The 219,351-nt window shown below is 62.5% G+C and carries 194 protein-coding genes, 1 tRNA gene, 1 pseudogene and 3 riboswitches (1 of these 199 cut by a window edge); of the genes and pseudogenes, 85 read left to right on the top strand and 111 right to left on the bottom strand.

Annotated elements, in window-relative coordinates:
- The 3 genes and pseudogenes from VSX56_RS06165 to VSX56_RS06155 all read right to left on the bottom strand — a co-directional run.
- A pseudogene (locus VSX56_RS06165) lies at positions 1-159 on the bottom strand (IS256 family transposase); the annotation flags it as partial.
- Between the two features lie 694 nt (positions 160-853).
- The gene (rutA, locus tag VSX56_RS06160) at positions 854-1,936 is read right to left on the bottom strand and encodes a pyrimidine utilization protein A (RefSeq protein WP_349295700.1); all 1,083 of its coding nucleotides are present in this window, start codon (positions 1,934-1,936) and stop codon (positions 854-856) included.
- A gap of 152 nt (positions 1,937-2,088) precedes the next feature.
- The gene (locus VSX56_RS06155) at positions 2,089-2,826 is read right to left on the bottom strand and encodes a GntR family transcriptional regulator (RefSeq protein WP_339114965.1); all 738 of its coding nucleotides are present in this window, start codon (positions 2,824-2,826) and stop codon (positions 2,089-2,091) included.
- 114 nt (positions 2,827-2,940) lie between these two features.
- On the opposite strand from VSX56_RS06155, the gene VSX56_RS06150 reads away from it, so the two are divergent.
- From VSX56_RS06150 to VSX56_RS06120, 7 genes are all read left to right on the top strand, one after another.
- Positions 2,941-3,120 carry a hypothetical protein gene (locus tag VSX56_RS06150; protein WP_339114966.1) on the top strand — a complete coding sequence of 60 codons (180 nt, stop codon included), beginning with the start codon at positions 2,941-2,943 and terminating at the stop codon, positions 3,118-3,120.
- Positions 3,117-4,469 (top strand): amidase, encoded by a 1,353-nt coding sequence (locus tag VSX56_RS06145; protein ID WP_350935629.1) that lies wholly within the window; start codon positions 3,117-3,119, stop codon positions 4,467-4,469. The genes VSX56_RS06150 and VSX56_RS06145 overlap by 4 nt, the downstream gene beginning before the upstream one ends.
- 443 nt (positions 4,470-4,912) lie before the next feature.
- Complete coding sequence (locus tag VSX56_RS06140; protein WP_350935627.1) at positions 4,913-5,836, top strand: LysR substrate-binding domain-containing protein; 924 nt, start codon at positions 4,913-4,915, stop codon at positions 5,834-5,836.
- Between the two features lie 122 nt (positions 5,837-5,958).
- The gene (locus tag VSX56_RS06135) at positions 5,959-7,248 is read left to right on the top strand and encodes an amidase (protein ID WP_350935625.1); all 1,290 of its coding nucleotides are present in this window, start codon (positions 5,959-5,961) and stop codon (positions 7,246-7,248) included.
- A gap of 35 nt (positions 7,249-7,283) precedes the next feature.
- Complete coding sequence (locus tag VSX56_RS06130) at positions 7,284-7,817, top strand: flavin reductase (protein WP_350935623.1); 534 nt, start codon at positions 7,284-7,286, stop codon at positions 7,815-7,817.
- Entirely contained in the window at positions 7,814-8,389 is a 576-nt protein-coding gene (locus tag VSX56_RS06125) for a 3,4-dihydroxy-2-butanone-4-phosphate synthase (RefSeq protein WP_350935621.1), read from the top strand. The genes VSX56_RS06130 and VSX56_RS06125 overlap by 4 nt, the downstream gene beginning before the upstream one ends.
- Positions 8,390-8,450: 61 nt before the next feature.
- Positions 8,451-9,107 carry an aspartate/glutamate racemase family protein gene (locus VSX56_RS06120; protein WP_339114972.1) on the top strand — a complete coding sequence of 219 codons (657 nt, stop codon included), beginning with the start codon at positions 8,451-8,453 and terminating at the stop codon, positions 9,105-9,107.
- Here the strand turns inward: VSX56_RS06120 and VSX56_RS06115 are convergent.
- The 5 genes from VSX56_RS06115 to VSX56_RS06095 form a co-directional block, all read right to left on the bottom strand.
- Positions 9,093-10,088 carry an ABC transporter ATP-binding protein gene (locus tag VSX56_RS06115; RefSeq protein WP_350935619.1) on the bottom strand — a complete coding sequence of 332 codons (996 nt, stop codon included), beginning with the start codon at positions 10,086-10,088 and terminating at the stop codon, positions 9,093-9,095. The two genes, VSX56_RS06120 and VSX56_RS06115, sit on opposite strands and share 15 nt — an antisense overlap.
- Entirely contained in the window at positions 10,085-11,158 is a 1,074-nt protein-coding gene (locus VSX56_RS06110) for an ABC transporter ATP-binding protein (protein WP_350935617.1), read from the bottom strand. The genes VSX56_RS06115 and VSX56_RS06110 overlap by 4 nt, the downstream gene beginning before the upstream one ends.
- Positions 11,145-12,032 carry an ABC transporter permease gene (locus VSX56_RS06105; RefSeq protein ID WP_339114975.1) on the bottom strand — a complete coding sequence of 296 codons (888 nt, stop codon included), beginning with the start codon at positions 12,030-12,032 and terminating at the stop codon, positions 11,145-11,147. The genes VSX56_RS06110 and VSX56_RS06105 overlap by 14 nt, the downstream gene beginning before the upstream one ends.
- Before the next feature lie 3 nt (positions 12,033-12,035).
- Positions 12,036-12,989 carry an ABC transporter permease gene (locus VSX56_RS06100; RefSeq protein WP_339114976.1) on the bottom strand — a complete coding sequence of 318 codons (954 nt, stop codon included), beginning with the start codon at positions 12,987-12,989 and terminating at the stop codon, positions 12,036-12,038.
- Between the two features lie 78 nt (positions 12,990-13,067).
- A complete protein-coding gene (locus tag VSX56_RS06095; RefSeq protein ID WP_350935614.1) occupies positions 13,068-14,702 on the bottom strand; it encodes an ABC transporter substrate-binding protein in 1,635 nt (544 codons plus the stop codon).
- A gap of 415 nt (positions 14,703-15,117) precedes the next feature.
- On the opposite strand from VSX56_RS06095, the gene VSX56_RS06090 reads away from it, so the two are divergent.
- Complete coding sequence (locus VSX56_RS06090) at positions 15,118-15,363, top strand: hypothetical protein (RefSeq protein ID WP_339114977.1); 246 nt, start codon at positions 15,118-15,120, stop codon at positions 15,361-15,363.
- Entirely contained in the window at positions 15,363-16,769 is a 1,407-nt protein-coding gene (locus VSX56_RS06085; protein ID WP_350935612.1) for an amidase, read from the top strand. Before VSX56_RS06090 ends, VSX56_RS06085 begins: the two co-directional genes overlap by 1 nt.
- A gap of 113 nt (positions 16,770-16,882) precedes the next feature.
- On the opposite strand, the gene VSX56_RS06080 is transcribed toward VSX56_RS06085, so the two are convergent.
- A complete protein-coding gene (locus VSX56_RS06080; protein ID WP_350935609.1) occupies positions 16,883-17,659 on the bottom strand; it encodes a sulfite exporter TauE/SafE family protein in 777 nt (258 codons plus the stop codon).
- Between the two features lie 73 nt (positions 17,660-17,732).
- Entirely contained in the window at positions 17,733-18,692 is a 960-nt protein-coding gene (locus VSX56_RS06075) for a DMT family transporter (protein WP_350935607.1), read from the bottom strand.
- A gap of 126 nt (positions 18,693-18,818) precedes the next feature.
- On the opposite strand from VSX56_RS06075, the gene VSX56_RS06070 reads away from it, so the two are divergent.
- On the top strand, positions 18,819-19,307 hold the full coding sequence (locus tag VSX56_RS06070) for an Lrp/AsnC family transcriptional regulator (RefSeq protein WP_350935605.1): 489 nt from the start codon (positions 18,819-18,821) through the stop codon (positions 19,305-19,307).
- On the opposite strand, the gene VSX56_RS06065 is transcribed toward VSX56_RS06070, so the two are convergent.
- Together VSX56_RS06065 and pdxR are read right to left on the bottom strand one after the other, a co-directional pair.
- On the bottom strand, positions 19,304-20,215 hold the full coding sequence (locus VSX56_RS06065) for an alpha/beta hydrolase fold domain-containing protein (protein ID WP_350935603.1): 912 nt from the start codon (positions 20,213-20,215) through the stop codon (positions 19,304-19,306). The genes VSX56_RS06070 and VSX56_RS06065 overlap by 4 nt on opposite strands.
- Before the next feature lie 68 nt (positions 20,216-20,283).
- Entirely contained in the window at positions 20,284-21,729 is a 1,446-nt protein-coding gene (pdxR, locus tag VSX56_RS06060) for a MocR-like pyridoxine biosynthesis transcription factor PdxR (protein ID WP_350935601.1), read from the bottom strand.
- Positions 21,730-21,789: 60 nt separating this feature from the next.
- Between pdxR and VSX56_RS06055 the strand changes: the two genes are divergently transcribed.
- A complete protein-coding gene (locus VSX56_RS06055; protein ID WP_350935599.1) occupies positions 21,790-22,440 on the top strand; it encodes a pyridoxamine 5'-phosphate oxidase family protein in 651 nt (216 codons plus the stop codon).
- A 67-nt stretch (positions 22,441-22,507) separates the two neighbouring features.
- Here the strand turns inward: VSX56_RS06055 and VSX56_RS06050 are convergent, their stop codons facing one another.
- The 5 genes from VSX56_RS06050 to araD all read right to left on the bottom strand — a co-directional run bounded on the left by VSX56_RS06050 (position 22,508) and on the right by araD (position 28,563).
- The gene (locus VSX56_RS06050; protein WP_339114985.1) at positions 22,508-23,218 is read right to left on the bottom strand and encodes a ribonuclease activity regulator RraA; all 711 of its coding nucleotides are present in this window, start codon (positions 23,216-23,218) and stop codon (positions 22,508-22,510) included.
- Between the two features lie 25 nt (positions 23,219-23,243).
- Positions 23,244-24,284, bottom strand: a complete 1,041-nt coding sequence (locus VSX56_RS06045) for an SMP-30/gluconolactonase/LRE family protein (protein WP_350935596.1) — start codon at positions 24,282-24,284, stop codon at positions 23,244-23,246.
- 74 nt (positions 24,285-24,358) lie between these two features.
- On the bottom strand, positions 24,359-25,888 hold the full coding sequence (locus VSX56_RS06040; RefSeq protein WP_350935594.1) for an aldehyde dehydrogenase (NADP(+)): 1,530 nt from the start codon (positions 25,886-25,888) through the stop codon (positions 24,359-24,361).
- A 25-nt stretch (positions 25,889-25,913) separates the two neighbouring features.
- Positions 25,914-26,813, bottom strand: coding sequence for a dihydrodipicolinate synthase family protein (locus VSX56_RS06035; RefSeq protein WP_349295717.1), 900 nt, complete (start codon positions 26,811-26,813; stop codon positions 25,914-25,916).
- 10 nt (positions 26,814-26,823) lie between these two features.
- Entirely contained in the window at positions 26,824-28,563 is a 1,740-nt protein-coding gene (araD, locus tag VSX56_RS06030; RefSeq protein ID WP_350935592.1) for an L-arabinonate dehydratase, read from the bottom strand.
- A gap of 252 nt (positions 28,564-28,815) precedes the next feature.
- Here araD and VSX56_RS06025 point away from each other — a divergent pair, with 252 nt between their 5' ends.
- The 18 genes from VSX56_RS06025 (at position 28,816) to VSX56_RS05940 (ending at position 46,464) form a co-directional block, all read left to right on the top strand.
- Positions 28,816-29,859: a hypothetical protein gene (locus VSX56_RS06025; protein ID WP_339114990.1), complete on the top strand. Its 1,044-nt coding sequence runs from the start codon at positions 28,816-28,818 to the stop codon at positions 29,857-29,859.
- A gap of 109 nt (positions 29,860-29,968) precedes the next feature.
- Positions 29,969-30,388, top strand: coding sequence for a tripartite tricarboxylate transporter TctB family protein (locus VSX56_RS06020; protein WP_339114991.1), 420 nt, complete (start codon positions 29,969-29,971; stop codon positions 30,386-30,388).
- A 15-nt stretch (positions 30,389-30,403) separates the two neighbouring features.
- A complete protein-coding gene (locus VSX56_RS06015) occupies positions 30,404-31,921 on the top strand; it encodes a tripartite tricarboxylate transporter permease (RefSeq protein WP_350935588.1) in 1,518 nt (505 codons plus the stop codon).
- 108 nt (positions 31,922-32,029) lie between these two features.
- Positions 32,030-33,007, top strand: coding sequence for a LacI family DNA-binding transcriptional regulator (locus tag VSX56_RS06010; protein WP_349295839.1), 978 nt, complete (start codon positions 32,030-32,032; stop codon positions 33,005-33,007).
- Positions 33,008-33,099: 92 nt separating this feature from the next.
- Complete coding sequence (ybeY, locus tag VSX56_RS06005) at positions 33,100-33,600, top strand: rRNA maturation RNase YbeY (protein WP_339114994.1); 501 nt, start codon at positions 33,100-33,102, stop codon at positions 33,598-33,600.
- Positions 33,601-33,635: 35 nt separating this feature from the next.
- Entirely contained in the window at positions 33,636-34,526 is an 891-nt protein-coding gene (locus tag VSX56_RS06000) for a hemolysin family protein (protein WP_350935585.1), read from the top strand.
- 36 nt (positions 34,527-34,562) lie between these two features.
- Positions 34,563-36,098, top strand: a complete 1,536-nt coding sequence (gene lnt, locus VSX56_RS05995; protein WP_350935583.1) for an apolipoprotein N-acyltransferase — start codon at positions 34,563-34,565, stop codon at positions 36,096-36,098.
- 12 nt (positions 36,099-36,110) lie between these two features.
- A riboswitch (SAM-SAH riboswitch) is annotated at positions 36,111-36,160 on the top strand.
- A gap of 8 nt (positions 36,161-36,168) precedes the next feature.
- Positions 36,169-37,335, top strand: coding sequence for a methionine adenosyltransferase (metK, locus tag VSX56_RS05990; RefSeq protein WP_339114997.1), 1,167 nt, complete (start codon positions 36,169-36,171; stop codon positions 37,333-37,335).
- A 94-nt stretch (positions 37,336-37,429) separates the two neighbouring features.
- Entirely contained in the window at positions 37,430-38,194 is a 765-nt protein-coding gene (gene trmB, locus VSX56_RS05985) for a tRNA (guanine(46)-N(7))-methyltransferase TrmB (protein ID WP_350935581.1), read from the top strand.
- 96 nt (positions 38,195-38,290) lie between these two features.
- Positions 38,291-39,634 (top strand): 3-phosphoshikimate 1-carboxyvinyltransferase, encoded by a 1,344-nt coding sequence (gene aroA / locus VSX56_RS05980; protein WP_350935578.1) that lies wholly within the window; start codon positions 38,291-38,293, stop codon positions 39,632-39,634.
- Between the two features lie 3 nt (positions 39,635-39,637).
- The gene (locus VSX56_RS05975) at positions 39,638-40,231 is read left to right on the top strand and encodes a (d)CMP kinase (protein WP_350935576.1); all 594 of its coding nucleotides are present in this window, start codon (positions 39,638-39,640) and stop codon (positions 40,229-40,231) included.
- A gap of 23 nt (positions 40,232-40,254) precedes the next feature.
- Positions 40,255-40,860 (top strand): hypothetical protein, encoded by a 606-nt coding sequence (locus tag VSX56_RS05970; RefSeq protein WP_350935574.1) that lies wholly within the window; start codon positions 40,255-40,257, stop codon positions 40,858-40,860.
- A 66-nt stretch (positions 40,861-40,926) separates the two neighbouring features.
- Positions 40,927-41,478, top strand: a complete 552-nt coding sequence (locus tag VSX56_RS05965) for a glutathione peroxidase (RefSeq protein WP_339115002.1) — start codon at positions 40,927-40,929, stop codon at positions 41,476-41,478.
- Positions 41,479-41,661: 183 nt separating this feature from the next.
- Entirely contained in the window at positions 41,662-43,341 is a 1,680-nt protein-coding gene (rpsA, locus tag VSX56_RS05960) for a 30S ribosomal protein S1 (RefSeq protein ID WP_339115003.1), read from the top strand.
- A 258-nt stretch (positions 43,342-43,599) separates the two neighbouring features.
- Positions 43,600-43,896 (top strand): integration host factor subunit beta, encoded by a 297-nt coding sequence (ihfB, locus tag VSX56_RS05955; protein WP_339115004.1) that lies wholly within the window; start codon positions 43,600-43,602, stop codon positions 43,894-43,896.
- Entirely contained in the window at positions 43,893-44,255 is a 363-nt protein-coding gene (locus tag VSX56_RS05950) for a LapA family protein (protein WP_339115005.1), read from the top strand. The genes ihfB and VSX56_RS05950 overlap by 4 nt, the downstream gene beginning before the upstream one ends.
- Before the next feature lie 6 nt (positions 44,256-44,261).
- Positions 44,262-44,903 (top strand): phosphoribosylanthranilate isomerase, encoded by a 642-nt coding sequence (locus tag VSX56_RS05945; RefSeq protein ID WP_350935570.1) that lies wholly within the window; start codon positions 44,262-44,264, stop codon positions 44,901-44,903.
- A 247-nt stretch (positions 44,904-45,150) separates the two neighbouring features.
- A complete protein-coding gene (locus VSX56_RS05940) occupies positions 45,151-46,464 on the top strand; it encodes an MFS transporter (protein WP_339115007.1) in 1,314 nt (437 codons plus the stop codon).
- 15 nt (positions 46,465-46,479) lie between these two features.
- Here VSX56_RS05940 and VSX56_RS05935 read toward each other — a convergent pair whose 3' ends face one another.
- Positions 46,480-47,625, bottom strand: coding sequence for a citrate synthase (locus tag VSX56_RS05935; RefSeq protein WP_350935567.1), 1,146 nt, complete (start codon positions 47,623-47,625; stop codon positions 46,480-46,482).
- Positions 47,626-47,843: 218 nt separating this feature from the next.
- On the opposite strand from VSX56_RS05935, the gene VSX56_RS05930 reads away from it, so the two are divergent.
- The 8 genes from VSX56_RS05930 to VSX56_RS05895 all read left to right on the top strand — a co-directional run bounded on the left by VSX56_RS05930 (position 47,844) and on the right by VSX56_RS05895 (position 59,322).
- Positions 47,844-49,208: an MFS transporter gene (locus VSX56_RS05930; protein ID WP_350935564.1), complete on the top strand. Its 1,365-nt coding sequence runs from the start codon at positions 47,844-47,846 to the stop codon at positions 49,206-49,208.
- Between the two features lie 58 nt (positions 49,209-49,266).
- On the top strand, positions 49,267-50,214 hold the full coding sequence (locus tag VSX56_RS05925) for a 2-hydroxyacid dehydrogenase (RefSeq protein WP_350935562.1): 948 nt from the start codon (positions 49,267-49,269) through the stop codon (positions 50,212-50,214).
- A gap of 96 nt (positions 50,215-50,310) precedes the next feature.
- A riboswitch (TPP riboswitch) is annotated at positions 50,311-50,431 on the top strand.
- 112 nt (positions 50,432-50,543) lie between these two features.
- Positions 50,544-52,328: a phosphomethylpyrimidine synthase ThiC gene (thiC, locus tag VSX56_RS05920; protein WP_350935560.1), complete on the top strand. Its 1,785-nt coding sequence runs from the start codon at positions 50,544-50,546 to the stop codon at positions 52,326-52,328.
- Positions 52,329-52,559: 231 nt separating this feature from the next.
- Positions 52,560-53,762 carry an aminotransferase-like domain-containing protein gene (locus VSX56_RS05915; protein ID WP_349295731.1) on the top strand — a complete coding sequence of 401 codons (1,203 nt, stop codon included), beginning with the start codon at positions 52,560-52,562 and terminating at the stop codon, positions 53,760-53,762.
- A 157-nt stretch (positions 53,763-53,919) separates the two neighbouring features.
- Complete coding sequence (locus tag VSX56_RS05910; protein ID WP_350935558.1) at positions 53,920-54,813, top strand: LysR family transcriptional regulator; 894 nt, start codon at positions 53,920-53,922, stop codon at positions 54,811-54,813.
- Between the two features lie 194 nt (positions 54,814-55,007).
- A complete protein-coding gene (locus VSX56_RS05905; protein ID WP_349295732.1) occupies positions 55,008-57,434 on the top strand; it encodes a membrane-bound PQQ-dependent dehydrogenase, glucose/quinate/shikimate family in 2,427 nt (808 codons plus the stop codon).
- Positions 57,435-57,559: 125 nt separating this feature from the next.
- A complete protein-coding gene (gene trpB / locus VSX56_RS05900) occupies positions 57,560-58,798 on the top strand; it encodes a tryptophan synthase subunit beta (RefSeq protein ID WP_339115014.1) in 1,239 nt (412 codons plus the stop codon).
- 299 nt (positions 58,799-59,097) lie between these two features.
- Complete coding sequence (locus VSX56_RS05895) at positions 59,098-59,322, top strand: hypothetical protein (RefSeq protein WP_339115015.1); 225 nt, start codon at positions 59,098-59,100, stop codon at positions 59,320-59,322.
- A 13-nt stretch (positions 59,323-59,335) separates the two neighbouring features.
- On the opposite strand, the gene VSX56_RS05890 is transcribed toward VSX56_RS05895, so the two are convergent.
- Genes VSX56_RS05890 through VSX56_RS05880 form a run of 3 tightly spaced genes read right to left on the bottom strand, consistent with a single transcriptional unit; the run spans position 59,336 to position 61,665 of the window.
- Positions 59,336-59,824 carry a GbsR/MarR family transcriptional regulator gene (locus tag VSX56_RS05890; protein WP_339115016.1) on the bottom strand — a complete coding sequence of 163 codons (489 nt, stop codon included), beginning with the start codon at positions 59,822-59,824 and terminating at the stop codon, positions 59,336-59,338.
- Between the two features lie 13 nt (positions 59,825-59,837).
- A complete protein-coding gene (locus VSX56_RS05885; protein WP_350935554.1) occupies positions 59,838-60,575 on the bottom strand; it encodes a 2-dehydro-3-deoxygalactonokinase in 738 nt (245 codons plus the stop codon).
- A gap of 55 nt (positions 60,576-60,630) precedes the next feature.
- Entirely contained in the window at positions 60,631-61,665 is a 1,035-nt protein-coding gene (locus VSX56_RS05880) for a zinc ABC transporter substrate-binding protein (protein ID WP_350935552.1), read from the bottom strand.
- 89 nt (positions 61,666-61,754) lie between these two features.
- Here VSX56_RS05880 and VSX56_RS05875 point away from each other — a divergent pair, with 89 nt between their 5' ends.
- The 5 genes from VSX56_RS05875 (at position 61,755) to parA (ending at position 65,157) form a co-directional block, all read left to right on the top strand.
- A complete protein-coding gene (locus VSX56_RS05875; protein WP_339115019.1) occupies positions 61,755-62,264 on the top strand; it encodes a Fur family transcriptional regulator in 510 nt (169 codons plus the stop codon).
- The gene (locus VSX56_RS05870) at positions 62,254-63,030 is read left to right on the top strand and encodes a metal ABC transporter ATP-binding protein (protein WP_350935548.1); all 777 of its coding nucleotides are present in this window, start codon (positions 62,254-62,256) and stop codon (positions 63,028-63,030) included. The genes VSX56_RS05875 and VSX56_RS05870 overlap by 11 nt, the downstream gene beginning before the upstream one ends.
- Before the next feature lie 10 nt (positions 63,031-63,040).
- Positions 63,041-63,826: a metal ABC transporter permease gene (locus VSX56_RS05865; protein WP_350935640.1), complete on the top strand. Its 786-nt coding sequence runs from the start codon at positions 63,041-63,043 to the stop codon at positions 63,824-63,826.
- A 334-nt stretch (positions 63,827-64,160) separates the two neighbouring features.
- Positions 64,161-64,346 (top strand): hypothetical protein, encoded by a 186-nt coding sequence (locus VSX56_RS05860; RefSeq protein ID WP_339115021.1) that lies wholly within the window; start codon positions 64,161-64,163, stop codon positions 64,344-64,346.
- Between the two features lie 187 nt (positions 64,347-64,533).
- Positions 64,534-65,157, top strand: a complete 624-nt coding sequence (parA, locus tag VSX56_RS05855; RefSeq protein WP_350935545.1) for a ParA family partition ATPase — start codon at positions 64,534-64,536, stop codon at positions 65,155-65,157.
- On the opposite strand, the gene VSX56_RS05850 is transcribed toward parA, so the two are convergent.
- Both VSX56_RS05850 and VSX56_RS05845 read right to left on the bottom strand, forming a co-directional pair.
- Positions 65,141-65,638 (bottom strand): YdcF family protein, encoded by a 498-nt coding sequence (locus VSX56_RS05850; RefSeq protein WP_350935543.1) that lies wholly within the window; start codon positions 65,636-65,638, stop codon positions 65,141-65,143. The genes parA and VSX56_RS05850 overlap by 17 nt on opposite strands.
- A gap of 39 nt (positions 65,639-65,677) precedes the next feature.
- The gene (locus VSX56_RS05845; protein WP_350935541.1) at positions 65,678-66,412 is read right to left on the bottom strand and encodes a hypothetical protein; all 735 of its coding nucleotides are present in this window, start codon (positions 66,410-66,412) and stop codon (positions 65,678-65,680) included.
- A gap of 250 nt (positions 66,413-66,662) precedes the next feature.
- Between VSX56_RS05845 and VSX56_RS05840 the strand changes: the two genes are divergently transcribed.
- Together VSX56_RS05840 and mprF are read left to right on the top strand one after the other, a co-directional pair.
- On the top strand, positions 66,663-71,324 hold the full coding sequence (locus VSX56_RS05840) for a beta strand repeat-containing protein (RefSeq protein ID WP_350935539.1): 4,662 nt from the start codon (positions 66,663-66,665) through the stop codon (positions 71,322-71,324).
- A gap of 182 nt (positions 71,325-71,506) precedes the next feature.
- A complete protein-coding gene (gene mprF / locus VSX56_RS05835; protein ID WP_350935537.1) occupies positions 71,507-74,056 on the top strand; it encodes a bifunctional lysylphosphatidylglycerol flippase/synthetase MprF in 2,550 nt (849 codons plus the stop codon).
- A gap of 65 nt (positions 74,057-74,121) precedes the next feature.
- Here mprF and VSX56_RS05830 read toward each other — a convergent pair whose 3' ends face one another.
- The 3 genes from VSX56_RS05830 to VSX56_RS05820 form a co-directional block, all read right to left on the bottom strand.
- Positions 74,122-75,660, bottom strand: a complete 1,539-nt coding sequence (locus tag VSX56_RS05830; RefSeq protein ID WP_339115027.1) for a tripartite tricarboxylate transporter permease — start codon at positions 75,658-75,660, stop codon at positions 74,122-74,124.
- Between the two features lie 10 nt (positions 75,661-75,670).
- A complete protein-coding gene (locus VSX56_RS05825; protein ID WP_350935534.1) occupies positions 75,671-76,102 on the bottom strand; it encodes a tripartite tricarboxylate transporter TctB family protein in 432 nt (143 codons plus the stop codon).
- 93 nt (positions 76,103-76,195) lie between these two features.
- Positions 76,196-77,182, bottom strand: a complete 987-nt coding sequence (locus VSX56_RS05820) for a Bug family tripartite tricarboxylate transporter substrate binding protein (protein ID WP_339115029.1) — start codon at positions 77,180-77,182, stop codon at positions 76,196-76,198.
- Positions 77,183-77,374: 192 nt separating this feature from the next.
- Between VSX56_RS05820 and VSX56_RS05815 the strand changes: the two genes are divergently transcribed.
- From VSX56_RS05815 to VSX56_RS05800, 4 genes are all read left to right on the top strand, one after another.
- Positions 77,375-78,046 (top strand): response regulator transcription factor, encoded by a 672-nt coding sequence (locus VSX56_RS05815; protein ID WP_350935531.1) that lies wholly within the window; start codon positions 77,375-77,377, stop codon positions 78,044-78,046.
- Positions 78,039-79,451, top strand: a complete 1,413-nt coding sequence (locus VSX56_RS05810; protein ID WP_339115031.1) for a sensor histidine kinase — start codon at positions 78,039-78,041, stop codon at positions 79,449-79,451. Before VSX56_RS05815 ends, VSX56_RS05810 begins: the two co-directional genes overlap by 8 nt.
- On the top strand, positions 79,448-80,482 hold the full coding sequence (locus tag VSX56_RS05805) for an ABC transporter substrate-binding protein (protein ID WP_339115032.1): 1,035 nt from the start codon (positions 79,448-79,450) through the stop codon (positions 80,480-80,482). Before VSX56_RS05810 ends, VSX56_RS05805 begins: the two co-directional genes overlap by 4 nt.
- An 84-nt stretch (positions 80,483-80,566) precedes the next feature.
- Positions 80,567-81,985, top strand: coding sequence for a hypothetical protein (locus tag VSX56_RS05800; protein WP_350935528.1), 1,419 nt, complete (start codon positions 80,567-80,569; stop codon positions 81,983-81,985).
- A 27-nt stretch (positions 81,986-82,012) separates the two neighbouring features.
- Here VSX56_RS05800 and ispG read toward each other — a convergent pair whose 3' ends face one another.
- From ispG to hemA, 3 genes are all read right to left on the bottom strand, one after another.
- The gene (gene ispG / locus VSX56_RS05795; protein WP_339115034.1) at positions 82,013-83,143 is read right to left on the bottom strand and encodes a flavodoxin-dependent (E)-4-hydroxy-3-methylbut-2-enyl-diphosphate synthase; all 1,131 of its coding nucleotides are present in this window, start codon (positions 83,141-83,143) and stop codon (positions 82,013-82,015) included.
- 105 nt (positions 83,144-83,248) lie between these two features.
- On the bottom strand, positions 83,249-84,520 hold the full coding sequence (locus VSX56_RS05790; RefSeq protein WP_406871191.1) for a helix-turn-helix domain-containing protein: 1,272 nt from the start codon (positions 84,518-84,520) through the stop codon (positions 83,249-83,251).
- Between the two features lie 105 nt (positions 84,521-84,625).
- Positions 84,626-85,852 (bottom strand): 5-aminolevulinate synthase, encoded by a 1,227-nt coding sequence (gene hemA, locus VSX56_RS05785; RefSeq protein ID WP_339115036.1) that lies wholly within the window; start codon positions 85,850-85,852, stop codon positions 84,626-84,628.
- A 264-nt stretch (positions 85,853-86,116) separates the two neighbouring features.
- On the opposite strand from hemA, the gene VSX56_RS05780 reads away from it, so the two are divergent.
- The gene (locus VSX56_RS05780; protein WP_350935524.1) at positions 86,117-87,493 is read left to right on the top strand and encodes a dipeptidase; all 1,377 of its coding nucleotides are present in this window, start codon (positions 86,117-86,119) and stop codon (positions 87,491-87,493) included.
- 48 nt (positions 87,494-87,541) lie between these two features.
- Here VSX56_RS05780 and VSX56_RS05775 read toward each other — a convergent pair whose 3' ends face one another.
- Positions 87,542-88,117, bottom strand: a complete 576-nt coding sequence (locus VSX56_RS05775; RefSeq protein ID WP_349295741.1) for a hypothetical protein — start codon at positions 88,115-88,117, stop codon at positions 87,542-87,544.
- Positions 88,118-88,367: 250 nt separating this feature from the next.
- On the opposite strand from VSX56_RS05775, the gene VSX56_RS05770 reads away from it, so the two are divergent.
- Both VSX56_RS05770 and VSX56_RS05765 read left to right on the top strand, forming a co-directional pair.
- Positions 88,368-88,814: a YaiI/YqxD family protein gene (locus tag VSX56_RS05770; protein ID WP_349295742.1), complete on the top strand. Its 447-nt coding sequence runs from the start codon at positions 88,368-88,370 to the stop codon at positions 88,812-88,814.
- 67 nt (positions 88,815-88,881) lie between these two features.
- Complete coding sequence (locus tag VSX56_RS05765) at positions 88,882-90,735, top strand: ABC transporter ATP-binding protein (RefSeq protein ID WP_350935521.1); 1,854 nt, start codon at positions 88,882-88,884, stop codon at positions 90,733-90,735.
- A 50-nt stretch (positions 90,736-90,785) separates the two neighbouring features.
- Here VSX56_RS05765 and VSX56_RS05760 read toward each other — a convergent pair whose 3' ends face one another.
- The 8 genes from VSX56_RS05760 to miaB form a co-directional block, all read right to left on the bottom strand.
- Positions 90,786-91,841 carry an ABC transporter ATP-binding protein gene (locus VSX56_RS05760; protein ID WP_350935518.1) on the bottom strand — a complete coding sequence of 352 codons (1,056 nt, stop codon included), beginning with the start codon at positions 91,839-91,841 and terminating at the stop codon, positions 90,786-90,788.
- Positions 91,838-92,620, bottom strand: a complete 783-nt coding sequence (locus tag VSX56_RS05755) for an ABC transporter permease (RefSeq protein WP_339115042.1) — start codon at positions 92,618-92,620, stop codon at positions 91,838-91,840. Before VSX56_RS05755 ends, VSX56_RS05760 begins: the two co-directional genes overlap by 4 nt.
- Positions 92,617-93,486 (bottom strand): ABC transporter permease, encoded by an 870-nt coding sequence (locus tag VSX56_RS05750; RefSeq protein WP_350935516.1) that lies wholly within the window; start codon positions 93,484-93,486, stop codon positions 92,617-92,619. The genes VSX56_RS05755 and VSX56_RS05750 overlap by 4 nt, the downstream gene beginning before the upstream one ends.
- A gap of 67 nt (positions 93,487-93,553) precedes the next feature.
- Positions 93,554-94,597 carry an ABC transporter substrate-binding protein gene (locus tag VSX56_RS05745; RefSeq protein ID WP_339115106.1) on the bottom strand — a complete coding sequence of 348 codons (1,044 nt, stop codon included), beginning with the start codon at positions 94,595-94,597 and terminating at the stop codon, positions 93,554-93,556.
- Positions 94,598-94,946: 349 nt separating this feature from the next.
- Positions 94,947-95,954, bottom strand: coding sequence for a PhoH family protein (locus VSX56_RS05740; protein WP_350935514.1), 1,008 nt, complete (start codon positions 95,952-95,954; stop codon positions 94,947-94,949).
- A gap of 189 nt (positions 95,955-96,143) precedes the next feature.
- Complete coding sequence (locus VSX56_RS05735; RefSeq protein ID WP_330629281.1) at positions 96,144-96,452, bottom strand: hypothetical protein; 309 nt, start codon at positions 96,450-96,452, stop codon at positions 96,144-96,146.
- 12 nt (positions 96,453-96,464) lie between these two features.
- Entirely contained in the window at positions 96,465-96,980 is a 516-nt protein-coding gene (locus VSX56_RS05730; protein ID WP_349295747.1) for an OmpA family protein, read from the bottom strand.
- A gap of 260 nt (positions 96,981-97,240) precedes the next feature.
- The gene (gene miaB, locus VSX56_RS05725; protein WP_349295748.1) at positions 97,241-98,602 is read right to left on the bottom strand and encodes a tRNA (N6-isopentenyl adenosine(37)-C2)-methylthiotransferase MiaB; all 1,362 of its coding nucleotides are present in this window, start codon (positions 98,600-98,602) and stop codon (positions 97,241-97,243) included.
- A 231-nt stretch (positions 98,603-98,833) separates the two neighbouring features.
- On the opposite strand from miaB, the gene VSX56_RS05720 reads away from it, so the two are divergent.
- The 5 genes from VSX56_RS05720 (at position 98,834) to VSX56_RS05700 (ending at position 103,439) form a co-directional block, all read left to right on the top strand.
- Positions 98,834-99,706, top strand: coding sequence for a hypothetical protein (locus VSX56_RS05720; protein WP_339115046.1), 873 nt, complete (start codon positions 98,834-98,836; stop codon positions 99,704-99,706).
- Between the two features lie 142 nt (positions 99,707-99,848).
- Positions 99,849-100,895, top strand: coding sequence for an SDR family oxidoreductase (locus VSX56_RS05715; protein ID WP_339115047.1), 1,047 nt, complete (start codon positions 99,849-99,851; stop codon positions 100,893-100,895).
- Positions 100,892-101,455, top strand: coding sequence for a VOC family protein (locus VSX56_RS05710; protein ID WP_339115048.1), 564 nt, complete (start codon positions 100,892-100,894; stop codon positions 101,453-101,455). The genes VSX56_RS05715 and VSX56_RS05710 overlap by 4 nt, the downstream gene beginning before the upstream one ends.
- A 1-nt stretch (position 101,456) precedes the next feature.
- Complete coding sequence (locus VSX56_RS05705) at positions 101,457-102,167, top strand: SDR family oxidoreductase (protein ID WP_350935509.1); 711 nt, start codon at positions 101,457-101,459, stop codon at positions 102,165-102,167.
- Positions 102,168-102,242: 75 nt separating this feature from the next.
- The gene (locus tag VSX56_RS05700; RefSeq protein ID WP_350935507.1) at positions 102,243-103,439 is read left to right on the top strand and encodes an MFS transporter; all 1,197 of its coding nucleotides are present in this window, start codon (positions 102,243-102,245) and stop codon (positions 103,437-103,439) included.
- 39 nt (positions 103,440-103,478) lie between these two features.
- Here the strand turns inward: VSX56_RS05700 and VSX56_RS05695 are convergent, their stop codons facing one another.
- Complete coding sequence (locus tag VSX56_RS05695; protein ID WP_350935505.1) at positions 103,479-104,015, bottom strand: fasciclin domain-containing protein; 537 nt, start codon at positions 104,013-104,015, stop codon at positions 103,479-103,481.
- A gap of 243 nt (positions 104,016-104,258) precedes the next feature.
- On the opposite strand from VSX56_RS05695, the gene VSX56_RS05690 reads away from it, so the two are divergent.
- On the top strand, positions 104,259-104,651 hold the full coding sequence (locus VSX56_RS05690) for an EF-hand domain-containing protein (RefSeq protein ID WP_350935503.1): 393 nt from the start codon (positions 104,259-104,261) through the stop codon (positions 104,649-104,651).
- Between the two features lie 65 nt (positions 104,652-104,716).
- Here VSX56_RS05690 and katG read toward each other — a convergent pair whose 3' ends face one another.
- The 6 genes from katG to VSX56_RS05660 all read right to left on the bottom strand — a co-directional run bounded on the left by katG (position 104,717) and on the right by VSX56_RS05660 (position 111,377).
- Complete coding sequence (katG, locus tag VSX56_RS05685; protein ID WP_350935500.1) at positions 104,717-107,023, bottom strand: catalase/peroxidase HPI; 2,307 nt, start codon at positions 107,021-107,023, stop codon at positions 104,717-104,719.
- Between the two features lie 244 nt (positions 107,024-107,267).
- Entirely contained in the window at positions 107,268-107,693 is a 426-nt protein-coding gene (locus VSX56_RS05680; RefSeq protein WP_339115054.1) for a hypothetical protein, read from the bottom strand.
- 216 nt (positions 107,694-107,909) lie between these two features.
- Positions 107,910-109,022, bottom strand: a complete 1,113-nt coding sequence (locus tag VSX56_RS05675) for a Gfo/Idh/MocA family protein (RefSeq protein ID WP_350935497.1) — start codon at positions 109,020-109,022, stop codon at positions 107,910-107,912.
- Positions 109,023-109,148: 126 nt separating this feature from the next.
- The gene (locus VSX56_RS05670; protein ID WP_339115056.1) at positions 109,149-109,922 is read right to left on the bottom strand and encodes an L-iditol 2-dehydrogenase; all 774 of its coding nucleotides are present in this window, start codon (positions 109,920-109,922) and stop codon (positions 109,149-109,151) included.
- 114 nt (positions 109,923-110,036) lie between these two features.
- Positions 110,037-110,759 carry an EI24 domain-containing protein gene (locus VSX56_RS05665; RefSeq protein ID WP_350935495.1) on the bottom strand — a complete coding sequence of 241 codons (723 nt, stop codon included), beginning with the start codon at positions 110,757-110,759 and terminating at the stop codon, positions 110,037-110,039.
- 12 nt (positions 110,760-110,771) lie between these two features.
- Positions 110,772-111,377, bottom strand: coding sequence for a nitroreductase family protein (locus tag VSX56_RS05660; protein ID WP_339115058.1), 606 nt, complete (start codon positions 111,375-111,377; stop codon positions 110,772-110,774).
- Positions 111,378-111,550: 173 nt separating this feature from the next.
- Between VSX56_RS05660 and VSX56_RS05655 the strand changes: the two genes are divergently transcribed.
- The 6 genes from VSX56_RS05655 (at position 111,551) to VSX56_RS05630 (ending at position 118,339) form a co-directional block, all read left to right on the top strand.
- Positions 111,551-113,713: a YjbH domain-containing protein gene (locus VSX56_RS05655; protein WP_350935493.1), complete on the top strand. Its 2,163-nt coding sequence runs from the start codon at positions 111,551-111,553 to the stop codon at positions 113,711-113,713.
- Entirely contained in the window at positions 113,710-114,384 is a 675-nt protein-coding gene (locus tag VSX56_RS05650) for a YjbF family lipoprotein (protein ID WP_349295759.1), read from the top strand. Before VSX56_RS05655 ends, VSX56_RS05650 begins: the two co-directional genes overlap by 4 nt.
- 112 nt (positions 114,385-114,496) lie before the next feature.
- Positions 114,497-114,706 (top strand): hypothetical protein, encoded by a 210-nt coding sequence (locus VSX56_RS05645; RefSeq protein ID WP_349295760.1) that lies wholly within the window; start codon positions 114,497-114,499, stop codon positions 114,704-114,706.
- 426 nt (positions 114,707-115,132) lie between these two features.
- Complete coding sequence (gene iolB, locus VSX56_RS05640) at positions 115,133-115,927, top strand: 5-deoxy-glucuronate isomerase (protein ID WP_339115062.1); 795 nt, start codon at positions 115,133-115,135, stop codon at positions 115,925-115,927.
- 85 nt (positions 115,928-116,012) lie between these two features.
- Positions 116,013-117,227 carry an MFS transporter gene (locus tag VSX56_RS05635; RefSeq protein WP_350935490.1) on the top strand — a complete coding sequence of 405 codons (1,215 nt, stop codon included), beginning with the start codon at positions 116,013-116,015 and terminating at the stop codon, positions 117,225-117,227.
- Positions 117,228-117,286: 59 nt separating this feature from the next.
- Complete coding sequence (locus tag VSX56_RS05630) at positions 117,287-118,339, top strand: AbrB family transcriptional regulator (RefSeq protein WP_339115064.1); 1,053 nt, start codon at positions 117,287-117,289, stop codon at positions 118,337-118,339.
- Positions 118,340-118,344: 5 nt separating this feature from the next.
- On the opposite strand, the gene htpX is transcribed toward VSX56_RS05630, so the two are convergent.
- From htpX to VSX56_RS05610, 4 genes are all read right to left on the bottom strand, one after another.
- Positions 118,345-119,331 (bottom strand): zinc metalloprotease HtpX, encoded by a 987-nt coding sequence (gene htpX, locus VSX56_RS05625; protein ID WP_350935488.1) that lies wholly within the window; start codon positions 119,329-119,331, stop codon positions 118,345-118,347.
- Between the two features lie 268 nt (positions 119,332-119,599).
- Positions 119,600-120,007: a hypothetical protein gene (locus tag VSX56_RS05620; RefSeq protein ID WP_350935486.1), complete on the bottom strand. Its 408-nt coding sequence runs from the start codon at positions 120,005-120,007 to the stop codon at positions 119,600-119,602.
- A gap of 170 nt (positions 120,008-120,177) precedes the next feature.
- Positions 120,178-120,831: a deoxyribose-phosphate aldolase gene (deoC, locus tag VSX56_RS05615; RefSeq protein WP_349295764.1), complete on the bottom strand. Its 654-nt coding sequence runs from the start codon at positions 120,829-120,831 to the stop codon at positions 120,178-120,180.
- Between the two features lie 53 nt (positions 120,832-120,884).
- The gene (locus VSX56_RS05610; protein WP_350935483.1) at positions 120,885-122,579 is read right to left on the bottom strand and encodes a mechanosensitive ion channel family protein; all 1,695 of its coding nucleotides are present in this window, start codon (positions 122,577-122,579) and stop codon (positions 120,885-120,887) included.
- A 120-nt stretch (positions 122,580-122,699) separates the two neighbouring features.
- Here VSX56_RS05610 and VSX56_RS05605 point away from each other — a divergent pair, with 120 nt between their 5' ends.
- From VSX56_RS05605 to VSX56_RS05585, 5 genes are all read left to right on the top strand, one after another.
- Positions 122,700-123,380, top strand: coding sequence for a Crp/Fnr family transcriptional regulator (locus VSX56_RS05605; protein ID WP_350935481.1), 681 nt, complete (start codon positions 122,700-122,702; stop codon positions 123,378-123,380).
- A gap of 310 nt (positions 123,381-123,690) precedes the next feature.
- A complete protein-coding gene (locus tag VSX56_RS05600) occupies positions 123,691-124,575 on the top strand; it encodes an MBL fold metallo-hydrolase (RefSeq protein WP_339115070.1) in 885 nt (294 codons plus the stop codon).
- Positions 124,576-124,641: 66 nt separating this feature from the next.
- A complete protein-coding gene (locus tag VSX56_RS05595; RefSeq protein WP_350935478.1) occupies positions 124,642-126,321 on the top strand; it encodes a bifunctional protein tyrosine phosphatase family protein/NAD(P)/FAD-dependent oxidoreductase in 1,680 nt (559 codons plus the stop codon).
- Between the two features lie 60 nt (positions 126,322-126,381).
- Positions 126,382-128,124, top strand: coding sequence for a SulP family inorganic anion transporter (locus tag VSX56_RS05590; RefSeq protein WP_350935475.1), 1,743 nt, complete (start codon positions 126,382-126,384; stop codon positions 128,122-128,124).
- 125 nt (positions 128,125-128,249) lie between these two features.
- Positions 128,250-128,325 (top strand) — tRNA-Val (locus tag VSX56_RS05585).
- Positions 128,326-129,074: 749 nt separating this feature from the next.
- Here VSX56_RS05585 and VSX56_RS05580 read toward each other — a convergent pair.
- The 4 genes from VSX56_RS05580 to VSX56_RS05565 are packed head-to-tail and all read right to left on the bottom strand — an operon-like array spanning position 129,075 to position 133,328.
- Positions 129,075-129,581: a flavin reductase family protein gene (locus VSX56_RS05580; RefSeq protein WP_350935473.1), complete on the bottom strand. Its 507-nt coding sequence runs from the start codon at positions 129,579-129,581 to the stop codon at positions 129,075-129,077.
- 44 nt (positions 129,582-129,625) lie between these two features.
- Entirely contained in the window at positions 129,626-130,636 is a 1,011-nt protein-coding gene (locus tag VSX56_RS05575; RefSeq protein ID WP_350935471.1) for an ABC transporter permease, read from the bottom strand.
- Complete coding sequence (locus tag VSX56_RS05570) at positions 130,633-132,222, bottom strand: sugar ABC transporter ATP-binding protein (protein WP_350935469.1); 1,590 nt, start codon at positions 132,220-132,222, stop codon at positions 130,633-130,635. Before VSX56_RS05570 ends, VSX56_RS05575 begins: the two co-directional genes overlap by 4 nt.
- Positions 132,219-133,328 (bottom strand): sugar ABC transporter substrate-binding protein, encoded by a 1,110-nt coding sequence (locus VSX56_RS05565; RefSeq protein ID WP_339115076.1) that lies wholly within the window; start codon positions 133,326-133,328, stop codon positions 132,219-132,221. The genes VSX56_RS05570 and VSX56_RS05565 overlap by 4 nt, the downstream gene beginning before the upstream one ends.
- A 258-nt stretch (positions 133,329-133,586) precedes the next feature.
- Between VSX56_RS05565 and VSX56_RS05560 the strand changes: the two genes are divergently transcribed.
- The gene (locus VSX56_RS05560) at positions 133,587-134,813 is read left to right on the top strand and encodes an MFS transporter (RefSeq protein ID WP_350935466.1); all 1,227 of its coding nucleotides are present in this window, start codon (positions 133,587-133,589) and stop codon (positions 134,811-134,813) included.
- A gap of 3 nt (positions 134,814-134,816) precedes the next feature.
- On the opposite strand, the gene argE is transcribed toward VSX56_RS05560, so the two are convergent.
- From argE to VSX56_RS05515, 9 genes are all read right to left on the bottom strand, one after another.
- Positions 134,817-135,941 (bottom strand): acetylornithine deacetylase, encoded by a 1,125-nt coding sequence (argE, locus tag VSX56_RS05555; protein ID WP_350935464.1) that lies wholly within the window; start codon positions 135,939-135,941, stop codon positions 134,817-134,819.
- Entirely contained in the window at positions 135,938-136,939 is a 1,002-nt protein-coding gene (locus tag VSX56_RS05550; RefSeq protein WP_350935462.1) for a LysR family transcriptional regulator, read from the bottom strand. The genes argE and VSX56_RS05550 overlap by 4 nt, the downstream gene beginning before the upstream one ends.
- 80 nt (positions 136,940-137,019) lie before the next feature.
- On the bottom strand, positions 137,020-137,697 hold the full coding sequence (locus VSX56_RS05545) for a DUF1028 domain-containing protein (RefSeq protein WP_349295809.1): 678 nt from the start codon (positions 137,695-137,697) through the stop codon (positions 137,020-137,022).
- 4 nt (positions 137,698-137,701) lie between these two features.
- Complete coding sequence (locus VSX56_RS05540; RefSeq protein WP_339115081.1) at positions 137,702-138,115, bottom strand: RidA family protein; 414 nt, start codon at positions 138,113-138,115, stop codon at positions 137,702-137,704.
- 23 nt (positions 138,116-138,138) lie between these two features.
- Positions 138,139-139,434 (bottom strand): flavin-containing monooxygenase, encoded by a 1,296-nt coding sequence (locus tag VSX56_RS05535; protein ID WP_350935459.1) that lies wholly within the window; start codon positions 139,432-139,434, stop codon positions 138,139-138,141.
- Positions 139,435-139,486: 52 nt separating this feature from the next.
- Positions 139,487-140,233, bottom strand: coding sequence for a class II aldolase/adducin family protein (locus VSX56_RS05530; RefSeq protein ID WP_349295810.1), 747 nt, complete (start codon positions 140,231-140,233; stop codon positions 139,487-139,489).
- Between the two features lie 13 nt (positions 140,234-140,246).
- Entirely contained in the window at positions 140,247-141,983 is a 1,737-nt protein-coding gene (locus tag VSX56_RS05525) for an ABC transporter permease subunit (RefSeq protein WP_350935456.1), read from the bottom strand.
- Positions 141,976-143,331 carry an LLM class flavin-dependent oxidoreductase gene (locus tag VSX56_RS05520; RefSeq protein ID WP_349295812.1) on the bottom strand — a complete coding sequence of 452 codons (1,356 nt, stop codon included), beginning with the start codon at positions 143,329-143,331 and terminating at the stop codon, positions 141,976-141,978. The genes VSX56_RS05525 and VSX56_RS05520 overlap by 8 nt, the downstream gene beginning before the upstream one ends.
- A gap of 92 nt (positions 143,332-143,423) precedes the next feature.
- Positions 143,424-144,494, bottom strand: a complete 1,071-nt coding sequence (locus VSX56_RS05515; protein ID WP_350935454.1) for an ABC transporter substrate-binding protein — start codon at positions 144,492-144,494, stop codon at positions 143,424-143,426.
- Positions 144,495-144,800: 306 nt separating this feature from the next.
- Between VSX56_RS05515 and VSX56_RS05510 the strand changes: the two genes are divergently transcribed.
- Both VSX56_RS05510 and VSX56_RS05505 read left to right on the top strand, forming a co-directional pair.
- Positions 144,801-145,871, top strand: a complete 1,071-nt coding sequence (locus tag VSX56_RS05510; RefSeq protein ID WP_339115087.1) for an ABC transporter ATP-binding protein — start codon at positions 144,801-144,803, stop codon at positions 145,869-145,871.
- A 105-nt stretch (positions 145,872-145,976) separates the two neighbouring features.
- Positions 145,977-147,560 carry a gamma-glutamyltransferase family protein gene (locus VSX56_RS05505; RefSeq protein WP_350935452.1) on the top strand — a complete coding sequence of 528 codons (1,584 nt, stop codon included), beginning with the start codon at positions 145,977-145,979 and terminating at the stop codon, positions 147,558-147,560.
- Between the two features lie 44 nt (positions 147,561-147,604).
- Here VSX56_RS05505 and VSX56_RS05500 read toward each other — a convergent pair whose 3' ends face one another.
- The 10 genes from VSX56_RS05500 to rocF all read right to left on the bottom strand — a co-directional run bounded on the left by VSX56_RS05500 (position 147,605) and on the right by rocF (position 160,324).
- Positions 147,605-149,038 carry a sugar porter family MFS transporter gene (locus tag VSX56_RS05500; RefSeq protein WP_339115089.1) on the bottom strand — a complete coding sequence of 478 codons (1,434 nt, stop codon included), beginning with the start codon at positions 149,036-149,038 and terminating at the stop codon, positions 147,605-147,607.
- Positions 149,039-149,162: 124 nt separating this feature from the next.
- Positions 149,163-150,155: an oligopeptide/dipeptide ABC transporter ATP-binding protein gene (locus VSX56_RS05495; RefSeq protein ID WP_350935449.1), complete on the bottom strand. Its 993-nt coding sequence runs from the start codon at positions 150,153-150,155 to the stop codon at positions 149,163-149,165.
- On the bottom strand, positions 150,152-151,159 hold the full coding sequence (locus tag VSX56_RS05490) for an oligopeptide/dipeptide ABC transporter ATP-binding protein (RefSeq protein WP_350935447.1): 1,008 nt from the start codon (positions 151,157-151,159) through the stop codon (positions 150,152-150,154). The genes VSX56_RS05495 and VSX56_RS05490 overlap by 4 nt, the downstream gene beginning before the upstream one ends.
- A gap of 1 nt (position 151,160) precedes the next feature.
- Positions 151,161-152,087, bottom strand: a complete 927-nt coding sequence (locus tag VSX56_RS05485; protein ID WP_349295819.1) for an ABC transporter permease subunit — start codon at positions 152,085-152,087, stop codon at positions 151,161-151,163.
- Positions 152,088-152,097: 10 nt separating this feature from the next.
- Positions 152,098-153,021, bottom strand: coding sequence for an oligopeptide ABC transporter permease OppB (gene oppB / locus VSX56_RS05480; RefSeq protein WP_339115093.1), 924 nt, complete (start codon positions 153,019-153,021; stop codon positions 152,098-152,100).
- Between the two features lie 118 nt (positions 153,022-153,139).
- Complete coding sequence (locus VSX56_RS05475) at positions 153,140-154,765, bottom strand: peptide ABC transporter substrate-binding protein (protein ID WP_339115094.1); 1,626 nt, start codon at positions 154,763-154,765, stop codon at positions 153,140-153,142.
- 744 nt (positions 154,766-155,509) lie between these two features.
- Positions 155,510-156,586, bottom strand: coding sequence for an SMP-30/gluconolactonase/LRE family protein (locus VSX56_RS05470; protein WP_350935444.1), 1,077 nt, complete (start codon positions 156,584-156,586; stop codon positions 155,510-155,512).
- 212 nt (positions 156,587-156,798) lie between these two features.
- Positions 156,799-158,232 (bottom strand): Na+/H+ antiporter NhaC, encoded by a 1,434-nt coding sequence (gene nhaC, locus VSX56_RS05465; protein WP_350935442.1) that lies wholly within the window; start codon positions 158,230-158,232, stop codon positions 156,799-156,801.
- A 104-nt stretch (positions 158,233-158,336) separates the two neighbouring features.
- Positions 158,337-159,395: an ornithine cyclodeaminase gene (gene ocd / locus VSX56_RS05460; protein ID WP_349295318.1), complete on the bottom strand. Its 1,059-nt coding sequence runs from the start codon at positions 159,393-159,395 to the stop codon at positions 158,337-158,339.
- Positions 159,395-160,324 (bottom strand): arginase, encoded by a 930-nt coding sequence (rocF, locus tag VSX56_RS05455; RefSeq protein ID WP_350935439.1) that lies wholly within the window; start codon positions 160,322-160,324, stop codon positions 159,395-159,397. Before rocF ends, ocd begins: the two co-directional genes overlap by 1 nt.
- 118 nt (positions 160,325-160,442) lie before the next feature.
- Here rocF and VSX56_RS05450 point away from each other — a divergent pair, with 118 nt between their 5' ends.
- Positions 160,443-160,880 carry an Lrp/AsnC family transcriptional regulator gene (locus tag VSX56_RS05450; RefSeq protein WP_339115099.1) on the top strand — a complete coding sequence of 146 codons (438 nt, stop codon included), beginning with the start codon at positions 160,443-160,445 and terminating at the stop codon, positions 160,878-160,880.
- Here the strand turns inward: VSX56_RS05450 and VSX56_RS05445 are convergent.
- From VSX56_RS05445 to VSX56_RS05390, 12 genes are all read right to left on the bottom strand, one after another.
- Positions 160,877-162,589 (bottom strand): ABC transporter ATP-binding protein, encoded by a 1,713-nt coding sequence (locus VSX56_RS05445; protein ID WP_350935437.1) that lies wholly within the window; start codon positions 162,587-162,589, stop codon positions 160,877-160,879. The genes VSX56_RS05450 and VSX56_RS05445 overlap by 4 nt on opposite strands.
- The gene (locus VSX56_RS05440; protein WP_350935435.1) at positions 162,589-163,368 is read right to left on the bottom strand and encodes an ABC transporter ATP-binding protein; all 780 of its coding nucleotides are present in this window, start codon (positions 163,366-163,368) and stop codon (positions 162,589-162,591) included. The genes VSX56_RS05445 and VSX56_RS05440 overlap by 1 nt, the downstream gene beginning before the upstream one ends.
- A 1-nt stretch (position 163,369) precedes the next feature.
- Positions 163,370-165,274, bottom strand: a complete 1,905-nt coding sequence (fhuB, locus tag VSX56_RS05435; protein WP_350935433.1) for a Fe(3+)-hydroxamate ABC transporter permease FhuB — start codon at positions 165,272-165,274, stop codon at positions 163,370-163,372.
- Positions 165,271-166,137 carry an ABC transporter substrate-binding protein gene (locus VSX56_RS05430; RefSeq protein WP_350935431.1) on the bottom strand — a complete coding sequence of 289 codons (867 nt, stop codon included), beginning with the start codon at positions 166,135-166,137 and terminating at the stop codon, positions 165,271-165,273. The genes fhuB and VSX56_RS05430 overlap by 4 nt, the downstream gene beginning before the upstream one ends.
- Positions 166,131-168,248, bottom strand: coding sequence for a TonB-dependent siderophore receptor (locus VSX56_RS05425; protein WP_350935429.1), 2,118 nt, complete (start codon positions 168,246-168,248; stop codon positions 166,131-166,133). Before VSX56_RS05425 ends, VSX56_RS05430 begins: the two co-directional genes overlap by 7 nt.
- A 70-nt stretch (positions 168,249-168,318) precedes the next feature.
- Positions 168,319-169,221 (bottom strand): helix-turn-helix domain-containing protein, encoded by a 903-nt coding sequence (locus tag VSX56_RS05420; protein WP_339114535.1) that lies wholly within the window; start codon positions 169,219-169,221, stop codon positions 168,319-168,321.
- Between the two features lie 5 nt (positions 169,222-169,226).
- Complete coding sequence (locus VSX56_RS05415; protein WP_350935426.1) at positions 169,227-170,294, bottom strand: siderophore-interacting protein; 1,068 nt, start codon at positions 170,292-170,294, stop codon at positions 169,227-169,229.
- A 107-nt stretch (positions 170,295-170,401) separates the two neighbouring features.
- Positions 170,402-171,154 (bottom strand): SDR family NAD(P)-dependent oxidoreductase, encoded by a 753-nt coding sequence (locus tag VSX56_RS05410; protein WP_349295327.1) that lies wholly within the window; start codon positions 171,152-171,154, stop codon positions 170,402-170,404.
- An 18-nt stretch (positions 171,155-171,172) separates the two neighbouring features.
- Positions 171,173-171,973, bottom strand: coding sequence for an ABC transporter permease (locus VSX56_RS05405; RefSeq protein ID WP_350935424.1), 801 nt, complete (start codon positions 171,971-171,973; stop codon positions 171,173-171,175).
- Between the two features lie 10 nt (positions 171,974-171,983).
- Positions 171,984-172,838: an ABC transporter permease gene (locus VSX56_RS05400; RefSeq protein ID WP_350935422.1), complete on the bottom strand. Its 855-nt coding sequence runs from the start codon at positions 172,836-172,838 to the stop codon at positions 171,984-171,986.
- 16 nt (positions 172,839-172,854) lie between these two features.
- Positions 172,855-174,006, bottom strand: a complete 1,152-nt coding sequence (locus tag VSX56_RS05395; protein WP_350935420.1) for an ABC transporter substrate-binding protein — start codon at positions 174,004-174,006, stop codon at positions 172,855-172,857.
- Between the two features lie 33 nt (positions 174,007-174,039).
- Positions 174,040-175,182, bottom strand: coding sequence for an ABC transporter ATP-binding protein (locus VSX56_RS05390; protein WP_350935418.1), 1,143 nt, complete (start codon positions 175,180-175,182; stop codon positions 174,040-174,042).
- Positions 175,183-175,315: 133 nt separating this feature from the next.
- Between VSX56_RS05390 and VSX56_RS05385 the strand changes: the two genes are divergently transcribed.
- The gene (locus VSX56_RS05385; RefSeq protein WP_350935416.1) at positions 175,316-176,104 is read left to right on the top strand and encodes a helix-turn-helix transcriptional regulator; all 789 of its coding nucleotides are present in this window, start codon (positions 175,316-175,318) and stop codon (positions 176,102-176,104) included.
- On the opposite strand, the gene sbmA is transcribed toward VSX56_RS05385, so the two are convergent.
- The 3 genes from sbmA to VSX56_RS05370 all read right to left on the bottom strand — a co-directional run bounded on the left by sbmA (position 176,088) and on the right by VSX56_RS05370 (position 179,068).
- Positions 176,088-177,302 (bottom strand): peptide antibiotic transporter SbmA, encoded by a 1,215-nt coding sequence (sbmA, locus tag VSX56_RS05380; RefSeq protein ID WP_350935414.1) that lies wholly within the window; start codon positions 177,300-177,302, stop codon positions 176,088-176,090. The two genes, VSX56_RS05385 and sbmA, sit on opposite strands and share 17 nt — an antisense overlap.
- A 106-nt stretch (positions 177,303-177,408) precedes the next feature.
- A complete protein-coding gene (locus VSX56_RS05375) occupies positions 177,409-178,437 on the bottom strand; it encodes an Ldh family oxidoreductase (RefSeq protein ID WP_350935412.1) in 1,029 nt (342 codons plus the stop codon).
- A 7-nt stretch (positions 178,438-178,444) separates the two neighbouring features.
- On the bottom strand, positions 178,445-179,068 hold the full coding sequence (locus VSX56_RS05370; RefSeq protein ID WP_350935410.1) for a helix-turn-helix domain-containing protein: 624 nt from the start codon (positions 179,066-179,068) through the stop codon (positions 178,445-178,447).
- Between the two features lie 81 nt (positions 179,069-179,149).
- On the opposite strand from VSX56_RS05370, the gene VSX56_RS05365 reads away from it, so the two are divergent.
- From VSX56_RS05365 to VSX56_RS05355, 3 genes are read left to right on the top strand one after another with little or no spacing between them, the layout of a single operon-like run.
- Positions 179,150-180,109, top strand: coding sequence for a dihydrodipicolinate synthase family protein (locus VSX56_RS05365; protein WP_350935637.1), 960 nt, complete (start codon positions 179,150-179,152; stop codon positions 180,107-180,109).
- On the top strand, positions 180,100-181,020 hold the full coding sequence (locus VSX56_RS05360) for a 4-hydroxyproline epimerase (RefSeq protein ID WP_350935407.1): 921 nt from the start codon (positions 180,100-180,102) through the stop codon (positions 181,018-181,020). The genes VSX56_RS05365 and VSX56_RS05360 overlap by 10 nt, the downstream gene beginning before the upstream one ends.
- Positions 181,017-182,255, top strand: a complete 1,239-nt coding sequence (locus VSX56_RS05355; RefSeq protein ID WP_349295337.1) for an NAD(P)/FAD-dependent oxidoreductase — start codon at positions 181,017-181,019, stop codon at positions 182,253-182,255. Before VSX56_RS05360 ends, VSX56_RS05355 begins: the two co-directional genes overlap by 4 nt.
- 56 nt (positions 182,256-182,311) lie before the next feature.
- On the opposite strand, the gene VSX56_RS05350 is transcribed toward VSX56_RS05355, so the two are convergent.
- The 5 genes from VSX56_RS05350 to VSX56_RS05330 form a co-directional block, all read right to left on the bottom strand.
- The gene (locus VSX56_RS05350) at positions 182,312-183,922 is read right to left on the bottom strand and encodes an APC family permease (protein ID WP_339114548.1); all 1,611 of its coding nucleotides are present in this window, start codon (positions 183,920-183,922) and stop codon (positions 182,312-182,314) included.
- Between the two features lie 291 nt (positions 183,923-184,213).
- Positions 184,214-185,149, bottom strand: a complete 936-nt coding sequence (locus VSX56_RS05345; RefSeq protein ID WP_350935404.1) for an efflux RND transporter periplasmic adaptor subunit — start codon at positions 185,147-185,149, stop codon at positions 184,214-184,216.
- The gene (locus VSX56_RS05340; RefSeq protein ID WP_339114550.1) at positions 185,146-185,355 is read right to left on the bottom strand and encodes a DUF1656 domain-containing protein; all 210 of its coding nucleotides are present in this window, start codon (positions 185,353-185,355) and stop codon (positions 185,146-185,148) included. The genes VSX56_RS05345 and VSX56_RS05340 overlap by 4 nt, the downstream gene beginning before the upstream one ends.
- The gene (locus VSX56_RS05335; RefSeq protein WP_350935401.1) at positions 185,352-187,472 is read right to left on the bottom strand and encodes an FUSC family protein; all 2,121 of its coding nucleotides are present in this window, start codon (positions 187,470-187,472) and stop codon (positions 185,352-185,354) included. Before VSX56_RS05335 ends, VSX56_RS05340 begins: the two co-directional genes overlap by 4 nt.
- Positions 187,469-187,948, bottom strand: a complete 480-nt coding sequence (locus tag VSX56_RS05330; RefSeq protein ID WP_339114552.1) for a MarR family winged helix-turn-helix transcriptional regulator — start codon at positions 187,946-187,948, stop codon at positions 187,469-187,471. Before VSX56_RS05330 ends, VSX56_RS05335 begins: the two co-directional genes overlap by 4 nt.
- A 320-nt stretch (positions 187,949-188,268) precedes the next feature.
- Here VSX56_RS05330 and VSX56_RS05325 point away from each other — a divergent pair, with 320 nt between their 5' ends.
- Positions 188,269-189,756, top strand: a complete 1,488-nt coding sequence (locus VSX56_RS05325; RefSeq protein ID WP_350935399.1) for a trehalase family glycosidase — start codon at positions 188,269-188,271, stop codon at positions 189,754-189,756.
- Positions 189,757-189,774: 18 nt separating this feature from the next.
- On the opposite strand, the gene VSX56_RS05320 is transcribed toward VSX56_RS05325, so the two are convergent.
- Positions 189,775-190,734 (bottom strand): cation diffusion facilitator family transporter, encoded by a 960-nt coding sequence (locus VSX56_RS05320; protein ID WP_350935396.1) that lies wholly within the window; start codon positions 190,732-190,734, stop codon positions 189,775-189,777.
- Positions 190,735-191,046: 312 nt separating this feature from the next.
- Here VSX56_RS05320 and VSX56_RS05315 point away from each other — a divergent pair, with 312 nt between their 5' ends.
- Positions 191,047-192,282: a D-alanyl-D-alanine carboxypeptidase family protein gene (locus tag VSX56_RS05315; RefSeq protein WP_349295341.1), complete on the top strand. Its 1,236-nt coding sequence runs from the start codon at positions 191,047-191,049 to the stop codon at positions 192,280-192,282.
- A gap of 74 nt (positions 192,283-192,356) precedes the next feature.
- Here VSX56_RS05315 and pcaF read toward each other — a convergent pair whose 3' ends face one another.
- From pcaF to VSX56_RS05300, 3 genes are read right to left on the bottom strand one after another with little or no spacing between them, the layout of a single operon-like run.
- Positions 192,357-193,556 carry a 3-oxoadipyl-CoA thiolase gene (pcaF, locus tag VSX56_RS05310; protein WP_350935393.1) on the bottom strand — a complete coding sequence of 400 codons (1,200 nt, stop codon included), beginning with the start codon at positions 193,554-193,556 and terminating at the stop codon, positions 192,357-192,359.
- Positions 193,553-194,233, bottom strand: coding sequence for a 3-oxoacid CoA-transferase subunit B (locus tag VSX56_RS05305; protein WP_350935391.1), 681 nt, complete (start codon positions 194,231-194,233; stop codon positions 193,553-193,555). The genes pcaF and VSX56_RS05305 overlap by 4 nt, the downstream gene beginning before the upstream one ends.
- Positions 194,233-194,952: a 3-oxoacid CoA-transferase subunit A gene (locus VSX56_RS05300; protein WP_339114558.1), complete on the bottom strand. Its 720-nt coding sequence runs from the start codon at positions 194,950-194,952 to the stop codon at positions 194,233-194,235. The genes VSX56_RS05305 and VSX56_RS05300 overlap by 1 nt, the downstream gene beginning before the upstream one ends.
- A 105-nt stretch (positions 194,953-195,057) precedes the next feature.
- On the opposite strand from VSX56_RS05300, the gene VSX56_RS05295 reads away from it, so the two are divergent.
- Complete coding sequence (locus tag VSX56_RS05295) at positions 195,058-195,816, top strand: IclR family transcriptional regulator (RefSeq protein WP_350935388.1); 759 nt, start codon at positions 195,058-195,060, stop codon at positions 195,814-195,816.
- Here VSX56_RS05295 and VSX56_RS05290 read toward each other — a convergent pair.
- From VSX56_RS05290 to VSX56_RS05265, 6 genes are all read right to left on the bottom strand, one after another.
- Positions 195,800-196,702 carry a LysR family transcriptional regulator gene (locus tag VSX56_RS05290; protein WP_350935386.1) on the bottom strand — a complete coding sequence of 301 codons (903 nt, stop codon included), beginning with the start codon at positions 196,700-196,702 and terminating at the stop codon, positions 195,800-195,802. The two genes, VSX56_RS05295 and VSX56_RS05290, sit on opposite strands and share 17 nt — an antisense overlap.
- Positions 196,703-196,808: 106 nt before the next feature.
- Entirely contained in the window at positions 196,809-197,687 is an 879-nt protein-coding gene (locus VSX56_RS05285) for a dioxygenase family protein (protein WP_350935384.1), read from the bottom strand.
- 198 nt (positions 197,688-197,885) lie between these two features.
- Positions 197,886-199,178 (bottom strand): NAD(P)/FAD-dependent oxidoreductase, encoded by a 1,293-nt coding sequence (locus VSX56_RS05280; protein WP_350935382.1) that lies wholly within the window; start codon positions 199,176-199,178, stop codon positions 197,886-197,888.
- Positions 199,179-199,190: 12 nt separating this feature from the next.
- The gene (locus tag VSX56_RS05275; protein WP_350935380.1) at positions 199,191-199,613 is read right to left on the bottom strand and encodes a RidA family protein; all 423 of its coding nucleotides are present in this window, start codon (positions 199,611-199,613) and stop codon (positions 199,191-199,193) included.
- 70 nt (positions 199,614-199,683) lie between these two features.
- Complete coding sequence (locus VSX56_RS05270; protein ID WP_350935378.1) at positions 199,684-200,832, bottom strand: ornithine cyclodeaminase family protein; 1,149 nt, start codon at positions 200,830-200,832, stop codon at positions 199,684-199,686.
- 29 nt (positions 200,833-200,861) lie between these two features.
- The gene (locus VSX56_RS05265; RefSeq protein WP_339114565.1) at positions 200,862-202,292 is read right to left on the bottom strand and encodes an APC family permease; all 1,431 of its coding nucleotides are present in this window, start codon (positions 202,290-202,292) and stop codon (positions 200,862-200,864) included.
- A gap of 204 nt (positions 202,293-202,496) precedes the next feature.
- Here VSX56_RS05265 and VSX56_RS05260 point away from each other — a divergent pair, with 204 nt between their 5' ends.
- Both VSX56_RS05260 and speB read left to right on the top strand, forming a co-directional pair.
- Positions 202,497-203,453, top strand: coding sequence for an AraC family transcriptional regulator (locus tag VSX56_RS05260; protein ID WP_339114566.1), 957 nt, complete (start codon positions 202,497-202,499; stop codon positions 203,451-203,453).
- A 63-nt stretch (positions 203,454-203,516) separates the two neighbouring features.
- On the top strand, positions 203,517-204,473 hold the full coding sequence (gene speB / locus VSX56_RS05255) for an agmatinase (RefSeq protein WP_350935375.1): 957 nt from the start codon (positions 203,517-203,519) through the stop codon (positions 204,471-204,473).
- Here speB and VSX56_RS05250 read toward each other — a convergent pair.
- From VSX56_RS05250 to VSX56_RS05215, 8 genes are all read right to left on the bottom strand, one after another.
- Positions 204,470-204,787, bottom strand: coding sequence for a DMT family transporter (locus VSX56_RS05250; RefSeq protein ID WP_339114568.1), 318 nt, complete (start codon positions 204,785-204,787; stop codon positions 204,470-204,472). The two genes, speB and VSX56_RS05250, sit on opposite strands and share 4 nt — an antisense overlap.
- Before the next feature lie 81 nt (positions 204,788-204,868).
- A complete protein-coding gene (gene atzF / locus VSX56_RS05245; RefSeq protein ID WP_434096008.1) occupies positions 204,869-206,653 on the bottom strand; it encodes an allophanate hydrolase in 1,785 nt (594 codons plus the stop codon).
- Positions 206,653-210,162 carry an urea carboxylase gene (gene uca / locus VSX56_RS05240; protein WP_350935372.1) on the bottom strand — a complete coding sequence of 1,170 codons (3,510 nt, stop codon included), beginning with the start codon at positions 210,160-210,162 and terminating at the stop codon, positions 206,653-206,655. The genes atzF and uca overlap by 1 nt, the downstream gene beginning before the upstream one ends.
- A gap of 5 nt (positions 210,163-210,167) precedes the next feature.
- A complete protein-coding gene (locus tag VSX56_RS05235; protein WP_350935370.1) occupies positions 210,168-210,773 on the bottom strand; it encodes an urea amidolyase associated protein UAAP2 in 606 nt (201 codons plus the stop codon).
- A gap of 10 nt (positions 210,774-210,783) precedes the next feature.
- Positions 210,784-211,584 (bottom strand): urea amidolyase associated protein UAAP1, encoded by an 801-nt coding sequence (locus tag VSX56_RS05230; RefSeq protein WP_350935367.1) that lies wholly within the window; start codon positions 211,582-211,584, stop codon positions 210,784-210,786.
- Positions 211,562-212,413, bottom strand: coding sequence for an ABC transporter ATP-binding protein (locus tag VSX56_RS05225; RefSeq protein WP_339114572.1), 852 nt, complete (start codon positions 212,411-212,413; stop codon positions 211,562-211,564). The genes VSX56_RS05230 and VSX56_RS05225 overlap by 23 nt, the downstream gene beginning before the upstream one ends.
- Positions 212,410-213,222, bottom strand: a complete 813-nt coding sequence (locus VSX56_RS05220) for an ABC transporter permease (protein ID WP_350935365.1) — start codon at positions 213,220-213,222, stop codon at positions 212,410-212,412. The genes VSX56_RS05225 and VSX56_RS05220 overlap by 4 nt, the downstream gene beginning before the upstream one ends.
- A 12-nt stretch (positions 213,223-213,234) precedes the next feature.
- Positions 213,235-214,308 (bottom strand): putative urea ABC transporter substrate-binding protein, encoded by a 1,074-nt coding sequence (locus VSX56_RS05215; protein ID WP_350935363.1) that lies wholly within the window; start codon positions 214,306-214,308, stop codon positions 213,235-213,237.
- A 77-nt stretch (positions 214,309-214,385) separates the two neighbouring features.
- A riboswitch (guanidine-I (ykkC/yxkD leader) is annotated at positions 214,386-214,489 on the bottom strand.
- Positions 214,490-215,013: 524 nt separating this feature from the next.
- Here VSX56_RS05215 and VSX56_RS05210 point away from each other — a divergent pair.
- From VSX56_RS05210 to VSX56_RS05195, 4 genes are all read left to right on the top strand, one after another.
- Positions 215,014-215,757, top strand: coding sequence for a Crp/Fnr family transcriptional regulator (locus tag VSX56_RS05210; protein ID WP_339114574.1), 744 nt, complete (start codon positions 215,014-215,016; stop codon positions 215,755-215,757).
- 140 nt (positions 215,758-215,897) lie between these two features.
- Positions 215,898-216,095 (top strand): hypothetical protein, encoded by a 198-nt coding sequence (locus VSX56_RS05205; RefSeq protein ID WP_339114575.1) that lies wholly within the window; start codon positions 215,898-215,900, stop codon positions 216,093-216,095.
- A gap of 149 nt (positions 216,096-216,244) precedes the next feature.
- Positions 216,245-217,519, top strand: a complete 1,275-nt coding sequence (gene dsdA, locus VSX56_RS05200; RefSeq protein ID WP_350935360.1) for a D-serine ammonia-lyase — start codon at positions 216,245-216,247, stop codon at positions 217,517-217,519.
- Positions 217,516-219,030, top strand: a complete 1,515-nt coding sequence (locus VSX56_RS05195; RefSeq protein ID WP_350935358.1) for an amidase — start codon at positions 217,516-217,518, stop codon at positions 219,028-219,030. The genes dsdA and VSX56_RS05195 overlap by 4 nt, the downstream gene beginning before the upstream one ends.
- Positions 219,031-219,079: 49 nt before the next feature.
- Here the strand turns inward: VSX56_RS05195 and VSX56_RS05190 are convergent, their stop codons facing one another.
- A protein-coding gene (locus tag VSX56_RS05190; protein WP_350935356.1) for an NAD(P)/FAD-dependent oxidoreductase crosses the window boundary here: on the bottom strand, positions 219,080-219,351 show its 3' end. It continues 1,009 nt past the right edge of the window; only the last 272 of its 1,281 coding nucleotides appear in the window; its start codon lies off the right edge, out of view — the gene reads right to left on this strand; its stop codon occupies positions 219,080-219,082.

The following is a 219,351-nucleotide window of genomic DNA, read 5'->3' as shown; positions in this document are numbered from 1 at the left end:
CAGTCGTTCGGCACTCTTCTCGCCATAGTCCGCGCCGGTCTTGGCGCCAACCTCGAGCTCCATTAGTCGCTCGGCGGCAAAGCCAATCATCTCACGCAGTAAATCTGCATCGCCGCTCTGTTCGACAAGCGCGCGAAGGTCCATCATAGGTTTGGTCATCGGGTGTCATCCTTGGATCAGATTGAGTCTAGCAACCCGACCTTACTAAGAAACCCGATGGCCACCTGAGCTACACCACCCCGTGGGACACGATCGGAGCGAGGTTGGGGTCGCGGTCGTGATCCGTCTCACTTGAGTGGTCCGGTTTGAAAGTCAGTGCATGGCGGTCGTTGGTCTAAGGGCACGATGCTTTCCGGCGCTGGAGCACGGTATCGCGGAGAACTGCGCAAGTGGACCGTATTGCAATGCTGGCGTCAGCGTTCAGCTCGGGATCTGAACCTTCTTAAGCGCGACTAGCAGACCTTTCCATCGTGCAATTCCCTACATGATCTGGCGTTGACGCTCTCCACATATCCGTTCACTCAGGGCGATACAGGCCGATTTGGCGCGACCGCACCGTTCTGGTTCCGTAGCCTGATAGCGGCAGGATGGTTTATTACGCTCCTGCATCCGTCTGCTCGAGTTCCTTCCACCAGCGTTGTTTTTTAGATTACACGTCACCACGCTGATGCAGTCCCATAATGATATTTCGAAAAATCTATACAACGAAACCGAGCGCAAATATGAAAACGACCGCATAGAAATATATGCGGTCGTTTTGGTCCGGTCCGATTTCGGTCAATCGCCTGCGTGATGATTTCCCGCCATGGCGAATACGACAGCCCAATAGGGAAAATGTATTTACATCAGCGCTTTACTCAGCAGCTTCCAGAACGTCCTGTCGGCATTCCATCAACGGCTGGATCTTCTGGCCGAACATATCGAGCCCTTCGAGGAAATCATCGAAGGTCAGCATCAGCCCTTTCACACCCGGCACCGAGGCCGCCTCGTCGAGCATCCGCGCACAGCTTTCGTAAGAGCCTACGATCGTGCCCATATTGAAATTCACCGCGCCCTCGGGAAGGTTGATATGGGCTGCGGTGGAGTTCTCGCCGGCAAAGCTGTCCTTGGCCCCCTCGACGCCCATATAGGCCAGTGCTTCCATATCGGCGCCGTCATGATAGAGCTTCCATTTGGCCATGGCCTTCTCGTCGGTCTCGTCCGAAATCACCATCATCAGGATATAGGCTCCGACATCGCGGCCGGTCTTCTCGGCGGCTTCCAACAGGCGCTCGCAGGTGGGGGCAAAGGCTTTGGGCGTATTGATGCCAAGGCCGTTCACGAAGGAATAGTTGGTGTAGTTCGACGAGAACTCCATCCCGCGCGGCGACTGGCCTGCGGCCACAATCTCTATCGGGGCCGAGGGGGCCGGCGACATCTTACAATCGTCCATGGTGAAATACTCGCCCTTGAAATCGGAGGAGCCGGTTTCCCACAGCTCTTTCAGGACCCTCACATATTCGGTCGCATAGTCATAGCGGTAGCCGAAATACTCGTTGCCCGGCCAGATCCCCATCTGGGTATATTCCGACGGCGCCCAGCCGGTCACGATATTGATCCCGAACCGGCCCGGCGCGATGGAATCGACGGTGCTGGCCATACGCGCCACGATCGCCGGCGGCAGGGTCAGGATGGCGGAGGAGGCGAAGAGCTTGATCTTCGTGGTCACGGCGGCAAGCCCCGCCATCAGCGTGAAGCTTTCCAGACCGTGATCCCAGAACTCGCTCTCGCCGCCGAACCCGCGCAGCTTGATCATCGACAGGGCAAAATCGAAGCCATAGCTTTCGGCCTTCTGCACGATCTGCTTGTTCAGCTCGAAGCTGGGCATGTATTGCGGCGAGGTCTTCGAGATGAGCCAGCCATTGTTGTTGATCGGGGTGAAGACGCCGATATCCATGGAAATTCTCCTGTTGGTATGACTTTGTCCGTACCTTGGCAGGAGGAGGCGCTCTTGACTAAAGCATAATTTTGAGGGGCTCGGTTCAAAAAACTCAGCCACCCGGATAACAGGCCTGCGATGGAGCGCAGGCCGGCCCCCATGCGCCCCGTTCAGGTCGAGGACAGCGTCGAGGAATAGGAGAATTTCTCGGCCGGATAATATTGCACCGCATATTCCAGAAGCCTGCGCCCCGAGCCGTAATAGCGCCGCGTCATCTTCACGCAATAGCTGCCCGCCGGATAACCCAGATGGGTGGCGATCTCCTCGCTCATAGGCACCGCGCGGATATCCTGCCGGATCTCTTTTACACGGTCGCCACCCGCAGCCTCGATCAGGGTGAAAAGCGCGATATTGAGGCTGTCATGACCGTCGAGGACCGGTTTGTGGCTGGGCGAGATATAGGCCTCGTTATAGCACAGGACCGTCTCCTCGCCCTGATTATATCTTTTGCCTGCAATATGATAGAACCTCTTCCCCGAACGCACCCCCATCTCGGTGGCTAAGGCTCCGCGCGCGGTGACCTCGGCGCGTTCGGAAATCTGCCAGATCGTTTCGCGCGCAAAGTCGAAGAGCTCGGCACGCGAGTTCGCAGAGAATCGTGCGCGCCAGTCGGAGGGCGGCTCCTCGACCCGGGTGCCCACGCCCTTGCGCGCCGATAGAAGCCCGCGCTGGCGTAGCTCGCCGATCGCCTGACGTACGGTCTGGCGCGACACCCCGAAACCTGCCGCCAGTTCGGTTTCTGTCGGCAGGAGCGAGCCCACCGGATAGGTGCCGGCGCTGATTTCGCCGTGCAGATGCCGTGCGAGCTGCTGATAGAGCGGTGCGGTTTCCTCGAATTTCAGCGCCATCTCTTCCCCTTGACCCCGATGCCAAAAATAATCTTCATAAGTACGGACAATCGGCAGGGTCAATAGACCTGCCATCCTCTTCTGTCGGACCAGTGTCATATAAGCGGAGCTTTCATGCCATCCCCAAATCTGCAATTGATCGGCCGCCCAGCCTCGCCAGAGGAGCAGGCGCTTCAGGATATCGAGCGCGAAAGGCTCCGGCAGGGGGTTATGGACCACCCGCTGATCCGCCAGCAGCCCGAGGGTGCTCAGACCGCTCTGGTCGCGGTGGATCCGCAAGGGGGGGCGCTATGACCGCGCAGACAATCGCGCAGCAGATGGGCGCACGGCTCGAGGCCGGTGATGCGGAAGCGGTTACCCGAGCCGCCCTGAAACTCGCGCAGACCGAAGACACAATCTTCGTGCGCACCGAGCCCGAGGCCGCCCTCGCGCAGGCGCGGACCTGTGATGTGCTCGCGGCAAGGGGGCAGGCCATGGGGCCGCTGCATGGTGTGACGCTGGCGCATAAGGATATGTTCGACCGTGCGGGGCAGGTGACAGGCTTTGGCGCCCATCCCGATGCGGCGCGTGCGGCGACAGGCACTTCGACCGTTCTGGCGCGGCTCGATGCGGCGGGCCAAGTCGATCTGGGACGGCTCACGATGTCGGAATTCGCCATGTCGCCCACGGGGCAGAACGCTCATTGGGGTGTGGCGCGCAACCCGCGTATTCCGGGGGCCGTGCCGGGCGGCTCGTCCTCGGGGTCGGGAGCGGCGATTGCCGCGGGCCTCGTGCGCGCGGCTTTGGGCTCCGATACGGGCGGCTCGATCCGTCTGCCTGCGGCTTGTTGCGGGGTGGTGGGCTTCAAACCCACCAAGGGCCGCGTGCCGGTGACCGGGGTGATGCCGCTCAGCTATACGCTCGATTGCGTGGGACCACTGGCCGCAAGTGTCGCCGAGGCGCGTCTTGTGCTGTCAATCATTTCGGGCGCCGACGGGATCGATCCGGTCTGCGCGGACCGGCCCGCGCCCCGCGCCTATGCCCGCAGCCCGCAAAAGCTGCGGATCGGGTTTGATGCCAGTGCCTATACGGCGGGGATCGCACCAGAGATGGCCGAGGGCTTGCGCCGGTTGAAAGCGCTCCTGCAGGATCTTGGGCATGGGGTCGTGGACCTCGATCTCTCACTCCTTGATACGCTGGGGGAGGCGTCCAATGTGATTGCGATGTCGGAGGCAGCCGCCGTCCATGCCGACCGTCTGGCCGTCGCCGCGGAGCGCTACGGCCCGCAAGTCCGCTCGCGGCTTCTGCAGGCCGAGGCGATGCCGGGCTATGCCTATGTGCGGGCGATGCAGATCCGGCTGAAGGCGCAGCAGCAGGTGAACCAAGAGGTATTCGGTAAGGTTGATCTGTTCATTCTGCCGACACTTATCGGCCTGCCGCCCATGGCCGATGCGGTCAATATCAGCGCCGATCCGAAAATGGCCTCGCTGATCGGGTCTATGGGAAAATACACCCGCCCGCTCAATCTTCTGGGGCTGCCCGCGCTCAGCCTGCCGGGCCATGAGGCCGAGGGCCTCCCTTATTCGGTGCAGATCGTAGGGCCTGCATGGTCCGAGGATCTGATCGCCGATCTTGGTCAGCAGGTAGAAACAGTGCGCGCATAATACAGAGTGTCTCTGATGGCCCCGCAGACCGTCTCTCGCGGGGCCATCGTATTTTGCTCCTGCCGATCTCTGGTCATGGACCCTTCCGTCCATCGATGCGAGAACTTCTATGCGGCGCGCGGGGGGCGGAGGCTAGGAAGAGTGTCGCCGTGAGTGTCGGGCTTGACCGGAAAAAGCGATGTAGCGGCGCTTTCAGGCCTCGGGTTCAAGAGTGCCGATATGACCCGATGCAACAGACCCCCGAAACATGCTGCGGCCGATGGAAACCGCGTGTAGGCAAAGCTGACTCTGCCCTGAATTGAGCCGCTACACCTGAAAAACTGCGTAATTACGCGGCCAACCATATTTTGTCGACAATATACGGTTGTTCTTATTGTGCGGACATATGCACAGATATTTGATGGGAAAAGATTTGAAACCGATGCTTATTAAAGGATCCGATCATGCGCAAAAGAGTTCCACTCAATGCGATCCGTGCCTTCGAAGCCGTTGCGCGTCATGCATCGGTGGCTAAGGCGGCCGAGGAACTTTGCGTAACTCCCACCGCGGTCAGTCACCAGATCAAGCTGCTGGAGGATTTCCTGCAGACCGAACTGTTCTTGCGCAGAAATAGCCGGATCTATCTCACGAGCGAGTCGAGCGCGACATTGTCCAAGATCTCGCAGGCGCTGGATCTGATCGACGATTCCGTGCGCACCCTCGGGGGAACGCAGGAAAACCTCCATGCGCGGTTGACAGTGGGGGCCTCGACCTCGTTTGCCTCCTTCTGGCTGATGCCACGGTTGCGCAAGTTCATTGAAAGTGTTCCCGAGATCGATTTGTGCCTGCATACCTTCATCAGCCGCAAGGAAGCCGAGACGCAGGACTCGGACCTGCGGATCTGCAACTGGCAGAGCCATCTCGACTGGAAGATCGAGCCGCTGATGGAAGAAGAGAACCTGCCTGTCTGCACGCCCGAATTGGCGCGCCGCCATGGCAATGATCCGGCAAAGCTTCTGGCCAATGCACCGCTGATCCATGTGGACCGCTCGCATCTGGGGTATGAGGGGAACTATCCCGACTGGTCGCGCTATCTCGAGGAATACGGCATCCAGCGACCCGATGTGATGAATGGCCCCCGCTTCAATCAGGCAGGCACCGCGATCGAGGCGGCCCGCGCGGGTGTGGGATTGTTGCTGGGCCGCTCGCTTCTGGTCGAGCAGTTCATCGATAATGGCGAGCTGGTCATGGCGGCGGAATGCTATCCCGAGCGCAGCCCCTATTATCTGCTCTCCTCGTGGAAGACCACGCAGAACGACGCCATGCGCCAGTTTCGCGACTGGATCGTCGAGGCGGTGTCCAGCAGCCGGATGGTGCATGCGCTCTGATCACCCAGCTCGAGGGAGAGGGACGTGTTGAAGAATATTTCAGGCCAGCGCTGACAAATGGTCGTTCCCGCATACCGTGCCCGACGTGGTTCACTGGCTCCACGCTTTGGAGGAAATGTCCCATGTCCCGAGACCCGTTGAGCCTGATGACCGTAACCGAAGATGTGGCAAGCGGATCGCGTCTGATCCGCGATATCGCCGAGGATTGTCTTGATCTGATCTCGCTGGGCGAGCCGCGGATCGGGGCATTCTCACATCTGTCACCCGCCGATATCCGGCGCGAGGCGGACCGGCTGGATGGCGCGCCCAAAGGTCCGTTGAGCGGCCTGACGGTCGCTGTGAAGGATGTGATTGCCACGAAGGATATGCCCACGGGCTTTGCCAATGCCCGCTACGAAGGAGTGCGGACGGGGTGGGATGCGCCTTGCGTCGATGTGCTCCGGCAGGCGGGCGCGCTGATTCTCGGCAAGACGGTCACCACCGAATTCGCCGCCACCGCCCGCGGCGGCAAGACCCGTAATCCGCGCGATCCCGCGCGTTCTCCGGGTGGCTCGTCCTCGGGGTCGGCCGCGGCGGTTGCGGCAGGGTTCTGTTCGGTGGCCATCGGCACACAGACCGGCGGCTCGACCATCCGGCCCGCCTCCTATTGCGGGGTCTGGGGCTGGAAGCCCTCGTGGCATGCCATCTCTCGCGAGGGGCTGAAGCAGTTCTCGGTCACGCTCGACACGGTCGGTTTCTACGCCCGCCATGCCGAGGATCTGGAGGCGCTGGCCGAGGTTTACCGCCTCGACCCCGCACCGCCCGTCTCCAGCCTCAGCGGACTACGGATCGGCCTGTGCAGGACACCCGTCTGGGACAGGGTCGACGCGCCCATGCGCGAGGCATTGGACGAGGCGGCCAAGCGGTTACGGCTGGAAGGGGCGGAGGTGATCTCCTTCGAGCTGCCGCGCAGTTTCGACACGCTCCCCGCGACCCATGGCAAGATTCTCGCGCGCGAGGGTAGCACGTCTTTCCTCAACGAGGCGATGGCGCAGGGCGAGGCGCTGCACGAGCAGTTCCGCACGATGGTCGCGACCCGTGGCGGGCTGACTGCCGCCGAGCTGCGCCGCGCCTATACCGAGGCCGATACCGCTCGCGCCGTCTTTGACGAGATCATGGACGGGTTCGATGCGGTCATCGCCCCCTCCGCCACCGGCGAGCCGCCCCTCGGGCAGGCGCATACCGGTGATGCCATCATGAATTCCTTCTGGACGCTCCTGCATGTGCCGGTCGTGTCGGTGCCCGGTCTGCAATCTCCCGCCGGCCTGCCACTTGGCGTCTCCTTCATCGGCCAGCGCTATACCGACCGCCGCCTGCTGAACATCGCCAGACTGGCGACCGAAGTGTTCCAGGCCGATCTCGCCTTTTCCTAAACCCCTCCCGAAGACATAAGACAGAAAGAACCGTAATGTCCGATTTGGCCGATAGTCCAGCCGCAACCGACCTGCCGATCATCGAGCTGGCCGACAAGCAATCCTTCCGTGACGGGATGTCCTGCCTTGTGGGGGCGGTCAATATCGTCACCACCGATGGTCCCGGAGGGCGCGCAGGCTTCACCGCGACCGCCGTCTGTTCGGTGACCGACGAGCCGCCGACGCTTCTGGTCTGCGTGAACCGCTCCAGCTCGGCCGCCCCCGCCTTCCTGCAAAACGACAGTATCTGCGTCAACACGGTCGGCCCGAAACATGCCGAGATCGCCATGCTCTTCGGCGGCAAGACCCCGATGCAGGAGCGCTTTGCCGATGTGGCATGGCGCAAGAGTGCCAGGACCGGCGCGCCGGTCCTCGACGAGACAGTCGCGACCTTTGATTGCAAGGTCTCTGCGCGACAGGTGGTGGGCACCCATGAGGTGATCTTCTGTCAGGTCGTCGAGGCGCGCTCGGATGCAACCTCTCCCGCTTCCGCCTATTTCGGGCGCAAATTCCACGAGTTGACCGCATGATTATCACCGCACCTCCCGCCCCTGCAGGGCTCGCTGCCACTCGTGCATTGGCCGCCTCGCGCCCCGTGATCGTCACCGGCTGTCAGGGCGGGGCCTTCGTGCTGATTGCCGCGCATGACGCCGATGCAAACTGGATCAACATCATGGCCCGCGATGCGCGTGGCCTTGTGGGTATGGTGATGCCGCTCGAGCATGCGCAGGGTCTGGGGCTGGAGCTGCAGCCCCAACGCGGGGGCCGCAACGCGCCGCTCTATACCCAGTCGATCGAGGCGACTATCGGGATCTCCACGGGCATCTCGGCCAAGGACCGTGCCTGCACGATTGCGGCGGCCACAACCGGCGCGCCCGATGCGGTGGTCAGCCCGGGCCATGTCTTCCCGCAGGTGCCCAATGGCTGCGCGGACGGGCAGGCCGATATCGCGCTCCGTCTTCTGGGTGATGCGGGGCTCGCGCCCTTGGGCGTGATCTGCACGATCCTCGATAGTAAGGGGCGCGATGCTGGGCCCGAGACCGTAGCCGCGCTGGCTACGGATCTCGACGCCGAGATTATTGCTGCAAGCGACCTCATGTGATCTGGCATGCGGGGTTTCGGGCAGCTAGGCTGCTGGCCGAAACCCCTGCCGGAGCGCCCTCATGGACAAGCCGCTTGTTGTGATGATCAACCCCAACAGCTCGACTGTCACAACGGCCCGGATGGTTCATATCGGGCAGGGGATGCTCGGGGATCGGGCGATTGCCCTCGAGGGACGCACGGCCAGCACCGGCCCCGCGATGCTGACCACGCCGGAGACCCTCACCGCCTGCGAGGCACAGGTTCTGGCGATGGCCGAGGCGTTGCCGCCCCGTGCGGGGATCATCGTCTCGGCCTTTGGTGATCCGGCAATGGACAGGCTCCGCGCGCAGCATGACGGCCCCGTTACGGGGATCGGCGAGGCGAGTTTTCTGGAGGCGGGGCGTGACGGACGGCGTTTCGGGATTGCCACCACAACGCCCGCGCTCGATGCGGCCATCCGTGCGCGGGTTGCCGCATCGGGAAGGGCCGCGCAGCTGAGCGGGATCAGCTATACCGGAGGCGATCCCTTTGTTCTGACCGCCGATCCGCAGGCGCTTTTTGAGGCCCTCAAACGCGCGGCCGAGGCGGAGGCGGCAAAGGGCGCGGAGGCGGTCATCATAGGCGGCGGACCCTTGGCGCAGGTGGCGCAGCGGCTGGAGGCCGAGACGGGGCTGCCGATCATTGCCCCGATCCCCGCTGCCATCCGCCACATGGTCCGCCTGCTAGCAGGCGGCTAGACCGCCGTCTGCCAGCACACAGGCCACGCGTCTGCGGGGGCCGAGCTCCACGACCGGCGGACGCGCGGCATGGCATTCGGCGCGCGCACGCGGACAGCGCGGCGCGAAGGAGCAGGCTGAGGGCCGCGCCTCGAGTGCGGGCGGTGCCCCCGGAATGGCATGGAGGCGCGTGCCCTTTTCCACATCATGCAGATTGGCCGCCAGCAGACCTTGGGTATAGGGATGGCGCGGGTTCTTGATGACCTCGAGCGTCGTGCCTTCCTCGACGATCTCGCCCGCATACATCACCGCGATCCGCTCGCTGACCTCGACCGCCACGCCGATATCGTGGGTCACGAAAATCACGCCCATATCGAAATCCCGCTGCAATTCGCGCAACAGCAGCAGGATCTGGATCTGCACCGTGGCATCGAGCGCCGTGGTGGGCTCGTCGGCCAGAAGCAGTTTGGGGCGGCAGGCCAGTGCCAGCGCGATCATCACCCGCTGGCGCATCCCCCCTGACAGCTCATGAGGGTAGTTCGACATCCGCCGCTCGGGCGAGGGGATGCGCACGCGCTTGAGCATATCGAGCGCGATCTCGCGCGCCTCGGGTTTGGACACTTTCTTGTGGCGGCGCACGGCCTCGGCGATCTGCGCGCCCACTGTGTAAACGGGGTCCAGCGCCAGGCCGGGGTCCTGGAAGATCATCGACACATCCTGCCCGCGGAAGGCTTGTAGCGCACGGCCCTTTAGCGCGCCCACATCCTGCCCGTTGACCGAGATCCCGCCCTCGATCTGGGTCCGCTTGGGCGGCAGAAGCTGCAAGAGCGTGCGCAGCGTCACCGATTTTCCCGATCCGGATTCCCCTAAAAGCGCCAGCGTCTCCCCCTGTTCGAGCCGTAAGCTGAGATCGGTGATCGCATGGATGGTCCTGTCGGTCCTGAAGCGCACATTCAGCGCCTCGATATCCACAAGCGCGGTCTTGTCCGCAAGATCCTTCATTCCGCAGCCTCCCATGTGCCGGCTTTCGAATGGCCCGAATGCACATCCAGCAGATGGCAGGCGGCCAGATGGTCGGGCGCGTCTTTCATCGGTGCCAGCGCGGGCACCTTTTTCGCGCAGATCGTCTCGGCAAAGGCGCAGCGCGTATGGAAGCGGCAGCCCGAGGGCGGGTTGATCGGATTGGGCGGATCGCCCGCAAGGGGCGGGGCCTCGGTGCGGTTTTCGGGATCCATCGAGGGCATCGCGGAAAACAGCGAGCGCGTATAGGGATGGGCCTGATTGGTATAGAGCCGGTCCACCGGCGCCACCTCGACCACCTCGCCCAGATACATCACCAGGACGCGGTCCGAGATATAGCGCACCACATTGAGGTCATGGCTGATGAAAATATAGGTCAGGCCCAGATCGCGCCGCAGATCCGAAAGGAGGTTGAGCACCTGCGCCTCGACCGATTTGTCGAGCGCCGAGACCGCCTCGTCGAGGATCACCAGACGCGGGGCCATCGCCAAGGCCCGCGCGATATTCACCCGCTGGCGCTGCCCGCCCGACAGTTCATGCGGATAGCGACCGGCAAAGCGCGCAGGGTCGAGCCCCACACGGTGCATCATCTCCTGCGCCTTGGACATCGGGTCCTTGATCCCCGCCTGACGCGCACCGAAAGCCACGCTATCGGCAATCGTCATGCGCGGATTGAGCGAGGCATAGCTGTCCTGGAACACCATCTGCACCCCGCGCCGCAGATCGCGCAGCGATAGCCCTTCGCCAAGGCCATCGCCATCGAAGATGATCTCGCCCGCGTCCTTGGGCGTGAGGCCGATCAGGAGACGCGCAGTGGTGGATTTGCCGCAACCGGATTCGCCCACGATGCCCAGCGTCTCGCCCTTGCGGACCTCGAAGGAGACGCCATCGACGGCTTGCACATGGGCTTGGGTCCGGCCGAGCACGCCGCCCTTGATCGGGAAATGCTTGCGCAGGTCCTTCACCGTCATCAGCGCCTGTTGCGGACCGCCACGGTCGGGTAGGGCATGCGGGTCGGTGCCCGTGTTTTCTACGAAATCAATCACGGACATTCATCGCACTCCTTAGCCCGTCGCTCAGCAGGTTCAGGCAGAGCGAGGTCACAAAGATCATGACGCCGGGCAGGGCCGAGAGCCACGGGTTGATATAGATGGCCGAGCGGAGCGTGTTCAGCATCAGCCCCCATTCGGCCTGCGGCGGCTTTACCCCGATCCCGAGGAACGACAGCCCCGCCGCGAGGATCATGCAGACGCTGGTCAGCGAGGTTGCGTAGACGAAGATTGGCGAGAGCACATTGCCCAGCACATGCACGCGGATCACGGTGAGCGCGCTGGCGCCCGTGGCGCGGGCCGCATCGATATAGTCGAGCGAGCGCACACCGGAGGTCACCGCTTCGGCCACACGGGTGATCGGCGGGATGAAAACGATGGTGAGCGAGACGAGGCTGTTTGTCACGCCCGCGCCCAGCGAGCCCGAGATGGCGATGGCCAAGAGCACCGAGGGGAAGGCAAAGAACACATCGACCACCCGCATGATGGCGGTGTTCACGCGCCCGCCCGCATAGCCTGCGGTCACCCCCAGAGCGCCGCCTATGAAGAAGGCCAGCACCACCGGCACCAGCCCCATGAACAGCGAGAGCCGTCCGCCATAGATCAGGCGTGCCAGCATATCGCGGCCCTGTTCGTCGGTGCCAAGCAGATGGCCCTCGGTGCCGATGGGTTTGAGGCGTGCGATCATCGAACCTTTATACGGATCCTGCAGCCCCAGCCATGGCGCAAGCACTGCCGCGAGGATCAGCGCCAGAATGACGGCGAGGCAGACGACGGATACGGGATCACGGCGCAGGCGGCGCAGCACGCCCGCCCAGTAGCCATTGCCCTTGGTGGAGACGGGGGCGATATCGGAGGCGCTTTCGGCAAGGCTCATGGATCAGCCCCTTTTGATACGCGGGTCGATCGCGGCCTGCGCCACATCCACCACAAGGTTTGAAATCACGAAGAACATCGCCAGTACAAGGATGGTGCCCTGCAACAGCGGCAGATCCTGCTGGAAGATCGCGTTTGACAGAAGGAACCCCGAGCCCGGCCAGTTGAAGACAGTCTCGATCAGGATCGAGCCGCCCAAGAGCTGCGCGATCTGCAGGCCCATCACCGAGAGCGCGGTGGCGGCGGCATTGCGCGCCACATGGCACAGCACATCGCCACGGCTCATCCCCTTGGCATAGAGCGCCTGCACGAATTCCATCGACAGGATGTCACCGGCGAGCGCGCGGATGGTGCGTGCGATGATCCCGATCGGCACCACCGAGAGCGTGATGGCGGGCAGGATAAGATAGCGGATATGCTCGAAATCCCACGCCCAGTGCTGCGAGCCCCCGGGGCCTGCGCCAATTGCCGGCAGCCAGCCCAGCGTGACCGAGAAGATGATCACCAGCACGATCCCCAGCCAGTAATTGGGCACCGAGACACCGGCAATCGCGACCCCCGTCACCAGCCGGTCCACCCAAGTGTCGCGGAAATAACCCGCCGTGAAGCCCAGAATTGTGCCGATGGGAAAGGCGATGATCGCCGCCGCAACCGCCAGCAGGAGCGAGTTCTTCACCGCGCCGAAGACCTCGGAGGCCACGGGACGTCCGGAGGCGATGGAATTGCCCATATCACCATGCACCAGCTTCGCCGCCCAGATCGCATATTGCACCGGAAGCGGCTTATCGAGCCCATAGGCAGCGCGCATCGCGGCCTGTTCCTCGGCTGTGGCCTCTGCCGGCATGATCGAGGTCAGCGGGTCACCCGGCGCGATCTGCACCAGAAGGAAACAGATCACCGACACACCGAAGGCCACGGGGATCACAAGCAAAAGCCTGCGGAGGATATAGCTGAACATGGCTGGGGTCTTTCATTAGGAAAGCCTTGGCACAACACGCAAAGGCTGGGCTGCGCCCCCGCAGGGGCGCAGCATCGGTCAGGCCGATTTCATGGTGATGCTGGAGAAGTTCTGGAACCAGTTCTGCGCCTGCACGAAGCCCGTCACGGTGGGTTTCATCGCGCGGGGGGCCACATCATGGGCCACCATCAGGAACAGCGCCTCGTTGACGAATTTCTCATGCGTCTTGCGCAGCACATCATCCTGCGCGGCACTGTCGAAGGTGGTGCGGATCTCGGAGAAGAGCGCATCCATCTCGGGGTCGCTGTAATGGCCCCAATTGGTGCCGTTGGGCGCGATCAGTGCCGAGGACAGGTGACGGATCAGACCGGTGAAGGGGTCTTGGGTGAAATAGCTGAAATTGATCGACTGCGCTCCCTGACAGCCCGGATCGGCAGCACCCGCCCGCCACAGGTTGATCATCTGGTTCCACTCGACCACGACAAACTCGACATCGATCCCCACATCCGCGAGGTTCTGCTGCATATATTCGTTCATCGGCAAGGGCAGCATCTGGCCCGAGCCCGAGGGCGAGATCAGCGCCTTCAGCTTCACGCGGTTGGTGTCATCGAAGCCCGCCTCTTTCAGGAGCGCCTTGGCCGCCTCGGGGTCGTATTTCACCTCGAAGGTCGGGTTGCCGAACCATTGCGAGGAGGGCGGCAGGAAGCCCTTGGCCTCGATCATCAGCCCGCCCAGAAGCTGCTTTAGCCCTGCGCGGTCGATGGCGAGGTTGGCGGCCTTGCGCACACGGATATCGTTCCACGGGCTGTTCTCGAGGCGCGAGAGGTGCCATGTCCAGTTATGCGGGTAGGCGTTCGAGGAAATGGTGAAACCATTGGCCTGCATCGCGGGGATCGTGTCGGGCGAGGGCGCCTCGATCCAGTCGACCTGCCCCGACATCAGCGCCGCCGAGCGGGCATTCGGCTCGGGCAGCGGGATCAGGATCAGCTTATCGAGCTGGGCCATGCGGGTATTGTCCCAGTAATCGGGGTTCGGCACCAGCTCGGCGCGTTCGCGGGGCGCGAAACTTGCCAGCTTCCACGGGCCCGTGCCCGAGGGCTGATAGGCGACCTTTTCCCAGTCCTTGCCCTGCGCTTCCCAGTTTGCGGGCGACGAATAGACGATCCATGCCAGCTGGTAGGGCAGGGTCGCGTCGGGTTCCTTGGTGGTGATCTCCACCGTCATCGGGTCGATGACCTTATAGCTCGCAACAGCCGGAATCCGCGATTTGCCCTGTGCCGATTGGCGCGGATCATATTGCGCGCACTCGCTATCCAGAAGCTTGTCGAGGTTCCACACGACCGCATCGGCGTTGAACTCGGACCCGTCATGAAATTTCACGCCCTCGCGCAGCTTGAAGGTCCATTTGGTCTTGTCGGTATCGTCGGTCGTCCATTCGGTCGCCAGACCCGGGATCAGGCCCGAGGGCTTGTCGGCCGAGGTCAGGTCCCAGTTGATCAGTGCATCATAGACCGTATAGCCCATGAAGCGCATGCCTTCGCCGCCCTGATCGGTCTGGCCGGTGGTCAGCGGAATATCCGCCGCCGTCATCCCGATGCGCAGCGTCCCGCCACCGCCTGCCGTCTGGGCCATAACGGCTCCGGTCCAGGGCGCCACGGCAGAAAGCGCCAGCGCGGAACCGGCGAGTTTCAAAAGGGAACGACGTTTAAGCAAGGGAATCTTCCTCTCTGTTGACGGGCCGATAGTGCCCGATCGAAGCGTGGCTTCTTTGATTGTCGGATGCGCGCGGCGCGGACCGGATGGGGCGGGTCAATTGGGCTGACCTTCTGCAAGCACGCTAAGCGGGCTTGTGATCGGGCGGGAAGGGATGGAGCGGCCAAAACGCGGGATAGCCATCAGCTGCCTGTTGCTTACGCATGGATTTGATCAAACGATTAATTTTAAGTCATCATCATGCGGGAAAAGCGCGAATCCACTTTGCGCTCGACATCTGGCACCGCTACAATCAAGGTTCTTGCAAGGATGAGATTTTCTCATTTGTATCAGCAGGTTCACCACGAGAGGGTGGGGGCGCAGATGCGCTTTCCTGTCAGTCCCCCAGTCTGTCAGGCTCCCAGAAGGATAGACAATGCCCCAGACTGCCGCTCCCCCACCCGAAGATATGTCCCGAGATGAGGCTTTGCGGCGTGAGTATGAAACAGCCCTCGCGCTCCATAAGTTTGTCATCGAGCCCGAGCGGGACGCCGTGATGTTCGAAAGCTTCAAAGCCTATCGCGCGCTGATGGCCCGCCTCGATGCCGCCCTTCCGCAGCACCTCGAACCGGGCCCCGTCTGGACGCCTGCACCTGTGGTCGCATCCGTGGAGAAGGCCTGATGTCCAACACCACCCTGACGCGGCTTCCCGAGGCGATGCCCGATCTCACGCAGGCCTCGGCCGATCTGCAGGCGCGCCGGATCTCGGCGGTCGAGCTGCTGGAGCAGGCGCTTGGCCGGATCGGGGCGCTGGACTCCAAGCTGCATGCTTTCATCGCGTTGGCCGAGCCGCGCGCCCGGGCCGCAGCTCTCAATGCCGATCTGCGGATCGCGCGGGGCGAGGCGGGGCCGCTGACCGGCATCCCCTATGCGCTCAAGGATATCTACGATGTGGCGGGGATGCGCACGACCGCACATTCCAAACTGCGTCTCGATCATATGGCGGAAGAGAATAGTGATGCCGCCGACCGGCTTGATGCGGCAGGTATGGTGTTTCTGGGCAAGCTCTCGACCCATGAATTCGCCCGTGGCGGTCCGACCGATCTGCTGCCCTTCCCCAATGCGAAGAACGCGTGGAATACCGGGCATTTTGCGGGTGGCTCGTCCTCGGGCTCGGGGGTTGCGGTGGCCTCGGGCATGGTGGGCCTCGCGATGGGCACCGATACCGGCGGCTCGATCCGGCTGCCTGCGGCCTGCAACGGGATCGTGGGGCTGAAGCCCACCTATGGCCGCGTCTCGCGCCGCGGGATCGTGCCGCTGTCGTTCAGTATGGACCATGCCGGCCCGCTGACCCGCACCGTGGCCGATTGCGCGCTTGCAATGCAGGCGCTTGCGGGCCACGACGCAAATGATGCGGCCTCGAGCCGCCAGCCGGTGCCCGATTACAGCGCCGGTCTGTCGGGCGATCTGAAAGGGCTGACCATCGGTCGTGCCCGCGAATTCGACGCGCTGGCCGGTGTGGGACCGGAACAGATGGCGGCGCTTGACGCGGTGGAGGCCGTGCTCGAGGCACTTGGCGCGCGGATCATCGAGGTCAGCCTGCCCGAACGCGAGCTTCTGGATGCGATGACATGGGCGATCATTCAGGCCGAAGGCGTGTCGATCCATGGCAAGGATCTGCGCGAGCGTCCCGAGGAGTATGGCCGCACCACCCGCGAGCGGTTGATGATGGGCGCCTTTGCCACCGGCGGTCACTATGTCACCGCCCAGCGGCTGCGCCCGATCCTGAGCGCCGAGGTGACCAAGGTGCTCACCGGCGCGAATGCGATCCTGTGTTCGCCGATGGGCGGGCCTGCGCCTCTTGTCGCGGAGGTCGATGACCTGCCGTGGCGCAAACAGGCTCCGCTGACCAGTGCTTTCAACGGCACGGGCCATCCCGCGCTTGTGCTGCCTGCGGGCTTTGGTGCAAACGGATTGCCGCTTTCGGCCCAATTCGTGGGGCGGCCTTTCGACGAGGCGATGCTCCTGCGGATCGGCCATGCTTATGAGCAGATGGCAGGCTGGGTTGCAAAACGTCCCGCTTATTGAGGGGGCGGCGCGCACCGCTGCATCGTGATCCAGATACCGGCCACATCAAGACTGGACCCGGCAACGCCTGAGGGGCGGCTTCAGGACGGCAGTAAATTGTTTGCGCCTTTGGCTCAGAACGAGCTCCAGCTTTCGTAAAGCATATAGGTTGCCACCACGAAAATCAGGGACGCGAAGACCGATGTCAGCGCGCCCTTGCCCGATAACCGGCGCGCAAGGCCGGTGCCTGCCAGCCCCCCGATGACGCCGCCCGCGATGAAGGTGGCTGCGATCCCCCATGCAACAAGTCCGGATGCCGCGTAATTGAGCGCCGTGGTCAGACCGAAGGCGGTCACCGCCACGAGGCTCGTGCCGACCGCATTGATCACCGGCATCTGGGTTGCGGCCATCAGCCCCGGAACGATCAGAAAGCCGCCGCCGATCCCGAAAATGCCGGAAAACGCGCCAGTGCCCAGACCGTATCCCGCGACCTTGGCCACATTGTGTCGCCCGCATTGGGCACCGGCCAGGCCCTCGGCCTTGCGGTTTTTCAGCATCAACACACCCACCACGATCATCACCAGCGCGAAGAGAAAAAGAAGCTGGTGGCCGTTGACGGATTTGCCGAAACTCGATCCGCCGAACGCGCCCAGAATCCCCGCGCCTGCATAGATCATACCGCAGCGCCATTTGACGGTATGGGCACGGGCATGGAGAGCCAGATTGGCTGCGGAGCTCACCGCCACCGCCAATGCCGAGGTGCCGATCGCCACATGCGGGTTCGCGACGCCCGCCACATAGACCATCAATGGCACGGCAAGGATCGAGCCGCCGCCGCCTACAAGGCCCAGCACAAGTCCGACCAGCGCGCCCGACAGCCCTCCAAGCGCATAATGGAATAGGTCATACATGGGTAACTCGCTCCGGCTATGGCGTTTTCTCCTCAATAGGCAAAGGCATGACCGGAGACGGTGACATTGTCACCTAGCTTTTGCATCGGTCCATCACAGGGGGGTGAGAAGGGCCGCTGCGTCCTGCGGTGCGGGCGGCCAGCGCCATGCCGCAAAAAACCATCGTAAGCCCCGCGAGGAAGATGCCCGACAGATGGTTTGACAGGAGGAGCACCGATGCCGCGATCCCGATCAGCGGCACGCCCAGCGTGAAATTCGACATCGCGAACGCCGAGATCCGGCGCCCATATTCGGCGGCGACCACAAAGCAGAGCGAGGTGGCGACAGGGCCGATGAAGACCAGCATAGCAGCCAGTTCACCGCTCCAGCGGATGCGGGAGGAAGGACCTTCGATCATGAGGGCCGCCCCGCCGAGGCACAGCGTGGCCAGCGCCATCTGCCATGGCGCGAGCGACAGGGCAGAGCCCTGCCATTTGTGGCGTTTCACATGCAAGATGACCCCCGACCATGCGACGGCTCCGACCAGCAGGAAGCCCGCGCCCATAAAGGCACCGGGCTGGCTCCAATCGGTCTCGAGTGGTGAGCAGACCAGCGCGATCCCGAAAAGCCCCAGCGCAAGCGCCAGCATCTGCCCGCGGTCGGGACGCTGGCCAAAGGCTGCCCAACCCAGAAGCAGCGTCCAGAGCGGGGTTGTATAGGCCAGAAGCACCGCATGGCTTGTGTCGGTGACCGTCATCGCGATCATGCCCAGACCGGTGAAGGTGGTCATCTGTAAGAGCCCCATGCTGAGCACGATCGGAAGATCGGCGCGTGCGGGCAGTTTCAGCCCGCCTTTCAGCCCGACGAAGGCAAACAGGCACAATGCCGCCGAGCCGAACCGGAACGCGGCCAGCCAGAGCGGCGGAATCTGCATCAGCGCGATCTGGGTGGCGGGCCAGCTGAGCCCCCATAAAAGCACCATCACCGACAGAACGGTGCCGGTGCGGGCCATCGGATGGGTGTGGAAAAACCGGGGAGCGGTGAGGGTAAGCATGCTGTGTCTCGAATGGATCTGTCTGCCCCCATTCTTGCGGAACCCGCGCGGTGAAATGCGTTTTTGTTTTCGGATTTTGCGATGCTATCGGTAAATCTGACCCGAATTGCGCCAGTGAGAGAAAAGTTGAACCGGAAACCCGCCGATCTGGACCAGGCCAGCCTGCGCATTCTGGATGCGCTGCAGCAAGATAGCGAACTCAGCAATGCCGAGCTGGCCGAGCGCGCCCATCTATCGGCCTCGCCCTGCTGGCGGCGGGTGGCGGAGATGCGCGAGAAAGGCGTGATCCGTGGCTCGGTGGCGCTGGTCGATCCGGTCAGCCTCGGGCTGATGGTCAATGTCTTCGTGCATGTGACGCTGGAGAAGCAGGAGAAGAAGACGCTGAAGACCTTCACCGATGCGATCCGCGACCGGCCCGAGATCATGGAGTGCTACCTGATGACCGGCTCGGAGGATTTCATGCTTCGGGTCGTGGTGGAGGATCTCTTCCGCTATCAGGATCTGGTGATGAATTTCCTCACCCAGATCCCCGGTGTCGCGAATATCTGGTCGAGCTTCGCGCTCGACCAGGTGAAATATACCACGGCCTTGCCAACCAGCCACCTCAGGGATTAATCCCCGCGCCGCAATGTCTCGCAGAAGAACCGCGTGACGCGGGCGATGATGTCCGGCTGATACCAGGGGCTGTCGCCATGCCCCGCACCTTCGACCAGAAAATAGCGTGCCGCGATCCCGTGCGATCCGAGCGCACGGTAGAGCTTGGCGCTCTGTTCGGGCGAGACCAGCCTGTCGGCGCTTCCATGCAGGATCAGGAAGGGCGGGGAATGGGGGCCGACATGACCGATGGGGCTGGCCGCGCGGGTCTTTTCGGGGGTGTCCTGCACGGTGGCACCGAGTGACGGGCCGAAAGCGGGGCCATTGACGATCAGCGCCTCCGTCACCGCGGGCGAGGCATGGCTTGCGGCCGCCTCTCGCGGCAGTCCGGCGCCGATATCCGACAGGTCCGAAATGCCGTAAAGCGTGACGGCAGCCTGCACGTCCGAAGGCTGGTCGAGATAGTCGCCGCGTTCATATTCCGCGCCGGTCACGGTCGCGGCCAGCTGCGCCATATAGCCGCCCGCACTGTCGCCCATCACGCCGATGCGGGAGGGATCGATCCCGAACGTCTCGGCATGGGCGCGCAGGAAGCGGATCGCGGCTTTCGCATCCTCGGCCTGGGCCGGAAAAACATCGGGCACAGTGCGGTATTCGGCCGCTGCCACCACGAAGCCAGCCTGCGCCAGCGCCATACGCATCTGCAGATATTTGTCGTGATCGGCGCTGGTGAAGCCACCGCCCGGAAAATAGAGAATGGCGGGACGGTTTCGGGCCTCAGCCTCGCGGATCACCGACATCCGCAACTGGCGGAAGCCTCTGGCATGTTTGATCTGCGCATAGTGTATGCCCGAAGTCATTTCGATCTTCGGGCTATCGCCTGCGACCTTGATCACTTCTGCGCCTCGGGTATATCCGTGCAGATCCATCCTGAACCCCTTCTTCATGTTCAGGAGAGTAGATAAGGGTGTGGGCGCGCACGGAAAGGGCGTGCAGGTCACAAGCCGTTGAGAGAGGCTGCCCGAAGGATATGGCCCAGACGGATTGCGGCCTCCGACAGGGTGTCCTCATCGAAGCCGGCATAGCCCAGAAGCAATCCTGAAAGAGGATCAGGCAGCTGGCAATGCGTGGACAGCGCGCCGATTGCCAGGCCTTGGCCGGTGGCCTCGGCGCAGATCGCGCGGTCGGTTACGACCTTGGCCAATGCAGGTTTCAGGGGCACACATAGATGCATTCCACCCATATCGGGGGCCAGTTCCACAAGATCGGCCACCGGAGCCAGCGCGGCCAGAAGATGCGCCTGCCTACGGGCATAGACCCTGCGCATCCGCCGCAGATGGGCACCGAACTCGCCCGATTGCATCAGCCGTGCCAGCGCGGGTTGCGGCGTGAGCGAGGCCTGTGCGCCAAGACGGCCCAGATGGGCGCGGGCCTCGGGCACCCGCGCCTCCGGCAGGACCATATAGCCCAGCCGCATCTGCGCGTTGAGGAGTTTCGAGAAGCTACCCAGATAGACCACCCTTTTGCCATCCAGCCCCGCCAGCGTGGGCAGGGGCTGGCCCCGATAGCGGAACTCGCTGTCGTAATCATCCTCGATGACCAGCCCGCCGCTGCGCTGAGCCCAGTCCAGAAGGGCCATCCTGCGCGGCAGGCCGAGGCTGCGCCCCGTCGGGTAATGGCGCGAGGGGGTCACGATGACCGCGCGGGCCTGCGGCGGGATCAGGCGGCTGTCGAAGCCCTCGACATCAATGCGGCAGGGCAGGGGGCGGCTGCCGGCGGCGATGAGCGCATGGCGCATCCGCGGCCAACCGGGGTCTTCTATGGCGGCGCAGGTTTCCTCGGGCAGGAGCCCGCGGAAGATGATCTCGAAAGCCTCGCGCGCGCCCGAGGTGATCACCACCTGTTCGGGGCGGCAGGCGAGCTGGCGCCATGCGCCCAGATGATCGGCAATCGCCGCGCGCAGGGGATACCAGCCGAACGGATCGGGCCGCGCCAGAAGGGCGGGCTCGGGGTTGCGCCAGGATTGGTCCAGATGGCGCGCCCATTGCGCATGGGGCATCAGCGACAGATCGGGGAGCGAGGTCTGGAAAGGAGGCCATGCACGGGGTGCGGGAGGCTGTGGCGGCGCGTGCACCTCGACGCGCGCCAGATGCGGCAGATCCTGCGCCACAAAGGTTCCCGCACCGCGCCGTGTCACCAGATAGCCTTCGGCCACCAGCTGGTCATAGACCATCTGCACCGTCATCCGCGAGACCGACAGCTCGGCCGCCAGCACACGGCTGGCAGGCAGCCTGAGCCCGCAATATTGCGCAGAGCTCAACACCTTGCGCCGCAGCCCGTCCATAAGCTGGCTCTGAAGCGTGTCGCGGGCGGCGGCATCGAGGCTCAGCCCGAACAGGTCGCGCTGCAGATTGGACTGGTGTGAATTGTCTGAATTGGTCATTTATCTATAACCAATATGCGGCGAGAAGGACTGGTGCAAGTAGCAGATTGGACCAATACCATGTCAGAGACCCTCCCCGTCACCGACCGCACCCGCCTGCGGCGCAGCCATACCCGCGGGCATTTCGACCGCGAGACGGTCAATGCCATCCTGGATGCGCAGCCGATGTGTTCGGTAGGCTATGTGATCGACGGCAAGCCGTTTGTGACGCCCACGCTCCAATGGCGCGAGGGCAACCATATCTATTGGCACGGCTCTGCGGCTTCGCGGGCGCTGAAAAATTCGCGCGATATGGAGGTCTGTCTCAATGTGGCCATTCTGGACGGGTTCGTGATGGCGCGCTCGGGCATGCACCATTCTGTCAACTCGCGCTCGGTCACGCTTTATGGCCGCGCCTTCAAGGTCGAGGATGATGCCGAGAAACACCGCAAGCTGGGCAATTTCGTCAACAGCCTCTTCTCCGGACGCTATGACATCCTGCGCCCCGACCATGCGCAGGATCTGAAAGCCACCATGGTTCTGGGGATGGAGATCAGAGAGGCCAGCGCCAAGATCCGCACCGGCGCTCCGGTCGACGAGGAGGCCGATTACGATCTGCCGATCTGGGCGGGTGTCATTCCGGTCCATATGCAGGTGGGGGAGCCGATCCCTGACCCGCGCAACCGCGAGGGGGTGGAACTGCCCGACCATGTCCGCGATTTTACCCTGTAAAACAAAGACACCCCCCTACATCCAAGGAGATGCAGGGGGGCTAACGCACTAAAACGTAAGGGGCGTTTTAGCGACCGTTCTTCTCGCGCCAGACCTTGAAATCGGCCTGATGCTGATCCTTGGTGCAGGGATAGAGACCGATGATCGTCTCGCCCTCTTTCACACGCTCGACCACGAAATCCTCATAGGCGGTCATCTCGACGGCCTCATCGGCAATCTCGTCGGCGATATCTGCGGGGATCACGATGACGCAATCCGCATCACCCACGATGATGTCGCCCGGGAAGACCGGCGCATCGCCGCAGCCGATCGGCTCGTTGATGCCGATTGCCTCGTTATTGGTGAGGTTGGTCGGGCTCGAGGGGCGGGTGTGATAGGCCGCGATCTCGAGATCCGCGATCGTGGCTGCGTCACGGAAGCCGCCATCGGTGACTACGCCGACGCCACCGCGCATCATCAGGCGGGTGATCAGGATGTCACCGGCCGAGGCTGCAGCGGCCTGCTTGCGGCTATCCATCACCAGAACCGATCCGGGAGGGCAGCTTTCGATGGCGACGCGCTGCGGGTGATCGGCGTTGCGGAAGCAGGTGATCGGGTTGCGGTCCTCGCGCGCGGGCATGTAGCGCAGGGTGAAGGCGGGCCCCACCATGTTCTTGCCCTTCCAGCCGACCGGATGCACGCCCTGGATGACCTGATTGCGCAGGCCGCGCTTGAAAAGCGCCGTGGCAAGGGTGGCCACCGAGACGCCCATCAGTTTCTCACGGGTTTCTTCTTTCATGATTGGGTTCCTTTCCGGAAGATGCTTAAAGCGGTTGGGCCGACCGTGTATTCACGTAGACGGCGTAGATCGAATGGCTCGAGGCCATGAACAGGCGGTTGCCGTATGTGCCGCCGAAACAGAGATTGGCGCAGCGTTCGGGCAGGTGGATATGGCCGATGGGCTTGCCCGAGGGGTTGAAGACCATCACCCCGTCCTGTGCTTCCGAATTGCCACCCTCGCCTCCGGTGCTGCCCCAGCCGCACCACAGGTTTCCATCCTCGTCACAGGCGATGCCATCCAGCGCCCCTGCGGTGAGTGCGGTGATATGGAGCCGCTTGTTTGCAAGCGTTCCGTCCTGAAGGTCATAGGCCCAGACAAGACGATCCGGCTTGGCACGGCCCTCGACGATATAGACAACCGTGCCTCCCGGCGCGAAGGTGATGCCGTTGGGGCCCTGCAGATCGGAGAGTGCGAGGCTGAGGGAGCCGTCGGGCGCAATCCGGTAGACGCCGTGATGGGGTTGTTCCTGCTCGGCCTTCTCGCCCTCGTAGTAATTCGAGATCTGGAACGGCGGGTCGGTAAACCAGACACTGCCATCGGCGCTCACGGCCAGATCATTGGGCGAATTGAGTTTCTTGCCCTCGTAACTGCCTGCCAGAACAGTGATCGTGCCGTCATGCTCGGTGCGGGTCACGCGACGCATACCGCCTTCGCAGGTGATCAGCCGTCCTTCGAGATCGCGCGCATTGCCATTCGACCAGCCGGAAGGCTGACGGAATGTCGAGGCCTGCCCGGTGACCTCGTCCCAGCGGATCAGTCGGTTATTGGGAATATCGCTGACCAGAAGATAGCGCCCGTCAGCCACCCAGACGGGGCCTTCCATCCAGCCGAAGCCGGTCGCCAGACGTTCGACGGACGAATTGAAAATACGGCATTTGGAAAATTCGGGGTCGAGGATCTCGACTGCCGGATCCGGATAACGCAGCGACGGGCTCCAGTCGCCGGCAAATGCGCGGCTTGTCATCAGCGTTGCCGCAAGGCTCAGGCCTCCGGTCAGGGCCGTTCTACGGGTAGGGTGGGTCATCCTTGCTCCTCCTCAGGTTCGGATGATGGTGCGGGGCGGCGTGGCTCCTCCTCTACGCCGCCCCGCAAGAGATCTCAGAGGTCCAGATCTTCGGGCAGGACGCCCTCGGGGATGTTCTGGAAGCAGACAGGGCGCAGGAAGCGGCGGATCGACATCGTGCCCACCGAGGTTGCGCCGAAATTGGTCGAGGCCGGATAGGGGCCGCCATGGACCATCGCATCGCAGACCTCGACGCCGGTCGGGAAGCCGTTCGCCATGACACGGCCCGCCTTGCGCTCGAGGATCGGCAGCAGACGGCGGCCAAGGGCGGCATCGCCCGCATCAAGCTGCATGGTCGCGGTCAGTTGCCCCTCGAAGCCGCGGGCAAGGCCCAGCATCTCCTCGGCGCTATCCACGCGCACCACCAGACCCAGCGGCCCGAAGACCTCTTCGCCCAAAGCGTGATCCTGCAGATAGGTCTCGGCATCGGTCTCGAAGAGAAGGGGCTTGGCTTCGCGGCCCGCATTCTCGTTCTCGACCAGCGGACGCACGGCATTGCGGCCCTCGAAGCGCGACTGGCCATCGCGATAGGTTTTGGCGATGCCTTCGGTCAGCATGATCTGCGGGCCGACTTCCTTCAGCGCCTTGACGGCAGCGGCGACAAACGCATCGCCATCAGCGCCCTTTTCCACCACGGCAATACCGGGATTGGTGCAGAACTGGCCCGCGCCCATGGTGAGCGAGCCCGCCCAGCCGGTGCCGATCGCCTCGCCACGGGCTTTTGCGGCCTCGGGCAGGACGAACATCGGGTTGACCGAGCCCAGCTCGCCGAAGAAGGGGATCGGCTCGGGACGTTGGGCGCAGAGGTCGAAGAGCGCACGGCCCCCACCAAGCGAGCCGGTGAAGCCCACGGCCTTGATGTCGGGATGCTGCACCAGCGCCGAGCCCACCTGACGGTTGCCGCCCTGGATCAGGCTGAAGACGCCTTTGGGCAGGCCACATTTCTCGACGGCGGCTAGGATCGCCTCTGCGATGATCTCGCCGGTGCCCGGATGCGCCGAGTGGCCCTTGACCACAACGGGGCAGCCTGCGGCCAGTGCCGCGGCGGTATCCCCACCTGCGGTCGAGAATGCCAGCGGGAAGTTCGAGGCGCCGAAGACGGCCACCGGACCGATCGGACGCTGGATCAGGCGCAGATCGGGGCGCGGCAGCGGCTGGCGGTCGGGCAGGGCCTTATCGTGGCGGATATCGAGATAGTCGCCCTTGCGGATATGCTCGGCAAACATCTTCAGCTGGCCAGTGGTCCGGCCCCGCTCGCCCTCGAGGCGGCCTGCGGGCAGCCCGGTTTCCTGCGTGCCGATCTCGGTAACCGCATCACCGCGGGCATTGATCTCGTCGGCGATGGTGTCGAGGAACGTGGCGCGCTCCTCGCGGGTCAGGTAGGCATAGGTCCAGAACGCCTCTTCGGCGGCTTTGCAGGCCTGATCGACCAGCTCGACGGTGCCGGTGCTGAACTCATGCGCGGGGCCGTGGGCCGGCTCGGAAGTGAAAGTGTTTTCGGTGGCGACCCACTCGCCCGCGATCAGGTGGCGGCCATGGGGTTTGAAGACTGCTTGTCCGTCCATTGGAATTCTCCTTTGGTGGCTAGAGTTAAAGAAGGCCGTTGGCGCTGAGGAAGCCACGCATCTTGGCCTGTTGTGTCTCGGTCAGGGGCCATGCGGAGGGCGCGCGGGTCGGGCCGCAATCGCGCCCCAGAGCCTGCAGCGCCGCCTTCACGCCCGTGACATTGGTCCCGTTCAGTTCTTCGGCACGGATGTCCTCGAAGGGCTTCATCTCGTTGATCAGCGCATTGGCCTTGGGGTAATCGCCTGCCTCCAAAGCGGCATGGATCGCCATCGAGCGCTCGGGCCAGATATTGATGAGCCCGGAGGTGAAGCCGCGGGCCCCGAGCGCATAGAGCGGCGGTGCCCAGACTTCGGCCAAACCGCAGACCCATGTGATCGACGGATCGCAGGCCTCGATGGCCGCGGCCATTTTCATCGGGTTGGGCGTGGCCCATTTCACACCCTTCACGCCCGGCAGGTCGCACAGCGCCTTGATGCCATCGGTGCCGATCGCATCATTGCGCAGATAGAGCATCAGGGGAAGCCCGCCCGAGGCCTCCGAGACCTGACGCACATAGTCCACCGTGCCGCGTGGCGAGACGAACGGGTCTGGCGGCTGGTGCACCATCAGCGCCGAGGCGCCTGCCTTGGCGGAGGCTTCGGCCAGACGGCAGGCATCCTTGATCCCGCGCCCCACGCCCGCCAGAAGCGGTGCGCGGTCGCCGATCAGCTGGGATACCTCGGCCACCATGGTGCAGGCCTCGTCGGTGGTCAGCGCGTAGAATTCGCCGGTATTGCCGTTGACGACCGGCATGTGCACACCTGCCTCCAGCGCCCGATCGAGTATCGGTTCAAGTTTGGCGGGCGCGATGTCGCCCTTGTCATCGTAGGGGGTCACGAGAATCCCCGAGATCCCGCCCAGAGCTTTGTCCAGATCGTGTTTCATGGGTGACTCCTCAGAAGATATCCGGCTCGGGCGCGTTGGCACCGAAATCGCGTTGCAGATAGTCGAAATCGCAGCCCTTATCGGCCTGGGTCACATGTTTGGAGAACATATAGCCATAACCGCGCTCGTAGCGGGGAGCGGGCGGGGTCCATTCGGCACGGCGGCGGGCGATCTCTTCCTCGTCCACCAGCATATCGAGGCGGCGGTTCTCCAGATCCATCCGCACGATATCGCCGGTCTTCAGAAGCGCCAACGGACCGCCGACATAGGATTCGGGCGCCACATGCAGCACGCAGGCGCCATAGGAGGTGCCCGACATCCGCGCATCCGAGATCCGCAGCATATCGCGGTGGCCCTGTTTGATCAGCGCCTTGGGGATCGGCAGCATGCCCCATTCGGGGAAGCCCGGTCCGCCCAGAGGGCCTGCATTGCGCAGCACCATGACCGTTTCGGGGGTCACCTCGAGGTTCTCGTCATCGACGGCTTTCTTCATTTCGGGATAGCTGTCGAAGACCAGCGCCGGACCTTCATGGTGATAATATTTCGGATCGCAGGCCGCGGGCTTGATCACCGCACCATCCGGGCAGAGATTGCCGCGCAGGACGGCCAGCGAGCCTTCTTTGTAGACGGGGTTCGACAGCGGACGGATCACATCGTCATTATAGACCTGCGCGCCCTCGAGGTTCTCGCCCATCGTCTTGCCGGTGACGGTCATGGCCGAGCAGTCGAGACGGTCCTCCATCTGTTTCATCAATGCGCGCAGACCGCCGGCATAGAAGAAATCTTCCATCAGATAGTCCTTGCCCGAGGGGCGGACATTGGCGATGAGCGGCGTGTTCCGCCCCAGCGCATCCAGATCGTCGAGCGTCAGATCGACGCCCGCGCGGCGCGCCATCGCGATCAGGTGCACCACGGCATTGGTCGAGCAGCCGGTGGCCATTGCGATGATGGCTGCGTTGCGTACGGACCCTTCGGTGATGATCTGGTCGGGCGTCAGGTCTTCCCAGACCATGTCCACGATGCGGCGCCCACAATCGGCCCCCATGCGCTGGTGATTGGAATCGACCGCCGGAATGGAAGAGGCGCCGGGCAAGGTGAGGCCCATCGCATCGGTGATCGCCGTCATGGTCGAGGCGGTGCCCATGGTCATGCAGGTCCCGGCCGAGCGCGCAATGCCACCCTGAATGCCGAGCCATTCCTGATCCGAGATATTGCCGGCGCGGCGCTCGTCCCAGTATTTCCATGCATCCGAACCGGAGCCCAGGATCTTGCCCGCGTAATTGCCGCGCAGCATGGGGCCGGCGGGCAGATAGATCATCGGCACACCTGCGGTGATGGCGCCCATCACGAGGCCGGGCGTGGTTTTATCACAGCCGCCCATCAGCACGACGCCATCAAGCGGATGCGCGCGGATCTGCTCCTCGGTCTCGATGGCCAGAAGGTTGCGATAGAGCATCGAGGTCGGTTTGTTGAACGATTCGTCCACCGAGAGCGAGGGCATCTCGACGGGGAACCCGCCCGCCTGCAGCACGCCGCGTTTCACATCCACCACGCGTTCCTTGAAATGCGAGTGGCAGGAATTCAGCTCGGACCAGGTGTTCAGAATGCCGATGATGGGCTTGCCGCGAAACTCCTCCTCCGAGTAGCCCAGCTGCATCATCCGCGAACGGTGGCCAAAGCTGCGCAGATCGTCCGGCCCGAACCAGCGCGACGAACGTAGGTCATCCGGTGACTTTTTACGAGTCGACATGAGTATCCTCCAATCCTCCTATTTGAGGTTATGTATGCGCATACATTTGACGATGTCAATCAATTTGGGCGATAATTTATTCACAGATAGATTGCTGGATTCTGATGCTTGACAGGATGGGGGAAAATATGATGAAGCTATATGTATGCGTATACATACGCTCGAACCTGCCGCCTGAGGAGACCGGCAGGTCGCCCAACTGGAAAAGATCAAACCGGAGAGGGCCGCCATGACGCGGTCTGGGAGGATTATATGAAACTGACACGCAGACTGATGATCGGCGCGCTGAGCGCGACGGCCCTGCTGACCCAGCCGATCATCGCATCGGCGCAGAACCTGCCGAAGAATATCCGCATGGTGATCGGCTCGAAATCGACGGGCGGCGATACCTATCAGATCTCGGCAATGGTCGCGGATGCCCTGTCAGAAAAGCTGGGTGTGAACGTCAAGGTTGACGCCGTGGGCGCAACGGCGGCCTTCAAGGCCCTGGAGCGCGACAAGCGTGGCACCACCATCATGATGTTCCACGACTTCGCCTATCTGGGAGAGCTTTATAAAGGTCAGGGGTTCGTCAATCCCTTCACCCATTTCGCTATCGGCCCGACCGTGGCGATCAACCCCGCCAACGCCTATCTCGTGGCGAAGAATTCGCCCTATCAGAGCATGGATGATATCCTGAAAGCGGCCGTCGATGGCACCCGTATCCGTGTGGCGATCCAGCCGGGTGGTGTATCCGAGCTGGGCTTCTCGGCTATGAAGAACGCAGCCAATGTGATGAAGGCGGGCGCGGGCGATAATATCGTCGCGGTCAACACGGGTTCGCAGTCGGACAAGAATCAGGCAATGTGGGATGGTCTTGCGGATGTGATCAATGGCTCGATCCAGTCGAACGAGCAGTTCACCCAGCTGCCCGCCGATGACCAGAAAGCCATGCGCTTCATCTGGCTGACCTCCGCGCCCGACACGCTGGCGCAGGCGCCCGAAGAAGGGATGGGCAAGCTGACCCGTGACGACATGCTCAAATATGCCTCGCCCCAGACGCATGTGCCGCTCAACGAGAACGAGGACTTCATCTTCGACAAGGAGTTCTTCTTCATTTACAACAAAGACACCGATCCGGCGATGATCGATGCCATCGATGCGGCGCTCAAGGAGATCTACGACGAGGGCGAGCTGCAGAAGAAAGAAACCGAAGCCTTCTTCATCCCCGATTTCAAGCCCTCCGCGCAAGCGCGTGAAGAACTCGAGAAGAAGCGCGAGCTTTACGGTAAAGTCATCAACGACATCTCGAACTGAGCCTTTCCGTGCTGCATCGACCGGATCCTTCATGGAGGGGTCCGGTTCCTTTCGTGTCGCTTGGGCACTGGTCGCGCAGGCGACAGGCTATCGGGATTAGGAGGTTCTCATGGGCGACCTGACACATGTCAAAATCAACTTCGAAACATCGCATCTGATCTTTCCGACGCTCATCGGGATCATTCTCGGCCTTCTGGGGCTGGCGATCGTGATCCGTGATCACAAGGCCATTCTGGCGTCGGGAACCTACTGGCGCCGGATCGCCTGCTCGATGGACAAGTTCCGCTTTTTGGGCACGATTGTCCTGACGGTGATCTATTTCTCGACCATGGTTCCGGTGGGAAATCTGTGGCCGAATACGGGGCTTGGCTTCCTGCTCTGTTCGATCCCCTATGTCGCGCTTACCGGTCTGTTGTTCATGCATGACCGTTCGCTGCGCCCCATGATCCCCGTGCTGATCGTGGCCGTGCTGGCCCCGACCATCGTCTGGTGGCTTTTCACCAATCTCTTCTTCCTGACGCTGCCCTGAGTTCTGGAGGCATAAATGTCGGATATATTCCAGTTTCTTACCCCGCTCTTCGTCCTGCTGATCCTGGGCGGCGTGTTTGTGGGGATCATCTTCGGGTCCATCCCCGGTATGACGGCAACCATGGCGGTGGCCGTCTGCCTGCCGATCACCTATTCGCTCGGCCTCAATAACGGTATGGCGCTCCTTCTGGGGCTCTATGTGGGGGGTATTTCGGGCGGTCTGGTGCCTGCCATCCTACTTGGCATCCCCGGCACACCTTCCTCGATTACGACAACGCTCGACGGTTATCCGATGGCCCAGCAGGGACATGCGGAAAAAGCGCTGAAGATCGGGATCTGCGCTTCGCTGGTGGGCGGTCTCGTCTCGCTTGTGATCCTCAACTTCTTCGCCCCGACACTTGCGAATTTCGCGATCAAATTCTCCTATGTCGAGAAGTTCCTGATCATCTTCTTCGCGCTAACCGTGATGGCCGCGCTCAGCTCGGATATGCTGATGGGCATCTTCTCGGGCGTTCTGGGCATCTTCATCTCGTTGATCGGCACCTATGACGTGACCAATGGTGGCAATGGCCACTGGCGCCTGATCCCGCCGGGCACAGAATACTGGCTTCAAGACGGCTTCTCGCTCCTGCCCGTGCTGATCGGGCTGTTCGGTCTGGCAGCGATCCTCGAGGAGGCGCAGATCGGTGTGCCGCCGGGCCTCAAGGGCAGCAATGTCGATGTAGGCAAGCGCGAGCGGTTCTCGCTCAAGGTGTTCAATGGTCAGTGGATCAACCTGATCCGGTCGGGATGTATCGGGACCTTCGTTGGCATTCTTCCCGGTGTCGGCGGATCTGCGGCCTCGATCCTGAGTTATTCCAACGCCAAGACCTTCTCGAAGCATCCCGAGCGTTTCGGCAAGGGCGAGCCTGCGGGTGTGATCGCTTCCGAATCGGGTAATAACGGCCTCACCGGCGGGGCTCTGGTGCCGCTCCTGTCGCTCGGGATCCCCGGTGACAGCACGACCGCGCTGCTGATCGGTGCCTTCACGCTGCAGGGCATTCAGGTCGGGCCGCTCTTTATCGGCAACAACCCCCAGACATGGGATGCGATCATCTGGGCAATGCTCATTGCCAATATCGCGATGTTCGTGATGATGTATTTCGCGATCCGCTATTTCGCAAAAGTCGTGATGATCCCGAAACATATCCTGTTCCCGATCATCCTGATGATGTGCGTGGTGGGCGCCTATACCATCAATTACGGCATCATGTTCGACGTCTGGACGCTGCTGATCTTCGGCATCTTCGGCTGGCTGATGTCCCGGCTCAAACTGGAGGTGGCTCCGTTCATCATCGGCTTCATCCTCGGTCCGTCGGCAGAGGTCTATTTCGTCAAGACGCTCGAGAGCTTTGGCGATGTGACGATCTTCTTCACCAAAAGCCCGATTGCGGTTGTGCTCTGGTTGATGATTATCGGCTCGATTGCAGGCTCGGTGTGGCTCAACCGCTCCGCATCCAAGAAGAAAGCCGAACTCGAGAACAAGGATCACTGATCCCCATTGCAGCGCTCTTCTCCGCGTAGGAATATAGCCGGTATGGATAAAGAGCCTGACACAGTAAAAAAGCGCGCCGCGGGTCGGAAATCCGGGGCGCGCGTGACCATGACCACCATCGGCAAGCTGGCGGGGGTTTCGCAAGTGACCGTGTCGCGTGCACTCTCGGACCCGTCGAAAGTGTCCCCCGAGACGATGGCACGCATCCGCGAGGCGATCGAGATGACGGGCTTTGTGCCCAATGCCGTCGCTGGTGCGCTGGCCTCGCAAAAATCGCATCTGATCTCGGCCATCGTGCCCTCGATCACCAATGTCGTGCATGCCGCGATGGTGCAGGGTTTCAGCCAGATCATGCGCGAACAGGGATACGAGATCCTGCTGTCCGAGACCGGTTTCTCGGCTCAGGACGAGGAGAAGCTGGTGGCCACCCACCTTTCGCGCCGTCCCGATGCTATCTATCTGACCGGCATACATCATACCCCCCAGACCCGCAAAATGCTCCTGAGCGCCGATATTCCGGTGGTGGAGGTCTGGGATCTGACCGATACGCCGATCGATCTCTGCGTGGGCTTCAGCCATAGCGAGGCCGGACGCGCTATGGCCGAATTCGCGGTGCAGGAGGGCTATGACAGGGTCGCGACGGTCTCTGCCAATGACGAGCGCGCCCAACGCCGTCGCGCGGCCTTTTCCAAGCGCTATGCCGAGTTGACCGGACAGGACGTGCCCTCGGTCACATGGGCCGCCACCGCATCCTTGGCCGGCGGGCGGGATTCCCTGCGCAGGCTGATCGACGAGCATGGCTTCGAAGGCGGGCTCATCGCCTGTTCGTCTGACATGCTGGCGCATGGGGTGATGATCGAGGCCCGCAAGCGTGGATTGAAAGTTCCCGAGGATCTGGCTGTGATGGGCTTTGGCGATCAGGATTTCGCAGAACATCTCGTGCCTTCACTCACGACAGTGCGTGTGGATCGGCCTGCATTGGGGCGGGTCGCTGCGGATGCGCTTCTGGCGCGGCTACGCGACGAGGAGGTCGCTGCGCCCTGTAACGATCTGGGATTCCGGATCGTGCGGCGTGAAAGTGCCTGAGCCCGGCTGTCTGGCGCCCGCCATATCGGCCGGAACTGCGGTCACTGCCGAAATCCCTTGCCGCTGGGCAGGCCGCATTGTAGCGATCGAACATGCAGATCGATATTGATATTGACGATTCCCGCTGGGCGGACCTGGAGCTTGAGGCGCTGTGCAAGACGGCAGGGGCGCTGGTCTGCGAGGCATTGGGACTGGAGGCCGATCTGTGCGAGCTGTCGGTGTTGGGCTGTGATGATGCGCGGATCCGGGAACTGAACGCCGAATTCCGCGAGAAGGACAAGGCCACCAACGTGCTCAGCTGGCCTGCCGAGGAGCGTGGCGCGGAGGAAGATGGCGAGGTGCCCGCGCTGCCCGAGCCCGATATGTTCGGGGCGATCACGCTTGGCGATCTGGCCCTTGCCTACGAAACCTGCATCCGCGAGGCCACAGAACAGCAAAAATCCGCCAAGGATCATATTCTCCATTTAATTATTCACGGGATCTTGCATCTTTTGGGCTACGATCACGTGAGGGACGGCGATGCAGGCTTGATGGAGGCGTTGGAAATCCGCATCCTTGAAAAGCAGGGTATCGCGAACCCATATGACTATTGAGGCCGCCTTGCGCGGTGTAACGCTGGAAAGGACAAATGGGACAGGCTGCTGACGGAGCTCTCTCCGCCGAGAGCCCGGCTTCCGAAGAGGAAGCGGGAGACAATTCCGAACCCCGATCGCGGGGATTTCTTGGACGCTTATTCGGGACCAATGGCGGGGTGGAAGACCCGGCCAACGAAGACCCCGAGCCGAGCTCGCCGAACGCCCCACCGGGCTTGGGCAATCTCCGCCGCATGCGAGTGGGCGAGATTTCCATTCCGAAGGTGGAAATCGTGGCGGTTCCGGACGATGTCTCGCCCGCTGAACTGGTCGATGTCTTCCGTGAACACGGATATTCCCGTTTGCCGGTTTTCCACGAGACTCTGGATCAGCCGCTCGGCTTGATCCACCTCAAGGATCTTGCGCTACAATACGGGTTCAACGACCACAAGCCGGACCAGCTCGTGATGCAGGATCTCATGCGTCCGCTGCTTTATGTGCCGCCATCTATGCCGATTGGCGTGCTCTTGCAGAAGATGCAGGTGCAGCGCATCCACATGGCTCTCGTCATTGATGAATACGGCGGGGTCGATGGTCTTCTGACGTTGGAAGACCTCATCGAGCAGGTCATCGGCGAGATCGAGGACGAGCATGACGAGGTCGAGGGTGGTCTTTGGCGGCAGGAAAAGCCCGGCCAGTGGGTCGTGCTGGCCCGTGCGCCGCTGAGCGATTTCGAAGCCGAGATCGGGCACATGCTCGCAGATCCCGAAGAGGAACACGAGATCGACTCTGTGGGGGGGGTGGTCTTTATGCAGATCGGACGTGTCCCCGCGCGCGGCGAGGTGATCGTGGCCGAGAACGGGATCGAATTCGAGGTGCTCGATGCCGATCCTCGGCGGATCAAACGTCTGCGAGTACGCTTGCCCGGGGTCGCTCCGGCAGAGTAAGACTACGTTAAGAGCGTCAGGTAAGGTCAGGATTTCTTGCGTATTCCCGGTTTCTTGAAATCTCCGACCCGACCGGTCTGGAAAGTTTTGGGCCTCTCGCTTCTGGCGGGGGGCGCAATCGGTCTGGGACAGGTGCCCGTGAGCCTCTGGCCCGTGGCGATCCTCGCGCTTGGGCTCTTCATCCGCTTTACCGCGCGCATGCGTCCCGCCCATATCGCATGGTGCGCCTTCATGGCGGGTATGGGGCATACCTTTGTGTCGATGTACTGGATCACCGAGCCGTTCTTTGTCGAACCCGAGATCTACGGCTGGATGGCGCCTTTTGCGCTCCTGCTGATGGGCGCGGGCTTTGGCGCGTTCTGGGCCGCGGGGGCGGGGCTTGGCGCGCGTCTGGGGCGCGGGCCTGTAACGCGTGCGCTCGGTATCGCGCTGGGGCTCGTTCTGACCGATGCCATCCGCAGCTATGCCTTTACCGGTTTCCCCTGGGTGCTTTTCGGTCATATCTGGATTGGCACACCGGTGGCGCAGCTGGCCTCGGTCACCGGCCAGCTAGGGCTCAGCTGTCTGACCCTGCTTCTGGCGGTCACTCTGGCCTTTACCGGCAAACGCGCCCTTGTGGCGGGGGTGGTCCTGTGGGCAGGGGGCGCGGGGGTCTGGCTTTGGGGACAGGCGCGGCTGGCGGCGCCCGTGGCCTATCCGGTCAAACCTGTCGAGATCCGCATTGTCCAGCCCAATGCCGAGCAGAAGCTGAAATGGCTGCCGCAATATCGCGATATGTTCTTCAAACGCCTGCTGGACCAGTCCTCCGCCCCCGCCAAAACGCCGCTCGATCTCATTATCTGGCCCGAAACCTCGGTGCCTTTCCTGCTCAACTGGGCGGGCGATGGGCTCAATGTGATCGCGCAATCGGGGCAGGGCGTGCCGATTGCTCTGGGCATCCAGCGCAGCGAGGGAGATCGCTATTACAACTCTCTGGCAGTGCTCGATAAAAACGCGCAGGTCACGGCGCTTTATGACAAGGTCCATCTGGTGCCTTTCGGGGAATATATCCCCTTCGGAGACGCTTTGGGCAAGATCGGGATCGGCGCCTTTGCCGCACAGCAAGGCAATGGCTACTCGGCGGGAACAGCCGAGACGGTGCTCGATCTGGGGATGGCAGGCAAGGTCCAGCCGCTGATCTGCTACGAGGCGGTCTTCCCGCAAGATATCCGCCGCGCGCCCTCGCGCCCCGACTGGATCATGCAGGTCACCAATGACGCATGGTTCGGCCAGCTCTCCGGCCCGCGCCAGCACCTGAGCCTGTCGCAGATGCGCGCCATCGAATTCGGCCTGCCACTGGCCCGCGCCGCCAATACCGGCATTTCGGGGATGATCGACCCATACGGCCGTTTGGTGGCAAGGATCGGGATGAACACGCAAGGCCATCTGGATCTTCCGGTGCCGCAGGCCCTGCCGGAAACCCTTTATGCCCGGACCGGAGACTGGCCCGTCATAGCAGCTATGCTCATATCTTTACTGGTCTTAAGCCTTTTTGCCCTAAATACCGTTGACCGGCCTCGTGTGGAGGTCTAGGCAACAAGTATCGAACCGTCACAACGGCTTCCTGGCGTGACGGGGATATAACCAACGGAGCACGTCTTTCATGACACGTAAGAACTATATTTTCACGTCCGAGTCGGTCTCCGAAGGCCACCCGGATAAAGTCTGCGATCGCATTTCCGATGCCATCCTCGACGCTTTCCTTTCCGAAGAGAAAAACGCCCGGGTCGCCTGCGAAACCTTCGCAACCACCAACCAGATCGTGGTTGGCGGCGAGGTCGGTCTGACCGACAAAGCCAAACTGGCGCTCTATATGGAAAAGGTCGATGGTCTCGTGCGCGATTGCGTGAAAGACATCGGCTATGAACAGGACGAGTTCCACTGGGCCACTCTGAAAGTCGCCAATTTCCTGCATCCGCAATCGGCGCATATCGCGCAGGGCGTGGATAAGGACGGGGCCGGCGATCAGGGGATCATGTTCGGCCATGCGGTCGACGAGACCCCCGAGCTGATGCCCGCGCCGATCCATTACAGCCACGCGATCCTGCGCCGTCTGGCCGAGGCGCGCAAATCGGGCGCCGAACCGACCTTGCGCCCCGATGCCAAATCGCAGCTTTCGGTGCGCTATGAGAATGGCAAGCCGGTGGGCGTGACCTCGATCGTGCTCTCGACCCAGCACGAGAGCGAGAGCCAAACCTCGGATGACATCCGTGCCATCGTCGAGCCCTATATCCGCGAAGTCCTGCCCTCGGGCTGGATCACGCCCGAGACCGAATGGTGGGTCAACCCGACCGGCACCTTCGTGATCGGCGGTCCGGATGGCGATGCGGGTCTGACGGGCCGCAAGATCATCGTCGATACCTATGGCGGTGCCGCACCCCATGGCGGCGGTGCCTTCTCGGGGAAAGATCCGACCAAGGTGGATCGTTCGGCCGCCTATGCCGCGCGCTATCTGGCGAAAAACGTGGTGGCTGCGGGGCTTGCGCGGAAATGCACGATCCAGCTCAGCTATGCGATCGGTGTGGCCAAGCCGCTTTCGGTCTATGTCGATACTTTCGGCACCGGTCAGGTTGATGACGAGGCCATCGAGCGCGCGGTTGCACAATGTATGGATCTGACGCCTCTGGGCATCCGCACCCATCTGGATCTGTGCAAGCCGATCTATGCCCGCACCTCCGCCTATGGCCATTTCGGCCGTGCGCCGGAGGCCGATGGCGGCTTCTCCTGGGAGAAGACCGACCTTGTCGACGCGCTGAAGAAAGCCGTCTGATCGAAGCAGGCAGACAACCGGAGAGGGGGCGCTTGCGCCCCCTTTCTCATTCCATCTTGACCGCTCGGGCAAAGTGGCGCTATTCGCCACGCCCATGAGCGATGATATTAAAACCCCGGATCACCCCGAACGCGGCTGGCGCAACTTTTATGGTCGCCGCCACGGTCCCACGCTGAACAAGGCCCAGAAGGATTATCTGGACGAGGATCTCGGCGCGCTGTCGCCGGGCGCCGTGGATTGGGACAGCAATCCCGATCGCACGCCCATCGACATGGCCGCGCGCTTCCATGGCAAGCCGGTCTGGCTCGAGGTGGGCTTTGGCGGTGGCGAGCATATGATCCATATGGCCGAAACCTATCCGGAGGTCGAGATCATCGGCTGCGAGCCCTATATCAACGGCGTGGCGATGCTCTTGGGCAAGATCCGCCGTCTTGGCTCGCAAAACGTGGCCGTCCACCCGGGGGATGCGCGCGATCTGATGGATATCCTGCCCGAGGCGAGCCTGTCGAAAGCCTTCCTCAACTATCCCGATCCGTGGCCCAAGACCCGCCATCACCGCCGCCGCTTTGTCACGCAGGAGCATCTGGTGCCGCTCTTCCGCGCGCTGAAGCCGGGCTCCGAGTTCCGTATCGCCACTGATATCTGCGATTATGTCCGTCAGGCGGTGCAGGAAGTCCCGAAAGCGGGCTTCGTGGCCGAGTTCGAGGTGCCTGCGGCCTTCGATTATGACGATCCGCAGGAAGTCTCGGGCGATTGGGATACGCCCTGGGAGGACTGGCTCTCGACGCGCTACGAGCAGAAGGCGCTGCGCGAGGGCCGCAAGCCGCATTACCTGACCTATCGCAAGCCTGCCGTCTAGGGCCCGCCGAATAAGCCTGCGGACATTGGGGCCAAACCCGTTGCCTGCCGCCCTGTCATGCGCTAGCAGAGGGGCGACAGAATAAGGGAGGTCCGTATGTCCGGCCATGGTGATCCGATCCGTATGAGCTCGCAGAAATGCGGGCCGCTTTCTGGTGTGGCCGAGGTGCCCGGCGACAAGTCGATCAGCCATCGCGCGCTGATCCTTGGCGCGCTTTCGGTCGGCGAGACGAAAATCACCGGCCTTCTCGAGGGCGAGGATGTGCTCGATACCGCAAAGGCGATGAGGGCTTTCGGGGCCACCGTCACCCAGCACGGTCCGGGGGAATGGTCGGTGCAGGGCGTGGGCGTGGGCGGTTTCGCCGAGCCCGAGCAAGTGATTGATTGCGGTAACTCGGGCACTGGTGTGCGCCTCATCATGGGGTGTATGGCGACTTCGGACATCACGGCGACCTTCACGGGCGATGGAAGCTTGCGCAAACGTCCGATGGGCCGTGTGACCGACCCGATCGCACTGTTTGGCGCGCAATCCTATGGCCGTAAGGGCGGGCGCCTGCCGATGACGGTGGTGGGCGCGGCCGATCCGGCCCCTGTGACCTACACAACGCCGATGGCCTCGGCGCAGGTGAAATCGGCGGTGCTCTTGGCAGGGCTCAATGCGCCCGGCCAGACCGTGGTGATCGAGAAGGTCGCAACCCGCGATCATACCGAGCGCATGCTGCGTGGCTTTGGCGCGGACGTGACCGTCGAGGACACGCCCGAAGGCCACAAGATCACCCTGCAGGGCCGCCCAGAGCTTGTGGCGCAGACCGTGGCCGTGCCGCGCGATCCGTCCTCGGCGGCGTTTCCGGTCTGTGCGGCGCTCATCGTGCCGGGCTCCGATATCATGGTGCCGGGCGTCAGCCAGAACCCGACCCGCAACGGGCTGTTCACCACGCTCAAGGAGATGGGCGGCGATATCGAGTTCCTCAACGAGCGCGAGGAGGGTGGCGAGCCGGTGGCCGATCTGCGTGTGCGCCATTCGGTGCTGCATGGCATCGAGGTGCCCGAAGAGCGCGCGGCCTCGATGATCGACGAATATCCGGTGCTCTCTGTGGTGGCGGCCTTTGCCACCGGCACCACGGTGATGAAGGGTGTGCATGAGCTGCGCGTGAAGGAAAGCGACCGGATCGATGCGATGGCGCGCGGGCTCGAGGCCAATGGCGTGAGCATCGAGGAAGATGAAGATACGCTGATCGTGCATGGCATGGGGCAGGACGGCGTGCCGGGGGGCGGTGTGGCTGCGACTCATCTCGACCACCGGATCGCGATGAGCTTCATGATCATGGGGCTTGCGGCGCAAAAGCCGGTCTCGGTCGATGACGGCTCGCCCATTGCGACCTCTTTCCCGATCTTCGAGCCTCTGCTCAACGGCCTTGGCGCCAAGATCACGCGGGATTGACAGATGAGCTTTACCGTTGCCATTGATGGCCCCGCCGCCGCCGGCAAAGGCACGTTGTCCAAGGCCGTGTCCAAACATTTCGGCTTTGCCCATCTGGATACCGGACTTCTCTATCGTGCCGTGGGCGCTAAGGTCGCGGAGGGGCAGGACCCGTTCCGCGCCGCCGAGGAACTGGTGCCCGAGGACCTGTTGCGCCCCGACCTGCGCACGCTGGGCGCAGGGCAGGCGGCCTCGCGCGTAGCGGCTCTGCCGAGCGTGCGGGTGGCTCTGGTCGATTTCCAGCGCCGCTTCGCACTGGCCGCCGAAGGGGCGGTGCTCGATGGGCGCGATATCGGCACGGTGATCTGTCCGCAGGCCGAGGTGAAGCTGTTCGTGACGGCGTCAGCCGAGGTGCGCGCCCATCGCCGCTGGCTGGAAGTGGGCGGGGACGAGGCGCAGGTGTTGGCCGAGGTCCGCGAGCGCGACGAGCGCGACATGAACCGCGCCGATGCGCCTTTGCGCCCGGCCCCTGACGCGCATCTTCTGGACACGTCCGAGCTGAGCATCGACGAGGTGGTCGCGCAGGCCATTGACCTGATCGCGGCAAAGCGCGGCTGAGCCCCCTTGCCGGATGGGCTGTCATGGCCCATCCTTGTGTCATGCGTGCATTCCTTCTTTTCTTACTGATGGTGAGCCCTTCATGGGCCGCGGATCTGCAGCGCCCCGAAGGGTTGGTGCAGTATCACAGCACGCTGCCCCGCACCTTTCCGCTGATCGTCAAGACGGCGGCCGATCGCGATGCCTATCTGGAACTCTGGGCAGAGGGGGGCGATCATCCGGTCCTGACCGCCTATGCCCGCGCAGGCCAGCCCTTCCGCGTTCTGGTGCCCCCCGGATCCTACCATATCCGGGCGTTTAGCGGGCAGGACTGGCAGGGCGAGGACAAGCTCTTCGGCAAGGAGACGACGGAGACTGACCTGTCCGGTGCGCTGGAATTCAGCGTCGAGGGCTATGCCCGAAAGGAAGGCTGGATCGTCGATCTGGCCAATCCCGAGACCAGCCGTTCGGTGGCGATCTGCCAGAGCTATGTGCTGCAAACCAGGCCCTATGCGCCGCGCCCGCCATTCGCGGGGGCAGACGCAACCTCAGGGGGATCGGCGGGTGTAAATCACAACCTAAATAGGCGGAATGCCGCCGATGACGGCCCATGGCCGAAATTGAAGAGTTACAAACATATCTGCGAGTGAAAATATTATCACATTAGAGTGAACCAAACGTGAGCTTTTGCGTTAACCGTCGAAGGAGATCGTTAGATGCGCAAGTTTGTTTCCGGTGTGATTGCCCTTATGATCATGGTCGGGCTTGTCACGACAGTGCTGGCCAGTGGCCGCAGCTCCATGCCGGATGTGACCTTCGACGGGATCGAGGGCGAGCGGTTCCGGCTGGCGGACTGGTCCGACAAGGTCGTGCTGGTGGTCAACACGGCCTCGCTTTGCGGCTATGCGGGACAGTTCGAGGAAATGCAGGACCTGCTTGACCGCTATTATGACGAGGGATTGATCGTTCTGGCGGTCCCTTCGGATAATTTCCGGCAGGAACTCCCCACCAACGCCGAGGTGAGGCGTTATTGCGTGATGGCGTTCGGGATCGAGGATATGCCGATGGCCGAGATCACCGATGTGACCGGCGAGCGCGCGCATCCGTTTTACGCATGGCTCCGTGATAGCTACGATTTCGAGCCGGACTGGAATTTCAACAAGGTGCTTCTGGGCCGCGGTGGCGAGGTGCTGCATACCTACCGGTCATCCGATGCGCCAATGTCGGATACTATGCGCCACGATATTGAACGGGCGTTGCGCGGCTGAACGGGAAGGCCTCCGGGCGCTGCGCGGGCGTATTCAGGCTTGTCTAATAAGGAAAATGCGCTTATATGAGCGCGTCCGAGATGGGGGGCGAGTCTATCGCGCCCCTTTTTGACTATCCAACGACAAGACCGGTGGAGCCAACCACCAGGCCTGAATAGTAGATGTAAAGGAAACTTTAAACGCATGTCGCAAAACGCATCCATGGACGAATTCGAAGCGCTTCTTAACGAAAGCCTCGAAATCGACACCCCGAACGAAGGTTCGGTTGTTAAAGGTAAGGTCATCGCAATCGAAGCGGGCCAAGCCATCATCGACGTCGGCTACAAAATGGAAGGCCGCGTTGATCTTAAAGAATTCGCAAACCCGGGCGAAGCTCCGCAGATCGAAGTCGGCGACGAAGTCGAAGTCTTCCTCGATCGCGTTGAAAACGCGCGTGGTGAAGCTGTTATCTCGCGCGACAAGGCTCGCCGCGAAGCAGCTTGGGATCGTCTCGAAGCAGCCTACGCAAAAGAAGAGCGCGTCGAAGGCGCAATCTTCGGTCGCGTCAAAGGCGGTTTCACCGTGGATCTGGGCGGCGCAGTTGCGTTCCTTCCGGGCTCTCAGGTCGATGTGCGCCCCGTGCGCGATGCCGGCCCGCTGATGGGTCTGAAGCAGCCCTTCCAAATCCTGAAAATGGACCGTCGTCGTGGCAACATCGTTGTGTCGCGCCGTGCGATCCTCGAAGAATCGCGTGCTGAACAGCGTGCCGAAGTCATCGCGAACCTCACCGAAGGTCAGGTTGTCGAAGGCGTGGTCAAGAACATCACCGAATACGGTGCGTTCGTTGATCTGGGCGGCGTTGACGGCCTGCTGCACGTCACCGACATGGCATGGCGCCGTGTGAACCACCCGTCGGAGATCCTGACGATTGGCGAGACCGTTAAGGTCCAAGTCGTCAAGATCAACAAAGACACCCACCGCATCTCGCTCGGCATGAAGCAGCTTCAAGCCGATCCGTGGGATTCGGTCGAGTCGAAGTTCCCGCTGGGTTCGGTCCATGCTGGCCGCGTGACCAACATCACCGATTACGGTGCATTCGTCGAGCTGGAAGCAGGCGTCGAAGGTCTGGTCCACGTCTCCGAGATGTCCTGGACCAAGAAAAACGTCCACCCCGGCAAAATCGTTTCGACGAGCCAGGAAGTCGACGTCATGGTTCTGGAAATCGACACCCAGAAGCGCCGCGTTTCGCTTGGCCTCAAGCAAACCATGCGTAACCCGTGGGAAGTCTTCGCTGAGACCCATCCGGTCGGCACCCAGATCGAAGGCGAAGTCAAGAACATCACCGAATTCGGTCTGTTCATCGGCCTCGACAACGACATCGACGGCATGGTTCACCTCTCCGACCTCAGCTGGGAACAGCGCGGCGAAGACGCGATCCAGAACTACCGCAAAGGCGACATGGTTTCGGCCGTTGTCACCGAAGTGGACATCGAGAAAGAGCGTATCTCGCTCTCGATCAAAGCTCTGGACGCAGACACCTTCTCCGACGCCGTTGACGGCGTGAAGCGTGGCTCGGTCATCACCGTGACCGTCACCGCGATCGAAGATGGCGGCATCGAGTGCGAATACAACGGCATGAAGTCCTTCATCCGCCGTTCGGACCTCGCACGCGACCGCGCAGACCAGCGCCCCGAGCGTTTCCAAGTTGGTGACCACGTCGATGTGCGTGTGACCAACGTGGACTCGAAGTCGCGCCGTCTGGGCGTCTCGATCAAAGCCCGCGAGATCGCAGAAGAAAAAGAAGCTGTCGAACAATACGGTTCGTCCGATTCGGGCGCATCGCTGGGCGACATCCTCAGCGCAGCTCTGAAGGGCGACGAGTAATCGTCACGCCTCAGGCGCTTTGAAAACATCAGCCCCGTCCGGTTTCTCCGGGCGGGGTTTTCTATTGAGCAGGCTTAGTAAAACGTGATTTTGCACAATGAAGAGGCATTTGACGGTATGGAGAGAGGTGATTTTTCGCGTAAGTCCCCCCGTCAATCGTAATCCGGTAGTTATTACAGTGCTTTGCTGTTTGTCATGCCGGAATTTCTGCCTATAGTCGGTTCAGCACCGCCAATTCTCGCAGGGGGGAATTCACCTATGATCCGGTCCGAGCTGATCGCAAAGATTGCCGAAGAAAATCCGCATTTGTTCCAGCGTGACGTGGAGAAGATCGTGAATACGATCTTCGAGGAAATCATCGAAGCCATGGCCCGCGGTGATCGGGTCGAGCTACGTGGTTTCGGCGCGTTCTCCGTCAAGAAGCGCGATGCGCGAACCGGACGGAACCCGCGCACGGGGGATTCCGTTGATGTGGACGAGAAACATGTTCCGTTCTTCAAAACCGGTAAGTTGTTACGCGACCGGTTGAACGGTCTGGAAGGAACCGAAGAATGATCCGAGCCCTACGCTATGCCGTCCTTGCCATTATCGCGATCGTCTTGATCGTGCTGGCGCTGTCGAACACCCAGATGGTGACGTTGCGACTGTTGCCGCAAGAGACGGCGGGGCTGTTGGGTTTTGACTGGTCGATTCAGGTGCCGCTCTTTGTGGCGCTCATCGCCTTCGTTCTGCTGGGTCTCCTGATCGGCTTCATCTGGGAATGGACGCGCGAATACCGCATCCGTGCACGCGGTGCACAGCAGGCGCGCAAGGCCAAGGCTCTTGAACGCGAACTGGGGCATCTGAAGACCCGCCATGAAGGTCCGCAGGATGATGTCCTGGCCGTTCTGGAACGCGCTCCCGCGTCGCGCTGAGAACTTATGACCGCGCGCGTTAAAATTTGCGGGCTGACCCGGCCCGCGCATGTGCAGGCCGTTGCCGAGTGCGGCGCGGCCTATGCGGGTTTCGTGTTCTTTGCCAAATCGCCCCGCAACGTTTCCATCGCGCAGGCGCGCGATCTGGCGCTTACTCTCAAGCCGGGTGTGGCCAAGGTCGGGTTGGTGGTGAATGCCACCAATGACGAGCTGGACGCCATTCTGGCCGAAGTGCCTCTCGATATGCTCCAGCTCCACGGTAAGGAAAGTCCCGCGCGCGTGGCCGAAATCCGCGCGCGCTATGGCCTGCCGGTGATGAAGGCCGTGGGTGTGGCCGACGCCGCCGATCTGGACCAGCTCGCCGCCTATGAGGCCGTCGCCGACCAGATCCTTGTCGATGCCAAGGCCCCTAAAGGTGCCGATCTTCCGGGTGGCAATGGGCTTTCCTTCGACTGGACGCTGATTGCGGATCGGAAATGGTCCAAGCCGTGGATGCTTGCGGGTGGTCTGACCCCCGAGAACGTCGCGCTGGCCATCGAGAAAACCGGTGCCACTCAGGTGGATGTGTCCTCGGGTGTGGAGGCCGCCCCGGGACAGAAAGACGATGCCCTCGTGCGGGCTTTCGTCGCTGCGGCGGCTTATTCATAACCCTGCAGCTATAGATATAAGCTGGTTTACTATTTTTCTTTTCCCGGTTTCTCTGAAACACTCGATCCCGAGGAGAGGGAGGCTCCGACGCAGGAACGGCCCATGCGGCCTGCCGCGTCGATCACATCCATAGCTTCGAACAAATTGCCCTCATGGGGCTTATTTCATGTATTTCAGGCTCTTGTGAGGTGGCAAGGGTCCTGTCCGGCTTTGGCTTCGGCCAAAGGCGGGGATAAGGGAGGACATCATGTCAAACAAGGTTGCGGGAACATCCATCCGCACTGTGGCCATTCTGTGCTGGATCGCCGTCATTCTCGACGGGTTCGATCTTGTGGTACTGGGGGCGTTGATCCCCACATTGACGGGCGGCGAGACCCCGTGGATGACAACGGAGCAGGCCACGTTCGTCTCGACCATCAGCCTCGTCGGCATGACCATCGGCGCGCTCCTGATCGGGGTGGTCACCGACACGCTGGGTCGGCGCAAGGCGATGCTCTGGGCGGTCGGCAGCTTCTCGGTGATGACGCTGCTTTGCGCGGTTTCGGGGAGCTACTGGCAGATGGGGCTCTTCCGCTTTCTCGCGGGGGTCGGGCTTGGCGGGTGTTTGCCCACTGCCATCGCCATGGTCACCGAATTCTCGCGCGGGCGGGCGGGCAAGGCCTCTACGACCGTGATGACCGGCTATCATGTGGGCGCGGTCTCCACCGCGCTTCTGGGTCTGGTGATCCTGCCCTATCTCAGCTGGCATGCGATGTTCGTGCTGGGCGCCGTTCCGGGGCTTATCCTGCTGCCGCTGATGTGGAAAAACCTCCCCGAATCTCCGGCCTATCTGATGTCGCAGGGCCGCATGACCGAAGCGCGCGAGATTGCGGATCGCTATGGTCTGACGCTTGCGGCTCCCAAAGCAGAGGCGCCGGTCGAGAAGGCGTCCATCGGCACGCTTTTCCGCGCGCCCTTCCTGCGCAATTCCATTGCGATCTGGGTCACGTCCTTCATGGGGCTGATCCTTGTCTACGGCCTGAATACATGGTTGCCCAAGCTGATGGTCTCGGCGGGCTACAGCCTGACGGGTGGCCTGTGGCTGCTGCTGCTGCTGAATGCTGGCGCCGTGTGCGGGCTGTTGCTGGCCGGGCAGGTAGGCGACCGGATTGGCCTGAAAACCGCGGCCTTCACATGGTTCATCTGTGGCGCGGTGCTTCTGGCATTGCTGTCGGTCAAGATGCCGGGTGTGCTGCTTTATCCGGTTGTCTTTGTTACCGGCTGTTTCGTGTTTTCGGCGCAGGTGCTGGTTTATGCCTTCACCGCCGCCAATCACCCGCCGGGCATCCGGGCCACGGCGATCGGTATGTCTGCAGGTGTAGGCCGGATCGGCGCGATCCTCGGACCGCTGGCGGGCGGGATGCTGGTTTCGATGGGGATCGGTTACCCGTGGGGCTTCTATGCTTTTGCGCTGGTGGGCTTCCTCGGGGCACTGGCTCTGGCCTCGACCCGCGTGATGGGCAGCGACATCGTCGCCAAAACGGAGCCTGTACCGGACGATGTGGCCTCGCATAAGGCCTGACCTTCCAAAGGCGCGCTACGGCGCGCCTTTTTCTATCGGCAGGGCGGGGCCTGTATAATGCGCCCGCGGCCGGATCAGGCTGCCCGTCTCGATCTGTTCCAGCGCGTGGGCGAGCCAGCCCAGTGACCGCGCAATCGCGAATAGCGCAAAAGGCGCATCACCGGGCAACGCGCAATGATCGGCAAGTGCTGCGAGCGCCACATCGATTGTGGGCTCCTGACCGGTTCGCTCGCGCACATGAGCGATCAGGCCGGTGATCGCAGGGCTGGGACGGAAACAGCCCAGAAGGGCGCGCGCACGCGGATCGCCTTGGGGATAGAGCTTGTGACCAAACCCGGGCAACGGCTCGCCGGTGCTCATCCAGCGGTTCACGGCAGGGACGATCCCCAGATGCAGGGCATCTTCGAGCACGGCTTTCACCCGCAATGTCATATCCCCATGCAACGGGCCTGAAAGCGCGCCCAGCCCCGAGAGTGCCGCTGCCTCGAAGGAGGCCCCTGTCGAGGCGGTCACGCGGGCGGCAAAGGCGGAGCTGGTCAGCTCCTGATCGGCAAGCGAAACCAGCGTGCGGCGGATCAGGTCGGCCTTGTCGGCACAGTTCCATGCCTGAGCCAGCCGCAAGTGCAGGGGCGCGGGGCCCTGCGGAAGATCGGCGAAGTTTCCGGCCACCAGCCCGACGATCCGTGCCATGGTCCGGTGCCGCGCATCGCGCGAAAGACTGCCCGAGGGGATGGCATGGGCCGCCTCTGCCGCCAATGCCTGAAAAACCCGCGCACGACCGGCATTGCCCGGATATGAGGGTATTGCGGGGAATTCGGGCAGCCGGTCCATCGCCCAGAGGAGCCGCGCCGTCTCCTCCAGAGACGCCGACTCGGCCAATGTTCCGACATTGACCCCACGGTAATACAATCGGCCCTGCGCGGTGGTCGAGATCATCGTCGAGATGATAGGTTCGCCCCATGACATGGTACTTGTGGCGATACTTGCCCGCCCGCGCCCGCGGCTCCGACGGTTGAGAAGAGCCGAAATATCCTCGCCATTATAAAGGTTTCGCCCCGATGTCTCGGGGTCAGGGCGGACCGTGATCTGGCCACGGCTGACATAGGCGTAAAGCGTCTGCCGCCGAACCCCCAGCGCGTTGCTGGCTTCCTCTTGTGTCATCCAGTTTTTCATATTGACGATATTAATCAATGTTGACCCATGCTTGGCAAGGGCGCAGTTTATCTGCAATGAACGGGCAGGAGGGGACGCCCGGTTCGGAGGATGGTCCGCAGGATGGGACGCAGGTATGAGGATGCCTGCTTCCCGTAGCTTTTACGCTGCACCCTGCGGCCGGTTTGGAGAGCGGTCACATTGCGGGGCCGCACGGGAGGACATCAATGACGTATTCGAGCTCTACGGAGCACGTGGCCGTAGGCGCCGCGCGCCCGACGCATACCCGTTACTACATGCTGGGGTTGATCCTGTTTCTGGCGACGACCGCCTATGCCGACCGCTCGATCCTGTCGATCGCGGGCTCGGGCATCAAGGCGGAGTTCGGTCTCAGCCCGATGCAACTGGGTTATGTGTTATCGGCCTTCAGCTGGGCCTATGTGATCGGACAGATCCCGGGCGGGATGCTGCTGGATAAATTCGGCACCAAGATGATCTATGGCGTAGCACTGGTCCTGTGGTCCATCGCCACCTTCCTTGTGGGGTTGGTGGGCGAGGTGACCACCGAACTATCGGTTGCGCTGGGGCTCCTTTTCGTGCTGCGCTTCGCCTTGGGATTGATCGAGGCGCCGAGTTTTCCGGCGAATGCCCGTGTCGCGGTGATGTGGTTTCCGCGCGGGGAGCGGGGGCTTGCCACCTCGCTCTTTGCCTCGGCCTCCTATTTCGCGGTCGCGATCTATTCGCCGATCTCGGGCTGGCTGGTGCAGAGCTTCGGCTGGCCTGTGCCCTTCTTCACGCTGGGTGTGGTGGGGCTTCTGGCTGCGGTCGTGTGGTTCAAATTCATGAAGCCGCCGCGCGAGCATCGGGGCGTGAATGCCGCAGAGCTGGAGCTGATGGAAGCGGGCGGCGCGATGGTCGATATCGACAGCCAGCGCGAGCTGACCAACCGCCCCAAAGCCTCGGCGCGTATGTTCGGGCTGCTGCTGAGCAACCGCATGCTCTGGTGCGCCTATATCGGGCAATATTGCACCATCGCATTGAGCTATTTCTTCATCACATGGTTCCCGATCTATCTGGTGCAGGCGCGGGGCATGAACATCATGGAGGCGGGCTTTGCCACCATGCTTCCGGCCATCGCGGGCTTTATCGGCGGCATCACGGGCGGCTCGGTATCGGATGCGCTGATCCGCAATGGCTGGAGCGTGTCGCGGGGCCGCAAGACGCCCTATGTGCTGGGTATGCTGATCGGGTGTTCTATCGTTCTGGCGGCGTTCAGCAACTCCAACATCATGATCGTGGCGCTGATGGGGCTTGCCTTCTTCGGCAAGGGCATGGCCGCAGGCTCGGGCACATGGGCCGTGATCTCGGATACCGCGCCGCGTGAGGCTGTGGGTCTGGCCGGTGCGATCTTCAACTGCATCGGCAATGTGGGAGGCATTATCACCCCCATCGTCTTCGGTTACACCGTGCAGGTGACGGGCGGCTATACCGTGGGGCTCTATTTCGTGGCCGCGCATTGCCTTGTGGCAGCGATCCTCTTTGCCTTCGTGATGGGCCCGATCAAACGTGTCGAGAGCGGCGCGCAGGGCTGAGAGCATTTACAAAAGGGCCTGCGGGATGCTGCGGGCCCCTTCGTCCATGGAGATTATGATGACCAAACCTGTTGTGTTGAAAGCTGCCAAACTGCCACAGACCACCGGCGCCGAGCTGGAAGAGCTGTTTGATCTGCGCATTCTGCCGGAGAGGGATGCTGCGGCATGGCTTGCGCAAAACGGCAAGGGCGTGCGGGGGCTTGCGCTGCGTAAGACCATCGTGGATCAGGCGCTTCTCGATGCGCTGCCCGATCTGGAGGTTATCGCAAGCTATAGCGCGGGGCTCGACAATGTCGATGTGCCGGCCGTCAAGGCGCGTGGCATCAAACTCCTGAATACCTCGCATATTCTGGCCGAGGATGTGGCCAATGCCGCCCTCGGGCTGGCGCTGGCGGTCACCCGTGATCTGGTGCAGGCGGATGGCTTCGTGCGGGCAGGAAAATGGCCCGAGCAGCCGCAATACAAACTCGGACGTTCGATCTCGCAAATGGATGTGGGAATTGTCGGGCTCGGCACGATCGGCAAGGCGCTGGCGCGCAGGCTGGAGGCCATGGGGGCGCGCATCCATTATCAGGGCCCGAACCGCAAGCCCGTGGAGTATACCTATCATCCAAGCGCCCTATCACTGGCCGAGGCCTGCGATCTGGTGATCCTGACCTGTCCGCTGACCGAGGAGACGCGCCATTCCTTTGGCGCCGCAGAGATCGCGGCGCTGGGGCCGCGCGGGTTCCTCGTCAATGTGGCGCGGGGGCCGGTGGTCGATGAGGCCGCGCTTCTGGAGGCCATGGCCCGTGACGGGCTGGCGGGGGCTGCGCTTGATGTGTTCGAGCACGAGCCGCAGGTGCCGCAGGCCTTCATCGATGATCCGCGCCTGATCCTCACCCCGCATCTGGGCTCGGGCACCGAGGAGACCCGTCAGGCGATGGCCGATTATGTTGTCGATGCCCTAGCCGAACATTTCGGACAGAACAGTCCGCGGACCGCGCGCCCTCTGGCACAGGTCTGACCCCTTTCCCCGCCGCACTGGTCCATTTCGCGGCGGGGAAACCCGCAAGGCCCCCGCAGAGGCCCATTGACGCCGCCTCGATTTTCGGCAAGTCTGCACCCACGTCAGGGGAGTCCCGCCCAAGGGACTGAGAGGCTGATTGGAAGAAATTCCGGTGACGCGACCCTTTGAACCTGACCCAGTTGATGCTGGCGTAGGAAGACCGAAGGGCAATTCCGCATCCATGTCTCATGGGCGGTCCTTTCGGGCCGCTCTGGCCCATTTCCGGGTCAGCTGTGGCCTATTCCCTCGCAGTTTTTGGTTGGGTCTTTTCGTAAGAGGAGACCGACATGAAAGACATCATCCCGACCATCACCACAGGCGCGTTGATTGGTTCGCGCAAGGTGCATAAGGAAGGCAATATCCACGCGCTGCGCGTGCCCATGCGCGAGATCGAGATCTCGAATGAAGAGGCGCTCTGTGTCTATGACAGTTCGGGGCCCTATACCGATCCGGCCGCCCGGATCGACATCGCCAAAGGCCTGCCCGAGACCCGTGGCGGCTGGCTGCAGGCACGCGGCGAGATCGAGGAATACGAGGGCCGCGCCACTACCGATGCCGATAACGGTTTCGCCAAGGGCGACCGTCTGGTAGCGCCGTTCCCCGTGCTGCGCCCGCCGCTGCGGGCCGTGGGTGACCGCGCGGTGACGCAGCTGGCCTATGCGCGCGCAGGGATCATCACTCCCGAGATGGAGTTTGTGGCGATCCGCGAGAACGAGGGCCGTATGGCCGCCTATACGCGCGACGGTGACCCGATGGGCGCGACCCTCCCCGATCTGGTGACGCCCGAATTCGTGCGGACCGAGATTGCCGAGGGCCGCGCGATTATCCCCGCCAATATCAACCACCGCGAGCTGGAACCGATGATCATCGGGCGTAACTTCAAGGTGAAGATCAACGCCAATATCGGCAATTCGGCGGTGACCTCCTCGATGGAGGAAGAGGTCGAGAAGATGGTCTGGGCGATCCGCTGGGGCGGGGACACGGTGATGGACCTCTCGACGGGCCGCAATATCCACAATATCCGCGACTGGATCATCCGCAATTCGCCGGTTCCGATCGGCACGGTGCCTTTGTATCAGGCGCTCGAAAAGGTGGGCGGCGTGGCCGAGGATCTCACTTGGGAGATCTTCCGCGATACGCTGATCGAGCAGGCCGAGCAGGGGGTGGACTACTTCACCATCCATGCGGGCGTGCGTCTGCATATGATCCCGATGACCGCAAAGCGCGTCACCGGCATCGTCTCGCGCGGCGGCTCGATCATGGCGAAATGGTGCCTGCATCATCACCGCGAGAGCTTCCTCTACGAGCATTTCGACGAGATCTGCGATATCTGCCGCCGCTATGATGTGAGTTTCTCGCTGGGGGACGGCCTGCGCCCCGGTTCGATTGCCGATGCCAATGACGAGGCGCAATTCGCCGAGCTGCGCACGCTGGGGGAACTCACCAAGATCGCATGGGCCAAGGACTGTCAGGTGATGATCGAAGGGCCGGGCCATGTGGCCATGCACAAGATCAAGGCCAATATGGACGAGCAGCTCAAGCACTGCCACGAGGCGCCTTTCTACACGCTCGGACCGCTGACCACCGATATCGCACCGGGATATGACCATATTACCTCCGCCATTGGCGCCGCGATGATCGGTTGGTTCGGCACCGCGATGCTGTGCTATGTGACGCCGAAAGAGCATCTGGGCCTGCCCGACCGTGACGATGTGAAGACGGGCGTGATCACCTATAAGCTGGCCGCTCATGCGGCGGACCTTGCCAAGGGCCATCCGGGTGCGCAGCGGCGCGATGACGCGATCAGCCGTGCGCGCTTCGAGTTCCGCTGGGAGGACCAGTTCAATATCGGGCTCGATCCCGATACCGCGCGGTCCATGCATGACGAGACCATGCCGGCCGAGGCCCATAAGGTCGCGCATTTCTGCTCGATGTGCGGGCCGAAATTCTGTTCGATGAAGATCAGCCATGACATCCGCGCCGAGGCGCAGCGGCAGGAGGGCATGGACAAAATGGCCGAGAAATTCCGCGAGGGCGGGGCGCTCTATATCCCCGAGCCAAGCGAGGCCTGATCAACCCAAAGCTGCGGACGTGGAAATTATTTTGCGTCCGTAGCGCCCTGTTTGTAATATTGCTCTCGTTTTTATGACCGATGCGTAGGTTTTCTGTGCATCATCTCACCTTTGCCCGTCTTGCGAAGGGTTACGTTAGGCGCTAACGCTGCACGGACCCGAAGGGTAACAAGTGAAAAAGGGCGGCCTGTAAGGGCAGTGCGCGCCCGGACGAGACGCAGGAGACGTAAAATGGACTGGACGAAAGTGCTCGCACGCCGCGCGGGCCGGATGAAAGCCTCGGAGATCCGGGAGCTGCTGAAACTTCTCGACCAGCCCGATATCATTTCCTTCGCGGGCGGCATTCCCGACCCGACCCTGTTCCCGAGCACGGCCTATTCCGACGCCTTTGCCGCGACGATGGCCGATAATAACGGCCATGCGGCGCTGCAATATTCGGTCTCCGAAGGTTACCGTCCGCTGCGCGAATGGCTGGTGGGCGAGATGGAAAAGATCGGCGTGCCTTGCGCGGTCGATAATATCATGATCACCTCCGGCTCGCAGCAGGCGCTCGACTATCTTGGCAAGCTGATGCTGACCGAGAACGATACTGCCGCCGTGATGCGCCCGACCTATCTGGGGGCGCTCGGTGCGTTCAATGCCTATGAGCCGCGCTACATCCCGCTCGATCCGATGTCGAATATCGACCCCGAGACGCTGAAAGCCGAGGCCAAAGCCGCCGGCGGCGAGGTGAAGTTCGCCTATCTCTCGGCCGATTTCGCCAACCCCACCGGCGAGACCATCCCGCGCGAGGGCCGCGAGCGTGTGCTCGATCAGGCCGAGGCGCTCGATTGCGCGATCATCGAGGATGGCGCTTATCAGAACCTGCGCTTCGATGGCGAGGCGATCCCTCCGATTCTCGCACTCGATATCGAGCGTAAAGGCGGCATCGAGAATACCCGCACGATCTATTGCGGTTCCTTCTCGAAGACCCTGGCACCGGGCCTGCGTGTGGGCTGGGTCGTGGCGGCCAAGCCTGTGATCGACCGGTTGGTGCTGATGAAACAGGCCGCCGATCTGCATTCGCCGACCCTCAACCAGATCGTGACCAACCATGTTGCCCGCGCGATCTTCCACGAGCATGTGGCCAAGATCAAAGCAGTCTATGCCTCCCGCCGCGACCGGATGATTGCCGCGCTCGAGCGCGAGATGCCGGCTTCGGTCAGCTTCACCCGCCCCGAGGGCGGTATGTTCATCTGGCTGACATTCGACCCCAAGCTGAACGGCGCCGAGCTTCTGGCGAAAGCCGTGCGCGACGAGAAGGTGGCCTTTGTTCCGGGCGGGGCGTTCCATGCCGATGGTTCAGGCCAGAACACGCTGCGGCTGAGCTATTCCTGTGCCAGCGACGAACAGATCGACGAGGGCATCGCGCGGATCGGCCGCATCCTGCGCTAACCGCCCGCACGTTATCCCGCCCCCGCTTTCCAGAAAGCGGGGGCTTTTTGATGGGCGTCATGCGTGCTGAAACCGGTCTTGCGATCCGGCCAGAGGACGCTAGATTGCCGTGGCGACAGTCCGGCGGCATGTCGACCGCGCAACCAGCAGGCCCCGCATGAGCTATTCCATCCCGCGTTCAACGCTCGAGCAATGGAGCGTTCTCCAAACTGTTGTGAAATGCGGGAATTTTGCCGATGCCGCGCATATCCTGTCACGCAGCCAGTCTTCGGTCAGCTATGCCATCTCGAAGCTGCAGGACAATCTGGGCGTGACAATCATGGAGGTGCAGGGCAGGCGGGCCGTGCTGACACAGACCGGCAAGGTGCTGCTGGCCGAGATCCTGCCGGTGCTGGAGGATATGCGCCGGATCGAGGCCCGCGCGGCCGAGATCGCGGGCAAAGCGGAGCGTGATCTGCGCATCGTTGTCGATAGCCTTTTCCCAAAGCCGCTCCTGATGCAGGCCATCTCGCAGGTGATCGCGCGCTATCCCGAAACGCGGATCGATCTGCGCGAGGTCGAGCGGACCTATGCCTCGGCGCTCGAGGATCAGAGGTTCGATCTGGCGATCTGTCTGCCCGATCCGCGCCGCATGGAAGGGCGCCCGCTCTACGAGGTGCTGATGGCACCCGTGGCCCGGCCAGACCATCCTCTGGCGCAGGCCAAAGGTGCCCTGCGCCACAACGATCTTGTGCGCTATTTGCGGGTGATCGTGCGTGAACGCGATAACGAACGCCCCGAGCCCCCAGTGACCGAAGGCCGGATCTGGTATGTCTCGGGGGTGGAAAGTGCGATCGAGGCGGTGCGGCAGGGGGTCTGTTTCGGCTGGTTGCCGCTGCACAAGGTGCAAGTGGAACTGGCGGCCAAGCGCCTGATCGCGCTCGAAACAGAGGTCGATCACCGCCGCTATGTGCGGCTCGATCTGATGCTGGGCAATGTCGACCACCCGCCCGTCGAGGCCAAGGCGCTGAGTGATCTGCTCTATGAAGGTGTCAAGGCGCTGACAGATTGATCGGATTATCCGAATTGTTTCATCGGATAACAAATCTGGACCGGATGCACAAAGCTGTTAACTAGCGCCATTGTTACACAGCGTGATCTTTCGCGGATTTGCACGATGGCATTTTGTCACAGCTTTCATCGGGGCTGGTGGGAAGACGGGAAGGGCGCGCGGGTTCCGACCTCCTCCTAAGGGAAACCTGATCAATGACTGACTCGAACACCTCCGTATCGGCTTGGGCCAAGGCCCTACTGATCGTTCTCGGGGTTGCATTCGCCGTCGCGGGCCTTGGCCTTGCCATCGGTGGCGGCATGCTGATCTCGCGCGGCGGCAGCTGGTACTATCTCCTCATGGGTCTGGCCGTCCTCGTTACCGGTATCGAACTGGCGCGTGGCGGCTCGAAAGGCGCACTGGTCTATACCATCGCCTTCGCCCTGACCATCCTCTGGGCTTTCTGGGAAGCCGGCGTTGATTTCTGGGCGCTGCATGCGCGTATCTTCACCTTCCTCTGCGCCTTCTTCGTGCTGATGCTGGTGCAACCGCTGGCGCTGAAACGCGCGGGCCGCAAGCCGCTGACCGCGCCCAATCTGGGTGTGGCCGTGGTCGCGCTGATCGCGATCATCGGTCTGGTCTGGGGCATGTTCCAGCCGCATGGCATCCATAATTCGGTGGCCGCGACCGGTCAGGTGCCGGTGACAGATGCTACCCGTCAGCTCGACTGGTCCAGCTATGGTTCGGATGGCAACGAGGACCGCTTCGCGTCACTCGACCAGATCAACCGCGACAACGTGAAAGACCTGCAGGTTGCGTGGACCTTCCGTACCGGTGAAATCCCCAATAGCCCCAATGGTGGTGGTCTGGAAGACCAGAACACGCCCTTGCAGATCGGGGACCAGATCTATCTGTGCACCGCCTCCAATACCGTGATTTCGGTCAATGTCGATACGGGTGAGGAAAACTGGCGCCACGAATTCCCGACCGATACCCGCACCTGGGTGCGCTGCCGTGGCCTGGGCTATTTCGACGCCACCGCGCCGATCCAGCAGCCGACCGCACCGAACGCGACGCAGATTCTGCCGGCCGTTCTGCCGGAGGGGGCCACCAACTGCCAACGCCGCATCGTGATGAACACGATCGACGCGGTTCTGGTGGCGCTTGATGCCGATACGGGCGCGCTCTGCGAGGGCTTCGGCACCGAGGGTAAGGTCGATCTGAAGCAGGGTCTGGGCGCGGCACAGGGCCCGCTCTACTCGCTGACCTCGCCGCCGGTGATCGCGGGCACGACCATCGTGGTCGGGGGCCGTGTGGCCGATAACGTCGCCATCGACATGCCGGGCGGTGTGATGCGTGGCTTCGACGTCATGACGGGTGCGATGCGTTGGGCCTTTGACCCGGGTGCCAAGGGACAGACCATCGAAGGGCCGATGACGGATGAAACCGCTTTCACCCGTTCGACCCCCAACGTCTGGGCGCCGATGACCTATGATGCGTCCTCGAACACCGTCTTCATGCCGGTGGGCAATGCCGCAATCGACCTCTGGGGCGTGGAACGCACGCCGGAAGACGAGAAATACGGCGCCTCCATGCTGGCGCTCGATGCGACCACTGGTGCCGAGAAATGGGTCTATCAGACCGTCCATCACGACCTGTGGGATTTCGACGTGCCGATGCAGCCGACGCTGATCGACTTCAAGGGCACGCCCGCGCTGACCTTCGGGACCAAAGCGGGCCAGATCTGGGTGCTTGACCGTGCAACCGGCAAGCCGCTGACCGATGTCACCACCAAAACCGTGAAGGGCGCGGGCATCCCCGACGAGCCCTATGCGCTGGAACAGCCGGTGTCTTCGGGCATGCCGCAGATCGGGGCGCAGACCCTGACCGAGGCCGATATGTGGGGCGCTACCCCCTTCGACCAGCTGATGTGCCGCTATATCTTTAAAGGCTATCGCTATGAGGGTCTCTTTACCGCGCCGGGCACCGATTATTCGCTGTCCTTCCCCGGCTCGCTGGGTGGCATGAACTGGGGCGGCGTTTCCTATGACCCGACCGCAGACACCATGTATATCAACGACATGCGTCTGGGGCTCTGGGTCCATATGGAACCGCAGGAACGTCAGGCAGCGGCGTCGAACGGCTCGGAAGCCGTGAATGCGGGCATGGGTGCCGTGCCGCTGAAGGGCACGCCCTATTCGGTGATGAAGAACCGCTTCCTCTCGCCGCTGGGTATTCCCTGTCAGGAACCGCCCTTCGGCTCGCTCACCTCGGTCGATATGAAGACCCAGAAAGTGAATTGGGAAGTGCCGCTGGGCACCGTCAAGGACACCGTGCTCTTCGGGATGAAGATGGGCATGCCCATGCCCATCGGCATGCCGACCATCGGTGGCTCGCTGACGACGCAAGGCGGCCTCGTGTTCTTCGCGGCAACGCAGGATTACTATCTGCGCGCATTCGACAGCGCGACGGGTAAGGAAATCTGGAAAGCCCGTATGCCCGTTGGCAGCCAGGGAACCCCGATCTCCTATGTTTCGCCCGAGACCGGCAAGCAATATATCCTCATCTCGGCCGGTGGCGCACGCCAGTCGCCTGACCGCGGGGATTATGTGATCGCCTACGCGCTGCCCGATCAGAAGTGATCCGACAGCATCCACAAACAAGCGGCGCGGGGGCAACCTCGCGCCGTTTTTATTGCCCATGTCACGCGGCGCTTTATCTTCGCGCCATCCGGCGCTAAACGGGAGCAAACATAAGGGAGAGGTCCATGGCCGACGATCTGATCAACAGCTTCATGAATGTGCCGGATGACAATGGCCGGTTCGGAATTTTCGGCGGGCGCTTCGTGTCCGAGACGCTGATGCCGCTGATCCTCGATCTCGAGGCCGAATATGAGCGCGCCAAGGTGGACCCGACCTTCTGGGCCGAGATGGACGATCTGTGGAAGAATTACGTTGGCCGCCCGTCGCCTCTCTATTTCGCGCCCCGCATGACCGAAGAGCTGGGCGGCGCGAAGATCTACCTCAAACGCGACGAGCTGAACCATACCGGCGCGCATAAGATCAACAACGTGCTGGGCCAGATCCTTCTGGCGCGCCGCATGGGCAAGACCCGTATTATTGCGGAAACGGGTGCCGGTCAGCATGGTGTGGCAACGGCCACAGTCTGCGCCAAATTCGGCCTGAAATGCGTCGTTTACATGGGCGCGACCGATGTCGAGCGTCAGGCACCCAACGTCTTCCGTATGCGTCTTCTGGGGGCCGAAGTGGTCCCCGTCACCTCGGGCCGCGGCACGCTGAAAGACGCGATGAACGATGCACTGCGCGACTGGGTGACCAATGTGCGCGACACGTTCTATTGCATTGGCACCGTCGCTGGCCCGCATCCCTATCCCGCGATGGTACGCGATTTCCAGTCCATCATCGGTAAGGAAGTGCGTTGGCAACTGCCCGAGCAGGAGGGCGAGGGCCGTCTGCCCGATACCGTGATCGCGGCCATTGGCGGTGGCTCGAACGCGATGGGCCTGTTCTACCCCTTCCTTGATGATGCATCGGTCAATATCATCGGCGTCGAGGCCGGTGGCCATGGCGTTGACGAGAAGATGGAGCATTGCGCCTCGCTCACCGGCGGACGTCCGGGCGTGCTGCATGGCAACCGCACCTATCTTTTGCAGGATGATGATGGCCAGATCCTCGAGGGCCATTCGATCTCGGCAGGGCTGGACTATCCGGGCATCGGTCCGGAACATGCCTGGCTGCATGATATCGGCCGCGCGAAATATGTCTCGATCACCGACAAGGAGGCGCTCGAGGCGTTCCAGTTCTCCTGCCGGACCGAAGGGATCATCCCCGCACTTGAGCCCAGCCACGCTTTGGGTCATGTGATCAAGCTCGCACCGACCCTGCCCAAGGACCATATCATCGTGATGAATATGTGCGGGCGTGGCGATAAGGACATCTTCGCCGTGGCGAAACATCTGGGCTTCGATATCCAGACCGACCGCTGATCAAGACGGGGCCCGCGTGGCCCCGTCGCTTTATGTAAAGCGCGGAGGAGATAGCGATGCATCCACGATTTTCTTCTGCTATCGAGGAACTGCATCCGTCTTTTGAACGACTGATGGCGATGCAGCCCCTGCGGGGTGTCGCCCCGTCTCATCAGGGTACGCCGCGCAGTGGTGTTTACCTATTCAGCGAAGCCGATCGTCCGCTATATGTTGGGCGGTCGAACCGTATATCGTATCGATATCGTCTTCATTGCGGGCCAGCTGCACGCCATAACCAAGCTTCTTTTGCATGGAAATTGATGGCTGAATCGGTCGGGCACAAAGCCAGCTACCGCAAAGGCGAAGGTCGTGCGGATCTGATCTTGCGGCCCGATTATGCAGAGGCCTTCAGCGCGGCGAAGGCCCGTATACGGGCAATGGACTTCCGCTTTGTCGAAGAAACGGACCAGACGCGTCAGGCGCTTCTCGAGGCTTATGCCTGTATCGCGCTTGACACTCCCTATAATGATTTCGGCACCTATTAAATGGCTGAGCCGATCAAGATTTCTTCTTTTTCTTCAGCGCCTTTTCGGGATCGGCTGCTGTGACTTTGGACAGCATCTCGGGGTCGAGTGCGGTCAGCTTGCGCAGCCAGGCGTTCATCTGTGCAGCAACCCCGGCAAGTTCCGGCAGGCGCATATCCTCGCCTGAAGCGGCAGTCAGTGCTTCGGCCAGCGGCTCGAAGGTCTTGCGCTGGCGCTCGATCATCATCTTGCGCAGAAGCGCCCAAGGATCAGCATCGGCCACATAGAAATCCCTGCGCGAACCGGGGCTACGGGCCTGCTGAACCAGCCCGATCTCGCGCAGCTCCTTCAGCGCGGTCGAGACATTGGAGCGCGAGATCCCGAGCATGGTCACCAGATCCTCCGCCGAAGGGTTCTGCGCCGCGCGCCAGATTGCGCCCAGACAGAGCGCCGCAGGACGGCTGAGCCCCAACTGGGCGGCATTCTCGGACAGGATACGCGCCAGCGGCGGCAAGGTTGTCATTTCGGGGATCCGTTCATTCCAGATAGCTGCGCAGCCCTGCCAGAACCGCCTGTTCGGCGGCTCCTTCGGTGGCGGCGACACCCTGTAGCGACAATGCATGGCTCAGCGCGGTTGCGAAAGGCCCGAAGGCCAGAACCTGCTGCCCGAGCCACCATGGTTTGGTATCGCACAGCTCGGCGCCGATCAGCGCGCCCAGCAGGCTTTGCGCCTTGGGCATGGGCTGCGCCAACTCGCGCATCAGTCGCTCGGGGCGGGCACGGGTCTCGGAGAGTGCGGCCTCGAACGCGGCATCGGGGGGCAGGGGGTGGCCCCCGCCAAGCGCCGCGAAAAGCCGTCCCGTCGCGGTGCGGGTGATCGAAACCACCTCTTCCGCCGAGATCTGCGCCCAGAGCGTAGTCTCTCCGGTGATGGCGACAACCCCGTCGAATTGCGGACGCGCTTTCAGAAGGCCAGCAATCAGCGCCACCTCGCGCGGCGTGACCTCGCAGGCGGGATGGTCCTGCACCAGCTTGGGGAGGAGCCGCAACTGATGGGCCGATCCCTCGGGCCGGGCGGGTTTGCACGGGATGCGCAGCACCGCCCCCTCCGCGCCCGCAAGCGCCGCCCGCTCGGCCCCGAGCCGGTCCATTTCCTGCGCGATCACCGTTTGCGCATCGGCACCGTCGAGCGCCCTGATCTGCGGTGTCTGGGCCTGATCGTCCCAAAGATGTAGTCGGGCGCCATCCAATGCGCCCGCCAGCCATTCCGTCATACCGTCCTCCTTGATCCTGCCCTAGAAAACATGGGCAGGACGCGGGGGCAAGGCCTTACTCCGCCACGAGGCAATCGCTCAGCGTATCCGCCAGATCCGACATCAGGGTGGCATAGAGATCCGGACCATAATCGAGCGAGCTGCCCGACGGGTCGAGCGCACCACCAAGCTTCACATCCGTGCCATCAAGCAGGATCTGGATCTGCTTGGGGTCATGCTGCGCTTCGGGGAAGGCGCAGATGATATGACCTGCGGCAAAGGCGTCGTGCAATTCCTGCAGATGCGCGGCCCCCGAGGTTGCGGCATCACCCGCATTGACGCTGCCCGCGATTTCGAGCCCGTAATGCTGGGCCAGATAGCCATAAGCGGCATGAAAAACGACAAAGGGTTTGTCTTTGGCGGGCGCAAGCTGGTTGGCCAGATCCGCATCAAGCTCTTTGAGCCTTGCGATCGCCGCTTTGGCATTGGCGGCATAGGTCTGGGCGTTTTCGGGGTCCTGTTCGGACAGGTCCTTGGCGATGATATCCAGCCAGATCTCGGCATTATCGGGGTTCAGCCACGCATGGGGATCGAGGCCGGAATGATGGTGATGCTCTTCCCCGTGTTCGTCCGCATGCTCATGCTCTGCATGGGCCGCATCATGGTCGTGGTCATGATCATGGTCTTCGTGATCGTGCGCCTCGTCGCCATGCTCCGCGTCGTGATCATGCGCGTCCTCATCCGGCACCAGTTCCGGGGTTGCGAATTGCTGCTGGATCGTGCCGTCGGCATGTAGGAGCGAGATTGCGGTCGCGCTGCCCAGAGTGTCGATGGCGCGGTCCAGCCACGGGGTCAGCTCCGGCCCGATCCAGAACACCAGATCGGCATTCTGCAGGCTGCGGGCCTGACTCGGGCGCAGCTGGAAGCTATGCGGATCGGCGCCCTTGTCGAGCAGCACATCCGGCGCACCCAGATCTCCCATGACCTGCGCCACAAGCGATTGGACGACCGGTGTGCCGGTCACGACGGCAGGGACATCGGCCTGCGCCAATGCGGGCAGGACCGTCACGGCACCAAGGGTCGCGACCAAGCGAAGCGTCATACGGGTCATGGGTGGTTCCTTCCGGACAAACTTGTTTTCACGGGCCGTGTTGTTTATGTAATAGCCTAACAAGTCAAGCAGGAATGTGATGCTATAACATGCCCCATCCGCACAACGAGACCGCCAATGCTTTCGAGGCCCATGACCACCACCATTGCGCCGGCCATGCGATGTCGCGCGCCGAGGCGCTGGTCAGCGAGCAGAAGCTGCGCCTGACCCCCGTGCGGCGGCGGGTTCTGGAGATCCTGCTCGAGGAACATCGCGCAATGGGCGCCTATGAGGTGCTCGAGCGTCTGGCGGATGAGGGCTATGGCAAACAGCCGCCCGTGGCCTATCGGGCGCTCGATTTCCTATGTGACAGCGGGTTGGTGCACCGGATACGCAGGCTCAATGCCTTCATCGCCTGCCTGCATGCGGGCGAGGAGCATGCGCCGGTGTTCCTGATCTGCGAGAGCTGCGATGCCGTAGCCGAGGCTCCGGGCATGGCGGTGCGTGCGGAGCTGGACAGGGCGGCGGCGGGGATCGGCTTCAAGGTCGAGCGCGCCTCTCTCGAGGCGGTGGGGCTGTGCCCGCGCTGTGCCCAGAAAGCGCCCGACGATGCGGCCTGACAGTCTGATCCGCGCCGAGAATGTGGGCGTGCGGCACGGGGATGAGTTTGTCCTGCAAGCGGTTGATTTCACAATTCAACGCGGCGAGATCGTCACGGTGGTCGGGCCGAACGGCTCGGGAAAATCCACATTGGTGAAAGCGCTGATCGGGCTGGCACCGCTGGCCACAGGGCAGGTGGTAAAGGCCGCGGATCTGGTGATCGGCTATGTGCCGCAGAAGCTGCATATCGATGCGACCCTGCCGCTGACTGTGCGCCGTTTCCTGTCGTTGCCCAAACGGATCAGCAACGCGCGCGCGCAGGCCGCTCTGGCCCGCGTGGGTGTCGAGGATATCGGCAAGCGCCCGCTTTCGGGGCTCTCGGGCGGGCAGCTGCAGCGCGTTCTTCTGGCGCGGGCGCTTCTGGCCAAGCCCGATGTGCTGATCCTTGACGAGCCGACCCAGGGGCTCGACCAGCCGGGGACCGCGGCCTTCTACAGGCTGATCGAGGAGGTGCGCCGAGAGACCGGCTGTGCCGTATTGCTCGTCAGCCATGATCTGCATGTGGTGATGTCCGCCTCTGATCGGGTGATCTGCCTGAACGGGCATATCTGCTGTCAGGGCACACCCGCGATTGTCTCCGAGGCGCCCGAATACCGCGCATTGTTCGGATTGGGCACCGGCGGGGCCTTCGCGCTCTACCAGCACCATCACGATCACGACCATGACGCGGATGGGCATTGCATGGCCCATCCTGCGCATGACCACCTGACAGAGAGCAGCGCATAAGATGATGGCGATTTTCGATGATTTCCTGCTGCGCTCGGTGCTGGCAGGGGTGGGGCTCTGTCTTGCCACAGGCCCTCTGGGCGCATTCGTCGTCTGGCGGCGCATGGCCTATTTCGGCGATGCGACATCGCATGCGGCGATCCTTGGTGTGGCGATCAGTCTGGGTTTCGGTATTTCGGTCTATGCCGGCACTTTGGGCATGGCGCTCTTGATGGCGCTGACCGTGGCGCGGCTCTCGGGGCGTGGCTATGCCGCCGATACCATTCTGGGCGTGCTGGCCCACGCGGCACTGGCCATAGGTCTGGTGGCGGCGTCCTTTATCAGCGGGCTGCGCGTCGATCTGTCGGCATGGCTCTTTGGCGATATCCTCGCCGTCTCGCGCATGGATCTGGCGGTCATCTGGGGCGGCAGCCTCGTGGTGCTGGGGCTTCTGGTCTGGCGCTGGCAGAACCTGCTGACCGCCACTGTCAGCGAGGCTCTGGCCAAATCCACCGGTATCGATGCCCGTAAGGAACAACTTGTCCTGACGGTCGCGCTGGCGCTGACGGTGGCAGTGGCGATCAAGATTGTAGGGGCACTCCTGATTGCCGCGCTCCTGATCATTCCGGCCGCCGCCGCGCGGCGGATCTCGCGCAGTCCCGAGTCGATGGCGCTCTTCGCGACCGGCATCGGTATGGCCTCTGTCGGGGGCGGTATCTGGGGCTCGATGACTTGGGACACCCCTGCGGGGCCCTCGATCGTAGTCAGCGGGGCGCTGTTTTTCGTAGTGATTCTGCTCTTCGGACGCCGCGACTGAGTCGTTTTTCGCGCCGAGTCGGGTAAATGCCAGACATTTGCAGCCTGTAGGAACTCGGCGTGATCGCATGAACGTCACCGTGAGAGATCGGGTTCCCTGATTCTCGTAAAAAACTTCAGTTTTTCGAGCCTAAACAACATACTGCGCGCCTTATACCCAATGTGGTAAGGCTGGTGTGGCCGAAAACCTTAAAAAACCGTGCTAAAGTGCAACACATATCACAGTCGCGCGTGGAGGGCTTGAGATTCCCCCTTTGCAATTTCGTGAGCCTGTGCAATCGTCGCCAACGATGCTGCATTTTTGGCGGCTCTCTACGGTAATGACGGAGATTACTATGAAAAAAATCGCTACCCTCGCACTCGTCGCCGGTCTCTCGGCTTCCACCGCTTTTGCAGGCGGCTACACCGCACCGGTCGTTGAGCCGGAGCCGGTTGTTGTTGAAAAAGGTTCGTCGTCCAACGCCGCGATCCTGATCCCGGTTCTGCTGCTGGTCGGTATCGCAGTTGCTGCGGCTGACTAATCAGTTCGACTGATTTCATGGAAAACGCCGGAAAGCTCAGCTTTCCGGCGTTTTTCATTTTGGCGCAGTGTTCTAGGGGCCATCCTTTGCTTTCGCGATTGCAACCGGGATTGCTGCGGACTTAACCTGAGGCTGTGAGGCGCATCATGGCCATGGGGCCTGAACGATGCCAAGGGGGAGGTTCGTTTTGGGTAAGGTGATTACGGTCGCGCAACAAAAAGGCGGGGCAGGCAAGACGACCGTTGCGGTCAATCTGGCGATCGGACTGGTGCGTGCTGGGTATCGTGTGGCCCTTCTGGATACCGATCCGCAAGGCTCGCTTGGTCGCTGGTTCATGACACGGCGCGAGGCGTTGGAGGACCCGCAGGTGGGGTTCGGAACCTCGTCCTCCTGGGGTGTCAGCTATGAATGCGAGAAGCTGAAACGCGAATATGACGTGGTGATCGTCGACACGCCGCCCAAGGTCGATAGCGACCTGCGTCCGGCGTTGCGCGAGGCGGACGAGATCCTCGTGCCGGTGGCGGGCAGCCATGTCGATCTCTGGGCTACAGAGGGTGTGCTTGATCTCGCACGCCGCTGCGGGAAAAGCCCCCGTATCCTGCTCAACCGCGTGAAAAGCAACACCCGGCTGGGGCAGGAGGTCGCACAGGCCGCCTCCGAACTGGAGGCGCAACTGATGGGCGCGACGCTGGCCAACCGTGTGGTCTATGCCGAGACCCTGGGGCAGGGGCTGTCGGTGGTGGAGGTCAAGCGTAGCCCTGCATGGGACGAGATCACCGCCCTGCTGGAAGAGCTCAGCATCGCCTCCTGAGGCGCCCGAGCAGCCACCAGCCGGTTTTCAGGAGCGCGAAGCGGTCACGCGCCCAAGCCCGTGCATAGGCGCGTCTGCGCATGGCAGACGGGTCGGGGCTGCTGGTGGTGGCATCGAGCCCGTAACCCCGCGCGATTAGCCCCGCGCGTAGACAGTGGTAGCGGTCGCTCACCACGATCACCCGTGCCTGCGCGAGGCCCGGATCGAGGGCCAGTGCATTGCCGATATTGCTGATCGTATCGGTCGAGCGCGCCTCGAGCGTGATGCGCCCGCGCGGCACGCCATGGGCGCGCAGGATCTGCGCCATGACATCGGCCTCGCTCGGAGCATGGCGCCCGAGGCCGCCGCAGCAGATGATCCGGCGCGCGGTATCCTCCCGCCAGAGCGCCAGCCCGTGCAACACCCGCCTGCGCAGCGCGGGAGAGGCCTGTCCGCCATCCCAGACCGCGGCACCGAGAATGAGAATAACCGTATCGCCCATAGGACGGATCTAGGCACACAGACGCAAAACGTCCAGCACCTAGAATGTGGACCAGAGCGCAAGTTTCAATCTTGGCTCCTGCCCATCAGCCAGCGGCGCCACCATGCCGATCTGCAACTGGGCGCGCCGGAAGTCTTTCACCAGAGACACTGCAAGGCTGCTCGAGAGATCGTCATTCTCGGGCTTGTAAAGCAGGAGTTGCCCGAACCCCATCCAGTCCTGCCGTAGATGCCACCCGACCGTCAGATCAAGCTTGGAGAAGCTCTGCGAGGGCAGGTGGCTCGGGTCGGGGAGCGTCATCGGGTCGATCCCTTCGGCAGCGGGGTCATAGGTGACAGTCTCGGGCGCGCGCATATGGCGGAACTCGGCGGCCAGCCAGCCATTCTTGCGCCAGAGCGGATCGGTGAAGCCCATCCCCCAGTTGAGCCCGACCCCATACATCTGAACGCCCTCGCCATCGAGCTTTCGCTCGCCGATCCATGTGCCAAGAGACAGCTTCTGATGCCTCTCGGGCGGCAGGAGCGGGATCTGCCATCCCAGCCAGATCTCCTCGGATTTCTCGCCACGCCCGTACTCGAGCACGAGCGTATTGCGCGCGCTTAGCCCATATTCGGCATAAAGGCTGGTCCATTGTGCCTCCCGCCCTGCGAATTCATGTCCGAAGGACAGAAAAGCGGTGCCTTTCTCGCGCATCCACGGGCCCGCGCCCGCAGGTTTCGCGAGACAGAGTGTCGTCAGACAGAGCGCAATCGTGGCAAGAAACGCGGTGTGCATTGCGAGAACCTCCCGTTCGGGCTGTCCACCCCCGCAGTCAGGGTCGCACAGACACCCCCGTTCACCAAGATTTATCTCGTTAAGGTTGTGCCCCAAGGGACTTGTATCGTTTGTCCGGCCTCTTTCCGTCGCGAATCCCATCAGAAGAAGACATCGGAAATCTCTAAAACCTAAAGGATATTTGAAGGCGGCGGTTCACCACTCCTTAAGTACGTTGCGCGATAGTCTCCGTGAAAAAGAGGAGACCAGTATGGCCGCTATCGGATATTCTTCCACCCTGACCGCAACGCAGATCCGCTCTCTGTCGAGTGATACCCTGAAGACGTGGGACAGTTCGGTAGCCTCCAGCCTGACGAAATCGCAACTAAGCGCGTTCTCGGCGACCCAGCTCTCGGCGTTGAGCGAGGAGGTCGTGTCCAATCTCAGCACCCAGCAGCTCTCCTATATCTCCTCGACGGCCATGTCGGGTATGACGCTTGCCCAGATCTCGAGTCTCTCGGACGAGCAGATGACGGGTTTCACCCGCTCGCAATTCGCCGCCATGTCGAGCGACCAGATCGCCGGCATGACCACCGACCAGATCGAGGCCCTGACACCCACGCAGCTGGCGGGTGCCACCGCCAAGCAGCTCTCCGCGATGTCCGCAGAGGCCATCGCCTCGTTCTCGACCGAGGATATCGCGGCGCTGAATTACGCCTCGGTCAGCGGGATCAGCACTGATGCGATCGAGAGCCTGTCGACCGATCAGGTCGCCTCTTTCGGCGCGACCCAACTCCGTGCGATGAAACCCGCGCAGATCGCGGCCCTCAGTGCCGAGCAATGGGCCGCGATGGATCCGGCCCGGATGAGCGCGCTGACCGCATCACAGCTGCGCTCCGTCTCGACAGAAATCCTTGCAGGCTTCAGCACCGACCAGATCGCCAATATCTCCGCCAGCGCAATCACCGGCCTGAGCAGTGACCAGTTTTCCAATCTGACGACCGACCAGATCGGCGCGCTGACCGCAGGGCAGGTGGCCACCCTCAGCAGTACACAGATCGGCGCGCTTGGCGTCAACGCGACGTCGCTGTCGACCAACGCGCTGAAAGCAATCAAGACTACCTCCATCTCGGGGTTGAAAACGGATGCGGTCTCGGCGCTGACCGCCGAGCAGATGGGCAGCTTCAAATCCGCCCAGATCGCGGCCATGAGCACCACGCAGGTCGCGTCCTTCACCACCGATCAGGTGGCCTCGATGCCCACGAGCTTCATCAAGAGCCTGTCGAGCAAGCAGATCAGCGCTTTGCCGCAAGACAGCATCGCCGTGATGTCCACAAGTCAGGTCGCCTCCATTGCGAGCGGCTCGATTTCCGGCCTGAAGACCTCACAGATCGGGGTCATGAGCACGGAGCAGATCCAGTCGCTGACGATCACGCAGATCTCGAAGCTGAGCGCCTCTCAGGTTGCGGCCATCCCCTCCGAGACCCTGTCCGCGCTCTCCACGAGCGCCATCGCGTCGATCAAATCGACCTCGCTGACGAGCCTTTCCGAGGACCAGCTCCAGTCCCTGACCACCGACCAGATCCAGTCCCTGACCTCGAAGCAGATCGCAGCTCTGCACACGACGCAGATCTCGAGCCTCGCGACCGAGCAGATCGGCGCGCTCGGCAGTTCGCAGATCGCGGCGCTGGGGGCAAAGCAGGTGGCAGCACTCTCGACAGAGGCCGTCTCCGCTCTGAGCGCGGAACAGTTCTCCGGCGTCGCTCTGGGGGCGATCAGCGGCCTGACCAGCGCCCAGATGCAGGTCGTGAGCGCGGATCAACTCGAATCACTTAGCAACTCGCAGTTAAAGAAACTGACGTCGGCGCAGGTCGCCAATATCTCGACGGACACCCTTGCAGCGCTGTCCACCGACAGCTTCGCCGCTCTGTCCAATGTCGCGATTGCGGGCCTCAGCACCGATCAGGTTGCGGCCCTCAGCACTGATCACATCTCCGCGTTGACCGCGGCGCAGACGGCGGCGATGAAATCGACCCAGATCGCCGCGCTCACCGGTGATCAGGTCGCGGCACTGGGCGAGACCCAGGTCGCGGCGTTGACCGGCACGCAGGTCGGGGCGCTTTCGGCGGAAATGATCGGCCAGCTGAGCGGAACCCAGATCGCGGCTTTGTCGGCAAAAGGAATTGCTGGGCTTAGCGTGGAGCAGATCGAGGCGCTGTCTACCGACCAGCTGGCGGCCTTTACCGAGACGCAGCTCTCGAAGCTGACTGCGACCCAGACCGCGGCTCTCTCGACAGAGGCAGTGCAATCCCTTGGCGCCGATGCGCTCTCGTCGATCAGCGCGGCCGGGATTTCGGGTCTGTCCACCGAAGCGATCGCGAGCCTTGATGAGACCCAGCTTGGCGCCCTGAGCACGACCCAGATCAAAGGGTTGAAAACCACCCAGATCGCGGCACTCAGCACCGCCCAGATCGCCGCGCTGTCGGAAGACCAGATCGGTGCCCTGACCTCTGGTCAGATCGCCGCGCTGGACGAGGATGTGGTGCAGGCGCTTTCGGCAGACCAGATTGCCGCGATCAGCGCCTCGGCGATCGCCGGTTTCACGGCGGACCAGATCGAGGGGCTGAACGAGACGCAGGTCAAGGCGCTGACCAGCAGTCAGCTTGCGGCCATCAGCGCCACGCAGGTCGCGGCCTTGAGCGGTGAGAGCCTCGCGGCGCTATCGCCTGAGACAATTTCGTCCATCAAGGCCGCATCGCTTGCGGGGATGTCCACCGATCAGCTGCAATCGCTGACCGGCGAGCAGGTCGAAGCGTTGACCACCAAGCAGGTCGCGGCACTGAAAGCCACCCATATCGCGGCCCTATCGGCCAGCCAGATCGAGGCGCTGACCGCCGACCAGATTGAGGCGCTTTCTGCCACCCAGATGGGTGCGTTTACCGCCGAAGGGTTGTCAGGCTTCAGCACCGACCAGATTGCGGCGATCGATTCCGCTGCCGTATCGGGGCTTACGGCGGATCAGGTCGAGGCTCTATCCATCGACCAGATTGCAGCCTTCAGCGACGATCAGGTCGCGGCCTTTACCGCAACCCAGGCGGGTGCGCTGACGGCAGGCATGATCGAGGCGATGTCGGATGATGCGATCGGCGGGTTGAGCGCCGCCGCGATCACCGCCCTTTCGACCGATGCGATCGAGGCCTTCGACAGTGCCAAGATGGATGCACTGACCACAACCCAGATCGGTGCCTTGACCGCCAAGCAGGTCGCTGCCCTGTCAAGCGCACAGGTTTCCGCGCTGTCGACGACGCAGATGGCCGCTTTTGGCGCGACCCAGGCATCGGGGCTAACGGAAGAAGTTGTGGGCTCGCTGAGCATCGAGCAGGTGGGCGCCTTGAGCGCGGCCGCAATAGGGGGGTTGGGAGAGGATCAGATTGCCGCGCTGGAGGATTCAAGCATTCTGGCCCTCACGACGACACAGATCTCTGGCCTGACAGCCGATCAGGTGAGCGCGATCAGCGACGGTGCTTTACAGCAGTTCTCTGCCGACCAGATCGAGGCGCTGAGTGCGAGCGCGATCTCAGGCATCAACACGGATGCGATTGCGCTGTTCAGCCAGAGCCAGATGGACAGTCTTAGCGCCACGCAGATTGCAGGGCTCAAATCGGCACAGCTGAATGCGATGCGTGACGACCAGATCAGCGGGCTGAGCACAACCCAAATTGCCGCGCTGACCTCGACGCAAATTGGCGGAATGGATGCCTCGGCGTTTGACCCGTTGACGGCGGACCAGATCGAAGCACTGAGTACCAGCGCGATCTCTGGGCTGACTGCCACGCAGATCTCGGGTCTTGAGGCGGACCAGATCGAGGGGTTGACCGAAACCCAGATTGCAGCAATGAGTGCCAGCCAGATCGGTGCCATCAGCTCCGAAGGTTTCGCGACATTCGATAGCGATAAGATCGCTGCGATCAGCAGCACGGCCTTCTCGGGTATTCCCGCAAGCACGATCTCGGCGCTGTCCTCCGACGAGATCGAGAACCTGACGACTGCACATATTTCGGCCATGAGCGCAAAACAGGTGGCTGCGCTCACCGAGACGCAGATTCCGCAAATGTCGGACGAGCAGTTGGCGGCGTTCAGCTCGACCCAGCTTGATGATCTGTCCCTCTCGGCGCTCGCCGCAATCTCCACTGATCAGATCGGGGCGCTCAAGGCGACCGCAGTGGCTGGATTTACCACGACCCAGATCACGTCTTTGAGCACCGCGCAGTTTGATGCCTTCACGGCCGAGCAGCTTGCCAATCTCACGGCCACCCAGATGTCTGCACTGACATCAGATCAGCTTGGCACGCTGTCGAGTGAGGATATCGCATCGATTTCGGCCAGTGCTATCTCGGGATTGCCGACAAGCGTGATTGCCAGTTTCGATAACGAGCAGATCGGCGCCCTCACTTCGGCGCAGATCGGCGGGCTGAGTTTCTATCAGGTTGCGGGGCTCGGAACCGATCAGGTCGCGGCACTCGAGACAACCCAGATCTCCGCTCTCAACGCACTTCAGATCGCAGCACTCGGGACAGAGAAGACCGCTGCATTGAGCACCGCTCAGATTGCAGCCATCGATCCTTCGGCCATCGCCGGGCTGTCGACCAAGCAGATTGCCAATCTCACTTCGGAGCAGGCAGAAGCTCTGACACCGGAGCAGGTGGCCGAACTCAGCGCAGAACAGGTCGCGGCTTTCAAAAACACCGCCTTAGCGACATTCTCGACAGATGATGTCTCGTCGATCAGCACCGACGGGCTTGCGGGCCTTTCTGCAACCAATCTTGCAGCTTTATCCTATACGCAGCTGCAATCCTTCACAAATACGCAGCTGGATGCGTTCAGCTCCAGTCAGATTGCCGATGTCGCTGCGGCCTATAAGGCTCTGGTTTAAGATGTAAGAAGCCTGTATTCGGGTCCTGAACGGGGCCGAATACAGGCCGCTTTCGGGGCCTCGGCCACCGCCACGGTATTTGCTGGTAACCGAAGTTATGTAATTCAACTCGAGAAATTTCAGGCATTGATCCACACGCCGTTTATGTGGCACATCACTTGACGACAAACGGATGAAGGCAAATGCCGATGATGCTGAAGCGGCTGCGCGGGGCGATGCCCTATATCGTTACAGCGGCCTTGTTCACTTTAGGTGCCTTCGCGCTTTACCGACTCCTGTCACATGTCAGCATGGCCGAGGTCGGACACCTGATCCGCGCCACACCCGCATCACATATCCTGCTGGCGCTTCTATGCACGGTCGGTGGCTATGCGGCGCTTGCGGGATATGACTGGTCGGCTTTGCGGTTTATTGGCCGCAAGCTTCCGTTGCCTATCGTGTTGGCCGGAAGCTTTCTTGGCTATTCGATCGGTAATACAGTCGGCGCCGGTCCCGTGACGGGTGGTGCCGTGCGCTATCGCATCTATTCCGCCATGGGGCTCTCGGCCTTCGACATTGCGGGGATTTCGCTCTTCTGCTCACTCTCCTTCGGGATTGGTGCTACATTGCTCGGGCTCGGCGCCCTGGCATGGCACCCGCATGCACTCGGTGCGGTGATTGCCGTGCCGGCGCACTGGATCCGCTGGGGCGCTATCGCCTTCGTGCTGTTCTCGCTGGTCATTCTGACCATCATGGCATGGCGCAGATCCGGTGTGAATCTGCGGGGCATATCGCTTCAGATGCCCGGACCGGCACTGTCCCTCGGTCAGTTTTTCTTCACGGCTGCAGAGACAATCCTTTCGGCAGCCACACTCTATATCCTGCTGCCCGCGGACCAGATCGGCTTCGCCACTTTCCTTGCGGTCTTCTCGGCGGCAGTCATGGCGGGCGTGCTTTCCCATGTGCCGGGCGGAGTGGGGGTTTTCGAGACGGTCATCGTGGCAGCCCTGCCCCATGCCATCCCGCCACAGGAGATCGCGGCGGGCCTGCTTCTTTACCGCTTCATCTATTATATCCTTCCCTTCACGCTCGCCCTCGCGATGTTGGCACTTGGCGAACTCCGCTTTGTCCGGCACAAGATCACAGGGCCGCTGGTACCGCTTTTTCAGGTAGGTCGTGCGCTGACGCCGCTGGCAATCTCTGCCATGACCTTTGTGATTGGCGGGGTGTTGATGATCTTGCCTCTCCTGCCACCCGCCGCGCCAATGGTCGATGATTTGGCCAATATGCTGCCGCGGATCTTCCTCGAAGGTGGCGTATTGATTTCAAGCGCGATCGGCGCCTGTCTCGTGGTGCTGGCACATGGGCTACTCCGCCGCCTATCGGGCGCTTGGTGGCTGACACAGGCGGCCTTGCTGGTGGCGCTGCTGGCCAGCCTGCCCCATCGCGGTCATTACGGTCCGTCGCTGGTGCTGGTGGCGGCCTGCGCCATCCTGCTGGCCACGCGGAGGGAGTTCCACCGCCGCACGCGGCTCACGCAGGATATTCTGGGGCCCCGCTGGTGCATCCTGATGTTCTGCCTTGCCCTTACACTTGTGATGACTCTGTTCCTGGCCCATGAAAGCGGCGCCGCCGGGGGCGACAGATGGTGGGACTGGGCGACCGTCCCAGAAGCCGCACGCGCCTTGCGTGCCGCTTTCATCAGTTTTCTCGTTATGGCGCTGCTGGTCGTTGGCTATGCCCTCAGACCTGGCCGCCTGCAGCATGGTTTACCTGGCCGTAGCGAACTCGCACGGGCTGCCGAGATCATCGACGGCCAAGCGGACCCCAAAGCCAATATCGCATTAAGTAATGATAAATACTTAATGTTTTCAGATAGCTTTAATAGCTTCTTAATGTATCGCATTCAGAGGGGAAGCTGGGTGGCGTTACACGAACCCGTTGGTCCTGAAGACGAGATATCGGGATTGCTTTGGGCCTTTCAGGACGCGGCCCATTCAGCAGGGGCGCAACCTCTTTTCTATGGGGTGCGTGAAAACTCCGCGCCGCGCTGGCCGGATATGGGGCTTGCGATGCACAGGCTGGGGGAAGAGGCCGTCTTGCCCCTTTCCCGCTTCGACCTAGAGGCGGAGCGTTATCATGGATTGCGTGAGGCTTATCACCGTGCCTGCGCCAGCGGCCTCTCGTTCGAGATCGTCAGCCCACCCCATTCCCCCGAGCGCCTTGCCCGGTTGCGGGAGATTTCTGATGCCTGGGGCGCGTGCCGCGTCAGCCTCGGAAAGCGGTTCTCGGTTGGGTATTTCTCCTCGGATTACCTCAACAGGATGCCGCTTGCGCTTGTCTCGTCGGGCGGCAGGATCGTGGGCTTTGCCGTGTTCTGGACGACTTCGGCCAGATCGCGCGCCTCGGTCGATCTGATCCGCTATCTTCCCGAATGCGATGGCGATTTTACGACCTTCCTGCTGACGGGCCTCTGTCTCCATTGCAAGGCCGAAGGATATCAGAGTGTCCTTCTCGGGACCGTGGCCCTGTCGGGGCTTGAGACGCCGCGCGGTGTGCGCCTGTCCAACCGGCTCGGCGCATTCATCGCCCGTCATGGCGTTTCATTCGAGGAAATGGCTCGCCTGCGCCAGCGTCTGGAGCAGTTCTCTCCTGATTGGGAGCCGCTTTTCCTTGCGCTCCCGCCCCGTGCCAATGCCAAAACGACCGCCACCGATCTTCTGGCTCTGATCAACGGGCCGCATCCGGAGTGAACGCCGGATAGAATAAGGGCCACCGGATCGCTCCGGTGGCCCTCGTTACGCTCGTCGCGCGATGGTCAGTCCTTGATCGAACCGATCTCGTCCTTGCGCTCGTGGATACCGGCCTTGACCTTGCGCCCCACGATGATCGGCATTGCGAAACCGATGAGCGCGATCACCCAAAGCGCGATCGAGAGAGGGCTGTCGATCAGGGTGAACCAGTTGCCATTGTCGATTTCCACGGCACGGCGCAGGTTGTTTTCCATCGCATTTCCCAGAAGCGTGCCGAGGATGATCGGGACCAGCGGGATGTCGAGCTTGCGCAGGATCCAGCCTGCCACGCCGAAGCCGATCATTACCAGAAGATCGAAACTGGAGCCGGAGATCCCGTAGATCCCCACGAAGGACACCATAGCCACAACCGGCATCAGGACCTTTGGCGGGATCAGCAGCAGACGGGTGAACAGGCCCACCATCGGGATATTCAGTGCAAGAAGCATGAAGTTCGCGATGAAGAGCGCAGCGATCAGGCCCCAGACGACATCGGGATTGTTGGCAAATAGTAGCGGACCCGGGGTGATGTTGAGCGACAGAAGCACGGCCAGAAGCACGGCGGTCGTCCCCGAGCCGGGCACACCCAGCGCCAGCATCGGCACCAGCGCACCACCGGCTGCGGCATTGTTGCCAGCCTCGGGCGCTGCCACACCGCGCGGATCGCCTTTACCGAACGTCTTGTTCTTATCCGACATCCGCTTTTCGAGCGAATAGGCAAGGAAGGAGCCCAGCGAGGCACCCGCCCCCGGCAGAACGCCCGCGAGGAAACCCACGAAGGTCGAGCGCAGCATGGTCGGGGTGGTTTCCTTGACCATCTTCATCGGCGGCAGGATGCGACCGATTTTCAGGGCTTTGCCTTTTGCATCCGAACCACCGTGACGCTCTTCGAGGAAGATGAACACTTCCGAAAGTGCGAAAAGACCCACAATTGCTACGAGAAAATCGAGCCCGTCATAGAGATGGACCTCGCCGAAGGTGAAGCGCGGCACACCCGTTTGGGTATCCACGCCGATCATGGCAAGGCCAAGGCCGAGGGCCGCGGCAAAAGCGGATTTCGCCTGATTGGTCGAGCTGACACCACCGAGCGTCATGAAGGCCAGCGCGAAGAGCGCGAAATATTCGGCAGGTCCGAACAACAGCGCGATCTTCACCAGCTGCGGTGCCAGCACGATGAGGCCCCAGGTTGCGAAGAAAGAGCCCACGAAGGAGGCGATGCCCGAAATCGAGAGTGCCTCGCCCGCCATGCCTTTCTTGGCCATCGGGTGTCCGTCGAGACAGGTCATCATCGCAGGCTCGTCGCCCGGGATATTCAGCAAGATGGACGAGATCCGCCCGCCATACATCGCCCCGTAATAGACCGAGGTCAGCAGGATCAGCGAGGGCGTGGCCCCGAGGCCCAGCGTGAAGGCCAGCGGGATCAGGATCGCCACGCCATTCGACGGGCCAAGACCGGGCAGCGCGCCCATGATCGTGCCGAGGAAGCAGCCCATCAGCGCAAGCGCGAGGTTCTGCCATGTGAGAGCGACTGCAAAACCGTCGCCAAGTTGGGAAAGAAGATCCATAGGTGGCTCCTCAGAAACCGAGCGGGCCGCGCGCGAGCGACAGGCCGAGCACAAGATGGAAGATCACATAGATACCGACCGAGGTTCCGATCCCCGTGAGCACGGCCCAGAGGATCGCATTGCCAAGACGCCAACTGAGATAGGCAGCTGCAAAAGCGGTGGCAAAGACGAAACCGATGACCGGCAGCAACTCGGCATAGAGCACCATGACAACGACAGCGGCGGCAATCTCGGCGATACGCGCGAAGTTCGGCCATGCCGGATCGGGATCGGGCTTGAACGCGATGACGGCGCTCGAGATGCCGAGGATCGCGGCAATGATCAGCGGGAAGGCCTTGGGGCCTACGACATCCGACAGGAAGCTTTCCTCGATCACGGTTGCCGAATAGGCAAAGCCGATCGCCAGAAGCAGGCCGAAGATGCCGAAGATGCGGTCACTCATGACGATCTCCTTGCAAACAGACATGAATTGGGAGACGGGCGCCGCGTGGAAGCGGCGCCCGGGAGGACAGGGTCGGAAACGACCCCGGGAGGATTACTTGATGATCCCGATCTTGCGCGAGATCTCCTGGATCTCGGCGACGTTCTCTTTGACGAACGCGTCGAACTCCGCGCCTTGCAGATCGAGCGGTGCGATGCCGTTGGCTTCCATCGTGGTTTTCCACTCGTCGGAGGCATACATCTCACCGACTTTTTTCACCCAGCCGTTATAGGCCTCGTCCGACATGCCACCCGGTGCGTAGAACCCGCGCCAGTTGGCACCGATCGCATCCACGCCCTGCTCTTTCGCGGTGGGATAATCGGCAAATTCGCCTTCCAGACGCTCGGGAGCCAGCACGGCGATCACGCGGATATCGCCTGATTCGACGAAGCCCTTGGCCTCGGAAAGATCGCCGGTGAAGGCTTGGACCGATCCTGCCAGAAGCTGGGTCACAGCCTCGCCACCGCCATCGAAGGCGATATATTTGACCTTGCGGACATCCTCGATACCATAGGCATCGGCCGCGATCAGCACCTTGAGGTGATCCCAGCCGCCCACAGCAGAACCACCGGCAACCGAAATGCTGCGCGGATCTTCTTTTATCATATCAAGAAGTTGCGGCAGGTCTTTGATGTCGCTATTTTTGGCCACAGCGATCACGCCGTAATCGGCACCGATCGAGCCGACCCAGCGGACCTGATCGACGGTATTGCCCGGATAGGCGCCCTGCGCCAGACGGGTCGCGGTGGCCGAAGAGGCTGCAGTGATCAGGTCATCCGAGGTCGCGCGTTTGTTGACGACTTCGGCAAAGGCCACACCACCGCCGCCACCGGCGAGGTTGACGACCTGCATGGTCTTGTTGATCAGACCCAGATCCTGCAGGGTCTTGCCGACCTGACGGCAGGTGAAGTCCCAGCCGCCGCCCGGATTTGCGGGGGCGATGCATTCGGGGGCTTCGGGTTGGAAGTCCTGTGCGCCAGCGGCGAAAGTCGATGCACCGAGCACGGCGGCAGCAAGGGTCAGGCGGGTTGCCTTAAACATATGATTTCCTCCAGATTCCTATGCGGGCAGGCCCTCCAGCCCGGTCATCCGCATTCCCCGTGAGTCTGCGCTTTGCAGACCCCTCCTCTCGGGGGTAGAAGGAGACTAGCAATCGAACCTGTCACGAACCTGTCATTGCGCGGGGCCTGCGACAGGAAATGACAGCCACGAATAAAAAGGTTTAGCGGAAACATGCGCGTGTTGATGGTCGAAGACACCGAAGATCTGGCGGAAACCGTCGTCACGCGCTTTGCCAAATCCGGCATTGCCTGTGATCATGCGCCGACATTGGGCGATGCGCAGGATTTCCTGCGCGTGCAGCGCTATGATGCAATGGTGCTTGACCTCAACCTGCCCGACGGGTCCGGTCAGTCGTTGCTGCGCAGCCTGCGTGGGCGCGGCGACCGCCTGCCCATTCTGGTGTTGACCGCGCTTTATTCGGTGGATGATCGTGTGAATACGCTCGATCTGGGGGCCGATGACTATCTGGTCAAACCGTTTGATCAGCGCGAGCTGGAGGCCCGGCTTCGCGCCCTGATGCGCCGCGAGACCGAGCAGAAATCGGATGCGATCCGGTTTGGCCCGCTCCATTATTCCTCGGCGCAGATGAGTGGCACGCTGAATGGTCAGCGCCTAGCCCTCACACGGCGCGAGGCCACGCTTCTGGGTATATTCCTGCGCCATCCTGACCAGATCCTTGGTAAGGAGCGCCTCTATGACGGGCTCTTTACGCTGGAGGATGCCGATGTAGGGCTGAATGCGATCGAGCTTTACGTCGCGCGGCTGCGGCGCAAGCTGGCGGGGAGCGGCGTGGCGATCGCTACCGAACGCGGTATCGGCTACCGGATCACGCTGGATGGATAGGCCGCTCCACCGCTCCACTGGCTCGCTGCAGGGGCGTATTTTACGGGCGGTGATGTCGCTCATGCTTCTGGGTATGGTGCTCGTGGCCGCGACCGTCTGGATCAACGGTCGACAGGCGGCATGGGACAGTTATGACCGTCTCTTGCTCGGCGCCGCCAATGACATCGCGGAATCGATCTTTATCCAGAATGGACACCCCGTCGTCGATCTGCCGGTTTCAGCCTTCGAGCTGCTGGCGCAGGCGCGCGACGACCGGATCGCTTATGCCGTGCGCGGGCCGCATCACCAGCTGATCACCGGCTATGCCGATACGCCTTTTGCTGCGGATACGCGGCCTAACCGCAACGGAGAGCAGCTTTTCGATGCGCCTATGCAGGGCGAGCCGGCGCGCTATGTCGAGATCACCCGCCTCTTTGCCGAGCGGAATTTCTCGGGGGCTGTGCATATCTCCGTGGGACAGACCCTGCGCGCGCGCAAGGACATGACGCTGCATCTGGTCACCGATGCGCTCTGGCCTGCGGCGATTGCGGGGGTGCTGCTGCTGGTCTCGGCCTATGTCATCATCCATGTCGCGCTGCGTCCCGTGGAGAAGATCGCCGCTGATCTGGCCACCCGCGACCCCTATGACCTGACGCCTGTGCCCACAGAGAATGTCCCCGCCGAGATCGAGGTGATGCTGGCGGGCGTCAACCGTTTCATGGCGCGTCTCGAGCGACAACTCGAAATGATGCGCAACCTGATCTCCGATAGCGCCCATCAGCTGCGCACGCCCGTCGCCGCGATCCGTGCGCAGGCCGAGGCCATCCATGAGACCACCGATCCCGAGCTGCGCCAGCGCCAGATCGAGCGGCTCACACGGCGCACGCGCTCTCTGGGGCGGCTCCTCGACCAGCTACTGTCACGCGCCATGGTCACCCATCGCACCGACAGCATCCCCCGCGCACCGCTCGATCTACGGGATGTGGCGCTCGAGGTGCTGGAACACCATGACCACCGGCCCGAGCTGGATCTGCGCTTCGAGATCGGCCCCGACCCTGTCGTGGTGGCCGCCGATGCCTTCTCTTTGGAACAGGCGCTTGGTAATCTGGTGTCGAACGCGCTGACCCATGGCAAGGCGCCGGTGACCATCGGCACCGCATTGGAGGGCTCCCTCGCCTGCCTGTGGGTCGCCGATGCCGGACCGGGACCGGCAGAGGATCTGACCGACAGGCTGGGCCAGCGCTTTGCCCGTTCGCATGGCTCGGCCGAGGGCGGCTCGGGTATCGGGCTGTCGATCGTCTATGCGGTGGCCCATGCGTTCGGGGGCGGAATCCGGACCGAGCAGAGCGATCATGGCTTCCGCATCAGCCTTGTGCTGCCCGCAGCAAACCTGCACACCACCTCCTCCGAAAGCACCCCGCAATGACCCGTCTGGTGATCCTGCTCGTTTGGCTCTGTGCCGGTATGGCCCATGCCGAACCCGAGCTGCGCGGCACGATCGGGCATGGCCCGCAGCCCCTGCTGTTCCGCTCCAATACCGATCTTTCGATCATGGGGCCGGTAATCGAGGCTTTCACCGAAGCCAATCCGGATGTGACGGTGCAGTATGAGCAGTGGACGGCCAATGGCCTCTACGAGGCCGCCAGTGCCGCCTGCCGTGACGGGCGTCAGGGTGGCGATGTGGTGTTTTCATCGGCGGTCCAGCAGATGGTCGAGCTGGTCAATGGCGGATGCGCGCAGCCGCACCAGTCAGAGGCCACCCGCGCCCTGCCCGCCGCGCGGCGCTGGCGCGACGAGTTGTGGGGGTTGACCGAAGAGCCCTCGGTCATTGTCTATAACAAGCGGTTGATCCGCCCCGCGCAGGCACCGCGCGACCGGTTCCAGTTGCTAGATATGATGCGCCGCGAGGATGATCGCTGGTCTGGCCGCTTTGCGACCTATGATATCGAGCAGTCAGGTCTGGGCTATCTCTTCGCCTATAGCGACAGCCTCGAAGCCACCACGTTCGGGGCGCTCCTTGAGGGTTTTGCCCGCAGCAACGCGGTGGTCACCTGCTGCTCGGCGCAGATCATCGACGATGTGTCCTCGGGCAAATTCGCGCTGGCCTATAACATGCTCGGCTCCTATGTCATGAACCATCCCCGCCCGGATGTGGCGATGGTGCTGCCCGAGGATTACACGCTCTTCCTCTCGCGTGCCTATATGATCCCCAAACGTGCGCGCCATCCCGAAACGGCCAAACGGCTACTGGATTTCCTGCTCTCGGCAGACGGGCAGGAGGCGATCCGCGCCGCCGGTCTGATCTTCCCCGACGATCCGCAGGAAAACGGCCTTTTGCCAAGCGCGCGGCGCTTCATCGGCCTGTCACCGGCGCTGCTGGTGGCGCTTGACCACCATACACGGCGGCGGTTCTCCGATGTCTGGTCGGAAACCTTCACGCGCATCCCTGCGCCGTGATGCACAAAAGGCCGCACCCCCCACGATTGCACCCGCCCGAAAAGCTGACATAACAAACAAAACCTTTCCGACCCGAGATTTTCTATGCCTCTTTCTGCCCGAGCTGTATCCCGTCTGGACCGAGCCACCGGCCTTCTGGCGATCCTGATGATCGGCGGTCTCATCATAGGTCAGGTGGGCGAGAAATTCCTTCCCGTTCTCGGAGGCGTGACATGGATTGCGGCGGGCGCGGCCATCATGCTGGCAATCCTGCGTATCGGTGCGGTGCAGCGCATGGCGCAGATCTCTGCGGTCCTGTCGGTCGGGATTGCCATCGTCATCGCGCTCATGGTGCCCGAGGCGCTGCCGCGCATGGAAGGGGCGCTGTTCCAAGGCACGGCCTTCTCGGCGTTCCTGACCTCGCTTGGGCTGATCCGCGGGCCGGTGAGAGCCTCGAAACTGGTCGAACGCGCTGCAGCCCGGCTCTTTGCGGCCTCGGCCAGCAGGCGGGCCAGCGCCGTAACCTTCGGAGCACAGGGGCTTTCGGTGCTGTTCAATATCGGCACCATCGGCATGATGTCCGATATCGCCGAGAACCACGCCACCCATGCCAGGGCTCAGGGCCGCACACCGATCAACACCCGTGTGATGACGCTGAGCGCCCTGCGTGGCACCATCCTTGCCACCATCTGGAACCCGATCGGGGTCGGATTTGCCATCGTTACCACCGCCATTCCGGGGCTCGATCCGGCCGCCTTCCTGATGCTGGCTGTCGTCTCGGCGCTGGTCATCACGCTTGGCGGCCTGTTCGTGCTGCGCAGCGAAACGGCGCGCGATCATACGCCGGATCCCGATCTCGCGCAGGATATGAAAGGCGGGCGCGCGCTGGTCCTTATCCTGTCGGTGGTGCTGGGGCTCATTGTGGTAACGCTGGCGCTCCATCGGCTTCTGGAGATCAGCTTCCTCGTGGCGGCCTGTATGGTGCTGCCTGTCCTGTCTTGGGGCTGGCCCTTTGTGGAGCCCGGGATCCGCGCCGCCCTCAAAGGGACCGACCGGCTGAGCGGATTGGGCAAGGCCTCGGCCTCCATGGCCAACGAGGCCACGATCTTTCTGGCCGCCGCCGTGATTGGCGCTGGCATCTCGGTCGCCTTCAACAGTCTGGGTTGGGGTGCGGCACTGGGCGGGGCGGCGCTACCGGCCATCGCGCTGATCCTGGGCTGCCTCTATCTGGTGCCGCTCGCGGCCAGCCTCATGATCCCGCATTCCATCGTGGTGGTCATGATCGCCCAGCTTCTCGGGCCGGGCCCTGTGGGGGCGGAGCATCCATTGGCGCTGGGTCTGGGGCTGTGCCTTGCTTGGGCGATGGCGATCTCGGCCTCGCCCATCTCGGCCATGTCGATCATCACCGGCCGCCAGCTGGGCGTCACCCCTGCCCATGTGACCTTCGATCTCAACCGGCGCTTCACGCTTTTCGGGCTCGCGGCCTCGACCGTGCTTCTGGTGCTGACCTATCTCTTCTTGTGAAAAAGGGCGCCATAGGCGCCCTTTATATTATTCCGCGGCCTCTGCGGCCTTCTGTTCGGCATCGAGCTTCTCGGCCCGCTCCTCGACCAGTTCCACAATATGGTCGATCATCTGCTCATTGGACATCTTATGGCTCTGTTTGCCCGCCATATAGATCATGCCCGAGCCTGCGCCGCCGCCCGTGAAACCCAGATCGGTCATCAGCGCCTCGCCCGGACCGTTCACTACGCAGCCGATGATCGAGAGCGACATGGGCTGCTTGATATGCTCGAGCCGTTTTTCCAGCTCTTCCACCGTCTTGATGACGTTGAAGCCCTGACGGGCGCAGGACGGGCAGGAGATGATCTGCACGCCGCGGGTGCGCAGCCCCAGCGATTTCAGGATCTCGAAGCCGACCTTCACCTCTTCGACCGGATCGGCCGAAAGGCTCACGCGCAGCGTGTCGCCAATACCCATCCACAAAAGGTTCCCCAGACCGATGGCCGATTTCACCGTGCCCGCGGTCAGACCACCGGCTTCGGTGATCCCCAGATGGATCGGTGCATCGGTGACCTCGGCCAGCGCCTGATAGGCTGCGGCTGACAGGAAGACATCGGATGCCTTGCAGGAAATCTTGAACTCGTGGAAGTCGTTATCCTGAAGGAGCTTGATGTGGTCGAGCCCCGACTCGACCATGGCATCGGGGCAAGGCTCGCCATATTTCTCAAGAAGATGTTTCTCGAGCGAGCCCGCATTCACCCCGATCCGGATCGAGCAGCCATAATCCTTGGCGGCCTTCACCACCTCTTTCACGCGGCTCGCATCGCCGATATTGCCCGGATTGATCCGCAGGCAGGCGGCGCCGGCCTCGGCGGCCTCGATGGCGCGTTTATAGTGGAAATGGATATCGGCCACGATCGGCACGGGGCTCTCGCGGCAGATCTCGCGCAGCGCCTGCGTAGAGGCCTGATCGGGGGTCGAGACCCGCACGATATCGGCACCCACATCCGCGGCACGGATGATCTGGTCCAGCGTGGCCTTTACATCTGTAGTGTCCGTATTGGTCATCGTCTGCACCGAAATCGGCGCATCCCCGCCAACCGGCACATTGCCGACCATGATCTGACGGGATTTGCGGCGTTCGACGCTGCGCCACGGACGAACCGGGTTCAGGGACATTGGGGACTCCTTCGGACATGTCGGGGGCAAAGTAGTTCAGCCGCCGCCCGAGGGCAACGGCTGTCAATCAGGATTGATCTCACAACAGTTCCAGGACGCGGACACTTATTCCGTCTTGGGGGTCGGATCGGCAATGGCCTGACCCGCATCCGCAACCGCGAACATGCTGGTGAGCGCACTGTCCTTTTGCGGATCGGCCACGGCAAAACGCTGCGAGAGCGCATCGGCGCTGAGGGTAATATTCTTGGTCACGGCCCCCCGCGCGCCCACGGGACCATGCGCGACGCCGTTGACGGCAAAATAGATCGCGCCGGATTCACCCGTGCGCAGGGTCGGCGGCTCGGCCAGTTTGGGCAGGGTGTAACGCTCGCCCGCATTCATGACCTTTTCCAGAAGAACCGATCCGTCCGCCGCACGCACCCGTACCCAAGACGGGCGCACGGCGAGAATCTCGACATCGGCCGCATTCGCTGCCGTCACCTGAACGCCTTCGCTACCGTCTGCCGCCGCAGGTGCGGGAACAGCCTGACCCTGCCCCATCGCCTGCGCGATGGCCTGATTGATGGCGGACTGCGCATCCGGCTTCTGCGTCGCCATATCAGCTGCGGCGGTTTGGGTCTGGCCTGCCAGAACGCCGGTCTTGTTAGGATCAATGGAGGCAATCGGACCGTCGCGCGCGATCAGCACGGGCGTATCCAGCGTGGCGGGACGGAAGAGACGGTCCAGACTGTCATCCGCCGTTGTATCCTGAGCGCTTTCCACCGGATCGGCAGAGCCCCCCTCGACCGAGGACAACGGGTCGAGCTGTGCTACGACCGAGGGCTGCTGGTCCACGGGCGTCAGATTGACACGTTGGACCTCCTGCAGCACCGACCAGCCCCCATAGCCGATCCCGCCTGCCAGAACCGCCAGCACCAGAAGCGAGCCGATAGCGCGCGGTTCGATCCGCGACCAGAGACTATCTGTTTTGGGGAGAAAAACGGGATTGGGGCTACCCAGACCATTGACCGGCTTGTTGCCTGCACTAGCTGAGACTTTATGGGGTTGTCCGTGCTGGGCCATCCCGTGTGTCGGAACGAAGCCGGACTCGAAGCAGAAACGCTCGAAAGCCCAATCGGGATCAAGGTTAAGATAACGCGCATAGGAGCGCACATAGCCTGACACGAAAGACGGCGCGTCGAAGGCGGATAGATCACAACTCTCGATGCCGGCAATGTAAGCGGCCCTGATGCGCAACTCCCGTTGCACATCCAGAAGCGACTTAGATAACGTGGCGCGCTCGCCCCGCATCAGATCGCCAAGACGCAGGTCGTAATCCTCGAAGCCTTTCGGCTGGACGTCGTCCTGCATCGAAGGAGGTGTCCTTCGACCGATCATTGCTTCACTGCCCCTATCGCACTCAAAGTTGTCCGATTCGGTTTTTCCGAACTGGTTATTGCAAAGTTATCACATGCTAGAGAGGTTTACACCGGTAGTTATGGGTTAACCTGCCATTTCGGCACGATTTAGCTCACAACGCGCCCAAAGCTTATCGAGCGCCCGTACCAGCCCGTCGATCTCCTTGAGGGAGTGCACGGGGGAGGGTGTGAACCGCAGCCGCTCGGTGCCACGCGGAACCGTCGGGTAGTTGATCGGCTGCACATAGACGCCGAACTCTTCGAGCAGCATGTCCGACAGAGCCTTGCAATGTTTGGGATTTCCGACGTGGACCGGCACGATATGGCTGCCACGGTCGATGAAGGGGAGCCCCATCGCCTTCAGGCGGGTCTTCAGGATGCGGGCATGTTCCTGCTGCTTGTCGCGCAGTGCCTGACCCTCGGCGGTTTTGAGGAACGCGATCGAGGCCGCAGCGCCTGCTGCCACAACCGGTGGCAGAGAGGTCGTGAAGATGAAGCCCGGCGCGTAGGAGCGGATTGCATCCACCATTTTCGCCGACGCCGCGACATAGCCACCGAACACCCCGAACGCCTTGCCCAGCGTGCCATTGAACATGTCGATACGGGTCTCGCCGATGGCTTCGGCATAGCCTGCCCCACGCGGGCCATACATACCCACGGCATGGACCTCGTCGAGATAGGTCAGGGCGTTGAATTCCTTCGCCAGATCACAGATCTCCTTGATCGGACCGAAATCCCCATCCATCGAATAGACCGACTCGAAGGCGATCAGCTTGGGAGTTGCCGGATCATCGGCCTGCAGCAGCTCACGCAGATGGGCCAGATCGTTGTGGCGGAAGATGCGCTTGGCGCCGCCACCACGACGGATCCCCTCGATCATCGAGGCATGGTTCAGCTCGTCGGAATAGATGATCAGACCGGGGAAGATATTGCGCAGGGTCGAGAGTGTGCCGTCATTGGCGGTGTAGGCCGAGGAGAAAACGAGCGCGGCTTCGGTCCGGTGCAGATCGGCCAGTTCGGCCTCGAGGCGCTTGTGGTAAACGGTTGTGCCCGAGATATTGCGCGTTCCGCCCGAACCGGCGCCGGTGGCATCGAGCGCCTCATGCATCGCAGCCAGAACAACCGGATGTTGCCCCATGCCCAGATAGTCATTGCCGCACCAGATGGTGATATCCTTCTTGGTCCCATCCTCTTTGGTCCAGACGGCCTTCGGATAGGCGCCCTTCTCACGCTCCAGGTCGATAAAAACGCGATAACGGCCTTCCTCGTGAAGCCGGTTGATCGCCGTATCCAAAGCCTGATCGTAATTCATGGGTTCTGTCCTTGCATCCGTTCGCTGGGTCAGCACTAGGCCTCTTTACCACACCTCACATTGACAAAGGTCAAATTACAGATGCGTGTTTGACTTGCTTGCCACTTAAATACGCATTTCCGGAACAAATTCAAATGCGCGCTTGGTCGCAGCCCATGCAGCGGGGGCAACCCCGCCATGACGATAGCGGACCGGCTTTCCTCGGCGCCTGTCTGGACAGTCCCCGCCAGATTGCTAGGGTCTGGCGCAAACAAGGAGTGAACTATGTCAGTGGATGCCGTCCTCAACCGGGTCGATACCGATCTCGATAATGCCATGAGCCGTCTGATGGAGCTGTTGCGTATCCAGTCGATCTCGACCGATCCCGCCTATACGCCCGAGGTCACCAAGGCCGCAGAATGGTTAAAGAAAGACCTTGAATCCATTGGTTTTAAAACAGAAGTGCGCCCGACCCCCGGTCATCCGATGGTGGTGGCCCGCAATGAGGGCCAAGGGCCGCATCTGCTGTTTTACGGCCATTACGATGTGCAGCCCGTCGATCCGCTGAATCTGTGGAACACACCCCCCTTCGAGCCGCAGATCGAGGACACGCCCAAGGGTAAGGTGATCCGTGGCCGTGGGGCTTCCGATGACAAGGGTCAGCTGATGACCTTCATCGAGGCCTGCCGCGCCTATAAGGACGAGACGGGCTCGCTGCCGTTCAACATCACGATCTTCTTCGAGGGCGAGGAAGAATCAGGCTCGCCCTCGCTCGTGCCCTTCATGAAAGAGAACGCCGCCGAACTGACCGCCGATCTGGCGCTGATCTGCGATACCGGCATGGTCTCGCCGGGCGTGCCCACCATCGCGGGCAGCTTGCGCGGCATGCTGAAAGAGGAATTCACCCTCAAGGGCCCGCGCATCGACCTGCATTCGGGCTTCTATGGCGGCCCCGCGCTGAACCCGCTGCGCGAGATCTCGAAACTCATCGCCTCGCTGCATGACGAGACCGGCCGCGTGGCGGTCGAGGGCTTCTACGAAGGCGTGCCCGAAGTTCCGGCCGAGCAGCTCGATATGTGGAAGAACTGCGGCTTCGACGAGGCGGCCTATCTGGGTGGTGTCGGCCTGACCAAGGCGCATGGCGAAGAGGGTTATTCGACGCTCGAGCAGCAATGGTCGCGTCCGACCGTCGAGATCAACGGTCTGTGGGGCGGCTATCAGGGCACGGGCTCCAAGACTGTGATCCCCGCCGAGGCGCATGTGAAGATCACTTGCCGTCTGGTAGGCGATATGGACCCCGCCGATTTGCGCACCAAGCTGCGCAAACATCTCGAGGCCCGCGTCCCACAGGATGCCGAGATCCACTGGGATACGAGCCTTGATGGCGCAAAGGCCGCCTTCATGGATACCTCCCGCCCCGAATTCGAGAAAGCGCGCCTTGCGCTGACCGACGAATGGGATCGCGAGGCGGTGATCACCGGTATGGGGGGCTCGATCCCGATTGCGGGCTATTTCAAGGAGATTCTCGGTATGGATGCGATGCTGATCGGCTTTGCCAACGAGGATGACGCGATCCATAGCCCCAACGAGAAATATGACGTGAAGAGCTTCCATAAAGGCATCCGGTCCTGGGTGCGGATCCTGGACCGTCTGCAAGGCTGATGATCGAAGTTTCGGGGCCGGTCACGGCCCCGAAACCAAGCCCGAACCCTAGATAACCTTGCGCTGCAGGGCTTTTTCCGCGAGTGGGCAATCCCGAAACGCATCAAGGATCTTGCGCTCGCGTTTTTTGCAGCGACGGAACTCCGAAATGATCGTCTGCAGGAATCCCCGGGCATCGGGAGCCTCGATCCCGTAAACGAGTGAATCGTCATCTTCGATATCGAAAACCGCCAGAACGGTAGGGCGCGTGCCTTTCGCAACCAGCTGCCAGCAACCGCGCTTGCGGAACATCCAGTCAGCGGGAAGCGTAAAATCGACTTTACCTGCATGGGTATTTTCCGCCATCACCCGATAGATTTCTTGGGTAATGGTCTCGGAAAGGCGGATCTGTTCGGCCACAGACTGGATGACCTTCCGGCAGACCGGCTCCTCCGCATAGATGGAAATATCACCGAGCGGATCGAGCGGGATCCGGGCCAATAATCCGATGTCGCCTTCATTGGATCTCAACAGCCACTCATTTGTGCGAGATGCGGACCAGCCCTTCGGAAATGCCATTCCACGAACCGAAGAAATAATAAGCGGGGTGCCACCCGCGCTTTGCCCAACATTGATAACTGACATTAACTATACCTTTGAACAATTTACTGATTCATGCCCCAAATTGACCCGGTGGAAGGCCTTATGGATCTTGGCTCATACATATTTGCATTATGCGAAATTTGTAAAAGAACTGGAAATCAACGCGGTAACGACAAAGAATTGCATGATTTAACGAAAGCCGAATACCGCAAAGTTACCTGATTATCGCTCACCGCTTGGCCCTAGCCCGGCTTTAGGCTACAGCACGACCAGCTATAACGGAGTGCCTCCAATGACGATCTATGTCGATGCCGATGCCTGTCCGGTCAAGGCGGAGGTCGAGCGTGTCGGCAGCCGCCACAGCGTATCTATGAAGATCGTCTCGAACGGCGGCATCCGGCCCTCGCAGAACCCGCTGATCGAGACGATCGTCGTGGATGCCGGTCCCGATGTGGCCGATATGTGGATTGCCGAGCGCGCGGGCCGCGGTGATGTCGTGATTACCAACGATATCCCGCTGGCAGCCAAATGCGTGGCGGCGGGCGCACAGGTGCTGCGCCATGACGGCGAGGCGCTCACCGAGAACAATGTGGGTCAGGCGCTCGCCATGCGCGATCTGATGACCGACATGCGCGCCGCCGACCCGTTCCTGCAGGGCCGCAACAAGGGCTTCACCAAAGCCGATCGTTCGCGGTTTCTCGATGCGCTTGAGCGCGCTCTGCGCAAGGCCGGACGCTGACCGGTCACATATGTGACATCCGGTGCGGGCACTCTATCTAGACCCATTCAACCCGACAGGAGCCACCATGTTTTCCTGGTTCGAACGCCGCATCGACCCCTATCCTTCCGAGCAGCCTATGATGCCGCCCAAAGGCTTCTGGGCTTTCATGCGCCATTACAGCCGCGGGGTAACCGGCTGGTTGGTCCTCTTGGCGATCAGCTCGGGGGCGATCGCGCTGGTCGAGGTCTCGCTCTATAGCTGGCTGGGCGATCTGGTGAACCGCTTGTCCGACACACCACGCGAAAGCTTCTGGGCCGAGAACTGGGGCCGGATCGCGCTGATGGGGTTGGGGCTCGTGATCGTGTTGCCCGGGCTCAATCTCTTCGGTGGGCTCCTGATGCACCAGACGCTTCTGGGCAATTTCCCGCAGCGGGTGCGCTGGCTGGCTTACCGTTATCTGCTGCGGCAATCGGTGGGCTATTTTCAGGACGAATTCGCGGGCCGCATCGCGCAGAGGCTGATGCAGACGGCGCTGGCCGTGCGCGAGGTGGCGATGAAGCTCATGGACGTGGGCAGCTATGTGGTGATCTATTTTATCGGCGCACTGGCGCTGGCGGCCTCTCAGGACTGGCGGCTAGCTCTGCCTTTCGTGCTCTGGGCGCTGGGATACGGGCTGATGCTGGGCCGGATCGTGCCGCGGCTCGGGCGCGTGGCACAGGAACAGGCCGATGCGCGTTCCGCCATGACGGGGCGCATCGTAGATAGCTACACCAATATCGCCACCGTCAAACTTTTCTCGCATTCCGACCGCGAGGAGGCGTGGATGCGCTCAGGCATGGACGCGTTTCTGGGCACCGTCTACCGGCAGATGCGGCTCTCGCAGATCCAGGATATCACGCTGAGCCTGCTGAATGTCTGGCTCGTGGCGGCTGTCACGGGGATCGGGCTCTGGCTCTGGACCACGGGCGAGCTGGCCGTGGGCGCCGTGGCCATTGCCGTGCCGCTGGCCTTGCGGCTCAACAATATGGCGCATTGGATCATGTGGGAATTTGCGGCGCTCTTCGAGAATATCGGCACGGTGCGGGACGGGATCTCGAGCCTTTCGCTGCCGCGTGCTGTGCAGGATGCGCCCGATGCGAAACCGCTGGAGGTGACCGCAGGCGCCGTGCGCTTCGATCATGTCACCTTCCGCTATGGCCAAGACGAGGCACAGCGCCCGCTGGCCGTGCTCGATGATCTTGATCTGACGATCCGCGCGGGCGAGAAAGTCGGGCTGGTCGGACGCTCGGGGGCGGGAAAATCCACGCTTATCAACCTTCTTCTGCGCTTCCACGACATTCCCGAAGGCAGGATCACCATCGACGGGCAGGATGTGGCGCAGGTCGGTCAGGAAAGCCTGCGCGCCGCAATCGGGGTGGTAACCCAGGATAGCGCGCTTCTGCACCGCTCTGTGCGCGACAATATCACCTATGGCCGCCCCGACGCGAGTGACGACCAGATCGCCCATGCCCTGCGTATGGCCGAAGCCGACAGTTTCGTGCCGCAACTCTCGGATGCGCAGGGCCGCCACGGGCTCGACGCCCATGTGGGCGAGCGCGGCGTCAAACTCTCGGGCGGTCAGCGCCAGCGGATCGCCATCGCGCGTGTGGCGCTGAAGGATGCCCCGATCCTCATCCTAGACGAGGCCACAAGTGCCCTCGATAGCGAGGTCGAAGCGGCAATCCAGTCGCGGCTCGAGGTGCTGATGGAAGGCAAGACGGTGATCGCCATCGCCCACAGGCTATCCACCATCGCAGCGATGGACCGGCTGGTGGTGATGGATCAGGGCCGTATCGTCGAACAGGGCAGCCATGCCGAGTTGCTGGATGCGGGCGGGATCTATGCCCGTCTCTGGGCGCGGCAATCGGGCGGGTTTCTGGCAGGCGACGACCAGACCTGATGCCAAGCGGCCCTGCCGTGGCGGACATCCCGCCACGGATCCGGCTCCGATCAGCCGCCGATCACCAGCGCATCCGAGGGGTGCAGCGCAAGACTTACCTGACTGCCCACTTCCGGCGGCGCGGCACGGGTGTTGTTGAACAGGTCTACCGCCAGCGTCTCGCCGCCCAGATCGACCTTCAGGCGGATGACCGAGCCCAGAAAATCGACATCGAGGATAGTGCCGCCCAGCTGTGCCTCGCCCGCGTCAAAATCCGCCACTCCCAGCCGGAGCATCTCCGGACGCAGACCGAGCGTGATCTCCGGCCCCGTGACCTCACGGTAGATCCACAGATCATTGGCCCCGATCCGCACATGGCCCGCAGCCCCGTCGATCACCTGTGCCTGTAGCGTGGTGAGCGTGCCCACGAAGCCTGCCACAAAGCGGGTCGCGGGGGTGTTGTAGATCTCGAACGGCGTGCCGATCTGGTCGGCGATGCCCTGATGCATGACCACGATCCGGTCCGACATCGACAGCGCCTCCTCCTGATCATGGGTCACGAATATGGTGGTGATCCCCAGCTCTTTCTGGATCATGCGGATCTCGTTACGCAAACTGACCCGCACCTTGGCATCAAGTGCCGAAAGGGGTTCGTCGAGCAACAAGACCTGCGGCTTGGGCGCAAGTGCACGCGCCAGTGCCACCCGCTGCTGCTGCCCGCCCGAGAGCTGGTAGGGATAGCGTGCGCCCATCTCCGGCAGGCCGATCAGCTTCAGCATTTCGGCCACACGCGGCGCGATCTCGCGTGCAGGCGTGCCCTGAACCTTCAGACCAAAGCCCACATTCTGCGCCACCGTCAGGTTGGGAAACAGCGCATAGGCCTGAAACACCATGCCGATATTACGCTGGTTGGGCTTGAGCGAAGACACCTCGCGCCCATCGATGGTGATGGACCCTGCAGACGGGCTCTCGAACCCCGCCACCATGCGCAACACGGTGGTCTTGCCACAGCCCGAAGGACCGAGGAGCGAGATGAACTCGCCTTTCTCGATATCGAGATTGAAGTCCTTCACGACGCGGGTCGCGCCGAAGCTTTTCTCCAGATGGGAAATCGTCAGGAAACTCATCGACCCGCCTTGGTATGTTTGGTGAAACGTGTGACCAGCTGGATCAGCCCCATGCAGGCCCAAGTGATGACAAAGGCGATGGTCGCCAATGCGAAGGGCTCATAGGCTTTGTTGGCGCCCATGAGTTGCAGATATGGTCCGAAGGCCGGACGGTTGAGAAGTGCCGCCATCGTGAACTCGCCCATGACAATGGCGAAGGTCACAAACGAGCCCGAGAGCACCGCCACCAGCACATTGGGCAGGATGATCTGTCCGATGATACGCACCCAGCCCGCGCCAAGCGATTGCGCGGCCTCGGTGAGCGTGGCCACATCGATGCTGCGCAGCCCCGTATCGACCGCACGATACATATAGGGCAGCGACAGCGTGGCATAGCCCATCACCAGAAGGAAATTGGTGCCCAAAGTGGTGCCGGTCAGCGGCAGCCAGCTTGATGTATTGTAAAGCCGGATGTAGCCGAACACGGTCACGATCGCCGGAATAACCAGCGGCATCAGTGTGATGAACTCGATCAGCGGGCGCAGTCGCGGCAGTTTGAGTTGCACCCAGAAGGCCGTGGGCACCACCAGCAGGATGCCGAAGAGGATCGTCAGAAGCGCCATCAGCACCGAATAGCTGAAAGTCTGGCGGAATTGCGGGTCCGAGAGCACCGCCGTATAGGCATCGAAACTATAGACGCCGCGGCGCATCGAAAGCGAGAATTCGACCATCCCCCAGAGCGGCAACACGAAATAGAGGATGCCGAGGATCATGATGGCCCACGAGGCTGCCTTGGTCATTTCAGCCACCTCTCCGAGCGCATCCTAAGCAGGATATAGATCACATTGGCGAGCCCCGTCACGAGGATCATCCCGAAGGCCATTGCATAGCCCAAGTGAGGGTCGCCCAGCACATCACCGCGGATCTGCGCGAAAAGCATGATCGGCACGATATTGAGCGAGGAGCCGGTGAGCGCGATGGCGGTGGCCACGGCGCCGAACGCATTGGCAAAGAGAAGCGCGAAAGTGCCAAGGATCGTCGGGAAGAGGATCGGCAGCGCGACGATGCGCCAGTATTGCGCGCCACTCGCGCCAAGGCAGGACGCCGCCTCGCGCCATTCGCGCTTGAGACCATCGAGCGCGGGCGTGATGATCAGGATCATGAGCGGGATCTGGAAGAAGAGATAGGTGATCGTAAGACCCCAGAAGCTGAGGATATTGAACCCCATGGCCCGCAGGTTGATGCCGAATTCATGGCGCAGGAACATGGTCACAAGGCCAAGCGGCCCGAGGGTTGCCAGAAAGGCGAAGGCCAGCGGCACACCGGCAAAGTTCGAGGCAACCCCCGAGAATGTCAGAAGCGGCGAGCGGATCGCTTTGGGCAGGCCGCCCAGCACCATCCCCGCCGCCATCAGGAAGCCCACCAAACAGCCGATGGCCGAGGAGGCCAGCGAGATCTTGATCGAGATCCAGTAAGAGCTGAGGATCGTGGGCGTGAACAGCCCCGCAAGATTGGCAAGCGTGAAGCTGCCATCGGGGCGCTGGAAGGCCCCCACCACGATCTTCATCGTGGGCAGAACCAGAAACAGCACGATAAAGGCAATGAAGGGCAAGAGCCCAAGCCATGTCAGACTGATCCGGCGATTGACGGGAGGGAGGTCGGCCACAGGGTTTCCGCTTCGACTAAACAAGATACCCCCACGCCCGGGGCGCAGGGGTATCGCAAATCAACATTTACTGGACGTTAGAGCCGACGACGCTATCCCAGCCGCCAACCACGGCGTCCTTGTTGCCCGCTTGCTCGTCGAGCGTCGGGAAATAGGCCTGATCATAGGCTTCTGCCGGCGGCAGCGCATCGAGCAGTTCCTGCGGCACCTTGCCCGCCTTGGACATGGCGGTGAAGCGCGCGGGGTGGCAATAGCCCTTCAGCCAGAGGTTCTGGCCTTCATCCGAATAGAGATATTCCATCCAGAGCTTGGCGGCGTTCGGGTGCGGCGCATGGGCCGAGATCCCCTGCACATAGACGCCTGCCAACACGCCCGATTTCGGCACCACAACCTCGACCGGCGGGTTGCCGTTGAGCGTGTCGCGCGCGGCCAAGGCGTTATAGTCCCACATGATGGTGATCGGGGTGGCCCCCTGTGCCAGCGTGCCCGCCTTGCCGATAACGGGGACGAAGTTGCCCGCATCGTTCATCTTCTTGAAGAACTCGAGACCCTTCTCGCCCGCTTCCTTACCTGCGGCACCACCTTCGGCCATACCGGCTGCCAGAACGGCGAGGATCGCCTGGTTCGAGGCACGCGGATCGCCCGCCAGCGCCACCGAGCCCGCATATTCGGGCTTCAGCAGGTCCGACCAGTCCTCGGGATTGGTGTCGATCAGGTCCTTATTGATCATGAAGGACATGACGCCGTAATAATCGCCATACCAGTAGCCATCGGCATCTTTGACCGCATCTGGGATCTCGTCCCAGGTCGAGACCTTATACGGCTGCAAGAGCCCCTCTTCCTTGGCTTGCGGACCGAAGGACAGACCCACATCTAGCACATCAGGGGCCTGCGGGCCGGTATTGCCTTTATTGGCACGCACGGCTTCCAGCTCGTCTGCCGAGCCCGCATCGGGGTTCAGCTCGTTAACATTGATCTCGGGGTATTTCGCCTTGAAGCCCGCGATGACATCGCCATAGCCGCACCAGCTATGCGGCAGCGCGATGGTGGTCAGCATGCCTTCCTTCTTGGCTGCCGCTTCCAGTTCCGACAGGTCTTGCGCCTGAACCATTGCGGTGCTTGCCAGAAGCGCTGCGGCCCCTGCGAGCCATTTGATCGATTTAACCGTCACTCTTTTCTCTCCCCGAAATCGGTTTATGGCGCGATCCGCCGTGAGCTGGTGTTATGCCGTTTTTTTAACGCTCACATGACAGTCGGATCGTGCCTTAGTCTGTGATCAGCTTGCGTTGATCAGCGAGTCAAAAAAAGTAGTTCCGTCCGTTATCTCCCCCGACCGCACCATTTTTTCGGGAAATTGCGAAATATGGCGGCGGCGATTGACTATTAATTAGGCAAATATAAGGGGAGTGCAAAAGAAAACGGGGCCGAAGCCCCGCTTTCCGGTCAGTATCTCGCCTGAATCAGCCTTCGGCTTTTTCGTAGGCATTGATGATCTTGGCCACGAGATGGTGACGCACGACATCCTTGGAGGTGAAGTAGTTAAAGGAAATCCCGTCCACCCCGTCCAGAATGCGCTCGGCATCGGCAAGGCCAGAGGGCATGCCGCGCGGCAGGTCGACCTGAGACCGGTCGCCGGTGATCACCATGCGCGAGCCCTGGCCCAGACGGGTCAGGAACATCTTCATCTGCATGGTCGTGGCGTTCTGCGCCTCATCAAGCACCACGAAGGCATTCGAGAGCGTGCGCCCGCGCATGAAGGCCAGCGGTGCGATCTCGATGCGCTTGTCCTCCATGAGTTTCGCCAGCTGCTTTTGCGGCAGGAAGTCGTTGAGCGCGTCATAGAGCGGCTGCATGTAAGGGTCGACCTTGTCCTTCATGTCGCCAGGCAGGAAGCCCAGACGCTCGCCCGCCTCGACCGCCGGACGCGACAGCAGGATCTTGTCGACCTCGCCGGAGATCAGCATTGTCACACCGACCGCCACCGCCAGATAGGTCTTGCCGGTCCCTGCAGGGCCGATACCGAAGGCCATCTCGTTCTCGAAGAGGTTACGCACATAGGCTTTTTGCGCCTCGGTGCGGGGCTCGACCTGCTTCTTGCGGGTGCGGATCTCGTAATGCCCCTTGGCGAACATCTCCAGCTGGTCCTCGAAGCTCGTCGAACCCTGACCGAGCTCGGTTGCCCGTAGCGCCGCGTCGATATCGCCGGTTTCGATGGGTTTCTGGGCCTCTAACCGCTGGTAGAGATGCTGGAGCACCGCCGCCGCCTGGGCTTGGGCCTCGGGGGCACCTACAACGGCAAGCTGGTTGCCGCGCCGCAGGATATGCACCGCAAGGGCTTGTTCGACCTGTGCGAGATTGCGGTCAAACTCGCCGCAAAGGTCGATCAGAAGTTTATTATCAGGAAACTCGAGAAGTGTCTCGCGGGCATCCTGAGAGCTGGGCGGGGGGGTTATCGCACTAAAGCCCAAATACTACCTCCTGGCTGGATTCCTAATACATATGGTGCCCCCAAGATCAGGGTTACGCAAGTCTTGCTTTTTGCAGGCATCACCCCATGGCAGAAAATTTACCGTCCAGACAGAAAAAGAGCCGCGCGGCTGATCGCACGGCTCCGGAAAACATGTCGTCTTTGGATCTCGGGCCGGTTGGCGCGAGAATCAGTAGCCCGGTGTCGGATCGGGAATATCGGAGCCCGATTTGAACGGACCAACGGCCGTGGCTGCAGGCCCCGCGCCCGAGCAGATCGGCTTGCCATAATCATCTAGACGCGCCGAGAGATACCCCTCCACACCGTCATCGATGATCCAGTGGTCACAGCCTTCGGGATCGATCCAGATACCGGCTTTCAGCTGGCTCAGATCTTTCGAGCCCCAGCCACGATCACGGCTTTTGTCGGGACCGACGGCGGTACAGGCGCCCATCGCGCCCACAAGTCCCAGCAACACGAGTGTCTTGATGGCAGTCATGATACCGGCCCCTTATTTTACACAGATGATTTCGACACGACGGTTCTGCGCCATGCCTTCACGGGTCGCATTGGTCGATCGCGGCTGGCGCTCGCCATACCAGTTGACCGCCAGCACCGGCGCACCGACTTCCTGTGCAACACCTGCCACGGCTTCGGCACGGCGCTTGGAGAGCTTCATATTATACTCGTCCGAGGCGCGGCTATCGGTATGGCCGGTAATGATGAAGCTGCGCGCCTGCGCGGTGCGGAAGAAGTTGCGCAGATATTCCCGACCCGAAGCCGAGATCTGCGAGCGGTCGGTGGCAAAGAGCGTATCGGTCGGGATGATCCCGCAGACATTACGGTGGCAGACCGGGCGACCGTCGCGCGTGATGCGGTTGTCCATATAGCCTTCCGCGCCATCATCCATGACCCAGTGCTCGCATCCGTCGGGGTCGATCCAGATGCCCGGAATATATTTCTCGGCGCGGGTCTGTTGTGCTTCGACCGGGGCAAAGCCGGAGGCGAAGACCATACCAGCTGCCATAGCGACGCCGAGCGCCGGCTTTATTTTCTGCAAGAGAGTGCCAATCACCGTCTCGTCCCCCAATATGCCATCGATGCCACGGGACTATCGTGCAAAGAGCGGCAAAGTCACTAATTCACGGTAGCTTAGCAAAAAAGTGACGCAATGGAAGCGTAAAGACGCGGCGCATTGGCGCAATTATGGAAACAGCCTGCATCCTGAGCGCAAATTGTTTCCCCTTACGTCATCTACCGCGAATCTGTCCAACGGGAGGAGCTGGATCAGATCAGCTCGCCTTCGAGCGAATTGGGACCAGCGCCGACAATCCGCACCCGCGCCAGCATCCCGGGTGCCAGACCCTCGCCCTTCACGAACACCGCCTGAAGATAGTCGGATTTGCCGATCCACTGGCCCTCCCAGCGGCCGGGCTTCTCGAAGAGCACCGTGCATTCGCGCCCCACCATCGCATCCTGCGTGGCGCGCTGCTGGCTGATGGTCAGCTCCTGCAACCTGCGCAGCCGCGCCTCCGCCACCTCGGCAGGCACCGCGTCCTTGCGTTCGGCCGCGGGCGTACCCGGGCGGGCGGAGTATTTGAATGTATAGGCCGCGCCATAGCCTACCTTGCGCACCAGCTCCATCGTCTCCTCGAAATCCGCATCGGTCTCGCCGGGGAAGCCCACGATGAAATCGCCCGACAGCACCAGATCGGGACGCGCGGCACGGATACGCTCGATCAGGCGGATATACTCCGCCGCCGTATGTTTGCGGTTCATGGCCTTGAGGATGCGGTCCGAGCCAGATTGCACCGGCAGATGCAGATAGGGCATCAGCTTCGGCTCGTCGCCATGGGCAGCGATAAGATCGTCTTCCATGTCATTGGGATGCGAGGTGGTGTAGCGGATACGGTCCAGCCCCTCGATCTTGGCCAGTGCGCGCACCAGACGCGCCAGCGACCATGTGCCATCTTCGCCCTCGCCGTGATAGGCGTTGACGTTCTGGCCCAGAAGCGTGATCTCGCGCACCCCCTTCTCGACCAGCTTGCGTGCCTCGCCCAGAATGCGCGCGGCAGGTCGCGAGACCTCGGCCCCGCGGGTATAGGGCACCACGCAGAAGGCGCAGAACTTGTCGCAGCCTTCCTGCACCGTCAGAAAGGCGCTGGGGCGCGCCTGCACGGGGCGTTCGGGCAGGTGCTCGAATTTATCCTCGACGGGAAAATCGGTATCCACCGGCTTCTTGCCCTGCTCCACCGCACGCGCCATCGCGGGCAGCTTGTGATAGCTTTGCGACCCCACGACCAGATCCACCAGCGGCATCCGGCGGCGGATCTCCTGTCCCTCGGCCTGCGCCACACAGCCCGCCACCCCGATCTTGAGATCGGGGTTCGCGTCCTTCAGCGGGCGCAGGCGGCCCAGCTCGTGATAGACCTTCTCGGCGGCTTTCTCGCGGATATGGCAGGTGTTGAGCAGCACCATATCGGCCTCTTCGGCCAGATCGGTCAGCACATAGCCCTCGGCCCCCATCGCCTCGGCCATCCGCTCGCTGTCATAGACATTCATCTGGCAACCATAGGTCTTGATATGCAGCTTTTTCAGAACCGGTACGGCGGCAGGGGCTGCGGCAGTCTCGGGCTTGGGGTCGGACATATCGGAAATCTCCTGGCGGGCGGGCTTGGGGGATGGCGCAGCCTGCCCGATAGCCGAGATTGCCCTTTCGGGCAAGCATAGGGCCCGGAAAAGTGAATGCGCTTCCCCAAAACTAACCCTCTGCGCCGCCGTAACAGTGGTGCAAGAATGCCCCTCGGCCCCTGCATCGCGCGTCCGGTCTTGCATTCAGCTGCCGCATGGGAAAATCTCTTGGAAAAGGCCGGAAGATCCATGCAATTCACCTCCCTCGAAGACTTTGCCAGCAAGGGCCAATCCCTGTTCGCCGCAGGGCCCGTCGCATTGATTCTCGTCGAGGATGAGGTCGAGCTGGAAAGCACCCTGCTCCACCATCTGGCTTGCGGCTTCGCGCAGGTGATCGCCTTCATGCCGGTAGGGCTCGCCCTGCCCGAGGCGCTGGAGACGCGCGTCCACCGCGTCGATCATGACACCCACGAACCGGGGGCAACGGTCGAGGCCGTCAATCTGGCGATTCGTCTGGCCCCGCCCAAGGTCTGGCTCTATTACTGCTATAACGCCGAATACCTGTTCTATCCCTTTAGCGAGACCCGTGGAGTGGGCGAGCTGTTGGCCTTCCATACCGAAGAGCGGCGGCCGGCGATGCTGACCTATGTCATCGATCTCTACACTGCCGATCTGGGCGCCCATCCAAACGGCGTCTGCCGCGAGGACGCCATGCTGGACCGCGCGGGCTATTACGCGCTGGCCCGCCCCGATCCGGCCAACGAGAACCGTGCCAAGGACCGGCAGCTCGACTTCTTCGGCGGGTTGCGCTGGCGGTTCGAGGAGCATGTCCGCGAGAGCCGCCGCAAGATCGACCGGATCGGGCTGTTCAGCGCAGCGCCGGGCCTGAAACTGCGGATGGACCACACCTTCAACGACGAGGAATACAACACCTATTCTTGCCCGTGGCACCATAACCTGACCGGCGCGATCCTGTCGTTCCGCGCGGCCAAGGCGCTGAAGACCAATCCCGGCTCGAGCTGGGCCATTCAGGATTTCCGCTGGTATAATGCCGTGCCCTTCCAGTGGAATTCGCGCCAGCTTCTGGATCTGGGCCTGATCGAACCGGGCCAGTGGTTCTGATCCGCCATTCTTCGGCTTCACGAAACACTGTCTGTTGTGATCCGTAGATTGCCCCTGCCCGCCCCGCATTAGATTGCCTCGGATGGCGCCTTGCTCCGGCGCGGTGCCACGACCCGAGTCTATGAATATGCGAAGAGGTATCATGTCTACTCCCCATGCGATCGTGGCCGGTGGCCTTGGCGTCATCGGGCGCAATCTGGTCACCTATCTGGCCGACACGCTTGGTTGGCGCGTCACAGCGATCTCCCGCCGCTCCCCCGATTTCGACACGAAAGCGACCTATGTCTCCGCAGACCTCCTCGATGAAACGGCTGCGGCGCGCGCGCTGGCGGAGGCGGGGCCCTTTACCCATGCCTTCTACGCCGCCTATCAGGAACATGACGACCCCAGAACGCAGGTCGAGGCGAACCTGACGATGCTGCAGAGCTTCGTCAAAGGGGTCGAGGCGGCCTCCCCCGATCTGGAACGCGTCGTGCTCTACGAGGGCGCCAAGTATTACGGCGCACATCTGGGGGCGTTCTCGACGCCTGCTCATGAGGATGATCCCCGCGTCATGCCGCCCATGTTCTATTATGACCAAGAGGACTGGCTGACGGGCTATGCGGAGGGCAAGTCATGGGACCGCGTTGTGCTGCGCCCGGATGTGGTCTGCGGCTTTGCCATCGGCAACCCGATGAACCTGTCGATGGTGATCGCGGTCTATGCGGCGATTTGTAAGGAACTGGGGCTGCCGCTGCGTTTTCCGGGCACGGCCACCTGTTATGGCAAGCTGGCACAAGTGACCGATGCGACGCAGCTTGCGCAAGGCTCGGCATGGGCCGCGATCGAGGCACCCGAGGGCGAATATAACCTCACCAATGGTGATATCTTCCGCTGGAACCACCTGTGGAAGCGCATCGCCAGACATCTTGATATGGATCCGGGCGAGCCGATGCCGATCTCCCTTGCCGAGATGATGGCCGACAAGGGCCCGCTCTGGGACAGCATCCGCGAGAAATACGGTCTGGTCGATGTGCCCTTCGAGAAGCTCGCCGCATGGGGCTTTGGGGACTTCATTTTCAACTGCGATTGGGATGTCGTCTCGTCAACCACACGCATTCGTCAGGCAGGCTTTGGAACCACGGTGGACAGTTCTGCGATGTTCTTGAAACTGATTGACGAATTTCGTGAAAGGAAGGTTATCCCATGAGCACCCCCTCCCCCCGCCAAGCCAATTTCCGTGGCATCGAACATGTCGGCATCACCGTCCCCGACCACGCGGAGGCAGTGAAATTCTTCGAGGACGTTTTCGGCGCCGAAGTGATGTTCTCGCTGACCGACAAATCCCGCGATCCGCTCCCCGCAAGCGCGCTCGGCCCCAAGAACGGGCTGCGCTCGGGCCGCAAGATCGTGGCGGTCTCCACCATGCGCTTCGGCAATGGCGCCAATATGGAGATCTTCGAGATTGATCAGCCCGATGACCAGCCGCGCGACAATATCGCCAATCTGGGTATCAACCATATCAGCGTGACGGTCGACGATATCGACGCGGCCTCCGACGCCTTTGCCAAGGCGGGCGGTGAGCTGCTGGAAGGCCCCTATGATCTGAGCGATCAGGAAGAGGGTCGCGGCAATCGCGGACGCTTCGGCTTTACCCCTTGGGGCATGCTGATCGAGTTCGAACAGCTTCCCGCGCCGATGTCCTATGACAACCCGCAGGCGTCCGAACGCCTGATCCCCGACCCCCGCAAAGCTACAGAAGAGGTGTGAGATGAGTGATCTAACCGGCAAATCCGTTCTGGTCTTCGGGGGGGCTTCCGGCATCGGCTTCGGCGTGGCGGAGGCGGCTGTGAAGGCAGGTGCCAAAGTCACCATCGCCTCGCGCTCGCAAGACAAGATCGACGCGGCACTGGCCAAGCTGGAAGGTGCCGAGGGTGTCTCGCTCGATACCGGCGATGCCGAGGCGCTAGAGACCTTTTTCAAGGGTCACGACGCGTTCGACCATGTCTTCTGCTCGGCGGCCAGCACCAAGGTCTCTGCCGTGCGCGAGCTGCCGCTGGAAGATGCCTATGCCTCGGTAAATTCCAAATTCTGGGGTGCCTACCGCGTGACGAAATTCGCCAAGGTCAAAGAGGGCGGCTCGATCACGCTTGTCTCGGGCTTCCTGTCAGTGCGCCCCAAACCGGGCGCGGCCATCCAAGGCGCGATCAATGCGGGGCTCGAAGGGCTCACCCGCGGGCTGGCGCTGGAGCTTGCGCCCGTGCGCGTCAACTGCATCTCGCCCGGTCTCGTGATGACCGAGATGTATGACAGCCTCGAGGGCGATGGCCGCAAGAAGATGTTCGACAATGCCGCCGAGACGCTCCCTGTCGGGCAGGTCGGCAAACCCGAACATATCGCCATTCAGGCCATTGCCCTGATGGAGAACCCCTATATGACAGGCACGACCTCCTTTATCGATGGCGGTGGTCGCCTCGCGTAAAATCGGCGCTACAACAACGGCCTGTCTGCATGCGTGGGCAGGCTTTTTAATGCCATTCGGCCAAAAGGTAATTTCATGTCCGCATCTTCCACCCATGATACCGGCGCAGATCGTTCGGGCTTCGGCATGTTCGTGATTACCGCGCTGACCTTCTTCTTTGCCATGTCGGGCACCACTCTACCCACGCCGCTTTATACGATCTATACGCAGGAGCTGGACCTCTCGCAGGTCATGATCACGGTGATTTTCGCGGTCTATGCGGCAGGTGTGATCGCAGCGCTTCTCCTCACCGGACGCTGGTCGGACCAGATTGGCCGCAAACCGGTGCTTTACGCAGGTATCGCCTGCTCTGTCCTTGCCGATATCGTCTTCTGTCTGGCAGGAAATCTCTGGCTGATCCTGCTCGGGCGGGTGATCTCGGGCCTCTCGGCAGGGCTCTTCGCCTCCACCGCCACGGCGGCGGTGATGGATCTCGTGCCAAAAGGGCGCGAGAAGATGGGCGTGCTGACGGCCACTGCGGTGAATATGGGCGGGCTCGGGCTCGGACCGATCATGGCGGGCGCTGTGGCCGAGACCCTGCCCCATCCGCTGGTCACCCCTTATATCCTGCATCTGGTGCTGATCGCGCTGGCCACACTCCTTTATCTGCGCGTGCCGGAAAAGGTGCAGAAGGTCCGCTCGCCCGATCTTGCCCCGCAGAAACTGGCGCTACCCGAAGAGGTGCGCGCAGCCTTCGCCCCTGCGGCCATCGCCGCGATTGCAGGCTTCATGGTATGCGGTTTCTACTCTGCGGTGATCCCGGGTTTCCTGTCGAAGGAAATGGGCCATGACAGCCATTTTCTGATCGGATTTGTGGCCGGTTTCCTGTTTCTGGCCTCCACACTCGGTCAGATGATCGTGGACCGCCTGCCCGAAAAGATCCGCGCGCCCTTGGGCTGTTTCGTGCTGGGGCTGGGGGCGGCGCTGATCGCATGGGCCTTCGATCTGCGCAGCCTGACCTTCCTGCTGGTCTCGACGCTGATTGCGGGAATCGGCCATGGGCTGGCCTTCCGCTCGGGGATGGGCGCCATCGGTGCGGCCGCTCCCGAGGACCAGCGCGCGGGCGTCATCTCGCTCTATTTCGTGGTCAGCTATGTCTCGATCTCGGTGCCGGTGGTGCTGTTCGGGCTTCTGACCCTTGTCACGCCTCTGGCGCCTCTGAGTATAGGATTTGCCATTCTTTCGGCTGTTCTATGCGGAGTGGCGCTTCTGTTGTTGCTGAAACGCCGGTAAGGCAAATGGCGCAGGGACAGCCCCTGCGCCATTCCAAACTCAGCTGGATGCCGGCATCAGCACACCGTCGATCGCATGGATCACACCATTGCTTTCCTCGATATCGGCCTTGGTGACCTCGACCATATCGCCTGCTGGATCCTCGATCATGACTTTGCCATCTTTCACCATGGCCTGCAGCGTGCAATCGCCCAGCGTCGGGATCTCGGCAGTGCCGTTATTGTCGTCGATCATTTTGGTCAGGGCAGCGGACATCACCTCCTTATCGACCACATGGCAGGTCAGGATGGAGGTCAGTTTGGCTTTGTTTGCGGGTTCGAGAAGCGTATCGACCGTGCCTGCGGGAAGTGCTGCAAAGGCCTCATCGGTCGGCGCGAAGACGGTAAAGGGGCCATCGCCATTGAGCGTCTCGGTCAGACCGGCGGCATCGACGGCGGCAGCAAGGGTTTTGAAATCATCGCTGGCGGCCGCGGCATCGGCAATTGGTTTCTCGCCCGTGTGATGATCGGCAAAGGCGGCCGGTGCGAACAGGGCCAGAGCTGCGGCGGTCGCAAGAGCGGTGGTTTTGATGGACATTGGTTGAACTCCTTTCGCAATAAAACACGTCTTTTTCCGACGTATGCTGAAGCCACGAAAGACGCGCGGCAAAGTTGCATTGGAAGCATCTCACAAACTTTCTCGATTGCGTGAGGGGCCGGTTTCCTGATCGTGAAGGCGCGTGTCTGGAAGGCCCGACGGAAGAAAAATATCTCCTCGTAACAAGCTCATACCCACCGCGCCGCAGGTTTGCCGGCGCGGGATATCGAAAGGAAATATCCGATGAGGAAGCCTGTGTTTCTGTCGCGCAGCCTTGGGCCCGCCATCGCGCTTGGCCTGAGCTGCACCGCAGCCATCGCGCAAGCGCAGGACGGCGCCCCGCCGCCCGACAGCCCGCATGACGGCCCGCCGCCCTACTGGATGCTCGATCACAACCATGACGGTCATGTGAGCATCCGCGAGTTCGATGACTTCTTCGCCCATCATCCGATCCAACCGCGCGCGCCTGAGGATGCCCCGCCGCCGCCGCGTGACCCGAACGCTCCGCCACCCAAGAGGGATCATGAGGACAAAGCACCCTCGGGCAAGATGGTGGACCGCAACCATGATGGCCGGATCTCGCCGCATGAATATGACGCCTTTCTCAAGATGATGGCGCCGCCGCCGGAACGCTGACCCGATAACAAAAGGGGCGCGGAGATGACCTCCGCGCCCCTTTCTCATGATCTAGGGAACCGCCGTCAGCAGGGCGACATGACCTTGCGGCGTTCCTCGGCGGCGTCAAAGCGGTCCAGCGTCATCACCTTGTGCCATGCCTTGACGAAATCGCGCACCAGATAGGCCTCGCCGTCATCGGCGGCATAATATTCGGCCAGCTGGCGCAGCTCGCTATTGGAGCCGAAGATCAGATCGCAGCGCGAGGCGGTATAGGATTTGCCTTCTCCCGAGCGCGGGCGGATATCGAACATCTGCTCGCCCTCCTGCGGATGCCAAGCGTAATCCATCGACACCAGCGTGCGGAAATAGTCATTGGTCAGCTGACCCTTGCGCTCGGTGAAGATGCCCGTATCGCTCCCGTCGTAATTCTGGTCGAGCGCGCGCAGGCCACCGGCCAGAGCTGCCCATTCGGGGGCTGTCAACGCAAGCTTGGCCGCCTGATCGAGGAAGAGGTGCTCGGCAGGGATCTGGTAGCGGATGCCCGGATGCTGGTAATTGCGGAACCCGTCAACCACCGGCAGCAGCCAGTTGAAGCTCTCGGCATCCGTCCATTCCTCGCTGGCATCGGTCCGGCCTGCCACGAATGGCACGTCGATCTCATAGCCCGCAGCTTTGGCCGCCGCCTCAACGCCTGCACAGCCGGCCAGCACGATGAGATCGGCCATCGACACCTTAGCCGCGCCCTTGGCGTCGAACTCGGCCTTTACGCCCTCGAGCGCTTCCAATACGCGGGAAAGCTGCGCGGGGTTGTTTACCGCCCAGTCCTTCTGCGGAGCCAGACGGATACGCGCGCCATTGGCACCGCCACGTTTATCGGTATCCCGATAGGTCGATGCCGATGCCCAAGCGGTCGCGATCAGCTCGCGCGGCGGAACGCCCGTGGCAAGGCAGGCCTCTTTCAGGCTAGCGATATCGGTGTCCGAAACCTGCGGATAATCGGCCTCCGGCGTCGGGTCCTGCCAGATGAAAGTGCCACCGATCTGCGGCCCCAGCCAGCGCGAGGTCGGGCCCAGATCGCGGTGGATCAGCTTGTGCCATGCTTTGGAAAACGCTTCGGTGAAATAGTCGAAATCCGACAGGAAGCGTTCGCAGATCTTGCGGTATTCGGGGTCGACCTTGAGCGCGAGATCCGAGGTCATCATCATCAGCGGGTTCATCTGGCCCTCGATATGCGCATCGGGCGTCTTGGGCGCATCGGGATCCTCGGGAGTCCACTGGACGGCACCAGCGGGTGATTTGACCTGTTTCCACTCGTATTTGAACAGGTTCTCCAGATAAGAATTGTCCCACATGGTCGGATCGGGCGTCCAGCTGCCCTCGATCCCGTTGGTCATGGTATATTGTGCAAATCCGAGACCTCTCGGGTTCTGCCAGCCCAACCCCTGAGCCTGAAGGGGCGCACCTTCGGGCGCGGGGCCGATCTCCTCGGCGCTCACCATCCCGTGCGATTTACCAAAAGCATGGCCGCCCGCGATCAGCGCCACGGTTTCCTCGTCATTCATCGCCATACGGGCGAAAGTCTCACGGATATCGCGTGCACTGTCCTGCGCATTGCCATTGCCGTTCGGGCCTTCGGGATCGACATAGATCAGTGCTTGATTGGCATTGGCGAGCGGGGCTTCAAGATCGTAGTGATCCTCTTGCACGTCACCTTCCCAGCGCAGATCGCGGGTGACCATCTGGTTCGGATGGCCTTCCATCGGGCCTTGCCCCACCTCGCTCGGGCGTTTGCCGTTCCAGTCCTCCGGGCCCCAATAGGTTGCGCGGTCGGCCTCCCATGCGTCAACGCGACCGAAGGCGAAGCCCTGGATCGGAAGGCCCATATCCTCGAGCGCAATGGTGCCGGCCAACATCATCAGATCGGCCCAGCTAAGCTTAGCGCCATATTTCTGTTTGATCGGCAGGAGAAGACGGCGCGATTTGTCGGTATTGCCGTTATCCCACCACGAGTTGATCGGCGCAAAGCGCTGCATCCCCTCGGCCGAGCCGCCACGCCCGTCGGCAATCCGGTAGGTGCCGGCCGAGTGCCATGCCATGCGCACCATCTGCGGCCCGTAATGGCCATAATCGGAGGGCCACCACTCCTTGGAACTATGCAGCAGCGCGCGCACATCCGCCTTCAGCGCCTCGACATCCAGATCCTTGATCGCCTCGGCGTAATCATGGTTCGGGCCCAGCGGGCTGGCCTGCACGGGGTTCTGGTGCAGGATTTCGACCTTGAGCCGGTTGGGCCACCAGTGATCGAGCTGCGGTTCGGAGCCGGCTGCCCCCCCGATACGAGTTCCGCGGAACGGGCAGGCGCCCTGATTGGCGGCAGCGTGATCTTTCATGAATACTCTCCTTGGACGTGACTTGGGCGCCGACGCCTCCTCGCGTCCGTGCCTTGGCTCTCGCCCAACACCCGACGGAGCGATTGGTTTCATACCGAATGCGCGAAATCCCGTCATTTTCCTGTTCCGCTACGTCAGATCGGGGAACCCGCAGGCATAGACGGAAAAAGGACGGCCCGCGAGGACCGCCCTTCTTCACTGGAGATGCACATCTCCCGATGTGCGGGGGTTTGGGCCCGAGACCTTATTCGTCGCGGCCTTGGCCCAAATAGGGTGCCGGTTGCGGTGCAACAGATTGACGCGCATCGCCCGACAGAATGAATGCCGCATCCTGAGCATTGTCATTGCGCAGATTGCTATCCACGGTGACCAGTTCAGCCAGCGTATATTTGGCAGGATTTACGCCAAGCTGAGCGGCCAGCTGCGCTTTGCCGGGGGTGACTTCATGAGCCGGCGCTGCGGTGCGATTTTCATGTTCGATGAAATAATTCGCGGTGTTCGTGTCATTGTCGCGGCGGGCGTCCGCGATCGTCGTCAGTTCGGCAGTGGTGAATTGTGCCCCATCCAAATTCAGCTGCTGGGCCAGTTGTGCATGGCCTGCACCCTCTGCCGAGGCGATGCCTGCGCTTGCGGTAAGGGCTGCGATTGCGGCGATAATTGCGTTTTTCATGATCTATCTCCTAGTGTTGCATCTCGCCAGTGCCCCGCAGGGCTGTGTTACGATCTGCGTTTTGTCTTTCTGGAGATCTATCTAGGTATGTTCTTCGTGATTGGAAATATATAAAATTAGCACGCTAAACGTTTATATATGCACAAATCGATTTGGAACCCGAAATAAAAAAGGGTCTGCGAAATGGCAGACCCTTTAGAACACTCGCGACCGTTCTCAGGACATCGGCTGCTGCGGGATCACGCTGATCAGCTCGTCCGGCGCCGGCTCGTCCGCCGGCGCCAGCCTGTAGGCCTGATCGGACGAGACCGCCTGAGCAGGCTTTGCCGGCTCGAGCCGGATCACCTGCCCCGATGCCAGCGACCGCTCGACCGCGTCCAGCACGCGCAGGTCGAGATAGCCCTCGCGGCCATCCGCTTCGGGACGTTGCTTTGTCAGGATGCAGTTCGAAAAATACTGCGTCTCGTTGCCGAACTGGTCCACGGGGTCGAAAGCATGCTCGGTCACCCCGTCCGCGCGCGTTTCTGTATAGGAGATCCCGACCTCGGGGCCGAACATGAAGCAAGGCGTGGCGTGGATGCTGGCCTTCGTGCCCACCAGCGTGAAGCTTTCCGATTTCTCCGTGGCATAGCTGCAGGTGAACTGCGCCACACGATTGCCCGAAAAGCCCAGCGTAACGGCCACGGTATCGTCAAAATTGAAGCCGCGGTCAGGGTCGCGGGTGCCGATTGCATAGACGCTGACAGGCTCCTCGCCAAAGAGGTTGCGCAGCGCGTTGAGCGGATAGGTCCCCATATCTGGCACGGGGCCCGCCCAGTAGCCATTATGGCCACGCGAATTGGCCTCGGCCACCTGCTGGGTGAAGGTCGAGGTGAAACTCATCAGCTTGCCGAAATCGCCACGGCGCGCGCGCGTGAACATCTCCACCGTCGCGGGCTCGTTATGCAGGCGATAGGCGATCATCAGATAGGCGTTCGAGCGCGCCTCCGCCTCGATGATCCGGCGCCCGTCCTCGAGGCTCGCGGCCATCGGTTTCTCGCAGAGCGCATGGATCCCCGCATCGAGCGCGCGGACCACATAATCGGTGTGCAGGAAATTGGGCGTCGCGACATAGACCGCGTCGATCTCGCCCGAGGCCAGAAGCGCGTCATATTCGTCATAGCGCCATGCTTTGATCCCGTAGAGCCCCGCCAGTTTCGAGGCTTTCGCGGGATCGCCGGTCACAAGGGCGGCAAGTTCGGAATTATCGGTGCGCGAGATCCCCGGCATGAAAGCCTGTTGCGAGATCTGGCCTCCTGCGACGACGGCGTAACGGATCTTCTTGGTCATGATATCCTCCGATGAAATATGAAAAATTTCGGTCTCGGGGATGTAACGCACCAGCGCCGGTCTGGTTTTCTTCACGATGGCGTGCATGGGGTGCGGGTCAGGCGGCGACCGCCCGACCCAGATGCCTCAGCTCATCCACTGGCCGCCATCGACATTATAGGTCTGCGAGACGATATAATCGGCATCCTTCGAGGCCAGAAACACCGCCATCCCCGCCAGATCGGCCGGTTCGGCATAACGCCCTGCGGGAACGCCCGCCTCGACCTCGGCCTTTTTCTGGCCAAGCGGCTTGCCTTCGAGCTTTGCGAACATCGCATCCACATGCGCCCAATGTTCGCCATTCACCACACCCGGTGCGATGGCATTGACGTTGATGCCATGTTTGATCAGGTTCAGACCCGCCGATTGCGTCATCGAGATGACGGCGGCCTTGGTCGAGCAATAGACGAGCACCAGCGCCTCGCCCCGACGTCCCGCCTGCGAGGCCATATTGATGATCTTGCCGCCATGTCCCTGCGCGATCATCTGCTTGGCCGCGGCCTGCATGGTGAACAGCGTCCCCGCCACATTGACGGCATAGAGCCTGTCATAGCTCTCGCGGGTGATATCGACGGTTTCGGCGGCATCAAAAAGCGCTGCGTTATTGATCAGGATATCGAGCTTGCCCGCGACCTCGACGACCCGCGCGATGCCGGCATCGATACTCTTCTGCGAGGTCACATCCAGCTCCACCGCGTAGGCCTGCGGGCCCAGCTCGGCCGCGGTCGCCTCGGCGGCGGCAAGGTTGATATCGGCAATCGCGACCCGCGCGCCTTCACGGATATAGCTTTCGGCAAAACCGCGCCCGATGCCGCGGGCGGAGCCGGTGATCAGGGCAGATTTGCCCTCCAGTCGTTTCATGACTTTCTCCTCCATAGGGGGCGTTCCCCCCATCCGGCGCCACTGTGATCTGCTGTTCTGAAAATGACAACCGGACAAAGAAAAAGGCCGCCCTACAGGACAGCCTTTTTCGGTTCAGGCGGAGCGGATCACGCGCGGACGCGGCACCTGTCCCGTCAGACGGTGATAGAGATGTGTGAAGGTCGCAGCCCCCAGCACCGGCACCACAAGGTTGACGACCGGGATGGTCAGGACCACCGCCATCAGCGCGCCGGTCGTCCAGATCATCCAGCGATGCTTGTGATAGAGCGCCTGCACCTGCTCTTTCTGGATGCGGCGTTGCGCAGCCATCTGGAAATATTCCCGCCCCAGCAGATAGCCGTTGAGCCCGAAGAACAGCAAAGGCGCCACCGGCAGGATGAAGAAATAGACCGTGAAAGCGATGAGATTCGCCACGATCACCACGCCAAGGAACCGCAGGCTCTCGGCGATGGTCTCGGCCAGCGTGAAGGTGCGGATCTGCGGCAGATCGGGGTAATGCTCGCCCTCGACCATCGCCGCGACGTCTTCCAGAAACAGACCCGTGAAGGCCGAGGCCACAGGGATCATCAGGAAGATCGACAGAACCATCATCAGCCCGATGGTCGCAAGCGAGGCGATATCATCCACGAAACCGATGTGATACTGCGTGAAGGGCAGCGTGAAATCATCGGGCGTGATCGCGCCCACGCCCCATGTGAACAGCACGGTCACAAGTAGCAAAAGCCCGACCGACAATCCGACCCCCAGCGCGAGGATCTTCAGGGCACCGGGGCGGAACACATCCTCTATCGCACGGGCGATGGACGAAAAGATCATGCGTCTGCGTCCTTATTCGGTCACGAATGTGGTGATGCGTGCCAGATCGGGGCGCGGACGGTCGGGCGGCGTGACGCCTTCAGTGCCGATATGGACAAAGCCCGCGACCCATTCGCTCTCTGCCAGATCCAGCGCCTCGCGCCCGAAATCCGCGTTATGGGCGGCCCAGCCCGAGAGCCAGCTTGCCCCCCAGCCTGATGCCAGCGCCGCCGAGAGAAGCCCGTAGCAGACAGCGCCCGCCGAGAGTGTCTGCTCGATCAGAGGGATCTTGGGGCTATCCACGGGGGCGCTGATGACGGCCACGCAGAGATGGCTGTCCTCGAACTGCTTGGCGGCCTTCTCGATATCGACGCCGGTCAGCCCGTCGGCTGCGGCGCCCTCGGTTGCAGCCTTTGCCAGACGCTCGAGCGCGGAGCGGCGCAGCACTATGAAACGCCACGGCTCGAGTTTGCCGTGATCGGGGGAGCGGGCCGCGATTTCCAGCATCGGCATCAGGGCGCCATCATCGGGGACCGGCGTTACCAGCGTCTTGGCCGGACGCGAGCGACGGGTCTTCATGAACTCCAGCACTTGCGGATGTTCGATTGCAGCGTTGATTGTTGCCTCTGATACGGTCATTCACGGGCCTCCTGTCCTGATCCGCCCAGATATCGTCAGCTTTGTTGCCAAATTCAACCATCTGCGGGCTGCTGTTCGTCCGGCAGGTCCGAAAAGCGGTGCGGGCTGTTGCGCTTGTTGACGGCTTCGTGCTCTATGGTGAAGAGCAATTGAGACAACCAAGGTCAGGCATAGTGAGTATTTCCCAACGGTCTGCATGGCGCCGCACTCTTCTGGCCGCGCTTCTGTGTGGCGCGAGTTTCCCTGTCTGGGCACAGGATGGCAGCGACATTACCTATAGCCAGCCCCAAGCGCCCTCGCTGAACATGTATGGCGTGCCGGGCGTGCTGGATATGCCCTCCGCAGAGATGCTCCCTGACGGGCAGGCGGCCTTCAGCTATTCCTATGCGGGCGGAATATCGCGCTATAACATGACCTTCCAGGCGTTTCCCTGGCTGTCTGCGACCTTCCGCTATAGCGGGATCCAGGACCTCGATCTCTACGGGTTCGACACCTATTACGACCGCAGCTTCGATCTGCGCCTGCGCCTTCTGAAGGAGGGCCATTATGCGCCCGCCGTCACGCTGGGACTGCAGGACATCGCGGGCACCGGTCTGAACGCGTCGGAATATATCGTGGCGGGCAAGCATTTCACCACGCCGGGGCTTTCGCCCTCGGGCGAGGGTCAACTGCATGTGACCGCGGGTCTGGGTTGGGGACGTCTGGGCTCGATGGGAGCCTTCACCTCGACCGGCAGCCGCCCCTCCTATGACAGCTCTTCCTCGGGCGGCCAGCTCTCGGCCGACCAGTGGTTCCGCGGAGATGTGGCGCCTTTTGCAGGGATCGAGTGGGATAGCGGGCAGAACTGGAGCCTGAAGGCCGAATATTCCTCGGATGCCTATGTGACCGAGACAGAGAAGTCGGATGTGTTCAAGCGCAAGAGTTCGTTCAATTTCGGCGGCGAATATCAGGTCTCCGATACAACCCGCATCGGGGCCTATTACCTTTACGGCTCGATCGTGGGCGTGAGCGCGCAATTCCAGCTCAATCCGCGCCACGAGATCACGCCGCTGGTGATCGCCGCCCCCGATCCGGTGCCGCCGCGCCGCGACTGGGCCGAGGAATCGGACTGGGATCCGTCTTGGGCGCAGAGCGAGACCTCGCGCAGCAAGCTGTTTGAAGACCTGAAGACGGCGCTGGCCAATGACGGCATCCTGATTGAATCGCTGACCCTTCATGCGCGCTCCGTCGATATCCGCTATCGCAACCCGCGCTATCAGGCCGATACTCTGGCCGTGGGCCGGATTGCGCGTATCCTCGCCCGCTATCTGCCCGCCACGGTCGAGACCTTCCGCATCGTGCCGATGGTTGACGGAATGGCCGCCTCGGCGGTCACGATCAGCCGCACGACGCTGGAGGATACCGAATATCTGCCGGACGCGACCGATGCGGTCTGGGCGGGTGCGACCGTAGGCGATGCGCCTGCCGTCGGTGCCGATGCGCAGATCAATGGCGATCTCTATCCGAAATTCTCCTGGGCGCTCACGCCCTATACCAAGACCTCCTATTTCGATCCGTCGGAACCGTTCCGACTGGATGTGGGCGCACAACTTGCCGCGACATGGCAGTTCTCGCAGGGCTGGAAACTGGCAGGGGCCGTGCGCCAGCGCGTCTGGGGCAACATCAAGGACGGACGTCTCTCGAACTCCGTGCTGCCACATGTGCGCACCGACCAGACCGCCTATGCGCAGGAAGATACGACCCTCAAGAACCTCTATCTCCAGCATAACTGGAAGATGGCCCCCGATATCTACGCCCGTGCGAGCGCCGGTCTCTTCGAGGAGATGTATGGCGGGGTCTCGGGCGAGGTGCTCTGGAAGCAGGCGGATAACCCGCTCGCCTTCGGGGCGGAGCTGAATTACGTCAAACAGCGCGACTATGACCAGCTTTTCGATTTCCGCGATTATGATGTCGTGACCGGCCATGTCTCGGCCTATTACCGCTTCGAGGACTATCTGCTGGAAGTCGATGCGGGGCGTTATCTGGCGGGCGATTACGGTGCGACCGTCTCACTGGATCGCATCTTCGACAATGGCTGGTCGGTCGGCGCATTTGCCACCGTTACCGATGTCTCCTCCGAGGAATTCGGCGAGGGCTCCTTCGACAAGGGCGTGCGCTTCAGCGTTCCGATCGCATGGCTCACCGGCGATCCCAACCGCAGCAGCTATGGCATGACGATCCGCCCGACCCAACGTGATGGCGGCCAGCGGGTCTATGTGCCCGGCCGACTCTATGAAGACATCCGCGGCAAGGACAATACCAGCCTGACGAAACAGAAAGCAGGGTTCTGGCAATGAAGACCTCCGTCGTTCTCTCCGCGGCCCTCTTGAGCATTCTGGCCGCCTGTTCATCGGGGGTCGAGGCCCCCAATAGTCAGGAAGTCGTGGCCAGGACCGTCGTGGCCGCGCTCAAACAGTCGCGCCAGAAACCGGCTCCGCAGATGAGCCGCGCGCAGCTCGAACAGCTGGGCGTGCCGGTCATGGAGGTCAGCGTCGAACGTATTGGCGCGACCGGCTATCTGGTCCCTGAGACCGAGCAGAGTGATTCGCTTGGTCGGAGCAAAACTTGGCAAAGTTCCGATAACGGCAGCTTTACTTTCCGACAGGGTGTGCTCATTGCGTCACGCGGTTTCGGCTTCGATCTCCTCTCCGCATCGGCTCCCGTCAGCAAGGGACAGGCGATGGGTCCGGCCAGTTCCGCGAGCCGCCACTATGTGACGCGCGCGGGCGACTACTCGGAAAACAAACTGGATCTCACCTGCACATTGGGCACAACAGGGCACGAGACCATTGAAATTCTTGGAAAATCACATGCTACACGGCATCTGATCGAGGCCTGCACCTCGCCCGAGGGCAACAAGGTCAGCAATGATTACTGGATCGGTCTGCAGGACGGGGTGATGTGGCAGTCGCGCCAATGGGCGGGTCCGCGTATGGGCTATGTCAGGTTCCGTCAGATCGTGAACTAATCGATAAAATAACTTTCAAGGCAATTTTTCTGCGCTCGCGAAAAAGAAATTGAAAGTGAACACCCGCCTGCTAAGTTGAAATCTAATAGCTGTCCCCTATTGGAGTTTTGTAATGAAGAAAGTACTCGCGGCTCTCGCCCTGATCACTGCTGCTTCCGCAGCAAACGCACAAGCACCCGGCCCGACCAGCCTTCCTGGCCCGCTTGCTGGTGCAGGCACCGGCATCATCGTTGCCGGCACCATGGTGACCATCGTTGCAATCAGCATCGCAGTGGCGGCAAACGACGATTCGTCGGACACCACCACCACCCCGGATACCTGATCCGGACATGCCGCATCGGGCTTTCCGATCGCAGGCATATCGATACAGAAAACCCGGCCTCGCGGCCGGGTTTTTGCGTTCAGCCGTCCGGCGTTGTTCTGCCACGACCCGCAGGGAATATCCCTGACCGGACCATCACGAAACTGTCAAAGGCGCCGCTGCACCGAGCCGCCAGCGACGCAATGCGGCGGCGTGGTGGCGCCATGCCCTGCGGCGCCCGAATATTGCATTTTGAAAGAAAATGCGCAGCCCCCTCAAATCACAGGATAAACCATTGGCAATCCGGCGCGCGATGCGCATGGATCGCATGCGGAGAGGTCAGGGCTGCGGTTTTGCACCGCCAGTTGATGCCGGACAGGCGGCATGATCTACATTGGGCAGGAGGCCGCGCCATCGCGCGGAAGAGCCGAGAAAGAGGAGAGGAACATGACGAATTTGCAGCACAAGCCCTTCGGAACCCGCGGGAAGGTACATGAGATTACCCCTGCGCTGGCCGGTTGGCGCTATGTGGGATTTTCGCTCTATAAACTGAAAGCGGGCGACACGGCGGCAGAGGCCACCGGGTCGAACGAGGTCATTCTCGTGATGGTCGAGGGCAAGGCCGCGATCAAGGGCGCGGGCAAGGATTGGGGTGTGCTGGGCGAGCGGATGAATGTCTTCGAGAAGACCCCGCCGCATTGCCTCTATTTGCCGAACGGCACCGATTGGGAGGCTGTCGCCGAGACCGACTGTACCATCGCGGTCTGCCTTGCCCCCGGCAAGGGCGGCCACGAGGCGCGCAAGATCGGCCCCGACAATATTACCCTGACCCAGCGCGGCGAGGGCTCGAACGAGCGCCATATCAACAATATCGCCATGGAAGCCGAGGATTACTGCGACAGCCTGCTGGTGACCGAGGTCTTCACCCCCGCAGGTAACTGGTCGTCCTTCCCGAGCCACCGCCATGACGAGGATGATTTCCCGCGTGTGACCTATCTCGAAGAGACCTATTACCACCGCATCAACCCCGGTCAGGGCTGGGGCATCCAGCGCGTCTATACCGATGATGGCTCGCTCGACGAGGTGATGGCGGTCAAGGATGGCGATGTCGTTTGCGTGCCGCGCGGACACCATCCTTGTGGCGCACCGCACGGGTTCGAAATGTATTATCTCAACGTGATGGCCGGCCCGCGCCGCGCTTGGCGTTTTGTGCCCGCCCCCGAGGTGGAACACTTGTTCTGACAGGAAAATAAGCCTAGTTAGCTTGTAACGTCAGGCCGCCATCCGGCAACGGGTGGCGGCCTTTTCCTGTCTCGAGGCCTTCATAATGTCTTCCCCCTCTCCGGTTTCAGGCGCTGCTGCGGGCAAGCTGGGTCCGGCGGCCTGCATGCTCGCCATGTTCTCGGCGCTTCTGGGCAGCACCGCTCCAAGCCCGCTCTATCCGTTCTATATCGCGCATCTGGACCTGCCGCAGGTCATGGGCACGGCGATTTTCGCCACCTATGCCGTCGGCACGCTCTGCGCGCTGTTTCTGGCGGGCGCGATCGGTTCGGGCATCCGCGATCTGCGCTTCGTTCTGTGGCCGGGGTTGCTGATCACGGCATTGGGGGCGGCGATCTTCAGCCATCCCGACAGCCTGTGGACGCTGCTTACGGGGCGGTTCCTCAACGGCTTCGGCACGGGGCTGATCACTGGCACCGCCTCGACGGCGCTGTTCGAGCTGTCCCACCCCGACAAACGTGGCCGCGCGGCGATGTTTGCCACGCTGGCTTTCACGCTGGGCGCTGCGGGCGGACCGCTCCTGACGGCCACCTGCCTCGAACTGGGCCTCGCCGCCACCTCCCTGCCCTTCGTGATCATCGTGGGCCTTGCGGTCTTGGCGATGGTCGGGCTGAAACTGGCCGCATGGCCCCCGCGCGAGCCCCGAACGAGCGCAAGCGCAAAAGCCGCGTCGGGAGCGTCGCAGGGCGGACAACTCGGGCTCTATCTTCTGGCCTGTCTTGGCTTGACGGTCGCGTGGATGCTCGGCTCCCTCCTGATGGCGATCGGCACCGATCTGGGCCAGCGCGCCTATGCGATCCACTCTGTCGGACTGGCGGGGATGGTTCCGGCGCTGTTCCAGCTGTTTGGTGGTGTGGGTCAGGTATTCTGGGGCCGTTCGCTGCCGCTGCGGACCCTGATCATCGGCATGATCGGGTTGGCGCTGGCGCAGAGCATTCTTCTTTTGGCGCTCCCCGGAGAACATGGCTGGATCATGCTGGCGATGATGCCGGTCTGCGGCTTTTTCTATGGCGCGGCCTTTGTCTCCGCGCTCGGCATTGCGACACAGGCCGCTCCGCCCGAAACCCGCGCGAACTGGATCTCGCGTTTCTATGTAGTGGGCTATCTGTCGAATGCCGTACCAACCGTCGTGATGGGCGGGCTTATCGACCTGATCGGACTGTCACCGGCCTTCTTCTGGTTCGGGCTGGTCGTTATCGGGCTCGCCTGTCTGGGCGCGGCGCTGGCCCTGCAGTCCCGACGCGCGGCCCTCGCCGTTTGACCTCCCCTACTCCCGCGCCACATCACCTCCGAAACACCACCAGTCAGGACAGGCCCCGCATGCAGGCAAGACGGATCGTATCATGGCTCGCCATCGTTATCAGCGGCATCGCAGCGGGCGGAGTGCTGTCCTATTTCGGGGTGCCGGCAGGCCTGCTGATCGGGCCGATCGTCGCGGGGATGTGTTTCGGTCTGGCCGGATACAAAATGGCTTTCAACCGCGATTTGCGGGCTCTCGCACAAGGCGCGACGGGGGTTCTCATCGCCTCGAGCTACCGACCCGACACACTCGCGCGTCTGGGCGAGTTCTGGCCCGAGGCGCTGGCCAGCCTCTTTGCCACGATGGTCATCGCGATTGCGGCGGGGGTCGTTGTCGGACGGATGGGTCGGATCGCGAAAGAGGAGGCGATCTGGGGTTTCCTGCCCGGCATGGCAAGCGCCGTGATCGCCATCAGCGAGGAGCGCAACATGGATGCGCGGGCAGTGGCCATCATCCAGATCATCCGGATTCTGGTGGTGATCCTGTCGATGTCCGCTTTGGCGGCGGTCCTCCATATGACGGGGCTTGCCGATCCTGCACAAGCAGGGGCGGCGAAGGTCAGCCCGCATGGGCCCATCTGGATCCCCTGTATGCTGATCCTGCTGGCTCCACTGTCGCAGAGGTTCATGCGCTTTGTTCCGGCGGGCGGATTGATGGTGCCGATGATCACCGCGATTGCGCTGAAATCTGCAGGCGTCAACGTGGTCATGCCGCATGAGTTTCTGGTGGCGGCCTATCTCGTGATCGGCGCGCATGTGGGTCTGCGCTTCGACCGCCCGCTCCTGCGTCAGGCAGGCGCTGCCCTGCCCGCAATCATCGGGGCGGCCATCGTCATGGTGTTGTTGGGCGGCGGGGTCGGCTTCGCGCTTGCATGGGCGGTGGATGTCGACACGCTCAGCGGCGTGCTGGCTGCCGTTCCGGGCAGTATCGATGCCGTGGCCGCCCTGTCCTATTCCAGCGGCTCGGACATGTCCTTTGTCATGACCTTGCAGATCCTGCGGCTGTTTGTCGTGCTGATTGCGGGGCCACCTATGGCGTCATGGGCGGCCCGCCGCTTTGCGGTAAAACGCTAGACCCTTCAGTTCCAGGGGCTGTTCCGGTCACGGTGGCGGCCCACTTTGGGAAGCGAGCTGCCGCTGACATCATCGTCGTGCGACGGGGTTTGGAAAGGCTGGGCATGGACGGTCCGGCGGGACGCTGCGGGACGCATCGTCCCATTATCGCCCATCTGCGCGGCAAGTTCGCGCAGCGCCGCCACGCGGTTCTCGGTTGCAGGGTGCGTCGAGAACAGCTTGTCGCGCCCGCCCCCATGCAGCGGATTGATGATGAACATATGTGCCGTAGCGGGGTTGCGCTCGGCGGCAATATTATCGACCTGGGCCGCACCCTGCTGGATGCGTTCAAGCGCCGACGCGAGCCAAAGCGGATGGCCGCAGATCTGCGCCCCCTGCTTGTCGGCAGCGTATTCGCGCGTGCGCGAGATCGCCATCTGCACCAGCGAGGCCGCGAGAGGCGCGAGGAACATCATGGCCAATGTGCCCACGATCCCGAGCCGGTTCTCCTCTCGGTTACCACCGAAGAATAGCGCGAAATTCGCCAGCACCGAGATAGCACCGGCAAAGGTCGCGGTGATCGTCATGATTAGAATATCGCGGTTCTTGATATGTGCCAGTTCGTGGGCAATCACACCTGCCAGTTCCTCGCGCGAGAGCACCTGCATCAGACCCGAGCTGACAGCCACGGCCGCATTCTCGGGATTACGCCCCGTGGCAAACGCATTGGGCTGGGGGGTATCGATGATATAGAGCGCGGGCATCGGCAGATCGGCGTTGCGCGCAAGCTCTGCCACCATCTCGTTCAGGCCGGACGGATCGCGCGGACCGATGGGCTGGGCGTTATGCATCCGCAGCACCATCTTGTCGGAATTCCAGTAGCTGAAGATGTTCATCGCCGCAGCAATCACGAAGGCGATGACCATCCCCGTGCTGCCACCCAAGAAATAGCCAAGCCCCAGAAACAGCGCCGTGACGGCAGCCATCAGCATAGCGGTTTTTACATATCCCATCGTCTCTTTCCTATTCCGGTTCTCATGCGAACGGTCCAACTGGATATAGGCAGCAAAATGCGATGTGCAATGTAGGCCGGGCCCGCCAGAAGACGGAAATGACACGGCAGTTCATAAGTCAGCTGTTGAATAAACTGCTAATTCAGGGTGGGTTTTCAAGCTGCTTAGACAGTAGGCAAAATTGGAAGAAGGGCAATCCGGACCCGGATCACCCTTCCTCACTGGAGATGCACATCAGTGATGTGCAACGGTCATGACAGAGCCGGAATTAGCGGCCCGTGCCAAGATAGGGGCGTGCGATCGGCGCGACGGTATTGCGCGAAGTGCCGGTTTCGATGAAGCGGGCTTCTTTCGCGTCATCCGCGCTCGAGAGCGAAACGAGTTCTGCCATCGAGTATTTCGATGCATCAACACCGAGCTGCTCTGCCAGCTGGGCTTTACCTTGAGAAACCGAGGTATTTTCTTTTGCACGGTTCTCGTGGTTCAGGAAGTATTTTGCTTCCTGAACGTCACCGTTGATTTTTGCATCACGGATATTGGTCAGTTCCGCAGTGGTGAAATCGGCACCGTTCAGGCCCAGCTGAGCGGCGAGTTGCGCGTGGCCTGCGCCTTCGGCAGAAGCGAAACCTGCGGAAGCGGCAAGAGCGATAGCGGCTGCAACGAGAGTGGTTTTCATAGTCATCTCCAAGTGAATACGGCTAACCAGCAGTGAACAAGGTTAGCCGCCTAATTGATGACGTCCCTCTACGCCTGTGTGTTTCATCCGTAAATGACAGAAACACAGCACGCTAATGTTTATATTTGCACATTCACAATTTCGTCACAAAGCGAACGATTCGAAATATATTAAGCGCCAATGATCGCGAGGCTTTTGGAGGCGCCGATCCGGCTGGCTCCCGCCGCGATCATCGCCAGCGCATCCTCCGTCGTCGAGACACCGCCCGAAGCCTTCACACCCATCTCCGGACCGACCGTCTTGCGCATGATCGAGATCGCCTCGATTGTCGCGCCGCCCGACGAGAAACCGGTAGAGGTCTTCACGAAATCCGCCCCTGCCTCCTTGGCCAGATGACAGCCCGTGGCGATCTGGCTTCCGGTCAGGAGGCATGTCTCGAGAATGACCTTGAGGCAAAGATCGCCACAGGCGGCCTTGACTGCGGCGATATCGGCACGCACCGCGTCCAGATGCCCGTCGATCAGATCGCCTACAGAGATCACCATATCGATCTCGGTCGCGCCCTGCGCGATTGCCCATTCCGTTTCGGCCACTTTCACAACGCTCGGAGAGGCTCCGAGCGGGAACCCCACAACGGTGCAGACCAGAACCCCGCTGCCTGCAAGCGCCTTGGCCGCGCGCGGGACATGGATGGAATTCACACAGACCGATTTGAACCCATGGCTGGCGGCCTCTGCGCAGAGCGCATCGATCTGGGCGGTGGTGACATCGGGCTTCAACGCGGTGTGATCGATATAGGCGGCGAGTTCGGCAGGCGTCATCATGTGTCTCCGTGATAGGATGGTCGCACAAGCCATGGCAGGCCGGAATGAAGGGGTCAACTCTGTGCAGGCACCGCATCAGCGTCCATCGGCGCATGACGCGGGAAGACCGGCCTGGCGTCGCAATCGATCTCGCGCGCCTTTGCCAGCAGCGCCTCACGCACCTCGTTGGCCGTCACAAGACCGGTATTCGGGTCGTCGCTCGGCACGAGGAACAGAACCTCCTGTCCCCAGATATCGTGGTTGGACACATAGACGCCGCGGCTATCGGGATCATCGCGTAGGCCATATTCGTCGAGAAGGCGGTGATAATATTCCCGGAGCGGCGTGACATCCGTCCGGTGATCAAGCCGCAGGATAACCTCGAACAGGGTAAAATGCTCCTGCATCGTCCAGTTCTCGAACGGCTCGGCCACGAAATCGACCACCGGCACCACGAGCCGTTTCCCCGTCCAGATGCGCAGCTGGACATAGGTGAAATTGATCCGCTCGACCGAGCATATATAATCGCGGAACAGGATCTTGTCGCCGATCCGCGCCGACTGGTTCATCGAGATTTGGAGCGAGGCCAGAATATTGGACAGGATATTGCGTGCGGCGAAGGCCAGAAGCAGACCGATCGTCCCCGCCGATGCCAGAAGCGAGATCCCGAGCGACTGCATGACGGAGGCCTCGTTGAGAACGATCCCCACGCCCACCATTGCGATCAGCACGATCCCCCCGCGCCTGAGCGCCGAGACCCGGGTGGCCATTGCGCGACGCAGTTCCTGCCCCTCGCCGATCGCACTGAGCTCGCCCCCATCGAAGGAGACCAGCCTCTCGATGATCACGTCGGCGATATTGACGATGAGCCACAGCACCGCCGCCACGATCCCGAAGACGGTCAGAGGCGACAAAATCGTGTCGATACGGCCCGAGAAGATAAAGAGCTTGTTGGAAATCAGCCCCATCGTCGCCGTCATGACCAGAAGGGTCACGGGGCCGCGTATCGCCACGAGGAAGGAACCGGGGGCGGCACGGCGGTCACGATGCATGCCGCGCGACAGGATCTTTTTGGTGACCCAGCCCATGAGGGCCGTGATCGCGATAGCCAGAGGCAAACCGATCGCCTCCCACCATTGCAGACCCCAGATCGCTTCCTGCCGCAAAACCGTAGGCAGGGCCTTCTCGAGCGCGGAGGGCGCGAATGCATCGCCGAGCGCGGGCAGATTATCCACCGTCTGGCGCGAGACCACCCAGACCGGCTCGCTGTTTTTCGGCTTGATCCGATTGATGCGGATCGGCACCGGCCGGTCGCCCAGATCGACATACCATAGCAGGATCGACCGGCGCGGCTTGCCCGCCATCGGCGTCTCGGCCCCGCCGCGCTCGTTCATGCCATCGGGGCGGTCATAGAGCGCATACCAGTCGATGATGATCTTACGGTCCAGAAGAGTCTTGAAATCCCTCGCAAGCTCGGGGCCTCTGGTGCGCTGTTCCATCTCGTCGATATCCGACAGATCCAGCATGTGCGCGGCGGCCAGCCAGTCGCCGTTATTGGCCTGAATGATGAAACTCTCCAGAGCCGAGCGCGGCGTAGTGCGGTCGATCTTGTCGGGTGTCGTGCCCAGGCCGCGATTGAGCGCATCGACCTGATACCATTCCTCGGAGGCCGCAGCTTCCTCTGCCTGCGCGCCGGGCGGTATGACCGCCAGACACCAGAACAGAAGAAGGGACAGCAGGGACGGGGCGCGGAGCGTGGCACGGGTCATGCAAGGCAAACCGCCTGGATGACGCAGGGTTCCGGACTCCGTGTAAAAATCTCCACGGCTGGCATTTTGCCGCCGCCGGAGCTAGGCCTAGGCCGGAGCAAGGCAGGGGAGCTTTTACCGATGACACCCGAAACAACTGGCTGGATCGATAAATTCGAAGGCCTGAAGCAGCTGCCCGATGACATCCGCGCGGCGCTGGTCGCGGGTAGCAAGGTGCTGATAGTCCCCGAAGGCACCGAGATTTTCGCTCCCGGTCAATCGGCGGACAATCTTCTGCTGCTGATCGAGGGGACGGTGCGGGTCCAGCAGAAATCCGATACGGGGCGCGAGGTGATCCTTTACCGCGTGAATGCAGGCGAGAGCTGTGTGCTGACCACCGCCTGCATGCTGGCTTTCGAGGATTATGCCGCCGATGGTGTCGCCGAGACCGAGGTCACAGCGGTGGCCATTCCGCGCGCGACCTTCGATGATCTGGCGGGCCGCTCGCCCCTTTTCCGCGAATTCGTCTTCAAGGCCTATTCGCGCCGGATCACCGATCTCTTCACACTGATCAACGATATCGTCTTCCAGCGCATGGATGTGCGGCTTGCGCAGCGGCTTCTGGAACTGGCCGATGAGCGCGACACCATCCGCGCCACCCATCAGGCGCTGGCCAACGAACTGGGCACCGCTCGCGAGGTGATCTCGCGCACCCTCTCGGAATTCCACCGTCGCGGCTGGATAGAGCAGGCGCGCGGCGAGGTCCGGCTGACCGGCAAGACCGGGCTCGAGCGCCTTGTAAAAGCCGCAGGCCTGCTCTGAGTGCGAAACCAACCATAGCCCGTATGTGACGAAGTCACCGTGCATCTCCCTGCATCCGGTATAAACCTTTCTCACGACCCATCGGGAGACCAGAATGCCGAACGAGACAGGACGCTGTGGTATTGATGCCTTTCTGCGGTTCCCGCCTTCACCGGCCTGCGGCCTGCTGGTATCGTGCAGAGGCGCGCCCTCCCCGTCGCACCGGTCTTAGGTGTGACACCGGCCACCGGGTTCTGCCCGGTCCATATATTCATCGGCATCCGCCCCTCCCGCGGAAAGCCCCCAGTCCTTCGCTCAAGGAGTTCCGAGCATGATCTACACGACCGACATGTCCGTCCAGCCTGTGGTCAAAGGGTTCTTCGACCCTGCGACCAACACGATCAGCTATATCGTCAAAGATCCGGGCAGCATGGCCTGCGCGATCATCGATAGCGTGATGGATATCGACTATGCGGCAGGACGGATCAGCTATGACCATGCCGACGAGCTGATCGCCTATATCGAGGCCGAAGGGCTGCTGCTCGAATGGCTGATCGAGACCCATGTCCATGCCGACCACCTGTCGGCCGCCCCCTATATCCAGAAGAAACTGGGCGGCAAGCTGGGCATCGGACGTCAGATCACCGTGGTGCAGGATACGTTCGGCAAGGTCTTCAATGAAGGCACCGAGTTCCAGCGCGACGGCTCGCAATTTGACAGGCTGTTCGATGACGGCGATGTCTATCATGTCGGCGGCATGCGTTGTTTCGCCATGCACACGCCAGGCCATACGCCCGCCTGCATGGTGCATGTAATGGGGAACGCGGCCTTCGTGGGGGATACGCTCTTCATGCCCGACGGCGGCTCGGCACGTGCCGATTTTCCGGGTGGGGATGCGGGCATCCTTTATGACAGTATCCAGAAGGTTCTCTCCCTGCCCGCAGAGATGCGTCTGTTCATGTGCCACGATTACGGCCCGAATGGCCGCGAGATCCGCTGGGAAACCACCGTGGCCGAAGAGAGGGCGCATAACATCCATGTTGGGGAGGGCCGGACGAAGGAGGAGTTCGTCAAATTCCGCACCGAGCGCGACGCACAGTTGGCCATGCCCAAGCTCATCATCCCTTCCCTGCAGGTCAATATGCGCGGCGGCGACCTGCCGCCCGCCGATACCGATGGCAAGCGCTACCTGAAAGTGCCCCTGAACGGGCTCTGAGCAGGTCCGCAGTCAGGGGGCGGGCACCGACCAGCCCCTAAAGACCATCTCCCAGGAGGAAGAGCTTTGGAAAAGCATGAACTGGCCACGGGTCTGTCCGTCGGTCCGCAGATCACCATATCCGATGTGCAGACGCTCGCGGCGGCAGGTTTCCGTTCGATCATCTGCAACCGCCCCGATGCCGAGGGCGCGGACCAGCCGGGCCATGAGGAGATCGCCCGCGCGGCACAGGAGCAGGAGATGGAGTTCCGCTATCTGCCGGTCACCCCCGGCATGGTGACGCAGGAGGATGCCAGTGCCTTTGCCGCAGCACTGACCGCCCTGCCCGGTCCCGTCTTCGCCTATTGCCGCACCGGCACACGGTCGACCACGCTCTGGTCACTGTCGCAGGCCAAGGACCGCTCGCTGACCGATATTCTCGCCCGTGCCAAGGCCGCAGGCTACGACATGAATGGCGTCGCTCGCCGGATTGCCAATGGCGGCAAGACGCCCACCGATACGGGCGATGCGAAATATCAGGTGGTGATCGTGGGCGCGGGAGCCGGCGGCCTTTCGGTTGCGGCAAGCCTGAAGGCGCGGCGCAGCGACCTTGAGGTCGCCATCATCGACCCCGCCGATATCCATTACTATCAGCCCGGTTGGACGATGGTCGGCGGTGGTATCTTTGAACCTTCGAAAACCGCCAAAACCATGGGGAGCCTGATCCCCAAAGGCGTCACATGGATCAAGGCCGCCGTGGCCGCTTTCGAGCCCGAGAAGAATGCCGTGATTCTCGATGGTTGCCGCGTTGTGAAATATGACCGCCTTGTGGTCTGCCCCGGACTGAAGCTCGACTGGGCGGGGATCGAGGGGCTCGAAGAGACCCTTGGCCGCAATGGCGTGACCTCGAATTACCGCTATGATCTGGCACCCTATACATGGCAGCTGGTATCCTCGACGACCGAGGGGCGCGCGCTTTTCACCCAGCCCCCGATGCCCATCAAATGCGCCGGAGCGCCGCAAAAGGCGATGTATCTTTCGGGCGATGCGTGGTTCAAACGCGGCGTTCTGAAAAATATCGACATCCAGTTCATGAATGCCGGCGGCGTGCTTTTCGGGGTGAAGGACTATGTCCCTGCCCTGATGGAATATGTCGAGAAATATGACGCCACGCTGAATTTCTTCCATAAACTGGTCTCTATCGACGGCTCCGCCAAAACGGCCACCTTCGAGGTCATCAGACCCGACAGCGAAAAACAGATCCTCACCACCGATTTCGACATGATCCATGTGGTGCCGCCGCAAACCGCGCCGGATTTCATCCGCGTCTCGCCTCTGGCGGATGCGGCGGGCTGGGTCGATGTGGATCAGGCCACGCTGCGCCATAAGACCTATGACAATATCTGGTCCTTGGGCGATGTGATGAACGCCCCCAACGCCAAGACGGCGGCGGCCGCGCGCAAACAGGCGCCGACCGTGGCCGAGAACATCATGGCCGATATCGCGGGCCAATCGGCACGGGCGCAATATGACGGCTATGGCTCCTGCCCGCTGACGGTCGAGCGTGGCCGGATCGTGCTGGCCGAATTCGGATATGGCGGCGTGCTCAAACCCTCCTTCCCGAAATGGCTGCTCGATGGCACGCAACCCACACGCGCGGCCTGGCTTCTGAAGGAACGCCTGCTGCCGCCGATCTACTGGAAGGCAATGCTTCGCGGCCATGAATGGATGGCCAAACCCGAAGCGGTCTCCGCCAAGGCCGATTGACCCTTGCCCAGATCACGGGCCGCAAGACGGCCCGTGGCCCCTTTCAGGATAGGCCCGCACATGCCCTCGCTCTCCCGTTATCTGCCGATTTTGGACTGGGGTCGCCGCTATGATCGCGACGCATTTTCCAATGACCTGATCGCCGCGCTCATCGTGACCATCATGCTGATCCCGCAATCGCTGGCCTATGCGATGCTGGCGGGGCTGCCACCCGAGGCGGGGATCTATGCCTCCATCGCGCCGATCCTCCTCTATGCGATCTTCGGCACCAGCCGCGCGCTGGCGGTGGGGCCCGTGGCCGTGGTCTCGCTGATGACGGCAGCGGCCATCGGCCAGATCGTGCAGACAGGCACGGCGGGCTATGCGGCGGCGGCCCTCACCCTCGCCCTCCTGTCGGGGCTGATGCTGCTGGCGCTCGGCCTGTTCCGGTTGGGCTTTATCGCCAATTTTCTCAGCCATCCGGTCATTGCGGGCTTCATCACCGCCTCCGGTCTCCTGATTGCCACAAGCCAGCTGAAACATATTCTGGGTATCAAAGCGGGCGGAGCGACCCTGCCGGAAATGGTGGTTTCGATCATCGGGCATCTGGGGCAGATCAATCCGGTCACTCTGGCGATCGGCGTGCTGACCACGGCCTTCCTGTTCTGGGTCCGCAAGGGGCTGAAGCCCATGCTCCGGCGCCTGGGCCTCGGGCCCCGCATGGCCGATATCCTGACCAAAGCCGGTCCGGTCGCGGCCGTGGTGGTGACAACGGGGCTCACATGGGGGCTCGGGCTGAATGCGCATGGGGTGGCGATCGTCGGCTCTGTCCCGCAAAGCCTGCCGCCGCTGACCCTGCCCGACCTCTCGCCCGAGCTGATCGGGCAGCTCCTCCTGCCCGCGCTGCTGATCTCGATCATCGGCTTTGTGGAATCGGTCTCGGTCGCGCAGACGCTGGCTGCCAAAAAACGCCAGCGCATCAGCCCCGATCAGGAGCTTATCGGCCTTGGCGCGGCCAATATCGGCGCCGCCTTTACCGGCGGCTATCCGGTCACGGGCGGCTTCGCGCGTTCGGTGGTGAATTTCGATGCCGGCGCCGAAACCCCCGCCGCAGGGGCCTTTACCGCCATCGGCCTCGGGATCGCGGCCATCGCCTTAACGCCGCTTGTCTATTTCCTGCCCGATGCCACCCTTGCCGCTACGATCATCGTTGCCGTGCTCGGCCTCGTGGACATTTCTATCCTCAAAAAGACATGGGCCTATTCCCGCAAGGATTTCGCCGCTGTGCTGGTCACCATTGTGCTCACACTGGCCGCGGGCGTCGAGATCGGCGTCGCGACAGGCGTCATCCTGTCGATTGTCATGCATCTTCTCCATACATCCAGACCGCATATCGCCGAGGTGGGGCTGGTCCCCGGCACGGAGCATTTCCGCAATATCCATCGTCACGAGGTCATCACCCATCCCGATCTGCTGACATTGCGCATCGACGAAAGCCTCTATTTCGTGAATGCCCGTTTCCTCGATGATTATATCCAGGACCGGCTGACGCGCGCGCCCCGGATCCGCAATGTCGTTCTGATGTTCTCGGCGGTCAACAGCGTCGATTTCTCGGCGCTCGAAAGCCTCGAAGCGATCAACCACCTGCTGAAAGACCGCAATATCGGCCTGCATCTGAGCGAGGTGAAAGGCCCCGTGATGGACCGGTTGAAAACGGCGCATTTCCTGTCGGAGCTGAACGGGCAGGTTTTCCTCTCGCAATATCACGCTTGGCAGATGCTGACGCGGCAGAACATGGAGCGGATTTGCCCGACAGGGAGCTGAAAGCGGAAATCGTTCCTGGGCAACCCACTCAAAAACATGATGATATTTCATCCGGCTTTAACGGCATGTTTATCGAAAATATCTCTTGCAGCTTCGCAAACCTGCCGCTAGAAGCAGCGCATGGCGGGCGGTTAGCTCAGTTGGTAGAGCGCTTCGTTTACACCGAAGATGTCGGGGGTTCGAGTCCCTCACCGCCCACCATGTAAATCAATCCCTTACATCGTGAATTGCCTGCCCTTACGAAAAGCGCTCAGGTTCCGTGAACCCGGTTTTCGGCCGAGCCTCTCTTGCCGAACCAGCGGTGACCAAAGACACCGTCTCGAGGATGTGGTCTGCCATGTCACTTGCATGGTCCGTTTTGACCGTTCAACACGCGTCAGCCGTCGGTCTACGGGCACGCGGCTCTCGGGTGCTGGTGGGCCATATTCCGGCGAGCTGTGCGGGCGCATTGTGTTGCCGTATTGGCATGTAAGGGATCGCCAGCCTCCATGGTGGCGGAGCGCAGAACGCGATCCCGCGCCGGCCATCGCTCGACCAATGCGGCCAAAGCTATGATAAAATCTACAAGGATGGCTGAAATTGTGGCGGTCGGTCCACGGCGGTGAAAGCACGGAGTCTGGTCAATCTCCTTGCTATGACCAGCATCAGGATCTCATTTAAGAAGCTGGACGGTCTCATGCGCGAGCGGGTCACGCGTGATGGCAGCGAATGTTAGCCCTAGATTGATACTGCGCAGCAGAACTGCAGAGCCGCATCGGGTCTGTTGCAAAATTATGAACACCATTAATCCGAAAAAACTTTTCGGATCTGGCTGCAGATCCAGACTCTCCGCAGAGATTTGCAAATGCACTCGAGATAAAAGGCTGGCGCAGTCAGAGCGCGAGCCTTTCATTTATGTCCCACGGCTCCGGATATGTCACCGCCAACCGGAGGCTCTAGCGGGACGGGGGTCACTCGCTCAGGAATTTGCCGCGGAAGAAGATCAGCGGTGCGCCCTCGCCTGCGGCCCGCACACCCTGCACATTGCCGATGATAATGGAGATATCGCCATGCTCGACGACCTTTTCGACCGAGCAGTCGAATACCCCGAGCGCCGATATTAGCGTGGGCGCTCCGGTCGAGAGCGTGTCCCATGCCTCCGGATCGAAGGTTTTCTCCCCCTTGCCGCCGAACATATTTGCCAGATGGGCGGTGCCCTCGGGCAGGAAATTCACCGCGAAATGGCCCTTGTCCAGAATGCCCTGCAGCGCGGAGGTCTTCTTGTCGACCGAGACGATCATCGTGGGTGGATTGGCGCAGACATGGCTGGCCGAGAGGCCCAGAAAGCCCTTGGGACCCTCGGCGCTGTCGGTGGTCACGACGGTCGCGCCGATTGCGCGCTCGCCCAGAGTTTTCCAGAAACTGCCGATATCCATATCGGTGCCGATGGCTTCCATTTTCATCATATGTCCTTTCATGGAAACGGGCCCGCAGCGGGGCGGGCCCGAGGGAGGAGAAATGCTCAGAAATCCTGTGCACTGCGTTTGCGCACCAGTTGCGACAGGGCCACTGCCAGCACCAGCGCGCCGCCATAGAACAGGTTCTGCACGAAGGATTGCATGCCCATCATCGTAAGGCCGGTGATCCCCGTCACGAGGAAATAGACCGCCACCAGCGAGCCTATCGGGTTGAACCGCCCGGGCGTGATGGCCGTGGCGCCAAGGAAGGCTGCGGCAAAGGCCGGCAGCAGGAAGCTGTTGCCCGAATTGGGATCCGCCGCGCCGATGGTGCCCGCATAGATCACCCCCGCAAGGGCCGCCATTACCGACGAGCACATAAGCGCGCCGAAACGCACACGGTCCACCGCGATCCCCGAAAGCCGCGCCACCTCGCGCCCGCGCCCCACAAACAAGAGCCTGCGCCCCAGCGTGGTGAACCCGAACACATACCAGATGACCAGACACATGATCAGCGCATAGTAGAAGGCCAGCGGAATGCCGAAGAGCCGCACCGCCACTACCCAGTTCACCAGCGCGAAATCGATCCCGCCGATCGTGGCCGAATTGCTCATCCACAGGACGATCCCGTTGATAAATGTGCCGGTCCCGAGCGTGACGATCAGCGAGGGAATGCGGAAAGTCAGGATGAAGAAGGCGTTGATGACGCCTGCCACAGCCCCCACCAGCAGGGCTGCCGGAATGGCCAGCCCCAGCGAAAGCCCCATCCGCGCATTCAGCACCGCCACAGTCATCGCGGCAAGCGTCAGAACGGCGGCCACCGACAGGTCGAAATCGCCCGCCGTCAGCGGGATGATCAACGCCAGTGTCAGGAAGACGAGGATGGATTGCGAGCCGAGCATCGTGGACACATTGGCCCATGAGAAGAAGCTCTGCGGCTCGAGGGCTGCAAAGATCAGGAACAGCACCACCAGCGAGGCGACAAGCGCGTAGCTTTCGGCAATGCGGCCCCACTGGATTTGCCGGCGGGCCGCGTTTTCTGTTTCAGGCGCGTGGTCACTTGTGCTCAGGGTCATGCGACCTCCGGAATTGGCGCGGCGCCATGCGCCCGCAGGGTTTCTTGGGTGATGCTGTCCTTGGTCAGAGCGCTCCCCGACAGCTCGGACACGATCCGGCCTTTGGCAAAGACCAGCACGCGGTGGCAGATCTGCGCCAGCTGCTCGGCATCGGTCGAGGCCACCAACACCGCAGTGCCGCCGCCCGCCGCCCGCGACAGCTCGACAAAAAGCTTCTGGCGCGCGCCCACATCGATACCCTGCGTGGGCTCGTCCAGCATCAGCACCTTGGGTTTTGTCTGGAGCCACTTGGCCATCAGCACCTTCTGCGCATTGCCGCCCGAAAGCGCGCCCAGCGTCAGATCGGGGCGGTTGGGCCGCACGTCGAACCGCCGCCCCAAAGCCTCGCAATTCTCGCGCAGGCCCGCCCAGTCGATTCCGAACCAGTTGCGGAACGCCCCCATCACCGGCAGCGAGATATTCTCGGTCAGCGTGAGCGAGCCCACCCCCGCCCGTCCCAAGCGGTCGGCGGGCAGATAGGCCATGCCCTGCGCCATCGCCTTCGCGGGGGTCAGCTGCGCGGCAGGCAGGGTCTTGCCACCCGTCTCCAGCTGGCCCGTGGCAGGCCGCACGCCAAACAGCGCCTCGGGGACCGCATCGAAGCCCGATCCGATGAGCCCTGTAAGTCCGAGGATCTCGCCCTCGCGTAGATCGAACCCCACATCGGTGATCTGCCCCGCCGTCAGGCCGCGCACCTTGGCCACAACGGGGGCTGCGGGCGGGAGCGCCTGCGTGTTCTGGAACAGATCCACGCTCTCGCCCACGATATGGCGGATGAAGTCGTCGTGGCTCGCCTCGCCGGACACCACGGTGCCCGCCAGTTTCCCGTCGCGCAGGATGGTCGCGCGGTCGGTGATCTCGCGGATCTCGTCGATATCATGGGCCACAAAGATCACTGCCGCGCCATCGGCGACGATGGCGCGCATGAGCCCGAAAAGCTGGTCCACACCCGATTTCGGCAGGAAGGGCGTGGGCTCGTCAAGGATCAGGATCCCCTGCCCTTGTCCCGCATGGGTCTGCACCTCGTCAAAGGCCCGCGCGATCGCCAGAAGCGCACGATCGGGCTGGCTGAGATCGGCCACACGGGCGGCCGGGTCGATCTTCAGATCGAACCTCTCGAAGATCTCCTCCACATGGCGCCGCGCCGCGCGCCAATTGATGCGCAGGCGCGTCTCGACCGACAGATCGTTGAGCATCATGTTTTCCAGCACCGACAGCGTCGGGATCAGCGCCAGATGCTGGTGCACGAAAGAAATTCCGTTGGCCCTTGCGCCCCCTGCGGGCATCGGCAGCCGCGCCTCCCGCCCGTGCAGGATCAGTTCGGCTCCGGCTTCGGGCGCATGGAGCCCCGCAAGGCATTTGATCAGTGTCGATTTGCCCGAGCCATTGGCCCCTAAAAGCCCGTGCACCTCACCGGGCATCACGGTCAGTTCCACATCATCCAGAACCCTGGTCGTGCCGAAGACTTTGGACATATGGCGCGCCAGAAGGGCTGGCGCCTGCCCCGGATAGCTCCGTGGCAGGGGGTCAGGGCTTACAGGGCTCATTCGAGCCCCCAGAGTTTGCGATAGCCTGCAAGCTGTGCATCGCCATAACCCGCATCATAGGTCGCAGGCACGCCAGCTTCGGCCGCATTGTCCTTATCGAAGATATAGAAAGGCACATAGAGATTGGCCGGCACATCGCCCACATCACACAGATCGCGCATATAGGCATCCATCGACGACCGCGCGATCCAGCCAAGGCTCTCGCCCACATCCATCTTCACATCGCCATTGCGGATCATATCCAGCACGAAGGGCGTGCCGTTGAAGGTGGCGATCGGCATGCCGCGCTTGCCGGTGATCGCCAGCGCCGGCAGCACGAATTGCGACATGGAATCGTAGATCGGGATGATGAAATTGATCGACGGATCCTTCAGCAGCGCCGATTGCGTCGAGGTCTGGATCCGCGTCGCCCAATCGGCCAGAGCGACATTCACATAGGTCGCCTTGCAATCGGGGCACAGCTCGGCCAGCGTCTTCTCGATGGATGTCCAATAGGGCTGCGAGGGCAGGATATCATCCGAGCCGATCACCAGCACATTGGCCTTGCCTTGAGTTTCCGTCACCGCATAGGCCGCGAGGATCTTGCCCACATCGGTAAAGGAGACCGGCAGCGAGATATCGGCATTGGGATCTTTCTCCTGCGTCACATCCATATAATGCGAGGCATAGACGCGGATGCCCTTCTTGCGCGCCTCGGCCAGCTGCGGCGCAAGCGAGGCGGGGATCAGTCCGCCCATCAGGTCGATGGCGGTGAAATTGTTGGAGATCGCATATTCGACGCCCTGCACCCATTGGGTCGGGTTGCCCTGATTCTGCCAGATCTCGTGTTTGAAGCCCACCTCCTTGGCAATCTGGGCCTCGCTCTCGACAATGCCCTGATTGAACGGGATCGAGGAGGTGGTGGGGATGGTCAGGATGCTTTTGCCCGCCATGCAGGATTTGGCATCGAACGGCTTGCCGGGTGCCTCGAAACCGGGTTTCTGGCTATGTGCGCTCAGGATCTCCTCGGCGGCAGCCAGATTGGCCTCGGCATGGGCCGGAAGGGCGGACCATGCAAGCCCCGCCCCCAGAAGCCCCGCGCGGATCATCGAAATCGGTTTGGTCATGTGAATAGCCCCGTTGGTGACAGTTTCCGCATCCGCCGGTGGCCGCTTTCATGAGCGATCTCTTCCGGCGCGCGTGGCTCAAGAAGGCGTGAGATGGGGGGCAATGGTCAACTTTAAGTTTGTACATATACATATGAGAAAAATTAGAGCGGGCCGGAATTGACAGGATTGCGCCGGAAATGGTGTGGTCCGGGGCTATATTCACACCTGATCCCCCTCGGTTCCGCAAAACGGGACGCATCCATAAAGAACGGACATATGACGGATACCTCCTTGCAAAGCGATCTCGCGCATCCCGATCTGGCGCAGAGGGAGAGCGGGCTGGGCGCGGCGCTTGCGCTGACCACCGCCTCGCAGGTGGCTGCGACCTCCTCCGTGCTGGCGCTCACCACGATCCCCACGCTGGTGGCCAATACGCTCGGAATCGGGCCGCATATGATCGGCTATCAGGTCAGTCTGATCTATGCCTCGGGGGTGATATTCTCGATGATGGCGGGGGCGCTGGTGAAACGCTGGGGACCGGCGCGTGTGGGCCAACTTGCGCTGCTTGGCGCCTTTGCCGGCTTTGCGGGTATGGCTACGGGGCATCTGTGGACAATCGCGCTGGCCTCGGTGCTGATCGGCGTGGGCTACGCTCTGAACAACCCGTCGTCGTCGCATATCCTGTCACGGCTTGCCCCGCCCGCGCGGCGCAATCTGATCTTCTCGGTCAAACAGGCTGGCGTGCCTCTGGGCGGTGCGCTGGCGGCATTGGCCATTCCGCCGCTGGCTCAAAGGTTTGGCTGGCAGCCTGTCCTGCTAGGGTTCTCGCTGATCCCACTGGTGCTGGCGCTCGTCTACCAGTTGAAACGCGGTGCATGGGATAACGAGCGCGCGCCCGATATCGCCATCGGGCGCGGCATCTGGCAGGGCCAGCGCACGGTGCTCTCCAACCCCGATCTCAGGGCATTGGCCTTTCTGGGCTTCTTCTATTCGGCGGCGCAGCTCTCCATATCCACCTTCACCGTGGCGATGCTGATCGAGGAATTCGGCTGGAGCCCCGTCTCCGCCGCAGGGATCGCCGCCATCGTGCAGATCGCCGGTGCGGGCGGGCGGATTTTCTGGGGGCTGGTCGCCGACCGGTTGCGCAACGGGTTTGCGGTTCTGGCCATCGTGGGCTTTATCACAGGCGCCGCGATTCTCGGTTTCTCGCTGATCGGCAACCTGCCCGCACTGGGGCTCGCCCTGATCGGACTGGCAGGCTTTACCGGCAATGGCTGGAACGGGGTACTTCTGGCCGAGACCGCCCACTCCAGCCCCGGCAAAGGCACGCTGACCGGCGAGGTTCTGACCTATACCTTCATCGGCGTGATGGTCGGTCCCGCCACCTTCTCGCTGGCCTTCAACCTGATCGGCAGTTTTAGCGGCACGTTCCGCCTCTTGGCAATTGTGGCCTTTGCCGGAAGCCTGTGGGCGCTCGTGCGCGCATGCAAGGCGCGCCGCTAGAGCCTAGCCCGCACGCTGATCTGCGGGAGCAAACACGCGTTGAAGGAGCGCGAAACAGGCCTCGAGCTGCACGATCTCGATGGATTCATCGGGCTGATGGCCATCCTCCATCGTGCCGGGTCCGCAAATGACGGTGGGGATGCCGAGCGCCGCGAAATATCCGGCCTCCGTGCCGAAGGCCACTTTGATCGGTTGCGGGTCGTCCAGACACTCGCAGAACCACGCGATCTCGGGGGTGGCAGGCGTGCTATCGAGCCCCGGATAGCGACCCGTTTCAGTAATGGTGACATGGTCCGGACAGCCGAGCCGCCCGATCAGGGCCGAGGGGTCATCCTGCGGCAGATGGCGGATTTCGAAGCGCATCTCGGCATGATCGGGCACAATATTGAGTGCCGTCCCCCCGTGCAGCGTGCCGATATGCAATGTGGAATAGGCCGGATCGAGCATCGCGTCGCGCGCACCCCGAGACGCCATCTCGTCCTGAATCTTCCGCAGGCTGTGCCCCAGATCCATCAACGGATGCAGCGCATTCCGGAATTGCGGCGCCATCGCCGAATGTCCCGCCTCGCCTCTGGCCACCGCCAGATAGCTGGCCTTGCCTTTATGTCCGATACACGGGCGCAGGAGCGTGGGCTCGCCTACGATGCACAGATCGGGGCGCCCGAGCGTCGGGATCAGATGATCGATCATCTCCGGAATGCCACGGCAGCCCAGTTCCTCATCCCAGCTGAGCGCAATCATAACAGGTCGTGCAGGCGGATGGGCCGCAAGCGTCTCGGCATAGGCCAGAACGCAGGCAATGAAGCCCTTCATATCGGTGACGCCGCGCCCCGTCACCCGCGAGCCCTGCCGGCCCATTTCAAAGGGGGCGCTCTGCCAGTCCTGCCCCTCGACCGGCACCACATCGCTATGCGCCGACAACACGATGCCACCGCTCTGGCCTGCGGCTCCGAAGCGCGCCAGAAGCCCCTCCTTCATCCCGTCCGCCGACGGGATGCGGTGGACAGAAAATCCTGCCCTTTCAAGATGTTCCGTGACATAGTTTATCAACGCCCTGTTGTCCCGCCCCGCAATCGTGGGAAAGGCCACCAGATCGGACAGGATCTGCAGAAGACGCGCGCGATTCATTCTGCCGCCCCGCAAAACCGTGCCTCGGGAAGCCGCACGACATTGGGCTCCAGCTCCTGCGGAACAAGGGCTTTGGCATGATCGAGAAAGGCCGAAACCGTGCGCTGCGCCTTTGCCCCCTGCGAGGTCAGAAGCCCCAGCCGCAAGGCACGCGGGCCGGCTGCCAGTGGCACGAAACACAGGCGCCGCCCGTCGGGGGAGCGGTCGGAATGCGGGCGGATATTGGCCAGCGAATAGCCGAACCCGTTGCCCACGAGCGAGCGCATCACCGCAATATCACGGGTGCGCTCGACCACATTGGGGCGCAGCCCGTGCCGGCTGAAACAGGACAGGAAATACTCGCTGCTCAGTGGCAGATCCAGCAGCACCATCGGATGATCGTTCAGCTCCTCGGGCGTGACGGCAGGCGCTCGGGCCAGCGGATGGTCTTCGGCAAATAGCGCGAAAAGCGGCAGATCGATCAGCGGCATGAAGTCCAGATCGGACGGAATATCGAGATCATAGCTCAGTGCCACATCGAAACGCGCAGTGCGCAAACCGTCGAAGATCTCGGCCTGATCGCGTTCGAACTGGTGGAATTCGATCTCGGGATAGGTTTCGATAAAACTGCGCCGCAGCTTCGGCAGGATGATCTGCGCGAAGGTCAGCAGGCAGCCGACCCGCAACGGCCCGCGCACCTTTCCCGACAGGTCATTGGCCAGATCATTGAGCCCCTGCACCTGCCGCAGGATCACGCGCACCCGCTCGCCAAAAACCTCGCCCGCCTGCGAGAGCGTCAAACCCTGCGCATGGCGACGCACGAAGAGTTTGAGCCCCAGTTCGGTCTCGAGCTGGGAAATCGCCGCCGAGATCGAGGGCGAGGAAACATTACAATGCTGGGCTGCCTGGGCGATGGAGCCGAAATCGCAGACGCTCAGGAAATATTCCAGTTGGCGTATCGTAATGCGTGAGGGCATGTGGCTGAGGACATCATCGCGGAGAGTTCTTTGCCCAGCCATGCGCATATCTTTCACCTTCGTCAATAAAAGCAACGGGATATGGTGCTGAGGAAATCTCAGCACCCTCGGGTTCCAAGGGGTTATTCGTCTCCCGGCACCCCATAGGACGGTGCCGCGACAGGGTTCAGCGCGCGGGTCACATAATCGCGCGCCTGCGGCTCGTAGACCGCCCATGCGCGTTTCATCGCGGCCACGGGGCAGCCCTCGTCCAGCCAGTCGATGCGCAGCTCTGCCCATGGCCATGCCTGCGCGTCCACGATCAGCATACCGGCCGAATGGACAGGCCCCGCCTCGCCGCCAAGCGCCAGAGCCGCCTCCATCGCGGCGATCAGCCGGTCTCCCAAAGCGGCATCGCTTGCCTCGAACGCGTCAACCATAGCCTGCGGAACCGCCGCATCGGCCAGAAGATTGCCGCCCGAAGCACATCCTGCCCCTGTAGCCGACCCGAAGATCCCCAGCGCCTGATCGCCCGAATGCACCGCGCCTGCGCCCTCGGCCCCTATCGCCAGAAGCTGGCGATAGGCTGCATGCGGGTCGGATGCGGCGGCCAGTTGCACTGCCTCAACCGCCGGACGCCCCTGCGCAAGCGCCTCCAGCATCACCGGCCCGAGCGCCGGATTGGTGACGTTTTGCGTGGTCACCGCCCCAACGCCCGCGCGCGCGAAGGCGCAGCGCGCGGCCACCGCCGGAGAGGAGGACGAAATCGCCAGCCCGAACTGCCCCGTCCGGTCACAGCGTCCTACGATCGCAAAAGTCATCGGCTCAATCCGGAATGACGGCGGTCGCGTCGATCTCGACCAGCCAGCCCGGCCGGGCGAGGCAGGTCACCACGACACCGGTCGAGACCGGATGCACGCCTTTGATATATTCGCCCATCGTGCGGTAGACCGCCTCGCGATGCCTGACATCGGTCAGGTAAACCACGACCTTGCACAGATGCTCCATCTTGCCGCCCGATTCCTCGATCAGCTGGCGGATATTCTGCATGACCTTATGCGTCTGCTCGACCGGATCGGGGCTGCCGATATCGACCGAGGTATCCAGATCCTGCGGGCACTGGCCGCGCAGGAAGATGGTCGTACCGCGCGCGACCACCGCCTGGCAGAGGTCATTGTCGAGGTTCTGCTCGGGATAGGTGTCTTTGGTATTGAAGGGACGGATGCGCTTATGCGCCATGATCTTAATCCTTAATGATAAGTTTACGCGCTAAGGGACTGTTGATGCTGAATTTCAGTGCCTTCATAGGCATCATATTGCCGCTGGATCATCATGTGATCGGCAATATGGGCCGCATCATGCCAGACGCCCCAGATAAAGCTCGATCCGCGTCCCGAGAGCCATGGCAGACCGAGGAAATAGATCCCGCGCTCGGGGGCCACGCCCTGTTTATGCACGGGACGCCCCGAGGCGTCGAAACAATCGACCTCCATCCAGCTGTAATCGGTTCGGAAGCCCGTGGCCCAGATGATGGTGGTGATCCCGGCCTCAGCCAGATCGAGTTTACGCAGCGGGTTGGTCACGCAATCGGGGTCAGGCAGGATCCGCCGCGCCTGCGGTTCCTCGGGCAGATCAAGCCCCATCCGCGCAATATAGGCGTCGGCCTCATCCAGCAGTCCGTGATGGTTGGCATCGCCTCGGTCAAGATTGCGGCGCAGGTCATCAGCCAGCGTCACAGCGCCGTCGGTATAGCCCTCGGTGCGGCCCAGAAGGGTGATCCCCTGCGCACCAAGTTCGCGGAAATCGATGGTCCGCCCACCATGTGCACCGCTGACCGCGATGGTCACATGGCCCGCCCCCGGTGCGGGGGCCGGTGCATCCCATTTTCCGAGCACGCCCAGCCACCAGACAAAATCGCGCCCGCGATAGCTGCGCGGCGGGCGATCATGCGGACCGACCGAGAGATAGGTCTTGCGGCCCGCGCGGTTCAACTCGTCGGCGATCTGCACGCCGGAGGAGCCCGCGCCCACCACCAGCACCGCGCCTTGGGCCAGTTGGGCCGGATTACGATAGGCGCTGGAATGGATCTGGGTCAGGCCTGCGGTTTCGGGCACGATCTCGGGGATCACCGGCACCTGGAACGGGCCGGTCGCCGCCACCACATTCCGCGCCTCGATCGCCCCTTGCGAGGTCTCCACGCGAAAGCCCGGACGGCCCTCGAGCCGCGTCAGCCCCGTGACCGACACACCACAGCGGATCGGTGCCTCGATCTGGCGGGTATAATCCTCGAAATACTTCGCCACGCCGTCTTTGGGCACGAAAGCATCACCATCGCCATCGAAATCACGGTTGGGAAAACGGTCATGCCATGCGGGGCCGTTGGCCACGAGGCTATCCCAGCGGCGTGTGCGCCAGCTTTCCGCGATACGGTCCTTTTCCAGCACCAGATGCGAGATGCCGACGCGGCTCAGATGCTCGCTCATCGCGATCCCTGCCTGACCTGCGCCCACAACCAGCGTGTCGATGACCTCGGCCACGCCCTTCTTCTCGACTGCCATGATAGCCGTCCTCTTCTTGCTGCCGGATCTGTTGCCAGAACTCCGGCCCTTGTCAGTTACGATAATCGGGGCATTCCTCGTCGAGGATCAGCTTCATCTCCTCGAAATGCCGGATCTGGAAATCCACGATGCTTTCCCAATCCTGCGCGGTCTGCTCGGCCGCCTCATCCGAAAGCACCTTCAGGGGGCGCCCCGTCGACATGGCCGCGACCACGATCCGGGCGGCCCGCTCGAATGTGTAGATATCGTCCCATGCCTCGCCCATGGTCTGGGCAGTGATCATGACGCCATGATTGCCCATCATGAGGCGCGAATGCTTGCCCATCAGCCCCGCCAGACGCGCGCCCTCGGCATCCGAATTGGCCATACCACCGAAATCGAGATCATAGGCCAGACGGTTGAAATACCGCGCCGAGTTCTGGTCGATCGGCGGCAGCTGCGGCGGATCCAGCGAGGCCAGTGCGGTGGCCGCAATCGGATGCAGATGCATGATCACCCGCGCCTGCGGACAAAGTTTGTGCACCTGCCCGTGGATCGCGCGGGCCGTCTGGTCGAGGCGCTCATCCGTCATGGTGGATGGATCATCAAGATCGATCAGGATCAGGTCGGACGCTTTGACACGGGCGAAATGCATCCATTTGGGGTTGATCAGGAAGCGCCGCCCGTCGGGCTGAAGCGAGATGGAATAATGGTTGGCCACGGCCTCGTGCATATTGGCACGCGCGGTCATGCGCAGGGCAGCGGCCAGATCGATGCGCGCCTGCGCTTCGGTCAGGAAGTCTGTGGTATCGAGCGACATTGGCACTCCTTTCCTAATGTTTCTTGGAGCGACGCGATTGCGACAGCTCGAGCAACCCGAAGAAAACCATCACGATCAGCAGCATCACCACGGAGGCGCAGGCGATGATCGGGGTTGCTTGCAGAAGGATGCTGTCCCACATCTGCCGGGGCAGCGTCGTTTTGAGCCCGCCGCCGATGAACAGCGCCACGGTCAGTTCCTCGAAGCTCTGCAGGAAGCCGGTGACAAAGCCTGCCGCCAGACCGCCTTGCAGGATCGGAAGCGCCACCTTGCGCCAGACCTGCGCCCGGCTTGCGCCCAACGTCAGCGCCGCATCATTGAGACGCCAGTCATAGCCTTTGACCGTGGTCAGCAGGATGACGAAGACGATGGGCAGCGCGATCACGCTATGACCGATGATGATCCCCAGATTGCTGGCGATCAAGCCGATCTTGGCAAAGAGGTAGAACATCGACACGGCAAGCGCGATGGGCGGGATGATCATCGGCGAGAGGATCAGCAGGAAAACCGGCGTGCCCGCTTTGGATTTGCTGCGCGCAAGCGCCACGGCGGCTAGCGTCCCGATCACCACAGTCAGCGCGGCGGTTGCAAAGCCGATCAGCAGCGAACGGGTAATCGCCCCGAGCCAGATCTGCGAGGTGAACAGCTCGTGGAACCATTGCAGCGAGAACCCTTGCGGCGGGAAGCGCAGCTCCGGCGTGGCCGAGAAGGCCATCGGCACGAAGGCGATGATCGGTAGCATCAGGATGAGGATCATCACGCCTGCGAAGAGGTTCAGCGTGGGCCGCCCCAGCCCTGCAGGCAGACGGTCGGCCAGCGCTCCGACCCCGTCCGAGAGCCACAGACCGAAGCGGCGGATGCGGCTGTCATGCGGGCGCGCCGAAGCATCCGCCACCGAGGAAATCCCGAAGATCCGGTCGAAGACGAAAACCGATACGAGAGCGGCAAGCAACAGCATCACGGCCAGCGCGGCCCCTTGTGACCAGTTCTGCAACTGGTTGATCTGCATGATGATCAGCTGCCCGATCATGGTCTGTTTCGGGCCACCCACCAGCGAGGGCGTCACGAAGAAGCCGAGCGAGGCCACAAAGATCAGGAGGCTCGCCGAAGAGATCCCCCGCATCGAGAGCGGGATCATCACCTGCCAGAAGGCGCGCGGTCCGCTTGCGCCCAGTGTCATCGCTGCCGGATACAATCGCGGGTCGATCTGGCGGATAACGGGCAGCATGGTGATCACGGCCAGAGGCAGCATCGTATGCACCATGGCAAAGATCACCGTCGTCTGGTTATAGAGCAGCCCGTCAGCCTTGCCGAGCCCCAGCGCCTCGACCCATTGCGCCACAATGCCATTGCGGCCCAGCACCACCATCCACGAGAAATTCTTGATCAGGGCCGAGGTCCAGAAGGGCAGCAGGATGAAGAACAGCGCCACCCGTTGCGGGCGCCCCCGCAGCCCCGCCAGCCAATAGGCCAGCGGATAGCCCAGCACGATGCACCAGAGTGTCACCTGAAGCGACACCGAGAAGGTCGTGCCCAGCACCCGCGCATAAAGGCCGGGGCTCATGGCCTTGGCCATGTATTTCCATGTAAATCCCGTCTGGTCCACGACCGCCAGCCGGAAGATCTCAGCCATCGGATAGACCATGAAGGCCAGAAGCAGCAGCACCGCCGGCGCGGCCAGCCAGATTACCCCCGCCTTCAGGCGGGGGCGGCGCGGGCCGAGGGTCGTATCGGCAGACAGATCAGCCATCAACCGTTTCCAGCGCCGGTGCGGTGACATGGCGGTTCTCGGGGCGGGCAAGGCCCAGATGCTCGCGCAGGGTCGAGCCCTCGTAATCGCGGCGGAAGATCCCGCGCGCCTGCAGCACCGGCACCACACGGTCGCGGAAATCCTCCAGTGTCGAGGGCAGCACGGGGAAGGTCAGCATGAAACCGTCACAGGCCTCGCGCTCCAGCCATTCCTGCATCATATCCGCCACTTCCTCGGGCGAGCCGAAAATGGTCACCTTGGCACGAGTATACTTCTGGCAGATCTCGCGCAGGGTATGGCCCTTCGCGATCAGCCCTTTGATCTCTTCGAAATAGGCGGCGTGGAAATTGGCCTTTTCGGGGATGCGGTCCATGGGCACCGGCTGGTCGAGATCGAGATCCGACAGATCGGTCTCGAGATCCTGCTTGATGCGCACCAGACCCACTTCAGGGTGGATCAGCGACTGCCAGTGATCGAAGCGGGCCTTTGCTTCCTCGGCACTATCGCCCACCACAATGGTGGCACCGGCCAGAACCTTCAGCTGGTCGGGATCGCGACCAAAGGCGGGCATCCGGCCCTTGAGATCCTTGTAGAAAGCGATCGCCTCGTCGACATCGGTGGCCACACCAAAGACGGCCTCGGCGGTCTGGGCGGCAAAGGTCTTGCCCGCCTCGGAGGCGCCCGCCTCGATGATCACCGGATAGCCCTGCGGGGGGCGTGCGATATTCAGCCCGCCCTCGACGGTGAAGAACTCGCCCTTATGCGAGACGGGATGGAATTTAGCGGTGTCAAAGGTCAGCCCTTCTTCGCGGTCGTAGATCCACGCATCATCTTCCCACGTATCCCAAAGGGCGGTCACGACATCATAGAACTCATGCGCCTTGGCATAGCGTTTGTCATGCGGCGGCAAGCGGTCGAGGCCGAAATTCTTGGCGGCGAAATTATTGGCGGTGGTCACCACGTTCCAGCCCGCGCGACCCTTCGAGATATGATCAAGCGAGGCATAAAGACGCGCGATATTATAGGGCTCGTAGAAGCTCGTGGAGGCGGTCGCCGCCAGCCCGATCTTGGAGGTAGAGCCTGCCAGCGCCGTCAGGAGCGTGATCGGCTCGAGCTGGTTCATATACATGGGCGAACGCGACCATGCCTCGAGGTCGGTCGTGCGCGTCGCGGGCGTATCGGCCAAGAAGAAGAAGTCGAATTTCGCCTCTTCGCAGATGCGCGCGATGTTCTGGAAATAGGCGATATCGGTGGGGGCACCGGGGGCCGGATCGGTGGCCAGCCATGCGGCGGCGTGCAGGCCGTAAGCTTCGATCAACGTGCCGATGCGGAGTTGTTTTTGCGCCATTTGCGGTCTCTTTCGCTATGCATCTTGGGCCGCGCGGATGCGCGGGAAAAGCTCCGGCCCGTGGACCCGGGCCGGAGAGTCGGGGGAAATGATCAGCCGGCCAGCAGCCATTCGTTGAAACGCTCGGCCAGCGCGTCGTAATGCTCGCCCCAATACCCGCTATCCATCAGCGACAAACCGTCGATATTGTGGGGCGCGGTCGGCAGGACAGCGGCGCGGTCCTCGGCGATATATTCATAGGCTTTCTTGGCCGAGGGGCCGTTGGCGATATTGGACGAATAGATCGCCTGTTGCTCGGGACGGGCGCAGAAGCGGACGAATTCCTGCGCCGCGTCCATGCGGGGGGTGCCTGCCGCGACCGACCAGCCGTCAACCGAATAGAGGCCGGACCAGACCATCTCCAGCGGCGCACCACCGGCTTTGGCCGCATAGGCGCGCGCCGACCATGTATCGGAGATGTCCACCTCGCCCGATTGCAGGATCTGGGTGTTCTGCGCACCGGCCGTCCACCAGACGGAGATATCATCGCGGATCTTGTCGAGCTTGGCAAAGGCGCGGTCCACATCCAGCGGATAGAGATCCTCATGCGCCACACCATCGGCCAGTAGTGCCATCTCGAGCGTGCCCCACGGGCTGCGATACAGGCCGCGACGGCCCGGAACCTTCTCGGTATCCCAGTAATCGGCCCAGGAGGTCGGGGCCGCGCCCGGCAGGGTCTCGCTGTTATAGGCCATGGCAATCCCAAAGACCGAGAAGCCGAGCCAGTTCTTCTTCACCGTGCCCTCGACATAATCGGCAGGGTCGATGCCGAGATCGAGATCGGCCACATAGGCCTTATCCTTGGTCAGCTGCGCGATATGGTCGGGCGTGGTCATCGACACATCCCATGTATAGGATTTGGTGTCGACGAGCAGTTTGATCTGGGTGACGGGGCTCGGATCCTGCGCCACCGAGACGACCTTGATGCCGGTCTCTTTCTCGAACGGATCATAGAAGGCCTGACGCAGCACGGGGCTCACCGCACCGCCCACATCGGAAACGGTGATCTGGGAGGTCTCGGCGCGGGCGGCGGAGGTCCAGATGGCGGGGGCTGCAAGGGCTGCACCGGCGGCCACACCGGAGCGCAGCACCGCGCGGCGGGAGAATCTGGGGGAGGTCGTCATGAGAGGATAGCTCCTTGTTGGGTGGGGACGCCCGAGGGGCAGCGGGACCATTTTTATGATGGGCAGTCCTCGCCATCGTCCTGTGGGCAGATCTGGCCCCGAACAACGCGATCCGTAAATTATTAAAAAATGTCGCCGCGCTTAGGCTGAACCTAAGCAAGGATGACCTCACGGGTGCTTTACTTAGGCGCTGCCTAAGCAGGGACACAGATAAAACTAGTTTCGCGCCTGGCCGTTTTGCGCCTCAATGCCGCAAAGATGTCGGCAAGGTGTGTCATTGCCCTGCCCCAGTTACCGGAGAGAGTTTTGAGCCAGCCCGCCATTTCCGCGCCCCAGACCGACCCCGCCATCAAACTTTCGGTGCGCAATCTCAGCCGCCATTACGGCGATGTCGCCGCCCTTGACCGCGTGTCTCTGGATGTCCGCGAGGGCGAGTTCATGACGCTGCTCGGGCCATCAGGCTCGGGCAAGACGACACTGCTGCAGGCGATCTGCGGGTTGAACACGCCCACCTCCGGCCAGTTGCTGATCAACGGGCAGGATCATACCCATACGCCTGCCAATAAGCGCGATATCGGTGTGGTCTTCCAGAATTATGCGCTCTTCCCACATCTGACCGTGCGCGAGAATATCGCCTTTCCGCTTAAGCTGCGGGTGCGTGACCGCGCCGAGATCACAGCCCGCGTCACCCGCGCGCTGGACGCGGTGGGCCTTGGCCATGCGGGCAACCGCTTCACCTCCGAGCTGTCGGGCGGGCAGCAGCAGCGCGTCGCCCTGGCCCGCTGTCTCGTCTATGATCCCGCGATCATCCTGATGGACGAGCCGCTGAGCGCGCTTGACCGTAAGCTGCGCGAGCAGATGCAGATGGAGATCAAGCGCCTGCACCGCGAGACCGGCACGACGATCATCTTCGTGACCCATGATCAGGAAGAGGCGCTGGCGCTTTCGGACCGGATCTGTCTGATGCGCGAGGGCCGCATCGCCCAGCTGGGCACCCCGCAGGAGATGTATGACGCGCCGCGCTCGGCCTTTGTCGCCGATTTCATCGGGCTGTCGAATATCTTCCGTGGCACGGTCGTGGACGGGCATCTCGACTGCCCGGAAGGCCGTCTGCCGCTGCCCGAAGGGGCGTCAGGCTCCGGCAAGGGTATTCTGGTCCTGCGCCCCGAGATCATGACGATCGACCCCGATGGCCCGCTCTGCGTGACGGTGACCGATACGGTCTATGCCGGGGCAGAGACGCGTGTTCTGGTGACCCACCAGAATGGACGCGAGCTGTTATTGCGTCAGGGGATGGGGCCTGTACCAGCCGTGGGCAGCCAGCTGCGACTTGGCTGGGAGAAGGCCCGCGCGCATTTCCTGACCCGCGAAGTCTGAGCCCCGCGCCTTCAGGCAGGCGGGCGCTTGACCCCGACGGACTGGCCCTGTTCTATCACCCGCAAAGCGGCCCCGAGAGTCGCCACCTCAAGACAGGACTGTTCCATGCGCAATCTCCACCTCGCGGGCCGTTCGCCGGTCATGGCCACCAATGCGATGGTCGCAAGCTCCATGCCTCAGGCAAGCCTCGCCGCCATCGAGATCCTCAAGGCGGGTGGGAATGCGGTCGATGCCGCCATTGCCGCCAATGCGGTTCTGGCCGTGGTCGAGCCACAATCGACCGGTATCGGTGGCGATTGTTTCTGCCTCTACCAGAAAGCAGGCAGCACGGAGGTGATCGCGGTGAACGGCTCGGGCCGCGCCCCTGCGGGCGCCTCCCCCGAGGCGCTGGAGGCGCTCGGCGTCACCGCACTCGATCCGCTCTCCGCCCATAGCGTCACCATCCCAGGCGCGCTTTCGGCATGGGCGCTTCTGTCACAATCGCATGGGCGCAAATCGCTGGCCGATCTGTTGCAACCGGCGATCACCTATGCCGAGGGCGGCTATGTGGTCGCACCACGCGTGGCGCTTGACTGGGCCGAGGCCGAACCGCGCCTGCAACGCCATGATGCCAAGTTGTTTCTGGTCGCGGGCAAGGCGCCCGGGGCGGGTCAGGTGATGTCGAACCCCGATCTGGCCCATGTGCTGCGCCGGATCGCGGCGGAAGGGGTCGCGGCCTTCTATACCGGCGAGATTGCCGAGAAACTGGTGGCCGGCCTGCGCGCGCAAGGCGGGGTCCATACGCTTGAGGATTTTGCCCAAGGCGTGACCGCTGCCGAATTCGTCGACCCGATCACGGGCCGCTTTGCCGGTCACGATATCTGGGAGTGCCCGCCCAATGGCTCGGGCGTCACGGCGCTGCTCCTGATGGGGATCATCGATGGTTTCGCTCCCGAGGCGGACCCGCTTGCGCCGCGCCGTCTGCACCGCGCCATCGAGGCCGCGCGTCTGGCTTACCGCGACCGCAACGCCTTTGTCGCCGATCCGCGCTTTGGCGATGTGCCGGTGGCCGAACTGCTCTCGCCCGCCTATCACGCGGTGCTACGCGCTCTGATCCGCGATGATGCGCGGATGGGGCGGTTGCCCGAAGCAGGCACCGCGCATAAGGACACCGTCTATGTCAGCGTCGTCGATGCGGATGGCAATGTGTGCAGCTTCATCAACTCGATCTTCCAGGGCTTCGGCTCGGGGATCGTGCCCGAAGGCACCGGTGTGGTGCTGCAGAACCGCGGCTTTGGCTTCACGCTCGAGGCGGGCCACCCCAACCAACTGGCGCCCGGAAAACGCCCGATGCACACGATCATGCCCTCGCTTGCAACCCGCAATGGTCGCCCCGAGATCGTTTTCGGCGTGATGGGCGGACATTTCCAGCCGATGGGTCAGGCTTGGGTGATCGACAATATGTTGCGCTACGGCATGGACCCGCAGGCGGCCTTGGACTTGCCGCGGCTCTTTGTGCAGAATGACCGGATCGAGCTGGAAGAGGGCATCAGCGCCGAGGCGGATGCTTTCCTGCAAAGCCTTGGCCATATGACCGCGCGGATCGGGGTGCCGCATGGCGGCGGTCAGGCGATCCGTATCGATCATGATCGCGGTATTCTGATCGGGGGTTCGGACCCGCGCAAGGATGGCTGCGCACTGGGATATTGATGGAACACCGCCCGGGGAAAGACCCCGGGCGCATCGTTTATGGCTCAGCTCTCGCGCACACGGTGGGCGCGCAGCATCTCCTCGACTTGTTCGAGCGATTTGCCCCGCGTCTCGGGCACAAATTTGCGAGTGAAGGTGATATTGGCCAGCCCGATTGCCGCAAAGACAAAATAGGTCACGCTCAGCCCGATCCCCGCCACCATGATCGGGAAGAGGAAGCCCACGGCAAATGTCGCAAGCCACAGCGCCAGACCCGAGATCCCGACCGCCATCGAGCGCACCTTCAGCGGGAAGATCTCCGACAGGAGCACCCATGTGACCGGCGACACAAACGCCTGCTGGAACCCGAGGAAAGCGGCCATCAGCGGCAGGATGATAAAGGCCCGCAGTGTCGATTGCCCCAGCAGCATCGAGGTCGCACCGATGGCCAGAAGCGTTACCACGATGCCGCAAAGACCGATGGTCAGCATGGTGCGGCGGTCCACCTTGGGCAGCAGATAGATCCCGAGGAAGGTGGCCGCGACCGAGATGACCCCGTTCGAAATATTGGCAAGGAAGGCACCGTTCTGGCCGAAGCCCGATTCCGTCAGGATCTGGGTGCCGTAATACATGATCGAATTCACGCCGGTCAGCTGCTGCACAATGCCGATTCCGATCCCGATCATCAGGATGCGGCGGATCCAAGGTTCGCGGAAGCGGCCCAGATCGAGGCGCGAGGGGCGCGCACGACGGGTTGCGGCATCCTCATCGACAGCTTTGCGAAGCTCTCGGATCTCGATGGCGGCATCCTCGTCGGAATGCAGGCGTTTGAGCGCGCGCTCGGCTTTTTCGATCTTGTTGTGCGCTACCAGCCAGCGCGGGCTTTCGGGGACGAAAAACATGCCGATAAAGAGCGCGATGGCGGGGATCATCGCCACTGACAGCATCCAGCGCCAGATTTCGGGATTGTCGCCCCATTTGACACTGAAGGCCGCATTGAAAGCAAAGGCCAGAAGCTGCCCCGAAACGAGCATCAGCTCGTTGCGGGTCACGAGCCGCCCGCGCTGGCCGGAGGGTGCGACCTCTGCCAGATAGGTGGGCACGGTCACCGACGACCCGCCCACGGCCACCCCCAGCACGAAACGCGCCGCCACAAGCGAGGCCACGTTGGGCGAAAGCACACAGGCCAGCGTGGCGAGAATGAAGATGACCGACAGCAACAGGATCGTGCGGCGGCGCCCGATCCGCATGGAAAACGGCCCCGAGCCGATCGCCCCGAGCCCTGCCCCCAGCAAAAGTGCCGAAGCCGCCATCCCTTCGGTCACCGGCGTCAGCCCGAGATCCCGTTGGATGAAGATCAGCGCGCCATTGATGACGCCCGTATCATAGCCGTAAAGCAATCCCCCCATCGTCGCGACCAGCGCGACACGTCCCAAGATCCCCTTGTCATCCGATCGCGCCTGCACCGTCGCGCGATGACCCTCGGCCAATCCCTGCATTCTAACCCACCATATCTGTTGAAGAATTCGCCCGCGCGGAGCGTTCGACAGTCAACGGTGAGCTGGCTTATATGTTCCACCCTCGTGAAGAAATCATAGCTGATATGCAAGTTCGGCGTAACGATCATTCGATAGGCTGCAGAACCCCCGGAAAATGGCAGGCCACCTGATGCCCCTCGCCTTGAGGTTCGGGACGCGATTGCGCACAGAGGTCTTCGGCCCGCGGACATCGGGTGCGGAACGGGCAGCCCGAGGGCGGGTCCATCGGACTGGGCAGCTCGCCTTCCAGCCCGATCACCTGTTTTGCCCGCTCGATCTTAGGGTCGGGCACCGGCACCGCCGAGAGGAGCGCCTGACTATAGGGGTGACGCGGCTCGGCAAAGAGCGCACGGGCCTCGGCATGTTCCATCATCCGCCCCAGATAGAGCACCATCACCTGATCGGAGATATGTTTCACCACGCTCAGATCATGGGCGATGAACACAACCGTCAACCCCAGATCGCGGCGCAGATCATCGAGAAGGTTGATCACCTGCGCCTGAATGGACACATCGAGCGCCGAAACCGGCTCGTCGCAGATCAGCAGTTTCGGCTCGACCACCAGCGCACGGGCGATCCCGATCCGCTGGCATTGCCCGCCCGAGAATTCATGCGGATAGCGGTTGATCTGGTTGGGCAGAAGCCCCACCCGCGCCATCACCTCGCGCACCTTCTCGCGCCGTGCCTCGGCCCCCATCTCGGGGCGGTGGGTGCGCAGGGGCTCGGCGATGATCTCGCCCACGGTCATCCGCGGATTAAGCGCAGCCAGCGGATCCTGAAATACCATCTGGATATCGGAGCGGTATTTCAGCATCTCGCGCGGGGTGAGCGACAAGAGGTCGGTCTGCCCCTGCCAGATCACCTCACCCTTTGCGGGCAGCATCTGGATAAGCGCCCGCGCCAAGGTGGATTTGCCGCAGCCCGACTCGCCCACAATCCCCAGCACCTGCCCCGCCATCAGATCGAAGCTGACCCCGTTGACGGCATGGAGCTGCTGGGGCGGCGTCCACGGCCAGCTCCCGCGGCGGGTGATCGGGAAACTGACCCTGAGGTCGCGGACCGAAAGAAGCGGGGTCATAGGCTTGCCTCCTGAACGGGTTGGGCGGCGATCTTCTCCATCACTTCGGTGACGGGGCGGTGGCAGGCGCGGGCCCGTGCGGGGCCACAGGGCGCAAGCGGCGGCATGGTGGCCGTGCACTCCTCACCGGCCAGCGCACAGCGCGGGGCAAAGGGACAGCCCACCGGTGCGCCAGTCATATTGGGCGGCGTGCCGGGGATGGCGTTGAGCGCATCGGCCTCGTCATCCACCCGCGGGATCGCGGCCAGAAGGCCCCGCGTATAGGGATGGCTCGGCGTCTCGAACAGGTCATCGACCGGCGCGGTTTCCATCGCACGACCGCCATACATCACCATCGCACTCTCGCAGAACCCCGCCACCACGCCCAGATCATGGGTGATCAGGATCGTGGCCATGCCGAAATCCCGTTGCAACTCGCCCAAGAGCCCCATGATCTGCGCCTGCACGGTCACATCGAGCGCTGTGGTCGGCTCGTCGGCAATCAACAGGTCGGGCTTGCACAGAAGTGACATTGCGATCATCACCCGCTGGCGCATTCCCCCCGAGAACTCGTGCGGATAAAGCCGCACACGAGCGCCCGCATCGGGGATCTTCACCGCATCGAGCATCCGCACGGCCTCGGCCACCGCCGCCGCCTTGCCCATGCCCTTGTGGAGCATGAGCACCTCGGCCATCTGGTCGGAGATCCGCATATAGGGGTTGAGCGAGGTCATCGGGTCCTGGAACACCATCGCGATCCGCTCGGCGCGCAGACGGTTGAGCGCGGCTTCGGGCGCGCCCACCAGCTCGGTCCCGTCAAACCGCGCAGACCCCGTAACGCGGCCATTGCGTGCCAGAAGCCCCATCAGCGCGAAACTCAACTGGCTCTTGCCCGAGCCGCTCTCGCCCACGATCCCCAGCGTCTGTCCCGCCTCGAGACTGAAGCTCACGCCATTGACCGCATGGACCACTCCTTCGGGCGTATCGAACCGGACCTCGAGGTCTTTCACATCCAGCAAAGCCATATCAACGGTCCTTCGGGTCTAAGGCATCGCGCAGGCCATCACCCACGAAGAAGAAGCCGAACAGCGTGATCACGAAGAAGGCCAGCGGAAAGGCCAGCTGCCAGAGAGTGCCATAGTTGATGGTCCCCGCCCCTTCCGAGATCAGCGCGCCCAGCGAGGTCAGCGGCTCCTGCACCCCAAGCCCGAGGAAGGAGATGAAGCTCTCGGTCAGGATCATCAGCGGCACCAGAAGTGTCGCATAGACCGCCACCACCCCGATCAGATTGGGCAGGATATGGCGGCGGATGATGGTGAGCGAGGGCACCCCGATGGCGCGTGCCGCCTCGATATAGTCGCGGTTTTTCAGCGTCAGTGTCTGGCCGCGCACGATCCGGCTCATATCGAGCCACGAGATCAGCCCCACACCGATGAACAGCATGGCCATCGAGCGGCCATACATCACCAGAAGAAGGATCAGCACGAACATATAGGGGATGGCAGTGATGATATCGACGGTGCGCATCATCACGCTATCGATCCGCCCGCCGAAATAGCCCGCAACCGCGCCGTAAAGCGTGCCGACGATCACGGCAATGGCCGCCCCCATAAGGCCCACCGCGAGGCTAACCTGGGTGCCCTGCACCGTGCGGGCGAAGAGATCGCGCCCCAGATCATCGGTGCCGAAGAAATGGCCATTGGCGATGGAGGGGCCGCCCTGTTCGGCCACCATGCCCATGATGTTGAAATCCATCTCGTCATTGGGCCATTGCGCGATCATGTTCCCGAAGATCGCGAACAGCGCCACGAAGGCCAGAAGCCCGAGCCCGAAGACCGCGGCCTTATTGCGCAAGAACCGTTTGCGGGCGGTGGCCCAGAGCGAGCGGCCCTTGATATCGGCCTGTGCGGTGGCGGCGGCCACCGAGGCCATTTTCTGGCTGTCGATTACCATGAAAGCCCCCTTAGTAACGGATCTTGGGGTCGATCCACGCATAGAGGATATCGACCACAAGGTTGAACAGGATGGTCAGCGCGCCCACCAGAATGGTCACGCCCATCATCACCGCGTAATCGCGGTTGAGCGCGGCATCCACGAAGCTCTTGCCGATCCCGCCTGTCGAGAAATACATATCGATGATGACCGAGCCCGTGATCATCGTCACAAAGGCCGGACCGAGATAGGAGATCACCGGCAACAGCGCGGGCTTGAGCGCATGGCGCAGCACGATCCGGTGGCGCGGCAGCCCTTTGGCACGGGCGGTGCGGATATGGTTGGAGGTCAGCACCTCCAGCATGGACGACCGCGTGATCCGCGCGATCGAGGCCATGAAGGAGGTTGAGAGTGCGATCACCGGCAGGATCAGATACTGCCACTGCCCGCCTTCCCAGCCGCCGCCCGGCAACCAGCCGAGCCAGAGTGTGAAGACCAGCACCAGAATGGGCGCCATCACGAAATTGGGCAGCACCTGCGCCCCGATGGAGATCCCCACGGCCAGATAGTCGAGCCATGTGTTCTGCCGGATCGCGGCCAGCGCGCCAAGGAAGACCCCCGCGACCACGGCCACTACGAAGGAGATCCCGCCATAGGTGAGGGTCACTGGAAAGCCCTGCGCAATGATCTGGTTTACCGTGCGGTCCTTATAGACAAAGGACGGCCCGAAATCGAAATGCGCAACGATCCCCCAGACATAGGAGGCGATCTGGTGCCAGAGCGGCTTGTCGAGCCCGTATTTGGCATTGAGATTATCGAGCACCTGCTGCGGGATCTGGCGGTCTTGCGTGAACGGCCCGCCGGGTGCTGCATGCATCAACAGATAGGACGCGATGATGAGCACGAGAAGCGTCGGGACGGCCACCGCCAGACGCTTGAGGATATAGAAAAGCATTCTGTTTCCAGACAGGATGTGGCTGATGCGCGGGGGTAACCCCCGCACGGGCTGCATCGGAAAAGGCGAGGGGGGGCCGGATTGCTCCGGCCCGAGCCAAAACCCTTATCGGGCGATCTTACTCCGCCACCCGATAGAGGTCTTTCGCATACCATGTTTGCATCACGTTCTGGGTCGGATAGCCTTTGATGTCGGGCTTCAGCATCTGGACCTTGGCATAGTGGTAGATCGGCACAATCGGCATCTTGTCCGTCAGGATCTGCTCGGCTTTGGTATAATCGGCCTGCGGATCGGCGGCGGTTTTGGAATCCTCGAGTGCTGCGTCATAAGCATCATCGTGGAAATCGGGATAGTTCTGCGTCGAGGCCGAGGAGAAGAGCCCCAGATAGGTCGAGGGCTCGTTATAATCGCCGCACCACGCATAGCGCGCCATCTCGTAATCGCCCGACTGCATCTTGTCGGTATGGACCTTCCACTCCATGTTGTTGAGCGTCAGATCCACGCCCACGGCCTTGTAGAACTGCTGGGCCGCGATGGCGATCTTGCGATGGTCTTCCGAGGTATTGTAGTTCAGCGTCAGCTTCAGCGGATGGTCGGGGCCATAGCCCGCCTCCTTCAGCAGCTCCTTGGCTTTTTCCATACGCTCCTGCTGGCTCCAGCCGGCATAGTCGATCTCGGGCATCTTGAAACCGGCAGTGGCCCAATGGGTCCAGTTATAGGCCGGCTTCTGGCCGCCCTGCAGCACGTTATTGACGATCACATCGCGGTTCATCGCATAGGACAATGCGCGGCGCACCCGCACATCCTTGAGCGCCTCGGGGCCTTTGGGACCAAGGTTCATCAGATAGGCATAGGAGCAGGAATAGGGCGTCGAGAGCGCCTGATCGGGATATTCCTTCTCCATGCGCGGATATTGCCCCGCAGGCATATCGACCTTGTCCAGCTCGCCCGCCAGATAGCGCGTCAGGCCCTGATTGACATCATTGATGGTCAGCGCGGTCAGATGGGTGATGACCGTATGCTCGGCATCCCAATAGGTGTCGGATTTATCCATCTCGACCCGCTCGCCAAGAATGTGCTTGGTCAGCGTATAGGCCCCGTTGCCGACCATATGCTCGGGCTGGGTCCAGTTATCGCCATACTCCTCGATCACGTCCTGCCGCACGGGGAAGGTCGAGGTATGGACCAGCATCTGCGGGAAATAGGGAAGCGGCGTATCGATCGTGACCTCGAGCGTATGGTCATCAAGTGCTGTCACACCCAACTGGTCGGGGGCCATTTTACCCGCGATCACATCGGCTGCGTTCTTCACCTGCATCAGCTGCATATACCATGCATATTCCGAAGCCGTGGCAGGGTCCGCCAGACGACGCCATGCATAGACGAAATCGCCTGCGGTCACCGGCTTGCCATCCGACCATTTGGCCGTGTCGCGCAGATGGAAGGTGTAGGTCTTTTTGTCGTCGGACAGGTCGTAGCTCGTGGCCACGGCGGGCACCAGCTTGCCCTCGCCATCCTCGTTATAGAGCCCCTCAAACAGCGAGCGCAGCACATCCGAGCCCTCGACATCGGTGTTGAGCTGCGGGTCCATCGATTTGATCGCATCAAGGAGCCAGAACGTGAAGGTCTGGTTCTCCGCAAGCTTCGTCCCCTCGGGCACATTTGCTGCAAGGCTTGCCTGCGGCAGGACGGGCGCAAGCGCCAGAATGACGGCCAAACCGGTAAGAGCCTGTTTTACTTTCATGGATTTCCCCTGATCATTTTATATGATTGTTTTGCGACATCCGGACACATCTTGACTAATCGGTCAAAAACTATCTGGCACTTTTTGAAAAATGTGATCGGGAACCCGAGCTTCCTCAACGGAATATGACTAAATATTCATCAAATACTAAGCGTGCGTATACCTTGAAGGCGTTCCTCACATCCTGAAGCTGCCATGCTGCCCCGTTTGATGCCGCCCAGAGCCGGAGAAATGCTCCGGATCAACGCTCCATGACGGCCCACTAAAACCCGTCTGCCGCTGAATTTCCTCAAACAAAAATATTTCTATCATTATGTTAAGTCTAGCGTTGCGATGTTTTTTAGTAGCGCTTGGCTACCGAGCCATCCTGCGATCAATCGACGGGGCGCACAGGATCAGAGCGTGAAACAGCGCAAATAGGAAAAGGAGATACGAGGTTCTTTAAGCCATTTTAATTAGCCCTCGGAGGTATGCCTCGCGAACAGCGCAGGTCCAACCCCACCGTTTCGCGCGGCTACCCAATCTCGTTCATATCTACACGGTGCTGGCAGCCGAGCGCGTATTTTCCTGCCGGATGCACACCCGGTGCGGGCCAAGAACTCGACCGGATCAGCCGCGTTTTGCACGAAAGGCTGCAGACACCGGAAGCGGCCATATATACGATGGGCACCATGCAGACCGCCATGGATCAGCTCGACCGCCTCCGGCATGTCCCGCCCGATACGGCAGCGTCGCAAACAGCACTCAGGCCTTGGGCCAGATCGCATCCCCGAGCTTGATCTGGCCCAAGTGGTCGGGCAGATCGGTCTCCATCACTTCGAACGGGGCCTCGGTCCCATCCGTCCCGCCATTCGTCGAGGCCAGATATTCGAGCTGGGGACAGGGGATCAGGAGTTTTCGGTCCTCGGCAATCAGGAGCGCATCCGGAGATTTCAGGCGGTTGTCGCGCACCAGCACCTCGGACAGACCATCGGACGAGATCACGGTGACCTGTCGCGTCTCGATATCGGAGACATAGAGATTGCCCCTGTCATCCATCGCCGTGCCGCCGATATTGGGCGTCTGCGCGTAGACGAAGATCTCCGTCGCGATCTCCTCATCAGAGCGATCCGACAGCAGCGCCTCCATCGGGATGGCGCGGATCGGGCCGGTGGGCGTGGCCCAGAGGAACAGCTCCCCATCAGGCGTGACCTCGAGCATGTCCGATTGTGTAGGATCGGGGGGGGTGCCGTCGGCCTGCGCGAGAGGGTGGCCACCCGTCCCTTTCCTCTCCTGATCCGCAGGCTTCCTGGCCGCTGGATGCTGCGAGAGCCTGCGGCGCGTTTCGCCGGTTGCCAGGTTATGGATCACCACGCCCCCGATGCCGGAATCGGTCGCAAAGAGCAGATCCTCGTAGATGCGCAGATCATTGAGCGTCGCGCCCTCGGGCATATAGTCTCGCGCGAAGCGCAGGATCTGCCGGATCCCGCCGCTCTGGGGGTCGATCTCCACGATCTTCTGCGCCTCGAATGACGTGTCGGCGCCGGGTGCCTGCCCCTGATCCACACACCATAGCGACCCGCGATAGGGATGGATTGCATTCACGCAAACAAAGCTGTCAAGCCCGTCATCGCCCGGTTTCCAGTCGTTCCAGCCATTGCCCGGGAATGCCACCGGTTGCCCGTTCTGGATCACCGCGACCGAGGGCGTCTCGGAATGCCCCTCGACGCGCGGGATGGATACGAAATCACTCCCGCCCAGCCTCGCGATCCCGTTGGCCGGATAGGGCGAGCGGGCGATGGGATGCGGTGCGGTGGTGGCGGCAAAGGATGGGATTGGCAAAAGGGAGGCTCCTGAAACAGAAAGGGACATGGTCAGAAATCCACGACGGCTCAACATGAAGGGCTCCTTGGAAAACGAAGGATCTGCGGAGGGAAACAGCCGCATGCAAAATCTTCCGGTAGAATGCAGAAAGTGGCCTACAGGTTTCCTGCAGGCCATGCACATCCTTGTGAGATTTCAGTTGTATAGCTGCCCGAACCGATCAGGCGGCGTCAGTCCTCTTCGGGCGTCTCGCGCGCCTCGGGCGCGAGCGGCGTGATCGTCCAGCCCATATAGCCGAAGACCACCGTCACCACCGGCGAGAGCCAGCAGAAGAAATTGAACGGCAGATAGGCCAGCGTCGCCACACCCAGCGTGGCCGCCTGAAACGCCCCGCCCGAATTCCACGGCACCAGATTGGCGGTGACGGTCGCGCTATCCTCCAGCGCGCGCGACAGGTTCTCGGGCGCAAGCCCCCGCTCCCGATAGGCATCGGCATAGGTGCGCCCGCCCATGACAATCGCCATATACTGGTCGCATAGCACCAGATTGGCACCGATACAGGTCAGCACCGTCGAGAGCACCAGCGATCCGGTCGAGCGCGCAAGCGTCAGCACCTTCGCCGCCACAACCCCGATCTGGCCCGTGCGCTCCATTACCCCGCCAAACATCATCGCCACGATAATGATCGAGAGCGTATAGAGCATGCTCTCGAAGCCTCCACGGCTCAGCAGGCTGTCCACATCCTCGACGCCCGTATCGGCGCTGAAGCCGCCAAAGGCCACCGACATGATCCGCGCGAAATCCGCGCCCTGAAAGACCGCAGCGCAGATGGCCCCCGCGATCACCCCCACCGTGATCCCCGGAATGGCGGGCATCTTGCGATAGCTGACCACCAGCACCAGAAGCGGCGGGATCAGCAGGACGGGCGAGATGGTGAAATGCGCCTCGATCGTGCTCAGCAGGGTCTGGATGCGCGCCATATCGCCCGCGCCCCCACCGTAATGCAGGCCCAGACCGATCTCGATCAGGAGCGTCAGGCCGATGGAGACACCCGTGGTATAGGACATATGCCGGATATGGGTAAACAGATCGGTCCCCGCCATGGCGGGCGCAAGATTGGTGGTATCCGAGAGCGGCGACATCTTGTCCCCGAAATAGGCCCCCGACAGCACGGCCCCCGCGACCACCGGCAGCGGGAAGCCCAAGCCTCCGCCCACGCCCATCAGTGCCACCCCGATGGTGCCGGAGGTGCCCCAGCTGGTGCCCGTGGCGACCGAGGCAATCGCGCAGATCACCACCGTGGCCGGCAGGAAGATCGACGGGCTCAACAGGTCGAGCCCGTAATAGATCAGCGTCGGCACCACGCCCGCCAGAATCCACACCCCGATCAGGATCCCCACCACCAGCAGGATGATCATCGCGGGCAAGGCGTTGGTGATCCCCTTGACCATCCCGTCCTGAATATCGCCCCAGCTATAGCCGCAGCGCCAGCCGATCAGCGAGGCCATGATCACGCCCAAGAGCATCGGGATCTGCGGATCGAGCCCGTAGATCACGATCGATACGCCGATCCCCAGGATCAGAGCGAGCAGTGAAAGCGCCGCTTCCCAGAAGCTGGGCAAACGCGGACCCTCTGACGAGGCGTCGGGGCGAGAAGAAGTCATGACCAAAGTCCCTGTTGTCTTGCGGCGCCTCTTTGGGCGTTTTTTGTATCGCGCCGCAAGGGCCGATCCGGCCCCTGCGCTTCACATCGCCCTGAAAACCGGCCTCAGGCACCGGTCCCGGGAGCGGCACGCGCCAGCATGCCGAACAGATCGCGCGGATCATCGGGGTCGGCCAGAAGGTCCAGCGCCTGCACAAAGCCCGTGCCCGCTACCTTCGCGCGCAGATAGCGCAGCGCCGAGAAATCCTCGGTGGCAAAGCCCACACTGTCGAAGAGCGTGATCTGTTTGTCATGGCGCCGGCCCTGCACCTCGCCGCGCATCACCTGCCACAGTTCGGTGACGGGGTGGTCGGGCGCGAGCACCTGTATCTCGCCCTCGATCCGCGTCTGTTCGGGATATTCCACAAAAATATCCGAGCGCAGCAGGATATCGCGGTGCAGCTCCGTCTTGCCCGGACAGTCGCCGCCAATGGCGTTGATATGCACGCCCGCGCCCACCATGTTATCGGTGAGGATCGTGGCATATTGCTTGTCGGCCGTGCAGGTGGTGATGATATGCGCGCCCTCGACAGCCGCTTCGGCGCTTTGGCAGGGCGTGACGTCAAAGCCCTGCGCACGCAGATTGCGGGTGGCTTTTTCAGTGGCCGTCGCGTCCAGATCGTAAAGCCGCAGCCGGTTGATGCCACAGATCGCGCGGAAGGCCATCGCCTGAAACTCGCATTGCGCGCCATTGCCGATCATCGCCATCACCTGCGCGCCCGCAGGGGCCAGATAGCGCCCGACCAGCGCCGAGGTCGCCGCCGTGCGCAGCGCCGTCAGCAGCGTCATCTCGCTCAGGAGCACCGGATAGCCGGTGCTTACCTCCGAAAGCACCCCGAACGCGGTCACGGTCTGATGGCCGGTGCGCGTGTTTCTGGGATGGCCGTTCACATATTTGAACCCGTAAAGCGCCTGATCGGCGGTGGGCATCAGCTCGATCACGCCGCCTGGCACATGCGAGGCCACGCGCGGCACCTTGTCGAACTCGGGCCAGCGCTTGAAATCCTCCTCGATATGGTCGGCGAGCTCGGTGAGGAAAGTCTCGATGCCGGTCTGGTGGACAAGGCCCATCATATTCTGCACGGAAACAAAAGGCACATAGGCCAAGGGAGAGGCGGGGATCATCAGAGGTAGCTCCTTGTCATACGGTCCATGACCTGACGACCGAACAGGCTGGCGGTCAGATCGCAAAGTAACTGCGCGGTGCGCCCGCGCTCGTCGAGAAACGGGTTCAGCTCGACCAGATCGAGCGAGGTGACGAGCCCGCTGTCGCAGAGCGTCTCCATGATGAGATGCGCCTCGCGGAAGGTGGCGCCCCCCGGCACGGTCGTGCCCACAGCCGGCGCGATGGAAGGGTCGAGGAAATCGACATCGAAGGACACATGCAGCATGCCACCCGCCTGTGCCACGCGGGCAAGGAAGGCCCGCAGGGGCACAAGCACGCCCGTTTCATCAATGGCGCGCATGTCATGCACCTCGATCCCCGTCTCGCGGATGCGGCCGCGTTCGGCCGGATCGACCGAGCGGATACCCATCATGCAGATATTCCGGGGCTCCACGGCCTGCGGCAGCGGCGGATAGGCCTCGCAATCGGTCTGGCCGGTGAAATAGGCGACCGGCGTGCCATGCAGGTTGCCACTGGTCGTGGACATCAGCGTGTGCAGATCGGGATGGGCATCGAGCCAGAGCACGAAAAGCGGACGATCCGCCGCAGCGGCCCGCCGCGCCATCGCGGGCACGGTGCCCGCGGCCATCGAATGGTCACCGCCCAGAAATACCGGCAGATCGCAGGTCTGGCTCGCGTCAAAGGCGGCCTCGTGAAGCGCTCCGATCCATGCGCGGGTCTCGGCCAGATGATGCAGCGCGGGGTTGGGATGGGGCAGCGGTGCGACGGGCGGGATCGCCACATCGCCAAGGTCGCTCACCTCCCATCCCAGAGCGCGCAGCTCGTCCTCGATGGCGGCAGTGCGCAGGCTGGCGGGCCCCATCACACAGCCGCGTTGCGAGGCCCCTGTTTCGATCGGCGCTCCAAGGATGGCGCATCTCTTCGGCATGATCCGGCCCTTTCATGATCTCTTTTCCCGATCATGGCAAAGGCGAAAGAAATATTTGACAAATAAAGTGATCATAATGAAACTAAAACTAGTCATTTTGCAAAGACAGAACATCATTATGAAAACTACGCCCGACCTTTCCCCCGCCGATCACGCATTGATCTCCGCCCTGCGTGACAATGCGCGCATGTCGGTGACGGAGCTGGCCCATGTGACGGGGCTCTCGCGCACCACCGTCACGGCACGGCTCGACCAGCTGAAGGCCAGCGGACGCATCCGGCGCTTCACCATCGAGACCGATGTCGATGCCGAGGGCGGGGTCCGCGCGATCACCATGGTCGAGTTGCAGGGCCGCATGTCGCGGCAGGTGATCCACACGCTCTCGCGCATCGAGGGGGTGGCCACTGTCTGGTCGACCAATGGAAAATGGGATCTGGTGGTGGATATCCGCACGCAGGACCTTGTGGAATTCGACAGGGTCCTGCGCGCCATCCGCGAGGTTCAGGGCGTGATGAACTCGGAGAGTTCACTCCTGCTCACCCATGTGGCGGGTTAAACCGCGTCCTGATGATGAAGGCGGCGGTAAATCCCTGTTTGCGCCAGAAGCGCCTCATGGGTGCCTTCCTGAACAATTTTCCCCTGATCCATGACCAGAATCCGGTCGGCATGTTCGATTGTGGACAACCGGTGCGCGATGATCAGGCTGGTGCGGTTGCGGGCAAGCTCGGTCAGGGCGGCCTGGATCTCGCGTTCGGTCTGACTGTCGAGCGCCGAGGTCGCCTCGTCCAGCAGAAGGATCGGCGGGTTCTTCAGGAAGATCCGCGCAATCGCCACCCGCTGGCGCTGCCCGCCCGAAAGCATCACACCGCGCTCGCCCACGACTGTCTCGAGCCCCTCGGGCAGACCCGCCACAAACTCCGTCAGCTGCGCGCGCTGCACGGCCAGAGCCAGTTCCTCCTCGGTGGCATCAAGCTTGCCATAGGCGATATTCTCGCGCAGCGTGCCGCCAAACAGGAAGACCTCCTGTGATACGAGCCCGATCTGGTCGCGCAGGCTTTCCAGCGTCATATCGGCCAAGGCCACCCCGTCGATCAGGACCTTGCCCGAGCTGGGATCATAGAAGCGCGGCACGAGCGACATCAGCGTGGATTTCCCCGCCCCCGAGGCACCCACCAACGCCACCGTCTCGCCCGCGCGGATCGTCAGATCGACCTCGTGCAGGACCGATGCCTTTCCGGCATAGGAAAAGGCCACGCGATCGAAGCGGATCTCGCCGTGGAAGGCAGGGGCGGGGCGCGCATCTGGGGCATCCGCAATCTCCGGATCGGTGTTCAGCAGGTCCAGATAGTTGCGGAAACCGGCAATACCGCGCGGATAGGTCTCGATCACGGCAGCGATCTTTTCCAGCGGGCGGAAGAAGACATTGACCAGCAGCAGGAAGCCCACAAAGCCACCTGTCGTCAGACTGCCATCGATCACATAGCCCGCGCCTGCGACCATCACCACCACCTGCACAAGCCGCAGCCCCATATATTGCAGCGCGGTGGCATGGGCCATGATCCGGTAGGCCGAGAGCTTGGTCGTGCGGTAGCCCTGATTGTCGCGCTCAAACAGCCCCGCCTCGTGTTTCTCGCGGGCGAAAGCCTGCACGATACGGATACCGCCAAGCGCCTCCTCGAGCCGCACGTTGAACGCGCCCACCCGCGCATAGATGGAACGCCACGCACTGGTCATCCGCCCGCCATAGACAGCGGTCAGCCAGACCATCGCGGGCACGATAATACAGGTGATCAGCGCCAGTTGCGGATGGATATAGGCCATCAGGATCAGCGCCCCGATAAAGGTCATGATGGCGATGAACAGGTCCTCGGGACCGTGATGGGCGACCTCGCCGATCTCTTCCAGATCACGGGTGACACGGGCGATCAGTCTGCCGGTCTCCATCCGGTCGAAGAAGCCCCAGCCGAGTTTCGTCAGATGTGCGAAGGCCCGCGCCCGCATGGTGGTTTCGATATTGATGCCCAGCATATGGCCCCAATAGATCACCACCCCCATCAGCGCGGTATTGACCGCATAGATCACCAAAAGGCCGAAGGCTGCAAGCACCGTCAGCCCCCAGTCGTTCTGCGGCAGAAGGTGGTCGATGAAGCCGGTGATAGCCAGCGGGAAAACCAGTTCCAGCAAACCCGACACCACCGCACAGGAGAAATCGAGCCAGAAGAGCCGTTTGAACGGGCGGTAATAGGCGGCAAACTGTTTGAGCATCAGGCAATATCCGGAATGGCAACGGGGGAGAGATCGGGCGGGGAGAGGACCTGCATGGAAACCCCATAGATGTCATGCAGGCGCGCGGGTGTCATCAGCTGCACCACCGGCCCGTCAAAGACGACGCGGCCCTGTTTGAGCGCCACGATATGGTCGCAGTATCGTGCTGCCATGTTGAGATCATGGATCACCATCACGACCGAGCGGCCCTCGTTGCGGGTGAGCCGCTGCAGAAGGCCCAGCACCTCGATCTGGTGGGCGATATCGAGCGCCGAGATCGGCTCGTCGAGGAGGAGCGCCTGCGCCTCCTGCGCCACCATCATCGCGATCCATGCCCGCTGCGCCTCGCCGCCCGAAAGCGCATCGATCCGGCGGTCGGCAAAGGCGTCGAGCCCGCAGGCGCTCAGCGCCGCCGCGACCGCCTGACGGTCGGCACGTCCCGGCGCCCGCAAGGGCCCGTGCCACGGGTAGCGGCCCAAGGCCACCAGCTCGCGCACCTCCATCGCGTCGCTTTGCGGCAGGGTCTGGGGCAGATAGGCCAGCGCCCGTGCCAGATCACGGCGCGACCAGCGCGCCAGATCGCGTCCCTTCAGGGCCAGCTCGCCCTGCCCCTGCATCTGGCGGGCCAGATGTTTCAGCAGCGTGGATTTGCCCGAGCCGTTATGACCGATCAACCCGATCATACGGCCTTCGGGGAGCGTCAGGGTGATATCGTCCAGAAGCGCCCGCTCCGCGATGTCATGGCGCAGCCCCTTGAGGGAAAAGAGATCTTGGGTCATGTCATTTCCTCAACATCAGCCATAGCAGCCATGGCGTGCCCACAAGCGAGGCAAAAAGCCCCAGCGGAAGATCATAGGGAAAGGCTAGCATCCGCGCGCCAAAATCGGCCAGAACCATCAGGAGGGCACCGGTCAGGATACTGCCCAAAATATGGCAGGCGGTGGTGGCCAGCCCCAGATGGCGCGCCAGATGCGGCGCCACCAGCCCGACAAAGCTCACCGGTCCCACCAGCACCGTGGCCACCCCCGTGGCAAGGGCCGCCACCGCAAGGCAGAGCGCCCAGAGCGCGCGCAGGGGCGCACCAAGCCCGCCCGCCACAGCAGGCCCGAGTGACAGCACCGTCAGCCCCCGTGCCAGCAGAAGGCCGAGTGCGGACAGCACGACGAGCGCGGCGCAAAGGCCCGTCGCGGCGGGAACCGTGACATGGGCGGCAGATCCCGACAGCCATGCCAGAATGGCGAAGGCTTTCGGACCGCCCGAAGCCATCAGCAGGGTCAGCACCGCCCCCGCCAGCGCCGAGACCGATACGCCCGCCAGCAGCACCCGCTGCGGCTGGATCGCCCCGTGCCGGATCATGGCCAGCAGGACCCCCAGCGCCAACGCGCCGCCCAGAGCCGAGGCGCCATAGAGCGCCGCAGCCGAGGGTGCGCCCAGCCCGAACAGCGTAAGGCCGTAGCCCATCGAGGCCCCGCCCGAGACGCCCAGCACCTCGGGTGAAGCCAGCGGATTGGCACTTAGCCGCTGCAGCACAGCCCCGGTCAGAGCCAGAAGCCCGCCCGCCGCGGCCACCGCACAAAGCCGTGTCAGCCGCCCCGGAAGGAAAGCCGCCGCCTGTGCCGGATCGAGCCAGAGCCAGCCGTCGGGCGTGCGCCCCGACAGCGCCAGCCCGATCACCAGCGCGGGCAGCGCCACGGCAAGCGCCATCACCACGATCACGGGCCTGCGCGCGCGTGGCAGGGCGCGGGGCCCTTCGGCCGGAGCCACCGCCCGCATCCGGCGCATCATCCAGATAAGGAGCGGCCCGCCGATCAGACCCACCACCGCACCGGTCGGGAACATATCACCCGCCCCCGTGATGCGGGCCAGCAGCACATCGGTCCCGAAGAGAAGGAGCGCGCCGCAGAACGGCCCCCAGACGAGCGTCTCGCGCAGACTGCGCGCGCCGCCCGCATGGGCAAGCGCAGGCCCCGCGAGCCCGACAAAACCGATCAGCCCGACAAAGGCCGAAACGCTGGCGGCAAGCACCGTGGCCAGCACGAGCGCCGAGAGGCGGATCAGCGCGACATTCTGGCCGAGCGCCTGACCCGCCTCCGCGCCGAGAGACAGGACCGCGAGCGGGCGGCGCAACAGCCCCGCCCCCAGGGCTCCAAGGGCCAGAACCGCGGCCAGAACCCGTGCGGGCTGCCAATCGGTCTGCACGAGCGATCCACCCGTCCAGATGACGAGCGAATAGAGATATTCGCCCTGTCCCAGAACCAGTGCCGCGCCAAGCCCCGAGGCCAGCATCGCCACCAGCATGCCCGTGACGACCATGCTTACCGGATGATAGCCGCCCCGCGCTCCCAATCCCATGACCAGCGCAAGGGCTGCGAAGGCCCCCACAAGTGCGAAGGGCCAGCGCCCCCAGACCAGCCAGTCGGGGAAAAAGAGCGTTGCGATAATCAGCGCCAGCTGCGCGCCAGCCGACAGGCCGAGGCTTGATGGATCGGCGATCGGGTTGCGCAGAACGGTCTGCATAAGCACGCCCGACAGGCCCAGAAGCGCCCCCGCAAGCAGCGCCACCACGCCACGCGGCAGCGTGCCCTGATAGAAGAGAAGCGCGGTGATCGGGTCCGAACCCGCAGGCGGGATCTGCCCCCAGAGCCAGAGGGTCACGAGAAGCGTCAGAAGGAGAAGATATCTCATAGAGCCCCCAGAGCAGCGCGCAGCCTGAGTGCGAAATCCGCCCCTGCCAACGGCCCGCCATAGGCATTGAGCCCCGATAGCTGATAGACCCGCCCCGCGCGCACGGCAGGTAACGCCTGCCAGAGGGCCGAACGCTCCAGCGCGCCGCGCGCCAGCGCAGGCACGGGCGCGCAGATCACAATTGCCGCATCCTCCCGCTCCGCCAATGCCTGTAGCGGCACAGGAGCCGCAAAGGAGAACTGTGTGGGCCGGTCCCATGCAGTCTCCAAGCCCATGGCCTGCACCACCGATCCGAAGAGACTATCCGTCCCGAAGACACGCAGATGGCGCGCATCGCCGATCTCCACGAGATAGAGCGGGCGCGCCGCGAGCCCCTGCCCCGCGCCCGCAACCTGTTCGGCCAGCGCATCGGCGCGTACTGACCCCGCTGCACGGTCGCCCAGCCGTTCGGCCAGCGCGGGAAGGGCGGCAAGACAGCGGGTCCAAGGGGTCTCGGGCTGATAATAGAACGCCTCGATTTCCACGGGCGCGATCCGTGCGAGCTGCGCCTCGATGCTACTGTAGAAAGGCGAGGAAAGGATCAGATCGGGGCGGCAGATTTGTAAAAGCTCCAGATTGGGGCTGCCGCGCAGGCCCAGATCGGTCACGCCCTGCGGGAGAACCGGCTGCGCCACACGCGCGCGGAACTGGCGCAGCTCGCAGGCCGCCACCGGCACCTGCCCCAGGGCCAAAGCCGTATCCATCATCGCCCAGTCAATTGCCGCCAGCCGCTCAGGCGGCGCGGCCCGTGCAGAACCTGCACGGGCCGCGCCCCCGATAAGGGTCAGAGCGCCTGCGACAAACTGGCGCCGAGCGATCACCATTTATGGGTCAGGCGCAACTGGACCGTGCGCCCGTCGCCATAATAGCAGCCATAATAGGCGCTGCAGCTGGCGACATAGGCCTTGTCGGTGACATTGCTGACATTGAGGGCCAGCGACGTATCGGCCGAGAGATCGTAACCGGCGCTCAGATCCAGCAGGGTCACGTCGTCGAGCTTGTAGGTATTGGCCGCATCATTATAGCGCGCGCCGATATAACGGATGCCGCCGCCAAGGCTGAGCCCCTCGAGCTGGCCTTGGGTGAACTCATGGGTCAGCCACAGATTGGCGCTATGTTCGGGCGCATTTCCAAGCTCATTACCGATATTGTCCCCCTTGGTCTGCTCGGTTTCGTTCCATGTATAGCTGCCACGCAGGTTCCAGTTATGCGCAAGATTGGCCGTCGCCTCGATCTCGATGCCCTTCGAGCGGACCTCGCCGATCTGGCGGGTGCCCGAGATGCCGTTCTCGACCACAGAAGATGAGACATTGCTCTGCGTCAGATCGAAAGCCGCCACGCTGAACAGCCCGTCAAAGCCTGCGGGCTGGTATTTCACGCCCAGCTCCCACTGCTTGCCCTTGGTGGGCTCGAGCGCATTGCCATCGATATCAGCGCCGGTCGAGGGCACATCGAAAGAGGTCGCATAGCTGGCATAGGGGGCCATGCCATTGTCAAACAGATAGGAAAGACCCACGCGGCCCGTGGTCGCCTCCGCATCGATCCCCAGATCGCTATTGCCGTAATTGGTGACCTGTGTGCCGCTCTGGCTGATCCAGTCATGGCGCAGCGCGAGCGAGCCGTGCCAGTTGCCCCATGTGATCTCGTCCTGCCCGTAGAGCGAGCTTTGCTTGAGCACCAGATCGGTCTGGCTGGTATACCATGGCGCTGTCGGATTGCCGCCATCATAGATGGGGTTCGACAGGCTGAGACTGTCCATATAGGCGAATTCGGTCGAGATGGAGGAGTCGAAACGGCGCTGCTCTGCCCCCACCAGAACCGAATGGGTCACTTGCCCGAAGGTGAAAGTGTTGGTTGCCCGCAGATCGAGATCCGCGGTCTGGCTATGTTCGCCATTATAGGAAATGCCGCGCGTGATCGTGTCACCATCGGCCACGGTGTTGGAGGTATAGGGCGCCTCGTAATCCCAATCGAGATCCTGATAGCGGAAGCCGCCCTGCAGCTGCCATCCCGCGCCCAGATCCTGCTTTACCTCGAACCCGATATTAGCGGTAGTGCGGTCGCTGTCATCGGCACCGGTATCGCCGAAATAGAAGCTGCGGAGCCTGTCGTCATCGACCTGCCCCAACAGATTATAGGGCACGCCCACGGGGCTGACGGGGCGGTCTCCCTGGTAGGAGCCGAGAAACTGGATCTCCGTCCCATCCTGCGGCGTCCAGCGGGTGGCAAGACCCAGATAGCCGCGGGTATTCTTGATCTCGTCGACATTGCCCTCGCTATCGCGGGCCACAGCCGTCACCCGCGCCGAGACATCATCGGACAGCGCCTTGTTCCAGTCGAGGAAGACCTCGTTGGATTTCGGGCTACCAACGCCCACACCGGCCTCGGCGAAATCGGCATTATAGGCGCGTTTTTGCACCTGATTGATCACACCGCCCGGAATGCCCGAGCCGTAAAGCACCGAAGCCGGCCCCTTCAGGATCTCGATCCGCTCGGTCGAATAGATCTCGAAGGACGGCGCGCCCTGTGCCCGAAGGATACGCAGCCCGTTGAGGAATTGCGCATTGGCGCCATCGAACCCGCGGATCACGGGAGCATCGAAACGCGGATCGGTGCCGTAAGGCTCGGCCAGAATGCCCGCGCTATAGCCCAGCGTGTCGCCCAATGTCGTAGCACCCTGATCCTCGATCTGGTCACCGGTGATGACCGAAACCGATTGCGGCACCTCGAGGATGGGCGTAGCGGTTTTGGTCGCGGTCGAGGAATCATTGGCGACATAGCCCGCAACAGGGGCGGTGGTATCGCCCGATCCGGTCACCACGATCTCGTCGAGGGCGACAAGATCGGTGGTCGACTGGGCGAACCCAGTGGTGCCGAAGGCAAGGGAGAAGGCGGCAAGGCTGGTGCCGGTCAGAAGCGTGCAGCGCAGGGACATGGGTCAAGGATCCGTGAGAGAGAGATGATTTTTCCGAGTGTTTAAGTCGGAAATAGGGGCGCGCCTTGTATCAGACCGCCGCGCTTTGAAGATTTCCGCCCAAACCCTGCCCGCGCTGTGCCTGCCGCCAGCGTGCGGGTGGCGCGCCGTGAAGTTCACGGAACACACGGCTGAAATGTGCCTGATCGGCAAAGCCACATCGCGCGGCGATCTGGGCCAGTCCCAGATCGCTCTCGCGCATCAGACGGGCGGCCTCTGCGGCCCGTTTGGCGCTGATCCACCGCGCCGGTGTCTGGCCGGTGCTCTGGCGAAAGGCGCGCGGGAACCAGCTCTCGGACAACCCCGCCACTCCGGCGAGTTGGGCAATGCTGAGCGGCACATCCAGATGGGCGGCGACATGATCCTCGATCCGGCGCAGGGTTGCAGGTGGCAGCCCGCCCTTGGCCGGAGGCGCAGAGGGCGCCTGCGCCAGATCGAACACCTCGCAAAGAAGCGCCGAGAGAAGCCCGTCCAGCATCGCATCGGGACGCGAGGGGCAGCTGACCTGCCCCGCCATCAGCGCCGCGATCTGGGTCAGGCTCTCGGCCTGCGGCAGAAACAGGGGGGCCTGCCTGGAGAGCATGTGCGGACCCATCTCTGCGAGCCGCTGCTGTAGCGGCCCTGCCTGAAGATGTAGGTCGAGATGGGCGTAATCCTGCGCCGAAAACGCCTCGGACCAGAGCGGCATATGCGCCGGAATATAGAACGCCCCGACGCCTTTCTGCCATGGCGCGTCAGAGCGCGTGCGCAGCCCCATCTCGGGTGCCTGCCCGCCAAGAAACACAATCAGCCGCGGATCGGGGGAGCGATAATACCCGCCGCCGCCCGTCTCGCTGCGCGCGTGCCAGACATCGGCCACCACCCCCTCCCAGCGACGCCATGATAGCGGCTGCGTGACCCGCAGCGCGCGGGTCTGCGCGGTCATATTCGGCATGAAACTCATTTCGGGGCGGTCCAGTAACCCGCCAGATAGCAGCACGTCTTGGGCAGGGCAGCTTCCTCGAGAAACAGTTTGCGCGCGGCGCGGATCATTCCCTGCTCGCCTGCAATCCATAGCTGGAAGGGCGCACGAGCATCGGGCAACGGAAGATGGGGAAGATGATGGGCCAGATGCTCGTCCTGCGCGCGGTCGAGCCAGTGGAGCGTCACGCCCGCGGGAAGATCGGCAATCAGCCGGTCCGCCGGATCGCCGGTCTCGACCAGCACGAAGCCGCGCTGATCGGGCGGCGCATTGCGCAGGATATGGCGGATTGCAGGAAGGGCGGTCTCGTCTCCGGCCATCACCAGCGTGGTGCTGCCATCAGCCGCCAGATCCGGCATCTCGCCGCCTCCCGGACCCGCGATGACCACCTGTGCCCCCGCCCGCGCGGTCTGCGCCCAATGGGTGGCCGGGCCGCCCTTATGCTCGAACAGATCGAAGGTGAAACTGTGATCCTGCGGGTCGAAATCGACAAAGGTGAAGACGGCGCGATGCAGCTTGTCCGCGCCCGCAGGCCAGACCGTCCGCCCTGCCGCATTGAGGCTCGGCCAGACCGGCGCACGGCCCTCGGGCGGCAGAAGCAGCGAGAAATGCATGCCACCGGTCATCAGCGCCGCAAGCCCCGCACAGCGCAACCGCAACCGCAACCGCAGCAAATGCGGCGAGAGGCGGCGAACCGAGACCAGTTGCGCCTCGTGCATATTGGCCGGAAGCACCCCTTCCTGCCCCAGCCCTTCCCATTGCAGACGATCCACAAGGCCCGGCGCGATATGATCGATCAAAAAGGCCGCCGTATCGCAGAGGCGCTGACGCCCTGCCGCGTCATGCGCCGAGACCGCGACATGCAGCCCCGCCCCGCGCCGCTCGATCCGCCAATGGCCCGCGCTATCGCGGGCCTCGACAGACCCTCCTGCAGCCGAGAAACTGGACCCGTAGCTCTGCAGATACTCCGACAGGCGGATCATGAAATCGGACGGACAGGAGAAGGATACGGAGGCCGCAGCGGCAAAGGTTTGAGCGACAGACATGGAGCCTCGGGCGTGAGAGGGACGTGCCCTTTATTACCTGATAGTTTTGGTCGGGATCAAGCCCCGTCCCACCGCCTGTCCACCAATGCACCGCAACCTTCTGGCCTCTAAAGGATTTCGCCCCCGTCAATGACCAGCGCGAGCCCCGTCACAAAGCCCGATTTGGGCGAGGCAAGATAGAGTATGCCAGCTGCGATCTCATCGACCGAGGCCCAGCGACCCATCGGAATCGTCTCCGATACATAGGATTCGAGACCAGCCCGACCGCCCATCTGTTTCTCGAAACCGGCATTGAAGGGCGTATCGACAAACCCCGGACAGAGCGCATTAAAGCGGATATTGTCGCGCGCGTAATCGGCGGCCATCTGCTTGACCATCGCCACAGCCGCGTGTTTGGTCGTGGCATAGGAGATCATCTCGCGGTCGAACTGGCAGCCCGAATTGGAGGCTGTGATGATCACCGAGCCGCCACCGCGCGCGCGCATCGGCCCCACCACCTCGCGCGAGATCACGAAATGCGCGCGCACATTCAGCGCCCATGCCGCATCCATCTGATCGGGGGTGACCTGTTCGAGCTTACCGGGGATCTGGATGCCTGCATGGCTGTGCAGGATATCGATACCCTTGCGCGCCACCACATCGGCCACCAGCGCCTTGATGCCCGCGTCATCGCGCATATCCAGCGCATGGGCCTCGCCCTGCCCGCCTGCGATCCTGATCTGGGCGAGCGTTTCATCGGCCAGATCGTGGCGCAGATCGGTCACCACCACATAGGCGCCCGCTTCGGCCAATGCGATGGCGCTCGCTCGTCCGATACCGGAGCCTGCGCCGGTGACGAAGGCTGTACGATTGTCCAACATTTGGAACTCCTTTGGGAATTAGCCCTTCGCGGCCCCTCGGCGCAGCAACAGTTGCGCGCCGATGAGAATGGTCAATGAGGCCAGCATGACCATCGTGCCGATGGCATTGATTTCGGGGGTAACGCCGCGGCGGATCGAGGAGAAGACATAGATAGGAAGCGTCGTCTCGGAGCCTGCGACAAAGAAGGCGATGATGAAATCATCGAAGGAGAAAGTGAAGGCCAGCAGGAAACCCGCCAGAATGGCCGGAGCGATGATCGGCAGCGTCACCTGAAAGAAGGTCCGCACGGGCGGGGTGCCAAGATCGGCGGCGGCCTCCAGCAGGGCGCGGTCGAAGCTTTCCAGACGCGCCCGCACGATCAGGATCACCAGCGACATCGTAAAGAGGCCATGCGCCGCAATCAGCGAGCCCGAACCAAGCGACAGCCGCCAGCCGGTGAGCGCCTCGAGCCACGGGTTCACCAGATCAAAGACCGAGACCAGTGCAATCAGCGTGGCGATCCCGATCACGATGCCGGGGATCATTACGGCCACCTGCACCAGCAGATCGAAAATGGCGCGCATCCGCCCCTTCATCTGCACCAGCGCCAGTGAGGCCAGTGTGCCGACAACCGCCGCCAGAAGTGCCGAGAAGAAGGCGATTTTGACCGAGGTCCAGAGCGCCTCCATCACGAAAGGATTATGCACCGCCTTGGCATACCATTTGGTCGAGAACCCCTGCATCGCAGTGGCCGAGCGCCCCGCGCTGAAAGAGAACAGCGCGATGATGCCGATCGGCAGATAGAGGAAGATATAGACGGCAAGCGCATAGAGACGCATCACAAAACCCTCACATCAGATCGGCATCGGAGGCGCCGCCAAAGCGCTTCAGGATGCGGGTATAAAGACCGACGACCACCAGCATCAGCGCCACCAGCGCCACCGCCACAGCCGAGCCGAACGCCCAATTGCGCGACTGAAGGAACAGATCGACCAGCGCATTACCGACAAAAAACACCTTGCCGCCGCCCAGAATGGCAGGGATCAGGAACTCGCCCATCAGCAGGATGAAGACCAGCATGGAGCCCGTCAGGACGCCGGGCATCGAAAGCGGCAGAGTGATCTCGCAGAAGGCGCGCCAGGGCGGGGTGCCCAGATCGGCTGCGGCCTCGATCAGGCGCTTGTCGAGTTTTTCAAGCGCCACATAGATCGGGAAGACCATCAGCGGCAGGTAGCCATAGACGATCCCCACCAGCACCGCGAAGGGCGTATTGATCAGCCGCAGCCCCTCGATGCCGAAGACTTCCAGAAGTTGCGGGATGCCCTTGCCGCCCAGCAGGAAGATCCACGCATAGGACCGGATGAGGATCGAGGTCCAGAAAGGCACGATCACCAGCACCAGAAGCGGCGTCTTCCATTTGGCACTGACCTTGACGGCCAGAAAATAGGCCAGCGGATAGGCGATGATCAGCGAGGCGATCGTGCCGATGGGGGCCAGCGTCAGCGTGTTGCGAAAGGCCGCGAAACGCGCGGGCAGATTGGCGTATTGCTCGAGACTGAAACCCGGCGCGTAGCCTCCCACGGCAGACCGGCTACCGAAGGAGAAAATCAGGACGACGATGAGGGGCAGCACCAGCATCGCGCCATACCAGAGCCCCGCAGGCGTCAGCAGAAGCGCCTTGGCGCGTTTGGAAGATGTGCTCATCACCGTCGCCATCCGATCAGGCCGATTTGAAGCGGGCCATCAGCTCCGCACGGTTCGGGTCGGTCAGCGTGGCTGCCGCACCGAATTCTAGCGCTGAAAGCTTCTCAGCCGCCGGATAAAGGATCGGGTCGTTCAACAGTTCCTCGGGCAGCAGTGCGTTCACGCGCTCGTCCGCCACCGGATAGCCATGCGCCAGCGCCTCGCGCTTGTCGACCTCGGGGTCGAGCAGGAAGTTGATCAGCGCATAGGCGGCCTCGCGATGGGGCGCATCCTTCGGGATGGCATAGAAATCGGACCAGATCTCACCGCCCTCTTTGCCAAGCTCGAAGCCGATCTCGGGCATGTCGGTGTTCATCTGCTTGCCGTCACCCGTCCAGCACATGGTCAGCCACGCATCACCATTGCGCATCGCGGGCTGGTAATCCGACGAGATCGCATAGAGATGCGGCTTCACATCAATGAGCAGTTTCTCGGCATCGGCCAGCTCGGCGGGATCGACCGAATTGAAGCTATGGCCGAAATAGACCAGCGCATTGCCGATGGTGGTCAGCTGGTAGTCATGCACCATCGCGCGGCCCGACCATTTGTCGCGGGCCCCATCGAAGAAGGTCTTCCAGCTATCGACCTTGCCGGTATGTTCGGAATTGAAGGCAATCCCCGTGGTGCCCCAGTTCTTCGGCACGGCATAAAGCTTGCCATCGACCATCCCCGCATCCGAGAAGCGCTTCTCGAAAGCGGCTGCGTCGTAATTGGGGAGTTTCGTCAGGTCGAGCGGCTCGATCAGATCGGCAGCGACATAGGTCGAGATCGCGTAATTCGTGGGCACGAACACATCCCAGCCCGAGCCACCGGCCTGCAGTTTGGCCAGCATTTCCTCGTTCGAGCCGAAGACATTGACCTGCGTGTATACGCCGGTCTTTTCCGCGAAAATGTCGAAGTTATCGGGGTCGTGGTAGTTCGGCCAGGTGGCCAGGGCCACGCGGTCGCCCAGATCCTGTGCACGCACGGCCCGCGGCAGGAGCGAGGGCATGGCGCCGCCCATCACCGCCATGGCCGTGCCAAGCCCCGTCACTCCCAGAAAATGGCGGCGCGAGACCGAGCCCTTTTCATAGCGGCGGAACTCTTCCATGAATTTCTTGCGCGAAACCGGTTGGTCATCTTGCGTCATATCTCTATTTCCCTGTTGTAATCGTTGAGGAATTTACGCCATCGGGCCAAGGACAAGCCCCGCCCCCTTGGCCCAGAGAAGACGGGCTGTCTCGCCCGTCCCCGCCCCGTGCATGGCTCTTGCGGCCTGTCGCGGAACATTCACCTGCAGCACGCCAAGCGCCTCGGTCTGCAGCAGATATTCGGTCATATCGCCCAGAAAGGTGCGATGGGTCACGCGGCCCGGAAGCACCGTATCACCGGGGCCGGGTTGGTCGTCGGACCCCATCAGCATCAGCGCCTCGGGGCGGATCGCCACCTCGGGCGTCGCCTGCGTATCGCCTGCTCGGTCACGCAAAACCACCTGCGCCCCATTGGCCAGCACAGCCCGCGCCATGCCATCGGCCCGATCGGTAATCGTGGCCGGAAGGATATTAGCCTTACCAATAAAATCCGCGACATAACGGTTTGCGGGCCGGTCATAGAGATCCTCCGGCGTGCCGATCTGGGCAATGCGCCCCTGCCCCATCAGGCAGATCCGGTCCGACATCGCCATCGCCTCTTCCTGATCATGGGTCACCAGCACGAAGGTGATGCCCAGCTGGCGCTGGAGCGAGAGAAGTTCACTCTGCATCTCGCCGCGCAGCTTGGCATCCAGCGCCGCCATCGGCTCGTCCAGAAGCAGGATCTTGGGTTCATTCACAATGGCCCGCGCCAAGGCCACGCGCTGCTGCTGACCGCCCGACATCTCCCAGATCCGGCGCGGCCCGAACTCCTGCAGACGCACCGTGGCGAGCGCCTTCTCGACCTTGGCGGCGATCTCCGCCTTGGCCATTTTCGGGCGGCGCTGACGCAACCCGTAGCCCACATTCTGCGCCACTGTCATATGCGGAAACAGCGCGTAATGCTGGAACACCATATTCACGGGGCGCTTATGGGCGGGGCGTGCGCCCACCGCCTGCCCGTCCAGCAGCACCTCACCGCTGGTAGGGCTCTCGAACCCCGCCAGCATCCGCAGCGCCGTGGTTTTGCCGCAGCCCGAGGGCCCGAGGAAAGACAGGAACTCGCCGCGTTTGATGCGCAGGTTGAGATTATTGGCGGCCCGCACCTCGCCAAACGCTTTGGTGGTATTCACGAACTCGGCGACGGCCTCGCTGGAGCGGACGGTTTCGGGCGTATCGACTTCGGCAATTTTCATGATCTGATCCAGCACCTAAACCCCACCAAGCGGTTATCTCGAAATTTATTGTCTTGGCGGACTATGCCTCCAATATCAAAAACGCTACGAGAAGAGAGATTTGCAGTATATATCCCAAAGAGCATAGATAAGCATGAAATCCCCCCAAGAGACCGTAGTTAGCATCATGGCCGAGGCAGTGGACTGCATCGGCATGCCTCGCTTCCCCGAGGTTCTGCTCCGCTGCCTACAGGCCGTCGTCCCCTTCGAGTTTTCTGTGGTTTTCGGCTATCATGACAGTCATAGGCCATTGGATCTGTTTGATAATTTCCCATCCCGCAAGCGCAAGGTGATGGTGGATGACTATCAGGAAGGCCCCTATCTTCTGGACCCGTTATTCCGCGCGGCACAGGCACCCGCGAAGGTGGGGCTGGTGCGGCTACGCGACATCGCACCCGACCGGTTCTATCAGGGGGAATATTTCCGCAACTATTACATCCAGACCGGACTTGCTGAAGAAATAGGCTTTATTGTGGATGTTGGTGAAAAAGTCACCGTCGTGATCTCGGCCATGCGGGAGACAAAGCCGTTCTCGGCCCGCGAATTCCGCGATCTGGAGGCCCTCTATCCGTTTGTCCGCGCCCTGACGCAGCGCCATTGGGGCAATCTGATCTCGCGATTCTCCCATATGCCGGCGCAAAGCGACCAGCATCTGCCGCAACTGATCGACAAGGCTTTCAAGGATTTCGGGCGCAACAACCTGACCGCGCGCGAGGCGGAGATCGTGGAATATATCCTCAAGGGGTTTTCCTCCGAGGCCACCGGTCGCGCGCTCGGCATCTCGACCGGCACGGTGCGCATCCACCGCCGCAATATCTATGCCAAGCTGGGCGTGTCCTCGCAGGGCGAGCTGTTCTCGGCCTTCATCACTTCGATGGGCTAGCGCCTTCAAACGCCTTCTCGAAACCGCGCAGACGTTTATGGATCGACAATAGCTCGATGATGGTGGTCCATGACCCCACCAGATACTGGAACGAGCCCGTCACCTGCCCGAAGGCCGTCAGGATCTGCTGCATCACGCCAAAGCTGATCTTGCCTGCCACGATGGTCGGGATCAGCATGATATTGGCGAAGACATTATCGGCCTGGATGTAGAAGCCACGGAAGACGTTGAAATAGGCGAAGTGGAAGAAGTAGCGGAAGTAAGATGTCCGCAGGCTGCCATAAAGCTCGCGCACCGTCAGCGGATGGGCGCGCGAGGGATCGTCCTCGCCATAGACCAGTTCCTTGCGATAGGCGGCCTCGGTACGCTGGTTGGCAAAGGCCAGACCCGGCAGCCGGATCCCCGCCACCGCCAGCAGGATGGTGCCGAACAACGACCAGAAGATGGCGGCCACCAGCAGAGGCTCGGCGATCGGCCCTACCACCGGCAGGGTGGTCACAAAATGGCTCAGCCCCGCCAGCACCGGCAGAAAGGCGAAAAGGGTGATGACCGAATCCACCATCGACACACCCAGATCCTCCATGATCGAGGCGAAACGCGCGGTATCTTCCTGCACCCGCTGTGCCGCGCCCTCGATCTGGCGGGCATGGGGCCAGTAGGACATGTAGTAATCATTCATCGCCGTGCGCCAGCGGAAGACGTAATGCGAGGTGAAGAACCGCGTCAGGATATAGACCACCATCCACACGAGCGCGATCTGGAACCAGATCCAGAGCATCTGATAGAGATCGCCCGCTGTCACTCCCTGCCCGCCATCCAGCGCCTTCTGGATCGCGTCAAAAAACGGCCGCTGCCAGTTGTTCAGATCCACCGTGGCCTGCACCGAGAAGTAATCCGAGAAGATGATGAGCGCCGATCCGGGGATGGCCCACCATTGCCACGGATGGGGCGCAAGGATCATCCACGCCGCCGAGACCCCTGCCACCCAGAGCGCCGCATAAATGTAGAACCACAGGAAATCCGGCGTCAGGAAATAGCCCAGCCCGATCACGGGTGGTGTGTCTGCGGGCGGGTTGGGCAGGCCGATCACCGCCCCCCAGCCATCGGCCCCGAGATACCACAGCGCCACCGCCGCCAGAAGCGCGAGAAGAACGCTGGGGAAGAAAAGCCGTGGATTGGGGAAAAAGGATCTGAACATGCGCGGTCTCCGGTCTGGGCCGGAGCGGCCCGGCCCTTCCACCTAGACCGTGGATATCCCCGAGAAACAGCGCAAAACCGCGCTTTCACGGGCATTTGCTGCGCCGTTACAGAGCCGAAGGGCCCTGTCCCAGCCGTCCCAGCATGGCCCATTCGGCCTCCGATAGCGTGATCCCGCGGGCCAGCGCCCCTGCCCGCGTCGCAAACCTGCGCTGCGAGGGAAGGCGCGCGCCCTGATCCTCGATGGCGGTCAGCAAGGTCTCGCCCTCGGCCAGTGGATCGCGCCCGGACCGCGCGGCAAAGCGCGCCGGATCAAAGGCCAGCACCAGCGCCCCGTGCCGTGGCAGCAGGTCACCGCCTCCCATGAAATCGAGCGCCTCGCGGGACATGAACTCGCCCAGCATCGCTCCCGCCATCAGTTCGATCATCGTGGCGATGGCCGAGCCCTTATGGCCGCCAAAGGGCAGCATCGCGCCCTCGAGCGCGGCCTGCGGATCAGTGGTCGGATTGCCTTGCGCATCGATCGCCCAGCCCTCGGGCAGGGGTTTGCCTGCACGGCGATGCAGCTCGATCTCGCCGCGAGCGGCAACGCTTGTGGCAAAATCCACCACATAGGGATGCGGCCCCCTGCGCGGCCAGCCAAAGGCAAAGGGGTTGGTGCCGAACAGGGGTTTGGTGCCCCCCGAAGGGGCCACAAACGCATAGCTCGGGCACATCGAGAGCGAGGCCAGCCCCTCTTCGGCCAGCGCCTCGACATCATGCCAGAGCGCCGAGAAATGCAGGCAATCGCGGATCACCAGCGCGGCCAGACCCAGCTCGCGGGTGCGCTGGACCAATGCCTCCTTGCCCGCCACGAAGGACGCAGGCGCATAGCCGCCACCCGCATCGACCTCGAGGATCGCACCGCTGGTATCATGCACCACAGGAATGGAGACCCCCGAGGCCTTACCCGCCTTGAGCACTTTCAACACCCCTTCGAGCCGGTAGAGCCCGTGGGATTTGCAGCCATCGCGCTCGCCCGCCACGATCACATGGGCCACGGCCTGCGCATTGGGGGCGCTGAAGCCATGAGTTTGTAGAATGCCCGTTACGCGGGTTTCCAGCGCTTCGACGGAGAGGGTGGTCAGCGGTTCCATGAGATCCTCACTCGGGTTTATCGACATCGACATAGGTGCAGGCCCAGAAAACCCGCGTATCGTCCTCGCTCAAGGCGCGCAGCCCGTGGCGCATCGTGCTGTCGAAATAGGCACAATCGCCGGTTTCCAGAACCACGGGCGCATAATGCTCGACACAAAGCTCGACGCGCCCTGACAGCACATAGAGCGTTTCCTCGCCCTCATGCGCCTCCAGATCGGCAGGGGTCAGGGGCGCGCGGCGTTCGACCCGCGTGACCAGCGGCACGATCTTCTTTTCGGTCAGCGCGTTACAAAGCACCTCATATTCGAAATTGCGGGTGCGGACCTTCTGCCCCTGCCCCGCCTTAGTCACCGTCAGACGGGTGGTCGGGCTGGGAGCATCCTCGGCGGAATAGATCCGCTCCATGCCCACCCCGTAGGCGCGCGCGATCCGCACAAGATTTTCATAGCTTGGCGAGACTCGCCCGTTCTCGATCTTGTGGATGGTCGAGAGTGCAAGCCCCGTCGCCTGCGCCGCCATATCCAGCGTGAAGCCACAGCCAAGCCGCAGCGATTTCACCCGCTGACCCAGCTCGTCGCGGAGTTGCTGGCGCTCCTGCTCCCAGTCCGATGATTTTCCTTCTTGCATCATATTTTTCTTATATTACCAATAATGACTGTCTAGACTCAAATTCACTCCGGCGCAAGCCATGCCATCAGATGAGGGACGATGATGAGAACCGATATCTTCCACGGCACGATCCCCGCACTCCTGACCCCCTGCGCCCCCGACCGCAGCCCCGATTTCGACGCTCTGGTGGCGTTGGGTCAGGAGATGATGGCGGCAGGCATGTCCGGCGTGGTCTATTGCGGCTCCTGCGGGGACTGGCCGCTCCTGACCGACGCGCAGCGGATGGAGGGCGTCGCGCGGCTGACCCGCGCGGGCGTGCCGGTGGTGGTGGGCACCGGCGCGGTCAACACGCGCATGGCCGTGGCCCATGCGGCTCATGCGCAGGAGATCGGCGCGGCGGGGCTGATGGTCATCCCGCGGGTGCTCTCGCGCGGGGCCTCCGTGGCGGCGCAGCGCAACCATTTCACGGCAATCCTCGAGGCTGCCCCCGATATTCCGGCGATCATCTATAACAGCCCTTATTACGGCTACGCGACCAAGGCCGATCTGTTTTTCGAGCTGCGCGACCGGCATCCAAATCTGGTGGGGTTCAAGGAATTCGGCGGGCAGGCTGATCTGTCCTATGCCGCCGAGCATATCACCCATCGCGACGAAGATGTGCTGTTGATGGTGGGGGTCGACACCGAGGTTTATCATGGCATCGTCAAATGCGGCGCGGTCGGCACAATCACCGGCATCGGCACCATCTTCCCCAAAGAAGCGCTGCTGCAGGTGGCCCTCTCGAAACGCGCCGCCCGTGGCTGCCCCGAGGCCGATCTGTGCTCGCGCGAGCTGGCCAATGCCTTCTCGGTTCTGGCGAAATTCGATGAAGGCGTGGATCTGGTCCTCTATTTCAAACATCTCATGGTGCTGAAGGGACGGCAGGAATTCGCACTCAACATCTACGAGACCGATTGCCTCTCGCCCTCGCAGGCGCGGTTCTGCGAGGCGCAATTCCACCAGTTCAACACATGGTTCGCCCGATGGTCTGCGCAAGGCGGGGTGATTGCCGAATGTATGTGATCGACAGCCATACCGTGGGCGAGCCCACGCGGGTCATTCTGGAGGGCGGTCCCGATCTGGGAGACGGGCCGCTGGGCACGCGTGCCAAACGACTGGCGCAACAATCGGATTTCCTGAATGCGGTGATTGCCGAGCCGCGCGGTCAGGTGGCGATGGTCTGCGCGCTTCTGGTGGAGCCCACGGACCCTGGCTGCGCGGCCGGTGTGATCTATTTCGACGCCGATGCGGTCTTGGGGATGTGCGGGCATGGCACGATCGGGCTGGCGGTGACGCTCGCGCATCTGGGCCGGATCGGCCTTGGTACCCACCGGATCGAGACCCCCGCAGGCGTGGTCAGCGTCACCCTCCACGACGCCCATACCGTGACTGTCACCAATGTCGAGAGCCACCGCATTGCCAAGGATGTGCGCGTGAGCGTGGGAGGCGCGACCATAACCGGCGATATCGCCTATGGCGGTAATCAGTTCTACATTATCGACCCCTCACCCGTCCCCGTCTGCCCGCAGAATATTCCGCAACTGACCACGCTCGGGATCGCGCTGCGCGAGGCGGTGGGCGCGCAGGGGCATATGGTGGATCATGTGATCTTTCAGAGCCCCCCGGGGAGCCCCGATGTCCATAGCCGCAATTTCGTGCTCTGCCCCGATGACGCCTATGACCGCTCGCCCTGCGGCACGGGGTCTTCGGCGCGGCTGGCCTGTCTGGCCGCCGAGGGGCATCTGGCCGAGGGCCAAGAGATCGTGCAGGAAAGCGTCATCGGCAGCCGCTACCGCCTGTCCTATCGCCACGGCCCCACAGGCGGGGTGATCCCCCAAATCACCGGACAGGCGTTCCTCATGGCCGAGAGCCGACTGATCTTCGACCCGGCCGACCCGTTCCGGCACGGCATTCCGAAAGGACGAGCCCAATGAGCGAGATCACCGTCATAGGGGCAGGCATCATCGGCATAACCACCGCGCTGGAACTCCAGCGGCGCGGGTTCAAGGTCACCGTGCTCGACCGCAAAGGGGTCTGCGCCGAGACCTCGCAGGGCAATGCGGGCGGCTTTGCCTTTTCCGAGATCGAGCCGGTCGCCACCCCCAATATCATGCGCAAGGCGCCGAAATGGCTGATCGATCCGCTGGGGCCGCTCTCGCTGCCGCCCGCCTATGCGCGGCAGATGGTGCCGTGGCTCTGGCGGTTCTGGCGGGCGAGCCGCCCCGCCCGCTACGAGGCAGGCGTGCGCGCACAAAGCGCGATGATGACCCTCTCGCGCCACGCGCTCGAGCGGCTCCTGCCACGGGTTGCGGGCGAGGCATGGATCCGCCGCGAGGGCCAGCTGCAGCTTTATGAAAACGCACGGGATTTTGCGGCCAATCGGCCCGGCTGGCAGATGCGCGAGGCGCTGGGGATCAGCTGCACCTATCTGGACAGGCCCGAAGAGATCGCCGAGATCCAGCCCGGGCTCTCGCCGCGCTTCACCCGTGCGGGGTTCACCCCCGACTGGTATACCGTGCGCGACCCCAAGGAATGGACGCTGCATCTGGCGCAGGCCCTGCGCGACGCGGGTGGCCGGATCGAGATCGCCGAGGTGCTCGGCCTGCGCCCGCAGGAGAACGGGATCGAGCTGCTGACATCGCAGGGCCCGCGCCATGCGCCGCAAGTGGTGCTGTCGGCGGGCGCGTGGTCGCATCATCTGGCGCGGGACTTGGGGGACCGGATGCCGCTGGAACCCGAGCGCGGCTATAACACGACCTTCCCGACAGCGACCTTCGATCTGCGCACCCATCTGACCTTCTCGATGCACGGGTTTGTCGCCACGAAAATCGGTGATGGCCTCCGGATTGGCGGCGCGGTCGAGCTTGGCGGGTTGCACCTGCCGCCCAATTACAAACGCGCAGAGGCGATGCTGCAGAAGGCGATGGCCTTCCTGCCCGGATTGCAGCCGAGCGGCGGGGTGCAATGGATGGGCTACCGTCCTTCCCTGCCCGACAGCCTGCCCGCCTTGGGCACAGCGCGCGCCACAGATCGCGTGATCTATGCCTTCGGTCACGGTCATCTGGGGCTCACCCAATCGGCGGGCACGGCAGAGGTGGTCGCCGATCTGGCCATGGGGCAGCGTCCCGCGCTGGATCTGGCGCCCTTCTCGCCACAGCGATTTGACTAACGAAAAGGGCGCGCAGGCTGGCCCGCGCGCCCCCGATCACAAGACGCATTTTCCGGTTAGTTGCCGCTCTGGAAGTGCTCCATCAGCTCGACGGTTTCCTCCGCCGGAAGCGCGGAACGCAGCGCCATCCACACCACGACCAGCGACCACAAGGCGACCAGCGCCATGCCTGTCCAGAAGCCCACGATATCGGCGCCGCTATCGCTGAGGCCGGTCAGCAGCCAGATCCCCGCAAACCATGCGCCGAGCCAGCCCAGATGCTTCCAGCCGAACTCTTCGGCACTGCGTTTCTGCAGGACATGGAACACGAAGGCATAGATCGCAAAGCCCACAACCAGCATTCCGAAAAGGATCGAGTCGGTATAGAACCCCGTCCAGTAGATCACGAGGTTCGAGGCAATGAAGGCCACAGGTGCCAGCACGCCCGCACCCGCCAGCCGGAAGCTGCGTTTCAGATCGGGCTGCGACCGGCGCAGGATAAGAAGCACAATCGGGCCCAACCCGTAGGTCAGCACGGTGACCGAGCTGATATAGCCCACCATCATCTGCCATGCAGGGAAGGGCAGCAGGAAGAAGATCCCCGCGATCCACATCACGATGACGGCGGTCAGCGGCACGCCCGCGGCATTGACACGCGACAGGGATTTCGGTCCCGCGCCGGTATCGCCCACCGCATGCAGGATACGCGCGCCACCGGTGATATAGATCAGCCCCGTCCCGCCCGGCGAGACATAGGCATCGGCATAAAGCAGCACCGCAAGCCAGCCCATCCCGAGCGTCATCGCCAGACCCGCAAACGGCCCGGCGGAGCCTGCGAAGTTCAGCGAAGCCCAGCCATCTGCCAGGTCATCGGGCGAGAGCGCCATGATGAAGGCCACCTGCAGCAGGATATAGATCACCGCGCCGAGGATAACCGAGCCGATCACCGCCATCGGGATATTGCGCCCCGGATTGGCACTCTCGCCGCCCAGATCGATGGCGGTGCGGAAGCCGAGGAAGGAGAACACGATGCCCGCCGCCGGAATGGCGGTGAACATGCCTTGGGTCGAATAGGTGCCCGCGCCCGCATGCCACACGCCCCAATGGGTCGAGGCCGCGATCAGCCCCACCACCGTCACCAACGGGATCGCGATCTTCCACCATGTCACGGTGTTCGAGACTTTCAGAAGTGCCTTCACCGCCATCAGGTTCAGCACCGCCAGCACCGATAGCAGAACGACGGCCGCCACAAAGCCCATCGCGTTCAGACTGCCCGAACCATCCCCTTTCAGGAAATAGGGCAGATAGTTATTGGCATAGGTCAGGATGCCCTCGGCCTCGACCGCCGGAATCGGCGCATAGCTGAGAAACAGCATCCAGCCCCAGAGCCGCCCCAATGTCTGGCCGTGGCTGGCATGGCTCATATGCACGAGCGCACCGGATTTGGCGAACATCGTCGACAGCTCGGCAAAGCAGAGCGCGATCAGCATGATGATGACCGCCCCGATCACCCATGACCAGACCGCCAGCGGTCCCGCGATTTTCGACGCGTGATAGGCCCCGAAGAGCCAGCCCGAGCCGATCATCGAGGTGGTCGAGGCGAAGAGAAGCCCGATAATCCCCACATCGCGCTTCAGTTTTCCGGCACTGCCCGTTGCGGCAGCCCCCATCGACTCTATGGATGCCATAGTTTTTCAATCCCCATTTTTATTTTTCGGTTTGGTCTGGTGGTAATCCGGCCGCGCCCAAAGATCCCGGGCCTGCACGGCCTCGTGTAAAGGCGCGAGGTGACGTGATGGAACGCATCTGCCAACTGCCTGAAATATAATCCACAAATACGCGAGCCGCCTAATGTCTATGCGATGAGAAGCCTGCTTATGAATTGGCGGGCCGGGCCAGTGTCGTGGCGCATTCGTGCCGCGCGAAAGGGAACGGCGCGGAGTTTCCCCCGCCCCGCCGAAGAACCTATCGCGCGTGGGTCAGCTGGCTGGTGCCAGCAGAACTTCGCCCTTGAAAGGCACATTGCCACGAACATTCTTGGTCGTCTTGTCGATATAGACACTCGCGCTCATGCCCGCAGACAGGATCGCGCCTTCGGGCAGGGTGTCGATCTGCACGGTCACCGGAATACGCTGGGCCAGACGCACCCATTCGAAGACCGGATCGACATCGGGCAGGCCCAGCGTGTCGTTTGCGCTGTTGCTATCGGCCACACCACGCCCGAAGCTTGCCACATGGCCGGTAACGGTGCCGCGCACGCCCATCAGCTTGGCCGAGACCGGCGCGCCCAGGGTGATACGCGGCAGCTGGGTCTCACGGAAATAGCCGGTGATCCGGAAGCTTTTGGCATCCACCAGATTGACCGCATCGGTGCCCGCTACGGCGTAATCGCCCTGACGCAGATGCAGGTTGGTCACATAACCATCGGTTGGCGCTCGCACGGCGACCCGCTGGAGATCGAGCTGCGCGATGGCGAGCGCCGCTTTGGCCGAGCGGACATTGGCCGCCGCCGCCGCCGCCTCGCGTTGCGCCTCCTCGTTGGTTTCCACGCTGATGGTGCCGTGTTTCGTCAGGCTGTCATTGCGATGCGCGATCGAGGCTTTCAGCTCCATCGTCTCGCGCTCGCTATCGAGCTCGGCCTGCGCCTGCTCGACCGCAAGTTTGAAACTGGACGGGTCGACCTCGAACAACAGATCACCCGCATGGACGAACTGGTCATTTTTCACCGCGACCTTGTCAATGCGCCCCGCGACCTCGGGCGCGATCTGCACCACATCGGCCGAGACCCTGCCATCACGGGTCCAGGGCGCGTTCATGTAATAGTTCCACAGATGCCAGCCGAGAAACCCCGCACAGGCCACCATGACGAAGGTCAGCGCCACGCGCCCCCCGTTGCGTTTGAGAGAAGAGATCACGGCGTTACAAACTCCAATAGATATCCGGCGGCGCCGAGAAGGGTGAAATAAAGCGCGATATCGAACAATGCGGGGTGCCAGACATGTCGATAGAGGCCTCTCTGGGCAAGCACATGATGCAGCATCCGGAACAGCCCGTAACAGACTAGCCCCAGGAGCATCAGGGTCGGGACGAAGACGCCCATGACGTCATATTCGGGTCTCATGCCGGTATCCTTTCATCGTCGGTGCGCCGGTCGAAAGACGGCCTGTATAGGGGATCCAGACCGGGAGGCGGGGCGGCTGCGAAGAGCGTGCAACGCAGCCCAGCAAGCGCATCGCACAGGGGCCGGTCCGAGAGCGGCACCGCGGCAAGTGCCATGTCGAGCGCCCTGCGCAGATCGTCCGGCGCACCTTCCTGATGCCTGCGACGCGCGCGATACAGCGCCGCAATACGGGCCAGAACCTCCTCTGTCCGCATCCGCGCAACGGGGGCCAGAGCGGCCTTGGCGCGCTGGATCTGCATCACGGTGAGCGAGACCCGAAGATCGCGAAGAATATCATTGCCTCGCACCCGTGATCCTTCGGGGAGTGCGCCGAGCCGCGGGACGATCTGCCCCAGACGGTCGAGCATGCGCCCGTAAAGCCGTTCACGCTCGAAATTGCGTCGGCCCGAGGCCGCATCGATCACCACAGACCAGCCCGCCCGAGCGATCCGCCTGGCCGCCCGTTCGGCACCGATGGCACGGAATACCGAGGTGACCGTAGCCGCCACGATCAGCCCCGCGACAGTGCCAAGAGACGCATTGGTGAAAGATACGAGATCGGTGCCGATCTGGTTGCTGAGGGTCAGCATATAGATCAGGTTCACGCTCACCTGGAAGCCCGCAAACCATGTGGGCGGCGAAGCCATGAGGATGCCACAGGGGATCAGCACGAAGGCCAGTGCCGCAGCCTCGGCCGCAAAGCCACCGCCAATTGCGGGCAGGATCGCAAACTGGTAAACAAAGGCCAGCCCGAGCGCGATCAGGGTCAACTGCAGCACCTTCTTCATGACCGGCACCGAATTGTCCATCGCCGCCATGAACGAGCACATGATGATGGCAAATTCCAGCATGCCCGCCCCGTAATGCCACCCCGTCCCGATCCAGATCGCGGCCGCGATACCTGCGGCGACCATCATCGTGACCACAGCCAGCACCGAGGTGCCGTAATCGAAATGCAGATGATCCGAGCGACGGTAGCGGGACGAAAGGCTCTGGCGCAGTGCAGGGCCCTCGCTATGGGCAAGATCCGAGCGCAGGATGCGGCAATCGTTCCAGATACACACCAGATCCGAGAGCCGCTCGGCCAGACGGGTGACAAGAAGTGCCTCCCATGTGCCCAAGGCTCCAGCAGGCGCGCCCTCCCAAAGCGCGCGAAGCGCCTCGCTGTCGTCTGCGAGCACGGCAGCGCCGGTCTGTGCCAGACGTGAGAGCAAGCGATCCACGGCGGCCAGCGCCTGCGCATCCTCCATGTCGAGCCAGTCCTGCACGGGGGCAATGATCGCCCGACCGGCCTCCCGCCCCCTCGCGCTCTGGCCGAGTGCTGTGCGAAGATCGGCCAGTTCCGAGAGCTGCGGCAGGATCATCACCATCCGGTATTTGATCGCCTGTAACCGCTCGACCGCGGCGCGCGCCTGCGCGCCTTCATAGGCCACCTGCGCCCCGAGCATCCGCATCCCCGTTGCATCGGCGGCCAGACGGTTACGCTCGGCTTGCGTCCTTGCGGCATCGGCCTCGCCCGAGAGCACCTCGCGGGTCAGATCGGCGGCATTGGAGAGCCATCCCTCGACCTTGCCGGACAGGACCGGCGCAAGGGCCTGCGGCAGGATCAGACGCCCCACGACAGACGCGCATAGGATACCGATACCGATCTCGATCATGCGGCTTGTGCCATAGGTGAAGCTGATCTCGGGAGTGCTGACGATGGAGAACCCCGTCAGCGCCGCCGTATAGCCCGCCAGCATGAAGACATAGGCGCGCGGTGTGCGGTCGAGCGAGGACACGAACAGGCAGATCGCGGCCCAGAGCGTGATCGCCATCACCAGAAGCACCGGCTCCTGCACAAAAGAGGGCACCAGAACGATCACCGCTCCCGCGCCAAGAACCGTGCCACCCAAACGGTAGACGGCCTTGGAAGCCACCGAACCCGAGAGCGGGTTGGTTACGATATAGGCGCTTCCCAAGGCCCAGTAAGGATTGGTCAGCCCGAAATAATCGGCAATCAGATAGGCCAGCATCCCCGCAATGAAGGCCTTCACCGAGAAGATCACATGATGGACCTGAATTCCGCCCGCGATCATGATCTGCCTTTCTGCTTGGCCTCATAGTCATCAAGCGTCTCCGAGAGCTGGGCGAGCACGCGATAGGCCGCCTCGAGATCGTCGGGGGCGAACTGGTCGAGCAGCTCGCGCCGCAGCACCCGTGCCACCCGATTGGCCCGCGCGGCCAGCTCGGCCCCCTCCTCGGTCAGCTCCAGAAGTTTCGCACGGCGATCCGACGGATCCTCGATCCGGCGCAGAAGGCCCCGTGCACTCAACCTGTCCAGAAGGCGCACCACGCCCGAGGTCTCCAGCCCCAGAAGCTGAGCCAGCTCGTTCTGCCGCATCGCATCCTTGCCCGGACGCCAGAGCACCAGCATCGGCAGCGCGGTAGCGTCGGACAGGCCCTCATTTGCCAGTCTCTGGCCCAGAACGCGGCGCCATGACTGGCCCACCGCCGGAATGATCCGGCCCAGATCGTCCCAGCTCTGCATGTCAAACGACTGTTCTTGCGACACGGATGTCTCCTTCGGCGGCGTTTCACGGGACGGATAAGATGAACCATCATTAGATGAGCTATCATCTAATTCGTCCCATATGTCCGATCACCGGAATCTGCAAGTCACGAGGAGGAGAGCCAGCAGATCGGACCGATAACTCGCGCTTCAATAGGGTCGCGCGCCGGTCTGATTATGCCGAAGAACCGGTCACTTCGCCGGAAAAATCCCGTGTGCCCCTTGAGGACCGGCAGGGTGGATACTTAGCTCTTGCCACTTCACGGCCACGCCCCACCATTGGGGCCAATGGCCTCCCTCTCGCCCAAGGTAAGTGACACGGTATGGACTTTCTCGATCAGCGGCTCTCGAACCTCTTCATCGACCTGCAGCGCTCCGGCCTGTGGGAAGACGAGAAAGCGATTGCGGATTCCGTGCTTCTTCGAAGCCCCGCAGAGACCTATATGGCCTATACGGTCCGGAAATCGCTGGGCGATATGGATCTGCGGGCGTTCTATGACGAGTATTTCCGCCCCGTGCGGGCGCGCGAGGCGAACTACCAGACAGATCCCGCGCATGGACCGCAGGAGCATATCGAGGCGCTCTGGCCGCTTCTGGTGCGGGACGCCGATGATCCCGACCTGCAATCGAGCCGCATCGCGCTCAACCGTCCCTATGTTGTGGTGGGCGGACGGTTTCAGGAATCCTATTACTGGGACACATTCTTCACCCTGCTGGGGCTGATCCGCGCGGGGCGGATGTCGGTCGTCGAGGATATGCTGGAAAATTTCGCCGACGCGATCGAGCGGTTCGGCTTCGTGCCCAACGGTTTCCGCACCTATTATCTCTCGCGGTCGCAGCCACCCTTCTTCTGGGCAATGGTGCGGGCGGCCGCGAAGGCGAGCCCCGACCCCAAGGCGGTGATGGCGCGCTATCTGCCGGCGCTGGAGAAGGAATACCGGTTCTGGACCGCGAGCCCGCGCACCTATGAGGGGCTCGCGCGCTACTGGGATGCGATGGACACGCCGCGGATCGAAATGTTTGCCACCGATCTGCACTGGCAGGCCCATGCCGCCAAAACACCGGGACTGTATCGCAATCTGCGGGCGGCCTGCGAGAGCGGCTGGGATTTCTCCTCGCGCTGGCTCGCGGACCCCGATGATCTGGGCTCGATCCGCACGACGCGGATCTGGCCGGTGGATCTGAACGCGCTACTCCTATGCCACGAGACCTATCTGGCGGAGATCTGCACGGCAGTGGCCCCCGAGCGTGCGGCCCTGTATCGCGAGACCGCTGACTGGCGCGCGCAGGCGCTGCGCGAGCGGTTCTACAATCCCGAGACGGGCTTTTTCCATGACCGCCTGATCGACGAGGACGCGCTGAGCCCCGTTGTGTCGGCGGCAGGGCTGTTTCCGCTCTTTGCGGGTGCTGCCACGCGCACGCAGGCCGCGCGCTGCACGGAGACCATGCAGACACGGCTTCTGGCACGTTACGGGCTGCTGAGCACCGATATCACCAGCGGCCAGCAATGGGATGCGCCCAATGGCTGGGCGCCGCTGCAATGGATCGCGATCCACGGGTTGCGGCGCTATGGCTATAATGCCGTGGCGGAACGCATCAAATCGGGCTGGATCACGGCCTGTGAGGATGTCTTTGCCGAGACCGGAAAGTTCGTCGAGAAATATAACGTACTCGATGACCGAGCCGCCGGAACGGGCGGCGAATACGAACTGCAGGACGGGTTCGGCTGGACCAATGGCGTCTATCTCGATCTGGTGCTCGAAGGCTCTGCGCAGAGCTGGCTGGGAGAGGTGGCGCTGGCCGCCGAGTGACCTCCCCCGCCTGACCTCCTAGCTGCCCTGTGCGACCGCGCTTGACACGGCCATCTGAGCCGATTGCAGCGACCGGATCTCGAGGAAGATCCGCTGGACATGCGGATGCGCCTTGTGGATGCGGTCCTGAATGCCCTCGACCGTGTCGAAAATCTCGCGCGGCGCGATCCCGGTGCGGAACTCGACCTCGATATTGAGCAGGATCTGGTCGGGTGCCAGATGCATGGTGCGCAGATGCGGCACACTGACCACTGCAGGCGCGCCCATCGCGATCTCGCGGATCGAGGCCACCACATCCTCGCCGGCGGCCTCCCCCATCAGCAACTCGCGGGTCTCGATGACCAGCATGATGGCGACACCGATCAGGATCACACCGATCACAACAGATGCGATCCCGTCATATACGGGTTGGTCGAGCGTGACCGACAAAAACACACCAAGCGCCGCTGCGATGATCCCCAAAAGCGCCGCCGTATCCTCGGCCACCACGGTATAGACCGACGGGTCCTTGCTGCGGCGGAAGGTCTTGAGAACTCCCTCACCCGGTTTGCGGGCCTTCATCATTGCCTTGATCGCGATATACCACGAGGTCCCCTCGGCGAGGAAGGCGATGCCCAGCACGGCATAGTTCCAGATCGGTTCCTCGATCGGCTCTGGGTTGAGCGCATGCATCACCCCTTCATAGACCGAGAGCCCGCCGCCGATGGAGAACAGGAGCATCGCCACGATGAGCGACCAGAAATACATCTCCTGCCCGTAGCCGAACGGATGGCGTGCATCCGCCGGTTTCTTCGAGCGTTTCAGCCCAAGGAGCAAAAGCCCCTCATTGCCGGTATCGACCAGCGAGTGGATCGCTTCCGATAGCATCGAGGAGGAACCGGTAAAGGCGGCGGCCACGAATTTCGCCACCGCGATCACCAGATTGGCCACCAAGGCCCCATAGACTGTAATGGGCTTCTCGCCCTTCGCTTCTGCCATCAATAAAATCCTGTGATGTAATGGGAGCGCGCCGCCCGCAGGCTGCGCAGGAGTGTTACCCCCGCAACCCGCGGCATCGGCGATGGGTTCCCCAGAAGGCCGTTGAGAAGACTGGGAAATAATGTCGCAGTAAGGCCATGGCACGGCGCTCTATGCTCTCTGCTCAATCCAAAGTGATCAGCTTGCCGGAGAAGTGAGCACGCCCCTTCGTTGACGCCTCGCGCCCGCCTTTCTAGGACTGCGCACAATCATCCCGAGCCGGTGGGACATTGTCTGATGGCTTGTGTCCCTTATTCCAGCGCGAAGGTTGCCATGAACTCCCCGAAGGTCTCTCTGTCCGGTCTTACCCCGAAATCGCTCCTTACCGGTGCCGCACTGCTCTGCCTTGCGCTCGGCACGGGCGCGGGGGGCGCGCCTGCTGCCGCGCAGGAAGCCGCGGCTCCCTTGACGGCCGAGCAGGCGCCTGTCACCGCCCTGCCCGGCGCGCCCGAGGCACCTGCCCTGCCGGACGTGGCAAGCTATGTGCTGATGGATGCGCAGACCGGCACGGTTCTGGCCTCCAAAGGCGCGGGGCTTTTGCGCGCGCCGGCGAGCCTGACCAAGATGATGACCGCCTATCTGACCTATCAGGCGCTGGCGCAGGGCCGCGTGCGCGAGGATCAGGTGGTGCCGGTCAGCAATGCCGCATGGAAGGCCACCGGTTCGCGCATGTTTCTCGACCCCAGCGCCAAAGTGACCATCGACCAGCTGCTGCACGGGCTGATCATCCAGTCAGGCAATGATGCGGCGGTCGCTCTGGCCGAGGCGGTGGGCGGCTCGCAGGAGGCATTTGTGCTGGCGATGAATGCAGAAGCCAAGACCCTCGGCCTTGCCGATACCCATTATACCAATGTCTCGGGCCTGCCGCAGGGCGATATCCACACTTCGGCGCTGGATGTGGCCAAGCTCAGCCATGCGATCATCCGCGATTATCCGCAGTTCCTCGAGATCTCGGCGCAGAAGGAATATACCTTCGACAATATCACCCAGCGCAGCTGGAATCCGGTGCTCTTCAAGGATGCCTCGGTCGACGGGCTGAAGACGGGCCTGACCGATGCGGCGGGCCATTGCATCGCCGCCACCGCCTCGCGCAACGGCCGCCGTCTGATCGCGGTCGAGATGGGCGCGCCCGATTGGGACAGCGGCACCACCGCAAGCGAAGTGCTGCTCGATTACGGCTACCATTTCTTCGAGAATGCGCAGGTCGTGACGGCGGGCACCAAGCTGGGCGAACTCGATGATCCGCGCTTCGACCCCGAACAGATCCCCGTGGGCGCGGCCGAGGATATGACGATGAGCGTGCCGAGCGCGCTGATGAAATCGGTGGAGACCACGGTGAGCTTCAACCCGCAGATCCCCGAGGAGCTGCCCGCGGGCGCGCGCGTGGGCACCATCACCTATTCGTCCAACGGCACCGTGCTGGCGCAGGTGCCTGCGGTGACCCTGACCAAGGGGATCGATGCGAGCTTCATGACCAAGATCATGCGCAAGCTCCATTCGGCGTTGTAATACGCCACGCACAGGGCTCCAAAAGAAAAGGCTGGCGTCTCCGCCAGCCTTTTCCATTCTGCAATTGCGGTGGATCAGACGCGCTCGAGCGCGATCGCGATCCCTTGCCCCACGCCGATACACATGGTCGACAGCGACTTCTCGCCCGGCTTCAGATCCAGCATCGCGGTGCCGGTGATCCGTGCACCCGACATGCCAAGCGGGTGCCCGAGAGCAATCGCGCCACCATTGCGGTTCACGCGGGCATCATCATCGGCAATCCCCAGGTCGCGCAGCGTGGCCAGCCCCTGGCTTGCAAAGGCCTCGTTCAGCTCGATCACCGCGAAGTCGTCCTGCGCCAGCCCCAGACGCTCCATCAGCTTCTTCGACGCCGGTGCCGGACCAAAGCCCATGATGCGCGGGGCAACCCCTGCGGTGGCCCCGCCCAGCACGCGGGCGATGGGGGTCAGACCATTGGCCTCGGCGGCCTCTTTGGTGGCGAGGATCAGCGCCGCCGCCCCGTCATTCACACCGGACGCATTGCCTGCGGTGATGGTGCCACCCTCTTTCACAAAGGCCTTCAGCTTCTGCAACGCCTCCAGGGTGGTTTGCGGGCGCGGATGCTCGTCGGTATCGACAACCACCGGATCGCCCTTACGCTGCGGGATGGTGACCGGCACGATTTCCTGCGCGAGCCGCCCGCTTTCCATCGCGCGGCCAGCGGCAGCCTGCGAGCGCAGGGCAAACGCGTCCTGATCCTCGCGCGAGATATTGAAGTCCTCGGCTACATTCTCTGCCGTCTCGGGCATCGAATCCACGCCATACATCTTCTTCATCAGCTTGTTGACGAAACGCCAGCCGATGGTGGTGTCCTCGACCGAATTGCTACGCGAGAAGGCTGAAGTCGCCTTGGGCATGACGAAGGGCGCGCGCGACATGGATTCCACACCACCAGCCACAATGAGGTTCGCCTCGCCCGCCTTGATCGCGCGGGCGGCGGTGATGATCGCATCCATGCCCGAACCGCAAAGACGGTTCATCGTGGTGCCCGGCACCGTTTCGGGATAGCCCGCAAGCAGAAGCGACATGCGCGCCACGTTACGGTTATCCTCGCCTGCCTGATTGGCGCAGCCAAAGATCACCTCGTCGATCTGCGCGAGATCGAGCGAAGGGTTGCGCTCGGCCAGAGCCTTCAACGGGATCGCCCCCAGATCATCGGCACGAACGCTCGACAATGCCCCGCCAAACCGGCCGATCGGGGTGCGGATATAGTCGCAGATATAGACTTCGGTCATGCCAGCTCCTCCGGTACAGCCAGTTCACCCACGCTGCCTTCGACATGGAGTGTCGCACCAGTGTAGGATTGCAGTTCTTCCATCGACATCGCGGCCAGTTTCTCGCGCAGGACAAACTTGCCGTCGACAATGTCCACCACGCAAAGCGAGGTATAGACGCGGGTCACACTGCCCAGACCGGTCAACGGGAAGCTGCAGGCCTCGACCAGCTTCGGCTTACCATCCTTGGTGACATGGTCGGTGACCACGGCCACGCGTTTGGCGCCATGCACCAGATCCATCGCACCGCCCACGGCGGGCACGCCCTTGGAGCCTACGCGCCAGTTGGCCAGATCCCCGTTTTGGGCCACCTGATAGGCGCCCAGCACGGCCAGATCCAGATGGCCGCCACGCACCATCGAGAAGCTGTCGGCATGGTGGAAGAAAGCGGCACCGGGGTTCAGCGTCACGGCCTTCTTGCCCGCGTTGATCAGATCCCAGTCCTCTTCACCGGCGGGCGGTGCCTCGCCAAAGCCCAAGACACCGTTTTCGGTGTGATAGATCACATCGCGGCCTTCGGGTTGGAACTTGGCGATCATCTCGGGGAAGCCGATACCGAGGTTCACATAGGAGCCGTCTTCGATATCCTGCGCCGCGCGCCATGCGATCTGCGCGTTGGAAAGTTTCATATCAAGCATCAGTAGACCACTCCCGTCCGGACAAGGACTTCTTCCTGTTGCGGGTCTTTCACCTCGACCATGGCATCCACGAAGATGCCGGGGGTGATGACTTCCTGCGGGTCGATTGCGCCCGGTTCGGCCAGTTCGGAAACCTGCGCGATGGTGCGGTTTGCGGCCATTGCCATCAGCGGGTTGAAGTTCCGCCCTGCCATCCGATAGGTCATATTGCCCATCTTGTCGCCGATATGGCCCTTGATCAGCGCGAAATCGGCCTTCAGCCAGCGTTCCTGCACATAGGATTTGCCGTCGAATTCCTCGACGGGCTTGCCCTCGGCCAGCTCGGTCCCGAAAGAGGTCGGCGTGTAGAAGGCAGGGATACCCGCACCTGCGGCACGGATACGTTCGGCCAGCGTGCCCTGCGGCACCAGCTCCAGCGCGATCTCGCCCGCGAGATATTTCTCGTTGAAGGCTTCGGCATTCGACGAGCGCGGGAAGGAGCAGATCATCTTGCCCACCATGCCCGCCTTGATCATCGCCGCGATCCCGATGGACCCGTTACCGGCGTTGTTGTTGACCACGGTCAGGTTTTTCGGGCTGCCGGTCGCGCGGAACCGGTCGATCAATGCGTGGATCAGCTCGATCGGTGCGCCCGACCCGCCAAAGCCCCCGATCATCAGCACGCAATCGTCGGGAATATCGGCGACGGCTGCGGCCACAGACGAAACAGTCTTGTCCATGTAAGTCCTCCTAATTGGCGCGGACATTACGCTTGCGACCTGCACCCGAGAAGGGATATTGTTCGTATATTGATCTTTGTTCATAATGACGGAGAATTTGTTCGCATGTTGAACAAGCCGACCGACCATATCGGGTCTCTCGCCAAGGCGCTGAAGGTGATGGAATGTTTCGGGGCCGACACACCGCGCCTTGCCATCACCGATGTGGCCGCGCGCACGGGGTTCGACCGTGCCACCGCGCGGCGCTGCCTGCTGACGCTGCATCACGAGGGCTATGCCGAGTATGACGGCAAGTTCTTCAGCCTGACGCCACGGGTCTTGCGGCTCGGCATGGGGGCGCTGGCCTCGATGCCGCTGGCGCAGGTGGTGCAGCCATGGCTCGACCAGCTCTCCGACCAGATCGGGCAATCCTGTTCGGTGGCGATTCTGGACGAGACAGAGATCGTCTATCTGGCGCGGGCGGCGCAGCGGCGGGTGATGTCCATTGGGCTGATGCCCGGATCGCGGTTGCCTGCGCATTGCACCTCGATGGGGCGGGTGCTGCTGGCGGCCCTGCCCGAGCCCGAGGCCCGCGCCACCCTCGACGCCTCGGACCTGACGCCGCGCAGCCCACGCAGCCTGACCGACCCCGAGGAAATATTGGGGGTGATCGCGCAGGTGCGGACGCAGGGCTATGCCACGATCGATCAGGAGGTCGAGCTGGGCCTGCGCTCGCTGGCGGTGCCGATATATGATGCGCGCGGGCGGGTGGTGGCCGCCCTCAATACCGGCTTTGCCGCGCTGCATGGTGACATGGCGGCGATTATCAGGGAATATCTGCCCGCGCTCCAGAAGGTGCAATCGGGCCTCAGGCGGATGCTTTGAACGGCTTGCGGGCCACGGTCTGGGCGAGGGTCACGAAGTTATGGGCATGTACGCCCTGCTCATCAATCCGGAAATTCACCGATAGCGCGGTCTGCCGCATGGGTTCGGCGATCTTCATATAGCGCACCCCCTGACGCGGCGCCGTCGCCACCGAACCGGGCACGATACAGATCCCCTCGCCAATCGCCACAAGGCTCAACGCCGTCTGCAGATCCATGGTGAAGCTGCGCCGCGAGGTGTCAATCTTCAACTCCGCCAACCCGTCGAGCACGAAATCGGCGTAGGACGGGCGCGGAAATTCGGGATACAGAAGGAAGGTCGGACGCTCCAGCGCGGCCAGAGACAGCGCAGGCCCCACCCCCGTATCCCAAGTATCGGGGATCGCGGCGATCAGCGGCTCGTCCATCAGTTTGCGGGTGATCAACTCGGCATCCTTCAGCGCGGGCCGCGCAAAACCCACATCAATCTCGCGCCCGATCAACGCGCGATAGAGGCGGGCATTGTTCATCGGCAGCAGCGAGAGCGCCACATCGGGATAGGCCGCGCGGAAGCTCTTGATGATATTGGGCAATATCGAATAGGTCGCAGACCCCACGAACCCGATCCGGAGCCGCCCCTCGGCCCCCTGCCCGATCCGGCGGATCTCGAGGCACATATCGTCGAACTCGCCGAGTAGATGCCGCCCGCGATCGCGCAGCCGCACCCCCGCCTGCGTCAGCGACACCGCGTTGCGACCACGGTTGAAAAGGATCGCGCCCAGATCCTCCTCGATCTGCTTGATCTGGCGCGAGAGCGGGGGCTGCGCGAGCCCGAGCCGCTCGGCCGCACGACCGAAATGCAGTTCCTCGGCCACCGCCATGAAGTAGCGCAACTGTTTGAGATTCATCCACCCTCTCCCTGCCCCTCAGTTAACCCCACGCAAAACCCCGCCGCAAGAGGCGCGGCGGGGTGCAGGTGCCTCCTTGCGAGGCTTTGGCGTCGTGGGAGGACGCTTATTCTGCCGCCAGCGCGGTTTCTTTGGCCGCGCGGGTCAGGACGAAATCGAAATTGACATAGAGGTCCTGATCGATCCCCTCGGGTGCCGGTTTGAAATCGGCGATCAGGCTCTGTTTGACCGCAAAGACCGAGTCCTCCTCGAGGTAGTCCGACGAGCTGTCGAAGACCTGACTGATGAAGGGGCGATACCCCTCTTTGGCGATCATGAAATGGATGTGACCGGGGCGGAACGGGTGGTGACCCATCGCCTTGATCAGCTCGCCTGCCGACTCGTCATTGGGGATCGGATAGGGCACAGGGCGCAGCGCACGGAAGGCGAAATGGCCCTTCTCGTCGGTGATGAAACGCCCGCGCAGGTTATATTCGGGCTGGTTCGGGTCGTGGTTCTCGTAAAGGCCGTTGGGCGCGTCTTCCCAGACATCGAGCAGCACACCTTCGAGCGGTTTGCCATCGGCATCAAGGACATGACCCTCGAAATAGACCGTCTCCTGACCCTCGAAGGCCATCTGCACGGTGGAGGCGCCTTTGGGCAGGACCGGCGGGTTCTCGCGGTAGAACGGGCCCAGGATGCAGCTGTCGGAGCCGCCCTCCTCGGTCGGGTTCGACAGCATATCGACAAGGATCTCGACGCCGAGGATATCCCCCAGAAGGATGAACTCCTGACGCTTCTCGGAGCACATCTGGCCGGTACGGGCCAGAAACTCGCAGGTATAAAGGAACTCGTCATGCTGCAGCTTGGTCTCGCGGCAGAAATCATGCAGGTGACGCACAAGAGCGGTCATCAGCTCGCGCTGGCGGTCGGTAATCTCGCCATGCTGTCCGATAGCACTGATCACGATATCGGTCACTGTCTCAATGTTCAGATTGGTAGCCATGTTTGGTCCTCCTCACCGTCTGACATGGGCACCTCCTCCAAGGTGCCGTTGATGGCTGATCATCACCATCCGGCGCCCCGCCGCCAATGCCGCACGCGGTATCCGGCAATACCCTAGCGCAACATTAACCACGGCGAAGAGACAAAGTGCCTCCAGGAGAGAGCCGCGCGGCAGATCATGGCCTCTGCCGCGCGGCGATTAGAACCGGTCGAACCGGTAGGGATGCGGGTCGACCAAGGGTGCAGCCCCTGTGACCAGATCAGCGGCGAGCTGTCCGGCTGCTGGGCCGGTGCCGAACCCGTGCCCCGAGAACCCCGTGGCCAGCACCAGCCCCGGCAGGCTTGCCACCGGCCCGATGACCGGATGGCTATCGGGCGTGATGTCCATCACCCCTGCCCAGCCCTGAGCGATCTTCGCATCCTTGAAGACCGGCCAGGCGCGGGAAAGATTGTCGAGCGCCTCGGCGTTCAGCGCGGGCAATGTCGGCGGGTCCATCACACGGGTCTTCTCGAATGGCGAGACCCGATCCATTCGCCAGCGCCGCGCCAGACGCAGATCGTCAAGGCTCTGGCGATTGAGCGTGATCCGCAACAGCCCCGCCGTGGCCTTGAGAGTGGACAGATAGCGATGGCCCAGCAACAGATGATCGAGCACCAGCGGGCAGGACAGCGCCGCGCGCTGCGTGATGACAAAGCCGCCATCGATATGTTTACGGAACGAGAAATCCGGCCCCGCGACACCGGCCTCGCTCGGCCCCTCCATCGGCTCGGTCCGGAAAGCCGAACAGATCAGCGGCAATGTCGGCAGCGAGATCCCGTGATTGCCGAGCAACCGGCGCGACCAGAGCCCGCCTGCCAGCAGCACCTGTGCGCAGGCGATCTCGCCGCGCTCGGTCATTACCCCGCTCACGCGGCCTGCCTGCGTCGTAAGCCCGCGCACAGCACAGTTTTCGACAATCACCGCGCCCTTGGCCAAGGCGGCTTTGGCGATAGCGCTGGAGGCAAGGGTCGGCTCGGCGCGCCCGTCGCTTGGCGTGGTGACGCCACCGATCCAGTTGGCCGCACCGCCCGGCACCAGTGCCGCAATCTCCCGAGGGCTCAGAAGCCGCGCGCCCAGCCCCAGCCCCGCGACCGAGGCCGCCCATGCCTCATGCGCGGCCATCTCGGCCTCGGTGCGGGCGCAAAACAGGATACCCTCGCGCCGGTAGCCGACATCCATCCCCGTGCGTGCGGGCATCTCCTGCCAGAGCCGGTCGGCGGCCAGTGCCAGCGGGATATCGGCCGCAGCCCGAGAGGTCTTGCGCACCCAGCCCAGATTGCGCGAGCTTTGCTCGCCCGCGATCCGGCCCTTTTCGAGCACGGTCACAGGGATGCCGCGCTCGGCCAGCGTAAGGGCCGCACTCAGCCCCACGATGCCGCCGCCGATGATCACGACTTCGGTGCGCACGGGAAGCTCGGTGGAGGTCGTGACGGGTGCGATCAGTGGCGCCATCGGTGCTCTCCCTCAGATCGCCACGGTCTTGTAGACCGTCTCGGCCTTTGCCGCCCCGCGATAGGCGGTCACCTCGATCTCGACCTTATAGACGCTCGAGCCGAGCGGCGGGCAGGTCACGGTGGTGGTCGGGTCGATGCCGCGGAATTTCTCGCCGATCAGTGTCATCACCGTCTCGGTATCCGAGGGCGTCTGGATGAAGACGCGGCTGGCAACCACATCGCCCAGCTCGCTATCCACAGCTGCCAGAGCGCGTTCGATATTGGCAAAGACCTGCAGGGTCTGCGCGCCCACATCCTCGGGGATCTCCTTGGTCACGGGGTCGCGGCCCGCGGTGTTGGACACGAAGATCCAGTTATCCACCGCGACGATGCGCGAATAGCTGGCGTGATCCTCGAATTTCGAGCCGGTCTTGATTTTGGTGATCTGGGTCATCTGGTGTCTTTCGGGAAAAAGGCCCCTGCGCGGTTCGGCACGCAGGGGAAGTCGGGGGATTTCGGTTGGCTCAGCGCAGGACGGGCTCGTCCCAGAGGTTCAGCTTGGTGCCAATGCCGCGGGCGAGCGCGTTGCGATAGAGCACGGTGCCCCATGCCACATCCTCGACAGGCATGCCGCCCACCGACATCAGGATGATCTCCTCCTCGTTGCGGCGGCCATCGGCGGCGCCCGCCACGATCGCCCCCAGATCCTCGAGCGCCTCGGGCGCCATGGTGCCAGCGGCGATCATATCCATGAATTTCACGCCCACGAGCGGGATCACATTATGTGCGGGATGGGGCACCTCTTCATACCACGCCTCGTAAAGGCCGGTATTATCGAGCACCTTGCGCACATCATCGGCCTCCATTCCGGCATCGAAATTGCACGGTGCGGGCATGGCAAGGAAGGCACCGGGCTTGACCCATTCGCGCTTCACCATCGGGTAGTCATCGGGGTTGCCGACCTCGCCCGAGGCACAATAGGTGACGATATCGCTGTCACGCACCACCGCCTCGATATCGTCGACGATCCGGATATCGGTGATCTGCGGGTAGTTCTCTTTGACCCAGTCGATGAAGACATCGAGGGAGCGCTGGCCACGGCCCTTGACCTTTACCGTGTCGATTTCGGGGCAGGCCGCGATAAAGGCCGCAAGGGTCGTGCGCGCCATCACGCCGGGGCCGAAGATGCCCACAACTTTCGAGCCCTTGCGCGCCAGATGGCGTGCGCCCACACCGGGCACAGCCCCCGTGCGATAGGCCGACAGGAGATTGGCCGACATATAGGCCAGCGGCGCGCCGGTATCGGCATCATTGAGCGTGAACATCAGGATCGAGCGCGGCAGGCCCTTGTCCTTATTGGCGATATTTGAGCCATACCATTTCACGCCCGCGGTGCAGAAGCTGCCGCCCAGATAGGCCGGCATCGCCATGAAGCGGCGGTCTGCCGTGGGTTTGGGCATGGTCTCGAAGGGCGAATTCTCGGGGAAGGTCACCATCGCGCCGTGGCTGTCGCTATTGGGGCCAGCCATGCGGTAATCGCCATGGTGGAGAAGCGCGAACATCTCTTCCATACAATCCACACAGGCGGGCATATCGGTGACGCCAGCCGCGATCATGTCGGGCTCGGACAGATAGAGGAAGTCGATCTTCGGCAGGTTGGGGAGGTCTTTCATAAGACAGATCCTTTCAGGAAACACAGGGCTCAGTCGAAGCTGCGGCCAAGATTGGAATAGAGCGCGGGATTGCGGGCCTTGATGCCCCATGCGATCAGCGCGCCGCCCAGACCCGTGGCGATCACAAGGAGGGGGAAGGCCAGAACGATGGCGCTCTCGCTGCCCGTCAGCATGGAGATATTGCCACTGACCAAGGCGAAGGCCGCCAGAAGTCCAAGTGTCGCCAGCACAGGCGCCACCAGCACCACCCAGACCGAACGGCGATGGGTATTGATGCGGAAGAAGCGGATCACCGAGGCCGAGACGAGGATCTGCGTGGCCAAAATCGCCAGCACCGCAAGCCCCGCCATCCACGAGAAGACGGTCATATAGGGGTCGGCCCCGCCAATCGCGAAGGCGATCAGGATCACCGCCACCAGCCCCGCCTGCACCAGACCTGCCATATGCGGCGAGCCATGCTCGGGGTGGATATGCGCCAGCTTGCGCCAGATCAGGCTCTCGCGGGCCAGCGTGTAGAAGTAGCGGTTGAGCGTGTTATGGAAGGACAGAAGGCAGGCAAAGAGGCTGGTCAGCAGGAGAAGGTTCATCACCGTGACCGACCACGGTCCCAACAGATCCGCCGCCGCATCAAAGTAGAACCCTTCAAGCGAGGCTTCGGCTGCCCCCCGCACCTGCGACGGCCCGTAATACTGGCTGATCGCCCATGTGGAGAAAGCGTAGAAGAGCGTGATCAGCAGGACGGCCACATAGGTGGCACGCGGAATGGTGCGCTCAGGGCGGTGGGCTTCCTCGGCAAAGATCGCAGTTGCTTCAAAGCCTACATAGGCGCCCAGCACGAAGACCATGCTCACACCCAGACCGGGGGCCAGCACCTCGGAGGGGCGGAACCCCGACAGCGTCAAGCCTTCCGGCCCGCCACCGTGGAACAGGATCGCGATATCGAGAAGCAGCAGGATCGCCAGTTCGGCCAGCATGCACGCGCCAAGGATGCGCCCAGAGATGGCGATGTTGCGGCGTCCGAAATAGACGACGACGCCCAGCACCACCAGCGACCAGACCCACCACGGCAGCTCGATGCCATAAGGTGCGAGCGTCGCAGCCATGAAGACAGCAAAAAGCGCGTAGATCCCGATCTGGATCGCGAAATAGGCCAGAAGCGCCATCAGCGCACCGCCGACACCTGCAGCCGCCCCCATGCCTCGGGAGATATAGCTGAAAAAGCCGCCCGCGCCGGAGATATAGGGCGTCATCGCGGTGTAGCCTACCGAGAAGACCAGATAGAGCAGCCCCGCCAGAACGAAGGCGCCGGGCACGCCGGTGCCGTTGCCAAAGGCGAAGGCGGGCGGGGTCGCCCCCACCACTGCGGTCATGGGCGCCGCTGCCGCGACGACGAAGAAAACGATATGGGCAAGTCCGATAGAATTGCCGCGGAGCCGGCTTCCGGCTGTAGCGTCAGTCATGGTTACATCCCTGTTGTTTTATGTTGGTCTGTCTCTTGGGTGCGGGGCAGACCCCGTATCGACCATTGCCAGCCGCGCCATAAATCCGATAATATACGTCAAATGGCGTTATAGATCGGTCAGGAGGAGATTTTGTCAGCCCAAGCCGCACCCTTGCCAAATCCGCTATCCATCAGGGCTATAATTCTTAAGCCGATTTTCGATATGTTTGATGGAAACATGGGCGCTTTGCGAAAACTCCTCGCGCGCCACGGCCTTGATTCGCGGGTGCTGGAGGATGGGTATGCGCCGGTTTCGCTGCAGGCCTATCTGGGTCTGTTCGAGGAAGCCGCCGAGATCCTGGGCGATCCCAATCTGGGGCTGCGGCTGGGGGCCAAGGTCCGGCCGGGCAGTTTCGGACCGATGGGGCTGCGCGCGGCGCATTGCGCCACCATCCTTCAGGGGCTCGAGAGTCTGGCACGCTATTCGGCGGCGCTGCAGGGCGGCACGCAGGTCACGCTCGAGCAGGACGCGCCCCATGCGAGCCTTCGCTATATGATCACCGCACCACACCAGAGCCCGCAACGGCAGGATAGCGAATTCACCCTTGCGGGGATCTGCGCGCTGATACGGCGCGGCTATGATCTGCGCTGGCGCCCGCTGGAGGTCCATTTCAGCCATCCCGCCCCCGATCCGCCCGCGCAGATCGAACGCTGGTTCGAGGCGCCCGTCCTGTTCTCGCAACCCGCCAATATGCTGTTGATCGATATGCAGGCCGCCACCCGCGTGATGCGCGAGGAAGATCCCGATCTTCTGGATCTGATCGACCGCCATCTGGCGGGGCTGATCGAGGAGGCCGGTCGCGGGCAGAGCCTTGCCCATCAGGTCCGTGCGCTGGTCATGCTGATGCTGGGGGTAAAACCGGTCACGCTGGAAAGCGTGGCGCGCCAGCTCCAGACCTCGCCCCGCACGTTGCAGCGCAATCTGGCGGCGGAAGGCCGCTCATTGAAAGCGATCGTGCAGGATTACCGCGAGGAACGCGCCCGTCTGCTGCTTGCCGATGGCACAACAAGCATCGAGACTATCGCCGCAACCCTCGGCTATGCCGATGGCACCGCCTTCTGGCGCGCCTATAAGGGCTGGACGGGCCAAAGCCCCACCGCCATGAAAAGACGCCCCTAAGCGCTGGCATCACCGTTCGGTGCGGCCTAGGCTCGCCCTGCCGGTTGATATGCGAGGAGTCTCATGACCTATAACCAACCCTTGGGCGGCAACAGTATGCCGCGTTTCGGCGGCCCTGCCACGATGATGCGCCTACCCGCTCAAGAAAACGCGCAGGGGCTCGATGCCTGTTTCGTGGGGATCCCGATGGATATCGGCGCCTCCAACCGCGCAGGCACACGGCTCGGCCCCCGCCAGATCCGCGCCGAGAGCCGGATGATCCGGCCCTATAACATGGCCACCCGTGCCGCCCCCTTCGAGGCGATGCAGGTCGCCGATATTGGGGATGTGCCGATCAACACATTCGATCTGAAGAAATCGGTGCAGATCATCGAGGACTACTATCACGCGCTGCTGAGCCATGACGCGATCCCGCTGACCTTGGGCGGGGATCACACGCTGACTTGGCCGATCCTGAAGGCGATGGCCAAGAAGCACGGGCCGGTCGCGCTGATCCATGTGGATGCGCATTCCGACACCAACGAGGCGATGTTCGGCGAGACCATAGCCCATGGCTGCCCCTTCCGCCGCGCGTGGGAGGATGGTTGCCTGATCAATGACCGCGTCACCCAGATCGGGCTGCGCGCCACGGGCTATGCGGCGGATGATTTCGACTGGGGGCGGGCGCAGGGCTGGCGCGTGGTGCAGGCCGAGGAGTGCTGGTACCAGTCGATGAAGCCCCTGATGGAGGAGGTGCGTGCCCGTGTGGGCGATGCGCCGGTCTATCTGTCCTTCGATATCGACAGCCTCGATCCGGCTTTCGCACCCGGCACCGGCACGGTGGAGCCGGGCGGGCTGAGCACATGGCAGGCCTATGAGATCGTGCGCGGCTGTGCCGGTCTCAATCTGGTGGGCTGCGATCTGGTCGAGGTCTCACCGCCCTATGACCCTTCGGGCAATACGGCGGTGATTGCGGCGAACCTGCTTTACGAGATGCTCTGCGCCTTGCCGAAATCGGAGGCGCATCGGCTGGCCCGTTAGGGCGTGGTGAGTTTCATCAGCACGATGCCTGCGATGATCAGCCCTGCGGCCAACAGCCGGAGCGGGCTGATCTCCTCGCCTAGAAAGGTAACGCCAAGGATGAAGGTGCCCACCACCCCGATGCCGGACCAGACCCCATAGGCCGTGCTGAGCGGCAGCGACCGCATCGCCAGTGCCAGCATGGCGAAACTGGCCAGCACCGAGACCAGCATCACCACACTCGGCACCAATATCGTGAACCCGTGCGATTTCTTCATCGCGACCGCCCAGATGATTTCGAGAAGCCCCGCAAGCGCGAGCTGTATCCATGCCATATGACTGGCTCCTGTCAGATCGGGCCGTCCCGGGTGGAAAACGGCCGGAGAGGTCGTCCCCTCCGGCCTGCGCCTTTTACCTTATCCCTGCGCAGCGCGCCATGCCCGCCAGCCGCCGAAGGCGGTAATATCCTCGGCGCCCTCGGTGGCATGGGCCTCGCAGAGGAAACAGGTCACCGCGCGGCCATCGGCCAGTGTCACCTTCCCCACCCCCAAGGGCGCGGGGATCGCCGCCACAAAGGCGCCGAAGGCTGCGGGCGGGAGTGCCCAGAGTTCCAGTTCGATCCCATCGCCCGTGGCGTTCGGCACACGGACCAGACCCGGCTTGGCCGGCACCGTGCCCGCGAGGCTATAAAGGCGGTAGTCGCCCGCGGTGCGGGTCGTCTCCAGCAATATCCCGCCCGGCCCTGTCAGCTCGTGGTTCAGGGGCATCCCCGACAGATGTGCGCCCACGGCGGCAATAGTCAGCCAGCCTTCGGGCACCTGAGGCGCCGCCTCGGGCAGCGCAGCGGAACGCTCGATCCCCATGCCGGAGGCCGCCGCTTTCTGCATGGCGGTGGCAAAGGGCACCAGCGCCTGATCACTGAAGGGCGGCGCCACGAATTGCACGCCCGTGGGCAGACCCGACGCACCAAAACCTCCGGGCACCGCAATCGCCGCATAGCCCAAGAGGTTGGCGAAATTGGTATAGAGCCCGAACTCGCTATTGCGCTTGACCGGTTCGGCCAGCATATCCGCCACCGTGCAGCGCGTGGGCGAGGTCGGCAGCATCAGCATATCGACCGCCTCCCAGACAGGCTTCACCTTCTGACGCAGCGCATTCAGCCGGTAAAGCCCGTTGAACGCATCGACCGCGCTATATTTACGCGCGCCCTCGATAATGCCGCGCACGGTCGGGTCGAAGCTGTCGGCATGATCCTTGAGGAAAGGCTCGACGGCGGCCAGACGCTCGGCCACCCATGGGCCATCATAAAGCAGTGCTGCCGCCTCGCGGAAGGGTGCATAGTCAAAGGGCACTAGCTCGGCCCCCAAATCCTCCGCGCGTTTGCAGGCAGCGTCATAAGCAGCCTCGACCTCCGCATTCCCATAGAAATTGCGCTCCGCCCCTGCCAGAACACCGATCCGCGGGCGCGCAGGCAGAGCGTGGGGCGTGGCCACGCGCGAGAAGGGATCGGCCGCGTCATAGCCCTCCATCACCGCGCGCACCTCGGCCGCCTCTGGCACCGATCCGGCAAAAACGGTAATCACATCGACCGAGGCACAGGCCGGCACAAGGCCGGTATTGGGCACGAGCCCCGGCGAGGGTTTGAGCCCCACGAGATTGTTGAACATCGCAGGCACCCGCCCCGAGCCCGCCGTATCGGTGCCGAGCGAGAAGGCGCAAAGCCCCGAGGCCACGGCCACAGCCGAGCCCGAGGAGGACCCGCCCGAGACATAATCGGCATCGAACACACAGCGCGGGATACCATAGGGCGAACGCGAGCCGTTGAGCCCCGTGGCGAACTGGTCGAGATTGGTCTTGCCGATCAGGATCGCGCCCGCCGCCTTCAGCCGCGCGATCACCGTGGCATCCGCCGCAGGATCATAGGCGAAATCGGGGCAGGCCGCCGTGGTGGGCAGGCCGATCGCGTCGATATTATCCTTGGCGGCAAAGGGGATGCCGTAAAGGGGTAGCCCTTCGGGGCCACGTGCGACAAGCGCCTTGGCCTGCGCGCGCAGATCCTCGGCCTTGGCCCGCGTGATGAAGATCGCGGGGTCTTTGGACGCATCGCAACGGCGGATGACCTCCTCGATCAGATCAACAGGGGTCATCCCGCCGGCATAGGCTTTGCGGATTGCGGTGATGGACAGAAATTCGGGCAGCATCAGAGGGCCTCCACAATGGCAAGCAGATCGCCTGCATGAACGGTGCGGCCAGGGGCCGTGCGGGTTTCGGTCAGACGGCCCGCGCTGGGACTGGTCACGGGGATCTCCATTTTCATCGATTCAACGATGGCAATGGGCTGGCCTGCGGCAACAGGCTCTCCGGGGGCCACGAGGAACTTCCACAAACTCCCGGGCACGGGGCTTTCGACACCGGTGCACCCCTCGGGCACCTCGCCCGCATCGGCACCAAAGACCTCATCGACCGAGAAATGGTCCAAGCCCTCGTCGATCCAGCGCTGGCGCTCGGTCTCAAAGGCCGCCTGCTGGCGCGCCTTGAAGGTCCGAGCCGCCCCTTGGTCGATCCGCGCCTTCTCAGAGGCCCAATCGAAGGTGCCCTCCTCGATGCGCACATCATAGCGCCCATGCGGGAAGGCCTCGCGGGCTTCCGTCAATTCGTCATGATCCACCTCGAAGAAGCGGATCTGGTCGAAATGATCCAAGAGCCACGGGCGGTCGCCAAAGGCTTTGGTGCGCCGCCATGTGTTCCACATCTGGATCGTGCGTCCAAAGAGCTGATAGCCCCCCGGCCCCTCCATCCCGTAGACGCACATATAGGCGCCGCCGATGCCCACGGCATTTTCCGGCGTCCAAGTGCGGGCGGGATTATATTTGGTGGTCACGAGCCGATGCGCGGGGTCCACGGGCGTGGCCACCGGCGCGCCAAGATAGACATCGCCCAGACCCATCACCAGATAGCGGGCATCAAAAATGGTGCGCTTGACGGCAGCCTCATCCTCCAGCCCGTTGATCCGGCGGATGAACTCGATATTGTCAGGACACCAGGGCGCATTGGGGCGCACCAGCTCCTGATATTTGCGCATCGCCAGTTCCGCCTGCGGATCCTTCCACGACAGCGGCAGCCAGACGGTGCGGGTGGGCACCTTCATCTGATGGGCGGGCGGCAGGCTGGCCTCGATCCTCTGCAGCTCGCGCAGCAGGTCGGGTCGGGAAATCCGCGCCGGATCATAGTGGATCTGCAGGGACCGGATGCCCGGCGTCAGGTCGCGCAGCGGCAGACCTGCGGCCACCACCGCCTGCATCAGCGCCTGCACGCGCAGCCGCAGCTCGATATCGAGCGCCATCGGGCCATATTCGACAAGCAGGTTCGCATCGCCCTGACGGCGATAGACCACAGGCACATCCCCTGCCCCCTCGCCCAAAATGGGCGAACCGAGTTTTTGCAGGCTGGGCGTGGCAAGCCGCGGGCCTGCCACCGGATCCTCGGGGCGATGGGCCGCAGAGAAGCGGATCCTGTCGCCCGGACGGAGCTGCCCCAGCTTCCACTGGTCCTCCTCGGCGACCACCGCAGGGCAGACAAAACCGCCAAGGCTCGGGCCGTCCGGCCCCAGCAAAATGGGCATATCACCGGTAAAATCGATCGCGCCGATCGCATAGGCATTGTCGTGGATATTCGACGGATGCAGCCCCGCCTCGCCGCCATCTGGGCGCGCCCAATCGGGTGCGGGGCCGATCAGCCGCACACCGGTGCGCGCCGAGTTGAAATGCACCTCATAAGCGGTGGAAAACAGTGTCTCGATATCACTCTCGCGGAAGAAATCCGGCGCGCCATGCGGGCCGAAAACGACCGACAGCTCCCACTCATGGGTCAGGTCGGCGGGCTCCAGTGCCTCGGGCTCGCCCTTTGCGCGGCCAATATGGAGCGTATCGCCGGTTTTCAGAACCCCCGTCGCATGGCCGCCGAATTTACCCAAGGCAAAGGTCGCGCGCGAGCCCAGCACCTCGGGCGCGGCAAACCCGCCCTCAACCGCCAGATAGGCGCGCTGGCCAGCGCCGCTAATCGTGCCAATCGCCAGTGTCGCACCCGCGGGGATATCGACCACCGGCCCCTCGACAGGCGCACCGTCGAGCACCATCGCCATCTTTGCCCCTGCCAGAGCCACGCGGGTCTCGGTCAGGAAGCGCAGGGTCGGGCCGTTGACGGTCAGCTCCAGCGTGGTGGTATCTGGCGGGTTGCCCAGCAGACGGTTGGCATTGCGGTGGCTGCGGGCATCCATCGGCCCCGAGGGCGGCACGCCCACGCCCCACATCCCCACGCGTCCGGGCAGTTCCTGAATGGACGACTGCGCACCGGGTGCCAGAACCTCGATCACCGCGGGGGTAAACCCGAACGTATCCAGCGCGCGGGTCTCGACCTTCCCCGAGCTCAACAGGTCGGAGGCGGCAATGGCGCGCAGATAATGAAGGTTGGTCTCGATCCCTGCGACGCGGGTCTCGGCCAGCGCCTCCTGCAGCTTGGAAAGCGCGTCTTCGCGGGTCGCGCCATGCACGATTACCTTGGCCAGCATCGGATCATAGAAGGGCGTGACCTCGGTGCCGGTAGCAATCCAGCCATCATTGCGGGCCTTTTCGGAAAAGCGGACCTCGGTCAGCAATCCCGCCGAGGGGCGGAAACCGGCATGGGGCATCTCGGCATAGAGCCGCGCCTCGAAAGCGGCGCCTTGGGGGACGGGCAGCTGCGCGGGGATCGGGTCCTCGCCCGCCGCCTGACGCACCATCCATTCGACCAGGTCAATGCCCAGCACAGCCTCGGTCACAGGGTGCTCGACCTGAAGACGGGTATTGACCTCGAGGAAGTAGAACTCTTCGCGGGCAGGGTCATAGATAAATTCGACCGTCCCCGCCGAAGCATAATCCACCGAGGCACAAAGATCGCGGGCCGCTTGCAGAAGCCGTGCGCGGACCTCATCGCGCAGATGCGGCGCGGGGGTCTCCTCGATGACTTTCTGGTTGCGGCGCTGGAGCGAGCAGTCGCGCTCGCCCAAAGCCACCACACGGCCCTGACCATTGCCGAAGATCTGCACCTCGACATGGCGGGCATGCCCCACGAAACGTTCCAGATAAAGCCGCGCATCCCCGAAACTTGCGCCTGCCATCCGCTCGACCGACGCATAGGCCGCGCTCAGCGCCGCCTCATCGGCACATAGCTGCATACCGATGCCGCCGCCGCCTGCGGTGGATTTCAGCATCACCGGATAGCCCACACGGCTGGCCTCGGCCAGCGCCTCATCAAGCCCCGACAGAAGCCCCGATCCGGGCAAAAGCGGCACACCCGCCGCCCTAGCCAGATCGCGGGCGGTATGTTTGAGCCCGAAAGCCTCCACATGCTCGGGACGCGGGCCGATCAGACGGATGCCATGCTCCGCCAGCTTGCGCGAGAACTCGAGGTTCTCGCTCAGGAACCCGTAGCCCGGATGGACGGCCTGCGCGCCCGTGGCAAGGCAGGCCGCGATCACGGTATCGATCTGCAGATAGCTCTCCGAGGCCGCAGGCGGCCCCAGACGGACCGCCTCATCGGCGGCAGAGACATGGGGCGCGAAACGGTCGGCATCGGAATAGACGGCCACCGAGGCCACCCCCACCTTGCGCAACGTCTTGATAATCCGCAGCGCGATCTCGCCACGGTTGGCAACTAGCACCTTGTCGAACATGGCCCTTACTCCCCGATCACGACGCGGATCGGCGTCGGGTCGAAGCCGTTGCAGGGATTGTTGATCTGCGGGCAGTTCGAGATGACGCAGAGCACATCCATCTCGGCCTTCATCTCGACGTAATCGCCAGGGCTCGAAATGCCGTCATCAATGGTCATCGATCCGTTCTGCGAAATCGGCACATTCATGAAGAAATTCAGGTTCGGCACGATGTCGCGCTTGTCCATACCGTATTTCGACAGTTCCAGAATGAAATTCTCGCGGCAGGCATGCTGATAGGATGTCTCGTGGCCGAAACGCACCGTATTGCTCTCGCGCGAGCAGCAGCCCGCATTCGTGTCATGGCGCCCCGAGGTATCATCGACCACGGTCAGCATGACGCGCCCCTCCGACGAGATCAGCCTGGTGCCACGGGTGATATAGGCGCCATTCTGCTCGCGCATGGTGTCTTGCGAGGAATAACGCTCGGAATGGTCACCCGCTGCATAGAAGATCGTGTCGATGGCCTGCTGGCCATAGCTGTCGATGATGCGGATCGTCTGGCCCTTTTTAACCAGACCGGACCACGGGCGGTTTGCGGGGATATCATGGATCTGTTGTTCGTTTTGCATCGGGAAGACCTCAGGCGCGAGCGTTGTTTTCAAAGCCACGGATGGCTTCGGCGGTGGCGTTGCGGCACAGGTCGTCCTGTTGGACAGCGCGCGCGGTCATGCGCGTCACCGTCAATGCGGGAACATCCGGACCCGTCGTCGGGTCCAGCGGATGGCGGGTATTGGAGAGCGCATAGATCATGTCTTCCTCGGCGCGCAGCTCGACCCAGTCCTGCCCCGAAAGCAGGCTTTCGTTCCAGAAGAACTGCCCCTTGTCATCCACACGCACCGGCGCGAAGAAGGTCAGAAGCGCAGGAAGGTCGCGCTTGCCCAGACCCAGCTTGGCCAGCGCGAGGATCATATTCTCGCGGGTCGAGCGGAAGGCCGGCGTAAACGGCGCGCGGGCGGGCATGCCACCTGACAGCGCATCATTGGCGCCCGCGCTGTCTTCGATGATCGAATAGAGCACGCGGCCCATATCGGAAAACACCACGCGGCCCTTTTTCAGATCCGTCGTCCATTGCAGCTTGCAGGTATCGGGCAGGTTCTGGCGCTCAGTCACATCGCCTTCGCGCCATGCCGCAAAAGAGGCCGAAGCCCCGAACCCGTTGGCCTGAAGGCGCAGGATCTCGCCCTTTTGCAGACGGGCGGTGTAATACCAGCCCCCCGGCACGGTCTCGTCCCAGATCACTCCTTCGGGCGCGGGTGCGGGCAGCGGGCTCGGCTGCGGCATGGCAGAGGGCGCGGCCTCCAGCCCGCGGCGTTGATGGTCTTCATAGCGGGCGCGATCGGCAGCGATAGTCTCGGGCTTACGCGGAGTGTGTTGCAGCATGCGAGAGTTCCTTTGCCCAGGTCGTCCCGGTCAGTGGCCCCTGTTCTGTCGGGTCGTCCCGACGGGGGTAAATATCGGCATCATAGATCGAGGTGGCCCCTGCCACGCGGGGCGGCCAGATCGCGATGTCCTTGGTGATGGTCGCGCCGTAGCGCAGCCGTTCTTCGGGCAGGTTGCGGGTGCGCTCGAAGGCGATGATGCGGGTCGATAGGGTGAAGGCCTCACGGATGTCATGGGTGACCATCACCACGCTCATCGGCACCTCGTTCCAGAGCCGTTTCATCAGCTTGTGGATGTCGGTGCGGATGCCCGGATCAAGCGCGCCAAAAGGCTCGTCCAGCAAAAGCACCTTGGGTTTCATCATCAGCGCCTGCGCGAGCGCCAGACGTTGTTGCATTCCGCCCGAAAGCTGGGCGGGATATTTATCCTCGGCCCCCGCAAGCCCGACCTCGGCCAGCATCGCGCGGGCCTCATCGGCAATGCGCTTGCGGGTGGCACCAAAGGTCCGACCCAAAAGGCGCGCGGCTTTCATCTCGGGGCCTGCCATCACATTGGCCAGCACCGTCATATGCGGGAAGACCGAATAGCGCTGGAAGACCACGCCCCGATCGGGCCCCGGCTCGGGTGGCAGGGCCTCGCCATCAATGGTGATCGCCCCTCGCGTCAGACCCTCTTGGCCCAGTAGCATCCGCAGGAAGGTGGTCTTGCCACAGCCCGACGGACCCACAAGCGCGATAAACGAGCGCGGCGCGATCTCGAGATCGATGTTCTGCAACACGACCTGCTCGCCATATTCCTTCCAGAGGTTTTTCACGGAAATCTGCGTCATTGGCGGATCTCCGTCCAAGGGAAGGCGCGCCGCCGTAGCTGGCTGAGAGCCACATCCATCACCACCGCCAGAAGTGTGATCCATGCCACATAGGGAAAGATCACATCCATCGACATATAGCGCCGCACGAGAAAGATCCGGTAACCCAGACCCGCATCCGCCGAGATGGCCTCGGCCGCGATGAGGAACAGAAAGGCCGGACCAAGTTGCAAACGCAGGCTGTCGATCAGCCGTGGCAGCACCTGCGGCAGCACGACCCGCAGGGTGATCAGCCAGCTCGACGCCGAAAGGGTCTCGGCCTTGATGATCTGCTCGCGCGGCAATGCCCCCGCCTGAAGCGCCAGATCGCGGATCAGGATGGGTGTCACGCCGATGACGATGAGCGCGATCTTGGCGGTCTCGCCCAGACCCAGCGCGATAAACAGCACCGGCAGAAGCGCCAGAGGCGGCACCATCGAGATAAAGCCTACGAGCGGCGCAAGGGCGGCCCGCGCCAGTGGCAGCACGCCCTGCGCCACGCCCACAACGAGCGCGATGGCCGTGGCGATCCCGAGACCCGAGACAAGGCGGGTCAGGCTGGCTTGCGTATCGGCCCAGAGGAGATAGTCGCCGGTGCGCCGGTCTTGGGTAAAGGCATAGGTATTGACCGCATCGGCGATCGTCTGGAAACCGGGCAAGAGCTTGTCGGCGGGGTTGGCCTCGAGCCGCACCGCCGAGCCGATCGCATAGGCGACAAGCAGGGCGATGAACGGCAGGCAGGCAAGAAACAACCCCGTCCGACGCGAGGGTCTGACGTTGATGAGACGCATGGGAGGCCCTGATTACAGCGCGTTATCGGCGGCGGCCTGCATGAACTGCGTGTCGAAGCGCAGCTTCACATTGCTCTCGTCGCCCAGCACCGTGCCATCGGCGAGTTCGATCCCGATCACATCCACTGAGGGCGCGCCCGCACCCAGAAGGCCTTTGTCGAAGAGGAAGTTGCGCACATGGTCCATACCATCGGCCATCTCTTTCGACTGCGTGAAGCTCACCGCCTTGACCGGATCGGCAAAGAGATGCGTTGCGGCCAATTGCTCCTCGAAACCCGCCTGATCGGTGCCGGAGGCCGCGCCCATCGCGGCACGCGCCTTGGCGCCCTCGGGCGTATCCGAGGTCATCAGCGCCACCGTTTCATACCAGATCCCCGCAAGCGCCTTGCCGAATTCCGGATGCGCTTTGAGCGTGTCGGTATTGGCCACCATCAGATCGAGGATCTCGCCCGGGATCTTCGAGCTGTCGAACACGATATGCGCGTCATCGAGCTTGGCGATCTCCGAGACCATCGGGTTCCATGTCACCATCGCCTGCACATCCTCCGTCTGGAAGGCACCGACCATATCGGGATCGGCAGTATTGACGATCTTCACATCGCGGCCCGTCAGGCCCACGGTCTCTAGGCCACGGTTCAGCAGGTATTCCGACACCGAGAACTCGACCAGATTGACGCTCTCGCCCTTGATATCCTCGAGCTTGTCCTTGCCCTTCAGGATCACGGCATCATTGCCATCGGAGAAATCGCCCACGATCACGGCGGTGGTATCCACGCCGCCTGCCGCAGGAATGGAGAGCCCGTCCATATTGGTCAGCGTCACCGCATCATAAGCGCCTGCAGTATATTGGTTCATCGATTCCACATAGTCGTTAAACTGGGTGACCTCGATCTCGATCCCGTATTTATCCGCCCATCTCTGGACGATTCCGCTATCCTGCGCATAGCCCCACGGCATCCAGCCTGCATAGATCGACCATGCGACCTTGAAGGAGGGTTTGGTCTGCGCCTGCAGAGGGGCGGTGGCCATCAGGGTGGCAATCAGGGTGGTGGCGGAAGACAGCATTAGTCCACGGCGAGTAATCATGGCTCGTTCCTTTACATTCATCATGTTGCATAAGGGACGTACGAAACCACGTTCCGCCAATCCCTTGGCTGGACGAGGTCTCCCGGGCTTTTATCCCGCCGTGTGCCGAACGGGATGTCTCCCCGCCGGTGGCTGCTCTCGGACCAGACGCATCTCTGCCGGAACCCTAGCGGCCAACTCCTGTAAATTGCTAGCAGCAGGCATTTCTCCGCGTCAACGCCCGCAGGCCAGAGCCGCAAGATACCGAAGGATTGCACCGGAACGTCAAAAAATAAGAGCAAGAATGCAGCGACATGCCCAATATTTACCCGATCCGCGAAGAAATCTACGGGCGGGGCGCCAATATGCGGGCCATACGTTCCGCAGCGTAGACCGGTCCGGCAGAACCGGAGAAACAATCTGCCACGCGCGAGGCGCAGCCGACGGGCGGCCCCTTTTGCAGGCATCGCACCCGCTCTCGCCAAACAGGCCCGAAGCCGCGCGGTTAAGTCAGCTTACATGATCTGAAATCAATATTCGCCCGTAAGTCGTCGCCTTTTTTTGTCAGGAATGCCCGGACAGGCTTGAGACCGCGTCATATTATCATTTGTTAAGTTGGACGATATCCAGACCGCCTGCCGTTTCCTGATCCCGTTTGGCGGGAACATTCCAAGCGTCTGGTTGGTTTTCGAGTAAGCTTATTCCTGATCGGGCGATGTGATCTATATGTCGAGTGAAACCTATCCGAATACATGGCGCTTTCTCAAAGGCCGCGTGCGTGACAGCATGAGCCGTAACGAGAAATCCGTGATGGAGGATCTGGTGCAGGATGTGTGCCAGCTGGGGCATGGCGAGAAAATCCTGACGCGCGGGTCGGTGACCCAGCGCAGCACATTCCTGATCGAAGGTTTCGTCGCTCGTGTCAACGAGCGTGACGGTAAACGCCAGATCATCTCCATCCATGTGCCCGGAGATTTCGTCGATCTGCACAGCTATGCGCTGAAAAAGATCGACCACGACCTGATGACCTTCGGCACCGCCCGCGTGGGCTATGTCTCCCATGTCAATCTGGATGTGGTAATGACACGCGAGCCGAAACTGGCGCGCCACCTGTGGTTCGCCTCGCATCTGGACGCCGCGATCCACCGCGAATGGATCGCCAAGCTGCAGAGCCTTTCGGCCGATGGCTGCCTTGCGCATCTGATCACCGAGGTGCATGCCCGCCTCAAAGCGGTGGCCGCGATCGAGCATAACAGCTTCGCCTTCCCGCTGACCCAGACCGAGCTGGCCGAAACCTGCGGCACCACCCCCGTGCATATGAATCGCGTGGTGCGCAAACTGCGCGAACAGGGTCTGGCCGATATCTCGCGCAAGAAGATCACCATTCTTGACGCCGAAGGGCTGGCCGCCCTCGCCCAGTTCGATATGGGCTATCTCTACCAGAACCTCCCCGAGCCTGTCCGCGCCTGACACGAGTTGACATCAGGTTTAGTTTCATGATCTGTGTTAGGCCGTCTTGTAGGCATGGCTAAGGTCACTGCTTGGCTTATTTTTATTTTTACAGAGTATTACGACGGGCGCTGCCTGCCGGACTACCTTGGGGAGGTAGAATGGAACTATCATCAAACGACATGGATCAGGCGTTCCATGATCTGGGCAATGCGCTTCAGAAAGTCAAATCCGCCAGTTCGATCGCCCATCGCAGCCCCGAAAACGCCATGCAGTGTTTCGATGTGATCGACGAGGCCGTCGAACAGATCGAGACCCAACTCAAATCCTTGCGCGACAGCCTGCATTCCTCGCGTTGAGGGCCTCTCGCTGAAGGCCTCGCGTTAAAGGCTGCTGCCCGTTTCAGGGCAACAGCACCCGCGGTGACGTTTTATCCTGAGCATGCTCTGGTAATCCGAAACTGCATGTTTATCCTCCTCCCCGAAGACAGGTGGCAGGCAGGGACAGGATGGACGAGTTCGAGACACGGTTGAAAGAGGCGCAGCCGCTTTTATGGTGCAACCCGTCCTATCAGCCGGACGGAGATGACGAGGCCCGCGCAGGGCTTGCGCGGGCGGTGGCCGATTGGGCAGAGCTTGCGCCCCTGATCGCCGCCCTCTGGCCCGAGACCTCCGGCACGATCCGCTCGGACTTGCGCAGCGGCGCCGCTGCCGGACTGGGAGACGCGCTCTGGATCAAATGCGATCATGATCTGCCGGTGGCGGGCTCGGTCAAGGCCCGTGGAGGCCTCTTCGAAGTGCTGGTGACGGCCCGCACGCAGGCCCGCGCCGCGGGGCTCCTCTCACCGGATGGGGACATCGCCACGCTGGCAAAGCCGGAGGCTCGGGCGTTCTTTGCGCAGCGGCGGATCGCCGTGGGCTCCACCGGCAATCTGGGGCTCAGTGTGGGGATCGCCGCGCGGGCTCTGGGCTATCAGACCACCGTGCACATGTCACATGATGCCAAAGCGTGGAAGGTGCAGCGCCTGCGCGATCTGGGTGTCGAGGTGGTGCAGCATGACAGCGATTACAGCGCCGCCGTCGCGGCGGCGCGCAATATTGCCGCCAATGATCCGCTGACCCATTTCGTCGATGACGAGGCCTCCGAACTCTTGTTTCGTGGCTATAGCGCGGCGGCGCGGGAATTGCAGAGACAGCTGGCAAAGGCGGGGATAGAGATCGGGCCGGACCGCCCTCTGGTCCTCTACCTGCCCTGCGGGATCGGTGGCGCACCGGGCGGGATCGCCTATGGGGCCCGCGCCGTTTTCGGCCCTGATGTCCATGCCTTCTTCATGGAGCCGGTGCAGGCCCCCTCGGCGCTGGTGCAGATGCGCGCGGGTCTCGCGCGCGCGACCGATGTCTATGAGGTCGGCCTGAGCAACCGCACCGAGGCCGATGGCATGGCCGTGGCCACCATGTCGGGGCTTGTCGCCCATGCCATGCACACACGGCTGGCCGGTGTGATCACGGTAGACGATGACCGCCTGCTATGCGATCTGGCCCGCATGGCCGATCATGGCTTCCGGCTCGAGCCCTCTGCCGCCTCGGGCTTTGCTGGTCCTGCCATGCTGGAGACCACCGAGGAAGGTCGCGCCTTCCTTGCCAGACATCTCACCCCGGAAGCCGCCCGAAATATCGTCCATCTGGTCTGGACCACCGGCGGCGCCTTCGTGCCCGAAGACCAGTATCAGGATTTCATCGTTCGCGGACGCAAAATTTCCAAGCATTTACAGGACAGATCATGACCACCCATCCCCGCATCGTTGCAACCGACCCCGCCGATCTGGGCGCGAGCGAAGCCCGTCGTCTGATCGCGCGCAAGCAACTGTCTCCCGTGGAACTGGCCGAGGCCTGTATCGCACGGATCGAGACGCTCGATCATGCCGTCAATGCCGTGGTCGCGCGCAATTTCGAAGGGCTTCTGGACGATGCCCGCCGCGCCGAGACCGCGGTGATGGAAGGCGCGCCTCTGGGTCTTCTGCACGGCTTGCCCTTCGGCGTGAAGGACATGATCGATGTCAAAGGTCTGCCGACCACCTTCGGCTCGGAGATCTACGCCGACAATATCGCGGTCAAGGATGATCCGATCGTTGCCGCGATGCGGGCGGCGGGGGCCAGCCCCTTGGGCAAGCTCAACAACCCCGAATGGAGCGCGGGCGGCAATACCCGCAACCGCGTCTACGGAGTGACCGCCAACCCCTATGACGTCACGCGCTCCTGTGCGGGCTCGTCGGGCGGCTCCGCGGTGGCGCTGGCCTGTGGCTATGCGCCGCTGGCCACAGGCTCGGATACCGGCGGCAGCCTGCGCAATCCGGCCGCCTTCTGCGGCGTGGTAGGCTACCGCCCCAGCCCCGGTGTGGTGCCCGGACCGGCGCGGGCAACGGCATTGATCCCACTGCCCACCGCAGGTCCGATGGCGCGGTCGGTGGCCGATGTCGGGCTGATGCTGGCGGTGATGGCACGTCCCGACGGACGCGATCCCTATACCATCGTGCAGGACGGCAAGACCCTGTGGAACCCGCTCGATTTTGCCACCCTGCCGCGGCGCGACCTGTCGTCGCTGAAGATCGCCATCAGCGAGGATTACGGCTTCGCGCCCGTCGAGGGGATCGTGCGTGCGCAGTTCGCCAAAGCCATGGCGCAGATCGGCCCTGCCTTCGGCGAGACCCGTCATGCCCATCCTGACTGCCATGACGCCGACCGTATCTTCTCGGTGCTCAGGGCGCTCCAGTTTCTCGGGCTCGGCGCGCATGTGGATGCGACGCCCGAACTGTGCGGACCCAATGTCCATGACAATGTGGCCGAAGGCCGCCGCTATTCGGCAGAGGATGTCGCGCAGGCGCTGACGGCGCAGGGCAATTTCTACCGCCGCTGGCAGATCTTCTTCGAGCATCACGACTATCTGCTGACCCCCGCCGTCACCATCAGCCCGCGCGACTGGCACGAGCTTTACCCCAAGGAGATCGACGGCCAGCCCACCAAGAGCTATTATCACTGGCTCGCGATGGCCTACGCCTCGACCCTTGCAGGCCACCCCTCGATCACCATTCCCTGCGGGTTTGATGCCAATGGCATGCCCTTCGGTCTGCAGATCGTCGGCAAGCGGCATGATGATCTGGGGGTGCTTGCGGTTGCCGCCGAGCTGGAGGCGGTCATCGCAGGCTTACCGGCGCTTGCGCCGCATGGTCCCGATCTGGCTGCTCTCGCCCGTGCTCCGGCGTTGAGAGAGGTGGAGGGGTTCCTTTCCTTCGAATGAGACGCGCCCTGGCGCCGGACACCTCGTCCGGCGCCAGAGTATCCGCCGATCACGCCCCCAGAAGACCCGGCCGAAGCGCATGGGTCAGGGCTGCGCCGAATTCGACATAGGCGCCCGCGACGGATTTGAACCGCTCGGAATAGGCTTGGTGGACCGGCAGGGGCAGCGCCGCCTCCCCCGCCCCCAGCAGCGCCTGCGCGGCGGCTGTGCCGATCACGGTGCCCGGACAGATCCCGCGCCCCGAATAGCCGAACACCGCATAGGCATCGGGACCGAACGCGACCACTTTCGGGATATGGTCGCGGGTCATCGCGATGCGCC

Origin of the sequence: Thioclava kandeliae, assembly GCF_040297545.1 — a bacterium.
GTDB lineage: Bacteria > Pseudomonadota > Alphaproteobacteria > Rhodobacterales > Rhodobacteraceae > Thioclava > Thioclava kandeliae.
Note: the sequence above shows the minus strand (reverse complement) of the source record. Positions and strands in the feature narration are given on the sequence as shown.

Bases quoted from the DNA above. Each gene is read 5' to 3' on its own strand.
- VSX56_RS05670 (WP_339115056.1), bottom strand. From the start codon at position 109,922: ATGAAACGACTGGAGGGCAAATCTGCCCTGATCACCGGCTCCGCCCGC.
- thiC (WP_350935560.1), top strand. From the start codon at position 50,544: ATGAAAGACATCATCCCGACCATCACCACAGGCGCGTTGATTGGTTCG.
- VSX56_RS05915 (WP_349295731.1), top strand. From the start codon at position 52,560: ATGGACTGGACGAAAGTGCTCGCACGCCGCGCGGGCCGGATGAAAGCC.
- VSX56_RS05880 (WP_350935552.1), bottom strand. From the start codon at position 61,665: ATGACCCGTATGACGCTTCGCTTGGTCGCGACCCTTGGTGCCGTGACG.
- VSX56_RS05630 (WP_339115064.1), top strand. From the start codon at position 117,287: ATGCAGGCAAGACGGATCGTATCATGGCTCGCCATCGTTATCAGCGGC.
- VSX56_RS05365 (WP_350935637.1), top strand. From the start codon at position 179,150: ATGAGAACCGATATCTTCCACGGCACGATCCCCGCACTCCTGACCCCC.
- VSX56_RS05790 (WP_406871191.1), bottom strand. From the start codon at position 84,520: ATGATCGGTCGAAGGACACCTCCTTCGATGCAGGACGACGTCCAGCCG.
- VSX56_RS05450 (WP_339115099.1), top strand. From the start codon at position 160,443: ATGAAAACTACGCCCGACCTTTCCCCCGCCGATCACGCATTGATCTCC.
- VSX56_RS05870 (WP_350935548.1), top strand. From the start codon at position 62,254: ATGCGGCCTGACAGTCTGATCCGCGCCGAGAATGTGGGCGTGCGGCAC.
- VSX56_RS05385 (WP_350935416.1), top strand. From the start codon at position 175,316: ATGAAATCCCCCCAAGAGACCGTAGTTAGCATCATGGCCGAGGCAGTG.
- VSX56_RS06125 (WP_350935621.1), top strand. From the start codon at position 7,814: ATGATTATCACCGCACCTCCCGCCCCTGCAGGGCTCGCTGCCACTCGT.
- metK (WP_339114997.1), top strand. From the start codon at position 36,169: ATGACACGTAAGAACTATATTTTCACGTCCGAGTCGGTCTCCGAAGGC.
- VSX56_RS05690 (WP_350935503.1), top strand. From the start codon at position 104,259: ATGAGGAAGCCTGTGTTTCTGTCGCGCAGCCTTGGGCCCGCCATCGCG.
- VSX56_RS05295 (WP_350935388.1), top strand. From the start codon at position 195,058: ATGTTGAACAAGCCGACCGACCATATCGGGTCTCTCGCCAAGGCGCTG.
- VSX56_RS05265 (WP_339114565.1), bottom strand. From the start codon at position 202,292: ATGACTGACGCTACAGCCGGAAGCCGGCTCCGCGGCAATTCTATCGGA.
- VSX56_RS05825 (WP_350935534.1), bottom strand. From the start codon at position 76,102: ATGAGTGACCGCATCTTCGGCATCTTCGGCCTGCTTCTGGCGATCGGC.
- VSX56_RS05935 (WP_350935567.1), bottom strand. From the start codon at position 47,625: ATGACACAAGAGGAAGCCAGCAACGCGCTGGGGGTTCGGCGGCAGACG.
- uca (WP_350935372.1), bottom strand. From the start codon at position 210,162: ATGTTCGACAAGGTGCTAGTTGCCAACCGTGGCGAGATCGCGCTGCGG.
- VSX56_RS05250 (WP_339114568.1), bottom strand. From the start codon at position 204,787: ATGGCATGGATACAGCTCGCGCTTGCGGGGCTTCTCGAAATCATCTGG.
- VSX56_RS05235 (WP_350935370.1), bottom strand. From the start codon at position 210,773: ATGCAAAACGAACAACAGATCCATGATATCCCCGCAAACCGCCCGTGG.
- VSX56_RS06080 (WP_350935609.1), bottom strand. From the start codon at position 17,659: ATGTATGACCTATTCCATTATGCGCTTGGAGGGCTGTCGGGCGCGCTG.
- VSX56_RS05780 (WP_350935524.1), top strand. From the start codon at position 86,117: ATGTCAGTGGATGCCGTCCTCAACCGGGTCGATACCGATCTCGATAAT.
- VSX56_RS05620 (WP_350935486.1), bottom strand. From the start codon at position 120,007: ATGAAAACCACTCTCGTTGCAGCCGCTATCGCTCTTGCCGCTTCCGCA.
- VSX56_RS05665 (WP_350935495.1), bottom strand. From the start codon at position 110,759: ATGATCTTTTCGTCCATCGCCCGTGCGATAGAGGATGTGTTCCGCCCC.
- VSX56_RS05845 (WP_350935541.1), bottom strand. From the start codon at position 66,412: ATGCACACCGCGTTTCTTGCCACGATTGCGCTCTGTCTGACGACACTC.
- VSX56_RS05830 (WP_339115027.1), bottom strand. From the start codon at position 75,660: ATGGATCTTCTTTCCCAACTTGGCGACGGTTTTGCAGTCGCTCTCACA.
- VSX56_RS05770 (WP_349295742.1), top strand. From the start codon at position 88,368: ATGACGATCTATGTCGATGCCGATGCCTGTCCGGTCAAGGCGGAGGTC.
- VSX56_RS05875 (WP_339115019.1), top strand. From the start codon at position 61,755: ATGCCCCATCCGCACAACGAGACCGCCAATGCTTTCGAGGCCCATGAC.
- VSX56_RS05305 (WP_350935391.1), bottom strand. From the start codon at position 194,233: ATGCTTGATATGAAACTTTCCAACGCGCAGATCGCATGGCGCGCGGCG.
- VSX56_RS05425 (WP_350935429.1), bottom strand. From the start codon at position 168,248: ATGTCCCTGCGCTGCACGCTTCTGACCGGCACCAGCCTTGCCGCCTTC.
- htpX (WP_350935488.1), bottom strand. From the start codon at position 119,331: ATGGGATATGTAAAAACCGCTATGCTGATGGCTGCCGTCACGGCGCTG.
- VSX56_RS06010 (WP_349295839.1), top strand. From the start codon at position 32,030: ATGACCACCATCGGCAAGCTGGCGGGGGTTTCGCAAGTGACCGTGTCG.
- VSX56_RS06025 (WP_339114990.1), top strand. From the start codon at position 28,816: ATGAAACTGACACGCAGACTGATGATCGGCGCGCTGAGCGCGACGGCC.
- VSX56_RS05280 (WP_350935382.1), bottom strand. From the start codon at position 199,178: ATGGCGCCACTGATCGCACCCGTCACGACCTCCACCGAGCTTCCCGTG.
- VSX56_RS05230 (WP_350935367.1), bottom strand. From the start codon at position 211,584: ATGCTGCAACACACTCCGCGTAAGCCCGAGACTATCGCTGCCGATCGC.
- argE (WP_350935464.1), bottom strand. From the start codon at position 135,941: ATGAATCGCGCGCGTCTTCTGCAGATCCTGTCCGATCTGGTGGCCTTT.
- VSX56_RS05485 (WP_349295819.1), bottom strand. From the start codon at position 152,087: ATGGTAATCGACAGCCAGAAAATGGCCTCGGTGGCCGCCGCCACCGCA.
- VSX56_RS05745 (WP_339115106.1), bottom strand. From the start codon at position 94,597: ATGGTTCAGGCGCAAGACCTGTCGGAACTGGAAGCGGCAGCCAAGAAG.
- VSX56_RS05320 (WP_350935396.1), bottom strand. From the start codon at position 190,734: ATGGCAGAAGCGAAGGGCGAGAAGCCCATTACAGTCTATGGGGCCTTG.
- VSX56_RS05705 (WP_350935509.1), top strand. From the start codon at position 101,457: ATGAGTGATCTAACCGGCAAATCCGTTCTGGTCTTCGGGGGGGCTTCC.
- VSX56_RS05720 (WP_339115046.1), top strand. From the start codon at position 98,834: ATGCAATTCACCTCCCTCGAAGACTTTGCCAGCAAGGGCCAATCCCTG.
- VSX56_RS05535 (WP_350935459.1), bottom strand. From the start codon at position 139,434: ATGGCAGTCGAGAAGAAGGGCGTGGCCGAGGTCATCGACACGCTGGTT.
- VSX56_RS05565 (WP_339115076.1), bottom strand. From the start codon at position 133,328: ATGACCAAACCGATTTCGATGATCCGCGCGGGGCTTCTGGGGGCGGGG.
- VSX56_RS05415 (WP_350935426.1), bottom strand. From the start codon at position 170,294: ATGTCTGTCGCTCAAACCTTTGCCGCTGCGGCCTCCGTATCCTTCTCC.
- VSX56_RS05610 (WP_350935483.1), bottom strand. From the start codon at position 122,579: ATGACCCGTGCCACGCTCCGCGCCCCGTCCCTGCTGTCCCTTCTTCTG.
- VSX56_RS05760 (WP_350935518.1), bottom strand. From the start codon at position 91,841: ATGAGTTTCCTGACGATTTCCCATCTGGAGAAAAGCTTCGGCGCGACC.
- VSX56_RS05525 (WP_350935456.1), bottom strand. From the start codon at position 141,983: ATGGCTGATCTGTCTGCCGATACGACCCTCGGCCCGCGCCGCCCCCGC.
- VSX56_RS06045 (WP_350935596.1), bottom strand. From the start codon at position 24,284: ATGACCCACCCTACCCGTAGAACGGCCCTGACCGGAGGCCTGAGCCTT.
- VSX56_RS05765 (WP_350935521.1), top strand. From the start codon at position 88,882: ATGTTTTCCTGGTTCGAACGCCGCATCGACCCCTATCCTTCCGAGCAG.
- VSX56_RS06145 (WP_350935629.1), top strand. From the start codon at position 3,117: ATGACCGCGCAGACAATCGCGCAGCAGATGGGCGCACGGCTCGAGGCC.
- VSX56_RS05315 (WP_349295341.1), top strand. From the start codon at position 191,047: ATGAACTCCCCGAAGGTCTCTCTGTCCGGTCTTACCCCGAAATCGCTC.
- ybeY (WP_339114994.1), top strand. From the start codon at position 33,100: ATGCAGATCGATATTGATATTGACGATTCCCGCTGGGCGGACCTGGAG.
- sbmA (WP_350935414.1), bottom strand. From the start codon at position 177,302: ATGTTCAGATCCTTTTTCCCCAATCCACGGCTTTTCTTCCCCAGCGTT.
- VSX56_RS05270 (WP_350935378.1), bottom strand. From the start codon at position 200,832: ATGAAAGACCTCCCCAACCTGCCGAAGATCGACTTCCTCTATCTGTCC.
- VSX56_RS05600 (WP_339115070.1), top strand. From the start codon at position 123,691: ATGATCTACACGACCGACATGTCCGTCCAGCCTGTGGTCAAAGGGTTC.
- VSX56_RS05975 (WP_350935576.1), top strand. From the start codon at position 39,638: ATGAGCTTTACCGTTGCCATTGATGGCCCCGCCGCCGCCGGCAAAGGC.
- VSX56_RS05275 (WP_350935380.1), bottom strand. From the start codon at position 199,613: ATGACCCAGATCACCAAAATCAAGACCGGCTCGAAATTCGAGGATCAC.
- VSX56_RS06020 (WP_339114991.1), top strand. From the start codon at position 29,969: ATGGGCGACCTGACACATGTCAAAATCAACTTCGAAACATCGCATCTG.
- VSX56_RS05885 (WP_350935554.1), bottom strand. From the start codon at position 60,575: ATGACGGAATGGCTGGCGGGCGCATTGGATGGCGCCCGACTACATCTT.
- VSX56_RS05905 (WP_349295732.1), top strand. From the start codon at position 55,008: ATGACTGACTCGAACACCTCCGTATCGGCTTGGGCCAAGGCCCTACTG.
- VSX56_RS05350 (WP_339114548.1), bottom strand. From the start codon at position 183,922: ATGGCATCCATAGAGTCGATGGGGGCTGCCGCAACGGGCAGTGCCGGA.
- VSX56_RS05335 (WP_350935401.1), bottom strand. From the start codon at position 187,472: ATGATCGCGGGCGGAATTCAGGTCCATCATGTGATCTTCTCGGTGAAG.
- VSX56_RS05355 (WP_349295337.1), top strand. From the start codon at position 181,017: ATGAGCGAGATCACCGTCATAGGGGCAGGCATCATCGGCATAACCACC.
- VSX56_RS05215 (WP_350935363.1), bottom strand. From the start codon at position 214,308: ATGATTACTCGCCGTGGACTAATGCTGTCTTCCGCCACCACCCTGATT.
- VSX56_RS06075 (WP_350935607.1), bottom strand. From the start codon at position 18,692: ATGCTTACCCTCACCGCTCCCCGGTTTTTCCACACCCATCCGATGGCC.
- VSX56_RS05675 (WP_350935497.1), bottom strand. From the start codon at position 109,022: ATGACCAAGAAGATCCGTTACGCCGTCGTCGCAGGAGGCCAGATCTCG.
- VSX56_RS05755 (WP_339115042.1), bottom strand. From the start codon at position 92,620: ATGACCAAGGCAGCCTCGTGGGCCATCATGATCCTCGGCATCCTCTAT.
- VSX56_RS05500 (WP_339115089.1), bottom strand. From the start codon at position 149,038: ATGCAGGGATTGGCCGAGGGTCATCGCGCGACGGTGCAGGCGCGATCG.
- VSX56_RS05390 (WP_350935418.1), bottom strand. From the start codon at position 175,182: ATGAAAATTGCCGAAGTCGATACGCCCGAAACCGTCCGCTCCAGCGAG.
- VSX56_RS05965 (WP_339115002.1), top strand. From the start codon at position 40,927: ATGCGCAAGTTTGTTTCCGGTGTGATTGCCCTTATGATCATGGTCGGG.
- VSX56_RS05775 (WP_349295741.1), bottom strand. From the start codon at position 88,117: ATGTCAGTTATCAATGTTGGGCAAAGCGCGGGTGGCACCCCGCTTATT.
- VSX56_RS05930 (WP_350935564.1), top strand. From the start codon at position 47,844: ATGACGTATTCGAGCTCTACGGAGCACGTGGCCGTAGGCGCCGCGCGC.
- oppB (WP_339115093.1), bottom strand. From the start codon at position 153,021: ATGCTTTTCTATATCCTCAAGCGTCTGGCGGTGGCCGTCCCGACGCTT.
- VSX56_RS06115 (WP_350935619.1), bottom strand. From the start codon at position 10,088: ATGAAGGATCTTGCGGACAAGACCGCGCTTGTGGATATCGAGGCGCTG.
- VSX56_RS06140 (WP_350935627.1), top strand. From the start codon at position 4,913: ATGCGCAAAAGAGTTCCACTCAATGCGATCCGTGCCTTCGAAGCCGTT.
- VSX56_RS05290 (WP_350935386.1), bottom strand. From the start codon at position 196,702: ATGAATCTCAAACAGTTGCGCTACTTCATGGCGGTGGCCGAGGAACTG.
- VSX56_RS05910 (WP_350935558.1), top strand. From the start codon at position 53,920: ATGAGCTATTCCATCCCGCGTTCAACGCTCGAGCAATGGAGCGTTCTC.
- VSX56_RS06085 (WP_350935612.1), top strand. From the start codon at position 15,363: ATGTCCAACACCACCCTGACGCGGCTTCCCGAGGCGATGCCCGATCTC.
- VSX56_RS05635 (WP_350935490.1), top strand. From the start codon at position 116,013: ATGTCTTCCCCCTCTCCGGTTTCAGGCGCTGCTGCGGGCAAGCTGGGT.
- VSX56_RS05375 (WP_350935412.1), bottom strand. From the start codon at position 178,437: ATGGAACCGCTGACCACCCTCTCCGTCGAAGCGCTGGAAACCCGCGTA.
- araD (WP_350935592.1), bottom strand. From the start codon at position 28,563: ATGTCGACTCGTAAAAAGTCACCGGATGACCTACGTTCGTCGCGCTGG.
- VSX56_RS06040 (WP_350935594.1), bottom strand. From the start codon at position 25,888: ATGGACGGACAAGCAGTCTTCAAACCCCATGGCCGCCACCTGATCGCG.
- VSX56_RS06065 (WP_350935603.1), bottom strand. From the start codon at position 20,215: ATGGATCTGCACGGATATACCCGAGGCGCAGAAGTGATCAAGGTCGCA.
- VSX56_RS05730 (WP_349295747.1), bottom strand. From the start codon at position 96,980: ATGGCAGCTGGTATGGTCTTCGCCTCCGGCTTTGCCCCGGTCGAAGCA.
- aroA (WP_350935578.1), top strand. From the start codon at position 38,291: ATGTCCGGCCATGGTGATCCGATCCGTATGAGCTCGCAGAAATGCGGG.
- pdxR (WP_350935601.1), bottom strand. From the start codon at position 21,729: ATGACCAATTCAGACAATTCACACCAGTCCAATCTGCAGCGCGACCTG.
- VSX56_RS05395 (WP_350935420.1), bottom strand. From the start codon at position 174,006: ATGACGCAAGATGACCAACCGGTTTCGCGCAAGAAATTCATGGAAGAG.
- VSX56_RS05490 (WP_350935447.1), bottom strand. From the start codon at position 151,159: ATGGCTTTGCTGGATGTGAAAGACCTCGAGGTCCGGTTCGATACGCCC.
- VSX56_RS05550 (WP_350935462.1), bottom strand. From the start codon at position 136,939: ATGGCTGGGCAAAGAACTCTCCGCGATGATGTCCTCAGCCACATGCCC.
- VSX56_RS06150 (WP_339114966.1), top strand. From the start codon at position 2,941: ATGCCATCCCCAAATCTGCAATTGATCGGCCGCCCAGCCTCGCCAGAG.
- VSX56_RS05715 (WP_339115047.1), top strand. From the start codon at position 99,849: ATGTCTACTCCCCATGCGATCGTGGCCGGTGGCCTTGGCGTCATCGGG.
- VSX56_RS05410 (WP_349295327.1), bottom strand. From the start codon at position 171,154: ATGTTGGACAATCGTACAGCCTTCGTCACCGGCGCAGGCTCCGGTATC.
- VSX56_RS05210 (WP_339114574.1), top strand. From the start codon at position 215,014: ATGTCGAGTGAAACCTATCCGAATACATGGCGCTTTCTCAAAGGCCGC.
- VSX56_RS05225 (WP_339114572.1), bottom strand. From the start codon at position 212,413: ATGACGCAGATTTCCGTGAAAAACCTCTGGAAGGAATATGGCGAGCAG.
- VSX56_RS05860 (WP_339115021.1), top strand. From the start codon at position 64,161: ATGAAAAAAATCGCTACCCTCGCACTCGTCGCCGGTCTCTCGGCTTCC.
- VSX56_RS05285 (WP_350935384.1), bottom strand. From the start codon at position 197,687: ATGGCTACCAATCTGAACATTGAGACAGTGACCGATATCGTGATCAGT.
- VSX56_RS05850 (WP_350935543.1), bottom strand. From the start codon at position 65,638: ATGGGCGATACGGTTATTCTCATTCTCGGTGCCGCGGTCTGGGATGGC.
- VSX56_RS05890 (WP_339115016.1), bottom strand. From the start codon at position 59,824: ATGACAACCTTGCCGCCGCTGGCGCGTATCCTGTCCGAGAATGCCGCC.
- VSX56_RS05475 (WP_339115094.1), bottom strand. From the start codon at position 154,765: ATGAAAGTAAAACAGGCTCTTACCGGTTTGGCCGTCATTCTGGCGCTT.
- VSX56_RS05810 (WP_339115031.1), top strand. From the start codon at position 78,039: ATGGATAGGCCGCTCCACCGCTCCACTGGCTCGCTGCAGGGGCGTATT.
- VSX56_RS06055 (WP_350935599.1), top strand. From the start codon at position 21,790: ATGTCAGAGACCCTCCCCGTCACCGACCGCACCCGCCTGCGGCGCAGC.
- VSX56_RS05430 (WP_350935431.1), bottom strand. From the start codon at position 166,137: ATGGTGATCGCTCGGCGCCAGTTTGTCGCAGGCGCTCTGACCCTTATC.
- VSX56_RS06130 (WP_350935623.1), top strand. From the start codon at position 7,284: ATGTCCGATTTGGCCGATAGTCCAGCCGCAACCGACCTGCCGATCATC.
- VSX56_RS05895 (WP_339115015.1), top strand. From the start codon at position 59,098: ATGGCTGAATCGGTCGGGCACAAAGCCAGCTACCGCAAAGGCGAAGGT.
- VSX56_RS05560 (WP_350935466.1), top strand. From the start codon at position 133,587: ATGACGGATACCTCCTTGCAAAGCGATCTCGCGCATCCCGATCTGGCG.
- VSX56_RS05820 (WP_339115029.1), bottom strand. From the start codon at position 77,182: ATGTTTAAGGCAACCCGCCTGACCCTTGCTGCCGCCGTGCTCGGTGCA.
- VSX56_RS05405 (WP_350935424.1), bottom strand. From the start codon at position 171,973: ATGCGTCTCTATGCGCTTGCCGTCTATATCTTCCTCTATCTGCCGATC.
- VSX56_RS05800 (WP_350935528.1), top strand. From the start codon at position 80,567: ATGCCTCTTTCTGCCCGAGCTGTATCCCGTCTGGACCGAGCCACCGGC.
- VSX56_RS05195 (WP_350935358.1), top strand. From the start codon at position 217,516: ATGACCACCCATCCCCGCATCGTTGCAACCGACCCCGCCGATCTGGGC.
- VSX56_RS05570 (WP_350935469.1), bottom strand. From the start codon at position 132,222: ATGAGCCCTGTAAGCCCTGACCCCCTGCCACGGAGCTATCCGGGGCAG.
- VSX56_RS05360 (WP_350935407.1), top strand. From the start codon at position 180,100: ATGTATGTGATCGACAGCCATACCGTGGGCGAGCCCACGCGGGTCATT.
- katG (WP_350935500.1), bottom strand. From the start codon at position 107,023: ATGAAAGATCACGCTGCCGCCAATCAGGGCGCCTGCCCGTTCCGCGGA.
- ocd (WP_349295318.1), bottom strand. From the start codon at position 159,395: ATGATCCCCGCCTCTCCCTTGGCCTATGTGCCTTTTGTTTCCGTGCAG.
- VSX56_RS05340 (WP_339114550.1), bottom strand. From the start codon at position 185,355: ATGAGACCCGAATATGACGTCATGGGCGTCTTCGTCCCGACCCTGATG.
- VSX56_RS06110 (WP_350935617.1), bottom strand. From the start codon at position 11,158: ATGTCCGTGATTGATTTCGTAGAAAACACGGGCACCGACCCGCATGCC.
- VSX56_RS05650 (WP_349295759.1), top strand. From the start codon at position 113,710: ATGAAGACCTCCGTCGTTCTCTCCGCGGCCCTCTTGAGCATTCTGGCC.
- VSX56_RS05680 (WP_339115054.1), bottom strand. From the start codon at position 107,693: ATGAAAAACGCAATTATCGCCGCAATCGCAGCCCTTACCGCAAGCGCA.
- VSX56_RS05540 (WP_339115081.1), bottom strand. From the start codon at position 138,115: ATGGCGCATAAGCGCATCCGTCCCTTCAATACCAAAGACACCTATCCC.
- trmB (WP_350935581.1), top strand. From the start codon at position 37,430: ATGAGCGATGATATTAAAACCCCGGATCACCCCGAACGCGGCTGGCGC.
- VSX56_RS05735 (WP_330629281.1), bottom strand. From the start codon at position 96,452: ATGACTGCCATCAAGACACTCGTGTTGCTGGGACTTGTGGGCGCGATG.
- nhaC (WP_350935442.1), bottom strand. From the start codon at position 158,232: ATGACTTCTTCTCGCCCCGACGCCTCGTCAGAGGGTCCGCGTTTGCCC.
- VSX56_RS05220 (WP_350935365.1), bottom strand. From the start codon at position 213,222: ATGCGTCTCATCAACGTCAGACCCTCGCGTCGGACGGGGTTGTTTCTT.
- ihfB (WP_339115004.1), top strand. From the start codon at position 43,600: ATGATCCGGTCCGAGCTGATCGCAAAGATTGCCGAAGAAAATCCGCAT.
- pcaF (WP_350935393.1), bottom strand. From the start codon at position 193,556: ATGACCGAAGTCTATATCTGCGACTATATCCGCACCCCGATCGGCCGG.
- VSX56_RS05950 (WP_339115005.1), top strand. From the start codon at position 43,893: ATGATCCGAGCCCTACGCTATGCCGTCCTTGCCATTATCGCGATCGTC.
- hemA (WP_339115036.1), bottom strand. From the start codon at position 85,852: ATGAATTACGATCAGGCTTTGGATACGGCGATCAACCGGCTTCACGAG.
- VSX56_RS05940 (WP_339115007.1), top strand. From the start codon at position 45,151: ATGTCAAACAAGGTTGCGGGAACATCCATCCGCACTGTGGCCATTCTG.
- VSX56_RS06100 (WP_339114976.1), bottom strand. From the start codon at position 12,989: ATGTTCAGCTATATCCTCCGCAGGCTTTTGCTTGTGATCCCCGTGGCC.
- VSX56_RS05400 (WP_350935422.1), bottom strand. From the start codon at position 172,838: ATGAGCACATCTTCCAAACGCGCCAAGGCGCTTCTGCTGACGCCTGCG.
- VSX56_RS05575 (WP_350935471.1), bottom strand. From the start codon at position 130,636: ATGACCCTGAGCACAAGTGACCACGCGCCTGAAACAGAAAACGCGGCC.
- VSX56_RS06120 (WP_339114972.1), top strand. From the start codon at position 8,451: ATGGACAAGCCGCTTGTTGTGATGATCAACCCCAACAGCTCGACTGTC.
- VSX56_RS05605 (WP_350935481.1), top strand. From the start codon at position 122,700: ATGACACCCGAAACAACTGGCTGGATCGATAAATTCGAAGGCCTGAAG.
- VSX56_RS06000 (WP_350935585.1), top strand. From the start codon at position 33,636: ATGGGACAGGCTGCTGACGGAGCTCTCTCCGCCGAGAGCCCGGCTTCC.
- VSX56_RS05420 (WP_339114535.1), bottom strand. From the start codon at position 169,221: ATGCCGAATATGACCGCGCAGACCCGCGCGCTGCGGGTCACGCAGCCG.
- VSX56_RS05325 (WP_350935399.1), top strand. From the start codon at position 188,269: ATGGACTTTCTCGATCAGCGGCTCTCGAACCTCTTCATCGACCTGCAG.
- rutA (WP_349295700.1), bottom strand. From the start codon at position 1,936: ATGGATATCGGCGTCTTCACCCCGATCAACAACAATGGCTGGCTCATC.
- VSX56_RS05370 (WP_350935410.1), bottom strand. From the start codon at position 179,068: ATGATGCAAGAAGGAAAATCATCGGACTGGGAGCAGGAGCGCCAGCAA.
- VSX56_RS05545 (WP_349295809.1), bottom strand. From the start codon at position 137,697: ATGACTTTTGCGATCGTAGGACGCTGTGACCGGACGGGGCAGTTCGGG.
- dsdA (WP_350935360.1), top strand. From the start codon at position 216,245: ATGGACGAGTTCGAGACACGGTTGAAAGAGGCGCAGCCGCTTTTATGG.
- VSX56_RS05530 (WP_349295810.1), bottom strand. From the start codon at position 140,233: ATGTCGCTCGATACCACAGACTTCCTGACCGAAGCGCAGGCGCGCATC.
- VSX56_RS05515 (WP_350935454.1), bottom strand. From the start codon at position 144,494: ATGACGACCTCCCCCAGATTCTCCCGCCGCGCGGTGCTGCGCTCCGGT.
- VSX56_RS05660 (WP_339115058.1), bottom strand. From the start codon at position 111,377: ATGACCGTATCAGAGGCAACAATCAACGCTGCAATCGAACATCCGCAA.
- atzF (WP_434096008.1), bottom strand. From the start codon at position 206,653: ATGCTGCCCGAATTTCTGTCCATCACCGCAATCCGCAAAGCCTATGCC.
- VSX56_RS06050 (WP_339114985.1), bottom strand. From the start codon at position 23,218: ATGAAAGAAGAAACCCGTGAGAAACTGATGGGCGTCTCGGTGGCCACC.
- VSX56_RS05205 (WP_339114575.1), top strand. From the start codon at position 215,898: ATGGAACTATCATCAAACGACATGGATCAGGCGTTCCATGATCTGGGC.
- rocF (WP_350935439.1), bottom strand. From the start codon at position 160,324: ATGCCGAAGAGATGCGCCATCCTTGGAGCGCCGATCGAAACAGGGGCC.
- VSX56_RS05590 (WP_350935475.1), top strand. From the start codon at position 126,382: ATGCCCTCGCTCTCCCGTTATCTGCCGATTTTGGACTGGGGTCGCCGC.
- VSX56_RS05945 (WP_350935570.1), top strand. From the start codon at position 44,262: ATGACCGCGCGCGTTAAAATTTGCGGGCTGACCCGGCCCGCGCATGTG.
- VSX56_RS05260 (WP_339114566.1), top strand. From the start codon at position 202,497: ATGTTTGATGGAAACATGGGCGCTTTGCGAAAACTCCTCGCGCGCCAC.
- VSX56_RS05580 (WP_350935473.1), bottom strand. From the start codon at position 129,581: ATGAAAGGACATATGATGAAAATGGAAGCCATCGGCACCGATATGGAT.
- VSX56_RS06015 (WP_350935588.1), top strand. From the start codon at position 30,404: ATGTCGGATATATTCCAGTTTCTTACCCCGCTCTTCGTCCTGCTGATC.
- miaB (WP_349295748.1), bottom strand. From the start codon at position 98,602: ATGTCCGACCCCAAGCCCGAGACTGCCGCAGCCCCTGCCGCCGTACCG.
- VSX56_RS05445 (WP_350935437.1), bottom strand. From the start codon at position 162,589: ATGCTCAAACAGTTTGCCGCCTATTACCGCCCGTTCAAACGGCTCTTC.
- VSX56_RS06135 (WP_350935625.1), top strand. From the start codon at position 5,959: ATGTCCCGAGACCCGTTGAGCCTGATGACCGTAACCGAAGATGTGGCA.
- VSX56_RS05300 (WP_339114558.1), bottom strand. From the start codon at position 194,952: ATGGACAAGACTGTTTCGTCTGTGGCCGCAGCCGTCGCCGATATTCCC.
- VSX56_RS05520 (WP_349295812.1), bottom strand. From the start codon at position 143,331: ATGGCGCAAAAACAACTCCGCATCGGCACGTTGATCGAAGCTTACGGC.
- VSX56_RS05695 (WP_350935505.1), bottom strand. From the start codon at position 104,015: ATGTCCATCAAAACCACCGCTCTTGCGACCGCCGCAGCTCTGGCCCTG.
- VSX56_RS06035 (WP_349295717.1), bottom strand. From the start codon at position 26,813: ATGAAACACGATCTGGACAAAGCTCTGGGCGGGATCTCGGGGATTCTC.
- mprF (WP_350935537.1), top strand. From the start codon at position 71,507: ATGCCGATGATGCTGAAGCGGCTGCGCGGGGCGATGCCCTATATCGTT.
- VSX56_RS05710 (WP_339115048.1), top strand. From the start codon at position 100,892: ATGAGCACCCCCTCCCCCCGCCAAGCCAATTTCCGTGGCATCGAACAT.
- speB (WP_350935375.1), top strand. From the start codon at position 203,517: ATGACCTATAACCAACCCTTGGGCGGCAACAGTATGCCGCGTTTCGGC.
- VSX56_RS05925 (WP_350935562.1), top strand. From the start codon at position 49,267: ATGACCAAACCTGTTGTGTTGAAAGCTGCCAAACTGCCACAGACCACC.
- VSX56_RS05815 (WP_350935531.1), top strand. From the start codon at position 77,375: ATGCGCGTGTTGATGGTCGAAGACACCGAAGATCTGGCGGAAACCGTC.
- rpsA (WP_339115003.1), top strand. From the start codon at position 41,662: ATGTCGCAAAACGCATCCATGGACGAATTCGAAGCGCTTCTTAACGAA.
- fhuB (WP_350935433.1), bottom strand. From the start codon at position 165,274: ATGAGATATCTTCTCCTTCTGACGCTTCTCGTGACCCTCTGGCTCTGG.
- VSX56_RS05970 (WP_350935574.1), top strand. From the start codon at position 40,255: ATGGCCCATCCTTGTGTCATGCGTGCATTCCTTCTTTTCTTACTGATG.
- VSX56_RS05440 (WP_350935435.1), bottom strand. From the start codon at position 163,368: ATGACCCAAGATCTCTTTTCCCTCAAGGGGCTGCGCCATGACATCGCG.
- ispG (WP_339115034.1), bottom strand. From the start codon at position 83,143: ATGTCCCTGAACCCGGTTCGTCCGTGGCGCAGCGTCGAACGCCGCAAA.
- trpB (WP_339115014.1), top strand. From the start codon at position 57,560: ATGGCCGACGATCTGATCAACAGCTTCATGAATGTGCCGGATGACAAT.
- iolB (WP_339115062.1), top strand. From the start codon at position 115,133: ATGACGAATTTGCAGCACAAGCCCTTCGGAACCCGCGGGAAGGTACAT.
- VSX56_RS05840 (WP_350935539.1), top strand. From the start codon at position 66,663: ATGGCCGCTATCGGATATTCTTCCACCCTGACCGCAACGCAGATCCGC.
- deoC (WP_349295764.1), bottom strand. From the start codon at position 120,831: ATGATGACGCCTGCCGAACTCGCCGCCTATATCGATCACACCGCGTTG.
- VSX56_RS06090 (WP_339114977.1), top strand. From the start codon at position 15,118: ATGCCCCAGACTGCCGCTCCCCCACCCGAAGATATGTCCCGAGATGAG.
- VSX56_RS06155 (WP_339114965.1), bottom strand. From the start codon at position 2,826: ATGGCGCTGAAATTCGAGGAAACCGCACCGCTCTATCAGCAGCTCGCA.
- VSX56_RS05700 (WP_350935507.1), top strand. From the start codon at position 102,243: ATGTCCGCATCTTCCACCCATGATACCGGCGCAGATCGTTCGGGCTTC.
- VSX56_RS05505 (WP_350935452.1), top strand. From the start codon at position 145,977: ATGCGCAATCTCCACCTCGCGGGCCGTTCGCCGGTCATGGCCACCAAT.
- VSX56_RS06105 (WP_339114975.1), bottom strand. From the start codon at position 12,032: ATGAGCCTTGCCGAAAGCGCCTCCGATATCGCCCCCGTCTCCACCAAG.
- VSX56_RS05495 (WP_350935449.1), bottom strand. From the start codon at position 150,155: ATGACCCCGCTTCTTTCGGTCCGCGACCTCAGGGTCAGTTTCCCGATC.
- VSX56_RS05805 (WP_339115032.1), top strand. From the start codon at position 79,448: ATGACCCGTCTGGTGATCCTGCTCGTTTGGCTCTGTGCCGGTATGGCC.
- VSX56_RS05645 (WP_349295760.1), top strand. From the start codon at position 114,497: ATGAAGAAAGTACTCGCGGCTCTCGCCCTGATCACTGCTGCTTCCGCA.